Source organism: Paenibacillus sp. FSL F4-0125 (assembly GCF_038008565.1).
Lineage (GTDB): Bacteria > Bacillota > Bacilli > Paenibacillales > Paenibacillaceae > Paenibacillus_AQ.
On sequence record NZ_JBBOZJ010000001.1, the window covers coordinates 6341252 to 6571937 of the forward strand.

Genomic DNA, 230686 nt, shown 5'->3' on the forward strand with positions numbered 1-230686 from the left:
GATATTTCTTCGCATATTCCAATCCGTAAATACCTCCAATGGAGTGACCCATTAGAATATATTGGTCAATGTTTAGATTCTGTACGGCTTCATGAACTTCACTTACGATATTCTCTGTGGTTCGTTCTTTTTTAGTTTCATCGCTGAGTCCATACCCAAACGGTTCAACCGCCACTACTTTGTAAAATGGTGATAACTCATCAATCAACGGCTTAAAATCAAGTGCTGGCGCTCCAGTCCCAAAGCCCGGGATAAGCACAATAGTCTGCTCCCCTTGTCCTTGGATCAAAACATTCATACTTTTTCCGTCAACAGGAACTAATTGACCATATTGATGTATTTTTTTCTGATCTGTTTTGTTGCTAATCACATTAACTGTATAAACAACGGCTAGAAAAAGCACGATCAAAATCACTATTGCTCCTAATATTTTTAGCAACAAGTTACGTACTTTATGTTTCTTCTTTCCGTTCCCCGTTTTTATTACCTCTGTTTGTGTCACCCTCATCTTCTCCTGTTCTAATCTGTTTCTAAAGTCGCCCTAACGTTTGCGCTAATGAGAGCTTAACCAAAGAAGATGTACTCCTAATGACGACAACATGAACGGAATATGAACAGGTCAAAAAAACTCCGGCATCACATGCAAGGAGGTTTACATGTAACGCCGGAGCATGAAGAATAGCGATTGCAATCAAATTTAAGCTGTCGGTGTTGTGATAGGTAAAGTCACGATGAAAGTCGTTCCGTTTCCAGGTTCACTTTCCACTCGAATGTCACCTTGATGAAGCGAGACGATCTGTTTGACAATCGCCAGTCCCATACCGCTACCGCCATACTTGCGACTATGGGAACGATCTGCCTTGAAGAATCGTTCAAATATGCGCTCTTGGTCCTCAGGAGAAATGCCAATACCAGTGTCGGATATTCGGACGGTCACGTTGTTTAACTCTTGGGTGATACTGACGGTTATCACACTGTCATCTTTGGAGAATTTGATGCTATTGCCAAGGAGATTCGTCCACACCTGACTTAACAGGTCATGGTCAGCCCATACAATTACCGGTTTCAAATCAAGTTCAAAGCTAATGTTGCGTGCCGACCATTGAGGCTGTATCGCCACAATTACCCGTCTGATCTGTTCATCAAGACTGAACGTGATAAGCCGCAGTTGTTGCGATTGCGATTCAAGCAGACTCAGCTTTAACAGACTATCGCTCATCTTGGACATCCGCTCCGCTTCGGCAATTATAATGTCGAGATAACGATTTCGTTCATCCTCTGTGAGGGCTACTTTCTTGAGCGCAATAGCATAACCAGATATCGAGGTAAGCGGAGACTGAACCTCATGCGACACATTCGTTACGAACTCCCTGCGCATTTGCTCAAGGTGCTGCAGATCGTGCATCATTTCCTCGAAGCTATTAGCCAAGGTACCTAGCTCACCCATCTGCTTAATATTTAATTCGACATTGAAATCCCCAGTTGCTATACGCCTAGTTGCCTTTGTAAGCCTTTTGATCGGTCTCACTAAGAACATAGAAGCGACCAATATCAATACGCTTCCCGTTATTAATGAATACGCCAAAAAATTAAATAGCAGATTCCTCGTAGAAGACAAAGTAGGAGGCACAAGCGGCTCCACAAACATCGCCTTCGTTCCCATTTCAGTTTTCAAAGGTAGTCCTAAGAGGTTGGAAGAACCTATACTCGGTTTAACTTGAACAGCTTCACCACCCAATACTTTCTTTAGTTGCTCACTAGTCACGGTAACAGGGCTCTCTCCATTAAGCACTCCGTAAGACTGGAACTGGCCGTTCTCATCGTAAATTCGAATATGGTAGGAATCAAGCTGCTTCATTCCACTTATAAGAGCATCCGCTTCACGTGATGGTAAGGTTTCGTATATCCGGGCGATGTCCTGACCAAAGCGAAGTAAGGGAATTCGCAGGTTTTCGTTTAATTTATCTTGAAATACCCAGGTTGTCACAAATAGAGAAATCAATGTGCCTCCGATCACGGAGACCAGAAAGGTCAGAACAACACGTGTATATAATGATTTGATCATTCGTAAACCTCAAGCCGATACCCAAGTCCCCGCACGGTCTCGATTCGAAAATCAGGTGTAGTCGCAAACCGTTCGCGCAGCCGTTTAATATGTACGTCTATCGTTCGATCATCCCCAGCGTAATCAATCCCCCAAATCTGATCAATTAACTGCTCGCGCGTATAGACTTGCCCGGGCGTTCCAGCGAGCTTATACAGCAATTCGAACTCCTTGAGTGGCAACGTCAGTGACTCAGTTCCTCTCATCACCTTATAGGTCTGCCGATCAAGGATGACATCGCCGAACTGGATCGTCTGTGTGGAACCAATCTTGTATCGCTTCAGTAAGGATCTAACACGAACCGTCAACTCCAGTGGATCGAATGGCTTCGTCAAATAATCGTCTGTCCCCAGTTCGAAGCCCTTCACCTTTTCCCAGGTCTCCCCCCTCGCAGTGAGCATAAGTAAGGGAAGATCAGGATCGGCTCTTCGGAGCTCCTTGCAGAGCGTCCAACCATCCATAATCGGCATCATAATATCGAGTACAACAAGATCAATATGCTTAGAGCCATAAACGGCTAGCGCTTCCTTGCCGTCTGCAGCTTCAGCTGTATCGAATCCGTCGTTACGTAGAAATAAACAGACAAGTTCGCGAATGTTCGCATCGTCGTCAGCAACTAGTATAGTAGGCATTCGTACCCTCTTTTCCTGTTATCCATCCTAGCCATTATACTACAATATTCTTCCGGCCAAGAAGGAGCGCCTTGCCCTCGGCATTCTTTCAGGACGTTGATTGTTTCTGCGAAAAATATAAGGATAATATATAGCGTGAAACTTATCCTTCTTAAGCTTCAAAAAAAGAGCGTCTAACACGGGAATCCGCATGTAGACGCTCTTGGAGTCGTTTGACTTTACCTCCAAACGACTTACTTCTTATTCATCTTAAACTTCAGGAAGAGCTCATTATAATGAGCAAGCATCCGTTTCCCAAGGTTATCATACACCTCAAGCCGATCCGTAATCTCGGCAGGCGGGTAGAACCGGGTATCCTCGGAGGTTTCCTTCGGCAGTAGCTCCAGCGCAGGAATGTTAGGTGTGGAATAACCTACGTATTCTGCATTCTTAGCCGCAACATCTGGGCGAAGCATGAAGTTAATGAACTTATGCGCACCATCCACATTATCCGCAGTTCGTGGAATGACCATGTTATCAAACCACTTGTTTGAGCCTTCCTCAGGCACTACATAATCCAGCTTATCATTCTCATCCATGATCTCAGAAGCATCACCGGACCACACAATCCCGACCGCTGCTTCTTCATTTGCAAGCAGCATTTTGATTTCATCTCCGACAATTGCTTTTACGTTAGGGGACAGTTTATTCAGCTTGGTCAGCGCCTCTTGCAGGTGAGCCTCATCCCGGTCATTTACCGAATAGTGCAAGCTGTTCAAAGCCATACCCATCACTTCACGCGCTCCATCGACCAAGAAAATATTGTTCTTCAGTCTGCTGTCCCAGAGAGAATCCCAGCTGGTGAAGTCCATCCCTTGGGTCATGTCCGGGTTGAAGATAATCCCGACCGTTCCCCAGAAATAAGGTACGGAATACTTGTTGCCAGGATCGAAAGAAAGGTCCATAAAACGTGAATCAATATTCTTTAGATTCGGAATCTTGTTGTGATCTAGCGGTATGAGCAGATTTTCTTCTTTCATCTTAGCAATGGCGTAATCAGAAGGAATTACGACATCAAAAGTAGTTCCACCCTGCTCCACTTTCGTTAGCATGGCCTCATTAGAGTCAAAGGTTTGGTAAATGACCGTTAATCCGGTCTCTTTTTCAAATTCCTTCAACAGATCAGGATCGACATAGTCGCCCCAGTTATAGATAGTCAGCGTATTTCCTCCGGAATAGCCCTCTCTCGAGTTCATCCAGGAGCCCAAGTACATTAGCGCAAATGCCGTGATCACGATCGCCAGAAAAGCATTTACCAGCTGTTTCATCTAGGCACCCCCGCTTCCGCTACCGGCTCCGCCACAGCTTCCGAGGTATTCTGACGGTTCTTCTTAAGAGTCAAGAAGTAATAACCGACAACAAGTAGTATCGTGAACAGGAAGATCAGCGTCGACAAAGCATTAATGGATAACGATACCCCTTGCCGAGCTCTGGAATAAATCTCAACAGATAGCGTCGAATAACCGTTACCCGTTACGAAGAACGTAACTGCAAAGTCATCTAGTGAATACGTAAGCGCCATGAAGAATCCACTAAAGATCCCCGGTTTGATAATCGGCAGAATCACCTTAGTCAGAACATCCTTGCGGCTTGCCCCAAGGTCACGCGCTGCATCCGTCAATGAAGGACTCATATCCTGTAAATGCGGCAGAATCATCAACACGGCAATCGGCACACTGAACGCGACATGCGAGAGCAGGACGGACACGAAGCCAAGCTTGATGCCAGCAATGGTGAACAGGATCAGGAACGATGCACCGATAATGACATCCGGACTAACGATCAGTACGTTGTTCAGAGATAACAAGGTGTTTTTAGCACGGCGGTTCTGTACACTCTTAATGGCCAGTGCACCAATAATAGCGATAAGCGTGGCGATAGCCGAGGACAGAAGCGCGATTACAAGCGTGTTGATCATGATAATAATCAAACGTGTATCCTGAAGAACCTCACGATAATAATCCAGCGTAAAGCCCTCGAATTTATGCATCGTTCCCCCGCTGTTGAACGAATAGTACATCAAATAAAAGATTGGCGCATACAGAACAGCGAACACTAGCACTAGGTACAGATTGGAGAACCCGTTTTTATTTCTCATTCCGCACCCCTCTCCGCGATCCGCCTGTAATAATCATGAACAGCGCCATAATAGCAATCAGAAATACTGCAACCGTGGAGCCCATGCCCCAGTCCTGTGTGACCAGAAAATGCTGCTCAATCGCAGTACCGAGTGTAATGACCCTGTTGCCTGCAATCAGACGAGTAATCATAAACAGGGACAGCGCTGGTATGAATACCGCCATACATCCGGAACGTACACCCGAAATGGTCAATGGAAAAATAACGCGCCGGAACGTTGTCCAGCCCGAAGCACCCAAATCACGTGCCGCATCCAGCAAGGATAAATTGAGATCCTCCAAAGCACTGTAGATCGGCAGGATCATGAATGGGATAAAGATATACACGGATACAAATACAAAGCTAAAGCCCGTAAACAAAATTTGCTGTTCTCCGATTCCCAGCAGATCAAAGAAATTGTTAATCGGCCCGAACGTACCGAATATGCCGATAAAAGCGTAAGTTTTCAGCAGCAAATTAATCCATGTCGGTAAAATAATCAGCAGTAACCATAGCTGCTTATGCTTCGTTCTCGTCAACAGATAAGCCGCCGGATAGGCGACCAGCAAAGAGAATGCTGTAATTAGAAACGCGTACCAGAATGAGGTCAGCGTCATTTTTAAATACACAGGTGTAAAAAAGTTCACGTAGTTATCTAGCGTAAGATGCCCGTCCAGATCAAATAGAGAATAATAGATGACAAGTAGCACCGGTGCGATTACAAACAAGGCGATCCACAGGTAATAAGGGATGAGATAATACGATCTGCCCTTATTCTTCATGACTCTCCACCTCGGCGTAAGCTTCCAGACGTTTGTCGAATTCTTCCTCCGTTTCACCGAAACGCATAACATGAATCGCTTCAGGGTCAAAATAAAGGCCAATTTCACTGCCTACAGTCGCCTTACGTGTAGAATGCACAAGCCATTCATGTCCGGATTCATCATAACAGCTGATTTCATAGTGCACGCCCCGGAACAACTGGGAATCCACTCGCACACGTAGTTTACCCTGCTCCAGTGTTGAAATCTCCAAATCTTCGGGACGAATAACTATTTCCACAGCTTCGTTTGGTTTAAGCCCGGCATCGAAACATTCAAAGCGCCGACCGTTAAACTCCACCAGATAGTCTTCAATCATAACCCCCGGCACAATGTTGGACTCGCCAATAAAATCAGCCACAAAACGGTTGATCGGCTCATCATAGATATCGTTAGGCGTACCGCTTTGCTCGATTTTCCCTTTGTTCATGACAAAAATCCAGTCGGACATCGCAAGTGCCTCTTCCTGGTCATGGGTAACGAAAATAAAGGTAATGCCTAGCCGTTGCTGCATTTCACGCAGTATGTACTGCATCTCTGTACGCAGCTTCAGATCGAGCGCAGATAGAGGCTCGTCCAGTAATAGAACCTGCGGCTCATTCACAATCGCGCGGGCAATGGCCACGCGCTGCCGTTGACCACCAGACATTTCGTTAATGGCACGTTGCTCGTAGCCCACAAGGTTAACGAAACTTAGTGCTTCCTGCACCTTCTTCGCGATGACGTCTTTCTTAAGCTTCTTAATGCGCAGTCCGAAAGCCACATTCTCGAATACGTTCAGGTGTGGAAATAATGCGTAATCCTGAAAGACCGTATTGACCTGCCGTTCATTGGCTGGAATGTGGTTAATCACTTTACCGTTTAAAAAGATTGAACCGCTTGTTGGCTCTGCGAACCCAGCAATCAATCGTAGAATAGTCGTTTTACCACAGCCTGATGGACCAAGTAGTGTATAGAATTTGCCGCGCTCTATCTCAAAGCTGACTCCTTTCAACACCGGATCTTCGTCGTCATATTGCTTGGTAACCTCTTCAAATGAAATAATGGTGCCTTCCTGAATAGCTATAGCTAACAACCTCCCTTACCTTAAGTATTACAATACTATTTTACCCGCATCTCGCGGAGAACAATCGAATGGGCATGCTCAGCGCTAATAAGCGACAATTCCTCCTTTCATTTGACACTCCAATAGATATAGCATATTAGATTGTACCATTATATACGATAGCGTACATATTAAAGGAATGCGTAAACTTAACAACTTTGTAAAATATCCAGTCTTCCAAGGCTTTTTTTGGATGCTATAATGAAAACGTACTGAAAGACCAGACAGTTTTTTCATTTTTTTCCGAAAGAAGATGAATGATAATGAACGAGGGGTTACAAGACCGCCTTGAAAAATATGGTTTCTCACTTTACATGATACGAATTACGCTGGCTGCTTCACTTTCATGGGTCGCCGTACACAGCATATATGGTAGCCAATATTTATATTTTGCACCCCTTGCGGCTATCCTCATCACTCAAGCCAGCGTTAAAGCATCGCTTGAAAAAGGAATCTACCGCCTGCTCGGCATTATTCTTGGCGGGATCGTTAGCCTAGTTGTTGGCCAGTTTTTTGATGTAGGTGGACTTTCTATCCTGCTCATTCTACTCATCGGGATTGGTATCGCTACTGCTTGTAAGATGAACATTCAAGCTGTCTCACAGGTAGGTGTTACTTCCGTTCTAGCTCTTACTTTTTACCAGAATGACTACGTGCTTTGGAGAATAGGGGAAACATTTATTGGTGTGCTGATCGCCCTGGCCATCAATATGATTATCGTGCCGCCGAACAGGTTCGTCAAGGTAAAAGCATTGGCATTCGAAGGAAGTCTTCTGCTTGCGGATGCATTAAAAGATCTCGTAGGCGTAAGACGTGATTCTCCGAAAGACAATTTACTGGAAGAATCAGGTAAACTCCTGTCAAATAGCAGCCGGGAACAGAAAGAAATGTTCTATACCCTCACACATTATCAGTGCCGTGGTAAACTGAAGGGGCTCATACAGGCTACCTCACATTTAAGAAGCATTCATTCCTATGTTAAAGAGATTGCAGACGATATTCGTCTTCTGCCCGCGCATCATGCCTCTTCGGACTGGATGAAGGATGTGCTGGAGGCAACCGCAGATTGTATTGCTCTTTATGGAACCAAAACTTTATCGGATGCCGAGTGCCAACGTTCACTTGCGGATTGTATCCAACACGCTCGTGATCTGCAATTGGCTAGTTTCTCTGAACTGCAAGGGAATTGTTCGCTATCAAGTATTCGGGATCTCGGCGCAGTCTTCAGTCACCTAAACCGGGTGCTGGAAGAAGTAGAACTTGCTAAATCTGCTACTTATGTCGTAGCCACTCGACCCTCAACGGTTGAAGTCACACGCGCTTTACGCTTTATTAAAAAGGGACTCTCCCAGAAGCTATAAGCTTCGGGGGTGTCCCTTTTGTTCAAATATAAGAAAGTATAAGTTACACACTATACTTTATCCTTATATTTCTCGCTTAAATGCTTACCGTCCTTATAAGGATGCCGAAGCCGTTTATGCTTCCCTATTCATCAATATGCCCTCTTAGAACCCTGATTACTACTTATACTTTATATTTGAACTAAACCGACTGCTTCGCGGCACGCCCGATCCTCACATTCACCAGAACGATGCTGCTAACAATAAGCAACAGGCCAATCACAAGATTCAAGGTAATCTGCTCATTTAAAAAGACTACGCTTGTCCCTATTGAGATCAGTGGGATTAAAAAGGTGAATGATCCAACCTTCCCTGCCTCTCCCTCGTTAATCAGCTTGAAGTAAATCAGCCATCCTAGCGCGATCACAAAAATTGCGATAAACAATGTATCCATGATAAACGTTCCGCTCCAAGTGATATCCGACCACTTCTCTGTAGTAGATCCCGAAAGCAGCAAAATGATACCGCCGATCGAAATTTGCATAGCGGTCATCCATAGCATATCCACGCGCACAGCATTTCGTTTCATATATACTGTTCCTAACGCCCAGCTCAATGCACTGGCTAAAGCAAGTATAATTCCCCAGATAGAGATGCTTCCATTAAGTCCTCCAATACTGAGGGAGGCTACGCCGAGGAACCCTAGCAATAGACCCGCCATTTTAAGCCCATACATGTTCTCTCCTAACCACAGCCAAGAAAAAATGCCGAGCAATACCGGCTGCAGAAACACAATAGATGAGAACAATCCTGCGGGTACATACTGCAAGCCAATCGTCTGAAAGCCATAATAGAACACAATACTTAATATAGCCGAGGTCAGATAGATCGGCCAGAGCTGCTTGAAGCGGAGCTCCTTCATCTTAGGAAGTGCAATTAGAATCAGAATAAATCCGCCGATGACGGTTCGGATACCTGCAAATAATAAGGGCGGAGCGTAGTCTAAGGCGATTTTAGATATAGGCCAATTAATGCCCCATACAATCACCAAAAATATAAGAAGGATGATGCTTTTCTTCTGCTGATTCATGTATTCACTCCTTGGTGTAGATTCATCACAAATGATACAATAATTAAGAATATAAATGAAATGAATAATACTCATAAGGGGCATATCATATTTGTTATGAACAATACTCAAATTCGCTTGTTCGTCAAAATCGCCGAGAGCGGTAGTTTTACCAAAGCTGGTGTAGAACTGAATATGACCCAGCCTGCTGTCAGTCGAGCGATCTCGTCTCTAGAAGCCGAACTGGATGTTAAGCTATTACTTCGGGATCGGCGTAACGGTCTTATGCTTACTGACATCGGCAAGCGTATCCTTGTTATTTTTCGTGAAATTCTAATGGGCTTTGATAAGGTCAATCAGGAGATTTACGCGGAGCGGGGACTTGAGAAAGGAAGCATTCGGATTGGCGCTTTTCCCGTGGCTTCTGCCTATTTTTTACCGAAGATTATTAGCTCTATCACTGCCCGATATCCGAATATCACGATCAGCCTGCAAGAAGGCTCTATCGCCGAAGTCAGAGAATGGCTGGAATCCAAAGAAATTGATGTTGGCTTGTTGCTTGCTCCCTGCGAAGCGTTCGAAACTATCCCATTATATAGAGAAAAGTTGTACGCCGTAATCAGAGATGACCATCCTTTGCACGAGCGTTCTGTCATAGGTGTGAGAGAATTAGCGGATGAGCCTATGCTGATCTGCAAAGCAGGCTATGAACCACCGGTGGTAGATTTATTCCGCAGAAGCAGCAGCTATCTGAATGTAAAATACGTGGTGAATAACTACGCAACAGCTCTTAATATGGTTCAAGAGGGGCTGGCTGTTGGTGTCATGTCTGAGTTGTCCTTGTTATCTTTACCTCCAAATGTAGTTACCCGCGAACTGCAGCCCGATGCCTTCAGAGATATACATATTGCGGTTAGTTCGCTTACCGATACTTCCATTGCTGTGAAGATGTTCATGGAGACGGCTCTGGATCTTTTTGCTCAAGAGTAGATCATTTTATTATGAGGAGTGCTGAGTATGAACTTTAAAAGACTTGGAAATAGCGGCTTACAAGTATCCACATTGGGACTGGGGACGAACGCTTTTGGCAAAAGGGCAGATCAAGAGACCTCCATTCAGATTGTACATGCTGCGCTGGATCACGGAATTAACTTTATTGATACCGCTAATATTTACGCTGGAACAGAATCCGAGCGAATCATCGGCCTGGCCTTGGAGGGTAGAAGACATGAGGCTGTTCTCGCCACTAAAGCAGGTTTAGTTAAGCATGACGGACCTAACGGAAGCGGCTCCTCAAGGCGCCATTTGATGCAGGAATTAGAAGATAGTCTTCGCCGTCTACAAACGGACTATGTCGATCTATACCAGATTCACACCTTTGATCCCTATACGCCACTTGAAGAGACGTTACGGACCTTGGACGATATGGTATCTTCGGGAAAAGTGCGCTATATCGGGGCTTCCAACTATACAGCATGGCAATTGATGAAGGCGATTGGAATCAGTGAGGCTCGGAGCTTCGCCAAGTATATTTCGATTCAGTGCAGCTATTCCTTAGCGGATCGGACGCCGGAGAATGAGCTTCTCTCCCTTTGTCTTGATCAAGGTGTAGGAATCATTCCTTATTTTCCACTGGCGGGTGGAATTCTCACAGGCAAATATAATTCAAGCGGTTCCGCACCTTCAGGGTCCAGAGCAGATACCGATCCTAATTTCAAAAGATTCCTTGATCATGACCGAATCGAACTGGGGCAGAAAGTAGGGCAAATTGCTGAAGAACTGGGAACCTCTTCTACTGCGCTTTCCATAGCTTGGCTCATGAATCGTCCTGCCGTCTCGACAGTTATTGTTGGGGCTACACGCGTGGAGCAGCTGGAACAGAATTTGCAAAGCACGTCCATTCCGCTTAATGAAGAAACGGTTTGCAAGCTAGATGAGGCAAGTGCTTCCTTTCGCTTTGGCGAGCCCTTTGCCTTTTACCGGCTCCCATAAATCGGGCCCATCACAATGAAGGAGGGGAGTATTATGACTCCACAGACAACGGCTAGCATCCAAGTGATGCTTGAAGAGCATAAGGACTTTTTTAATCGTGGGGTAACGAAAGAGGTTGCTTTTCGACTGAGTCAGCTGCAGAAACTTAAAGACAGTATTAAACGATACGAGAGTCGGATTATGGCTGCCTTACATCAAGATTTAGGAAAAAGTGAGTTCGAGGCTTATGCTACAGAAATCGGCTTCACCTTGGACAGCCTCGGTTACATGATGAAGCATCTCAAACGTTGGTCGAAACCCGTAAAGGTTAGATCACCACTCCATTTATTTCCTGCAAAGAGTTATATCTTAAGTGAACCTTACGGTACTGCACTCATTATTGGCCCATTTAATTATCCGTTTCAGTTGCTGATTGAGCCGCTGATCGGTGCCATTGCCGCCGGTAACTGCGCTGTCCTCAAGCCATCGGAGAGCACACCTGCTATCACGGCTGTGATAGAGCAGCTTATTCAGGAAACCTTCGAACCGCAGTATATCCGCGTAGTTCAGGGGGAGAAAGAGATAACGAATTTACTGATCCATGCCAGGTTTGATTATATTTTCTTTACGGGTAGTGTTCCGGTCGGAAAGATCGTTATGGAAGCCGCTGCGAAGAATCTAGTACCTGTAACTTTGGAGCTCGGCGGGAAAAGTCCGGTCATTGTCGACAAATCAGCCAATCTGGATATTGCAGCGAAGCGAATCGTATGGGGCAAATTATTAAATGCTGGTCAAACCTGTATTGCGCCCGATTATTTGCTTGTACAAAAGGACATTGCTAATGAGTTGATCACCAAAATCAAACATCAAATCACTGAATTCTACGGTCAAAATGCACAGCCGAATACTGATTATGGCCGGATCGTGAATGAGCGCCAGTTGCAAAGACTTTCCGACCTCATTGAGCGGGATCGGGAAAAGGTGGTAATGGGCGGAACCGTCATTTCAGAAGAACGTTATATTGAACCTACACTAATCTATCCTGCGGCTTGGACTGATGCTTCTATGGAGGATGAGATCTTCGGTCCGATCCTGCCCATATTGGAATACCATCAATTGGATGATGCGATCCGGAGTATTAACGAGCACCCAAAACCGCTTGCGCTTTATCTGTTCACAGAGGATAAACATGTTGAACAAGAGGTACTTTCCCGAGTCTCATTTGGTGGCGGCTGCATCAATGATACGATCTCTCATGTGGCGAACACTAACCTGCCATTTGGTGGAGTCGGCAATTCTGGAATTGGCAGTTATCACGGTAAACACAGCTTTGAAGTCTTTTCCCATCGCAAAAGCATCGTCAAGAGAGGTACACGAATCGACCTCGGGATTGTATACCCACCCTATGGGAATAAGGTCAAGCTGGTGCGGAAAGTATTGAAATAGACAAAACAGCAAGCCTCCCATGATCGGGAGGCTTGCTGTTTATCAGACTTTTCAGGAGCAAGACTTTTCACTACTGAAACAACTGTACCAAATTCTCTACCTGTAACTCCGAGGTAGAAGGAACCCATAGTTCAGCACTATCTCTCATGGATATATCTCCAACTCCAACAGACTTCAGACCAGCGGCTTTAACGGCAGCTATCCCCTCCTCTGTATCCTCGACACCTACGCAGCAGTCAGGTGAGATGCCCAGCATCTCAGTAACCTGCAAATAAATTTCCGGATCTGGTTTGCCCTTACGAATGTTCTTGGGGTCAGCAATAGCCTGAAACAAACGCCCAATCTTCAAGCGTTCAAGAATCAACATCGCATTCTCATTGGTTGAAGCCAGCCCAACGGGGATTCGCTTTTCTTTCAAACTGGTCAGCAGACTATGGATACCCGGGAGCAAATCATCCGGTGTCATTTGTTGAATTAGCTGTTTATACTTTTCGTTCTTTTTGTTGCAGAGCATTCCCTTTACCGGTTGGGGTAAATTCAGGCCGCTTCCCTCCAGTAGGATTTCTAAACATTCCATTCGGCTATGGCCCTTCAGACGTACATGCTTCTCTCTATCAAAAGAAATCGCAAGCTCATCCGCTAAGGCTTTCCAGGCTAAATAATGATGCTCTCCAGAATCGGTAATAACCCCGTCCAGTTCAAAAATAACAGCCTCAAGCTGCTTTGTAATTGAAAGGGACAACGGCTTCTTTGCAGTCAGCTGCACCAGATTTCCCTTATGCAGAATCTCAATCACATCACCTACTAATAGGGTATAGACGACTACCTTATCATCCACATAAATATCCAATAGCTGTCCACCGCTTGTTACTTTAAACCGATAGCTGTCCCATTGTGCCGGCAAGACAGGATTAAAGGATAGCATACCGCCACATAAGCGCATCCCACCAAACCCATTTACAATCGACAGCCAAGAACCCGCCATAGCAGCAGTGTGTAGCCCGTCCTTCACATTGCGGTTAATATCATCCAAGTCCATCCGTACCGTACGATCAAAATAGGAATAAGCCCCCGCTAAATCACCAATCTCAGCAGAAATAATACTGTGAATGCACGGAGACAAAGAAGAATCATGTGTCGTCAGCGGCTCATAGTAATTGTAATTGCGGATCTTGTCCGCCAAGCTAAACTGATCACCCAGCAGGAACATGGCCATTACCAAATCTGCCTGCTTGAGCACCTGATGACGGTAAATCACCAGCGGATGGTAATGGAGCAGTAGCGGATATTTATCCTCTGGCGTATGTTCAAAATCCCACTTCTTCTTAGTCAGAAAAGTATCATCCTGAGCATAGATGCCCAGCCCCTCATCAAAAGGGATATACATCTTCTCCGCTGCAAGTAGCCAATCACCTGGCTCTTTCTCAGTCAGACCAATCTTTCGCTTCAGACGTTCAAAATGCTCCGGATACTGCTTGCCTAGCAGTTTGGCTGTCTCATATGCATAATAGAGTTGATCTCGTACCATTAGATTAGTGTACGCATTATTGTTAACGATAGCTGTATACTCATCGGGACCCGTTACCGCATCAATACAGAACGCACCCTCCCTGGCCGGATTAAAATGACCCAGATCTACCCAAAAACGGGAGGTCTCGAATATCATCTCTGCTCCCTTCAGAACTAAAAACTCATCATCTCCAGTAGCCCGCACATACTGTTTAATGGCATAGGCAATATCCGCGTTAATATGCATTTGTGCTGTTCCTGCCGGAAAATAAGAGGAGTTCTCAGCGCCATCTATGGTACGCCAAGGATATAGTGCTCCCTTCTGAGACATCACCGCTGCTCGCTCCCGCGCCTTACCTAACGTGGCATAACGAAATTCGAGTAGCTTCCGGCTAATCTCCGGCTGTGTGAATGTAAAGAAGGGGATCATGTACATCTCGGTATCCCAGAAATAGTGACCTTCGTATCCTTCTCCCGTCAGGCCCTTGGCCCCGATGTTCGTAACCCCGTCACGTCCTACGGATTGCAGCAATTGAAACGCATTAAAGCGGATACCCTGTTGAAGCGCAAGATCCCCCTGAATCTCCACATCAGTATGTGCCCAGAAATGATCCAAAAAATCCCGTTGTTCTTGACCCAGAGCTTTAAACCCACTATTCTCCGCCAAGCTCAGCACTCCCAAGCACTTGCTTAACAGCTCATCTTCTATGTAATCCTTAGAGGTATGATATGAAATGTACTTGGTCAAGGAGATCCTTTCCCCCATCACCACCGGAACAACCCATTGCATGGATAAGCGCTGACCTTCTAGCTGCACGGCCCTTTCATATCCAGAGCTACAATTCAGACTATGGCTCACCCCTGTTAGTAGCGCAAACCGGGTATGCCGCGTCCTATGCTTCATCCACAAAAAGTTCTGTTCGAGCTCATGACCGGTATCCACCAGCAGCAAACTAGGTTCTTTACTCCCCGAGCCCAGCCGGGGGTCATCCGTAACCCCCGGCCTTTGAATCTCACCATCGATCGATGAAGTGAGCGTTAGGGTCCCTTCAAAATTCAAGGCCGTGACCTCGTAATCGATGGCGGCTAAATGTTTATGCTGCAAAGCCACCATCCGCCGAATGTTCAGCTCTACCCTGTGTCCGGCAGGAGATTCCCATTCTAACTGTCGATGCAGGATTCCATTTCGCATATCCAGCTGCCGTTCATACCGATGCACTTTTCCACTGTTTAACTGAAAGGCATGCCCCTCAATGCTCAGCTCAATAATCTTGGCGTCCGGCACGTTAAGCATAGCTTGATTGCGGGAAGGATAACCATAAGCTCCCTCTGGGTATACAATAGGCTCGGAATCAAAAAATCCATTCAAATAGTTCCCTGTTACAGATGAGCCCGAGTGGCTATGGTAGCCTTCCTCGAAATTACCGCGCATGCCAATATATCCATTACCAAGAGCAAATACACTTTCGCTTCTTTGATTGTTCTCTTCATTACAATTTTCTTCATCTAGACTCCACTCCCGGTAAGGATATACTGCAGCCGGATGTACGTATGGTTTCATCTTCATCTCTCTAAGTCCCCCCCTGACACAGTTTTGTTCAGTTATAAGAAAGTATAAATTTGATGCTATACTTTATCCTTGTAATTCCCGCATAAACATTACCAACCTTATATGGACGCCGAAGGTGTTTTAGCTTACGTTCCCACAATGTTCAAATCAGCCTTTTATCGATCCACCCATAAGTCCTCTGACGAAATACTTTTGCAGCAGGAAAAAAATAGCGAGCGGCATCAGCATGGAGATAAATGCAGCCGAGGTGAGTAAATGCCAGTCGTTGCCCCGTGAGCCTACTAAGTCGGCAATTTTCATCGACATGACCTGAACAGAAGGTTGATTGCCGATAAAAATCAGCGAGACTAAATAATCATTCCACACCCACAGGAATTGAAAGATTCCGATAGAAGCCAGTGCAGGCACAGATAACGGTAGTATCAATCTACTGAAAATAGTGAAATGGCTCGCCCCATCCATAAAAGCCGACTCAAACAAATCCTTAGGTAGCTGACTGATAAAGTTATACATAAAGTACGTAACTAGCGGTAACCCAAAAGCTGTATGCGCCAGCCAAATGCCCAAATAGCTTCCGTTCAGTCCAAGCGCGGTATAATCTTTAAGCACTGGAATAAGTGCCACTTGGATTGGAATAACGAGCATAGCGATAATGATGACAAAAAGTGTTCGCCGTCCAGGAAAACGCAGCCAAGCAAATGCATAAGCGGCAAAGGAAGCAATCAACACCGGAATAACCGTCGCCGGAACAGCAATCGTCAGTGTATTCCAGAAGGCTTGCGACAATCCGGTACCTTTTTGCACCGTTTCACTGCCATCAGCTTGCTTGAGCTTATATTCCTTACCGGAGAGCACGTTATTATAGTTATCCAATGTGAGATCGGGTGTCATTTTCCAGCCTTGTTCCTGTTGATTTATGGTACGTGCTCTACGGTTCTCCCACATCAAACGACTGCCATCGGCCTTCACGCCTGCCTTCAGTTGATCATCGGTATAGGTTTTGCCGTTTACCTCAATCGGCTCCCGCAGATCCACATCCTTCGATAGCTGAAGGGTCTCTCCAGCCTTCCACTCCTGATGGGGAAAAGCTTTCCACCATCCAGTCTGCAAAATATCGGCAGCCGGACGAAAGGAGGAAATAAACAGCCCCAGCGTCGGAAGCAGCCAAATGAAGCAAATCACACCCAGCACGATATTTACAATCGTCTTGCTGCCTTTTCTCTTCTTTTTCCCGGCCATTAGAATCCCCCTTGCTTACGGAACTGACGTAGATTGATTATGATCACTGGCAACACCGCGATCAGCAGAACAATAGCCAGCGTGGAGCCGTAACCGAAGTTTCGGTACATAAAGAATTGCCGGTAAAACTGCGTAGCCACTACCTCTGTATCGTATTGACCTCCTGTCATCACCATGACGACGTCAAATATTTTCAACGTAAAGACGATAATTGTCGTTGTCACAGTCAGAATGGTTGCTGAAATATAAGGGATCATGATTCCAAAGAAGATCTTCACCTCATTAGCACCATCCACCCGTGCAGCTTCCAAAATGTCGTCAGGAACTCCCTTGATAGCTGCAGAGAATATTACCATCGCAAACCCAGTCTGCATCCAGATCAGAATAATAATGAGGAAAAAGTTATTCCACGGCTGAAGCATACTCGTCCATGCCTGTGGTTCTCCCCCAAAATAAGTAACGATGGCGTTCAATAGTCCAATTTGTTCATCGCCGGGTTGATAGTAATATACAAACTTCCAGATGACCCCTGCTGCGACAAAAGAAATAGCCATCGGCATAAAAATGATCGATTTGGCGATTTTCTCGTAGCTGCTTCGATCTGCAAGAATTGCAATTAGGAGTCCGAAAGCTACACATGCCAGTGTGCCTATGAACACCCAAAGTAAATTGTTACGCAGTGCCGTCGCCATCAGATGGTCGCTAAAGATCGCAGCATAGTTGCTCAGACCTACAAATTTCTCTGAAGAAGCATTAAAAAAGCTCAAATAGAGTGTTCGCAGTGCAGGCAGCACCAATAGCCACCCCAATAAAATCACTGCCGGACCTATAAAAATATAGGGCAACACCTTTCGGCGTATATGATCAGGATATTGTTCAACTGCCCAGGTAAGTGTGTAGTAGATCAGATAGACGCCCAGTACTCCCCAAAGAACGGCTAGAACTGCTGTTAGTAGTGGATTTAACGTCGAATCCCGAAAGAATAAAAAGATCAAGCCATTCACAACAACGTTAGCAATCAATACTAGAAGAGACAGTAATACCGCCCTAAGCCTGACAGCTTGCTTAGCTTGTGATTGCGGCTCCCTCTGTGGCTGTGGTTGTGGTTGTGTTTGTGTTTGTGCACCCATATTAGCTCCAGCTCCTCCTATACTCGCGCTTTGGATAACAAAAAGAGGGGCAGAGTACTCTCAATTCCCGCTGCCCCTCTTTTAACTGTGTGCTTTCAATATTAGGTTAGTTGTTCCAGCCAGACTGGATTTGTTCCAACGCTTGATCCAGCGTCGCTGTACCACTTACATAGTCGGTCATTCCCTTCCAGAAGGTACCTGCACCCACTTTGCCCGGCATCAGGTCAGAGCCATCAAAGCGCAGTGTGGAAGCATCCTGAACCAGCTTCGCCATCCGGCGGTCAGATTCTGAGGTATACCAATCTAGGGAAGCATCGTTCATTGGCGCAATTACGCCGCCAGACTGTACCCAGCTCTTAATGGACTCACCTGTAGTGAAGAATTCCATAACCGCACGTACTTCAGGACGATCGTTGAACATAGCGTAAATATCGCCAGCAACTAGCACCGGTTTGCCATATTGAGGATCAATAGGCGGCAAGTAGAACCAATCGTAATCTACATCAACCTTTGCCGTTTCAGGGAAAAAGCTTGTAATAAAGTTGCCGAGCATATTAAACCAAGCTTTAGGAGGATTATTGAACATTGGTGCCGGAGCATCTCCGAACGATGTCGTCACAATGGATTTAGCACCACCATAGACATAGTCCTTGTTGAGCCAGATTTTAGACATAACTTCTACTGCATTCTTCACTTCTGGAGAAGTAAATGGCAGTTCACCTTTTACCCATTTATCGTAATTCTCAGGTGTAGTTGTGCGCAGCATTATATTTTCTACCCAGTCTGTTGCTGGCCAGCCTGTTGCAGCACCACTCTCGATTCCAATTGCCCAAGCTGGATCGCCGTCTTTAGCAATTTGTTCCGTCAGAGCCATCATCTCATCCCAAGTCTCAGGAACCTTGTAGCCCGCTTCATCAAATTGTTTCTTCGGATACCAGACCAAGCTTTTTACGTTACTGCGGTTCCAAATCCCCGCCATGATCTTGCCGTCTTTCCCATCCATGTTAGACATATCGAGCCAGCTCTTGTTGTAATTAGCCGTCAATTTAGCTTGATCCAGCACGTTGGTCAAATCGATAACCTTACCAGTCTTAGCAATCGAGGCTAGCAGACCCGGCTGCGGAAAGTCTGCGATATCCGGCGCATTTCCACCGTCTACTCGAATGTTTATCGTAGCTTCGAACTCTTTGGAGCCCTCGTATTGAATATCAATTCCGGTCTTCTCTTCAAACTCTTTGATACTATTCTCAAATTTCACTTGGTCAGCATCCACGAAGGGGCCGAACATCGTTACTTTAGTTCCTTTATAGTCGCCTTTCATGGCTAGCTCTAGTGGAGACCCCGTAGGCTCGGTGCTTGGAGCAGCCGTTGCTTTCTCGGTGTTATCTGCTGTTGGGCTGGTAGTCGCCGCAGGCGGATCTGTAGGCGCTGCATTGTTGTTATTGCCTCCTCCGCATGCGCTCAGCATCATAGTGAAGGATAAACACAGTACTAAAGCCAATGACTTCTTACGTCCTGAGGTCTTCTTCATCTTTGTACATCCCCTTTAATGGATTTAGAGATTGCTTCTGACTCAATCATCCGGTACCCTGGCATGTAAAAGCAGCTTGTAGCAGATCACCTCCTTGCAAAGCTTTTCAGAATCTAAGGATCTATACTGAATAAGAATTGAATCACAAGTTCCAATTAATTGTAGCGCTTACATTTGTTATAGTATCATATAAAGTAAGCGTTTCCAATCCATATCTGAAATATTTTGGTCAAAATTATTTTTATTGTCCAAGCAGATATTCAATTATTAGTTAAAATTAGTCCGAAATTCTGAAAAGCTTTTCAGAGGGTGGTACAAAAGTGAACTACCCTTATTTCTCCCGTGTAGATTCTCGCACAATCAGCTTATGCTCCATCTTCTCATTCAATACCTGGACTTCTCCTGTTGTAAGTAATTCATGCAGCTTTTCGGCAGCACGATACCCTAACTCGTAAATCGGTTGGGCAATTGTAGTTAATTTCGGAATGAACATCCCTGACATTCTTAAATTATCAAACCCAATCACAGATACCTGACCTGGCACAAGAATGTTACGATCCTTCAGATAAGAAATCGTCCCCATCGCGAATTCATCAGCAACACAGAAAACAGCAGTTATCTCGGGGTAATCCGTAAATAATTCATGCGCAGCTTGGTAAGCATGTTCAAACCGGTGGCTGGCATATTTGCTCTTCACGATATTTTGCTGTAGCCCTGACTCTGTTAGCGCCCTTACAAACCCTTCATAGCGTGGTGGGCCTGATACAGAATTATCATGGTTAAAGCCAATCATACCAATATCTTTATGACCTAAATCAATCAGGAACTTCACCGCATCATAAGCAGCTGCTTCATCATCCACCTCTACATTTGGAATGTCGAACTCATCAGAATGCGAGGACACTAGCACAAACGGAATTCTACAACCGACCAATTTGTCATGATATTCAGGATAAAGGACATCACTGGCAAATACGATTCCATCTACCTGTTTCTCATGGAAGTTATCAATATAGGACAGTAGCCGTTCTTTATCGCGGTCTGTATTGCAGATCATTAGACTGTACCCAAGCTTGATGCATGCATCCTGCATTCCCCGAATCACCCCAGCGAAATATAGGTTCTCAATATCGGGAATAAGCAGCCCCAGTGTAAAAGACTTCTTGTAAATCAGACCACGTGCAAATGAATTAGGTTGATACCGTAATCGTTCTACAGCCTCCATCACTCGATTCCGTTTGCTCTCCACTACCGAATTCGGTGCATTCATAACACGTGATACCGTGCTAATTGACACCTCGGCCATTCTGGCAACATCTCTTATGGTTGGCTTCATTATGATAACTTCCTTTTTTAGGGGACTTTTCGAAGTGATTATAGCAAGCCTGTTTGGAAATAACAACAGAATTTTTGAAGCGCTTACATTATTTTTATAAATTAACTTCGTCCTTCTCTTTCCTCATTCTGAGAACATACAACTTACTTAAAGTGTGTATATATTTTTATTTCATGATATACTAGCCGAGTAGCGATATTCATAGCTGCAAATACTGCTCTAAGAGCTTAGAGCATTTATTATAGGAGGGATAACATTGAAACAACCTCGGGACATTCGATTCTCCGTGCTGGACTTAGCTTCTATTGTGGAAGGAGGGACAGCAGCAGACTCTTTTCATAACTCTCTAGATTTAGCCCGACATGCTGAGAAGTGGGGCTATCATCGGTATTGGTTTGCTGAGCATCATAATATGATCGGAGTGGCCAGCTCTGCTACCTCACTCTTGATCGGACATATCGCGGGTGGCACTCAAAGCATACGTGTTGGCTCTGGTGGTATTATGTTATCCAACCATGCGCCACTAGTCATTGCCGAACAATTCGGCACACTCGAATCTCTATATCCGGGACGGATCGATCTTGGACTGGGCAGAGCACCCGGATCTGATCAACCAGCTTCCCGTGCGCTGCGTCGTGGCCTCGGAAGCGATGGCAGTGAATTCCCTGAGCAGCTAAGTGAGTTAAGAGCTTACTTCGACCCTGCAGGCGCAGGATCCCGTCCAGCTGGCGTGCGCGCGGTTCCTGGAGAAGGCCTAAATGTTCCCATCTGGCTCTTAGGCTCCAGTGGCTTTAGTGCTGAGCTAGCAGCCAAGCTAGGTTTGCCTTTTGCCTTTGCCAGCCATTTTGCACCTGAGTATTTACTTCAGGCCCTGCACATATACCACAGTAATTTCCGTCCATCAGAAGCACTAGATAAGCCTTATGTTATGATCGGACTAGGGGTTACAGCCGCCAACACCGTAGATGAGGCAAGAAAGCTGGCTACCTCGCAGCAGCAGCAGTTCCTCAATATCATCCGTGGGCGTACCGGAAAGCTACAACCTCCCGTTGAAAGTATGGATGGGTTATGGTCGATACAAGAAAAGGCAATCATGCTCGATAAGCAGCGTTATTCTTTCTCTGGCGATAAAGCGGCGATTAAAGAACGACTTCAAGCCATTCTGAAAGAGACCCAAGCAGATGAACTGATTATCTCTGCAGGAATTTATGATCATGAGGCTCGTCTTCGTTCTTATGAAATTGTAGCTGAGGCTATGAAAGAACTGTAAGATTGCAAACTTAACAAGGCAGGACATTTTATCTGACTATCGGGAATTCTTCCGTTTCAGATTAACGTCCTGCCTTTTTTTGTTTTATTTCCAAATCCGTTCTTAATAAAACACTATTAAGATATGAACAAACATAAAAATAAAGAGATATAGAGAGAAATCAACAGATAAATAGATCATATACTTATTATTTAACCAAATATGACCTAATTAGTTGTAATACATCGTTTTTCTTTAGATATCATTTTGATTATACTTTATGTATTCGCTATAACGAACGAATTATGTTTTAGCTATCCCCCTCTTCCTTCGTTCTTTCGGAAAGATTCCGTATGCAATTGCAAGAGTGGTACCTTTCGAAACTACTTATTTCGACATTGTAGGATGGAATAATCGTTTAAAACGAAGGATTTTGCCGGAAGCCCGCAGATTTTGTTTTTCAACAGCTACAGTGGGCTCAGGAGAAAGGAGCAACGAAAATGAAGAAAAAATACCACTCGGTCTTCATAGCTGCTTACGTTCTGATTATTCTGGTAGGAGTAATATGGCAGGCTGGAGGGGTAAGCGCTCAGGATACCATTAAACTTACTGTGAATTCTCACACTACGAGCACAGCTACCATGAACAATATGAAGCCCGGTGACGAAATGAGCTCAGAGTACACGATTATTAACGACGGCACAGAAGGCTTTGATTATTTTGTGGACTTTAAATTCATCTCTGGGGACGTAGAGTTGTACAATATTCTCCAAATGACTCTCGAAAAAGAGGGAGTAATCATCTATTCGGGGGTGATGAGTGAAGCTGCCGGCAGAGTGACCATCGGTTCACTTGCTGGAGGGGAAAAGAGTGTAATTCAAATGGCTGTAACTTTCCCTTGGGAAGCCGGCAACGAATATCAAGGGAAGGCCACGACCGTAGCTTTTGAATTCTCCGCTTCCGGAGAACCAGGTCCATCTGCGGAGCCTACTTCAACACCAACGCCTACAGCTACAACTGAACCAACTACAACACCTACTGAAACACCAACAGCAACCACAACACCTACAGATTCACCAACAACTACAGCTTCACCAACTACGACACCTACAGATTCACCAACGACTACAGCTTCACCTACAGCTGTCGTAACACCAGGTCAATCAGTAACACCAACACCATCGCCTACACCTATACCGCCTGCAGATGAAATTAGCGTTACTGAAGAACCGATCCCAATGGGCGGAATCAGTAATAATCCAACATCGTCACCAGGTGCTGGTAATCAAACTACCAATGTAACGCCTCAGCCAAGTGATGAAATAGCCTTACCTGACGGCGACATTCCTTTGGGCGCACCAGAGGCAGGTGACAAGCTCCCAAATACCGCGGAGCCTTGGTATAACTTAATTCTTGCCAGCTTAGCTATCGCAGTGCTCAGTGTGATTGTTATGCGCAGATTGAAATCGAAGAAATAATAACATTTAGTAACATAAGTCTGGAGGAGAGAGTATGAAGAAGCGTAATGGTGTCTTACTAGCCGTGAAGCTAATCTTCATGCTCTCTTTAGTTGTGCTGATTTATTCGATCGTTCAAGTCGTCAAAGCACCGATTGAGGCCAAACAGGCTCTAAATGATTGGGCAAAAAAGAGGGAGGAAGCTATCGCCCGCCCCCTTCCAAACGAAGAGAACCCTCTTCCCAAAGGAATGGTCAGTTCTCCAAAAGAACAACCCATTTCTCCTCCGTCCTATACAGAGGGAGAGGTGATTGGGGAGATCCGCTTCCCTACCTTAAATAAGAAGGTGGCTGTTCTGGAGGGTACGGAAAGCCCTGAGTTAAAAAAAGGGGCCGGACACTATATAGGTAGCGCAGCTATCGGTGCCGCCGGCAATAGTGTGCTTGCTGGACACCGTGATACCGTATTCCGCAATCTAGGAGAACTCGTCGCAGGGGATCTGATCGAACTGGAAAGCACGGACGGTACGTTCATCTATGAGGTCACAGGCAGTAAGATTGTAGACGGGAATGAACGCGGAGCTATAAAATCAAGCGATAAGGCCATTCTTACTTTGATCACCTGTTATCCTTTTTCATACGTTGGATCAGCACCCGACCGGTATTTACTTTCAGCGAAGCTAGTGAAGCAAGAGACATTGCCTCAATAATGCTAATCTCAACTCTTAATCTTCTTTCTCAGGGATGAGACCGGATATGGAAAGTGATACTATATAGATACAACAGTAATGAGGAGATGACCCATAGTGAAAAAAGAGGTTATAGAACGGTTTATTTCGTATGCTCAAATGGATACCCAATCAAACGAGGATAATGAGACTTGTCCATCCACTCCGGGGCAGATGGTGCTGGCTCACAAGCTGGTTGAAGAGCTCGAGGAAATCGGCATGGAGGACGTCCAGGTGGACGAGCATGGCTATGTTATGGCGACACTCCCTGCGAATACGGACAAGAATGTTCCGACCATTGGTTTTTTAGCCCATTTGGATACGGCGACTGATTTTACCGGAACGAATGTGAAGCCACAGATTATCGAGAACTACGATGGCCAAGATATTCTTTTGAACAAAGAGTTGAATGTTGTATTGTCCACAGTGAGCTTCCCAGAGCTGGCAGAATATAAAGGCCACACATTAATAACAACCGATGGTACCACTCTGCTTGGCGCAGACAATAAGGCTGGTATTGCAGAGATTATGACAGCGATGAATTACCTCCTTCAGCACCCTGAAATCAAACATGGCAAGATTAGAGTCGCCTTCACACCGGACGAAGAAATCGGCCGCGGCCCTCATAAATTTGACGTTGCTGCTTTTAATGCTTCTTATGCTTACACTGTGGACGGAGGCCCTCTCGGTGAACTAGAGTATGAAAGCTTTAATGCCGCATCTGCGAAAATCTCTGTATACGGCGTCAACGTACATCCTGGTACCGCGAAGGGAAAAATGATTCATTCCGCAAAAATCGCCATGGCTCTACACCTCAGACTCCCTTCTGAGGAAGCTCCAGAATTCACGGACGGTTATGAAGGCTTTTACCATCTTAGCTCCATTGAAGGTACCCCGGAGTTCAGCAAGCTCCAATATATTATCCGTGACTTCGACCGCGAGAAATTCGAGGCACGTAAAGCCTATCTCTCGGCCATCGTAGATGAATTCAAGAGCATTCACGGTGAAGAGAACATCGTACTCGAAATGAAAGACCAATATTACAACATGCGTGAAAAAATCGAACCCGTGCGTCATATTGTCGATATTGCCCATGAGGCGATGGAGAATCTGAACATCACACCGGTCATCCGTCCGATTCGCGGGGGGACAGACGGCTCACAGCTTTCCTACATGGGCTTGCCTACACCTAATATTTTCACCGGGGGCGAGAATTTCCATGGTAAATTCGAATATGCCTCTGCTGACAACATGGTAAAAGCGGTAAACGTCATCGTAGAGATCACCAAACTATTCGAACAAAAAGCTTAATTGGTTATCCGAGTTACTCGATAATTCACACAATAAAATCCCTGTAGAAGGTCTATTCAGACCTCTCAGGGATTTTTAATGATCAGAGACTATTCGACTAGCATCTTTCGTCTGGCGGTGTGTCTTTCCAGATCACATTTTCTCCGTAATTTTTGCCCCAATCATACATCAGTCGAAGGACGGGAAGCAGACTCTGACCATATGAAGTCAGGGAATACTCTACTTTTGGCGGAACCTCGGCATACACTTTCCGAAGAACCAACTGATCTTCTTCAAGCTCGCGAAGCTGATTGGTTAACATTTTTTGCGTGATATGAGGAATTAGCTTCTTCAGCTCACTGAACCGTTTGGTCCCTTCAAGCCCTAGATGCCACAGGATAATCAGCTTCCATTTGCCTCCAATTACCGCAAGCGTTAATTCCTTCTCGCAATTAATTTCCTTCAAGTTGATGCGATCCTTAATCTCGGTTGCCATACCTAAAGCGCCTCCTCTCTTCTGTTATCATACTAACACAAAAACGAATATCCTCCTTATAGGAAGGCATTCGTTTCTGTAAGCTCACTCTAAATTAGCATGCTTGCCAAACATCTGCTTAGTCGTCTGCCCCGTCTTCTCCATCATCCGCAGAATCACCGCATCGTAAAAGACTAACATCGTCTGTTCAAATAAAGAAGCCATTGGCTGAATTGTGCTGTAGCCTCCACTAGCCTGATCTTTTGGAGATCCTGGCAGCTTCACTACATAGCTCGCTAAACGTCCGACGGTTGAATCAGGCGCAATTGTAACAGCAATAACCTCTGCACCCACTCCTTTGGCCTTCTCAGCCATAGAGATCAGCCCCTTCGTCTCTCCTGAACCGGAACCGAGCACAAGCACATCACCAGGCTCAATACCCGGGGTTACCGTTTCTCCTACGACGTACGCTTCTTTACCGACATGCATGAGTCGCATTGCAAAAGCTCGTCCCATCAATCCTGATCTACCAGCCCCGGCCACAAATACCTTATTCGACTGAAGAAGAAGCTCAGCCATTCGTTCAGCCTCTTGATGATCAAGCTGAGAAATGGAGCGCTGAAGCTCCTCTATAATCCGCTGCGCATATTTCATTGTATCCATTGTAATCTTAAGCCTGGCTTACTAAACGCTTCATTTCTGCTGCAGCGGCCTTTTGATCAGCTTCACCTGTGATGCCTCCGCCAACGATAACAAGATCAGGATTCGCGGCGATGACCTCTGGAAGCGTGCTAAGTTTGATCCCTCCGGCGATAGCGGTTTTAGCCTGTTTAACCACACTCTTAATTGCATTCAAATCCGCAAAAGAATTTTTACCTTCCGCTTGATGGTCATACCCAGAGTGTACGCAGACATAGTCTACGCCAAGCGCGTCTACTTCAGCAGCTCTTGTCTTGATATCCTTCACATTGATCAGGTCAACCAGAATCTCTTTATTGGTTTTCTTAGCTTCCTCCACTGCACCTCTAATGGTAGCATCATCAGAAACACCAAGTACCGTAACAATATCCGCGCCTGCTTCCACGGCCTTCATGACTTCATATCCACCTGCATCCATGATTTTCAGATCAGCCAACACGGTCAAAGAAGGAAAAGCTTCCTTAATAGCTTTCACTGCGTGCAAGCCTTCATTTATAACGATAGGTGTTCCAATTTCAACAATATCTATATATTCGGCAACCTCTGATACAATCTCTTTCGCTCCCGTAATGTCCACTAGATCCAGCGCTAATTGTAATTTCATATTTATTTGCACTCCTTGTTAATATATTTTAGTAAGTCATGTACAAATTCTAGATCCTTACACCCCTTAAGGGAAGTAGGCACTTTATTGTGATGTAGTTACCTGGAGGATACTAATGTGCTGCTACAGGCTTTATCTTTACAGCAATTAAAAAACGCTTTGTCATATTTTTGTAAAAGTACTGCATTTTCATGAAAGCTATGCTAATATTACAGTTTGTTTATGGAATATCAGGACATTTATCATGATGTAAGAAGGTGTACAATGAAGCAAAATAACCACCAAGAATTTAACCTCATAAAACTGACTTGGCCGATATTCCTGGAACTGTTCCTTTTTATGCTCATGGGCAGTGTGGATACTTTTATGATTAGCTCTGTGTCGGACGATGCTGTATCGGGTGTCGGTGCAGCGAATCAGATCATTGCGATAGCCATTTTAGTTCTAAGTGTAATTGGCAACGGCGCGGCAATTGTGGTCTCCCAATACCTCGGTTCCAAAAAACCTCTGGAAGCGGCTCAAGTGACTGGAAATGCCATTACCCTCAACCTGTTAGTAGGAATTCTCTTAAGTACGTTTTTGCTGATATTCGGAGGGACGCTACTGACTGCCTTAAATGTTAAAGGGGATATTCTCGTTTATGCTAAATCGTATATACATATCGTCGGGGGCGGAATTTTTCTTCAAGCATTAATCAATGCTCTGGCGACCACAATCCGTACACACGGCTTCACTAAACAGACGATGGTCGTATCCTTGCTGATGAATATCATCCATGTGGTGGGTAACTACCTGCTCATCTATGGTCATTTCGGTCTTCCAGCGTTAGGTGTCGAAGGAGCGGCTATCTCAACGGTGGCCAGTCGTTTTATCTGTCTAATCGTCTTCTTCCTGCTACTCTACAGAGTGATGGAGATACGAGTGAAGTTCACCTACTACATTCATCTTTCCAAAAAATACGTGCTGCAAATTCTCAAAATCGGCATCCCGTCCGCTTTTGAATCGATTACCTATCAGTCCTGTCAGCTTGTATTCACACTGTACATTACCTATTTAGGTGCTGAAGCTATGGCTACTCGCCAATACGCGCTCAATATTTCCAACTATATTTATTTATTCAGCGTAGCTGTTTCTATGGGAACCTCCATTGTCGTAGGACATCTAGTGGGAGCTAGGCGTCCCGATGAGGCCTATAAGCGTGTGTTCTCCAGTGTGAAGTGGGCGTTGCTGGTTACAGTAATAATAGATGCTCTGGTGATTATTTTCCGAGTACCGCTATTTGGCCTCTTCACTGAAAATGAGAACATTATCACGATGGGGGCTCAGGTTATTCTGCTTAGCTTCTTCCTAGAAACTGGACGTACAACTAATTTGGTCATTATCAACTCACTACGGGCCTCTGGCGATGCGAAGTTCCCTGTATATATGGGACTGATCTCCATGGTCTGCATGAGCTTGCCCCTTGGCTATTTTCTGGTGTTCCAGCTTAATCTAGGGTTAGCCGGTGTGTGGATTGCCACTGCGGCCGATGAGTGGCTAAGAGCTGTCATTATGTATTTCCGTTGGAAGAGTCGGGCTTGGGAGAAACACGGACTTATTCAGCACGATGATGCGGAACACAGCACACCTTCCACTACCCCTGCAGCTGTAAATTAACGCATACCCTTAGCGGTTCTTTAAGGTCATACCAGACCTTAAGGGGCTGCTTTTTTATGGCATCATGATTACATAAAATTTTAGAATGAATGGAGTATTCTAAGTTACAATAGATAGAACCTTATCAGCATAAACACCTTCGGCGTCCTAATAAGGACGACAAGCGTTTAAACGAGAACTATAAGACATAAAGTATGGTGTGAATCTTATGATTTTTTATATTTTAATTAACCTAAAGGGGAGAACCTCATGCCGGAAGAAACCGGAATCCACGAGTTACTGACGCTCAAGACAATTGCGGAGACCTTAAATAGTTCCAATGAGCTCAAACCGATGCTCGATACAGTTATGGGCAAGCTGTTAGACCTAACGGGAAATACAGCAGGCTGGATCTTCCTGAGCGAAGAGAATATGGAATATGAATGCGCCGTAGATCGAGGTTTGCCGCCAGCGCTGCAACGGGATAATAAACAGCCGATGCAGTGTGGAACCTGCTGGTGCTTAGAGCGCCTATGGGACGGACGGTTAGAACAAGCGGTCAACATTCTAAACTGCAAGCGGCTGAGTAATGCCAGGCAGTATAACTGGGGGGATACTTTGGGGATCACACACCACGCCACCATCCCGCTCCATTCAGGCGATCGCTACTTAGGGCTTATGAATGTAGCAGCGCCGGGCAAAGCGCATTACGCCGACAGCGAGCTTGCTCTACTGCAATCCGTGGCCTTGCAAATTGGCAGTGCCATTGAACGCATGCAGTTATACAGCACCGAGCAGCGCCGTGCGAATCTGTACGCCAAATTAGGCGAATTCAGCGCAGCTTTAAATCTCACGGCCAGTGAATGCATCTCTCCAAGCATTCTGGTGGAGAAAACTACCGCCCTGATTGTCCAATATTTCGATTGGCCTTTTGCAGCGATTATCGGACAACGAGAGGAGAAATTCGAAGTACACGCAGCCGCTTATGCAGCTAATATAACACCTGAAATAGCCCCTTTTGAGCTCTCAGATTCCTTTAAGAATCGTCTAGTAGATATCTCGCAAGGACACCGCTTCGCAACATTAACCTCTGACGAGGAACAGGAAATTACGAAATCATGCTGTTCTGAACAGCCTGATAGAGAGCGAGTTGTAATGCTTGCCGTCCCTTTTCGGCAGATTTCCGTGCAAAGCTCAGCCATTCTACTCATCACCTCGCCTAAAGCACTCGCCTCGGCGACCGCAGATGGAGAAGTACTCGAAGCGATCGCTGAGCATATTTCAGCTACGCTGGAAAGCGTACAGCTCGGAGAGAAGCGCCGAGAAATCACTCGTCTAGACGAGCGGAATCGACTGGCCCGTGACCTGCATGACTCGGTGAATCAGATCCTGTTCTCCCTCTCAATGACAGCCAAAGGTGTGGAAAGTATGCTGAAGCAAGAGCACACCTCCCATCCGGCTGCTGAGGCTGTCCGTGATATACAAGAGCTCTCGCAATCTGCACTCAAAGAAATGCGCGCTTTAATTATGCAGCTTCGTCCTGCAGGGCTGGAAGCCGGGTTGTTGACCGCGCTTCAGGTCCATGGTCAGCAACTAGGGCTGCTGATACAGACTAGGCGAAGCGGCGTTCTCGAGCTCCCTCGCAATGTTGAAGAGGGTCTACTACGCATTGGTCAAGAAGCACTCAATAACGTGCGCAAGCACTCCGGAGCTTCTAAAGCCGAAGTATCTCTGCATTTGAACGCTACCGAGGTGATACTGAGTATCATCGATCAGGGTAAGGGCGGTGCCAAACGGCGCTGTAGCACAGACACCAATAAATCTCTCGGGCTGCATATTATGAAGGAAAGAGCCGAGGCGCTTAATGGCCATTTTTCTATTCACAGTGAGGAGCATCAAGGTACAACGGTTGAGGTAAACATCCCTCTACCCATCAAATTAAATGAAGTCGGGTGATCAATAAATGACGATAAACTTATTATTAGTAGACGACCATGCAATGGTACGCCGTGGGCTGCAGGTGTTTCTCTCCACACAACCTGATATCAAGGTTATAGGTGAAGCCTCCAACGGCCGTGAAGCGTTAGAAAGAACCGCCGAATTGAATCCGGATGTTATATTAATGGATTTGCATATGCCCATTATGGACGGCATTGAGACCGCTCAAGCACTGCGGATCTCCCATCCGCAGGTCAAGGTCATTGTGTTGACCTCATTTTCGGATCAGGATCATGTACTGCCAGCAGTCCGCGTAGGGATTAAAGGCTATTTACTTAAAGATATAGAACCAGAAGCGCTGGTAGTCGCTATCCGCAAAGTACATAACGGGCAAGTCGAGCTACATTCCGAGGCTGCCAGTCAGCTGATGAATCTAATGGCAACTTCTACACTAGAGCAATTGGAAGTCCGTACTTCAGATCCAAATGACCCAAATACAACACTAGCTGTTATCACCGGATTAGAGCTCCTTACTCCACGCGAGCAAGAAGTATTAGATCTAATTGCACTCGGCATGAGTAACAAAGAGATTGCCAGCAAGCTGGTCATCACCGAAAAGACCGTTAAAACACATGTCAGCCATGTACTCGGAAAGCTAAACTTATCAGATCGGACTCAGGCTGCTATTTTTGCATTAAAAAACGGCTACAGCTCATAGCGACTCAGCTCATCTACAACTTTAGTCTTAGACGTTCAGCACAATGGCTGAGCGTCTTTGCTATGCAGGTTCATTCCATGTGCTGATTTCAATAAATGCCGATTCAGCTATCATTGGTGTATAGCAATCACCTTATAGGAGTGGATACAGATGAAAGTGATGATCCTGACAGGCAGTAATCGAAAAGAGGCGACCAGCACAAAGCTGGCAGAGCATGCCGCACACTTTATTAATCAGCAAGGTGAAAAAGTCACCCTGTTCGATCTCCACAAACGCCCGCTCCCCTTTTATTCACCAGATGAGTCCCACCCAGAGCATGAGCATTTAAGCGCCCTCCATCAAGAGATGCTAAGCGCGAACGCAATCATCCTAATCACCCCGGAATACCACGGCTCCATGAGTGGTGTGATGAAAAATGCGCTGGACCATCTAGGCCAGACCCATTTCAACGGCAAAGTGGTACTGTCCGCCAGTTCTGCAGGCGGAGCTGTAGGTGTAAGCTCATTGCTTCAATTACAGGCGGTTGTACGCAACCTACATGGAATTAATACACCCGATTGGATTTCCATCGGCGGGATGCAGCGTAAGCGCTTCGAGCTTGGATACGATGGGTACGAGAGCGGCCAAGAGATTGAAGATCGCATTCGTCTAGTCTTAGAATCATTCCTAAATTTAGCTCGCAAAATCAATAGCCCGGCAGGTGCCGCCCTATGATCAAAGGACTGTTTGAAACCCATCTGAACGTGACTAACCTTGAACAATCTTCTCATTTCTATGAACATGTTCTGGGACTACCCTTAGCCCATTCGGAGAATACTGAAGGCCGCAAGCGGCGATTTTACTGGATTGGAGAAGATCGTAATCAGGCCATGCTCGGAATTTGGGAGAAGGCACCTTCCGAGGTCGTACGTCAGCACTTTGCTTTTCAAGTAACGCTTGAGGATTTGAAGCAGTCGGTATCCTATCTGAAGGCCAAGGGGATTGAAACCTCCAACTTCCTGGATGATGAGAAGGAGCAGTTATATGTATTCGGCTGGATGCCAGCCGTATCCGTGTATTTCAGAGATCCAGATGGTCATTCCTTAGAGTTTCTAGCCGTACTGCCTGATCTGCCCAGACCTGAGCTAGGAATCGTACCATGGAGTGAATGGGAAATCGCGCACGAAAGAACCTGGTAGTTATAAATAAGATACAGGCTAAGCCTGCAAAAGGAGACAAGAACATGATTAAAGGACTATATGAAGCACATTTACCAGTGAGTAATCTTGAGGTATCTATCGAATTTTATGAGAAATTGGGATTAAAAATGGCTTGTCGAGATGAAGAAACTGCATTTTTCTGGATTGAGGAAGGTCGGAGCTGGATTGGCATTTGGGAAGGAAAGGAAGTAGAAACGCCATACCATCCATCCTTACGGCATATAGCCTTTCGCGTAACTTATGAGGATTTGAAGCAATCCCTGCAATGGCTGGAATCCATTGGAGTAGATGCTGTTCCGTTCCGTAATCGAACTTCCGTTGAGCCATTTATCCGAGCTTATCAAGGAAATGCCTCTGTATACTTCAACGACCCGGACGGCAACAGCTTAGAATTCATGTGCCACGTAGAGGTCCCTGAACATTTGAAGCATATCTCAGAGAATATCACCTTAACAGAGTGGGAGAAATTGCTCGATCAGAAATAAAATACTCCAACAAAAAAACAGCTGCCCACCATCAAGGGTCCAGCTGTTTGAGTATGTTAGCTGCTTCTATTTAACCATCTCTAGCATGGTTTTAGTAAAGGCTGTTACTTAATCGTGATGCCTTTCTTCATAGCCTTCATATCTGAATTCGTGTTCACAAGCATTGGCAGTATCTTCATACTTCTAGTCATGGGAGAGTTACATTGCCAGCAGGTAGGTACATACTGAAATGCAAAATTATCGCGCATCCAACCGGTGCAACCTTCCTTGGTACAAGACCAAATGGCTGTGTCTTCCTGTGGAAGATCCTCCAGTGCTTTTTTACGAAAATACATAAATACCCCTCCTTGGATCGAATCGAGACGATTTCGCCACCCTATTAGGGGCAGATTCATATGTTAAAAAAATAAAAAAGCTGCCCTCAACTTGTGTTAAGGGCAGCCTAATTTTCGAATTACAGTTTTACAACGTTTTCGGCTTGTGGTCCACGAGCGCCTTGAGTTACGTTGAACTCAACGCGTTGGCCTTCGTCCAAAGATTTAAATCCGTCGCCTGTGATTGCGGAGAAGTGTACGAATACGTCGCTTCCACCTTCAACCTCGATAAAACCAAATCCTTTGTCTGCATTAAACCATTTAACTGTACCTGTTTGCATGATATTACCTCCAATATTTTATTTAACACATGTCCTTTTATTCCTACGTAGTGTACGAACAAATAAAAATTCACACATTGGAAAAGGACTCATACGCACAAATGATAACCTTTTACAATATGTGAATTAAGGGTTAAATTTATGATTAATTTCATTGTACCACACTAAATCACTAAACGCAATGCAAATGCCTATTTTTTTCATTCCGGCTCTATACCCTCTTGAACAAATGGCTTTAAAGCCGGACATATGCAAGGGTTAATCGATATATCCTGCCAAACCTTTATCCATTAAGTAATCCATCTCCGCATCAAGAATCGTCTCAACTGTGATTTCATCCAGCTTCACATCGCGCTGGGCAACAACATAGTCAACCAGATCATCATTATCGATGTCTACCTCACCTTTGGCATTGGCCTTGGCGTTATTGATAAAGGTCTGTTCATGCTTTAATACTAAACGTATTAATTTAGGATCTACTTTAGTTTTGGCAGATAATACGGTTACTAATTCCTGCTCGTTTAATTTGTCACTCATTTTTTATATTTCATCTCCCTACAATTATTACACATCATTTTAGCATATTTCGCGCTTTAACGCGTCATTACACGAAGTACAGCAAGCTTTTTTAACATATTTCATAACACCATAGTCTAAAAAACGTTCCACTTCAAGTAAGTTATTTAATAAAAACAGTTGTGAGGAACATTGACTTGTGCCAAAATATAAAAAAAGTGTTGGACCAAATTGAATACTAGAAAAGGCGGTTGAATTCATGAGCTCAGTATCTACCCAGCAATTAGACACAAACAGCAACAAGGCACATCGTTATATCGAAGACGTGTACGCACAGGTTGTTGCACGCAATCCTTTTGAGCCCGAATTCCATCAGGCTGTAAAGGAAATCCTCGAATCTTTGCTTCCGATCCTCGCTGCTGAACCTAAGTATCAGGAAAATGCCATTCTGGAAAGATTGGTCGAACCAGAACGTTTGATTATGTTCCGCGTACCTTGGACGGATGATCAAGGCAAAGTAAGAGTGAACCGTGGGTATCGTGTACAGTTCAGTAGTGCAATCGGACCTTACAAAGGCGGACTTCGTTTTCACCCATCCGTTAATGCTAGTATCATCAAATTCCTCGGGTTCGAGCAAATCTTCAAAAATGCTCTTACCGGCCAACACATCGGCGGAGGTAAAGGCGGATCAGACTTTGATCCTAAAGGGAAATCCGAAGGCGAAATCATGCGTTTTGCACAAAGCTTCATGACTGAATTGCAAAATTACATCGGTCCTGACCAAGATGTTCCTGCAGGAGATATCGGTGTAGGTGGTCGTGAGATTGGCTACATGTACGGACAATACAAGCGGATCCGCGGAGGATATCCGGCTGGCGTATTGACTGGTAAAGGTATTGGTTACGGCGGAAGTCAAGCTCGGACGGAGGCTACTGGTTACGGAACAGTTTATTTCGTAAACGAGATGCTAAAAGCAAAAGGCCTTTCCTTTGAAGGAAGCCGCGTTGTTGTTTCCGGTTCTGGTAACGTAGCGATCTATGCGATTGAAAAAGCAGTTCAGCTAGGTGCAACAGTCGTAGCTTGTAGTGACTCCGCTGGATATATCTATGACGAAAACGGCATAAACCTCGAAACTGTCCGCCGCCTGAAAGAAGTGGAAAGAAAACGGATTAGCGAGTATGTGAATGAACACCCTAACGCTGTGTACACCGAAGACTCCACGCAAATTTGGACTATTCCTTGTGATATCGCCCTTCCGAGTGCTACTCAGAATGAGATTGATGAAACCATGGCTTTGAAACTAATTGAGAACGGTGTTAAAGCAGTAGGCGAAGGTGCCAACATGCCATCCACCCTCGAAGCTATTCATCAGTTCCAACAAGCTGGTGTGCTATTCGCACCTGCCAAAGCTGCTAACGCTGGCGGCGTAGCTGTATCTGCGCTTGAAATGGCACAAAACAGCATGCGTATGTCTTGGAGCTTTGAAGAAGTTGATACGAAGCTGCATGAGATCATGGTTTCCATCTATCAACAATCTGTAGATGCATCCGAACAGTATGGACAGTCCGGCAACCTCGTTGCAGGAGCGAACATCGCTGGATTCAAAAAAGTAGCCGATGCTATGTTGGCTGAAGGCGTAATCTAATCAAGCATAAACAAACGGCGTTGCAATCCTAAACGTCCGATATACGAAGTCCCCGTAACCGGTGAATAAGCAGCCGGGTACGGGGACTTTTTTGTACAACTATGAATTCCAACCTGGGATTAGCCGCAAATCGCCATCCCATATAGAATACGTACTCTTCACAACCATATTAGAAGGCGAAGAAGCCGTGTGTGTATAGCAGGAATCTATGCCTACCTTCAGAGCACCCTCAATATCCGTACGAGGATCATTTCCAATCATAATAGTTGAGCTCAAATCCGCTTCATATTTGTCGACTAAGTAGCTGTAAAATAGCGGATCAGGCTTACTCACCCCTGCTTCCGAAGAGATCGCAATGCCATCGAATAGATGGATGATTCCGAGCATAGTTAATTCTGCTTCAATGAAAGTCTTCTGCCCGTTGGAGAGCAGGAATACTTTTTTGCCACGTTCTCTTAACGTGTGTAGAATTTCAGCCACACCGTCATATAGAGAGATATGGACCATCGATAATGTCCGCAGCCATCTAACGGTTTCATATAACCATGCTTGATCCGGTTCTCCGCCTAGTTGACGGGCCACAGACCGAAACACTTCCTCCATTACGAAATCCGGATACTCACAGCTCCGTGCGGCTTCACTTAGCTGAAGATCCCGCTCCTGTAGAAAGCGTTCTTGCAATTCTCCCCCTGATATAGAGAGTCCCTGGTATCCAAAATGGAGCGCCAGCCGTCCCCAGACCTCAGAATGTTCCTCATCTGTCTTAATATCAATTAGTGTACCGTACAGATCGAAAATATAAGTCTGATACATCCCCGTCTTCCTTCCTATGGTTCACTTGGTAGTCTACCCCTTAGTCACATTCTCCGTTGCTGCCTGCCCCTCCTCCATTTTGTTCGATACCTTTTGATAAAGATAGGAGATGCCAAGCAGGCAAATTCCAAAGCTGGCATAAGCGATGATTTTACTTCCGGTATTTAGTAGTCCCAGATCGTATAGCAGCAGCTTACCTGTTGCCATTAATGTTAATCCAAGACCGAAGCGTCGGATGTACACATATCTTTTGCGGAAGCCGTACATGATGAACAGAACTGCTATTAATAGATAAACGAGACTAAATATTAATCCCGCATCACTCAATTGCAGCTGTACCCCTAGAAAAGCGGTGATGATTCCGAGTAGATACACTCCCATGAAGACAGGATAAATCTCCATACTTTTATACTCACGTTTAAGCACGGCGATCAGCAGATCACGTCCGCTAAACCATACGAAGATATTAAAAATGATAAGTACACTCAGCGCGATATAATCAGCCCCAGTATTACGTGCAATATCATTCTGCAGACTTGGCAAGCCCACTGTAATCACCAAGCAAATAGCATAACCTATCCCAAAGAGAAGTCTCACAAAATATTTAACGATGGTGTCATACAGCACCTTCACCTTCGGCAATACATAGGCTAGAACAATAGTTAACAGAGCAGACAGCAGCAAATTATAGAAGGCTCTATGTGAGAAATCCTCCGGTACTGCCAGACGATACAGTCTTCTCGATTCATACAATCCATAGATCCAGAAATTCAATAACGCTGCGTATTTAAACCATAGGGCTAAGGTGATTTCGTAAGGCTCACTGCGCTGCAGAGCATCCTTGCGGTTATGTTGAACGGCATACCATACGGCGATAATCAGCATGCCTGCAGTAATGAAGAAATATTTTAGCGGAAAATAAGCGTCTGCAGAATTCATCCATTCATTGGCTATATCTAACTGCATCGGTACATTTAATCCGAAGAATACCACAAGGCACAGCGTCAAAATACCCCAGCCTGCCTTTTCCATCCCCTTAAACCGATTCAGATTACCAAACAAGGTAAGCACGACGCCTTCAATCAACCAGCCAATGGACCACCAAGCCGCTCCGAATTGGAAAGGAATCATTAGAATCCCGAAGGTCAACGAAGTAGCGTAGAACAGCAACATGCTTTCTTTTTCCTGTGGCATTAGCTTCTGGATTCCTCGTCCAAGCCCCAGATACAGCAGACAGAAGACCAGCGCCAGCGCACCGTTGTAATCCTTCAGCCCTGCATCCAGGAATAGAAGATACAAGGTGAGACAGCTAATAAACGTATTGCATCCTAATAGAGAGAAATCCCACCAAGACAGCTTGGAGCGATACTTGAACGGGTACCATAACGTAATGCCCAAATACATGGCAAAAGTCAGCACCGCATAAATCATATTCACTCCGTTGCTATCCGATAACGCTATTAATATCAGCATGGAAGGTGTATTAAATAAGTAACTGATATAATTGACAACGTTCCAACGTTTGCGGAAGGAGATCAATAGAATGAACAAGTTTAATAGAAACAAGTAACCCATCGCCACGTAAACCGCATTGCCCGAAAGACCGAATGCCCCCAAATAAGAGTATAGTGGCAAATACCCTCCGATTAAGCCCAAAGCACAAATACTTCGTGATTCATACCTTAGAGACAGAAGTACAGCAGTTAAAGTGATGAGTACGGATAAGGATAGCCCTACATAAATACTGATAATATCCAGTAAAAAATAGCTATAGAACACAGAGCCGTACAGCACTGAAATTCCGCCGCCAAGCAGCCCTAAAGCGAACGTCCCTTTTCCTTTGCGATACAGCCACTCCCCGCCCCCTAACATCAGTAATCCTAATAGAAAAAAGGCGCTCCCCTTCATATAACCTGTGAACCAGTTGGAATAGGAATATCTGAATGCCGCTCCCACAGCCAAAATCAGCAGCAGGATCCCAAGTTTGTTAATCCAGCCAAGTCCAATCTTCATTTCGATCTGATTTTGTTTTCTTCGACGCTCCAATACTTCTTCACTGATCTCTTCTGAGGCAAAATCATGTAATCCGTTATCCATGCTAGCGTTCTGATGAATTTCGGATTCCCTCAGCTTTTGTCGCTGCGCTAGTACACGCTCATTCAACTCCGCCGACAACGCTCCAATCCGGCTGGATAACTCTACTTTATTCTCCCCGAGTTGCCTCGCAGCTGTTTGGTACAGCTGCTGAATGCGACGCTTCGTCTCCATTTCAAAAGCCGTCAGCCGGTCTGTATGGGCAAGGCTTTTAGAGGCAAAATAAGTCTGCAGCTTCTGTCTCGACAAGCTAAGAATGCCAAGCTTCTCATTTAAGATTTGTTCCGTTAGTGTAATTTTTAGCTCGGTATTCTCTTCTTGAAGCTTCCCTACCTGAGTCTTTAACTCAACTAAAGCAAGCTTATGTTTCTCATGTTGCTTCTTCAAGTGTTCATTCTCATTGACCAGATCGTGACTTTCATATTCTGCAATCAGAGCTTCATATTCTTTAATAAGCCCGTCCTGCTGGACCTTCATAAATCTAAGTCGATCTTTGAATGACTCCATAGCGCCTCCTAATGTGAGCGATTGTTAATATTTCCATTTTACTACAAACGGAAAGGTCTCTTGCTCTTTTTATACAAAAAAGCTGCAACATATTGGAGAGATGCCCCGTCTAGATAATAACAACACTAACAAATCAACTTAAAAAGGAGCTCACAACTATGAACAACACCTTAAAAACAAGTATGGTTCTCTTAACTTTGTCCCTAGCACTTTCAACAGGAGCAGCTTATGCCGCACCAACCACAACTTCTGCAAAAAATGATGCTACTCAAACCTCTGTTAACGCTAATCAAAAGACGTTTGCAATTGAAATCAACGGTTCCACTCTGAAGGAAACTGGCTTTCAGACTACAAATGGAAAAGAGCCTATGGTGCCACTTCGTTCGGTTAGTGAAGCACTCGGCTTCGAATTAACTTGGAATGGACAAACTAAATCCGTTGATCTTATCAATGGTGCTGTATTCACTACAGTAAAAGCCGGAGAAGATCGCTATAGCATCAATAAAATGAACACTACGCTTGGAACTGCACCACAATTGGTTAACTCCATTTTGTATGTTCCAGCTTCCTTTGTAAGTGAAATTATCCACCACAACATGACAGTGAAGGGAGATTCCATCGTGATCACTGATGCTAATCAGCAAGAGCACATGACCAAGACTGGCGTGATTACAGCTGTCAATAATGAGGGTAAATTCCAATCCGTTCAGATTCAAGGTGTTGGCACAGATGGCATCGTACTGAATGTAGGTGAAGATACGACTATCGAAATGGCAGACGGTACTAAGCTTGCACTGAAAGATCTTCAGATCGGTATGACCGTAAAAGCTGAGCATTCCATGATCATGACCATGAGCTTGCCGCCGCAAACTCCAACTTACAAAATCACTGTTCTAGATGAACAGAAACAAAATGATCTTCTGGGCACTGCTGGTGCCATTGAAGAAGTTCAAAAAGACGATGAAGGAAACATCAGCATCACCGTTAAAGGCAATGGTCTTAGCGAACAGTCACAAAAAGAAGTAGTCCTTCGCATTAGTAAAGATACTGTGCTAATGAACCCTGATGGCAAAGCTGTAAACAGCAGTGAGCTTGTAAAAGGTGCAAAAGTTATAGGATTCTACAGCCCTATGCTGACTAAGAGCCTGCCACCCATTGGCACTGCTGTTAAAGTCGTAGTAGATTCCGCTCAACAATAAGACTATATAAAAAGGGCCAGTTCTCAGATTAAGTGAACTGGCCTTTTTGACGATTCGATTGTATCTTGCTTTCTTATATTTTAACAAATACAAGTCTTCTTCTTCACACCAAGCTTTCCAGCCTGTTCAACCTTAGCAATATAGTCTACAGCGAGTGGTACTTTACATGCGGTTGGTCCCATATGTACTTGGACCTTTCCAATGCTTGCAGCAATCTGCGTGGCCTCATCATACAGTTGTGTTACGCTGCTGCCGGCAATAATTACAAACATATTCATCGTGTAACGAACTCGATTCCGTTCCTGATGAATGGTTGTTTGTATTTGTTGTAGTAGCTCTCTGATCTCAGCGATGTCCAGCAGATCATCCGGCGTAACTGAAATGTAATTTCCATAAGTACTCCAGCCGCAAGTAGCCACCATTTCATCCGAGGAACGAATCCACTCTCTGGCGAGCTCCAATGCGAATGGACTCTCTGCGGCGACAGAGGCTACCGTATATTCCGCTAAAGCAGAGCAGTAAGCTGCCTCTACCCAGCTTTGAAGCTCTTCCTTCGTAAGCGTCTTGGGGTCAATTGTAAGTCCTGCTAAATACATCGCATCATAATTACCCGTCTGATACAATGCGCGAGCCAGACTTTGGTCTTTCTTGATATCCTTCACCAGCTTCTTCATGTCCCCAATTCTTACTCCGAATAAAGGCTCCTTAGCACCATGTCGTATAAAGGTACGCTTTGTCTGCTCTGTACCCATTTCCTCAAGCTTACTCATCACTTCATTAATTGTCAGATTCATTAGGACACCCTTTCTTCTTCGTTGCTCAGCACGCAGATCTGGCTTCTCGATGTTCCCTAGCCCTTCACCGCTTCTCTTAAGACAGGTTCACGACCCAGCGTCACTCTATTCTTGCCCGTATTCTTAGAACGATATAACGCTTCATCGGCTTCTCGATATAAATCTTCAAAGGTCACTTCTCTACGCTCTGTAAAAGAAATGCCAATACTTGCGGTAAGGTGAACACTATCATATTCGTTCAAAATTATGGTGTAACCACTCATCGTCGTACGAAAATCTTCGGCTTCCTTCAGTGCTGCGCGTTTATCCTCAGCAAAAAAACATACGGCAAATTCCTCGCCGCCGACCCTTCCGGCAATGCCTTTATCTTGGTATACCTGAAGTATTTTATTCGAAAAATCAACTAAAGCTTGATCTCCCGCCAGATGACCATAAGTATCATTAATTAATTTAAAATCATCGATGTCGAATAATAACAGTGCCAGTCCTAATCCGTCCGGAATCGTTTGATTTTGCACCATTTTCATAAAATGCCTGCGATTATAAAGTCCAGTCAAATCATCTACTGTAGCTTGAAAGAGCAGTTCACGTTCATACCGCTTCTTTTCACTATGGTCACTAAAAACGATCAGCATCCCCTTGTTCTCTGTTGCCCGATGCTCCGTCGCAATTAAAGAAACGCCATAACAAATCTCTCTCATTCCAGTACATTCAATCTCAAACTGCCCTTCGGTTCTTTGGCTATAATGAGCGCTGATATCCTCGTGATCCCTCATAAAAAGATCAATATCCTTCCCCAGCCAGGTCTCATTCAATATCCCGGTAATCTCCAATAATATGGAGGTCGCAGCCTCATTTATACCAATGATTCTATCCTTCTGATCTGTTAGAACTACGCCGTCTTTCATATGCTCTAAGATTTTAATTTTAGTTAAAGGGTAGACCGTAGATTTGGGGTCAATGAACAGACACAAATAAGCCGCTATAATTGCGGGTAAATAAGTGAAGGCTGTAAAGCCTGTAAGCGTGATCTTCAAGAGAGGAAGTAAAAAAACGGAAACAACCGGAACAAGCAGCCCAGCCAGCAGCAGGAAAGAACGCCGCAAAAAGGCTCTCGGTCTATTGATCAAGGAAAGAGCCAGCAAGCAGACCGCATACAGACCAAAAAGCTGATCATAAGCAATAAAAGCCATGCTAAGGAGCGTAGGCTTTACAGTAATTCCACTAACACCCGCAACAGTGGCGATGCCCACTTCACTACGCATTAGATGATGATAGGTATCCGTAAAAATAAGCAGTATATCCAAAGCAATAGGAATCGAGAAAATAGCAAGCTTAATAGGTAGGCGTTCCGTGGATGGGGACAAATATTCTTTGACTACAGCATAAGTAAATAGCGCACTTAAAAAAAGCGGAGCCTGCTGCATATTCTTCCACCACAGCTTAGCCTGAAAAGAGGATGACATAATCTCCCCCGCCGTCGCAATAAACATGAGGCTAACCAGCAGCATTAAGATCCACAGATAGCGTCTTCCTGCCGACTTCCGATGTCGATAGGAGCTTATAGCCATGTAAAAGCTTAGAACACTGCCCATTAATAAGTAATACGGATATCCTTGAATCCACGGCATGCCATATTTCTCCTATTTTTCAAGTCGCTTCTATCATTATATCCTAATCGTACCTACAAATGAATCGACAAAAAACAGTAATTCTACGATTTGAACTTCACTCGATGAGAGAACATATACTTTCTGGCCAAATCCTTAAATGTTGTTTTATCTTGTTCTGACTGAAAATATCGCTTAGGGATAATCAGCGCTCTATTGGAAGACACAAAAAACACGAACAAGCTCATCGTTTCGCCTATTTTATGTATCTCCTCCCATTTCACTTGCCCGGAGCCCGCCTCGGATACATACTTTATACCTTCGTCTGATATGGAATAGCTCTGAGGCTGTTGGGCCAAGCTGTCTGTCGCGAAAGCTTTTTTAGATTTTTTGACTAAACTTGATTTGGTCATATACCATAAAACAGCAGCAAGAATCACCGCAGTCCCAGCAAGGACTGAAATATTCGTAGTACTGTAATTCTTAGTAATTAACAGTAAAATCACAAAATAAGCAACCACACTGAAAGAGTTAAGTATAATTCGACTATTCAAGCTAAACCATAGGTTAAACTCCTGAACGTCCTCACTCTTAAGAACTGTATCTACTTTTATTTCATTTTCCATTACCGATCGCTCCCCTGCCACTATCGAAATTTATCAATTCCATTTCATTCTAACATGCCTGAACACAAAAAAGGGACATCCCTGAAGCGATCGCTTCTAAATGGGTTGTCCCTTTTTAATCCGTAAGGATTCTTATTTCTTTTGTGCAAGACGTTGTTTGAACTTGTCAACACGGCCGCCTTGTTCTGTATCTCTTTGTTTACCAGTGTAAAACGGGTGGGATGCGGAACTTGCGTCCACGCGGATAACAGGATAAGTGTTACCATCTTCCCATTCCATTGTTTCATTGGATGATTTTGTAGATGCACTCAGGAATTTGAAGCCTACGCTTGCATCCATGAAAATAACCTTGTTGTACTTAGGATGTATGCCTTCTCTCATTCTGATCGTCCTCCTTCTGAACAAATTAGTGGAGCCTTTATGGTAAATTAACCAAATGATCTGTAGGTTTATATATAAGTATAACCTAATAAACGTAGGAAAATTCGTAAATCTTACGATTTAGACCACCGCTCCATCATACGTGAAATCGACATATAAAGTCAACTAATATCCGATATTCCTTATATTTCCTCGAAGTCAAGCAGCTTATACATCATACTCCAGCTGTTTTTTAGCCTGAACAATGAAATCCAGCGGATTCTCAATAGTACCCGATTGATACTCTACGGCACCGATTTTAAGACCGAGGCTGACTTTATACTTTTTGACAAATTCAGTGTCATTAAGCTCTTGAAGCTTCAATTTAATCCGATCAATCACAATCTTTGCTCCATCGCTATCGGTGAACAGCAGCAGGCCCCATGTTGCGTCATCTTTGTCTAGCAAATACAGTGCATCATTGGTACGAATGCTCGCCTGACTGAGCTGAGACACGTCGTGAATAGCCTCAGCCAGCTTATCTTCGGGAATGATACGTCTAATCTCATTCCAGTATTTCACTTTCACTACAAGCAGTGTGAGTGGAATCTGATAACGAGTCGAAATGCCTGTAAATAAGGTGGCATCCTTCTGAAAAGAAATGCTGTTTCGCAGATCTGTGTTCTCGTCGATGATGGCCATATTGGCAGTCTTTTTCTCCAAACGTTGATTCTCAGCCTGTAGCTCTCGGTTGCTTAATGTAAATATCCATAGCACCACCGTTAACAATGGGGTCATAATTAGCCAGAAGTACGTGTTCATTCCAATGGTTTCTCCCAGAGATATCGTCTGATACATGGTGTAGAATCCGTAAGCAAATATAAACACGAGATTCAAGACTAACCCTGCGGTCACCGTAGTAAAGTACGTAACGATCGCCAGAATAAAAGCTACATTTAAAATGATAATATTCTGGATATAATCATCGGGTGCCCCTGAAATAAAGACAATACAAATATATAGAAGCACCAGGAACGATAAGAGCGCAATATCTGAAATTAAACCGCTGCGATTACGTCTCACGCTTATCACCACGTTTCTTCATATGTTTACGAAGCAGCAGGATCAGCGATAGAATCACCAGTGTCAGCACTAGTACAATTACGATAATAAAGCTCAGTACGTCTGTCCGTTCTGCTATTTTCTTAACCACGGAATCCTCTACTGCTCCAGTAATGATCTTGAAACGGTGCGCGTTGACATTACCGTCTTTATCCACGATAACCCCATCGCCAAACACCTTCCATTTGTCCCGCTCTGTTGCGATCAGCTTCGACGCCAAGTAGTACTCTTCAGAGTCAACTGCCGTAACAGCAAGCAACCCTCGTCCCGCCTCAAATGGTGATTCAATCAACTGCAATGTTCCGATTTGCGCTCCATATTGCTCTTCAATACTCATCTTCTCGTTGGAGCGGATCGCTGATCCGCTCCCGTTATATTGAAAATAGAGCTTATCATTATGATCACGGATAATCTTATTATTCTTGTACGCGCCTATCGCGATGATATTATTATTCTTCAAATGATCTGCGCTGACGCTATCCGTGTAGAACTGAATGTTCCCTGTATTACCGCTTGCGTATTTTCCAAGCAGATTAAACACATTAGATAAACTCAAATATGCATAATCATCCATTTCTTGTGGCAGAACAACTGCCACTTGATTGTAAATGCCGTCACGTATGAACGGATACGGATAGTTATTAAACAAGAGCTCCGTCCGATCCTTAGTATTAAGACGCATTACAGAATCCTTACTGATATAAGCCCACGGCGTTTGATCCTTATCCAGGGTACATCCGGCACCCTTCAGCTCCAAATCAAAAGCTACTGTCACCGTAAAATTACCGGAAATATTCAAGTTTTGAGGAACTGGAAGCTCCAGCTTATCGCCATTCGCCAGCTCTTTGGTCAGCTTCTTGCTGCCAATGGGTGTGTTGTTGATGCTGACCGTCACTAATGAACGGTCGAAATCTACATTCTGCGCATAACGGAAATCAAATCTGATTCTGCCTGAATCTGCAATCGAGCGGTTAGAGGGCAGTGAAACAAAGTAGGTCTGCTCCTGATGACGTGCCCCAGTGAGTTTATCACCCGTTTCTGTAAACGTAATATTGGAGCTAATCGAAAGGGGTGGTGCAGATACTTCTGTAGCATCATCGACCACCTTTAAATCACTGCTGATTTGACCCAATAACTCTTGATTCGCAACAAAACGGCCTGCTTTAATCAGTAAGTTCTCATCCTTCGAGGTTACGACTAGTGTGGGCTGAGTATCCTTATTCACTAACTGCAGTAATGCATGTGTACTTAAATCTTCAGAGGTGCTTAGCTGAGCCTTTAGCGCACTTGGTACCCGGTCATACATAGCTACCAGTACAACCGCAGCTTTATTCTTCACCGCATCTGACCGGTAGGGAAGCATTGGAATCGTTCTATTGTCCAATGTATTCCCCTTCACAAGCCCGGAGAGCGCATAAGTAGCCGACTCCAATTCTGCCCCAGTGCTTTTATCCGGTACGGTCAGAATACTCTGATTCTTCGTTAAGGTATCTATTCCAGAGAAACGATCACTAAAGTCACTGATCCCACCAGTCAAAGGCTTTGGTGTATACAATACGTTAATGCTGGATGTATTAAACAGACGAAGCCAATTATCATAATCATAATCGACAGTACAAGATAGCTCATCTGTATTGCTCGACTGCAAATAGCCCTGAATGCCAAGCGTATTGGTCCCCTTTTTCAGCAGCTCTTTGGGGGCTTGAAGGACCAGCTGTTGTTCACCGTTGTTCTTTAGAGAGGGTCTAAATGTATAGAATGGGCTGCCATTTAGCGTTAAGGTAACGCTAGAAATCTGCTCCTTGGTAATTTGCGAAATTTGAAAGTGCAGGTTAATTCTGATCTCATCCACATTCCAATAATCCATAACCTCAAAATATTGCTGCTTAGTACTCGAACCCTTTAGCGCAGTATCCGTCCCCGTGAAAGAGGTTGTGTATGTTAATCTTGTATCCTTAGGTGGGGTCTCAGCGGCTGCAATATTCATTTGAATTAGAAAAAGAGAGAGGCAGGTCAACAGTATAACCATTTGTTTTTTCATCATCATGTTCTGTTTCTCCTGTGATCACATATTTCTCATATTACTTCTTTGTTCGTTATTAATAGCGCTCAGTCTTATACCACTTTGCTTCTCTTTTGAAGATGAGGTCTTTGGCATAAAGATATAATCCGTAAGCAGCGACAACCATCCACAGCTGACAATAGGAGATGTACATCAACATTACGATCCATAAATTGGACAAGCTCATCTCGCCCTTCTCTGTCGTCAACGTTATAAAAGTACCTACAACGAACAGAATAATGGCGAGCAACCATAGAAAGTTACTAAGCCCAGCAATAGTAGTATGTACATAGCCCAAAGCATGCAGGATGAGCAGCACATCGGAGGTGATTAACGACAGCAGCAATAAGAAGTAAATGGCTAGAAAGTAAAGAATATCGAATCGGACTTTAGCAGCGGATTTATCGAAAAGCAGGGGGATATTTTTGACAATGACATAGATATTGCCCTTGGCCCAGCGCGTTCGCTGCTTGAACCAGACTTTTAAGGTCTGAGGCTCCTGCTCCCAGGTGACGGATTTCGGCTGGAACTTGATCCGATAACCCATCATATAAATTCTGAAGCTGATTTCTGTATCCTCGGCTATTGCTTTAACATCCCAGCCGCCGATACTTTCTACAATAGACCTGCGCATAATAAAATTAGTGCCGGGGATGGTGCATAGCTTGAACAACTTCCAGCGTCCTGCTTGCGCCATCCATTGAAAAGATAACGTCTCAATATTAATAAACCGGGTAAGTAGGCTTGCATTACGGTTACGGGTTCTAAATTTACCAATTACCGCTCCGAGGCTAGAATCATTCATGATCTCAGCAACCAGATAACGTAGAGCCGTTTTTTCCGGAGTGTTGTCTGCATCATAAATCGCAATTAACTGCCCTTTGCAATGAGTGAAGCCTATATTCAGCGCATTCGATTTGCCTTTGCCACCCGTAATCGAATCTGTATTAATAACGATCAGTTGGCGACCCGGATTTCGATTTTGAATACCCGCCAGTAGTTCAGCACTGTTATCAGAAGAATTATCATTAATCACAATAATCTCATATCGATCTTCCGGATAATCAAGCGCTAGCAGAGACTCCACTGTCTTACAGATTACTACCCCCTCATTGTGAGCAGGAACCATAATTGAAACCAAAGGATATTCGCCCGCTATCTCTGGTATTTCCTCATTTTCAGATTTAATGTAATATAAATAGCCTGCGATAATGAGGGTCACATTTACCAGCAGCAGAGACCAGATACAGATCACTGCAATCACCATCAGTATGTCTGAAATCGTCATAGGATCCTCCAAATCACGATTAGTTGTCTCATTTCAAATACTTTTTCCTATACATTCGGTATCCGATGATCATTAATCCGCCAAATAGCAGCAGAGAGATCATTATGGCAACTATAAAGAATTGATTCTGTATATTAAAAAGCGTAGTAAAGCTCTTCTTCTGCTCTTCTGTATATCGATAATCGCTATCCACCGTTTCTGGCGTATAGTTTAGACTTAAGGGCTGTCCATTAATAGATATCGTCCCTTCTGATGAAGTGATCGTATTGACGTCAGTAACAACCTGATGCCTCTCTTGCTTATAATCTGCAAAAGAAACCCAGTATTGTTCCAACGTCTTCAGCAGTTCCTCAAGCTCTTCCTTATCCTTAGGCATATCTACAGTGATTACCGTATCCATCGGCAGTTCTGGCACAACATTATTGGATGTCTGCAGACCCTGCAAAAAATCAACCGGCACACTATACAAAGAGGATGGAAAGGACTTAGAGGTGTCGCTCTGCTCCATATAGTCAACATTTTCATCCGGATACAGTATCACGGAATCGAAAAACCCCATCCCCGCCTCCGAGTATTCCTTGTCATACGCCCAGTGCATCTGTGCTCCGATTCCAAGCGGCCCAATTTTGTTGTGCACCAGCAGATTAATGAACGCGTTCATCTTCGCTTGAAGTGAATGATCCATATTACTAGTACTCGTTGAATGCATCGCAACAGGGGCATTGACCAGAATGCTGCCATTATTCGATTGCACTCTTTTGATAGCTACCAAATAACGCTGCATGGCCGGATAATCGGTATTGCTGAACACGGGTCGTATACTTGCGAGAAAAGGAATCCCCCCTTGATACAGCCGCTCCGCAGTCTCTGTCAGCAGTTCCAGATCAGAGAAGGGATAGATTTCCTTGATCGCAAAATACACTTTAGGCGTTGACGTGATATGAAGCCAGTCTTTCAGAACATACGCCATTGCCAACGCACTGACATTCCCTTGTTCAAAATACGGAACATACGCGTCATCCCCTTTACTCACAGCATAGGGTGCTTGCAGGCCATCTTCCTGGAAGGATAGCTTTCCGAGTGACTCTGTCCCCTGACTCCCGGCAATATAGAGCATATCCTGTACCTGAATTGGAATTTCCGAAAACTGCCCGATCTGGAGATCCGCATCATTCCCGTCATATATCACATCAGTGGTTAACTGTAGCTTCTTTTTCAGCGAGGCTGGAGGGCTGTATCCGATATGCAAATACTGTCCCTGATAATGCCCCCAATCCTCTACATAAAATTTATTAGTAATCAAAATATCCGCTGCATTACGGACCATGATCACTTTAGAGTAATGATCCAGCATCCCTTGTTCATATTGATCCAGACCCTTAAGTGTTACCTTGATAGAATAGGACGCCAGCAGTCGCTGAAGTTCAGTCACGTTACCTTCCTTCGTTGTACCCTTAGCGAGACTGTCATAGAGCAGTAGAACCTGCTGTGGCGTAGCTGCAGATTGAACAGGTGTAACGGGAACCAGCAGGGCTGTCAGGGTCAACGTCAGTAGCAATATACCGTTTAAGACTCCTCTGATGCTCACACACTCACATCCTTTTGAGGCTTTGTATACGGGCTAGAAGGGGTGTTCTTGCTAACCTGCTTAACCTGATTGCTGTTTTTAGAAACTCTGCGCCCAATCACACTGGATAGGGTCAGAAAAGTGACTAAATCAAAGGATAATGTAAATAAGAACTCATGCTTGGAAATATCAGCATCGCCTGCCCCGATAATCGACACAAAAATACCTGAAAGCCCAATGCCAATCGAAGCGACAATCAATACCAATCGCTGCATACCTCTGAAATCACGGGACTTGATCGCTTTTACAAAGGAAGGCATATAGAGACCGATAACAAGCACCATCCACAGGAAAATAAATCCAAAGGTTCGCGGGGCCAGCGTTAATTTCAGTTGACTATATCCGGTGAAAAAGTGGCTCTGTGCTCGAAATTCCTTTCCAACGGATTGCTCGTAGTTCCCCATGGCTGCTGGTTTGATTGAGAATGCACTTTGAGCAGCTACATTAAGAATCGAGTTAAGCTGGTCCGGATTCGTTAAATAATATTTAAGAATGGATACAAATCCATACCGACTGTAGAAATTCTCTTCGAGAAGTGGTGAATTTACGTCTATGGTCACGTACTTCTCATAATGAATGCTGTTCTTCAGAATGGCGTATTGCTCATCCATCCCTAACGCTTTTAAAGCAGCCTCTGGATCTGGTGATTCCTTCAGCACCCCTCGGGTCATAGCATGGAACTGGTTAATGTTTACGAACTCGTTTGAAATATTCAAATACGTGAACACACCTGCGGACAGCATCAGAGCAAGAGACGCCATCGTAAGGATGCGGAAGATCTTATCTCTGCGAATCCAGAAAAGTGAACAGCCCAGTAGAGCAATGATCATACCCACTGGCGCATTCTGCTGCTTAGAAGTAGTCAGGATCAACGTACTAATTACGAATAAGGCCAGCATCGCGTAGTCATTGAATCTTTTTTGATATAACATCAGCCATGAAGCGAACATGAAGATCATCGTGATCATCACAACGCTTTCGCCGTAAAAGGAGTTAAAATAAGCCGTATAACCGGTATCTCCGAATATAAAAATAGCAATACCTGCAATGATGAATCCCTGTTTTCTGGACATCTTCCATGTAATAGCCTCTATTAATAAGTAAATTGCGATTACATATAGAATCGTATAAATCGCGGCTTGAAAGCGGATGTCGAATACCTCACTACTGAAGAACAACTTGTTAAGTCCTATAGCCAGCTTGATAAATAAGGACTGAGAGGAAAATAACATTGCACCATTCTCATTAAAATATTGAAAGATCCCGTATTGCTTCACAAAATAACCAAAGTACTGACTATCATAATCCGGCAGATTGAAATAGAGTCCATTACTATAAATGCTACGGAAAAAGTCACCGTTATCCGCCATTCCGACATACGGAGCTGTGAACAACGCGATGACGGTAATAAGCAGCACTCCAAATGCAGCAAGAAATGCAGGAGAAACCGAAAAATTAGCAAGTGTTATGCTTTGCCTTAGAGGTGTTTTCACCGTGTTGTCCATCATGCAGGTTCACCTTCAATACATTAGGTTTAAGTTAATAGACATAGGCCAATAGTGCCATCAAGTTGTCAAAAGAGTAGGCTTGGCCGCTAGCCACATCGCCGAATCCTCCGTACAGTGGGCTACCCACATCTGTTACTCTGAACTCGTTCATTCTTTTGATACTTTTATGGTAGAGCGATTCATCGCCGATTTCTGCGCCAATCATAGCTGTTATGGCATAAATGGCTGTAGAACGGATATCATTCAGCGGCTTACCTTCTCTCGAATATTGCCCATACAACGTTCCGGCTTCGACCTGTTGCTTGATAAAATCAATGCTGGTGGATTTCTCCTGATCAACCTCTGCTAGGGCTAGAATGGATAAAAGCGACTCTACTGTATTGATGTTTTCTGAGCTATATTTTCCGGTCTCATAATTAAACCGTGTCTCATAAAAGGGGAATTCATCCGATAAATATCCGTTTTCCAATATTACGTTCATATCATTCGTCAGCTTCTTGCTAAATTGGCTAGGAATCGACAATTTTCGCAAAGTGCCCAAATTAATATAACACAAAGTGACGAATGTGTTTGTTGAAGAATATTCCATATCGTAGAAATCATAAAGCTTCTCATTTTTTACATTATAATCGTAAAATCTTTCGCCATATTTATCCGCTTCAGCTGTATATTGTGTATCACTAAACTTTTCGCCCGCCTCATAAAGAGCTCGAATCATGCGCAAATCATCAACGGCAGCATTCAAGGGGTATAGCTTCTGCTGTTTGGGACTGTAACGGTAGCTGAAACCGCTGTTCATATCAAAGGTTTGCTTAGCTAGTTGCCATTGTTCCACAAATCGCTCTTGTTGGCCGCTGCGCACAGCTGCCAGCATCTGGAGAGATGCCGATTCACTTAGAACCTCGTGTCCACTCGCCGCTTCCGCCGACTGATCTGTTTCAATAAAATTAGTATATACACCGTACTCGCCTGTGAGCTTCGAGGTAATGAACTGCTCTAGGTTAGCTACTTCCTGGGTCTGGTTTACCGTAGTATCATTGTCTGAATCTGCTGGAGCTGGAGAATTGTTATGAACACTATTAGTCGGATTTGGTGCTGCCGTTTTTTCGCATGCCGTTAACCCGATAACGCCTGCAAATATCGCTAGTGCAGCAATGATTACTTTCCTCAAGTGATCACCTCCTCTTAATATTCACCTATACTGCTTACTGTCTAGTATTATCTATAACGGTAATATACAACAAAATGTTAAATCAAACTGTGAGCGTTATGTATCTATCCTTGAACAAAGAAGAAGATATCCTTACGCCTTCTGGCGAGCGGGATATCCCCTCTGTATCAGTTATTTATCCATTTCATTCCATACATTCCCAAAAACGATGGGCAGTAATTGCCGCGACAAGGCTGGCAGCGAACACCTCTCCGCCATCTCCAATGATTACACCCGGACTGCTTCTATGCTCGGCCGTTTCAAGTAGTTTAGCATTTTCAGTAGTCACCGCTATGGGCTTAAAGTGAGAATAGGCTTGGTTCAGGAATTGCGCTGTATCTTTATGGAATTTCTTATGTTCCGAATTTCCACCAGCTGCATAAATTGCATCAAAGAGCACCGAATCTGTCGTGGATAAGGTATGAATGACTTCAAGCTCTGTCCCCTTCGAGCCTTTAATAAATCCAAGCTTATCACTGATTATTTCCGGCTGGATCCCGGCTCTCATAAGCGTATCCAGAACAGGCATCACCAAGTCTTCATCAAATCTGCCGCCTATAATCACACCTATTTTACGTGTGTTTGGGTGCTTCTTCGTATTTGCCTGACTTAGTGCCGGGGAGATTTGAGCTACCTCGGAACCGCCTGTTTTTGGTGGCGTCGCCCCAATAGCTTCTGCTACAGGCACAGCAAGCTCTAACGTAACGTTGGCGAGCATATCTACAACCTGCTGCCGGACAGACTTACTCTTTACTTTCCCGAGCTCGAATGAATAGGCTTCAATAATATGCGTTTTTTCTGGAGCACTCATGCTGTTCCAGAACAGCTTGGCTTGTGAAAAATGGTCTTCAAAGCTTTTGCTCCGGCTACGTACCTTACGGCCCTCAACCTTTTCCTGATAATGCACATAACCTCCCTTGGCCTCTGTAGCAGGCGCAGGGGTATTCTTAGCCAGGGAATTGTTGTGATAGCTCACTGAACCCTGATTAATCGTCTGCCGTCCATACCCGTCACGCTGATTGTTGTGGAAAGGACACACCGGTCTATTGATCGGCAGCTCATGGAAGTTCGGACCGCCAAGTCGAATCAGCTGAGTGTCCGTATAGGAGAACAATCTGCCTTGAAGCAGTGGGTCGTTGGTGAAATCAATACCTGGCACCACATGTCCAGGGTGGAAAGCTACCTGCTCCGTTTCGGCGAAGACATTATCCACGTTGCGGTTCAAGGTCATTTTCCCAACAATCTGTACAGGTACATCTTCCTCTGGCCATAGCTTTGTAGGATCCAGCACGTCAAAATCAAACTTAAATTCATCTTCTTCACTTAGAAGCTGAATGCCCAACTCGTATTCCGGAAAGTTGCCGGCTTCAATCGATTCCCATAAATCACGGCGATGAAAGTCAGGGTCCGCACCTGATATTTTCTGAGCTTCGTCCCACACCAAAGAGTGTACACCGAGCACCGGTTTCCAGTGGAATTTAACAAAATGGGCTTTTCCTTGCTCATTAATCAACCTGAAAGTATGCACCCCAAACCCTTCCATCATTCTGAAGCTACGTGGAATAGCACGGTCCGACATCAGCCACATTGCCATATGGGCCGATTCTTGGTTATTGGCTATGAAATCCCAAAAGGTATCGTGAGCCGATGCGGCCTGAGGCATTTCATTGTGCGGCTCAGGCTTAAGCGCATGTACTAAATCTGGGAACTTGATCGCATCCTGGATAAAAAAGACGGGCATATTATTTCCTACTAAATCGTAATTCCCTTCCTCAGTATAGAATTTGGTAGAGAATCCGCGGGCATCCCGCACTGTCTCAGCTGATCCCCGTGATCCGGCTACCGTCGAGAATCGGACAAACACCGGTGTCTTCACGGAAGGATCTTGAAGGAATTTCGCCTTCGTATATTCTTTCAGTGATTTATATACTTCAAACTCACCATGAGCAGCAAATCCACGTGCATGCACGATTCGCTCAGGGATTCGCTCATGATCGAAATGCGTCATTTTTTCCCTGAAATGAAAGTCTTCCAGTAACGTTGGGCCTCGATCACCCGCCTTTAAGGAGAACTCGTCCTCTGATACTTTTAAACCCTGGTTCGTTGTTAAGGTGTGACCTTCATCCTTACTGCGAAACTGTTCCAGTTGCTCATTCTTGCTGTTTCCGTTCACTTTTTGATGTTCACTCATTAACAATGGCTCCTTCCGAAGGTAAAGTAAATATTATCATGTATCTCTTACCCTTTAGGAAAGTTTGGCAAACAAAAAAAGGTCGTATCTAGCACCCACTTGGCACTAAACACGACCTTGTCTCAGTGAATGAGCTTTTTTCCTATTTTTGTACTTCTTATTTCACATCGTCGCTAAGAGATCTAAGCCATTTCTCGCTTCCATCTCCATTACGAACCGCTTCATGAGAGAACGTAGCTTCCTGTACATCACCGAAGCCCCAATGGTCTTCTGCAACATCCGGGAATAGCGGTGCTAAACCTTTCAGCGGTCCGCGATACAGCATACGATTAATCAGGGTTACCGCTTCGACACGAGTGATTGCATTCTTCGGCTTGAAGGTTCCATCCGGATAACCCGTTAGAAACTTTCCGTTATACAATGCTTCAATCGCATTGCCTGACCAATGACCAGAAGTATCCGTGAAATGTGTCACCGCCGGTGTGCCTGTCTCAAGTTTCAGGAAACGAGCCATAACCGAAGCTAACTCTCCTCTGGTTACAGGTGCGTCCGGAAGGAACAACCCATTGGGATCTCCTGTGAAATACCCGTTCTTCACAGCAATGCGGATATAATTGGTTGCCCAATGCCCCGCACGGATATCGCTGTAAGGAAGAGCATAAATAATAGTCTCATTCTCCGTTAGTCTAGCTACAATTGCAGCCAGTTCTGCCCGTGTTAGAGCGCCATTTAGCTTAAACTCCTTATCCGGGTATCCTAAAATATAACGGTAATGCTTCAGTTCTCCAAAACGATCGGAGTAGATATTTACCTTCACCAATGCCTTAGCAGAGGATTGCCCGGAGGTAAACTCTCCCGGTACCGTTAAGGCGACCTCTGCAGCATCGATCAATGGCCACTTTACAACAGGAGTAAAGCTACCGCCCTTGCCCACACCTACGTTCGTTACTTTCCATACGATTACGTTACCCGTAACCGTTCCTCCAGCAGCATCTACAACAACTACCCCATCAGGAAGAGTAATCTTTACCTCACCTGTTGCCGATACAGCGGACGAATCGTTCTTGTAAACTACTGTAATCGGTGACTGCTCATTTTCCTTCACTGTGTTCTTCTCTACAGAGAGAGTAAGTGCTACTTTTACTGCCAGATCAGTCGAAGTCGACGGAGTAGCACCAGAAGTGTTAGGCACTGGCTGAAGCTGTACATCATGCCGCACAATATCTGTACCCACAGAAAGAACAGGACTCTTATAATTAATATATCCCTCATTCGTCACCGTTAAGTAATAATCGGTATCTGGATAGACCATGTAAGCATAGAAACCATTACTATCGCTCAACTGCTTCGGACTCGCATTATCATTCGGTGCAAATCCTGCAATCACAGGCAATGTAACCTCCCCATTCGGAGTCAAACCTTTACTAGCATTCCGTGGAGTATCCGCGTAATGCAGCATCACTTTTGCACCCTCAATGACATGACCTGTTACAGCGTCAGTGATCGTACCATACGGATCAACCAGAGACTGTGAAATATTCAATTCACCAGCGGCAGTTACAGCTACTGTATTACGGCTGACTACAATGGATTTTCCAGATTGTAGTTCGTAGCGCACTTCAAGCTCATACTGACCTACAGCAAGGCCCTCTGCATTAAATACACCCTGCGCCTGTAGTGGGAAAGCTTTAGGTTTACCATTCTCCGATACATAGCTGCCATCTTGCTGTTTCAAAAATACACTAGCATGTCCAAGCCATTCGGAGTTCAGCAAGGAAGATTGACCGTTCGTCTGTTTAAAGAGCACCAGACCTGTCAGCGTCTTCTCCGATTCGAAGTTCTCGTCTCCTGAACCCGTTACTTGTCCCACTTTTGCATACTGTTTATACGTAACTGCCGTAGGTACACCGCCCACGTCAACTGTTTGTGTAATCTCCAGCTCATATTTGGCATCGCCTTTAGGCACGACTAGATAATACGCACCCTTCTCATCGGTCACGATATTCTCAATGAAGTCCACACCAGGCTCAATTTTGCCATCACCGTTCAAATCAAGGGCAGCTCGTACTTGAGCACTTGCTACAGGAGTGTTAGATCCCCCCGTTGTAATAAAGCCCTGAATCGAAGCTGGCAAGAATGTAATAGTAATTTCACTCTTAGCTAATAGACCATGCTCGGCATTGTTCACATTAGCTTTAACAGGTATATTCTGCTCGCTAACCCCTGTGATTTGTGCAGAATGATAAGTTACCTTCGCAATACCGTTGTCATCGGTTACTGCGCGATCATTACCTACAAATCCGCCAACAGCTGCAGTAAAGACCACTTCAATGCCCTTGATTGGGTTTCCATTACTGTCTTTGAGGACGGCAGTCAACTCTGTTGTAGCCTTACCGTCACCCAAAATGCGTTCTGGATTTGCACTCAGTATCAACTCCGTTTGAACCACCTGATAGTTGTTGTCTATCAGCTTATCCGCCGCTTCACCAGCTAACGGAGCATCACCTGCACCCCAAGCGCTAAATGAAACTGCATAGCTATTCGCTGTGGTATTCAAAGGCAATACAAACGTGGTGTATTCCCATTGCTTAAATCCGTCAGTCTCGTAAGTAAGCGGATTAGCTAAAGTCAAAGTCACGGAAGTATCAGCAACATTCGCCGTTACCTTCTCAGCCGCAAGCGAGCTCACTGCCGATAGTTTAAGCGGTTGACCCGGTATCGCTTTTACGATAGTTGGATCTCCTTGTTTCTTATTACCAACCCATCCATTCAGTGCTTTATGAAGTTCAATCTTCACGGTTGCTTCAACAGGACTTGTTTGTCCGTCAGCATCGGTCACAACATAAGTGAAGCTGTCTTTACCCGAAATGAAATCAGAGTTTGGCGTGTAAATCCATGTATCCCCTGCCGGATTGCCTGGATCAGCAGGTGTTAATATTCCCTTCAGTGGAGGTGTAGCAATGCCGTACGTAAGACCTGTAACCGTTTCGCGGTCAGTCCCCTTCAGTACAACAGTAAGGGAAGGCACACCCTCGTTTCCTTCTACGCTCAGTGCATTAGCCACCGGCAGTCCATTATAAGTAATGATGACCTCGGCAAGATTCTCAGAGTATACCTGACCATCATACCCTTCCCACTTGAATTTCACTTCTGTACCTTCAGCCAGTTTAGTATCTGGAACAAAGGTAAGACTGCCAAGATCAGCTTTACTCAGAACCGCTGGAATACCTGGCTCAAGATAGACTGCTTCTGTCACCGTATTGTTATAATACAACTGCCCATTAGCAGCAAAGTCTGCTGGAAGAGTGATCCTTACCGTGCTCAGATTACTATTATCATCCTTATAGACATTTGCGAAATCATCTGTTGTAAAAGGAATAGCAGCTCCATGAGCACCTGTCTTATGAATATCTGCAACTACTGGTGGCGCATTGATGGTAATTGTAACATTCTTACTTTCCTTCGCGTATTGCTTGCCATCTGTGCCATTCCATTGGAAAGCCACTGTACCCGTGGTCTCCGCTGTCGGAATAAAGGACAGACTGGCCAGATCTGCCGCGCTGATCTCAACTCCCGGAGTCACCGTCTGTTCAGATCCATTACCTACACGGTAAACAAGCTTACCTTGACCTTCCACTGGAACAGTAATGATCTTGACCTTAGTAAGCGGATCGTTCTTGCTGTTTACGAATTTATCCGTGAAGTCTTTAGCAATAAAAGGAACTTTATTTCCTTTCTGACTCGACTTCTCAATATGACCCACTGTTGGTGCTGCCGTTGCTGTAATCGTAACTACAGCATCCACCGCCCCGTATTTGGATCCATCATACCCATTCCATTTAAAATCAATATTCCCAGTAAAACCGGTAGTCACTGGAACAAAGGTTAATTGCCCAAGATCATTCACCGAAATTTCATCACCGGCTTTTACTGCCGTTTCATTTAATACTAATTGGCCTTTTTCAGCATCCGGCAGTGTAACAATCTTTACCTTCTGCAGCTTAGAACCATAGGTATTACCATTAATTTGATAGTATTTGCCGGAAAATTCATTGGCATTAAAGGCTGTTGGCTCATATTGCAACCCTGCCTTGGTAATATCCTTCGCCACCGGATCAAAGGTTGAAAAAGTATAAATATGCTGAGCTTCGCCCGGATTTGTATATTTTTCTCCGCTAGTTCCGCCTCCACGATCATCAAAGAGAATCACATTTACCGTGTATTCTTTAGACGGACTAAACGTACTGTCCGTAAATTCAGTTTTCCAAGTCTGCTCTTGCCCAGCAGTTGGCTCTTCAAACAGCTTTTTATCGAGCCCAACGTTCTTATCGATTAACTCGCCGTCAAACTCTCTCTTCTCAACAACGCTTACTTCCATGGAATAATCTTTACCCGGTAGCTTAGGAATAAAGCCGGTATCCAGAGTGATCTTTCCATTCTCCACCTTAATCCCTACATTTCCGATCTCTCCGGTCTGCCGTTCACCACCATCAATAACAAGCTGAGCCCAATCCACCTTCATGGTCCAGTTGGTATTAGGGACCACTGAATCCCGGCTCTCTTTATCATTAAAATAATGATGAATCGACAAGCCCACATAATTATCGCCTAGGCCAATTTTGCCAAGATCCTCATTTTTGAAAGGCAACACCGTTGTATTCCATTTCGAATCTTGCCCCGAAAGCGTTCCTAAATAAGCGCTTTGCGTTATCTCTTTCAGATAACCCTGTCCACCAGTACCTACACCGGAAGCGGCGACGGATGTTTTCCATTTACCAGAAGTTTGCCATGCTGTATAAGGGTTTACAAGTGCAATATCAGCAGGATTTTTGGAGAAATATACTCTATCCCATTCACCATTTGAACCCGTTTTTGTTAGTGATGCGATCTCATCCACATCGTAAGCCCGAATCAGCATATAAGCGCTCTGCGTCGGAAGCTTAGCAACATCCTTGATCTTAAACTCAATCGGATACTTACTATAGTTATCCGCGGTTGTTTTGTTCTGATTCTTAATATCCACGTCCATGTCACCATCGGCTGCTTCCGTACCTAACGGACCCCCACCCCAATTATCGGTGTCCGTAAAATAAGTTTTACCAGATGATGCATCGGCAGCTTGTACTATGCCGAAAGTCTGTAGCATTGGGCCTACCAACAGCACTACAGACAACAAAACACCAACTATTTTCTTAAATATTTTTCCATCCATTCTTCATTTATCCTCCCCAGTATAGTTCTTAGGACATAATAAACCATAATAAGGAGGGGATCTGAACAAAATCTGAACAGAAAACAATTTTAACAGTGAAATAAGTCACATTTTATCAAAAAAAGGCAGAATCCCGCGAAGCCTCAGCTTCCGAAAATCCGCCTAATCCGTTTATTTCTTGATCTAACCCTTAATTCTACGATACGTCTCTTCATCGGAAACAACATACAATCTAGCATCCTTGGGAATAGCCTGATCCAGCTTTCGATTGATACTTAGATCGCTACGATCCGCTAATAAGGTTGCACCTTGCAAGAGCAGGTTCTGAAACGCGTCCCCATAAGTCTTCCACGAAGTATTCACTGGAATCTCATAAATATCATCACCATATTTACGGCTCAGCAGCTGCGTTATCACCTCAGAGTTGCCCTCTTGGAGCGCAGAACGAACAGCCAGTCTAGAGATGGCATCATGTGAAAGCACGAACTCGTTTACCTTGACATGCCTGAAATTCTGTATATTCTTCTCTTGCATTATTTCTACAGTCGTATGTACTTGTGACGCAATTCGCTCAATACTAGAGGCAATTAACAAAGATTTGCCATCGATCAGCGATGCTTCATCAATCCTTGTGTCCCCGAACACAATGGCTGCTCTTGCTTCATGGATGTTAGCCTTAAGAAGAATCTCATCACTGGAGGCATCGCCGCTTATAAAGTGAACTTGATCCATATGCTCCAGAGGATGACTTCCTGTCTCATCAATGATGACAATATGGCATTTTGGCGAATAGCATAGAATCTCCTCTACGGCAGCTTGTGCTTTCTTACTCCAATTAATTAGAATCACATGATCCTTTCCACGAAAGCTCAACGTTCCCGCTCCTCTCCTTCTCTGCACCTCCGCAATGGAGTCAATGACCTTACCAATAACCAAGCTGAGGAGGCCGATACCAAAGATATATAGAAACATGGTAAATAGCTTTCCAACTACGGTCTCTGCAAAATAATCCCCATACCCTACGGTCGCCATCGTTGTCATGACCCAATAAAATGCATTAAACCAACTGTGAAACGTACCCGGCTCGATCAGGTAAGCAATCGACGCACTAAGAATTATAAAGATCAGAATGATTAACCCTATCGTCCGTTTACGTAACCGCATCATCTTGGTGGAAATTCTCAGAAACAAATGCATCTGCCCACCCCTTCTTCACATCAAGCTAACACGCCTTCGGTGTCCTTTAAGAACAGTAAGCGTTTATGAGAGAAATATAGGCTGCCACTCGACGGATGGATCGGGGCAGCCTTTGTCCTTAGCCTATTTCAAGTTCGAACTAAACAATTAAACTGCTGATCGCAAATGCAGTCCCAATAAACACCAAGCAAAGCATAGTGCCTACAGCCACATTCCCTTTCTCCAGATGCTCTGAAATCTTAAAGGTTGGGGTTGCCAATTCAAAGATCCAATAAGCCGCTATCAAGCACACATAACCTACCGCAAACCAAATGATCATGTGCAGAATGGAGGTATTCGTATACGCCGCTACGCCAATAATTATTGCCGTTGCCAGAAACTTGCCGCCCAATGCCAAAGCTACAGCCACATTGCCCTTTTTTAGCTCCTCCATATCTTTGAACGGAGTCATCAAACCAAAAATCACCATGCCTAACACTTGCAAAAGAATAATTACAAACACACTCACAACCAAATTAACCACCATCGTCACTTTGCCCACCCCCGAAATTTCGCATACGCCGAATCATAATCGGCAAAATCATGTACTTCCTCAAGGACTACGGAAGCGGTTTTCTGTTTCTCTAATGCTGTATAACGTTCATCATCAATCGGCTGCTTAATCCGATTACCTGAAGGGAGTTCAAGCACGGCAAAGTTTCTTGTCTTATCGTTATATTTAGTCTTGTATACCCCTACAAGATCAACATCAGTCGTTACCGATACTTTTAGATTGGTAAGATCCTCTGCCGCTGTTTTTTCATCTGCATAAGACTTAATCGTGCTCCATGAAGACAGGCGAACTTCGTTCTTCTGGTCAGCGTCCGTAATTAGCTCGGCGTCCATGAACTGAAGCGTCCAAATTTTATCGCCAGTTGCATAATTCCCATCATTCGGGAGCAGTTCATTATCAGGCAAAACCGTCATGTCACTCCCAATCAAATCCCCTACGGTACTCTCTACCACCCGGTAGTCCCACGGTACCCGTGCTACACTATCTGAAGTTGTAGCTGTTCCTGAATCAAATACACTGCCCTGATTACTGGAACATGCGCTAAGCAGCAGTACCGTCAAAAGCATCATACATAAGACTCCGATTCGGGCTTTCTTACTCTTATCCAATTATCTCACTCCCAACGCAATAAAATGACTGGCATTGCCTGTAATCAATCCACCCGCTCGGCCGAGCATACCACAAGGCTTCCCGTTAATCACGAACATGCCTGTCAACAGATGAAATTCACCCTCTGAAGTCGTTATCTGTGCTAAATCGGCTCTTTTTTGATACACAGTGGGGAAGAGCTGACTACTGTCATAACCGTCTTCATCTTCAAGCTCTAGCGCACCACTATCATCAAACATGCGCACCGAACCCCCTTCACGACCAAAAACAGATTTGGACACAAAGTTCCCAGAGAATACAGGCTTATTATAAGTAGGCAAAATATAGCGCGAGATCGTCTCTCGCTCCTCCTTATCGAATAACAGACCCAGCTCATACATTCCCCACACCGCTGCAACCAGCCCCTTGGACTGGAGCAATATACTGTGAGGGCCGTTAAAGAGTTGAAGATTCCCTTGCTCTACCGCATAAGCGAGGGCATCCCCGCCTTCATCAACAGCCATCCACTCTTTAGGATATAGGGCGAACATACGCTCAATCACACGGTCCTCCCCATCCTTGAGAATTCCGTTGTCGACCCACAGATCAAGGCAATCCACACACCGAATATCGAGACCACTGTGCTTTACTAATGCTTCAATCGTACCTGAATCTTCGAGATGAGATCCATAAGCGACACATGCTGCGGTATCCGGACGTTCTACTTGCCAAGCTGCCGCGACTTGTTCCTTCATCCCTTGATTGGGACTCTGCACACCAGCTTGCTCACAAATCCATGGTGTAGCTATCGAGGCTTCCACATAACCTGTCGGGGTATCCGCATTTAATTCAAGTAGCTTAATCGTCCCATCATGGGCTATGGCAAAGTCGAATCTGGCATACCGACTAATAAAGCCTTCTTCTGGCATAGGACATCCATCAAGCATCTCCCAAAGTACAGGGGGAATCCCAAGCAGTTCATATAAATCGGGCTTTAGATGTACATAGCGAACGGCCTTATCGAGGATGATCCAGAGTTTTGATGAGGCTTCTTCAAGCTCCTTATAAGTGTCCCTGCGCATTACAGCAATTGCATCTAACCAATACTCTTCATCCTCAAGATCCGCCCAAGTGAACCCAAGCTCATACAACGCTTTGACCCGCGGACCTCTTTCAAGCTCAGACTGATCTAGAATTTCAAATACACTCTGCTGCTCACTCATCCGCCAAAACCACTCTTGCTTGAGCCTGATCTCGAAGAGGACTTCGAGCCTGAGCTAGATTTAGAGTTCTTCGAAGAATTTAATCCGCTGGAAGTGCCACCGATTCCATTCTTTGAAGAAGAACCTCTTCTCGTAATGGAGCCTGTAGAGGAAGTCGATGTTTTGGGCTTCACAACAGATCCGGGAACCTTCTTATTCTGGAACTTCTCACTGCTATAGGTAGGCGGCTTATAAGTTGTTCTCGTTCCACCATAATAGGTTGGACGGTCCTTAGACCACCCTCTGGAAGAGTAGTTGCCACCACTATTAAACAACATGTGATACAACAGTAAATCATCCCAACCAAAACCTGAATGATAACCGCCATAGTTATTCACTACCGTCGTTCCATTATTGGTTACAACACCTTGGCCTTCCTGTTCTACCTCTTGTTCACCTTCCGGATATGGAATATTCCAATCCACATTTTTGTCAAAATAGGCTTTAACCTCTTCGGTAGACCAGGACACTAGCTGCGGTTCATCTCCAGAAGTATTTGCGCTAGCCCCTGCGCCGCCAGGAATAAACATAGCATTCGCTAACAACGCTATGCCTAGCGAAGTAGATAATACTCGAATGGGCTTACCATCAGAGGTGAATAGTTTGGGTACAGCAAGTTCCTTATCCTTTTCATCTTTAGACATCGCAAGGTTCTCCTTCCTTTATCTCAATCATTCAGTGTGCATCGGAACAAGCAGAAGCTCCAGCTTGCCTTCATCGACATTCAGCCGTCCTTCAACCGTTTCATATTCAACACTGCCCACCACAATATAATTGACATGCTCTAGCGCTGCGATCATGTTCATGCTCCACGTGCGTTCCTCAATGACTCGTAGCCCGCCTTCCGGCATTTTTTCAAATAAGATAACATTCATCCCATTGTCCATTATTACCATTCCTTCCTAAGTTCTGCTATAGCATCTGATACGTCTTTATTACCTTTTCGTTTCAGTTCTAAGCGTGTGTAGACTGCCCAGCTTTGTTCTTGGCATTAGAACGTCTATATAAAAGAAGAATTCCTAACGAGCACAAGCTAACAAGGAGCAACACGCCGTATACATGCTGATATGCTTTTGCTGGGGAGATATCGCGCTGAGCATGCAGCAAAATCCCGCAGACTGCAACAGATACAGAGCCTCCGAAGAATTGAACCAGTTGTAAAAGCCCCATTCCCGAACCGATCCAAGTCCTCGGAAGAACGATAGAAGCTTCATTGTTTAAGGATGCCATCGTAGCGGAGAAAGCGGGAGAGAAGCATAGATAACCTAGCAGTAGTACTACAGGTGATACAGAAAGATTCAGAGCAAACACAGCCATAACGGCTGCAAGTATACAATGTCCGATCACTAGGAAGCGTATATTACCGTATCGATCAATAAACCGTCCCACATAACGGGTCAGAAATGCAGATACTAACGCGCCCGGTGCGATAAACAAACCAATCATCAACGCTGACTTATCGAACAGATTAGCGAGCGCAAGCGGCATCAGAAACAGGTTTCCTAAGTTCAATACCAGAATACAAAAGCCTACGGCAACCAGTTTCAAGTAACCTGGCATGGTAAGCAGCTGCGGATTAATGAACGATTCCTTGGCTTTCTTCAGATGTAAGGCATGCACGGTAATAGACACTATCCCCACCGCTAGCCATACAAGCGACTGGGTAGTTACGGCCACCAGCAAACTTGCCGCATTTACAACAGTCAGCGCCGCCCCCAGGATGTCAAAGCTTACAGGCTGTGGTTGTTCCTTAGGCAATAACCGCAACAATACCGGCAACACAATAAGCACCAGGCAAGTAATGCCGAACAATCCGTTCCAGCCAAAGTACTGGCTGATGACCCCTCCGACTATAGGACCCAAACCAAAGGCCATAGCACTACCTGCCGAGATCATCGCAATTGCAGCGCCCCGTCTTTCAATCGGAACGTAGCGGCTAGCGAGTACAAGACCCAATCCAGCCATGGATCCGGCACCCGCAGATTGCACGATTCTCGTGATTAATAGTAACTTAAAGTCATGTGCGAACAATCCAAACACGGATGCCAGTCCAAGCGTAATTAAACCAATGGTCAAGAGCTTACGAATCGGCACCAAGTCGGATAACCGGCTATAAATAACTGTCGATAATGCATATCCAATCGAGTAGCTGGAAATGACCCATGAGCCTAGGTCAGCAGAGATTTGGAGATCCTTAATAATGGTTGGAAGCGATACATTAAACATCGTTGTATTCATCACTACAATAAAGAGGCACATCGTCCATAATGGCATGACAATTTTATCATTCATTACAACTTTCTCATTCATTCTTATTCCATCCCTGTCCTAATTTATCTATACGTTCCAAACTAATTTTATGCCTATAAAAAGAGGTTGGCAATTAGAATAGGGATTACTTACGCCACATCAATCCACACACTAGTTCGAACAGATCTATATAGTTGCGCGGATTTTTACCCGTCAATGTATGAATGCGGTTAAGTCGGTAATTCAGTGTATTTCGGTGAATATTCAACTTTTGTACTGTTCGATTATGATCTCCATTCTCCGCAATAAATACTTGCAGTGTTTCAATCAGACCCGTCTTGTCTCCCGACTGATCTAGAGGAGCATAAATCGTCCCGGTCCGCTCATCCCCATCATAAGATAAGTGTATTAGAAACTTGAGTTCCGCATAGTTGAAGAGCTTCTTGAATGGATCGACTTTACTGCCAATATTAATGGCCGCCTGTGCTTGTTCAAGGGAATAAGCAGCTAGCTCTTCCGCCTCACCAGAGCCAATGCGTCTTACATCACCGCACACACTAAGTTTTCCTATCAGCTCTTTGTAGAGGAACCCATCCGTGATAAAAAACACAGCCTTATCATTCTCCAAATTCCAGTAATGCGGATAGGATCTAGAAACACTTCTGAACTCTTTCCCGTTTACGTCTCCATCCACTAGGATTGCCCAGCATTTCTTCTTGAGATCGAGTCCATAGCTACTTGCCCGCTCTAGAAACTCAAGATCATATGCCTCTTTACGATAAGATAATTCATGATAAAATTTCACACGCCTTACTCTGTCATCCTGCTCCTGCTTATTCCTGGCTTCCTGTTCTATAAGTAATATAGTAGTAACTCTGACCAGCTTGCTAAACGGTCGAACCTCATCCGGATGTCCCGTAATGCCCACCACACCCAAAACTTTATGATCTATAATAATGGGTTCATTCACCCCCGGCTTCATGCCACTGCCATCTTCGTATACTTCAAAGACATGCCCACTTTGAATGGCTATTCTCGCTCCCTCATGTAAGGTCCCGACCCGTTTTAGATCTCCACTCCCTACAATAAAGCCGTTCTCATCCATAACATTAATGTTATAAGGAACTACACTCATCATTTCCTGTGCGATTTGTCCTGCGAGTGATTTCGATATCTTCATGTCTGCCCCTCCTGTTCCTGTATATTCTACTCAGAAAACCTCTACTTTAAAAAGAAACAAGAAGAAACGGTTGTCGTCCTCAAAAGACGATAACCGTTTCTCGTAGTAATATAAGGTTGTGAAATCTCTCCGCAGCTTTTTATAATGATTTACCTTGTTTCAGCATGATTAACCGTGCCACGTTCTCAGCGGTTCTTTCCAGATTCTCTTGCCCTTGCTTCAGGGCATCCTCCAATAAAGCTGCACCGGGCATGATGCCAAAAATAGCATCGATTCCTTTATCGTACAGCACTTCCGTCTGATCACCGATCCTTCCAGCGAAGGCCAATACAGGTTTATTATATTTCTTAGCGACCTGTGCAACGCCTAGCGGCGTCTTGCCATATTGGGTCTGGAAATCGATGCTTCCTTCCCCGGTCCACACCATATCGGCCTGCTGTACCTTTTCTTCAAGTCCGGTGTAGTCAATAACAAGCTCAATGCCCTTTTTTAACACTCCGTTTAAGAACACCACCAGTCCTGCGCCAAGTCCGCCCGCTGCACCAGCTCCAGACATTTCCTTAATATCGATTCCTAGCTGTTCCTTGATAACACTCGCATAATGATGAAGATTGCTGTCGAGCTGTTTGATCATCTCTGAAGTTGCACCCTTTTGCGGACCAAACACGCTCGAAGCACCCGTCGGACCACATAAGGGATTCGTAACATCACAAGCTACTTCAACCTGTACATCCTTCAGACGAGGGTCAAACCCAGTCAGATCAATATTGGCTAATCTGCCGAGCTCACCACCGCCGAATAACAGCTCATTCCCCTCTTCATCCAGTAGTCTGCCGCCCAATGCTTGAACCATACCGGCGCCTCCATCATTAGTGGCACTGCCACCGATACCAATCAGCAGCTTACGGACCCCACGGTCGAGACAAGCTTTAATTAATTGTCCTGTGCCGTAGGTTGTTGTAATCAGAGGGTTTCGTGTCTCAGGAGACACCAACTGAATGCCGCTCGCACTGGCCATTTCCAGAACCCCCGTCAATCCATCACCTGTAATTCCGTAGGATGCGCTAACTTCATTGCCGAGCGGGCCTTTAACTTTAGTAATATACACGGTACCTTCGGTTGCATCGACCAAGGACTGCATCGTTCCTTCGCCGCCGTCAGCCATGGGTACATGAATACAATTTATATTAGAATTCACTTTATGAATGCCTCTTTCCATGGCTTCACAAGCTTCTTTAGCTGTCATGCTTTCTTTGAAAGAATCGGGTGCCAGAACGATAACCAAATCTTTTTTCATAGAATATCCATCCCTTCTAGTTCGAAATAATCGTTATAGGATAAAGCCATATAGAATAGTAGCGACGATAGCCATCGTCAGACCCACGAGACTTTCATAAGGAATCAGTGACATCCGGTCCTTGATGTTCATCTTAACGGAATCAGCAGTGACGTGGAAGAAGTTACCGTGCGGCAGATGGTCAATTACTGTAGCACCGGTGTGCACCATAATCGCCGCATTAAGCGGTGCTGTGCCCATAGATAGAATAGCGGGACCGAACGATCCGGCAGCCACAATCGAAGCCGTTGATGTGGACGCTGTAGCGGCCGCCATCAAGATACCTGCAATCGGAGCCAGGAAGGTTCCGGAGATGCCCATAGCTGTAATTGCATCAACAACCGTAGCGCTCAAGTCAGACTTTGAGATAATACCAGCAATGGCACCGGCACCAATCAGGATAATAGCTGTACCAGTCATTTTATTCAAACCGGATGTTGTAAAGGAAATGATGTTCTTCGTCTGTTTCATAGCAATCAGTCCAATGATACCGGCAAGAGGCAAGATGATCATAGAGTCAACTTTAAAGGATTTCAGCAATTCAATATTCAGAATGTTTCCGACCGGATTAATGGCCAGAAGCAAAATAGCGACAACTGGAGCGACGATAGCACGGCCGAAGCTTGGTTTAACCTTAGTGGTATCTTCCTCTTTCGTTACAACATCGCCGTCTGCAATTTTCACACCTTTATTGACCAAGAGATTAGCAATAATAACAGTAACAATCAGACCGGCAACGGCTGGGATAAATCCATGGATCATAACCTGAGCTAAATCCACATCAAAGCCCTTCGCTACAGCAATGGTGTTTGGGTTTGGAGAAATAATATTACCTGCTTTACCGCCACCGACCAGTGCGAGCAGCAAAGCTGTTTTGGAAATGCCGATTTTCTTGCCTACGGACAAAGCAATTGGAGCGACGATAATGATCGCTACCGTGATGAATACACCGACTGCTGTAATAATCATTGTAGCCAGTGCTATAGACAGTAAGGCTTTCTTTTCGCCAAGCTTGTCTACGATGGTCTCGGCCATTCGTTCGGCTGCACCTGATTCAATCAGTACCCCCGCCAGCACACCTGCTGCGAGTACACGCACAACTGCACCCATTACACTATTCGTTCCATCGATAATATACTGTACCGTTTCCGCAATAGAAGCGCCGCCCAATATCCCTCCGGCAATCGCGCCTAAAAAGAGTGCGTAAACCGGATTAACCTTTTTGAAAATCAATACGACGGCTAATATCAATCCTGCAACAGCGCCCATCCAGTTAATTACTGTGCCTTCCATCTCTAGTTGCCCCCTTAATATAAAAGTATGACACTGTAAAGTGTGTGTTTTGATAACGCTTTCTAAACTGAGTATACTGCGCTTACAAACCCAATTATATTGACGGGACAACCTATTTTTTTGTGCAAATGCACAAGCCCCGAACACAAAAAAAGACCAAGCTTAGGTTTCAGTACACCAGAGCTTGGTCTTTTATCATGAATTAAATAAGTTTAGGACACTTGAGATTCCTTAGCAAGAACAGGTACGGTGTTATCCTCTACCTGCACATCATCCTTTGTCTTGGAGAGGACAATGTTCAGCACAATTGCTGTAAGCGAACCGGATACGATACCGTTTTGCAGCAGCATCCGAGCAAATTCAGGCAGCTCTGCGAACATTGCAGGAAGTGTCGCTGAACCTAAGCCAACAGCAATACTGCAAGCAGCAATCAGTAGATTACCATCCTTACGGAGATCCACATCGGATAGAATGGATATCCCGGAAACGGCAACCGATCCGAACATGACAATCATGGCTCCACCAAGTACGGCATTCGGTACAATCGTCGTCAAGGCAGCCAGCTTAGGCAGGAGTCCTAGTACAATCATGATCCCGCCAGCGGCAAAAATAACATTACGGGTCTTAATGCGAGACAGCGAAATCAAGCCCACATTTTGAGAAAAAGCGGTGTATGGGAAAGCATTAAAGATTCCGCCCAGCATAATAGCTACACCCTCGGAACGCAGTCCGTTTACGATCTGCTTCTGTTCAACTTTCTGATCAATTACTTTACCAACTGCAAAATAAACCCCAGTAGACTCCACCATACTAACAATATTAACGATGATCATAGTGAAGATTGCAGTAACACTGAACTCAGGCCATCCGAAGTAGAACGGTTGTGCGATGCTTACCCAAGAAGCGTCACCTACCGTAGAAAAGTTAACGATACCCATTCCATAAGCAATCGCTGTACCCACCACAAGACCTACCAGAACTGAGATCGAGCGCAGGAATCCAGTGGCGAAACGGTTAACTGCTAAAATGACAAGTAGTGTAATCAGTGCAAGCAGCAAATTGCGGGGTTGTCCAAAATCAGCGCTGCCTTCTCCGCCAGCAACGTTATTCATGGCTACTGGAATAAGAGATAACCCGATAATGGTCACGACAGAACCCGTTACAATGGTCGGGAAGAACTTCAGCAGCTTCCCATAAAGCGGGGCCGCAAGAACAACGAACAAACCGGAAATAATGATCGCACCGTACGCAGTCGCCAGATTATGTGTCGAGGCAATCGCAATAATCGGGCCAACGGCTGTAAAGGTACATCCAAGAATAACTGGGAGCCTGCTACCAAAATACTTGGTGCCCATTATTTGCAGCAGTGTAGCCAATCCGCAAGTGAACAAATCGGCTGCGATGAGGTAAGCCATTTGAGTCCCATTTAGCTTCAAGGCACCCCCAACAATCAGCGGTACAATTACTGCTCCTGCATACATGGCTAGGACATGCTGAAGACCTAACGTAAATACCTTTTGCTTGCTTAACATCCCGCACTCTCCTTGATTTTCTCTAATGAGCTTTCATTATCAATGAAGTGAATTTCACCTGGTGACATAGATGCAATACGGGCCAGGGCATGGACTTCTATGCCTCTGTTCTCCAGAAGGCTCCGACCTTCTTGGAAGCTCTTTTCAATGACACATCCGACGCCAAGGAGCGCTGCTCCAGCCTCTTTCACGATATCAACCAGTCCTACAAGTGCAGCACCAGTAGCGAGGAAATCATCCACAATAAGCACTTTGTCATCGGGTCCAAGATATTTCTGGGAGACGCTAACCAGATAATCCTCTTGGCGAGTAAAGGAATGTACAGGCGCTGAGTAGACCGCCTCTGAGAGCGTTACTGCTTTCTTTTTCTTCGCGTAAATAAACGGTACACCTAATGCAATCGCAGTAGCCATAGCGAACTGAATTCCACTAGCTTCAATGGTAATCACTTTGGTAATCGGTTGATGACCGAACAACTTTTTGAACTCCTGACCGATTTGCAGCGCTAGCTCCGTATCGACCTGATGATTCAGAAATGAATCTACCTTCAGTACCGTATCTGATAAAATGAGACCCTCTTGTCTAATGCGCTCTTGAAGTACTTTCATCGTGAACTAATCTCTCCTCTTCATTAAAAAAACAAAAAAAGGACAAATCCCTTGAGTCGTTTCTCTCAAGTGAATCTGTCCTTCTGGGCTTTTGTCCCTTAGTGGTGTAACACTGCATAGTGTCCGCATCGCTCGGTCCAGACCTTTCCTCCAAAGAAGAAAGCGGAACCCTAGATGCGCTATTTCACTCATAGTCGGATAATTGCGATGGTTATCCGGTAGAAACTTATGGGCCATATCCCCAAGATTATATGAGTTTTATTAATGTTCGATATGAATACCTTGTATATCTTACACGCTCTGTCTGGTGCTTACAAGCAAAATTTTTAGTATTTTGCATACCATTTTCAGGTTATTTTCACCAAATTCAATTGTTTACATTTAGTAATGGTTACTCCAAGATCTTCTGCGCCGTTTCTTCAGTTGTTACGAGGACATTCATGTACCCGCCGTTTAGCGCTCCTAAGATCCCCGAAACCTTCTCCAGCGATTCCGCTACACCAATCGAGTACCTCGCTCGCTTGATCTGCTCCAGCTCAATGGTCAGCGTTCGGTCCGATATTGCTGTGCGTACAGGCATTCCATTGCCATCATAAAAACGTGAGCAAATATCGCCAGCTACTTTCCCGTCCTCCAGCTCATCAATCACAGCATCGCCATAAAACCCACGCCATGCCTCTTCGCCTTTAATTTCCGGTGATCCAATGCCGAATATAGCGATATCCAGCCGGTCCCATGCCTTGGCAATGGTCTGATAATACTGCGAACGCATTAGCTGATCTCTGGTTTCCTTTTGCTCCGTGATCGCTGGCACGTCAATCATTAATGAGCGCGCCCCCCACTTCAAGGCAGCTTGGTAGCAAATATTATTGACATGGTACCCACTCTCCATCTTACCGGATGGACCACCCACCGTAGGAACACAGGTTACAAAAGGCCTCTGTGCGAGGGTCAGATTGTCTACAACAGCAGCTAAGCTGCTTCCCCAAGAGAACCCTATCGTATCTTTTGGCTGAACCACTTGCTCCAGCCATTTCGCGCAAGCCTGTCCAATAGCTTTACGTTTGACCACTCCGGACTGAGCCGGATCTACCTCTACAACAATAGCTTCCTTCAGCCCGAACCGTTCTTTCAGCTCCTGCTCCAGTGTACAAAGATCTCCAATATCGTAATTGATGGTGATCGTAACGATGCCTTCTTCACGGACTCTCTTCAGCATCCTGCTAATGGTTGTGCGATATATACCAAGTTCATTCGAAATTTCATTTTGCGTTAAATTCTGCTCATAATACATTTGTGCAATCTTAATGAGCAGCTTCTTGTCTTCTTTTCGATCCATGATGAACTCCTCGCTTTTTCAAGGATTTGACGGATTCAGAACCCCTCGTTATACTGTAGACGATTATTTTGCACATTTTTTATTATATTGCACAAATGTGCTTAATATCAATTTTTTAATGGAGATGATCGGCTTTGAATATGGACTTTAGGAAGAAAAGTTGCGCCGCAGAAGCTCTGAAGTATATTAAGAACGGCACAACCATTGGTCTTGGCGGGGGTAGTACGATTTCCTATTTAATCGGGAATATTAAAGAAGCAGATCTTCGGGTAAAGGTAGTTACCCCCTCCTTCACTACAGCTTCACTCTGTGTCCAGAATGGATTGCAGGTCATCCCAACTTGGTCTGTTGAGCAAATAGCTGTTGCTTTTGACGGCTGTGATGAGGTGGATGAGCAACTGCATGCGCTCAAGAGCGGCGGCGGCATTCATACGAAAGAAAAACTGATTGCCAGTATGGCCGATCAATATATATTGCTGGTAGATGAAACAAAGCTTGTGAATAAGCTAACCTTCAAGCATCCCGTAGTCTTGGAAGTTCTTAAGGATGCTCTTAGTTATGTTCAACATTCTGTGAAATCGCTGGGCGGCAAGCCTGAGATCCGAACAAGCACAAGTAAAGATGGGTATACGGTCAGTGATCACGGCAATGTGCTGCTGGATGTCTTTTTTGACAAGGTAGAGGATAGCACTGCCCTTCAAACTAAACTCAAAGCCATTAACGGGGTCATTGAGACCTCCCTATTCACAAAAGAAGTTACCGCAGCACTTGTAGCTGGTTCGGATGGAATCAAAGTTATCTCTAAGTAGACTCAAACAATCTAAACAGGCGAGGTGCTAACAATGAGCATTCTAAAGTGGGCAATCATCGGCCCGGGAAGTATCGCTACTGAATTTGCGGCTGCCCTTAATGACATCGGCGGGACTTTATATGCAGTAGGATCACGGACCTTAGCGAAAGCCCAGGCGTTCGCGAGTCAATATGGAGCGGAAAAGGCCTATGGGAATTACAGCGAAATGCTGCAAGACCCGGAAATCGATGTCGTCTATATCTCTACACCACATAGCAATCATTACGAATACATCATGGAGAGCTTGCAGAATAACAAACATGTCCTCTGTGAAAAAGCAATCACCGTAAATAGCAGACAGCTACAGGAAATCGCCGAGCTTGCTAAGCAAAAAAGCTTAGTCGTCGCAGAAGCTATGACCATCTACCATATGCCACTGTACAAAAAGCTACGGCAAATCGTGGAGAAAGGACAGATCGGGCGCCTAAAAATGGTGCAGGTCTCCTTCGGTAGCCATAAGGAATATGATGTGAACAACCGCTTCTTCAACAAAGATCTGGCGGGTGGAGCACTGCTGGATATCGGAACGTATGCCTTATCCTTCACAAGATTTTTCCTGTCCAAACAACCACATGAAATTCTAACGACGGTGAAACGTTTTGAGACAGGCGTTGATGAACAATCCGGAATCATTCTGAACAACGATGCGGATGAAATGGCGGTCATCTCCCTTACCATGCGCTCCAAAATGCCTAAACGCGGCGTCGTTGCTGGAGAACTTGGCTTTATTACCGTTGATAATTTTCCGCGGGCCTCTAAAGCTACAATTCAATATTTAGATGGCACCTTAGAAACGATTGAAATCGGCGATTCTTCTAAAGCGCTGCAATACGAAATAGAGGATATGCAGCGCTATATCGCGGAAAAAGGCAACCAGGAAACCCTTAATCTTTCCTTAGATGTTATGGACATTATGAGTAATGTTAGGGAACAATGGGGAATCAAATACAGCTTCGAATAACATCCTGAACACAATAGATCAATCATCAAAGCGTTGGCATTTCCATGAGTTCATGGGGTCCAACGTTTTTTTGGGCGGATAATATTCTAGAAATGGCTGACAATATCCTTAGGCGATAACTAATAGGTACTTTTTAGTACCTATAGCACTTTAAAGTACGTACTATACTTAATGGATACATGGCTTCATAATTGCACTTACCGGCCGGTGAATTAACAGAGTGTAGGAGTGAAAGACATGTTGCTAGACCAAAAAAGAAGTACCCTGGCCCTCTTGGCTTTAGCCATTAGTGCCTTTGCGATCGGAACCACCGAGTTTATCAGCGTGGGGCTACTGCCACTTATCGCCGATGACCTGCATATACCGCTAACCACAGCTGGATTAACTGTTACTTTGTACGCCTTAGGGGTAACTTTTGGCGCCCCTATCTTAACATCCCTGACTACGGCAATATCGCGCAAAGCATTATTGCTGATCATCATGATTGTTTTTATCATTGGCAATAGCCTTGCCGCGGCTGCGGACGGTATTACTATTCTGCTAATAGCAAGAATAATATCCGCCCTTTCACACGGTCTGTTCATGTCGATTGCTTCGACCATTGCCGCCGACCTCGTGCCTGAGAATCGTAAAGCCAGTGCTATTGCGATTATGTTCACAGGACTAACCGTAGCTACTGTAACCGGTGTTCCACTGGGTACCTTTCTAGGGCAACAGTTAGGCTGGCGAGCGGCATTCATCGCCATTATTGTTATCGGGCTTATAGCGCTCATCAGTAATCTCATCTTGGTCCCTGCCACAGGGCTGCGCAAAGGTACCCGAACACCGCTTCGTGAACAAGTCAAGCTCGTGACGAACGGACGGCTACTGCTGGCGTTTGCAATCACCGCTTTAGGGTATGGAGGTACCTTTGTAGTCTTTACTTATTTATCTCCACTTCTTCATGAAATCAGCGGCTTCAAAGAGAGCACCGTTGCCATTATCCTTCTTGTATATGGCATAGCTATTGCCATTGGCAATGTCATTGGAGGCAAAGTAGCTAACCGTAAACCTATGAATGCCCTGTTCTACATGTTTGCTGTACAAGCTGTTGTACTGTTCGTCTTAACCTTTACTGCACCCTATAAAGTGGCTGCATTACTCACGATCTTCTTTATGGGATTGTTAGCCTTCATGAACGTACCCGGTCTACAGGTACATGTAGTTACACTTGCAGATCGATATGCTCCGAGTGCGAGAGACGTCGCTTCTGCGCTAAATATTGCTGCTTTTAACGCTGGTATCGCCATTGGCGCCTATCTTGGCGGTATTGTGACGGATCATATGGGACTGATTCATACCACTTGGGTGGGTGCTATAATGGTTCTCTCCGCAGTATTCTTAACCGCCTGGAGTCGTGCGCTGGAGAAGAAAGACGAGACTCTTCTCCAGTCCGAAGCTGCTTAATCAGCTGTGCATTAACAAACCAATCAAAATTTTAAATATCTTAGGAGGTAATTTTATTATGGCTCAACATTTACAAGATACAACTGCATTACACAACGGGGTAAACATGCCTTGGCTTGGGCTCGGTGTATTTCAAGTCGAAGAAGGCTCGGAGCTGATACAAGCGATCAAATCTGCTATTGCACACGGCTACCGCAGCATCGACACAGCAGCCATTTATCAGAATGAGACGGGTGTAGGTCAAGCAATCAAAGAAGCTTTGCAGGACAACAACCTGTCCAGAGAAGAACTCTTCGTAACTTCAAAGGTCTGGACTGCAGATATGGGCTACGAAGAAACCATTGCCGCCTACGAGACTAGCTTGGCTAAGCTTGGACTTGAATACCTTGATCTATATCTCATCCACTGGCCTGTAAAAGGAAAATATAAAGAGACTTGGAGAGCACTTGAAACCTTATATAAAGAGGGACGCGTAAAAGCGATTGGGGTCAGCAATTTCCAGATCCATCATCTTGAAGATGTGATGAAGGATGCGGAAATTAAGCCGATGGTAAACCAAGTTGAGCTTCATCCTTATTTAAGCCAGCAAGCACTGCTTAGTTTCTGCAAGGAACAAGGAATCCAATTGGAGGCTTGGTCACCATTAATGCAAGGGCAATTGTTGGATCAGCCAGTACTGAAACAAATTGCAGCTAAATACGGCAAATCCGTAGCTCAAGTGATTATCCGTTGGGACCTGCAGCGTGGAATTATTACCATTCCGAAATCTACTAAAGAGCACCGGATCATCGAAAACGTAGATGTTTTTGATTTTCAGTTAACAGAAGAGGATATGACTCTAATTAACGACCTGAATCAAGATCAACGGGTTGGCCCTGACCCTGATAATTTCGACTTTTAAGAAATTAACTGCTAGGTTAAGTAACAGTAAAAAAAGGACCCTATCTTTCAGAAATGAAAGAGGGTCCTTTTTGTCTTTACGCACCTTGCACTAGCACAATAAGGATCGGCAACACAAGAAAGGAAGCAAGCGTCGTCCATAAAATACATTTGGATACCAGCTCTGGAGAGGCGTCAAATCGCTCCGCTAATACCACCGTGTTGACGGCAACTGGCATGGAGGCCAGAATCAGCAGCACAGAGAATAAAATACCATCAATATGCAGAATAGATAATCCGAGGTATGCCACTAGTGGAGCTAAGATTAATCGAATGATCATCCCTGTCCAAAAAGTAGACTGGCCCTTACGTTCAGATGACATGGTTCGTACTTTGACCATCTGTGCACCCAGAATCGCCAGTACGACTGGTGAATAACCTCCGGCAACCATGGAGACCCCTGTAGCAAGCTCAGAAGGTAAATGCAGGTCAAACATTCTAAGAAAAAGTGCTAGCATAGCTGCATAGATGGCAGGAAGAGAGAACACGGACTTTACTGCATTTTTCACCGAGAACTGCGATCTAGCCGCAAAATAAACGCCCACAGTATTCACGATAATCATCTGCCCAATCACATACACAGAGGCCTTATCGAGCCCAAGCTGTCCGAAAGCCAGCAACACCAAGGGAAGTCCATAATTCACACTATTCGTAAATGTCGAGACCAGAGTCAATCCCGATATTTCAGAGGGGCCGAGCTTCAATAACTTCCCGATGATATTTGCAATCGCCCATAAAAAGCACAGATTTAGCAGCGAAAAAGTGAGCGTTTTGTAAATATCATCCATAGAAATCTCGGCCGTAGCCAGTGTATTAAGAATAATAGCCGGCGTTAAAAAGTATAAATAGAGCGTCAATAACGGCTTGGTATCCAAATTCTTAAACCGTCCAAGCAGTGCACCGACGATCACCGGAATGGATAATGGCACGATGACTTGATACAACGTTAATAACACGCTCTGGATCATGAACAGTACCCCTCTGCTCTAAGTTACTCTAAACTATAAGCGCAACAGAGCAAGACGTCTAAGATATGAAATCAATATACACAATAGCCATTACCTATAATTAAAAAAGGTTTCAACCCCTATAACGGGGTTGAAACCTTTTTATCATGTGTTACATCATTTTGATTTCAAGCAATTCATATTTGATGATACCCATTGGTGCATTTACACTAACGATATCCCCGACTTTTTTACCCAACAATTCCTTGCCCAGCGGGCTTTCATAGGAAATCTTGTTGTTTAGGACATCTGCTTCAGCAGCCCCTACAATTCTATATTCAATCTTCTCGGAGTATTCGATATCATTCAAGGTAACGATACAACCCATACTTACCTTCGAAAGATCCATCTGGCTCTCATCTACGATCTTCGCTTTGGTCAGCATTTTCTCCAAAATCATAATACGAGTCTCCATGAACGATTGATCGTCCTTGGCCGAATGGTACTCACTATTTTCCTTCAAATCTCCATAGCTAATCGCCAATTTAAGCCGAGCTGCCAACTCCTTGCGCCCTGGACCCTTCAATTCCTTCAGTTCTTCCTCTAATTGAGCTAATCCTTCTTTGGTCAAGAACACTTCTTCATTAGACATGTATACAACTCCTATTTTGGATGCTTTATAATATTTTAACCTATATTTCACATTCATGCGACAAGCATAAACGCCTTCGGCGTCCTTGTAAGGACGACAAGCGTTTAAAAGAGAAATATAAAAATTAAAGTATAGGTGTAAAACCTATACTTTCTTATATTTAAAGAAAAATCCCTGCCACAATTGAACCTTGGGCAAGGATATCAATGCTGCATCATTATTCTGGCAAATGCTCTTTACAGAAAAGGAGCAATGCTGCTTCCTCGTCCTCTTCCATATCGAAATCAAGCAATTGGCCTGTTGTTGTTTCTTGTAGGTCATAACTTACGATGCTAACCTGATCTTCATCCACTTTAATAATCGCTCTAGCGGAAACTCCATTTTCTACATAGAGCTCATCATCTTCTGGAACATCCAGTTGAACCACGAATTCATACCGTTTACCGGTTAGTATACCAAAAGGATCTTTAACATTCTCCACGTTGTAGCTTGTAAATGTCAACATTGCTCAATCAACCTCTTTTCCTAATACCTGCCACGTCATTGTATCACAAAAAGCTGCATGAAGGGGTCAGCCCGTCCTCAAGCCATAGCTTTAGATTTCTTGATCTGTTTGCTTCGCAATTGTCCGCATGCAGCATCAATATCTACACCATGCTCCAGCCGAGTGCTTACACTCACGCCCTGCTTCTTCAAAGTATCAAAAAAGGCCCGCACGGTCTCCCGCTCGCTTCTTTGATATTGGCTGTGCTCATCGACCGGATTATAAGGAATCAAGTTCACATTGACGAGCTGACGCCGATCGCCGATTAGTTCAGTCAGCTCAAGCGCATGCTCCTTGCCGTCATTTACATCCTTCATCAGAATGTACTCCAGCGTAATTCTGCGATTTGTTTTTTCCAAATAATAATCTATGGACTCCATTAGCTTCTCTATTGGAATCGCCTTATTAATCTTCATAATCTTCGTCCGCAGCTCATTATTAGGCGCGTGAAGTGACACTGCCAAGTTTACTTGTGTATTCGCATCGGCAAATTCAACGATCTTGTTAGCAAGCCCACTCGTCGATACAGTAATCCCTCTTCCTGCGATGGCTAGTCCCTTGTGATCCTTGATAATCGATAAGAAATCGAGCAAGTTCTTAAAGTTGTCGAACGGTTCGCCAATCCCCATGACTACAACGTGACTAACCTTTTGTTCGAGATTTGCTGCATCTAAATGCTGTTGAACCTTCATAATCTGCTCTACAATCTCACCGCTGGAAAGATCGCGACTCTTCGCTAACAATCCGCTGGCGCAAAAGCTGCAGCCGATATTACATCCAACCTGCGTAGTGACACATACGGACAAGCCGTATTTCTGTCTCATGAGCACCGTCTCGATCAGGTTGCCATCCTTCAAACGGAACAGGAACTTAATCGTCCCATCCGCAGACTCCTGCTTCACATGTTCCTCCAACGTATGGATCACATAGTGCTGCTCCAATAATTCTACACAATCTTTATTTACATCGAGCATTTCTGAGAATTCTGTAATCCGCTTCCGATAAAGCCAATCCCAGACCTGCGTAGCTCGAAATTTTTTATGTCCTCGTTCTAACAGCCATGCCGCCAGTTGATCAAAAGTTAATCCATAAATGGATTCCATATTCATTCGTTATCCTCTTTTCAAAACATTAAAGTTCAGTCCATCACTACTCATTGTCTCAAATTTTTTTTATTTAAACAAGGGGAGTTATAGCGTAGCGTCGAAGTTTACACCATTAGAAGTCCGTTCTATGAAATTACATCTGAGGAGAGATCGAATCAAATGAGCTCAACCACAATAAAAATCATCGGTTTTACCCTTCTAGCTGCCGTTCTAATCTTTGGCGGTTTTTTACTGTATATTACCATTACCGATTATAAGCCAAAGGAGACTACTCCGCTAACGGTAAACCATAATCAGGAACAATTGATGAAGCAGGGAGAACCTTTTGCGATAACCACCTTTAATATTGGCTATGCTGGACTGGATAAGGATCAGGACTTCTTTATGGATGGCGGCACCAAATCACGTTCAAGCAGCGAGGAACAAACGAAGACAAATTTGGAGGCAATAGCTTCTGTAATGACCACTTCAGGCTCGGATCTATTCATGTTGCAGGAGGTAGACATCGATTCTTCTCGTAGCAACCATATCGATGAGGTCTCCTTGTTATCGAATATTTTCTCTGATTACAGCAACGTATTCGCAACCAACTACAAGGTACCTTGGGTACCGATTCCTGTTCTTGATCCGATGGGCTCAGTGAATAGCGGTTTATTAACCTTATCTAAATTCGGCAGCACAAGTAACGTTAGATATGACCTTCCGGGAAAAGAAAGCTGGCCTCGTCAATTGTTTGAACTTGACCGCGCCTTTATGGAGAGCAGATTCCCCGTCGATAACGGGAAAGAACTGATCCTGATCAATCTTCATTTATCAGCCTTTGACCAAGGCGGAACGATTCGTAAGCAGCAGTTAGAATATCTTTCTACTTATATTCAGAGAGAGAATGATAAAGGCAATTACCTCATCTTAGGCGGGGACTGGAATCATTCTTTACCGGGCACAACCCCTGAGGCCTTTGAGACTACACAAGCTTGGCCAGAATGGCTGCAGCAGTTCCCTGAAGATTTCAAACCGGAGGGCTTTCAGTGGGCTGTCGATGCTAAAATCCCGTCCGTCCGGACACTGGATGTAGCTTATTCAGAAGGTGTGAATTTCCGTGCTGTCATTGATGGCTTTCTAGTCTCTCCGAATATCACAATAAGTGGCGTACAGGGTCATGATCTATCCTTTGAACACAGCGATCATAATCCTGTAACAGCCACTCTTATTCTTCAGTAAGATTACAGCAATGATGTTATTTAAAAATGACGAACTTCATGTTCTTCCCTTTTAGATATTCTATGATAGCGGGCAACGCTTCTACGGTAATCTTCTTTTCGTGAAAAAGATATACGCCACCGGACGGATCAGTATGATGAACAAATTGAAGGACGTCTTCTGGAGTTTTGCGTCTCCAATCCTCAGAATCACGATTCCATAACAATACCTTCATCTGCTGTTCTGTTACTTTGGCTGCTAGCTTATCATTAATCGCACCATATGGCGGCCGAAAAACAGTAATCGACATTTGAGTGATTTGCTCCAATGCCTTATTAGTATTCGCCAAATTATTCTGATTCTGCTTATCTCCATTGTCAGTCATCTTGCTATGATCCCACGAATGACTTCCAATCGACATCTGATGCTCACTCGCATACTTAACCGCTTCCACATTATGAGCGACCTTATTCCCTATAAAAAAAAAGGTGGCTGCCACCTCATGCTCCACTAAGATATCTACGATTTCTTTCGTATACTTTGACGGGCCGTCATCAAATGACAAAGCCACGTAACCCTTTGGCAAACTATATGCATATTTATTCCCGGTTATTTCAATCTCCTCATATTGCTTTATTTGTTCTTGAGGAGGCTCCAAAGGTTCTGGCGTAGTCTCGGAAGGTTCAGAGGTAGGCTTATCTTGCTGACTGGGGGTCGCTTCTGTCTTACCAACACCAACAGGAGGGGTGAACGGTAGAGAGACAATTTGCTCGATCTTCTCAGCCCCGGCACCTAAAGCAGGTCCTTCCAATCCTTCTGCACGGTCCATATCTTGACCACCCATTCGAAGAGACAACAATACAAATACTAAACAAGCGAACAGGATACTCTGCAGTACCAGTCTTCCAATCCGTTTTTTGCTCTTCCTTCTTCTTGGCCTACGGGCTGGAGGTATAGAGGGTTGCGTCGTTTCAACAGCAATCTCTTCATGTACATGGGGATCGTCTACTTCCTTTAATTGAAGAAGCTGTGACACATAATATTCAGAACAAGCAAAATACAGGGTTTCGCTGAAGGTCTGGTTTATAATGACCAGTGTGCTGTAATAACTATTACGAAAGGGATCCCATTTCGGATACAATGACAATCTCATTCTTTCCCCGAAATAGGGAGCCAGCGCGTTTAATTGTTCATATGTAAATTCATCTATGGTTAGCCTGCGTCTGGCATACCCGATATCACGGGTTAAACCTATTTCAATCTGATAACCGGTCTGTTCATGCTCAAGCGACAGCAACTCAATCATTAGAACAGCGCTCGGTTCATTCATTGCCATGAATCTTATGTATCTCCGTTGTCATCATTTCTTCCCGCCAGCGTGCTTCCATTCCCAAAAGGGACGGTCATACGATTAGTAAAATCGCTGATCATACCGGAGAGATAGGCTTTTTCTTGGCGGATCGTATCGTATTTCTGTCTTAAATGCGCGTTCTCAGTTTCAATCCGTCCGAGTTTCTCTTCCAGATCATTCATCTTTTTAAGCTTCTCCGCATGAGCTTCATTATGTTTTTGGATCAGATTTACATACTTCTGATGCTCCAGGTCGATCGTACTCTTTAATTCTTCAATCTCTGCAGTGAGGGTAGTCTGAAGCTCCCGATAATCCTCCAGTACTTGATCGACCTTCAAATTCTTCTCAATCAATTTATGCTCAAGCTCTCGTACGTTCTTCTCTCTTTCCTCAATCACTTTATTGAGGTTCTTCATGTCCCGGTTCAAACGTTCAACATGGCTGCTGGAATGCGTTAACCGATCCTGAAGTTCATTAATATTCGTCTCGGCATGCTGTCTGGCCTGAATAATCTGCTCCACGGAGAAGATCAAATCAAGTGATTTTTTATCAAGCGGAGCTTTTCCCGTAGTAACCACTCCTGCTAAAGTCTCGCCAGCGATCTGGTCCTCTACTTCCTCACCCTGCTCTTCTGATAATTGCACCTTTTGAACCATACCCGGTTTGGACTGCTTATCCACTGAGTCTTTCTTTTTAAAAAAGGGAGAAATCATTGATCTTATCACCTCAATTATAAAAAAATGTCAAAAAATGTCGAGTGCCCACGAGTCTATTATAGTTTACTTGTCTTGTCTGTAAGTGAGCCTTTATATCTAACTTTTTGAATTAGATCAAAAGACCTAAATTTTTGCCAATAACAAGAAAAAAGCACCCTTGCGGGTGCTCTGGTTCAATTAAATTTATCAGGGAATTGTTTAACAATCCCTTCGGTTAGTATATCTCCAAACATAATCATATGCTCCAGCCCTTTATCGAAAGCAACGATTTCGGCATCCCAATCCTTTTTAACCCTAGCTGTCACATCATCTGTAATTAGCTCCAGATGCTCATGAAGCATCTCTTTCAATTGTTCATACGAATATTTGGGATTCTGTGCGCTAAGAAACTTAGCAATATCGTCAGCGTTGTTATACCATTCTTTGTTGTATTTTTCCAAATCTGCCTGATTACCTGCCAGTACAGCGGCAACCACCTTTCCGGCAATCAGGATATGCTCCCGCAATAATTGAGCTAGCTTATCTCCTACCGCCTCGCCGTAATACGGCTTGTACACATTCCCTATCTCCTGCTGATTCTGCAGCAGCCTTGCCAGTACCTTCTCTTTGTCCTCGGAATTTGCAAAGGCGCTAACTATGTAATTTTTCGTCCAAATCACATGGTCACTCCATAATTTCCTAAGGTTATCTTTAAGCTCTATTACGGAGGGTGTAAAGCATTGCTTATGTGAGCTCTTTTTTTCTTTGGCTGCAGCATCGGCAGTTACGGGCATTACACTCACAACAAGAAACATACACAACAAAGCTAGCTTCGCAATCAAAAACTTAGACTTCAATATGACCTATCTCCTTTAAATATCTATTAACTATCTTGTATAGTGTGTACCGATGTTCTTATTTCATTCCTATCTTCTTTTACATAAAAAAAGCACCGTCATTGGACGGCGCCTCTTCTTTATGTTTATCTAAACATCACTTTATCCACATTGTATTTAGACTTCAATTCATTAATGATATACGTTTCATAAATTTCTCTATGAACAGGGCTTTCGATCAAACATACATCAATTCTGGTGACCTCGTCCCGGTGCAGCTTGATATCAGATACGGTATCTTCGAAATGTTTTTTGATTCTTGGTCTTAGCTTTCTCGCTTTACCTACAAACAACAACTCATCTTGGTCATTGTAGAACATAAAGATACCGCCGTAGTCTCTTGGAATCAGGTGAAAATCAGTGAATCCGTAGATGTTGCTTAACTGCGGGTTAATTTGTTTAGTAATACTAACATCCACATTGGGCATAGTTATGTTGATCATTTTAGCTCACGTCCTCTTTCTATATAGGAGTAAATAGTATCATAAGTTAGCCTTTTATTCTATCTTTCACAATGAACCTTGCTCTTTATTCCGCCTTGGCCTGACTACTCATAAGAGCTTGAACTGTCTCTGTTATCCCTTGCTCAAAAGGGGTAGTAGGAATCTGACCCACATAACGCTCGTATTTACTACCACTTAGAACTACAGGTTCTTTAGTTAAGTACAGCATCTCAACGATCTCTTTCATGACTGGAACGAATACACCGAGCAGCGATAATCCAACCTTTCCTAAAGAGATAACGGGTTTCTTCGAGCCGCTTGCTGCTTGCGCTATTCTAACGATATCTCGCCCTGAGATTGTACCTGCCCCTGGAATATTCCAATTCTGACCATAAGCTTCGTCTTTGCTAGCAAGTTCAACAATCATGACAGCGGCATCCGGCAAATACACATATTCACGGGGAACAGTCATATTTCCGATGAACATTGCAGGTTTATCCGCAGCGATGGTCTTCAGGGTTGATCCTAAATAGGAAGCTTCATTAGCTGTAGGTCCATAATAATCCGGTAATCGAACAATAAGCCCCTGTGCTTTACTCCAACGCTGGCTAAAGAACATTCGTTCAAACTCAAGCTTTACTTTACCTTTTTTCGTATGCGGATTCTTCGGATACTCCTCGTCGATTGGCTTGTCATTCTGTCTTCTGCCATAAAGATAAATGCCATCCACCGCAACAACCTTTATCCCTAGCGTATTAGCCGCCCCCATAACCGCTTCTCCCATGGGTAACAATCGCGTGCTCATCTCATGATACGGAACAGATGCACTATGAAAAATAACATCCACATCCTGCGCAGCTGATAATATATCCTTCGCATTAAACACGTCTCCCGCCATTAGCTTAAGACCAGCAGGATTACCCAGCTTTGTCGCAAGCTTCTCCAGTTTTGGAATCGATCGTCCAAAGGCCACCGTTTCTATCCCTCTCTTTAACAACTCAGCTATAATTACCGATCCTGTTCCCCCAGTTGCACCAAGTACAAGCGCTTTTGTTAACATAAATTATTCCTCCCAATATTGTTATTGATTAATCACTAACTAATGATTATAAATGTAAGAGCCGAAGCTCTTATAGGTTACAACGTATCTCATCTCTACTACTCTGTCCGGTGTTTTGGCTTCAACTCCGGCATTCCAAGGGCCATAGAAATATTACATAGCATACCGTTAGCCATAAAGGTACTTACCTCTACTTCAGGCTGCTCGATTCCAGCGGCAACAAACTTCTCGTGTACAAGGTTGGTGATCTCAAGCATTCCCTTTTGCATCGCTTCACGGATAACTTCATCGCGGATTCCTAACCCTTGAACTTGCAAAATAATCTCATTCGGATGCGTCTCCATTAACAACTCGTATACTTTAATGCACTCCTTTAACACTTGATCTGCCGAGACTTCTAATCCTTTAAACGAACGAATAATCCGTTCAAAAGCCCGTTCCAAGGAAGCTACAAACAATTCTTCTTTGTTCTTGAACACTTTGAACACATAGGGTTGAGAAATGCCTACCTTTTCCGCAACCTGCGCAGTTGTAGCTCGGTAGTAGCCATTCTCGGCGAATACAACAACCGCTGCCTCCAAGATTTGTTCTCGGCGGTTTATGGAGGCTGATTCATCTGATTTCTTGCGACCGGAACTAGATTCTGTTGTCATGATAATCTCCTTACGTAACCCAATTCATCAGGTTATTGATCAATCACTCTCTTAATAAGAGTATATGCATATCTCCTACGTAATGCAACCTAGAAAATATATTATTTCGTACCCCAATCATTCTGGATGAAAAATACAATATAAGTTAGTTATAAAATTCTACTGGAAATATTACTAAAAAATATGGCATTATTCAGAACCTTCTCATCAAAGGGTTGTGATTTTCCTCATGAGGGTATTATAAATATTAAGGTAGTGTAGTGTGTTATTAGCATCATGAAAAGAGCAATTAGCATCTAGGAGGATTTGATTCATGTCAGCAACAGACAGGCAAAAAATTGTAGATAGTGTCCCGCAAACCGGTTTTTTTGGACATCCAAAGGGACTGTTCACGCTTTTCTTCACTGAATTTTGGGAACGTTTTTCCTATTATGGCATGAGAGCAATCCTTGTTTACTACATGTATTATGAAGTAAGCAAAGGCGGACTCGGATTTCCAGAGGATATGGCCCTTTCGATTATGTCTATCTACGGATCACTCGTATATATGTCCGGAATTATAGGCGGATGGCTTGCCGATCGGATTTTCGGTACTTCGAAGGCTGTCTTTTACGGTGGCGTTCTAATAATGTTCGGGCATATTTTACTGGCGATACCGGGAAATGCCACGTTATTCTTTGCTTCGATGATTATGATCGTGCTTGGAACCGGACTTCTTAAGCCCAATGTATCAAGTATTGTAGGGGAGATCTATAGCGAACAAGATAACCGCCGCGACGCTGCTTTCAGCATTTTTTATATGGGTATTAACCTTGGCGGATTCCTCTCTCCACTGATTGTAGGCGCTGTGGGTATGAATAATTTCCATCTAGGCTTCTCGATTGCCGCAGTCGGGATGTTTATCGGGTTAGTTGTTTACGTATTGACTCGCACTAAAAACCTAGGTCTGGCGGGTACGATTGTACAAAACCCGATTCCAGCCGAACAAAAGAAAAAATTATTTACTTGGATCGGTATTGGATTAGTTGTACTTGCTGTATTAGTTACGGCCGGCATACTTACTGGAATACTCACCTTTGAGACATTTATTAAGATCGTAGGGGTGTTAGGGCTTCTTATTCCTACAATGTACTTTATTGTGATGTACCGCAGTCCCAAGACAACCGCTGTAGAGCGATCACGGATTCTCGCGTACATCCCTTTGTTTATCGCCTCAATTATGTTCTGGGCCATTCAGGAACAAACTTCAACAGTTCTAGCAAGCTTTGCGGACAAGCGCACCCAATTGGACTTTGCGGGTATACACATTTCTCCGGCTTGGTTCCAGTCGCTTAACCCGCTGTTTATTATCGCCCTTGCACCTGTATTTGCATGGATTTGGTTAAAGCTCGGTAACCGTCAACCAACGATTCCTCAAAAGTTCTCGCTTGGTTTATTGTTTGCCGGTCTGTCTTTCCTGGTCATTCTGGTACCTGCATATTTCGGTGGAACTAATTCACTTGTAAATCCATTATGGCTAGTGCTAAGCTATTTCATCGTCGTCATTGGGGAGCTATGCTTGTCACCCGTTGGCCTCTCGGCAACGACCAAACTGGCACCCGCTGCTTTTACTGCTCAGATGATGAGCATGTGGTTCTTGTCCAATGCTGCTGCGCAAGCTATTAATGCTCAGATTGTGAAGTTCTATACTCCGGATACCGAAATGCTGTACTTTGGAGTTATTGGTGGAGTTGCCATTGTGCTCGCGGTAATTCTCTTCCTGTTCTCTTCTAAGATTCAGAATTTCATGAAGGGGATAAGATAAACATATAAGGCTGCCGAGATACTCTCGGCAGCCTTTTTTTGAATCAATAGTCAGGTCTACACCAGAAATATAGCAACAATCGTTGTAACTATCAGCCCAATCAGTACTGGTTTAACGTTACGTCTGGCAAGCTCAAATGGACTTACGCCACAGATGGCGGCGGCTGGAATCAATGCCCATGGGATTAACGTCCCTCCACCAACCCAAATGGCAGATACTTGACCGAGGGCAGTTAAAGTAGCTGCGTCGGAGTGTGTAGCAACAGCGAATAATTTTCCGATGGACCCCGCCAGTGAAATTCCCGAGAACCCTGAACCATCAAGACCCGTAATGGCTCCTGTTATGGTGGCGGTCACAGCACCTACAGCACCATTTAGAGGAACATTATGCGCCAGAGCAACTCCTAGATCATTTACAATCCCCTGTGATGCAGCAGGTAAAACTTTGCCGAACAATTCAGCAAAGGCCGAATCCCCCAGATAGAAGAATGCAGCAATCGGAATCACCGGACCGAATACTTTGAAACCGAACGTAAGCCCATCGATCAAATATGAGGTGACTTGCTCCAGTCCTTTATTACGATGTGCAAGCAATGTTACTACGACCAAGATGAACACAGCAGTCCCACCCACTAAGGCAGTTGCGTCTCCACCCTGTAAATCCAGCAGAAACATACCTGCTACATCAGCTAAAAATAGAAGAGGAATAACGATAGCCAGCCATTTCTTCAGTGTGGGAGAAATCACCGTTTGACCTTCTACCTTATCATTCTCAGCAGCTAGCGCACTCGCGGCATTTTTCCCGGATATCAGTCCGTCTCGCCAAGTACCATTCTTCTGATCTCTTCGCATCATCCAATAAGCTGTTACCGTAGTGACTACACCCATCACTATGACAAGTGGGATACTTGCTTCCATGACACTGCTTACCGGAAGTCCTGCCGCATCTGCCGTTAATTTGGGTGCACCTTGAATGATATAGTCTCCCGATAGCGCAATCCCGTGACCGAATAAGTTCATCGCCATCGCTGCTCCGAGTGCAGGCAGTCCTACACGAATCGCTACGGGCAGCAGCACAACCCCAATCAAAGCCACAGCTGGCGAAGGCCAGAAGAACCAAGATGTCACCATCATAATGAGGCCAATTCCCCAAAAGGCTATAAACGGTGTACGTAAAAACCGGGTAAGCGGCGCTACCATCGTCTCGTTAATTCCGGTTTGGGTTAATACTCGGCTCATGGCTACAATGATGGAAATAATCATAATCGTACCCATGAGCTCCTTGGTTGCATATACAAAAGAATTGAATACGCCTGTGACCGAACCACTAATCGTTTCTGTTGCGAGCCAGCCAAGTACAAAGATGCCTGCAATACAGATCATCGTTGTATCCCGCCGCCTAATCAGAAGTGCCATAATGAACACGATGAATGCCAGATATACATAATGTAGCGCTGTTAATTGGATGCCCATCTCTGAACCACACCCTTCTCCTGCTTACAAGTGCTATATGTTATGCAGGGAAGTAGGCTAATGTTCGGTAGAGATGGACGCTTAAAAAAGCCGCCCCACGTGTAGAGAGAATCTACGCATGAGACGGCTTTCTTAGTATTGCTTATTTAGAAATTTATTATTTAGCCACGACTCCGCCATCAACTGGCAGCTCAACGCCTGTAATGTATGAAGCTTCATCAGAAGCCAAGAACAATACAGCTTCAGCTACTTCAGAAGCACGTCCAACGCGTGGCAATGCAGTCTGGGACATAAAGAAGCTATGCATTTTTTCGTTATTTACAAATTCAGCACTCATTGGGGTTTCGATAAATCCAGGGTGAACAGAGTTCACGCGAATGTTGTCTTTACCAAAATCTACAGCCGCTGCTTTACTCAGCATACGAACGGCACCTTTTGAAGCTGTATAAGCGCCGGCACCGCTGCTGCCAGTCAAACCTGCGATGGAGGAGATATTGACGATCGAACCACCTTTATTGTTCTTCATTTGAGGAACAACATGTTTCAAGCCAAGAAATACACTGCTCACGTTAATGTTCATTACTTTGTTCCATTGATCAACAGTGGATTCAAGCAATTGAACTGGGAACGAGATCCCTGCGTTATTTACTAGGATATCGATTTTCCCAAATTTGCTAATCACATCTTCTACAACTTTGATCCAGTCTTCTTCAGAAGCTACATTATGTGCATAAGCTGCTGCTTGTCCACCATCGGCTTCGATTTCTTTTACAACTGCTTGTACAGCAGCTTCGTTAATATCAGTTGCTACAACTGTAGCACCTTCTTTGGACAATAAAAGGGCTTCTTCACGACCCATGCCACTGCCTGCACCTGTAATAATTGCTACTTTATTAATTAGACGATTCATAATTAAGTCTCCTCTATAATCGTATTGTGATATAATAATTCGAGTGATGATAGTCACACTATCACTGTGATATTTATCATATCATTTTTACGAAATAACTACAACCTCTCCTTGCTTAATCCAATAAACGGTGGATATAATACTAATAATTAAAAAACCTAATCAAAAATGGAAGGGTCTATCCCTCATGAATCCTAAAGCACGCTATGAAAAAGAACGATCCGACGGTAAACAGCAGCGATTATGTACAATTCTTGAATCCGCAGAACGAATATTTTCGCAAAAAGGAATCGAAAAGTCGACGATGCAAGATGTCGCAACTGAAGCGAATATCGGTATTGCGACTCTCTTTCGATATTTTCCTAGAAAAGAAAAACTCATCGTGGCTGTGGCCACCCGAATGCTCGAGCCGATGCTCGATTATTTTAAGTACGTAGCTGACTTGCCACTTAACTGTCTTGAAAAGATCGAGATGTTGTTTGATTTCTTTATTCAGGATCAAAATCATTTAAGCATTATCTTTATGGTCAATTTTGAAAGCTACGCCTCTCACTTAAATGAGCCTGTTGAGGATGTTCTTGATTTCAATGCATTGAACCGCAAGATTTGGCATGAGTACTCCAGAATCATTCAAAACGGGGTAGAAGACGGTTCTATTCGAGCTGATCTCCCCGTGAAAGAGACCTTAATCACGCTGATGAACAGCTTTGCTCTCTTTTCCAGAAAGCTGACGATGAAGAAGAACATCCTCCTGTTGGAATCGGATTTAGACTCCGACAAGCAGCTTGAGCTTCTTAAACAAATCTTTCTGGATCATTTAAAAGCCTAAAAAGCGCCAGTTTCCTTATGAGGGAAACTTGGCGCTTTTTAAGTTGAATCGTTCGCAATACCTCACCAGTTCTTCGAAAGGAAGCGTATATAAAACGAGATGATTCACGATGGACTTCGATGCACCCGGCAAAGAAGCGAATTTAGAGAATAAGCGATCCAGATCCGCTTGATCCGAAGGTGCCCAGAACTGAATCTGCAGCACATCAGGATTATTTTCTTTGATCAGGTGGTTGAGCGCCCTTAACCCCTTGATAAACAAGGTGGTTGCTCTATATTCTTGCTGGATAAAGGCCACTTCAATCTGACAAATATGCTTATCTTCATAATCAGCAGCCCCTGTTCCATAAACAAAACCAACAGCGGCAGCGATTTCATAAGAATCTTCATCAATAATGACCATAGCCTTACCCAATACAAGCGGACTACTTATAAAACTAAGCTTCATAGCAAATGAATAAGGCAGGTTTAGTTCATCATGGTGCCTAATCAGAAACGTAATATACGTTTCATAATCCATTTCAAGATTACAGGTACGAAATAGAAAGGGCATAATTACGCTCCAGCTCTTACTACATCATTAACTGCGACGATTTTGACAATTTTACCGCCACTTTTTTCAATTCCAGTTTTTGGAGGGATCATTGTATAAACCTCCTTTCTTACAAATAATGTGATTATTTTCCTAGTATACCCTTCCGAATTGTGCTAGTAAAGCTCTAATTGATGAGATTTCGGTGCTGTAAATATTCTCTTTGCCGAGTTCTCCTTCACGCGTGTAGCTTAGCTTTGCGAATTTAGAATACAACTTTTGCAAGTAGGCATTATCGTTGAGAGCCGCGAAGCGAAACTCCTCAGTTTCTGGATGATCCTGAATAATTTGCTCAATCAAACCGTTAAAGCCTCGAATAAAGACTCGAGTGTTGCGATGAGCTCTATCGAGAATAACATTATCCACATAGGCCACATGCTTATCCTCGAAATGAAGATCAGGTGTACCCTGATAATAGGCAGCAATAGCAATAACTTGTCCGTTTATATCCATTATATTAAGAATTTGTCCCTCAGATAGGTAAGAATAGATCAATGCAATCATATCAACTGTCGTAAATCCGGGATGCAAATCACGCCTGTTGTTCAGAATAAAAAGACTTGCCTTGGCGTAATCCGCATCATTCTCACAGCGTTTAGTAACTATAGACACTTGCATCCCTCATCCCCTCATATTCGATTTACTAGCGTCTGTTCAACCGTTTCTAGAATATGCGGGTACCTCGTGGTCAATTCCAAGAAGGCCTCTCTGCGTAAGGATAGTAAAAGCGAGGGCTCTAAGGCCTGTACACTCGCTGTTCGCAGAACGTCTGCTAATAAAGCAATTTCGCCAAAATGATCTCCATCCTCCAAAACGGCTACTCGATGATTCTCTGCACCCGAGATTTGCTTCAAGATCTCAAATCTACCACGAATGATAATATAGAACTTATCTCCATGATCTCCTTCTTGTACGATGGTATCCCCTTCTTTGCAGGTCTCACTGGAGAAAAGCTTCGCGATACTTTCCAGTTCAGAAAACTCAACTCCCGCAAAGAATGGAAACTTAGCCAAACGATTGACATCAATCGTTGCATGAAGCCCATCTGGTGATAGCCTAAACCCATGCTGCTTCTCCCACATTTCAAGATAAAGGCCCTCTCGTTGCATAAGCTCTTGGTGTGTACCTGTATCTAGGATCTTACCGTCCTTAAAGACGAAAATAACATCTGCATCAACAATCGACGATAATCTGTGGGTCACAGATATAATAGTTTTCTGCTTTCTGAGCTGCTCAATGGACTGATTGATATCCGCTTCAGTCGAAGGATCTAAGGCTGAGGTGATCTCATCGAGCAGCAGAATCTTTGGATTTCTTAATAAAGCTCGTGTTATCGAGATGCGCTGACGTTGACCTCCCGATAAGGAGGAGCCTTCGCTATGTATGAGCGTATCGTAGCCTTCCGGCCAGCTAACAATGGTCTCGTGAATTCTTGCCAACTGAGCGGCTTCAAACAACTCTTCTTCTGTAGCCTCACGATTATCCAGTAAAAGATTATCTCGTACGCTTGCCTCAAATAAATATGTATTCTGTGAAACAATACCCACTTGTTCTCTTAGAGAGGCTTCGCTTACCAGACGCAAATCGGTGTGATCAATCGTCACATAGCCACTCTTCGGATCATAAAAACGAGATAACAGCTGTAAGGCCGTACTCTTACCCGATCCACTTGGTCCTACGAAGGCGGCAAAGCTCCCAGCTGTAATACTCAAGGTTATCTCTGTTAACTGATTTGTCTCTTCGGTATACCCGAAGGTCACCTTGTTCATCTGGATCTCTTGTTCAAAGGGGCCGAGGGCTATCGGTGAAGCGGCCTCCGGAACATCCGGCTGATAATCAAACAATTCGCTAATCCGTTTGATGCTTATACTGGATTCTATAATATCCGGAATGATAAATGATAGATTCGCACCTGACTGCCCGACACTCATAAACAGAGTAAAGAAAGCAATGAAACCACCCACGCTCATCTCACCTTGAAAGATCAGATAGCCTCCAAAGCCAATCATAGTCCCGTTTAAGATCAACAAAGCTGTCAAAGGCAGTCTTTCCATTAAAGAACCCGTAACATCCACTTTTAATCCAAACGTAAATAATTGACTGATCTGCTTCTCGGCACGTTGACGAAACCGATTCTGTTGATGAAGCGCTCTTATCGTCTGATGCCCTTTCACGGCTTCATCCATTGTGTTCGCAAATTGCTCCTGTGCTTCTTTATAACGAGTATTTGCCGCTTCCGCACGCCCTTGCAAAAGTTTGGGGCCGACAAACATTAAGACTGAGCCGAGCAGCATTGCAAAAGCAAGCTTCCATTGGATGGAGAATAGTACGATTAGACCGAGCAGTGTGCTGAGACCTTCTTTGAGGCTATAGGGGACAGAGCTGTAAATGATTTTTTCAATAGAGGACATATCGGATGAGAATCGAGTGACTAGATCGCCTACCCGATAACGTTGAAAGAAAGGAAAGGTTTGTTTCTGAATATGGTTGAATAGTTGACTACGAAGTCTCTGCACCACTCGCCCACTTAGCTTGGAAAGCGCATAATCGCCTCCCAATCCTGCAGCAATACTAAGCGAGCCCCCCATCACCAAAATACCTAATATGATAAAAAAAACTTGAACATCTCTAGGTGTGAAAGCTAAGTCGACCAAATATTGTAGACTAAGCGGTGCAGCTACTGCATAGGCAACTTCAATGAATAAGCCGAGTAAAAAAACTGTAGATAAAGTCTTGTATGAGCTGAAATACCGCCAAATTGTACGCACAAACTGCAATCCTACCCCCGCCTTTCAGTAGGTCTAGATTACAATAGATGGTACATACTGTAAACGAATTTCGACTTAAAATTCAAATTATGCTAGTGAAAAGGACAGATAGCCGCAGGTGATCGTTGATAAAGGAAACGCGGGCTGTAATCATATTCTTTTAACGTACGATCATGCCAAATGGGTGTAGACGACGGAGACATAGGGGGAATCAGCCATGACCAGCGGCCAGAAACCTGACGCCCCTGTCCCTGTTCTTGCTCCTGAAATCGCACAAATTGATCAGCCGCTGTATGGTGATCCACGATGCTGACCCCCGCCTGCTTAAAGGAATGGAGCACTGCACGGTTCAGTTCAAGAAGCGCCCGATCCTTCCAAAGCGTAGTGTTACTGGAGCGGTCAAGTCCCATCAGATCAGCTACAGCCGGCAAAGTGTTATATCTTCCAGTATCCCCCAAGTTACGTGAGCCAATTTCGGTCTCCATGTACCAGCCGTTAAAAGGAGCCGCGGGGTATAGAATTCCGCCAATCTCCAACTGCATGTCTGAAATGATCGGCACCGAATACCAGCGAAGCTGAAGCTCTGCAAAACGTTCAATTTCGGGATGAGTTAACGGCACCTCCTGAATGAGGTGTTGAGGAATAGGAAATACATGGGGATGCCCATTGCCTATGCTGATCACTAGCGGCAATACATCATAATTGCCCCTTGTTCCCTGCCAGCCTAGTTGTTGGCATACTTTCGTAAATTCATCCGATGCCGGATCACCAGCGCGTTCATGTTCAGCATCACCAGGATATCCCGCGTAACGAATCAATTGATGGTTCCAAATCCGGATTCTCTGATCAGGAGCTTCCTCGCTGCGGAAGACCGTGATAAGTGGACGAATACGTCCTCCATTATTAGCCTTTTCAAGATGTCGCAGCAAAGCTTCAGCAACATCCTCCTCGGTCTCTGCCAGACGTTCATCCATCAGCTCAATGGATTGCCAAAAGAGGCGGCCAATGCAGCGGCTATTATTTCGCCAAGCCATTCTTGCCCCATGAGCCAGCTCTTCCGTTGTATGTGTGTAACTCCCGGATTGATTAATTTCTTCTCGTACGGCTTGGATGCGTTGATCCATCTCAGCTTCAGTCTTATCAAGTTCAGCGTAACATTGTCGAATGAAAGCCTCCGCCTGCCGGGTTAACTCTTCAATGTCCTTACCATTCATATCGTTTGTCTCCCATCCAAGCTCTTGCTAGAACCTTCAATCCAGTATACCATCCTCAATCCTAAGCTACATCCTTAAGGAAACAGTACACGAGCGTGCATGAGAACAACCCGTGAAGCTTAGTCGCTTCACGGGTTGCAGCAGGAACATCTAGCGTTCTGAACGTTTCCCTTGCGTCTTCAATGCAGCAAGTCTGCTCTTATCCTCGGCCAGCAGTTCTTCAGCCAACTCCACACCTTGTGGGCCTAACGCGGCCTGGGCTTGCTCTACCGCCTGTTCGGTATGCGCCAAACGGTTCTCAGCCTGTGCCAAAGTCTGTTCTGTTGGATGACTAAGCGCCTGAGAGACAGAGAAATGAAGCTTGCCTAAAGCATTTTTGGCTTGAGTTACATTGTCGTTCGCTTGCAGACTGGAATCGGGTTGTTTCATAAATGAAATTCGCTCCCTTCTGAAATGCGCCTGTTCCCTTCTAGCATGGTTTAGGATAAGTAACTTTATGCATTACACCTTATTGGATGATGGATTGCATGAAAGTAGTCATTTCTTTGCTGGCCTTATTTAAGCGTTCAATCACCCCGCTGAATTCAGTGACCAGTTCTGCTTGTGCGTGTGAAGAGGCGGAGATCGATTCAATTTCCAGCTCCATCTGTTTAATGGACTTTTGAACATCACTGAGTGATTTTTCAATATTATGGGTTGCTTCTTTGGTATTTACGGATAGTTTTCGTACTTCCTTAGCCACAACGCCAAAGCCCGCCCCCTGCTCTCCTACACGCGCAGCTTCAATGGCAGCATTTAGTCCTAGCAGGTTCGTCTGCTCAGAAATCTCACGAATGAAGCTGGTAACCTTATTCACTTCTTGAGACTCTGTTACCGCTCTACGTGTATTATCTAATATTTGCTGCGAGGTGGCCGATAATTCTTGAGATTGTGCGGCTACGCTCTGAACCATATCCATTAGGTGATTGCTTATCCCATTAATCTCATCTGTAAATACCTCAAGCTTATTCTCGTTCTCCAGCGTGTAGGCAATTGCGAACACGCCGACTACCTCGTTGTCTGTTCCATATATAGGCACACATGTTGAAATCACAGGAGATCCATAAATTTCAGCTGGAATCCGGTTAAAGCTAACCTCACCTTTTAACCCATTTGAAAGCGTTAGATCTTCAGGTGGAATAGGACTTCCTTTGACCAGTCCAAAATCAATGGCATTGCTCGGAGAATAATACTGGAAGATTTCCCTGTCCGTTATACCGATCATAATATCTTGCGAGTGAATCTTTTTGAAATAAGGTGCTGCGAGGACTAAGGCATCGATAATACTCATCTGTTCATCTCCCATTAAGTAAATGTATATGTAAGTTTATCGACACAATGAGTGACATAATGAATATTGTCATATTAAAGTAACAATCCTATCGTAGGATGGATTCATGAACACTAAACCTATTAGCAGACGTCAATTTTTAAAGAAAAGTGCTCAAATCTCGCTGGGGTTACTTGGAACAGCCAGTGTATCCGGCATTTATTCACACTGGGTTGAGCCGTACTGGCTTGAAGTAAAATCTATAGATATAACACTTCCTTTACTCCCTCCTACATTCGAAAGATTTCGTATCGTTCATTTCAGTGATTTACACTTAGGCGTATACTCGAGGCCAGAAGCTTTAACAGAGTTAGTACAGCAAATTCAACAGGTAAGTCCAGATCTGATCTGCTTCACAGGGGATCTGCTAGATCATTCTGTCGATTATATTTCTGAGGCTGTAGACATATGTTCACAGTTGCGGGCACCCTTTGGGCAATATGCAGTGTTAGGTAACCACGATGCTTTTGGCACTCGGAGAGCTGTAACGAAAGGATTAGCGCAAGCTGGCTTTCATGTACTTCATAATGAACATGCTGTCTTAAAAAAAGATGAAAAAGAGCTCTATCTTGCTGGGGTGGATGATCCGTGGGTTGGCAAAGCAGATATCCATCAGGCGCTGCTCCATATCCCCGACAAGACATGTACCCTGCTCCTTGCCCACGAGCCTGATTTTGCCGATGAATATAGTGATCTTCCCATAGACCTGCAATTATCCGGCCATAGTCACGGAGGGCAAGTACGCCTCCCACTCGTTGGCGCTTTGTATACCCCGCCTCACGGCAGTAAATATTCAAGTGGATTATACCAGCTTCCGAACAGCCGACTTCAGGTCTACACGACACGTGGGATTGGAGTAACTCGTATGCCCATACGTTTTAATTGTCGTCCCGAGCTTACCGTAATTACTTTGAGATCACCTATTGATTCATAAATTCAATAATGGTTAAAGAAAATAGACCTGGAAGTTAAAAAATCGTTAGAATCTCTGTGATTTTTCGTATTCAATGCAACAACACTGTAACCCCAGATGTAACCAAATCTATTAGAGGCTTAAGTATAATCGTAAGAGTGATAGCGGAAAACAACACCTATCGAACTACATAAGCCCATTAATGGGAAGGAGAAATATAACCATGAATAAAACAATGAAATGGACGACTGCTGTATTAGCTGCTGGAGTATTACTTGGAGGATCGGGACTAGTAGGAGGAACTTTTGTTAATGCCGCAGCTACCGGAGGAAATACCGTAAAACAAGCCACTCAACAGCCTTCTGTAGTGCTTAAATATAAAGGCCAAGTCTTAACACAGCAAGGGAAAATCGTAGACGGAAATACCATGATTCCTTTAACTGTATTGCGTGATGCCTTTGGTCTTGCCATTGATTATAATTCAACCACTAGAACTTACAGTGTGGGCAGCGACTCGATGAAGCTTAACCTAGAGGTTTCTGACTATGGCGTCAGCACAGATTTGAATGGATACTATATTTATAGTATGACCGGAAATCATGAAGCGAAGATGATCAATGACCGCCTATATGTCCCATTCAAGCTGTTAAATGATTATTTAGGGATTCAAGGCGTATATAATCCAGTCCAGAAATCACTAGAACTTAGTAAGCTGGTGATGAATGATATCAAGATTACCTCTGTTACCTTGGATAAGAGCAATAAAAATGCTACTATTCAGATTCAGTATCCAAAAATCAGTGGTCTAACAGATGAAGTGCAAAACACGATTAATACAGCCTTCAAAAAAGAAGCTGAACGATTCGCTTCAGAGGCTGAGAAAGAAGCCAGCCGTAGAGATGGCACGATAGAGCATAAATATGACTACTCTCAAACTTATGTTGTCACCTTTAACCGTGAAGGCGTACTTAGTATTGTAGTCGATCAATATGGATATAGCGGTGGAGCACACGGCGGTACCATTCGCGAGGGACATACCTTCTCACTGAAGGATGGTAAGAAAATAGAACTTAAAGACCTGTTAAAAGCAGAACCGAACTACAAACAAAAACTAGATAAAATGTTGAAGCAAAGCACTAAGGATGTAGCTTTTCCGGAGTCAACTGGCGGTCTAACAGAGAAGCCTGCCTTCTTCGTCAGTGAAAGTGGCTTAGTTATCTTCTATCAACAATATGAAATCGCACCTTATGCAGCTGGAATCCCTACCTATACCTTTAATTTTAGTTCAATACTGCCTAAAGGCACTAATCCATTTGCTTCTTTCAAATAAATCACCACTAACGCAATGCAAAAAGCGCCTCAGCCAATCGGCTGAGGTGCTTTTTGTTATCTTTATTATTCTTCTAAACTGCCGGCTGGTCCAAAGAATTCAAAATGAATTCTCTCCTCCGGTACCTGCCATTCCTTGAGAGCCTTATAAATGGCCTTCATAAAAGGAGTCGGCCCACAGAAATAGAATTCAGCGTTCACGTCTGCTATTTCTTGAAGCCAAGAAAGATCAATATAACCAGATCTATTGCACTTATCTCCTTCTCCTGGAGATTCATAACATACATAGGAACTTAGAGCAGGATGAGATTGCGCTAAATCAGCCACCCTATCCTTCATAGCATGCAAGCTTCCATTGATGGCTGCATGAATATAGGTTACCTCGCGTTCTGGCTGTGCAGCAATGATTGTCTCCAGCATACTTACCATTGGAGTCAGCCCTACACCACCGCTGATTAGAACCACCGGAGTGTCACTAGTCTGATCCAGTATGAAATCGCCCGCTGGAGAGCCCACTTCTAATATCGATCCTACTTGGACGACATCATGGAGATAAGTAGATACGACGCCAGCAGGTTTATCTAGCCCTTCGCTCTCCCGTTTAACAGTGATACGGTAATACGCCTGATCTGGAGCACTGGACAAACTATAGTGGCGAACATGGGTATATTCCTCACCCTCTGGCTGAACACGAACCGTGATGTACTGACCCGGGGAATAAGAGGCGATCGCCCCTCCGTCCTCAGGAGACAGGTAAAAGGAAGTAATAAGCTCACTTTCTCTAACCTTCCGAGTGACGATAAAGTTTCTGAATCCACTCCAGCCTCCCAGCACTTCGGCAGCTTCACGATATTTTTCTGCTTCCACTCCTATGAAAGCATCTGCGATTACCCCATAAGCCTTAGCCCATGCATCTATAATTTCCGGTGTTGCCGCATCACCAAGCACTTTCCCAATCGCAGCTAACAAAGTCTCACCCACGATCGGATAATGCTCAGGCAATACACCCAGTGCTCGATGCTTCTCTGCAATCTGTTTTACCACCGGTAAGATATTTTCTAGCTGATCAATATTCATGGCCGCTGCAAGAACTGCATTAGCAAGCGCTGTCTGCTGTCTGCCTTGCCGCTGATTGGCATGATTAAATATATTCAATAGCTCTGGATGGTTTTCAAATAACATGCCATAAAAGGTCGTAGTAATGGTTGTTCCATGAACCTGCAATACAGGAACTGTTGATTTTATAATAGCAATCGTTTGTTGATCTAACATATGAATACCCCTCTCTCCTGCAATACAATAAGATAATTCCTCTATAAAAAGCATATAGAAGCTGCAAATAAGCGAGTGTGCGTTGAATCACTTTAGAATTTAATAAAATGTGAACAAGCAGAAAATGCAATGATATCCATCACAACCGAATGCCCAATCCAAAAAAAAAAAAAAGCCGCCCAAGCAGCTCACGTAGCTACCGGACAGCACTTTAGCTCTTATTTTGCCAGCTCCACAAAGCCTTCTCCGAACACATCTCTTACATCGTGAATGGCGATAAAAGCCTCTTTATCAATCGATCTTACGATCTTCTTAAGCATGGTCACTTCCTGCTTGCTAATGACAATATAGAGCAGCTCTTTGGGTTCTTTAGTATAATACCCTCGGCCATAAATAACTGTGACCCCTCTATCCATAATTCGATTAACTTGTTCAGCAATTTTATCCTGCTCTTTGGATACAATCGTAACGGCCTTCTTAGGATTCACTCCCTCAATAATGAAGTCCATCACCTTAGTCGCTATATAGAGCATCACGATCGTAAACATCAGACTTTGCACACCAATGATGAAATACGAAGCAAATACCACAACTAAATCGACCAAGAGAAGAGCGTAGCTAACGTTCCAATCCAAAAATTTATGCAGAATTCTGGCGATAATGGTTGACCCTGCGGTCGTCCCACCCACGCGTATGATCATTCCGATACCCACACCAGACAAGATGCCTCCAAATATTGCATTGATGATCAACTCATCGCTGGCGATATGCCAATTCTTTGTAAGAATCAAGAATAACGAATTAAAAAACACCGCAATAATTGTATATACCGTCGTCGTTTTGTCTAAAAATTTATAACCCACAATCAATAATAAAGCATTAAGAATCAAGCTAACAATACCTGGTGACCACTGATACAAATAGTATGTAATCATAGTCAATCCCGTTACCCCGCCTTCACCGAACTCGTTCGGAATCACAAACAAGTTAACGGCCAAAGAGAACAACAATGCTCCTACAATGATGGAAACAATATCCGAAATACGCTTTTTCATACCATGCCCCTTCTACCCTCTGTCTATATCTACCATCCACAAATACTAACACCGCTTCGATATAGTTGTAAACAATCCAGAAGAAACCAGCATTCTATATATGGCGTAACCGACTACCCCACCGCAAGTGTTTAAGATCAGATCATCCACATCAAAGGTGCCGATATACAATACCAATTGTGTTACTTCAAAGCTCAGACTCAGCGCAAAAGAGAGCATGAAGACTTTTCGGAATAACCTTTCTTTTTGTGAAAATAGCATAGGGACCATGATCCCAAACGGAATAAATGCCAGAAGATTGCCCACCAAATTAAGCGATGAAAACGGATCTGAAAATGACAGTTGCTCTATCCCTCGCGAGATCTCTTTAAAGGGTATATAGTTGCCCTGTCGATGAAAAATTCTGTCAGGATGCTCAAGCATACGCCCCGCCTGTTCCCAAAGTGATTGCAAGCTAAAAGGTGCCCCTTTAAATAAAATGATTCGGATCAAGAAATACATATAAATGATAAATATGGCTGCCAGCAATAATTTCATAGTAGACATGCTTTTAGGCTCTGTACTCATTGAACTGTAGTCACAATTACGCCATCCATATTGTCACCCGACGTTTTATATTGCCCTTTCTTTGGAATCTTAATACTTGTATATCCCGATATTGGATAATAGCTTACTGTATATGTTTTACCATCTACAACCGTTGAAATTTCACTATTCTCCTTCAAAAGATCTAAATATTGTTCCAGCACAATCCCCTTCTCATGAATGATTGCACTGTGCGGCAACCCGACATAACGGAAATGCCAAGGTTCATATTTAATCCCCGTAATCTCCGTTTTGTCTTTAGGATAGCGTAGAATAAAGCCATATTTCCAAGCATTGTTTTGCAGCCATTTGCCCTCAGGCGCTTTGCTCATTTCTGCTTGAGACGATCCGATGTCCAGTGATAAGCCTAAATTATGTTCACTATATTGTGCCGGTAAAGCATAGTCTGAACCTTTTTCCTCATACAATTTCTCTTGCTCATCAAAGTCCCTGTACCCACTGCTAATCAAAAAATGATTCACGCCGTCTTTCTCCGCAGCCTTGATCATCTTATTGAATTTAAGTGCTACACTTTCAGACAAACGAATAGAGGTATCTAGTAAACCATACCCTTGAACCAGATCCTTCTGATCATATAAGGTCACAATATCAGACTTCACGCTGTCCTCATGTACCGGATATTGTTTGTTCACCAGCAATAAATCTCCTTGATATACCTGATCTTGCGTAACCACCTTTATACTATCGCTATCTCTAATCGATCCTTTCCCGATCTTATCATTCTTATCAGCCAGATTACCCGTATCCGGTAAATAACGAGCGGCCGCATAACCAAGCAACAACACAATGATCATCAAAAAGCCCCACTTTTTCATCCGTAATGTCCTCCCATTTCCTCGATAGGAATAGAATAACGAAGACACTTTAAAGAAAAAGCAGGGCAATTATAAAGTTTTTCTTAAAATATACAAATCTCACTGCCTATCCAGTAAAGGTATATCCTACGCCCCAGATTGTCTTAATAAATTTATTCTTATTCATGTCTTCTCCAAGTTTTTTGCGCAAAGTACGGATATGCACCATGACCGTGTTGCCACTCTCATAATAAGCTTCTCCCCACACCTGTTGAAAAATGCTCTCTGCGCTAAACACCTGCTTGGGATGACTGGCTAATAAATGCAGAATATCAAACTCTTTCGGAGTTAAATCTATCACCTCGCCGTAAAGGGTGACGGTATGCTCCTCCGGTGAGATCATCAAGCCACCTACTTCAAGCACCGATTTTGGAATGGCTGCGGGCTGACTAAATTGTATAGAGCGGCGAAGTTGAGAATTAACGCGGGCTACTAATTCCATTGGATTGAACGGTTTGGTCATATAATCATCTGCGCCCATAACAAGTCCCGTGATCTTATCCAGATCAGAAGTCTTCGCACTTAAAAAGATAATCGGCAGATGATGCTGCTCCCGAATATGACGGGTTACCTCGTAGCCATCCAGCCCTGGCATCATAATATCCAGAATCGCCAGATCTACCGTTTGGGACTCAATAGCTTGTACCGCTGCCCGTCCATCCGATACTTTAATGATATGATACCCCTCTTTTTGCAAATGTAAGGCCACCAAATCGGCAATCTCCGCCTCATCATCCGCGATTAAAATCGTGATGCGCTTCATCTATATTTCACCCCTGTAGGTTTATGCTATATGATCTACATCCATTATACCCCAAACTTAAAAACCACTCCTAGGATGAAGTGGTTTCGATGAAATTAATAAAGAAAGGTCGATTTAAGATTCTGTACTACTGGCTTGTCGATACAGCTCACGGCTCTTATAACCCGCCCGTAGAATCATCTTCATTTCCTCTTTACGCTTAGCTCTTGTTGCCTCTTGTTTGGCACTATATACATATCGAGCCCAATCTTTACGATAGCCCGGGGTAAGCGATTGATAGATGGTAAGAAGATCCAGTGTATCTTTCAGATCTTCTTCCACATTTGGAATAAAAGAAATATAGTCTTCCACAGATTGACTTGGGGCATTGGAAAGCTGACCTTTACCCTTAGCGTCTTCTTTTAACCCCACAACGGTAAAGACATCGTCCAATCCAACCATGCGTGCAAATTTAATATGGCTTTCCCCGATGTAGCCATTCTCATCACTGCCCAGACCCTCTAGTAAGTCGTCACGATGAATAAAGGTTGGATACACTTTGTTTCCCTTTTTAGGATACGCCACAAAGAGATAGCCATTCTTACGAAGATGCTGATGTTCTATCACACGGTTCACTAGTTCTTGTAATGACGACATATCTAGTACAAAAGCAAATATAAGATCATATGCTCCATTTAGCGAAGTATCATAATCGGACAATTCAGCTAAATAATCAGAGCCCTCCGGTTTATCTAGAACAGCGACCTGGTCGTATTTCTGTAAATTCAAATTTTCTACTATGGTCTTAGCCAATCTGCTTCATCCCCCAAATATATTCGGACGCTTCTTCATCGTGATCATTATAGCCTAATCGCTACCTAATCTAAAACATTCTACGCGCCGTCACAAACCGCTTCTTCCACTTCTCGCTTAGAGCTTCATAATGAACGCCTTTCTCCTTGGAATACGTATGCAATATCTGATTATTTCCCGCATACATGGCAACATGACCAATGTCGAGACCACGTGCACTAAAGAACAATAAATCTCCTTTACGCAGCTCGTTGATCCCAACTTCCTTCCCTTCTTTGGCTTGATTATAGGAGGTGCGCGGCAGATCCACCGACAATACATCCTCAAATAAATGCCCTACGAAAGAAGAGCAGTCGAATGTAGACGTCTGGTTCGTTGCTGCACCAAATTCATAAGGGGTTCCCAGATACTTCTCGCCGTAAGCAAGCAGTGCGCTTCCCTGTTTCTCAGCGAGCGACTCACTAGTATAATTGCTATATTTGGGTTTAGCGGATATGTATCCCGTCTTGTTGTCTTGCGTTCGCACTTCTAACCAGAAAGCATCCACTTCCCTAATCACATGTACCTTCTCACCTGCAGACAACATTTGCTGAACACCTGATTGGTCCGATGAATTTGGCGAACTGCGCAGATTAACCCCATAAAGAATCGTTGTATCGTAATTCATCGCTGAGTAGATGCGGACTATCCGAGTACTAGCCTCCCATTTCACGGTACTACCTAGAGCCTCACTGACAAAACGCAGCGGCATCATCGTGTTACCACCGACAACCTGGCCCGGGATGGTTAAGCTTAAGGCTTGTCCATTTTTGTTCGCGGTTAAATTTCCTATTTGATAGGTCAGCACCAGATTTCCCTTAGTGACCTTAACTGTTTTGGTATCATTGTTCCATGAAATCTTTGCTCCCTGTTCTTCAAACAGCTTACGCATGGGAACAAGCGTTGTACCGTTTATGAGCAAGGGCTGAGTCTCTAATTCAAGCTGCCGATCATCCAGAAAAACACCTGTAACCTGATTCAAAGGCGTTACCTCCGCATGGGCTGGAGCTGCATAGAGTATAGATGTAAGTAGTGCAAATAGAGTGGCTTTCTTATGAATCCTCATGATGTCATCACCTCGTTGATTGATATGTTCAATTGTTATTACTAAAAAAAGGGTAATTAGTTTTGTTACAATTATTGGGGTTGCCGTCTAGCTACAGCTCAAACCATATAAAAAAAAGGACTGCGGTCACCTTTCGGTACCACAGCCCTCTTGTTAATCCACTTCAAAAATAGAATCGATAATGATCGGAAGATTATCCCTTACAGAAACAGCGCCCAATACCGAACGTGCATGACTGCCTTTGTCTCCGAATACCTCCAGCATTAAATCAGAACAACCATTGAGTACTTTATGATGTTCTTCGAATAAGGGATCGGCATTCACAAATCCTTGAATTTTGATCACTCGCTTCACTTTATCCAAGGAGCCTAAAGCTGACTCAAGGACGGCAAGAATCTCAACCCCTGTCTGACGTGCATAATGATAGCCTTCTTCGGTAGTGAAATCTTGGCCCAGCTTCCCTTTGGGATGTCCGGCTGGTCCTTTGCCCGATACAAAGCATAATCCATTAACAATGACGTAGTTAGCATACTTTGCCGCCGGTTCACTAGCACTTGGCAGGACAATACCTAATTCTTCAAGTCTGTCCGCTATGATTCGATCCGTCACTTCAGTATCCCCCTCCAATTCACAACAGCTTCAATAAATTGGTAAGATCATACTAGTTAATCTGAATGGGGTCAATCCTATTTTGCTTCAACCTCTGCTTCCCATCTCGATATCTCAGCTCGAACAATGGGTGCTACTTCAGTACCCAATAGCTCAATAGCTTTCATTACATCCTTATGAGGCATCGTACCTAGCGGTACATGCAGCATAAATCGTGTAATCCCTACGTGTTTGCGTAGGTGAATGATTTTTTCAGCAACAGTATCTGGATCTCCTACATATAAAGCGCCTTCGAATCTACGAGCCGCATCATAGCTCGCCCGACTGTAATGACCCCATCCGCGCTCCCGGCCAATCACGTTCATGCTGGCCTGTGTAGAAGGAAAGAACATATCGGCAGCAAGCTGATTATCTTCTGCAATAAAGCCGTGTGAGTGTGAGGCAACCGGGAGCTTCGATACATCATGTCCTGCTTGGGCTGCCGCTTTCTTATAGAGCTTCACCAGTGGAGCAAACTGCAGCGGACTGCCTCCGATTATCGCGAGCACAAGAGGTAGCCCGAGCAGGCCTGCACGAATCACAGATTCTGTATTGCCGCCACTGCCAATCCATACAGGCAAAGGATTCTGAACAGGGCGTGGATAAATGCCCAGATTATTAATGGCAGGACGGTGATTTCCACTCCAGGTTACTTTTTCGGATGCCGTTAACTTTAATAACAGGTCCAGCTTCTCATCGAATAACTCATCGTAGTCATTTAAATCGTATCCAAAGAGCGGGAAAGATTCGATAAAGGAACCCCGGCCTGCCATGATTTCCGCTCGTCCATTTGAGATTCCATCGAGTGTTGCGAAATCCTGAAATACACGTACTGGATCAGCAGAGGAAAGCACGGTTACCGCACTGGTCAACCGAATTCGTGTCGTCTGTGAGGCAGCCGCAGCCAGCAAAACTGCTGGAGAAGATACGGCATAATCTTTTCGATGATGCTCACCCACACCAAATATATCTAAGCCCACCTTATCCGCAAGAACAATCTCCTCTACTACCTCGCGCAATCGCTCCGCATGACTTATTAATTCACCCGTTTGAACATCCGGTGTTGTTTCTACGAACGTACTGATTCCTATTTCCACTTACAAATCCCCCTTAACTATAATTTTCTCTTCGAGTTGTTTGTTTGATTATAACACAAGTTACGGTCAAGTATAGCTAGGCATTAATGCCTAGCTCCAGCTTGTCCAAAAGCCTATTCTTAAAATTTGCAGAACATCACTGACAAATAGAGGATTTTGATGAAATATGTTGAAATGATCTAAAACAAGTAGCTTTCATGCTTGATATAGGAGGGACATATGCTTCAAAGAAACAAACACAAAAATTCCATAACGAAACAAACCTTCAACCCTGTTCGGGGCTCCTTAAAAATCGCCGTAATATATTTTATTGTAGGGTGCTTATGGATCCCCATAACAGATAAGGCCGTTTCCGCTTTTACGCGAGATCCGGAGTGGATAAGACTTATTAATATAATTAAAGGCTGGTTCTTTGTCCTCATAACAGCTTTGCTTATCTTTGCATTAATTCTAGGTACTCTGAAACGGATTAAAAGGATCGAGAAGAAACTGGATCTTGCCTATAGGGATAGGGTGTGCGCCCACGAAAATTTAGAAGCCGCCTATGAGGAAATCACAGCTACGGAAGAAGAACTCAGACAGCAATATGATCAGCTTATTGAGAATCAAGAGAAGCTAACCCTGAATGAAGAAAGAATGCATTACCTGGCGTATCATGATCTATTAACCGGCCTGCCTAATAAATTAGCTTTTTATGAGAATGGGCCTCGCATTTTGAAACTGAACAACATTGCAGCCTTAATGTTCATCGACATTGATTACTTCAAATATGTTAATGATACGATGGGCCATGAATTTGGCGATAGGCTAATTGTTAAGGTTAGTGAGAGGTTGGTGTCCCTGGTTGGGAGCAGTGGTGAAGTGTATCGTTTCGCCGGGGATGAATTTATCGTTCTTTTATATTCTATTGAGAACAGTCAGTGCATAACTAGCGTAGCCTCCCACATTATTGCCGGTTTTAAAGATGCGATTGAGATGGACGACAGTCTGTTGCATGTTAGCCTAAGCATCGGAATCAGTACTCACCCTGATCATGGCAGTAATATTATGGAGCTCCTTAAATCCGCAGACATTGCTATGTATAAAGCTAAAGACGCCGGCAAGGGCCAAATTATTGTGTTCGATCAACCGTTGAATGATACCTTCACTGAGCGAATGAACATTGAGAAGCAGTTATACAGTGCTTTAGAGAACAATGAGCTGGAAGTTTTCTATCAACCCCAGATTGATCTGACTCAGAATAGGGTGACCGGACTAGAGGCTCTTATGCGCTGGAACAATCCTATACTAGGCATGGTACCTCCAGACAAGTTTATCAAAATAGCAGAGGATTCCCATCTCATCATTCCTCTTGGAGCGTGGGTGCTCAGAACAGCCTGTACCTTTTTGAAAAACCTTCATGAACAAGGATTATCACATCTAACGATGTCTGTTAACATTTCAATGCTGCAGCTACTGCAAAGCGACTTCAATGAGCTAGTTCTTGACACCTTGCAAGCTTCCGGGCTAGAGCCTGAATACTTAGAGCTAGAGATTACAGAGAGTGTTCTGGTTGAATCCTACGAATATGTGAGCAGTAAGCTGACTGAACTCAGAGCCCACAATATCAAAATTGCATTGGACGACTTTGGTACCGGGTATTCCTCCTTAAGTTATCTTACACACATGCCGATCTCTACTTTGAAAATAGACAAGTCCTTTATTGATTCCATTCGAACAGGGACACATCAAGCCGTTCTCGTTGAACAAATTATTATGATTGGTAAACGCATGAATATGTGTGTGATTGCAGAAGGTGTGGAGCAAACCGTACAACTCGATTATCTACAAGAGCAAGGCTGCGATAAAATTCAAGGTTACTTGTTCAGTAAGCCACAGTCCGCACAGAGTGTAAAAGAGCTGCTAACCGAGTGGGAGAAGGTTTCGAGCTTAAATGAATAAAGATGAACCTATTTTTTTATATAAGAAGGTGTTACCTAATTGAATGTCATGACATGGATTGACCTATCATTATTCTTCGTTCTGTTCGCTCTATTCATCTACATATTTATTTCCGTAACAATCACTAACTTACATAAGGTGTACTTGATTTTTCATTTTACTATGATGCTATGGCCTTTCTGTCAATTTGCTCTCAAAACTACAGCGGATCCCGATGTTCAATTATTTTATGTGAAGCTCGCTTTTATTGACTCGATCCTGTTAACGATTGGATGGCTTCTTTTTACGATATTCCTCACTGGTAAATCATACCTCCTTCGAAAAAAGAAAACTCTGATCCTATACATTGTGGCAGCATTCATCTTAATAGGCGTGATCGTCAATCCGAAGCAAAGCTTTGTACTGCCTATGCATGGTGGATATGTTGAAAGATCCTATGGACCGCTTTTTTGGCTGTTTATTCTCTTTTTAATCACCACCATTATTTTTTCTCTGTATATCATCTATTCAGCGCTTATATCAAACGCCACCCAGCGGATCAAAAAACAGGTTACTCATGTACTCAAGGGTGTACTAGTGTTGACTGTATTTGTATTACTGGATGTCTTTCTTAATGTGGTGCTGTTTAAATCTCAGCCGGTGATTCCCGGGATGACCTCTCTGGGGATACTAATCTCTGCTATCTTTTTCGTCATCGCCATTCATCGCGATAAAATATTTGATCTCGTAACCATCGCCCATCAGGATATCATTGACACACTCACACTAGGTATTCTTGTACTGGATGATAACGAGACTGTGGTAGAGATCAATCGATCGCTTTTGCCAAAAATCAACCTACAGATCGGTGATCGCTTCGACTTATCGGCGCTAACACCTATGGAGCAGACTGCCAGCGCTTTCCGATTGTTTCAACATACATATCTTAAACAGCCCATGGAGAGAACCGAAGTTGAAGTATTCTACACCTCGCTCCAAGCATACATCAATATTACAGCGGCACCCATTGTCGTAGGCGAGATCATGGTTGGACGGATTCTCACTTTTCAGGATAGAAGCGAGCTGCATCGCCTCATTGCTGAGACTAATCATCAGAACGAGATACTGCAAGAGCGTAATCTGGCATTAATTCAAATCCAAAATAAGCTTTCTCAGACCAACCAAAAACTTAAGCTGATGGCCATAACCGACAGCTTAACAGGTTGTTATAACCGTCATTACTTAACGCAGCACTTAGAGCATGAGATCATAGAAAACATGATATTGAAGCAGCCCTTTGCCATCATTCTACTGGATATCGACTTTTTCAAAACGGTGAATGACAATTACGGCCATTTAGTCGGCGATGTTGTAATTTGCAGTACGGTAGAGGTCATTAAGCAATCGCTGAGGGAGACGGATATCCTGGCACGGTATGGCGGTGAAGAGTTTATCGTCTATTTACCAAATACGAACCATACACAAGCAAACCGCTGGGCAGAGCATATTAAGTTCATGATAGAGGCCAATAAAGTACATGTGGATGAGGTAGCTCATTCTGTATCCATTACTGTAAGCATGGGGCTATTGTCTATTAATAATTTTGCGGAGCAGTATACAGAAAGCCCGACCAATCAACTAAATGATTTATTCGAATCTGTGGACAAAGCCTTATATCAAGCCAAAAATGCAGGACGAAACCAAATTGTTGAGATCATAAGATGACGCGTGTTCAAATACTGTCACAAAAAAAGAATCAGCCTACTTCTATCGAAGGTAAGCTGATTCTTTCTTTTTATATCTTTTTAACAAATTCAGATTTTAATTTCATAGCTCCAAATCCGTCAATTTTGCAATCAATATCATGATCTCCGTCCACTAAACGGATGTTTTTAACTTTGGTACCAATCTTCAGAACGGATGAGCTTCCTTTTACCTTAAGGTCTTTGATTACAGTTACTGAGTCACCGTCGTTTAATACATTGCCGTTGGCATCTTTGATAACCTTTTGATCTTCACTATTCTCAGACTCTGATTCTAATGTCCACTCATGTGCACATTCCGGGCAAACTAGTAGACTTCCATCTTCATAAGTGTACTCAGAATTACATTTCGGGCAGTTTGGTAAATTAGACATCGTTTCATTTTCTCCAATCGTAGTTCAAATTCTAGCTCTCTTACGGCTAACCTATAAAAGTATATTTCATATCCAGTAAGGATTCCACTATTTCGAAACAGTAATTTTGCTCTACACTTCCTAATTCCCGCATACAATAGACTACTAAATATTATCTTGTATATACTTTCACAATTGACTATGATAATAATGTCAAATTTTCATGTAAATACATAGGAGAGTGAACAATGATTAGTCAAAGAAGTGTCGCATTTTCCATTATATTGTCATTAATTACATGTGGAATATACGGAATATTTTGGTTTATTGTTCTAACCAATGACGTAGGGAAGCTAAGCGGAGACTACACATTTACAGGAGGAAAGCATTTCCTTCTGACATTGATTACTTGCGGGATATGGAGCCTTGTTTGGGCCTATCAGATCGGTAAACATGTTGCAGAAGCTCAAAGACAACGCGGCCAACTCGTATCCGATAATTCAGCTCTTTATGTGATCCTTACAATCTTTAGTTTTGGTATTGTCACATACGCTTTGGTGCAATCAGATGTTAATAAATTGGTCTAATTTAACCAATTATAAGAGGACACACCCTAAACTATTTTGGAGTGTGTCCCTAAGTCTCCTAGGCTTACTCTATTTCACCGTATGGATGCCCTTAACCAATATGGGTATACCTTGTTTATTTCATGAGTGGACTGGATTTTATTGTCCTGGATGTGGAATCACAAGAGTTATTCTATCCTTGTTGAGATTCGACTTCGTTCAAGCGTTCAGATTTAACCCGTTGCTATTTGTTCTAGCACCTCTGTATATGCTGTACTTGTTCACTGAGAAAAAGCGTATCCAGCCTCTTAGCCATGTAATTATGGCTGCGATGTTGATCCTGACTGTTACATTTGGAGTACTGAGAAATTTCCCGCTATTTGATTATTTGGCCCCTACAGTAATTCGTTAGCATCTACAACGGATACATCATAGCTTGAAGCCGCACAATCGCCTGGGCCCGGTCAACCACCTCTAATTTGCTATAAAGATTGCTAATATAATTACGCGCTGTTCCCTCCGCGATATGCAGTGTATCGGCAATTTCGCGGTTATTGAGTCCCCGGATAATGAGCTGCGCCAGCTCCTCTTCTCGTTCTGTCAGACTCATACCACCCCTATTGGAGCTTTGCCGGTGTTCATACTCTTCCGTCAATCTATTCATCCTCGTCGCCAATTTGGCTGCTACCGGGGCTGGCAGAATAAATTGCCCTGATATCGTATCACGAATCGAGGCAATCATTTTGTCTGCATCCATATCCTTCAGCATATAGCCGCTTGCTCCGAATGCCATGCCCTCAACAATATAATCGGTCTCTATAAAAGTGGTCAAAATCAGAATGAATATATCCGGACGAATCTGCTTGATTCGTTTTAATGCACTGATCCCGTTCATAATCGGCATTTGAACATCAAGCAGTACCAGGTCGGGCTGGAATGCTTCCACCATCTCGCAGGCCTCTTCCCCGTTCTTGGCAGCACCTACTACCTCCATATCATCCTCCAGATCCAGAATGGTGCGGAGTCCTTCACGCGTCAACAATTGATCATCGGCAATTACAATCTTTATCTTATTCATTTTCTATTCCCAACCCTTCGCATGGGCAGATCAATCTCCAGTAGACAGCCCTCATTCATTTCTGAATCGATGGATAAGCTGCCTCCCAGTTGCTCCACCCGTTCTTTCATCGTCCTAAGTCCAAAACCCATCACTATTTGACTATCTCCTGACCCACGATCTTTGAGCCTAAACTGTAAATTCGCTCCGACAGATTCCAGACTAAAATGGAACTCCATACTCTTACCGTGTCTGATTCCATTTGTTAGGCCCTCCTGCAAAGCATGATAAATGGCCTTTTTATAGGCTGTTGACATGGCGTCCGGCAGATCATAAATAATGGCATGAATGACAACGCCTGCATTACGCTCTGTATCACGGATCAGTTGCTTCAACATGACCGTGAGATCGGAATACTTGTCCTCCTTCAGCATATGAACTGAGCCACGGATTTCATTTAAGCTATGACGGACAAGATCCTGTGCCTCAACCAGTCGCTGAACGCCGCTATCTATATCTTTCTTCTGGAGCAGACGCTTTCCGGCCTCAATTTGAAGAATCGTTGATGTGAGTGTATGCCCAACAATGTCATGAATCTCCTGAGCGATACGATTTCGTTCCTCATAGACTGTGGCTTCAGCCAATGCTGCGGACGTCTCACGCATCGAACGCTCCAGGTCACGGGTTCTTTCTGTCACTTGATCCTCTAAATTTTTCTTAAGATATTGAATCCCCGAATATAGCTTGGCATTGGCAATAGAGATGGCACATTGAGAGCCTAGCAACTTGAGCACGTCAAGCCTACTCGGTGTAAATACACCTGGTGATAGGTTATTCTCCAAATAGAGCAAGCACACTAATTTATTCTGATTCATGATAGGAAGACAAAGAACCGATTTCAGTCTATTCTCCCTAACGTAAGCGTTACGTGCAAATATTCCCTCACTGAGCGCATCATGTAAGACTACCTGCTCCTGTGTTCTTGCCGCGTAGGCTATAATCGCTGCCGGAACAAGATCTGACTCTTCCCCGAGAGGAACGGATTCGATATGCAGGGCTTCCGATGTCCCGTGGGCCTCAACCATCCATCTTCCTTCATGATCAAAAATAACCGCCCCATATTCGGCTCCAGCATTGTGGAGCATAATCCGCATCAGCGTGCCCAATAATCGGCTCATTTCCATCTCACCCGACAAAGCTTGTGCAGACATCACCACAGAAAGGGAATCGACCCGATCGAGTCCGGGCTCACGTTTAATATGCAGCAGATTACTGTGCTGCTGCTCAAGGTCAGCCGCTTTAGCCTTTGCGCCCCATTGCAGATAAGCCTCGTAGGCTTCAGTCATATAGATTCTTGCTAGATGCAATTTGCCATGACGAAGTCCATACTTGCCGTAGCACTCCGCTGCCATCGCTAAATCGTGAATATGGCCGTTGATACGAGCAACCTCAATAGATTGCTCATACAAGGCTTCAGCTTGTCGTGGATCTCGCGATAGGCGAATCAGCTCAGCCTTCATCAACAGATATTTATGCTCATAATTTACCGGGCAACGCTTAGCAAGCTTTTTCATTTTCTTCAGGCAACTGCGCATTTTTGCCCGATATATACGTTGCTCTTCAGCGTTATATTCCTCATACAACTGAGCCCAGACTAAACATTCATACATGATCTGCATGGGACTGTCTAAACTATCTTCACGTGATTTTATAATGGCAGCTGATTTCGCTAATGCCTCACTAGCTTCGCGGTAATCCCCAAATATATAACCTGTTAAATATTGATATATCCAGACCATTTCTTGTATAAAATTAAAGGTATCTCCATGAACCGACTGTGCAAAATCAGGTTCGCTAATCTCTGCAATGTTAAATGGATCATCTACAGAGCGATAACCTGTCAATCGAACTAGAGTAGCTACAGCTATGATAGCCTGCTTACAATGAAGACTGTTGTTATGGCGCAGCAAATCTCCGGAATGCGCAATTAATCGATCATAGATATCGTCTAACGGATGTCCAAATTGTAAGAGCGAGGCACAGTTGATTAACACACTTTGGTTACCCTTCCATAAGTCACCTGATTCCAGTCCCACTTTTCCTGCTTTCTCGGTAAACGTACGGAGCATAGCTGGATCATAATGCCGCCAGCTATCGTAGCACATGGCGAACGCAGCTAAGGTTGTCATATGCACTTTCGGATAGGGTTCTGATAAGCTGCATGCCAGCATGGCCCATTTAAATGTTTCTTCATCATTCCGGAAGTAATAGTATTGAAACATTGCATAGCCTATGAATCCAATGGAAGCCTGCGGAGTCATCCCATAATCGAGTGTCAATTCAATCATGGTGAAGGAAGAAGCGAGCCACCCATCCCGGTTGACATAGAAACAGGCATTGCTCGTATGTTCTAAAGTGGACATTGCGACTCTACGAGCCTCGTCCGTCATCGGCGGTAAGAGGTTAAGCGATTCGAGTGAGACCTTCTGTAGTCTGCGCCGCAATCTTAACCATTGAAGCGTCAATTGAACATAGCTAGGATCAAATTGATGGCTCACTTTCAATAACGATAATGTATGTCGACCTAAGGAGATAACTTCTTCATGGTTATCATTACTTGCTTCCAATTGAACCTTCATCGCGTAGATGTAAGCCTTATCTGTATTTGTCGCAGCTTTATGGATTAACAGATGAAATAATTCATTCGCCTTATCAAAATGTGAACATAAGTATTCGAGCTCGGCCCTCTCCCGAAATACCCGGAAGGTTAGTCCATAATGCTCCTCCCAGCTCTGCTCCTCTAGCATCGCTGTCGCCTGAAGCATATATTGTAAGGCTGTCTCATGTGCGGTGGTTTGCTTTGCGCTTATCCCTGCCCTTAAGTTCAGTTCTACCAGTTGAAGCCTCTGCTCCGGGCGATCTATCCACACAATCGCCTGATTCAAATGATGGACAGCTTCAAATAGGACTGTTCCTTCATTAAGAGAGCTGCGGTCTAGCAATAGCATACCAATCTTCCAATGCAGCTCTGGGCGCTCCTCTTCGGGAACAAGCGCATAAGCCGCCCGATGAATACGGTTGTGTTGGAATTTAAAATGCGTATGTTCCTCTCCGTTAACAGGTTGTAGCAAGCGTCCATTTACCGCAACTGCCAATGCTTCAGTCAATATCTCTATCGGAATCTCCATAATTCCGGCAAGCATTCCCACATCAAACAGGCTGCCCAGTAAAGCGGCTCTACTAAGCGCATGTACCGTCTGATCGGGAAATTGCTGTAATTTACTTGAAAGATAGGCTGCTGCATTATCGGGAACATTCAATTCAGTAATACGCTGGAGGTCCCATTTCCAGCTTCGAATATCCTCGTCAAATACCACTCGCTGATCATCAATCAAATCCTGAAGGAATTGCTTAATAAATAATGGATTCCCATCTGTCTTATGCAGAAGTACCCGCGCTAGCTCCTCCAAGTCAGCAGCCTCGTAACGCATAACATCCAATAGCAGTTGTTTTATATCGGTTAGTTCAAGCGCCTGTAGAGAAATTTTACTCATCACTACGTTGCGGTCTATCAAATGTTTTTCCAGACTACTGAGTGGGTGCAGCCTCGTAATTTCCCGATCACGATAAGAAAGAACGATTAGCAGATGACTCGTGGCCGTGTCCTCTATAAGTGAAGTGAGATATTGCAGCGATGTTTCATCGGCCCATTGCATATTGTCCAATATCAAGATCAAAGGATGATCCTCATGAGGAAAGAGTTGAATAAATCGGCTCATGATCAATTGAAATCGATGCTGAGCTTCCAGCGGCGGCAACGGAGGCACGGAAGGTTGCGGACCAATCAAAAGCTCAAGCTTAGGGACAAGTTCGATCAGCAGTTGCCCGTAACCGTCTACAGCTTGTAAAATACGCAGCTTCCAAACCTCCACCTGCAGCTTCGTTTCCATCAGCAGTTGACTGACCAATTCTTCTATCACTTGATGCCAGATGCCATAAGGGAGTGAGGTATGTAGTGATTCGAATTTGCCTCTGGCGAAAAAACCATCCGAAGAAATCGAATTTCTAAGCGTTTCTTTTAGAAAGGTTGTCTTGCCGATACCACTCTCACCACTAAGCCAGACCGTCTTTACAGCACCTTGTGATGCTCGTTTCAGTTCTTCTCGTAAGCTTAGTTTCTCAAAATGTCTCCCGTAGAATCGTTCTGGTACCATCCAGCGTTCCGGAATATCCCAACTTCCTAACAGGAAGGGCTCGAGGTACCCGAATTGTTGTAGGTGGGATAGACATTCCTCAAGATCTGACTTGATTCCAAAAGCGCTGGCATATCTCGCATCAGGCATTTTCTCCATGCATTTACCAACAATGTCAGAGACAGTTAGAGGGATAGTGGAAACCCTTCGATGTAAAGGCTCAGGTGTATCTGCAAGATGACGATATACAATATCAACAACATCATGAAGCTCAAAAGGGCGGCTGCCTGAGAGACACTCATACATAAGGACTCCAAGCGAATAAAAGTCAGATCGATAGTCTGGGTTCAACCCAGTTCGACCCGTTTGTTCTGGCGATATATAAGGAAGCAAGGCATCCGGTCGCCCGCTTAAGGGTGACAATGGACTGGTGTCACTTTCCGTGGAGCACATTCGTATATCGATAAATTTCACTTCAAAAGTAATAGGATTGACGATTAGATGAGCGGGGGTTAGTTCATTTAGTGTTATTTTCTCACGATGAATTTGCATAAGGCAATCAGCAACACCGATAGCGATCCGAAGCAGCGCTGGAAGCTCCAGTGAATCAGGTGTACGTAGTATCTGATCCAGCATACGCCCCTCTATATCCTTTAAGAGAAGGACTGGCCGATCCGGCGTGATCTCCAGACTATACGCCTCGATTGCTCCACGACCGCTAAGCCGCTTAAGCATGTCATACTCATATCGAAAAGCATCGACCATGGCAGATCCCGGGTACTCACCTGTAGTTGTCTTGGCGATAACCCTAAGGCCATCTTCTTGACGTAGGAGTCTGTACAGCCTGATATCTGAGATAGTCTCTATCAGATCTAACGTTTGGTATCCGGGAAACTCAAACATGAACAGCACTCCCTAGTTACAATTAGGTAGACAGAATACGCAATATCGCAAAATATTTATACTCATTATATCATCTGATCTCGCCGTACTACTCTATGTTATATTTAGTTCTACCATTAGTTGTTTGATATAACCTCCTAAAACTTTAGGAGGTGTCCCAAGAGCTATGATCTGGCTGCTGGGACACCTCCTCGTATTTAAAACTATGGTTATATTTCTACTCATAAGACATTTCGTATTTGGTCAGTCCTATCGCGTTTGCGTACAGTGCTGCCTGTGTCCGGTCATTAACCTGTAGCTTCGCTAAAATCTGGCTGACATGCTTCTTCACTGTAAATTCACTGATAAAGAGATGTGTAGCAATCGTTCTGTTGCAAGCACCTTGTCCAAGTTCAATCAGTACTTCCTTCTCTTTCGGTGTCAATTCATCCGTCGGACTGCCGCCGCTAATACGCATCTTTTCTTCCATTAAGCCAGGATCGTAATACTTTCGCCCTTTGTGCACCAACTGGATAGCAAAGAGTAATTCCTCCGGCAATGCCTCTTTTAGGACATATCCATCAACCGGTACTTCTTCAGCCCTCAAAAAATCCTCTCTGCTCGCAGAGGAAGTCAACAGAATGAACTTACTGACAATGCCGCGGGCACGTGCTGTCTTGATGACATCCAATCCCGATTCATCAACAAGCTTAAGATCAATGAGAACAATATCTGGCTTTGTCGCTTCAATCACATCAAATGCTTCTTGACCATTTGTAGCTTCACCAGCAAATTGCACATCTGGCTGCATTGAAATGACAGATGCCAGCCCTCTTCTAACTAAAGAATGATCATCTACAATAACAATTTTCATAGATACGCCTCCCTCTAAACCTCATGACATTCTTAATTCTCCGTATCAAATCTACTTAGGATACCGTCCAATTAACGTCTGCTCGTTTGGCCCCTTCCATCTTGAGCAAGATTTCCGGCTTAAATCCAATAGCCCCTGCAAGTAAAAGCGTAGGAAGGGTACTTATCATCGTGTTATAGCTTGTCACATTTTCGTTATAGATACGTCTGCTGGCAGATAGGTTTTCCTCTAAGATATAGATCCTTTGTTGCAATTTGATAAACGGATCGCTAGCCTTAAGCTCTGGATAATAGTCTGCCTGAACATTGATCGAGTGAATATACTTTTCCATTTCCACATATCTAATCAGCTTCTCAACCGGAAGATGATCAGCACTTAAACCAGCACGCATTCTATGTACAAGCGCCAATGTTTCGTGTTCATGTTTAGCATAAGAAATAACCATCTTCGCAACTTCTGTTAATGCTTCAACCCGATTTTGTAAATAACCTTCTATGGTAGCAAAAGATTCTCTCACACGATTACGCCTGCTTAACAATCGAGTGTACGCAGCCATTAAATAAGCCCCGATTATAACAACGATGGTCAATCCGATTCCTAACATCTGCATCACCTCTAATATATTTGATTGAATGGGCTGGAAGAGTTGGACCATCGGATTCATTATAATTAAAAGACATGTTCGGTTATAGTGAGTGTTGTCATCACTTCTGTCATATTACAAAATGGATAAATTTATGATATAAGGATTTAAAAGGGGTTTCCAAACCTTGCCCACACCACTTTTGCCACAAAGCAGAGCAGAAGCACTCAGCAATAGATGAAACATCTGTCCAGGCATCTACCAAATAAAAGCGGCGTACAATTAGATAACCACAAGAAGAAACGGTTATTGTAGAAATATAAGGATACTAAATAGCGTGAAACCTATACATTTTTATATTTCAAAAAAAAGGCGAATCATGGTTGAACACACCACAATTCGCCTGTTTTCTTTTGCCTATGGGATTTATTTGTTATCAATAAAAGAAATCAATTGCACAAGATTACCTGCAACTTGGTAAGTTAACCCCAACATGTAAGTTCCCTTCTCCTCGTTCGATAGGTCTATAGTGAACTCATCCGGATTAGCTGCCCATTCATTCACATCTAACATGATTTCTTTAAATGTTCCAGTGTTTCTGACACCAGCCGAACTAGGGATCACTTTGCTGCCATCAATCCCTTTCACCGGATTGATAAATTGAACTACAGGTCCCTTTAATTGTCCTACCTCTACCATTTGAGGATCGGCCAATAAGCTCGTAAGTTTAGTTAGTCCTTGTAGCGGGGAGAAATCCGTGATTTCATTTCCAGTGATATCTAGCGTCTCAAGATTCTTAGCATACTGTAGACCTTCCAAAGATCTGGCTCTTCTGGTTTCACTGGTTAACGTCGTAAGGTTATACATGTCACCTAGCGTTAGTTCTCCAGATACGCCTAATGTGGTCTTGATCGAAGTACTTAGATAAGGATCTGCAATAGTAATGACTTGCGTGAGGTCTATTTCGGTCAGACCTTCTATTGCTAGTTGTAACGCCGCTACTGCTGCATCTACTTCACTTTGTGTGACAGCAGGATTAGCCAAAGCCGCTTCTGCACCCGTGAGGCTGGCCGTAAATACCGCTAAACTCTCAGCCGTGAAGCCTTCTAGAGAGATTGCTTCAGCCGCTGCAATCGCTTGTTCCAGATCTCCAGTGAACAGGTGATCTCCATTCGCGAAATGTAGTTTGGTTTCCCCCCATGTGGCATGGTCAGATCCGTTTCCATTTCCGCCGTCCGTAACGACTAATTTCAGCTCCTTGGCTCCGTTAATATCCAACTCGATGAATTTCTGCGGATCTCTGGAGCTCATGACACCACTATCGAATTTCTTCTCTCCATCCACAAATACTTCAAAGCCCACCGAACCGACAGAACCGTACATTTGTCGATCCACACCCACATAGGAAGTGAAGTAGTCCGCGTTCTTATCGCTTAGATCGTATACAATCGTCGAGTTAGAGTGCGCTCCAATCCCTCTTTCGTAGGACACGATTTGATTGCCCTCGCCTGTTAATCTCAGTGCATTGGCACTAATTGATTTATCCTTCAAAGGTGCAGTATAGCTGTTCTGAGTAGAATTCCAATCATAATCCGTCAGATACGTAAAGTCCGTCATGTCTACTACGGCTATTGTTCTAGTCTTGGTAGTCGTATTTCCATCACTATCGGTTACTGTGTAAATGATCGGATACTTTCCAGCTCTATTGAATTTAACTTGATCTTCACCCGTAACCTTTACTTGAGCCGTCAAGTCACCATCTTCTGAATCCGTTGCCGAATAATCTGCACTTACTGCTATTTCCTGCCCTACTTTAGTGGATACAGATTTAGCTATGGTAAGCTCAGGCGTACTATTCAGAATCATAAACTTCGCATCCGCGAAATCGCCGTGATCTGAAGCATTCCCGTTACCTGCATTATCTAACACCAATTTCAATTCACTTACACCCTTTACAGGGATTCGAGCTAATTTAGCTTCCGAGCCAAATTTCATCAGTCCGCTATTATACACTTCTACCCCATCAGCGAAGATTTTGAAGATCACACTAGAGTTGCTTTGCTCTGGGATATTTCGATCAACCCCTACATACGTTTCAAAATATTCGAAATTAGCACCCGCCAGATTATACACGATTTCAGAGTTAGCATGCGTTCCTAAGCCCTTCGCAAACTCTTTGGTTACGCCATTTACAAGTAGCTTAATCGGATTGTTAGTACTTGCCTTATCCTTACGAACTACATTATAATCCGTTCTTGCCGACTGCCAAGCTGTATCACTCAGGTATTTACTAGCGCTGTACACAACAATTGTTCTAGTCTTTACAGCTGTATTCCCATCCCGATCTGTAACTGACAGTTCGACGTTGTAGGTGCCTGTTTTGCTTGAAGTAAACCCGTTCGGTTTTACTTCAACCGCTCCAATCAAGTTACCATCTTCCGTATCAAAGGCAGTCACATCGGTCAAAACATTAAATTCACTGTTCAACTTCACGAAAGTTGTCTCTTCCGGCACTGTGATAATCGGTTTGCTTGAAGTATTCGTAAACTTTGCATCCGCCCATACCGTATGATCTGAAGCATTACCGTCTGTAGCATCTGTGGTAACCAGCTTCACTTCGCGCGCGTCTGTCACTGGTATTTTCACGAATCCATGCTCCGTTCCTGCCCGGAAAACATCGCTCGCGAATTTCTTCTCACCATCTACATACACTTCAAAGGTTGCAGAAGATGGCTTTCCTTTCATCGCTTGATCGATTCCGATATAGCTTTCAAAGAAGTCATATCCTTTGCCCTCAATATCATAAACAACTTCAGAGTTGGCATGAACACCAATTCCTTTGGCATAAGTCGCAGCTAGCCCTTGTCGAACAAGGGCGATGATTCCACCAGAAACGGCTTTATCTTTCTTTAATTCACCCCAACCAACAACGACTGATTTGGCATTAAGATCTGAGATATAAGCATAGTCACTCGTTACCGTAACCTGTGTAGTTTTAGTTTCTGTAACCCCTTCGTTCTTCACTTCATATACAACTTCGTAGTCACCTTTTTGTGTTACATCAACGGTATTTGATTTCAAGGTGACATCAGCAGTAATATCATTCCCTTGATAGTTAGCCGCTTTTACATAGTTCATCGGGTCAAAGGCTTGATTAAGCTTTAATGTAAGTTGATCTTCAACAGACAGGGCTGGCTTGAAGGCTTTAACCTGCACTGGTTTCAATGCGTTCAGCTTCTTATCATAACCAACAATCTTGTACGTATAATTGACGCTGCTATCTACGTTCGTGTCCACGAACTGGTCAGTCCCGGTAAAACCAACCAACACATCATTTCGATACACCTCATAACCTAAGAAATCTTTCTTCAGATCCTTATTCATACTAAAGCTTAATGTGTTCGATTTAGCTGTAGCGTTAGGTGTGATATTAACCTTTATGGCAACATTCTTATCTGCTATTCCTGTGCCCTCATAATGAACCACCGAGTTATTTAAATACCATAGCTTTTTCGGTGCTGGATATTTAGCCAGCTTCTCTTTCGTTTCTGGATTCACAGTGAAGCCATGTCTGGCAAAATAGCTGCTTAAATCCATTCCCAGCACTTCGGAGGAGAACTCTACTAAATACTGTTGCTTGGAATTGTCACCGTTAGGAAGGGATACCTTTCGCTCGCGGTACAGCTTGGTCAGTTCGGTCCAGTAACCCGGGTGCGCCAATTCCAACTGCCAGTAGGCACCGAGCTGTGCAAATAAGCCCTGCTGATTCATAACCACTTTATTTTCTTCGAGGACATATTTATAAATATCACTCTCAAAAGGAATACGAGTATCCATCGAATCCGCATAGACTGACATCAACATAGACACCATATTATTAGTTACTTCACCATATTCCCGTTCACCCATAGCCAAGCGATGCCCAATTTCATGATTCAATCCCCAACCAGGATAGACTTTGTTAAAATCACCTAACATCGTCGCTACGGTCCCAATTTGTATCCCAGTATGATCTCCCGCGGCATACATTGCACCATAAGGCTGCATCAATCGAATATTTTCACGAATTAGCTTGGCATCATGAATCTCGCTGCTGCCATCCAAGCCATAGAAGTCAAAGATCGTCTTCATCCAAGTATCATAGCCGGTTACGGTATTCAGTGGATTGTTTTCTTGTGTAATAAACTTGTTATACGCTTCTGTAGCCGTTCCTGTAAAAATAACATGATCGCTGACCATTTCTACTACATCAATAAGTTTGCGATCTTGGACATTCGGATGTGCTGCCTTATCTTCATCTAATTTTTGTTTGTAGGTGGTTAGGAAGGCTTTGAATTGTTCTGGATCTGTGGTCTTTGTCATCATAGGGATCTTCGTAAGCCCCTCGAACCGGATCAAAGGTGCTTTTCCTTGTTCCTCAGCTGTATATGGATTGACGATATACACTGTACCGCCCTTAGTCACATCATGTGCATAATAACTATTCGTCGCGAACTCAGGAACGGTTATAGTGTTTTTACCAGGACGTAATTGCACGCTTCTAGCCCAAACATTCCAAGCCGCCTCTTGTTGCGAAAATACTATTGCAGGCAATTTATCAGTAGAAGCTACATCTACATAAACATTGATCGTATCTCCAGGCATTGCAACGAGTCCCGTAGGTTGGTTGTTCGTACCGAAACCAATTCTCAGGTTTTGCTGTGCATGCTTTTTCATATCTCCACGCTGTTCAGCCTCAATAATGGTGCCTTCGGTTTGAACTTCACCATTTACTAGCTTCTTAGCCAAATCCAATGAGTCTTTAAGGATTGGATAGAGCGGATGTACTTTTGCCGCTTCTTCTAATTCATTGATTGCATTGGCGCTATTATAAGCAGGAATAACCGCACTCATCGTTCCATCTGTGAAAATACCATTCACAGCTTCGCTTATTTTATCCTCTGTATAAAATCTAAATTCAGCCGCAAAAGGTCTGTTAATATTGGCTTTTGTGAACTTGAATTTCAATCTTTTAAACTTCGCAGGCTCGAATTTAAACTCCAGAAAGTCGTTCGTACTAGTCGCGGTTCCGCTAGATACGAGCTGAAAGGTCTCTCCCTTACTCGTCTCTGATGCATAGATTTCAAAAGCTTCTGGGAACCCTTTGCGATTATCTCTAGCCAGGAAAGCCACTCTGTCTAATACTTTGGCCTGTGCTAATTCAAACACGACTTCATTCGTGAAGCTGTCGTCATTATTTTTGTTCGTTTCCCAATGTGTATTCGGCAGATCATCGAGCATGTATTCCGGTTTCGTACCTGGGTAGCTTCCACCATTCACCGTTACTTTTGATACGTTTGAGTTTGGCATTCTGTAAGCTTCGCTATAGGCATTTTCATATGCTGTGCCATACCCCTTTAACTTCGAAACCTTAGCTGCCGTTGCCTCTACTTGATGGTTCTCCAGAAGCACCTTTGCATTCTCTATATCTGCTTGAAACTGCGTGTACAGTGGATGTAACTGCACTTCTTGTTCTAAAGCTGTTAACTTCTCTACCGTATTAAATGCTGCACTAATTTGACTCAAGGTATCATCTGTAAATAAATTTTTCATCTTTGCCGATACGACATCTTCTTTGTAAAAAGAAAACTCAGCCGCACTCGCCCAATCCTGGTTAGCTTTTTTGTAGACAAATTTAAGTCTCTTGAAAGCTGTAGGTGCAAACTCAATCTCCACAACATCTCCTGCTCCGCCTTTATATTCTCCAGAGGATATTAGTGTAAAATCGCCTGCATCCGTAGTTGAGCCATAAATATCAAATTCCTGAGCAAACCCCTTACCCTTTGCACCGGATTGTCTTGCAGCGTATACAATTCTATTTAATTCCGTGGACTCATTAAAAACAAAGACAACCTCATTCGTAAACGTTGAGCTATTCGGTTTGCCCGTTTCCCAATGCGTACTCATATCGCCATCAATAGCCTTAGCTATTGGTGAACCTGAGTAGTTGCCACCGTTATTCGTGATGGATTTAATATTTGCAGGATTCATTTTAAAAACATCGTTATAAGCGCTAAGGATAGCCTTTCCATACAGATCAAACGGAATAACTGACGCACTGCTTAATAGCTCAGCTTTGCTTTGTACTACGCTGTTCACTACACTTACCTTGCTTACATCACTTGCTAAAGCATAACCTGCCTCGCTCGAAAAACTGGCTATCATGGCTGCCGATGTAGCGATTGCAATCATTTTTTTCATCTTTTCTACCCCCAGATGTAATATGAATCTCTTCTGTACCCAAAAATGGGCACAAAAAAAACTACCCCAAAAGAGTAGCTTGATTGCGTATAAAGTCCATAAAAATTAAGACTTAATTTTTATTAAACTTTAACAAGCATAAACGCCTCGACGCCCTTCTAAGGACGATACGCGTTTAAGCGAGAAATATAAGACATTAAGTATAGGTGTATAACTTATACTCACTTATATTTTAACAAAAAGCGTAATACACTCTTTGGCAGCTGGCTGACAATAGTTATTATAATAACCTTAGTCCCTATAGCTTTGCGTCCCTACATTTCCATAGGTTTGCCTATGAAGTTTCGAATACATTACAAAGAGTAACATAACGCTACATCTGATCGCATGATTAATTGGTATGAAATCCGAATAGGTAATTGCAATTAGTTTTTCTGTTCTGATAGATATTTTTTATTAACTATCCCAGACTATGAATGATACTTTAGAACTGCTTAGCCGCTTAATCTCCTAGCCCAAACAAACGCCGGAACCAATTCCACACATCACCCGTGATCGGAATTAACCCGAAGCCATGCTCTCCAACAGCGATTACACCATATGCCCATTGTCCAATAGCTATCACACCTCCAGCGATTCGCCCTATGGCTATCGCCCCAAACGCTGTATCGCCTATGGCTATCGCTCCCAATGCTTTTTCGGCTATCGCGATCGCTCCCACAGCCACTCCTGCAATCGCAATTGCTCCCGCAGCGAAGCCAAGCCAACTAAGTGCTATCGCTCCGAGCGCTAACCACATCCCCAGTGATATAGCACCTACGGATAGTACACCGACGCTTATTGCACCTATGGATATCAAGCCTATAGCTACATCTCCAATAGCAATTAAACCAACAGCCGTCTTCACTTGTGGCTTGCTTCCGTAACCATACCCCTGACCTGAGTATCGACCCAAATTGCTGCGGATACTTACCACCGGAAATGATGGAGACGGCCATTGATAATCAATTTCCCGTCCACCTAACCCTCTAGAATCCGCCCAGCGCGTGATGTACTTATGCCATTTCATATCCATCCCGTCCCCCTTCTCAATTACCTTAATTATACAACCCCGGGGTTTGCCTGTACTCAGACTCTGACCTGAAATCCATCTCATCCTCTAGACGGAGATATGCTCCTTAGGATCACTGTTTGGGAATAGGATCAGGCTTTCCAAATAAATAGCCCTGAAACAACTGATAACCACTCTGCTTGAGCCATTCAAAGTCCTCTCTAAACTCCACACCTTCTGCTAAAGGAACGGATTGGATTTCTAAAGCTTTTTCTAAAAATTGTTTAGCTATTTTCTGTTTGTTCAGATCGCTGGACACACCCTGAACATATTTCATATCCAGCTTCATGTAATGGGGTTTAAGCTCCCATAACATCTCGATCGTGCTGAAGCCCTCGCCAACATCATCTAGAGCGTATTCAAATCCCCGATCCTTGTAATATGTCAAAATAGCTTTCAAGTGAGCGAGATCATCCACTTTCTCCGTCTCAACAACTTCAAAGACAAAAAGAGAGGGATCGACGCCTAATTGATTGGCCAGTTCAACGGTTGATCTTAAGCAGAACTCTGGCGCGTAGATCGACGTTGGGATAAAATTAATAAATGTTTTTTTATTTAAGGGTGCAGCATATTTTACAGCAGTCATTCTACATAACCGGTCTAAAGCATATAAACGCCCACGATTCCGTGCCGCCGCAAAAATCTCATTAGGATAGATAAGGGACCCATCTTCTTTTTTTAAATCTGGATAGGAGCTCGTATGCAAAAATCTCTTCCCGTACGTTCACAATCGGTTGGAAGTGACAAGTAACTAAGCCCTTAGTTATAACCTCATCAATCCACTCCATATTAAGTACAGTGGGTAATTCGGATAGAGGTCTCCATGTTTGGTCATCTATACGGAATTCAAACTGCTCCGACTCCATATGGTCATTACAGAAATCTAGAAAATCCCGCACCCCAGCCTCCTTAATCGTAATCACATTTTCTTCTACCTTATGTATCGTATTACTTCTACTCAAGTGATGAATAACCTCAGGTAAAATCCTTAGATTATGCTCACCATGAGCCTTGATTTCAAAATTCAGCTCTCTTACTACACAATGATTACATGCCACATTCATAACCCCTTTAATAATCAATTCTCTGAAAAAGATCCCGGAAGTGCTCTTCTCAATCGAAATCCGTATACTCTAGTAAATACTTCGGGTCTAACACGGTGATCTGCTGATGTTGAATATCAATAATCTTTTGCTCCTGCAGATCTTAAGCACAAGGGTAGCCGTCTCCCTTAACGTTCCGATCATATCCGCGAACTGCTGATGGGTCAATCGAAGATCAATCCTCTGCTTGCCTTGCTCCTCTATTCCGAATCTTTGGTATAGTCTTCTTAGTGTAAAGACCGCACGCGCTCTCGCATCATGAAATTTCATTTCATGTAATAGCCGATTCGATAAAAATATTCGGTCCATTTGCAGCAGCATCAATTGCTCCTAAATCAACGGGTAGCTGGTAAGCATCTGCTCAAATGGCTCACGTTTAATCTCAAATAATACTGTATCATTCATATCCACCGCAGACAGCACTCTTATATTGGAGGGATGGATCACTTCCAGATCACCAAAGAAATCGCCTTTTCCAAAAAGATCTACGGTATGCTCTTTCCCCTTCGTAGTGGCGTACACCCTAATAATTCCCGAGTAGATAATGTAGGCATGATCCCCTGGATCTGATTCTGCAAACACCGGGGTACCTTTGGAATAGGCCTTATATGTGAACAGTCTTGAGACCGCCTCAATCTCCTTCGAGGTTAACCCCTGAAAGAAGCGAGTCCCCGTCCAAAAAGAAGCTTCCATTTCATTATTCCTTTCTAAAACATTCCATAGTTTTGTATCCCAACATACGGTCGTGTTTGAGAGCAATCCTCTACTAGAACTGAGCATGTACAACAACCACATTAAAGAGATTCCCGATCAGCCCTTCCTTCATGATGAATTAGAAGTACTAAATTATGCGGGTAATGAAATCGAACGGTTATCCGACAACATCAGTCGTTTAGTTCACTTGCGAATGCTGGATTTAGGCCATAATCGACTAAAAGTACTGCCGGAGAGCATTGGCGGACTGCAGGGGTTGGATTCTTTTCTATATCTAAGCAATAATCAGTTCCAACAGCTGCCGGAGCAGCTTTGTAATCTCCAGAAGCTCAAGTATCTGAACGTAACAGATAATCACCTCAAGCAATTGCCTGTCCGTAAGGCGAAATGAGCAGTTTAATTGAATTGCGGCTATATTACAATCAGCTAGAAGGTCTACCTGATTCGATCACACAAATAAAAAGGTTAAGAGAGCTCCATCTGTATGGCAATCAACTGACCGTTTTACCCGAGCATTTGGGTGCTATAGAAGAGCTTCGGATTCTTGATTTAAGTGATAATCGAATCACTGTGCTGCCTTTATCCATTGGTAAACTAAGCAAGCTAAGAAGACTGAACCTTAGAAAAAATAAACTGAATCAGCTGCCTGAGGAAATAGGTCAACTAAGCAGCCTCATTGAGCTTGACCTAAGAGATAATCATCTGCAGGAAATTCCAGATTCCCTGCTACAGCTGGATCGATTAGAGAAGCTGGATCTCAGATGGAATCACAGCTTGAGGAGAACAGATATTGTAGAGCAATTAGAGCAAAGAGGATGTATCATTTATAAATAACAAAAAAAAGCCTCCTGTTAAAGAAGCTTTTCATTCAAATCTATGCTATGCGTGACGCGGTTCCTCCCCTGCTCTTTAGAGGCGTAGAGCGCTTGATCAGCTTTTTGCAGTAGGGTGGTTTCTGAATCGGTTGGAATAAACGTAGCTATACCCATGCTCACCGTAATCTGGCCCATTTCCCAAGTTGAATATGCGATAGATTGCCGTAAATTCTCGGCTATGATCTTTGATTGCGAGATATCTGTATTTGGTAAAAGAAGTACAAATTCCTCACCGCCATATCTAGCCGCAATATCCTCTTCACGAGATTGCAATTTCAAGATACTCGCCAATTTCTCCAGTACATAGTCACCTGTCTGATGCCCATAGGTATCGTTCACTTTTTTAAAATGATCAATATCTATAATACACAGCGAAAATACCGCTTGATCCTGTCCATACCCTACGATCTGCTCGTCCAGCTTCTCTTGAAGAAACCTTCTATTCTTCAGTCCAGTCAGCTTATCTGTATTAGATAATTCTACTAAAACGGCATTCATTTCCATCAGCTCAGCTTGCTTCTGTTCAATTTCCAAATGAATTCGCTTGAGCTCCGCAAGTGCTTGATCCTTTTCCCAATAAGCTACTTCTATCTGCTTCTTGGCAGACCGAAGCTCCAGCTCGTAATCAATGCGTTTGCCCATCTGTACCAGAATACAATCAATGATCTCTACACCTTCAGACTCGAACCGTCTGCCATTTAATAAATATGGAATCGCTTTCCCTTCACTGTCTTTCAAATTTATAAATAACTCTTCCACCTGTCCATTTAGATTAATAAAAGGATAGAAGTATGAATGAAAAATAAGCTTGTTTGCCGTAGACATGATAGATTCAAAATGCTTATGCACCAAATCAACCTGCTTATACCCCATACGGTCCAAGAACGTCTGATTGACATCCTTGATTATTCCTTCATGGGTAATAGAAACATAGCCACAAGGCGCATATCTTAATCGGTCATCCATGATCTAAATATCCTTTCAACACAGCATAATCTCATCTAGCTTACGTAAGATATTCATTAATTAAAGTGATGGTCTCCTCAGGATGGCTTATATGTGGGTAATGCCCTTTAGCCTCCATCAACCGGAAGGTACTATTATTCAGATGCTTATGTAGATATTCTCCGGCCGCTATAGGTACGATACTGTCATCCGAGCATTGCAGAATAAGTGTAGGGACTGTAGCCTTAGGTAGATCTTCCCTATGATCTGAAAAGAACGTAACTTCTGCAAATTCCCTCGCAATAACAGGATCTGCCGAGATAAAGCTGCGCTCCAGCTCTTTCGTTAACATCGGGTCAGGGTTGTTCATAGCAAGAGGTGCCATAAAGCTAGCCCAGCCAGCAAAATTCATCTCCATCATCTCCAGAAGCTCAGTAATATCGCTCTTCTCGAAGCCTCCGAAATAAGTATCCCCCTCATTTAAATAACATGAAGAAGGACCAATCATAATCATTTTATCAAAATAATCCGGCTGCTCAATCGAAGCAAGCATCCCGATCATAGAGCTAATCGAATGACCTATAAAAATAATATCTTTGAGTTCCAACGTTTCGATGACATCCAATACATCCTGTACATAGCCGTGGAGCGTATGATATTTATCTGTTGTATATGCACTTAAATCTGAGTTACCTGAACCTACATAATCAAATAGAACGATTCGATATTTCTTCTCATAAGAAGGCGTGATAAACTGCCACATGCTTTGGTCGCACCCAAATCCATGTGCAAAAAGGATGGTTTTTTCTCCTTCTCCAATCACTTTCACATGATTCCGCGCCTTAACATCGTTCATTTCATATAACTCCCTCTATAGTTAGCATTCTCTTTATTTTGAGGGGTCACCCAGGAAATATCAAGAGCATAAAAAGCTGTTAAAGCAGAAGCAGACAACCACCGACCCAAAACAAAGAGCAGCGATTCTCTAATGCCAAGAGATTCGCTGCTCTGTTTCTAACGATTTTAAAATGACTCGGACTGACAGGTATGATAACCAATGTTTAGAATGCTGAAGTCCAACCCGCATCGGCAGCGAGGACTGCTCCGTTTACAAAACTGGAGTCATCTGAAGCCAGGAATAACGCAACTTGTGCGATTTCTTCAGGTGAGCCTACACGAGGAATTACAGCCTGTGTTAATTGAGTACGGCTCATGCCGAATTCATTAATATTTTTCATTGAGGCACTGATGTTAGTGGCAGTAGCTCCCGGTGCGATGGCATTACAACGAATGCCTTTATTGGCATACATAAAAGCTGTGTTTTTCGTCAAGCCTACTACTGCATGTTTGGAGGCAGTATAAGTTGCTCCAGCATGAGCACCACTTACGCCACCTGTAGAAGCGGTATTCACAATAACGCCCTTTCCTTTTCCGAGGAAAATAGGTAGCGCTTTACGTGTGGACCGCATTACACTTTTGGTATTGATGTCAAAGATAAGATCCCATCTCTCATCATTAATATCACCAACTGGCTCAAAGCCGTCCATAATACCCGCATTATTCACTAGTATATCTAGCGTTCCATATTCATTTACTGCAGTATCAATCATGTTATTGATATCTTCGACTAGAGCAACATTTACTTTCAACGCCTTAGCTACTCCACCATTACTAACGATTCCTGCTGCGACTTGTTCTGCACCTTCGAGGTTAAGATCGGCTACAATCACTTTTGCACCTTCTTTAGCGTACAACTCTGCGATAGATTTCCCCATACCCGAGGCTGCTCCGGTAACAACTGCAACTCTGTCTTGAAGTTTCATGTTGGAAGTCTCCTTTACGTTTATCTATAATGTAAGTATTAATATATAAAATCTCTAAATCACTTAAAATTTATTCTACTCAAGTTTAATCTTCTGCAATTTAACTATTACGATAACCGATATTGTTACCCTAGCCGATTTAAACCGTGGAACCTTCTATAAGCATTATCAAACCAAAGAAGAGCTTCTGAATGAGCTGATTGATGATGTGCTGGAGGATTTAATTAAGGCTTATAAAGATCCCTATCTCCATACCGATAAATTCATGTTGAGTGAGCTTACTACCTCTAGCATCAAAATTTTTGAGCATGTCGTTTGCTACTCTAATTTTTATATCATCATTGTAAATTCCAATGTTCTGCCTGGGTTTCAAAATAAGATTTGTGACATCTTAAAGGAGCTAACCAAGCAGGACTTAGTCGCGGTTAATAATACTAATAACAATATAAATATCGAATTATTTTCTAGCTATACGGCCTATGCTCTATTTGGATTAATCATGGAATGGGTAAAGGGAGGGTTCAAATATACTTCGAACCATATGGCCGAGCAGCTGATTCAAATTCTGTCTTTTAATTCACACAATGTAGTTATCAACACTTCTAATAAACCGATTGAGTTGGGTTCCACCCAGTGATTGTAATTTACGTTCATCTTTCATAGCTAAAAGTAAAAAAAGACTCGATCCCTGTTATCACTAGGATTTGAGTCTTTTTACTATACTGATCATTTACTAAACTTCGCCCCAATAGATCTCGGTCTCATATTCAAAAAACACTTTATCATCCTGTTTATTTCGTTCAAATAGGCTCCGCAGCTCCGTCATCATGTTCTCGTAACGTGGATCTCCAGGGGCCGGAATGTAGGAAGACGATCTTGCCCGCCCGCTTAATCCCTCGAAATCAAACACCTGCTGATTGCTAAAGTGTGCAACTTGCATCTGCCCTGTCTTAAAAAAGGAGCTAAGGATTTCAGGGGTAATGTTCTTATGATTCACTTGAGTGTAGTCCGTGCCGAAAGCTTGCACCAGCTGCTCATATTGCTCTAGGAATGGGGTACCGTAAGTACGCCGTGAATTCCATATCAGAACTGCCTTCCCACCCGGTTTAAGGATCCGCTTAAATTCCAATTGCGCTGCATCCCTATCAAACCAGTGAAACGCCTGGGCACACACGATAAAATCTACAGACTGGTCTGGCAATTCTGTCTTCTCGGCAGACCCAGGCAATGCGTGGAAATGGTTATCCTTTGCGAACTTCTCCTCCGCAGCTGTACGCATTTCCGGATTTGGTTCAACGGCTGTCACACGACTCCCGCGCTCCAGAAGCAATGCTGAGAATATTCCCGTTCCCGCACCGATATCTGCAATATCGCAATTCGGTTTTAGCCCAATCGTATTGTATAAATAATCAATAGTTTCCCTAGGATAGCTCGGGCGATATTTCACATACGAATCTACCCGATTTGAGAACCGTTCTTTGTTATTCATCCAAATACTCTCCCTTAGCTTTTAGGTTCGTACTCACTTAATTTGCCTTGATAAATCAGCTTCAGTCGATCGCTTTGCCGAAAATCATCAGGCGTTACGAGCGCTGGCAGCTTATTCCATAGCTTAATGCCGGACCTCTCCAGAATTTCCGCAACAAATTGTGAGCAGAAGTAGGAGTTGCTGAATTCGACAGGTTCCTTCAGTGCAATACCAATTACACCGAGAATGTTATAGAGATACTTTTGCCGACTGCGGATAAAAACTTTGAGCACCCGCTCCATCTTCTCCACTTCGCGGGCTGTAACTTGAAGTTCATATAGAACACACGTCGTATTTGGATATTTGCTGAACGTGCCTGTCTTAATATCCTCCTTCACGAATCCTCCATTTAGAGGGTTGCTCGGGTGCTTTCTGCCAAAGCTATATAACTCGGAAAGCTCCCGGTTAAAGGAGATTGAGGCATGATTATAAGGAGCTCTCGTGTAGCCTTGAATAAGCTTCGTAAAGAGCGTTCCGGTATTCGTAAGTAAGATAAAGACCGATGGAGCATCTGCCATTTACAATTTTCCCCTTATCAAGATTGGACGTTTCCTTCATAATAACATATGAACCCATTAATGGAATCTACTCTACGACAAGTTGGTGATTAGCTATCGACCGCTCTCTATTAACGATAATCCTGATTTTTGCGGCCTTATCGGCCATTCACTTGATGTATGTAGTTATAGGCAGATTACAACCAAGTAAAGACTATACAGGTATCGGCTTTCGCATCAAAACCTGGTGGGGAATGCTCTTCATCTTTTGTTTAGCTACTCTTTTTAATCCAGTCGTCTCACTACTGTCACTTATGGTGCTAACCTTCTTTGCGCTCAAAGAATATTTTTCCATGATAAAATCACGAAAATCCGACCGCAGACTATTTCTGTGGGCGTACTTATCCATTCCTCTTCAGTTCTACTGGATTTATATCGAGTGGTACGGGATGTTTATTGTGTTTATCCCGGTCTATGTATTCTTACTCCTACCGCTACCTAGGCTTATTAATAAAGGGACTGTTGGCTTCCTGCGTAGTGTTAGTTCAACCCAGTGGGGACTAATGCTGATGGTATTTGGGCTTAGTCACTTAGCCTATTTTCAATTTGCTACACCGGAGTATGGAGCGGGGCTTGTATTATTCCTAGTAGTGCTGACGCAACTGAATGATGTGGTCCACTATCTGGCATCCCTCTATCTGGGTAAGCGCAAAGTGGTCCCAACCGCCAATCCTTATTTGACCTGGGAAGGCTTTGCTTGTGCGTTTGTCGTAACAACCGGAGTCTCCTATCTGATCTATCCCTACCTGACGCCGCTCAACCCGATCTTCGGTTTCCTGTCAGGCATGCTGATCAGTTTGAGCGGCTTCTTAGGTAGCTTAACGGTTTCCGTGCTGAAGCGAGATTTGCTCATCGGTGATGGCGATAAATTCGTTGCTTTAAAAGAAAGCTATTTAAGCCGTGTCGATAGCTTGACCTACACCTCACCGGTCTTTTTCCATGTGATCCGTTATTTCTTCGATTTCATGTAGATTAGTTTTCTACGACGATTTTAGTCGCTTGACCGATAGGCGGCATACTCTTGGTTAACATCGGACCGTAGAACGCATACACTTTGTCGCCTTTTTTCAGCTCACTTACGGCAATCTTCTGATTGTCTTTCGTACCGAGAATAGTCGTAGTGTCTGTAGTATTCAGAACAATTGCCTCGAACGAAGTATCACTGAGCTTATCGCCTTTGATTACAATGCGAGTCGAACCATTATCTGAAGGAGTAATCTCTTCGATCACGCCAGCCGTTCCCAACGTCTGCTGATCGGGAGCTTGTTCTTTCACAACAATCTTGATCGCGCTTGTCAATGGCGGCATACTCATAGCCATCACCATGCTATGCTCGACCTCGATGGACATGCCCAGCTGCAGGTCAGCGAAGGTTAGCTTCTTATTATCAGCAGATACGATTTCTGTTTCATCAGAAATACCTAGGCGCACGCCATGACCATACCCGTTGAGGCCGATCTCAGCATTTTTTTCGCCCTTATAGATACTAGTGATTGATCCTTGCTTGATCGTGTCTGAAGAGGTCTCTCCACTGCCTTGCTCCTTGGAATTAATCGAAATCGTTCCGGTTGGGCCGGCGATAACTTCAAGCTTCATCACTTTTTCGAAGAAAGAGAGTGGAACGTAGGTTTTACCGTTCTTTAGCTCTGGAACAGCACCCAACGTAAGAAGTGTTGTGCCATTACGATAAGCATCTTTTCCAATTTGAAAGGACATCGACTGGCTATCTTTCTCAAGACCTAGCGATTGAAGGCTCTGCGTCCATGTTAGCTTGTATCCAAGCGCTTCAGCTGCTGTACGGATTGGGATCATAACTTCCTTGCTTGAACCTACGTATAGCGGAACATCGACTGGGGAGTAGCCGTTACCATCAATGACTAGCACATATTTTAGACCACCATAAGAATCCTGCGGTACAGAGGAATTAGTCGCTGGTTTGACTGGAGCTGGCTGGATTGGGGCAGCAGAAATGACATTCGATGCTATGAGCGTGCCAGCGAGGACCGCTCCGATTACTTTGAATGTTTTCATAGTAAAAATTATACCTCCTGAGATGAATGAAGTTGTTCTACTCTATCATTCTTAACGTGAGGTTCAGGAAAAATGTTGCAACTGGAAGCCGTTCAGGCGTTCCATAAATGATCTCGTAGAGTCTTTGTCATTTCCTCTTGATGGCTGGCAAACTGCTTAAATCTATGTCCGTTCGCTCCCGAAGGATGCGGAAATCCCCATAAACAGCGCTGATCTTCAAGCTTACCCTCAGATACCATAAGCCGAAGCATACCCTCCACAGTTTTTCCTAGAGGAATAATTAAAGCTTGGCTCAGGATGCCCAGCTCCTGCTCTAGTGACAATAGCGCACATTCTCTAAGGAACGGATCAGAAAGTAGCTTGGGATGTGCTCCGCTATAATTTTTCTTCTCTATGAACACGGGAAAACGCAATAAAGAGGTGGTATGCAGGCTCGTTTGCTGCTTCTGAAACAATTCGTCACAGGAGGCAAGGCCCAAATACTGTTGAATCCCAAGTGCATCTAGCATATGAATTAACGTATTCCTCATAGTCCCAGCGAATCTCGCCGCTTCCTTCGCCCCTTTACAGACCTCTTCATCTGATAGCCCGGCTTCCAATCCTCTGATCGCTTCTTGTATGGCTGCGCTCATCTGTGTAAAACCGGGTGTTAGCCCAATAATGATCACCTTTGCAGCAGGATTCAGGTACTCATTGTGCGGTGCATAGTACATTTCAAGCTTGCCGCTACGCTTCATAAGAAGCTTATCTACTTGCAGATCCGCTTTCGTTAGCCCGGTCTCCTTCGGAAGTGAGAGCAGCGCGGCTTTATACTGTTGTAAATGGTTAGAGATGAGCATGTCATCCACCTCTCATGACTCTATAATGACCCACTCACGAGACGACCCTCGTACCATACCGCTTGACGCTCCGATCTTCGCGCTACAGCTTCAGCTGAACAGCTGGCATGGAGCAGCACAAAGCTTGCAGTGTCTCCTACCTTAGGCCACACCTGTTCCCCTTTTTGACTAAGAGGTGTTATTCCTCCTGTTATAAATCCAAGGGATTGTGACAATGACCGTTCATCACTACACCCATATAACTCTGCGTATCGTCCCACCTTCTCCAATTGATCGCCATTACCAAAAGGAGACCAGTGATCTGTAAGGCTGTCTGTTGCCAGTTTCACTTTTACACCTTGGCTGTGCAGCATAGGTAGTGGCATCATCATTCTTCCAATAGGCACTGTGGAGGCAACCGTCATGCCGAGAGACGCCATCCGTTTAGCCATTTCTTCTGCCTCCTGCTGCGGAGCACCCGCGAACCAGAATGCGTGGCTAACGGTCACTTTGCCCTGCAATCCAGCTTCTTCTGTCAGATCAGCCAAACGCGACAACGTCTGCTTTCCTGCTTCTTTTCCATCATGTAAGTGAATATCAATGCCTGCAGTATTCATTACCGCTAACTCGACCATGGTCTGAAGTGACTTTTCGATATCTCCATCTACAGAGGATGGGTCGACGCCTCCTACACAGTTTGCCCCCTCTGATAAAGATTGCTTTACCAGCTCAACAGAGTTAGAACGAAGCAGACCATGCTGCGGAAACGCTACAATTTCTGATGAAATTTTGCCGGAAAAGGTCTCTAAGGCTTGCATGGTTGCCTCTAAACGCTTTAGAGCGCTGACAGGCTCAATATTACAATGACTACGCACATGTGTGGCACCGAAACCCTGTATAAGCGTCAAGATGCTCTCCGCTTGTTGTCTCGCCATCGGCAGCAGCTTAGGCAATAATACCTTCTCTTCCTCAATCCGTTCGAAGACACCGGCAGCAGACTTTACCGCCTTCCATGGTCCAGCAAAATATGTTTTATCTAAATGGATATGCGCCTCCTCAAAAGAAGGCAGCATCAATAACCCTTTTCCGTCATATTTAGGGAGATGACTCTGAATCTCGATGTCTGCTCCAATAACTTCTGAAATCTTATCCCCATCAATCCGGATATGACAAACCTTCGTATTCGTGCCAACCACTTGTTCATCTTCTATAACATAACCTTGTTCCAGTCTTATATTGGTTAACCAGTAAGAAGTATTTAACATGCTACCCATCCTTTGCTCGACAATTTAATATAGGCTCGTAAGAACTACCGGCTTTAACCTAAATGGTACCATAGCTCTTCCTATATAAAAAATCGTCAATAGCTACGTGTCGACCTGATCGCGACATTTGCTCGGGATTGGGCTTTTCCAATACTCCCGGCCTCTTTATCGAGTAGTTCATCCACACGCAGACAGTTCAAACCCTGTAGCTGAACATCACTTAAGACCTGTTCCAGCCCTGTGATCATGTTCAGCGGCGCTTCTCTATCTGCCCCTAGCGTATCCCCACTATCGTGAAGAGTGATGATGGAGCCTGGTTTAATCTTTTTCAATAAATCATGCTTTAATTGCTTCGCGCTAACGGATGCTTTCCAGTCCCCCACCATAACAGACCACAACACAATCTGATAAGAACGTCTAAGGAAAGCAAGATCACCTAAATTAAGGAGCCCCCAGGGTGGGCGATACAAGATAGGACGCTCTCCTGTAATCCGCTCGACAATGTCAGCTGTTCGATCCACTTGCTTCCGTCTATTCGTCCATGGGGAGTAAATCCAGTTGGGCACGTGCGAATAATTATGAATGCCGATCTGGTGTCCTTCCCGGTGCATTCGCTTGATTAAATCCGGGTATTGCTCAGCCTTTTTGCCTAATACGAAGAAGGTCGCTTTAACGTCATGCTCATGTAATAAGTCCAATAATTCAGGGGTATAGCATGGATCTGGTCCGTCATCAAAAGTAAAAGCAATTCCCTTCGCAGCATCCCCTTTAGATGCAACACCCCAGCCTAATATTCGAGTAATCAAAAAAGGAACCATCATATAAAGAATAATGACATCTATAGCTAAAATAATGAGTGTCCACATCAGGAAACCGCCTCTTTCCTTCGAGGAGCAAACCTCGCTTTCAAAGACTGTTTACTAAGCACAAGCATCATGGGAGACAACTTCTCCGTACTGTCCTCTACGCGTTGCTTCCCTTCTGGATGCAGCATGCGAAGCAAGAACCTAAGATAAATTCCATACCATCGCCGCTGCCATTTGGACTTGATGGGATGCTGATCGAATCCTATTCCATGGATGATCCCTCGGTGAAGTAGCGTAATCCCCGTTAGCGCCTGTACTTTGCTTAGCTCTGGATTACTATCCAGTTCACGACTAATCTCCTTCATGGCCTCGCGAAGCATGCGTGCAATACGGATTCCAGCCCGATCAGCGCCGAGTGTACGCGTTAGCTGCACAACCTGACGATTATCCAGATGAAGCTCACCCACCCAATCGCCCGGAAGTATCCGATGCCCATCTTGGCAGACCACACTTTCTCCGTGATACTTCAACACGACCAATTTACATATCCCGTATCTCCATACGGATTGACTGCGGAACTTAGTGATAACGGCAAATAGATTCTCCCACATCATCCAAAGGGATTGCGAGAATAATTTTACTAATGAAACTGAAGCTGCCATCATTCTTCCTTCTCTCTTGTTTAAGTTTATCTTCTAGCAAAATCCTTCACTAAACGCCGCGTATACCTGCCGATCATCTTTACCAGACTGTTCCCGAGATAAGCACCTATCCATAGAAATAATGCACCTAACAGCAAGAAAAAAAATGAGCTCCTCAGCGTACTATTTGTTACACCGAAAAACGATATAGAAGAGACGCCGAATGAATACAAGATAGGTGATAACAAGAGAATAATAGGAGTCAAGTAAAAAAGAGCTGCACATATTAGACTCAGCATTCCGATAATACCCTGCAGCATCAGTCCTATAATCGCTCTCCAGTTATGTTCATCCAGCAACTCCCCTTTAACCCGCTCCCACATGCTGCCTTCTTCTTGAGATCGGGCCGGAATCGTCCGTACGGAAATATCCGTATAGACTTTGGTTCGAATTCGCTCATGCTGTAAAAAAGTCTCCGTAGAACGTAAAACATAATAAAGGATTGGAATACCTACTATGGTGAAGGACATCGCGACCCCAAAAGCAATGCCCACCATATAAAAACAAAGGTAAAACAGCCCGGTGGCAAAAGTAATTAATAAGTAACAGAAATTCCTTACATGTTTGCGGATCATTTGATTCATGGTCTTCTCTCCCTCTCTGCATTAAAAATTGGTTCCTCTACACAGTTCCTACACTAATGCTATTAATGTAAAATCGACCAGTGCCATAATGTCATATGACAGTCATTTCATACAAACATAACGCCTTCGGCGTGCTTATAAGGACAGTAAGCGTTTAAGCGAGAAATATAAGACATAAAGTATGGTGTAAAACTTATACGTTCTTATATATAAAAAAAACACCCTATCGCCTACTCCCGAAAGGAAAATAGACAACAAGGTGCTCACTCGTTAATTTCAGATGATTCAGTTATGGTTATTCCGTAGTGCCAAAGGCTTTCTCTACAGCTTCTTCGCGGTTCCGTACACCCAGCTTAGCATAGATAGTAGAAGCGTAATTTCTCACCGTCCCATCAGACAAATACAATTTGGCCGCAATCGATTTATAACGCATCCCTTTCGAGAGGCATTCTAGAATCTCAAGCTCACGTGGGGTCAGCCCATATTCATTACTCTGTTCAGTCTGCACTTCAGAAGCAGGATGCATCTCATAATGATCAATTAATACATTCGTAATAGCAGGAGTTATCATCTTCACACCCCGATGTACGAGACGTATACCTTCAAATAGCTCCTGCGGCTCGGTAGACTTTAATAAGTAGCCATCTGCCCCGTTTTGCAAGGCTTCGACTGCCATATCTGTTTCTTGAAAAGTAGTGAGGATCAGCACTCGTACCCCTGGCCATTTTTGCTTAATGCGCTTAGTTGCTTCCGCACCGTCCATACTTGGCATATTTAGGTCCATCAACACCACATGAGGTTGATCCTGCTCGCAGAAGCTTACTGCCTGCTCACCATTCTCTGCTAGCCCTATGATCTCAAAATCCGGCTCCTGCTCTAGAATAATTCGCAGACTATCCCGGATATAAGGCTGATCATCTACCAGCAATAAACGAACCATTTCCTCCCGGATCTCTTCCAGTCTCGGCAAACTACAGGTCACTAAGGTTCCTTCCCCTGGCTTAGAGTAAAAATACACTTGCCCTTGCAAGTTAGAAACTCGTTCCTTCATCGCGTTCAGACCGAATCCTGCTGTTAAATCCGCTGCGCCTAATCCATTATCCTGCACATCCAGCCGAATCAATTTCTCTTCGTAATGTAGACTAATGACAATTTCACTGGCTCGACCATGACGTACAGCATTGGTTATCGACTCTTGCAGACATCTGTATAAAGTCATCTGGGCTTGCTTGGATACTGCATATGCCTCTCCAAACGTTCTTAGGCGAATCTGAACCTTCGAGAGAGTCTGGAAATCATCCACTAATTTCTGCAGGGACTGCATAAGCGTCAACGAATCCTGTGAGGAGCCCACATGGTGCAAATATCGCCGAACATCATCCAAGCCATTGCGAGTTAGCTTTAATAAGGAATCTATCTTATGCTCTCCTTCAGAGGTATTCACCTCCGTACGTAAAGTCTCTAGCCCCATAAGAATGGAAGTATAAGAATGCCCCACAGTGTCATGCAAATCTTTGGATAATCGATCTCTTTCCTCCAGAAGGGTCATACGCTCGACTTGTGAGATATACTGCTCCAGGACAGCATTCTGGTTCTTAATAATCCCGTTCTGCTTATGATTCACCACCAGCAAGTGAAAAGCGAAGCCAATCGTATACACCAAGCCAAAGTTCACAATCATCGATATAGCATCCATTTGTTGTGACAATCTAGATAACATTATTGGAATCAAGATCACCGTGATCGGAGCTGACCAACGATAGGACTTCTGTGCACTATTGCTGGCAATCATAAAAGCAATTGGCAGAAAAGTTACATACGAATCAGGAAACAGAGCAGCCAAATATAAGCATAGACCACCTGAAAGGAGGATCTCCGCCATCAGATAATACTTATAATGCAGCTGCAAACAAAACCAAGGCACTGAAAAAGAGATCACACCCCAAACAAACACGATCCAGAAAGGAATCGTAAAATCCTCTGAGAGATAACACATCGTAACTATAAAAGAAGTAGAAAAACAAATCCGAAACAGGAGGACGAGCCAATCGTACCAGAACCACTGTTTGACCAGATTAAACAAGACATAGCCCCCTATATACTGTGCTGACTAGACCTTTATTATAGTGTAACCCCTTGGGACCTTACTAGTTACAAAAGGTCATGAGTTGAGATGACACTTCCTCTAATTCTACAAATCCCATAGAGGTCACTATCGACGTCTCTGAGATTCTAAACAAAACAATGTCACAAATCAACGACTTGAAATTGTTATATAAATGAAAAGCAAAGGAGGTGATCGCTTGGAAGAAGCTAGACCTAGCGGCGCTGCTACAGAGCAAATAGAGGCCGCTGTTTCACTGGTTAAGTCGGGAAATCATGAGGCTTATACATCTATCATCCACAGATTTGAAAAACCCATGTACATCTATTGCTATCATCTGCTCAAAAACCGGGAAGAAGCTCAAGATGCCGTTCAAGAAATATTCATCAAAGCTTATCAAGATATTCACCGTTATGAGCCTACTGTCTCCTTCTCTGCATGGTTGTACAAGCTTGCCTATCATCACAGCCTGAACCTGCTAAAGAAACAGCATCGAAGGTTAAAGATTGTATCGTACTTCAAACAACAGGAGGAAGCCACGGAGCCCATTCCAGAGCCGGAATCGCCTTTAACTGAGTTACTGACCTATCTCACTTCAGAGGAAAGGCACATTCTATTGCTGAAAGCAGTGGAGGAATACAATTTTGAAGAGATTGGTCAAATCATGGACTGTAAAGCAGCAACCGTACGAAAAAAATATCAACGCTTGCGCCAGAAACTCATGGAACAAGCCAATAAACAACGAAAGGCAGGCGGATTATTTGCGCAATCCAACGAATGACAGGCAAATGGAACAAATTGAAAGCATGATCCGGGAAACCGGGACGCCACAGTACAGCCTTAGTACACAAATTATGAATCGGATAGGAGACAATCCCATGAATAAGACTACTAAACGAGGAAATATGCTTAAGAAAACATTGCTCGCCACCACTACAGCAGCAGCACTTGGACTTGGAATCATCGGTACTGGATTTATCTCACCGGTAATGGCAGATACGCTAGGCCAACTCCCTGTCATAGGCAGTCTGTTCCAGAATAACGTGGATAACGGACTAAAGTCCGCTGCTGAGAATGATCTTATTAGCAAGATTGGTATAAGCGACTCCCATGAAGGCGTAACGCTGACAGCCTCAGAGGCTTACCACGATGGAAAACGCCTATCGATTGCTCTTGAACGCGAGGGAGTAATCACAACTGAAGATCAGTTAGTTGGCCCCATGGAAAATCGGGAAAAAGGCCTACTCTTAACAGATGAGCTTATCGTTCTAGTTAACGGCGAACAAGTCAAGCGAATGAGCGCAATGCCCATCATCAACTCCGATCATACTGTAGAAAAAAATGCAGCTTTGCTGGAAATCATAACCGAGGACGGTCAGCAACTGCCGGATCACTCCGAATTAACCCTTCAAATTAAACTTGCAGGAATTAACGGTACTTATGAAATGCAAGTGCCGGTGAGCAAGACAGCAACTCAATAACTTCTAGTAAAGGATAGCCCCTTTCGATTGCAAACAGCGAAGGGGGTTTCTCTTTGTCTACATCCTTAAATCGTTCGATGGCCTCATAACAAATATCTTTTTAAATAAAAGCCGTCATTGTATGATAGTACATATTATTTAGCCAGAAAATATAGATGAAGGGGTCGATAACCAATGGGCGGGAATATCCAGATACAAAATGTAATGGACCAATTAAACAAATGGCTCATTAAATTACCTCAAGACATCAGACTTATGTCAGAAACAGAAGTGACAGAGCGCCCCCAGCCTCATAAATGGTCACGAAAAGAAATATTAGGACATCTATGTGACTCCGCGATCAATAATCTTGAACGATTCATCAAAATTCAATATGAGGATCAGCCATACGTCCTGCAGAAATATAATCAAGAGAAGTGGGTTGATCTACAGGATTATCAGAATACCTCTATCGAAGAAATCGTGCTTTTATGGAGCAGCTTAAATAAACGAATCGTAAACGTGATTTCCAAAATTCCCAGTGACAAACTGGCCTATCTTTGCAATATAGGAAATAATCAACTGGTGACTCTAGAATGGCTGATTCAAGACTATCTAGAACATATGGAGCACCATATTCAAAAGCAAATTTTATAACGCATTACTCATCATCGGAGGAATCATCTATGTTAGCCGCACTACTTCACGGAATCGCCTTAGCCTTTGGATTAATTCTTCCGCTTGGCGCACAAAATGTTTTTGTATTTAACCAAGGCGCCTCACAGCCAAAATTTAAGAAGGCGATTCCAGTTATTCTTACAGCCGCTTTATGTGACACCCTTCTTATTTTATTAGCCGTACTAGGCGTTTCTGTTCTTGTGTTTGCCATCCCTGTTCTGCAGACCGCTTTATTTGCTGCGGGACTTGTATTCCTTTTGTATATGGGATGGTCCATCTGGAGAAGCACACCTACCTCTTCATCCACAGACACAGCACCACTATCTTCAAAAAAACAGATCTTGTTTGCGATGTCCGTCTCTTTATTAAATCCACACGCGATCCTGGACACCATTGGGGTTATCGGCACCAGCTCTCTGAATTACACGGGCATAGATAAAGTTATGTTTGCTGCTGCGACCATTCTGGTTTCTTGGGTTTGGTTCTTTGGGCTTGCTGTAGCAGGGAAGATTGTAGGACAAATAGACTCGAGTGGAAAAATCATGCGGATCATTAATAAGATTTCTGCGATTATCATTTGGGCCGTTGCAGCATATATTGCTTACAAGCTTTTTCAGATGTAAGCAAGAAAGGTCATCCCTTATAGGGATGACCTTTTGTTAATATCTATACATATCCTTGTCCATACATTCAGTTCACTTTCGATAGAAATGCCGTAAGCTTCTCCATAGTACAGCTTAATTCGTTCATGAACATTCTTCAGGCCGTAGCCTGTTCCGTTAGAGTATAACAACTGCTGGATTTGCTCCTGATCCATCCCTTTCCCATTGTCACTTACCACAAACCGGATATTGTCATTATACGTATACGCTTCAATGGTAAGCATGCCTTTCCCATCTTCTTTTTCATCGATACCATGTTTAATCGCATTCTCAACAATCGGCTGCAATATAAAGTTAATCGTCTGATAGGAATACAACTCTTCCTCAATATGATAAGTGACATCGAAGAGCTGATCATCATGCATGGCCAACTGAATGTCGATATAGGCTTGAATATTAAGAATTTCATCCCGGATACTCGTCAATTGCTTTCCATTGTTCAGACTGGTTCTATAAAATTTCGAAAGCGCATTGACCACCACGCTGATGTCCTCGGCCTCCACTTGGACCGCCCTCCAATTAATAATCGAAAGCGTATTGTATAGAAAATGAGGACTAATCTGTGCCTGGAGTGCCTTCAATTCGGCTTCTTTTTCCATAATACCGGATTGATAGACCTGCCCGATCAATTCCTTTATCCTCCGAACCATGCTGGCAAAGCTGTTGGTAAGCTCACCAATCTCATCTTTAGAATTAGAATGGATCAGGATATCGAAGTCGCCTTCTTCCACGACTCTTATTTTCTTTTTCAGCTTATAGATGGGTTGCACTAGCGTTTTTGTAAAAATCCATATAATCAGCAATAAGATTAAAATACATACCACTATAATGGACACCATTGCGGTTAGGATACTGCTGGTATCCACAATCATGCTTTTTACAGGTGTATAATAATAAAGCGTCCATCCGGGGCGTTCAATATCACTTTTGACCAAGGAATATTCCTTATGTCCGATATTGAATTGTCCTGAATCGGCACCTACAATATGATCTGCGACATTCTCTTCTTCAACCCCGCTACTTGCACTCGAATAGACGACTTGTTGATTGCGATCTGTAATAATGATGCCATAATCACTCTTCGTATTCAGCTCATCCAATTTTTCGAATATTCGATCCTTATCGAGCCTCACGTACAGCACACCAGCAAAGGTTGTATTATTACTTTTCATAATATTATGAGTTACAAATAAAACGTCATCATCATAGTTCCACTCCGTCTGATTGCTCATCTTCGCGGATTGATACCAATCTAAATTTCGAACCTGATCACTGGAGTAGATAAAGTTTCCGATCTGCTTGCCCGTATATTCTGAATAGAAGTTAACTTCCTTTAACTCCATATTAATATTCGTATAGTACCAAAGTGTCGGCTCAATATTTTCATTGAGTTCCTTCGTATAACTTATAATATCGCCTAATTCATAGCCCATAATTTTCTTAATAATCGGATTGAATACCATGAAATCAATAAAATTGTTCTGTTTCTCAAAGGTCTGTTCCAAGTTAAGCGAAATTTGTTCTACCGTATTCTTCATACCTAACATCAACTGCTGCTTCAAATAAGATTCAGCCATCCGGTAAGAATAGACTCCTAATACTAAGATGGGGATAATGATCACGACAAGATAGGAGGCCAGCAGCTTATGTTTGAGCTTTCTGTCTCGAAAAAACGTCAGTATCGTTCTCACAACGAACGGACCTTTTCCCGATATTGCGTCGGCGTAAGTCCGAAATGCTGTTTAAAGGAAACACCGAAATATGAAAAGTCGGAATAACCCACCATTTTATATACATCGTTAATTTTATAGTTACTTTGGTCTAGAAATTCTTTCGCTTTTTCCATGCGGTACTGATTGATATATTTCACTACACTTGTGCCCGTTCTTTTCTTAAAAATATGACTAAGATAGCTGCCCGACAGATGGACACTCGCCGCTAAATATTCCAAGCTTAGATCCTGGTTATATTTGCTCTCGATGATACGGATCAATTCATCCACAGCCCGCTTACCATATTCGCTGTCTGCTGAACGGCTTCCATCCGCCTCTGACTTAGACGGTGCACCCGCCCCTGTATACGGTTTCAAATTAACGTTACGTTTCTGGGATTCCTCTAGCTCACATTGTTCTACGACCTCAGACAGAACGCTGCGTAATGCTTCTGCTTCAACGGGCTTTAACAAATAATGCAGCACTTTCAAGGGAATAGCCGCTCTAGCATATTCGAACTCGCTATGACCGCTGAGAAGGATGATTTTCAGATTTGGATAGATTTCCCGAGCTGCCTTCACTAACTGCAGCCCATCCATAAAGGGCATTTTAATATCTGTTAGTAAAAGATCGAATTCTTGTTGTTCAATAATCTGCAGCGCTTCCTTGCCATTTCTGGCCTCGCTGATTTCTAAAGGAAGTTTATATTTAGAGATCAAGTATTTCATGCCATCTCTCTCGTACTTATTGTCATCTGCTATTAGCATTCTGTACATGATAGGACTCCCTCCATGGCTTAATTTTATCAACTTCATTCTTGAATTCAATGGTTTTCTGAAGCCAAATCTCTACAGCCTTAAGGAATGCGGGAAAAACAGTCCCCTTCGCCACTTTCTGGCTAGAAAACTGTTTTCCTTGAAGCTCATTCATTGTAATCTGCTATACCAAACTCAGAAATCGTATTTATGATGCTGCTCACCACTTCATACAGCGATCCTTGTGGCTCTGTCGCAAATAGCTCATGACCCTGCGTCCATTTATACTCCCAAGCATACCAATCAATAGGATCTGGCGGTGTCTGACCAGACATCGCCTTACTAAGCGAAGAGATAAACATTTCCCAACGAGGTAAGTAGAAGCTCTCGATTAAACCAGACCATTCTCTATGAGAGTATTCGTGCAGTAGTTGTGATGATTCCTCAGGGCCCCACAATGTGACTAGTGTTCTCGCATTAAATTCGAACAGCGCTTTCTCTTCTTCCGTTCTTCCCATACGTTTAGCATCTTCAAGCCACGGTCCAAGCAAAAATTGTTTATAGGTACGCAGCAAACGTTCCTGCATACGAATCAGCTGTAGAAATTGCTCTGATTCTTTTTCGAATGTGACCTGATCCCCTGTCTGATAAGCATCTGTGAAGCGTTTATAATAGACTCGGGACAAATCGGCCAAGGCTTGCCGAGTCACATCCGTAAGGTCATATCGATAGGTCTCAGCATCGCTGTATTCCTCATAACATTCAAACAGAGATTTGCAGGCTTGACGCACATCTTCAAGCTCATAATATACATTTGTCGGACCCCAGTTAGATACTTTGGTAAGGTCCAAGGACGGACGTGCACATATGAAGGACTCCATCCCACCCTGCTGCACTGTGTTACAGTTGTATACACTCTTTCGTAGGAGGTTCCAAGCCTCTTGTGCTGCTGGAACAACTTTACCGTACCGACGTTCGATATAACCTTCTAGCCATTGCCCAACATCATTCGCTTCTGAGCGCCAAACGGTGTCCACCAATAGATCGTACATTACAGGATTGGTCTCAATCCCCTCCATAGCCATTCCGATCCCACACATACGACCCGCTTGTGGATTGTGCAAAGTGGTGATAGGGTCATGTGCAATTCTATTTAAGTTGCCGAACATCCCGTTTTTACCACCATAATTCTGAATCATACACCACACCCATGGGATCCCTTGAAAGGCTTCACTCGTCTCCCAAGTCGGATGGGACTCACACCACAAATCAAGCACCAGTGCTTGCTCCGGGATCACGTTCTGTAAAATTTCTTTTTTCGGATTACCTTCCCAAGCTTGAAACACCCATACAGCCTGTGGATCATGACGCAGCATCTCAGTCTGAACACCAACTGCATAAGCTACTAAATCAATTCCCTCCGTATTTCCGCCTTCATGGAAGGGATCTACACTATAGAAATGAATATCTGTTCCGAATAGCTTTTGCTGTTCCTCATAGAAAACAGTAGCTACTGTAGCATACATCGGATCATCTGCCAGTAAGAGTGAAGGTCTATCAAAATTACACCATTTGCCTTGATTGACCGGTCTTGAACTAGGGAATTTATCACCGAAATCCCGGGGAACCATACCACTATAACCTGGCAGCACAGGCGAAATGCCTAAGCTTAACATCCTCTGATGAATGGCATTCGCTAATTTAGCTCGATCTTCAAACCACCATTCGGGTAGCGGACCTCCCCAAGACGTCATATTCTGCATCCATTGCCACGCAAAGAAAGCCGGTCCACATACAAATTCAGAAACCTCTTGTTCCTCATAGCCTATCCGAAGCAGCGTTCTTCTCCACACTTCTTCTTGCCCAATAATGCTAAGTGCCAAGTTGATACCGTTCATCGCCATCTGATCAATTTCTTGTTGCCAACGTTCCCAATCCCAGAAAGGCATGGAGTAGGAGAAGGTACAATAGTTCAAATAATACCGATATTTATAAGGCGTCGCGAGACGAACAGGTTCGAATAGTCCAGGTAATTGTTCAGGCAACTCAAGTTGATTTCCGCACCACGATAAATGTGCCTTACAAGTATGTTTTAAATACCAGTGGAAGCCCGATGCCAAAGCTGTTCCGGAGGAGCCCTTGATCACAACCATACCACTGTCGCTTGCTAACTCAAATACATCCTGATCATTCTCTGGCGCTATAGATTCCAGGCGGATTTGGGAGGACTTTTCTGGTCCAATAACTCTTTCAATCATAGCTAATACATTCATTACATCTACACTTTGAAGCATCATAGAACGAATCCTCCTATTATCCTTTTAGCGCTCCAGCCGCAACGCCCTTAATAATATATTTTTGCATCACGAGATAGAAAATCATTAGAGGCGCAACACCCATCAATAACATTGGAAACAGGCTGGTCCAGTCCACGGAGAATTGTCCGACATTACGGAAGACTTCCAACAGGATGACGTTATTCTCCCTTGATTGTAGGAATAGGAGTGGGTTCATAAAGTCGTTCCATACATTCAACGTACTTAAGATCACCACAGTTGCTATAACCGGCTTCAATAATGGAAATGCGATAAGCCAAAAGGTTTTAAAAACCGAACAACCGTCTATAAAAGCTGCCTCTTCCAGTTCAATCGGAACCGAGCTAAGGAAGAAACTATGAAACAAGAATATGGCAATGATGCTGCCCGTGCCGATATTTACAACCGTTACGGCAGCTAGATGATCCATTAAACCAAGCGCATTGATCAATTTATACAGATTCACAAGCCCCATTTGGAAAGGAACCATCATTCCCGCCAAGAAAAAATAGAACAAAAAGCGATTAAAAGCATGATTTCTTCTCGCCAGAGCATACGCCGCCATGGATGAGAACAAGACAATGCCTAACACAGATAGCACCGTAACAATCAACGTATTCATAAATACACGCGGATATTGCATCGTGTTCCATGCCTCTGCATAATTGCCGAAGTTAAAAGTAGTGGGTAATGACAAAGGAAACAGCGTTGCCTGATCTGGTGTTTTAAATGTAGTCACAATCAAATAGTAAATCGGTATAAAAGTAATTAAGGCAGCAATAATCATACAAACTTCAAATAAGGGATTCCCCCATTTTCGCAGCCATTTCGTATTCATCGTGTTTGTTCACCCCATTTTTTCAAGAAGCTCATCATCACCATGGTAATGATCATCACGGCAATGAAGAATACAACCCCAAAGGCTGCACCTTTCGCATAAAATCCTTCTGTAAATACCGTCTTGATATAAGCTGTCATAATTGTTTGTGTCGAATTTCCCGGTCCACCTTCGGTTAGAGCAAAGATAATATCGAATACTTTTAACCCACCGATCATGGCAGTGACCGACACAACGTTAACGGAAGGCTGCATAAGCGGCAAAGTCACTCTCCAGAACTTACCCCAGCTATTGGCTCCGTCGATTTCCGCCGCCTCATATAAATCCTTAGGAATGGATTGCAGATTGGCAAGGAAGATAACCATCGCCCACCCGGTCCACTGCCACAATTGCGTTCCGACCACCGAATACAAGGCCAAGTCAGGATTGCCTAAGAAATTGATTTTCGCAAATCCCAGCGCAGTAACCGCCCGGTTGATCAGACCAAAATCTGAAGTAGACATAATATAGCTCCATAAATAACCAATAATTAACGGGCTAAATACCGCAGGCAAGAAGAACATCGAACGCAAAATATTTTTGGTCTTTAGTTTGCGATCTAGAAATACAGCCAGAATTAAGCCGAGACTAGTCTGGAATACGGTCATTAGAATGGCGTAGATAATGGAGTTCTTGATCGATATCGTTAACAGATCACTATCAAAAATGCCCTTAAAATTATCGAATCCTACAAATTTCAAATTATCTAATTTCATATTGGAATAGTCGGTAAAACTATAGTAAAATGTCGAGAAAAAGGGATATACACAAAATAGTAAGTAAAAGATCAGCACCGGCAGGATCAATATTTGATAATCAAGTTCCCTCTTTAGCAACCTCATTTTCGTATTCATACTATTCAACCTCTCTTGTAAAACACTTGCGGGCAGCGATCAGGCTGCCGCAAGTATCATAGCTCATTATTGTGCTTTACCTTGAATGAGTTCATTGGTCTTCTTATCAATGGCTTGCAGTGCTTCCGCAATTGTCATTTTTCCACTCAATACATATTGAAAATTCTTACCGTAATCTTCAATTACATTAGATGCATCGCCCCAGTTGTTCCACGGTGCATATACATTTCCTGCTTTCAACGTTTCGCTTACACTTGCGAATTGTTCAGGCATTTCGAATTCAACATCTTTCAAATAACTGCTGCCACCTTTGTTGTCACTCCAGAAAGCTTGTTGTCCTTCAGGCGTTGAAATTAAATCTAATACCTGCATGATTTCTTCTTGGTGCTCTGACTTACTATTTGCAGCAAATCCTACACCCGGTCCACCAATCAACCAGCCCGCACCTGGCTCAGACCCATAGAAAGGAAACATATCAAATTTCAAATTCGGATTTTTCGTTTGAATGGCTTCTACAGCCCACGGCCCAGACTGCCACATAGCAGCTTTTCCAGTTGCGAATTCATCCAAGGCTTGGTCATAATCCACGCCGAGCATATCCTCCGTTAAATAGCCCCGTTTGATTAATTCCGTCCATTGCTCAAGGGCTGTATTCCAGTTCCCATCAAGCTTTTTCTTACCTTCACCGTACTGTACATCGAAGTCTTTATTCTCAGCCTTAGACAAGAAGTTGTTCATTACTAGGCCCATAGAAGATTTCATCATAGGCTCCCAAGATTTAGCACCCATCGCCTGAGGTTTGATTCCATTCTGTTTCAATGTCTCATGGAGCGCTAGTTCTTCTTCAAAGGTTGTAGGAACCTTCAGATTCAGCTTTTCAAAAATCTCTTTATTATAGAACATGCCTTCGAACCAACTGATTCCCGGAAGCGCATATAATTTACCGTCTACAGAGTAGACATTCTTGCCACCGTCATTATAACGATCAGCTAGTTCAGAGATATCCTTAATGTAGCCTAGCTTTGCATATCTTGATGCCGTATAAGGATTAGTAGAAATAATGTCTGGGCCTGCTCCAGCCGTTAGCTGTGTTTCAATAATATTTTGATACTGCTTGTTATCAATAAATTGATATTCAAGCTCAATATTCGGTAGCTTTTCTTTTACCAGATCCAGAAGGGTCTTAACACTATCCTCTTTGTTCCAGTACGCAATTCTGATTTTCACCTTATCTTTCTTTTCCCCTTGATTGGCTGCTGGAGCGTTATTCTCACTACCACAACCTGCAAGTGTCATTGAGAGTAAAGTGACGGCGGTGAGAAGTAAGATATTAAACTTTTTCACGGTGAGACCTCCCTTTTCTTTTCTATAATGTAAGAGCTTCCATGACTAAATTTTAGAGCAGTTCATAAATTTACGTTATCTAAATTTCTTTGGTTCGTTATGAATAATCTGCTTTTTTATATGAATCATTAGTTGTACACCAAATCGTCGTATAATTAAGTCCAATTTACACCATAATGTACTAGAATTTTGACTTCTTGTTCGGAATGCTGTACATTACAAAGTGGACGAACAATCAACAAACCAAAATACTATAATGTTCGCATTTAGAGGTGTATATAATGAAAAAAGTATTCGATTATGAAGATATTCAGTTAATTCCTGCAAAATGTATCGTAAATAGCCGTTCGGAGTGTGATACATCAGTAACCTTGGGCGGTCATACTTTTAAATTACCTGTGGTACCCGCAAATATGCAAACCATCATAGATGAGAAGATCGCCAGCTTCTTAGCGGAAAATGGCTACTTTTACATTATGCATCGTTTTGAACCGGAGAAGCGTACATCTTTCATCAAAGACATGCACGCCCGCGGATTAATCGCATCCATAAGTGTCGGAGTTAAAGAGGAAGAGTATGATTTCGTGGAACAATTATCTAACGAACAGTTGGTTCCGGAATTCATTACAATAGATATTGCTCATGGTCATTCCGAGGCAGTCATTCGTATGATCAAGCACATTAAACAGTACCTGCCTACTAGTTTCGTTATTGCTGGAAACGTGGGAACACCAGAAGGCGTTAGAGAATTAGAGAACGCTGGGGCAGACGCTACTAAAGTAGGAATTGGACCAGGTAAAGTATGTATCACGAAGATTAAGACTGGATTTGGAACAGGCGGCTGGCAATTGGCTGCACTGCGCTTGTGTGCGAAGGCTGCAAGTAAGCCTATTATCGCTGACGGAGGCATTCGGACACACGGTGATATCGCCAAATCCATTAGATTTGGGGCTTCCATGGTCATGATCGGTTCCCTATTTGCAGGGCATGAAGAATCTCCTGGGGATACTATCGAAATCGATGGAAAGCTGTATAAAGAGTACTTTGGCTCCGCTTCTGAATACCAAAAAGGTGAAAAGAAGAATGTTGAGGGCAAAAAAATAGTTGTCGAACACAAAGGCGCTTTAGCAGAAACGTTGAGAGAGATGGAGCAAGATCTTCAGTCCTCGATTTCTTATGCTGGAGGCAATAAATTGGAAGCCATTCGTAAAGTCGATTATGTTATCGTTAAGAATTCCATTTTTAATGGTGACAAGGTCTATTAATAAGCATAAATGCCTTCGCCGTCCTTATAGGGACGGCAAGCGTTTAAAAAAGAGGTGAGCAAGACGACTTAGGTCGTTCTTGCTCACCTCTTTTTAGGTTGTTATGATTTCCGCTATACCACTTTGGGGTAATCATCTAATAGGCTATTAGATTGAACAAGAGAGGATAATCCCTATGCGGCAAGCTATGATTATTATTAACCCCTCATCTGGTAAAGAAGAAGCTGGCGAATATGTCAGATATGCAGAAAGAGTTCTAGCTGATCAAGGCTACTTGGTTACGATCAAGGAAACGGCAAAGGAACTAGATGCAACTCGTTATTGTATCACTGCCTGCGAGGAGTGTTACGATCTAGTCGTCTCCATTGGCGGGGATGGCACGCTTCACGAGACCATTAATGGTCTTATGAATCAGAAACAACACCCAAAGTTAGGTGTAGTCCCTTTAGGAACGGTTAATGATTTTGCCCGCGCGTTACAGATTCCATTGAATCCCGAAATAGCCATTCAAACCCTTGCTTCCTCTAACGTAAAGACAGTTGATATTGGTTGCTTGAATGACCGCTTATTCGGAAATGTTGTTGCTGTAGGTTCAATCGCCGGATCATTATCCTCCGTATCAATCGAAGAGAAAACCAAACTCGGCTCATTGGCATATTTGAAAGAAGGCCTAAAACAACTTACAAGCACTTCCCCCCACCCTCTTGTCATTCATTATGACGAGAAGACATGGCAAGGCGATTCCCCGCTTTTTCTCGCCGTGTTAACCAACTCCGTTGGCGGATTCGAGAATCTGATACCTGATGCTGCGGTTGACGATGGTCTGCTTCACTGTTTTATTATTCAAGACCTCAGTATACTTAATACCATTACAGCCAGTATTTCTTTACTACTTGGCAGCCTTAAGGATCATAAAGATGTTGTCTATTTCACGGCCCAAAATGTGACAGTGAGCTCTCCAGAAGCCGTAAGAACCAATGTGGATGGTGAAGAAGGTCCCATTTTACCAATTACGCTAAGTGTTCTCCCTCGTCATATCCAAGTCATTGTGCCGGAAGTGGACTAACAAATAAAAAGCAGTCCGGAACTCAAATAGTTCCAGACTGCCATTATTTTATGGATACCCCGTTCCATATCTTCTTTTTTTTGCAAATCACTTATAAAAATTCTATTCCGCTACAATAAACTTTTTACTTAATAACCACATTCCGCCGCTAATCCCTAAGAAATAAATAGGCATCGTCAGTAATGAACCATTATGCAGGGTGCTCATTCCCCACGTCGCTAAACTTACTAGCAGATAATATCCCAAGCTGAAGATCGCGCCTGCCGTTCCTACAACGTCCTGAAATTGAACAAGAGCAAGACTTAGACAATTAGGCAAAGCGATACCGGCCCCCATTAACATAACAAAAAGAGTGATTAAGATACATACGATCAGTATTATATCCGGCAACGCTCCAAGACTACTCACAAGTGTTAATAGCAAGGAACCAGCAGCCATCACTAGACAGCCGATGTGAATTATTTTTTCTGCGGCATAGAGACTCAATAATCTCTTGGACATCATTGCTCCCACTATCGATGCCAAGGCCACAACAATACCTAAAAAACCATATACTCCCGGTGAAATATTAAAATGTTCAATAAATATAAAGGGTGCTTCCGCATAGTAGCTAAATAAAATTCCATTGATGCCCCCGATCAGTAACCCAAACACTAGTACACGTGGCAATGAGAGCATTCTTTTAACGATAGGTAGAATGGCCACCTTTTTTCTCGCGGAAACATCTGTGGTTTCTGGCAGCTTCCAAAAGGCATACATAAACAACAACACACTCATCATCACTAATGTAAAGAAAACCGCTCGAAAACCAAAAGCTTGATCCACAAAGCCGCCAATAAGCGGCCCTACTGCTGGAGTAAAAGCAATCACAGCCGAAATCTGGGCAAACATGGCATGCCGCTTATTTCCGGATACACTCTCACGAAGAATTGTTTGTGTAATGATCGAGCCTGTCGCTGCTCCGAACGCTTGTATAAACCGACTGATTAACAGCAGATTAATGGATTCCGAGTAAAAACACATCAAGCTTCCAATACCATATACAATGAGGCCACCCAGCATGGCAGGTCTCCGTCCGATGAAATCAGAGAGCCAACCCCAACACAAAACACCTAAAGCAAATCCGATAAAATATATACTTAATGTTAATTGTACAGAACTATTAGCGACGCCAAGTGCAACCGCAATATCCGGCAAAGATGGAGTATAAATCGTCTCACTAATTTGCGGAAAAGCCACAAGAACAATCATTAGCAGTAAAGATGGTGCTGCATATTTTTTCATATTAATTCGCCCTCCTACAAGCTTATATCCTCGAACAACTACAAGAATATGAGCCTAGCTAGGGAAATGGGGGCATCATTATGGCAAGACGACTATAAATCATCATATTCAAAATTACCTCTCATTGTTATGCTTTCATTGTTATATAGGAGGGTTTCAATGATTCAACTAAAATATCATTATATACGGTAATAGATAAGCTCTCAAACGAATCGCTTCGCCTGAGAGCTTATTTGAATTTAGCTGTCAGCTTTTCTACGATACACCCAATAATAACAAGCTCTATAATCATAACAGTGACCCAAATGATCGGAAACACCTTAAGGATCGATAAAGCAACTTCCCCATTGAATTCTCCAACCGCTAAAATGATATTTAATGAAGACATAAACAGAACGGTAGTGTACAAATATTGCACCGTATAATACGCCCTCTTTACCGTTTCTCGGTAATAGTTTCGCAATAGTCTTTGAAGGTGCAGCAGATCGCTGCGTTTGACACAGCATGATTGCACCCTCAATCGAGGTTGTCATCTATAAAGCAATATCCGTTTATGTAAGTGTTTTTGTGCCGGAGGAGGCAAGGTTGCCGTCTCCCATGGATTAATGATATCATTCGAATGAAGTTATCTTACTTTAAATAAGAAGGAGGAATACCCGATGAAAAAGAGATCGCTAAAATATTTGTCCTTTGGTATTGGGTATTCTACGGCTGTTTTTTTCTAGAATTAATGATTGATAGGATAAGTCTGTCAAAAATTAAAACTAAAAAACAGTGGAGATATATAACCTAGATATCGTTATGTATCTTCTATTAAAGGAGAATTCATAAAAATGAACTTAAATAATCATGTGATCACAAGATATAATCCAGAAAATATTGCGAAACCCGTTGGTAACTACAGTCATGTAACAAAAATAAGCAGAAACGCTGAAATGTATGTATTTTCTGGTCAAATTGGAATCGATCAAAACAGTTATATCCCTACAGATTTTAATCAACAAGTAACAAATACGATGAGTAATATTGTGGAAGTCCTCTCTTCACAAAAGTTAACTCCCGATAACGTAATCAAAATCAACATTTGGGCCACAGAAGAAATCGATTGGGATCATTTCTATGAAATTTGGAATAAAGTATTCGGGATAACGCCTCCTTCAATGACCATTGCTTATGTTAAAGGGTTAGGTTTACCTGAATTAAAAATCGAATTAGATGTTTGGGCTGCAGGATAAACCCTAAATTAAGAAAGACTAATTTTATATCCTCAACGCAAAACGAAAAACGAGCCTTAGAAGCGATTCTAATGGCTCGTTTTTCTAATTCTATCTCTTTATATCTGAAGAATTGTCCCAACCATCAACGTTCTCGAGTCCCGGAATGCTGTCTTTATAGAAAACAGGATCCTTCCCTTCACGTTTCTGCTTTTTATAATCCTTCAAGGCGGCAAAGGCCACTTTAGATAATAGCAGGATGGCAATCAAATTCACGATAACCATGAAGCCCATAAATAAGTCGGCCAAATCCCATACCAATTCAACCTTTGCTACGGAACCAAAAATAATCATCGCCAAAACACTGTATCTATAGAATAGTAATACTTTCTTATTGGAATTCAAAAATTCTATATTAGTCTCACCGTAATAATAATTTCCAATTAACGTGCTGAAAGCAAACAAAAAAATCATAATCGCTAGTGATCCGGATGCCCACGAACCAATATGCTCGCTTAATGCGGCTTGTGTCAGCTTGATTCCATCCAGCCCTGGCTGCTTATAGGCATCAGACAACAAGATAATGAACGCCGTACTCGAACAAATAAGTAACGTATCTGTGAGTACACCTAGCGCTTGCATTAGCCCTTGCTTTACCGGATGACTCGTGGTTGCCGTTGCCGCAGCATTAGGCGCACTACCCATACCCGCTTCGTTAGAGAACAAGCCACGCTTCACACCCTGTAGAATTACTGCACCAAGAGAGCCACCAGCCACTTGTTCAAATCCGAAGGCACTTTTCACAATGAGTGCGATAACTCCCGGGAGCTCCGTAATATTAATCAACATTATAATAAGAGCAGCCCCAATGTAGAGCCCTGCCATTACCACTACAATGTATTCAGACATTCTTGCGATACGCTTAACACCGCCGAAGATAACCACCGCAAAGGCAGCAGCCATTACAAGCCCAAGAATGGCCCGGTTGGTGCCAAACGAATTTTCAAAGGCCACTGTGACCGTATTCGATTGGACCGCGTTAAATACAAGCCCGAAGGATAATGTAATCAGAACCGCGAATATCACTCCCATCCAGCGCTTGTTCAGGCCTTTCTCCATATAATAGGCAGGGCCACCGCGAAATCCGGTCTTATCCTTCACTTTATATACCTGTGCCAAGGTGCTTTCTATAAAGCCGGACGCTGATCCAATAATGGCAATCACCCACATCCAGAAAATAGCCCCTGGACCACCTATGGCAATAGCAATTGCGATCCCCGTTATATTACCTGTCCCTACCCTCGCCGCCATACTAATGCAGAAGGCCTGGAAGGATGAAATACTATCTTTTGACCTTTCATTGGATCCTTTAAGAACCCGAAACATTTCTTTGAACATACCAAACTGTACAAATTTCGATCTTACGGTGAAATAAAGTCCACAAACAATAAGAAGGATCACCAATATTTTGGACCACAAAAAATCATTTGTTACGCTAATCATACTATCTAAAAATTGTTGCATGTAATTCCGCCTCTCCATTCTGTCGATACCAAGTTGCTAAGCTTATAACGCATAGTATTTTCAAATATAACAGTCATTATTTCAAATGCCAATAAAAATTGAAACTTTAATAACATCTCTTGTCAGTGGGTTTCGCATACTTTTCAGAATTATGGTAGAAAATACTAACTTTCTTTGATTTTAAGAGCTTTCGCTTTGCCATATTCACGTAACATATGAAGACTATGATTATTGTGTAGCTAAGATCATAGGAGGAACAAACCGTGCAAAATACAACCATATTAATTACCGGTGGAACCGGATCTTGGGGACGACAACTCGTGAAACGGTTATTGGAAAGAGACCCTAAAGAAATCAGAATATTTTCCCGCAATGAGTCACTTCAAGTAGAACTACAACAGGAATATAATCATCATCCCAAACTAACGTTCATCATTGGTGATGTACGTGATAAGCAAGAACTGATGCAAGCTTGCCATCAGGTAGATTATATCTATCATTTAGCGGCCTTGAAGCATGTCCCGATCTGCGAACAACAGCCGGACAGTGCGATGAAGACTAACGTTCTCGGAACTCAGCATGTGATTCAAGCCGCTATTAAACATGGCGTGAAAAAAGTAGTCTATGTCTCAACCGATAAAGCAGCGCAACCATCGAGCACCTACGGAATGACAAAATCACTCGGTGAAAAGCTAATGGTCCATGCCAATCTCAGACAAACCAAAACTCAGTTTGTATGTGTGAGAAGTGGCAATGTACTTGGCTCAACCGGTAGCGTGGTGCCTATTTTCAAACAAAGTATTGTGGATGGAGTAGACATTTCCCTTACAGATGCTAGAATGACTCGTTTTTTCTTAACCATAGATGATGCAATTACCCTACTCCTTAAAGCAACAGAAGAAAGCAGAGGCGGAGAAGTCTTTGTGACCAAAATGCCTGCTTGCAGCATTAAGGATCTTGCCGAGGTCTTAATTGACGACTTATCAACTAGCACGATCCAAATCAAGGAAACGGGGATGCGTCCCGGTGAAAGCTTAAGTGAGGTCCTGATATCGGAATTTGAGAGTGCTTCTTCTATTCATCTGGATGATCACTATTATGTAATTCTCCCTCCTTTTCCTATAGAAGGGTTACAAAAAGTTTATGCCTCTTGCCCGCCTGTGGACTTCCAAAGCTATGATTCCGGTCATGTGTTGATGAGCAAACCTGCGATAAAAGAAATGTTACAACAAGGTGGGTTTCTAGTATGAGTACCTCGATCGTATTTACAGGAGGAGGCTCCGCTGGCCATGTATCCGGCAACCTCGTGTTGATCCCTAAGTGTTTAGCAGAGGATTGGGACGTTCATTATATAGGCTCCGAACAAGGGATTGAGCGTAAGCTTTTGTCTGATTACAAGGAGGGTGTGACCTATCACCCTATTTCCACAGGAAAATTGAGACGATACTTCGATTGGAAGAATGTAACTGATGTATTCAAAATCATGAAGGGCATCTTTCAATCCTACCGGCTCCTACGAACCATCAAACCAGGTGTGATTTTTTCTAAAGGTGGATTTGTTTCTGTACCGGTCGTGATTGGGGCTAAACTTAACAAAGTGCCTATCATTATTTATGAACCAGACCTGAATCTTGGACTAGCTAATAAAATATCACTTCCGTTTGCCACTCATCTGTGTACAAATTTTCTGGATACTGTAACCCAGTCCGCTTCCCTCAAAGCCGTTCATGCGGGACCGCTCTTGAAGGAGCAATTCAAATTAGCTGATAAACAACGCGGTTTAGCCTTTTGCGGATTCACCTCTGATAAGCCTGTTCTTCTTATTATGGGAGGAAGCCAAGGGGCACACAGCATTAACCAAATGGTGAACAATGTACTCGCTGAGTTGATAAATAAATTTCAAGTGGTTCATATTTGCGGGGAGGGAAAGGTTGATTCTCACCTCTCGATGTCAGGCTACAAATCGTATGAATTCATTACAAGCTGTGAGTTGCCGCATTTATTAGCTATGGCGGATGTTGTTGTATCCCGTGCAGGCTCAAATTCTATGATGGAGCTTCTTTCTATGCAAAAGCCCATGTTATTAATTCCGCACACGAATGGTGGCAGCCGCTCTGGTCAACTTGCCCAAGCTCAGTATTTTCAACAAACGGGACTTGCTGAAATGTTACTTGAAGAAGAGATGACTAATCAAACCTTTGTTCATTCGATTATGACGCTATACGAGAACCGCTCTACTTACAAAGATAAGATGAAGCCTTATGAGAACGGCAGAGCAGCCTTTAAGGTAATGAATTTAATCAAACAAGTAAGCGGCGAGGATTTAACAATGATCAAGGCAGGTACGGTTTAGATGGGAATGAAGCTAGCGAATTGGTTACTCCTCTGCTTTATCGCTGTCGTATGTATTTTGGTTTATTTTGGACAAAGGATCCTATAATAAACATCTCTAAATTGTACCGAACATTTTTGGAATGGGTATAATTAAAGGATCTATAATCTTAGGGGGAGAAACTCATGGAGAAACATCCGACGTTAGAAATGTATGACTACAATGTATGGGCTAATCAAACGATCATCCATCGCTTAAAGGAGTTGCCTAAAGACATTTATCATAAGGATATCCAGAGTGGTTTTTCTTCGGTAGCAAAGGTTGTGACGCATATTTATGTCGTGGAGAATATTTGGTTTGACTTGATTTCAGGGCGAACTAGGAATGAAGCTAAAGCATCAGCTGCCCAATTAGAGCCCTTGTTAGCAATAAAAAATATTGAAGAAATGGATGTCCTCTATCGTGAGCTAACCAGCAAAAATAAAATGGTGTTGGCTAGTCAAATAGATAAGGATCCCACCGTTGTGTTAGATCATCCAACGATGGGATCGCTTGTGACATCCATTTCCGGGGCTATCTTTCACGTCGCCAACCATGGCAGCTATCACCGTGGGAATATCGGGATAATGCTGCGACAAATGGACCATACCTCAGTGCTGCAGGATTATGTTGCCTATCTTTATAACGAGTCCAAATGATCATCGAGCTATTATTTTTGAGGTATCAATTAGCTACAGATCTAAAATATTGGTAGACCTGATTTAGCTTTTTGTCATGTTTACCTTTTGGACTCTCCATATTCCCAAACTCGAAAAACTTCACTTTTTTCATACCGCAATATTGAAATAATGCTTTTCTCATCAGCACCTTATGGGAATTGTTTAACCAATATAAAGGATACAGGGTTGGCCCCTTCATGCTGGAAATACAAACCACGGACTTCCCTTTCAGCAGCCCTTCGGGGATTAGGCCGCCCTTTTCTCTATAAGCAAAATTAGAGGCAAACATTTGATCAATATACCCGAGCAGCATGGCTGGAGGCCGCCCCCACCAGATTGGATACACAAACACAATTTTATCGGCCTGACGAATCTGCTCACGATACTTCTCAAACTTGGGATCGATATGCATGTCTCTTCTACGTTTATTTTCATTAAAAACCAGCACCGGATCAAATTGCTCCTCATATAGATCAAGCACCTCGATGTTCGTGATCTTTCGATTTTCATTACTTCCTTGAATGACCTTATTGAGAAAAGCATAACTTAAACTTTTATGATTCGGATGAGTATAGATGACTAAAACGTTCATTGCTCCACCTCTTTAATTATCATTTGATAACAAAATCGTATCATAACCTTGATTTAGTTGTCAAATGATAATTGTATTATGATAATTATTTTGTTAAAGTTTACACTAAGAGGTGATCGTTATGGACAAAGAAGCGTTCTTTCATAAATTAGTGACCTTTACGACGGCAGTCCATGAAGTAACATTCGACTTAACCAAAGATGTTAGACCGGAAGGTATTACGCCCGTTCAATATAGTATTCTGGAGTATATAGCGGTCAGTCAGCCTGTGACTCTCAGTCAAATCAGTGATTGTAAGAATATTTCTATGCCGAACACGAGCCGTGAGCTCAAGAAATTAACAGAAAAGAATCTCTGCGAAAAGCTGGATGTCGCAGAAGATCGGCGTAAGCAAATGATTCGGTTGTCTGACGCTGGACAAGCGATGATGAACAAAGCTTTTGGGCAGATCGGCGAACGTTTCCTGGACCGGATCAAGGATTCTTCTACTGAAGAACTGGAAGAAATCAACCGAGCACTCGATGTGCTTCAGTCCAAGGTGTTTAATAGCGATCAATGAGTGGGTTAAAAAGAAAACAGAGCAGCGATTCTCCGATATTGGAGAACCGTTGCTCTGTTTTTTTCAGTCGTTTATTTGGCTGATTTAAAACCGATTATCGGCTAGCTAAAGCCTAACTACCTGGAACCAGCCCCACATTCAGCTAAATCGCCGAATCCACTATTTCACCAGTCCGCCGATAAAGGTCTCATAATTGTCAGCCAAGCGTGTGATCTTGTATTTGTTATCTCGATCTACATGAATAACCTCGGGTTCCCCGTCATTTCCAAACTCGCGGTAATCCAGCATGATTACTTCATTCTCAGAAGGACAATCACAAATCACCACGCCAACCTCAGGATAACGCCCATTCTCAATCACAGTCCGGCTGCCTGAAGCTCCACACAGTGACTTATTCTTATCTCGTCCAATCCCGAGGATCCCTGAGATCGTAATAAACTCTCCTGTGCCCGGAATCGGGTAGCGATTATTATGAGGAATCCCCCCATTATGTAACTTCATCATCTCAACGTAATATTTTGGCAGCTTAAATACCAGCTCTTCTTCCACTGAAGCAATCAATGCATCTGTAGGCGGTTCAGAGATATATTCTGAGAACGCATACTCGCTGTCATCCCAAAAATTGGTGGTGTCGATCGCTACTACAGGCTTCTTTGCAGGTTTGCTCACAGGCTTCTTCGCAGCTTTCTTAGCCAATTTGCGTTTGATCCAACCCAAAAACTCCAAGGTGTCCTCATCATCAGGCTCTAGCTCATCTGCAATTGTAAATGCTTTTAATGCTTCATCATACCGCTTAAGATAATAATAGGAAACTCCGATACGGTAATGCCAGAGTGGGTCTCCTTCGCCCTCTTCTTCAATGCTCAAATACTGCTCTAAGGCCTCTTCATATTGCCCGAGATTATTAAGCGCTCTTCCCAAATGACTAGTTAGAACATAATCTCTTTCCTCTTCAGCAATTTCTGTTATTGCATCCACGATTTCCTGAAATTCATCTTCCTCATGCCACTCATCCAGTTTTGCCAATAGTTCATCACTCATCATTAATACCTCCTATTAACGATCACTCAAAATACCTATTAGAAATTATACCATTTATAGCCTATGACCTTCCAATCATGCATGCCCTCCTGCATATCCATACCCTTGAGGCGGTTATACCTAGGAATAGTATGTCGTAATAGGAATACAATCATCAAAAAAAGCGCCGTGTCAGCCACAGTCGCTCTTTGATTACTATTCTTTTCACTATGAGAGCAGCCTTTAACAAAAGATTCAAACGCAGCAACTGACTCGAACTGGTTGAGTACACCCTCTGATCTTAAATGATCCTCTAATTTCTCCATTAGATCTAGAACGGCTAATCTTAGCGGCTCTAAATCCGCCTAGGTTAATAGTACAAAGGCATTATTTATTTATAAACATCTTTTAGAGGGAACAAAGATAACTTACCATCCTCCATCCGGTATACTTTATCACAATATTCAAGCATACGCTCATCATGAGTAACCATAATCGCTGCTTTCTGGCGTGACTTCACCTCTTGCGCAATTAGACTAACTACTTCATGGGCCCGTTTAGTATCCAAACTTGCTGTAGGCTCGTCCGCCAAGATGACATTAGGATTATTTATTAAAGCCCGAGCGATGGCTGTCCGTTGCTTCTCCCCACCTGATAACTCTTCTGGAAGACTTGTTAGCTTTGCGCCAAGACCCAGCTCTTCGAGCAGCTTAGCGGCCAATTGCTTATCCTCTCTAGTTACTTTACTCGACATCCTTTTTACTATTAGCAATTGATCCAAAACATTTAAATAAGGAACCAAATTTGAAGATTGCATAATAAATCCGATTTCTTGTAGTCTTATATTCGACAGTTCTTTGGCAGAAAGCGTAGAAATAGTATGCCCATTCAGCTTAACTTCCCCTTCTGAAGCTTCAAGCATCGCTCCAGCAATAGACAAGAACGTACTTTTACCTGAACCCGACGGTCCAACTACAGCCACGAACTCACCCGGCTCGACCGACAGGGTTACATGATCAAGTGCGGCGATACGATTACTTCCTTCAACATAGTATTTTGTAACATCATTCATTTGCAATCCCTTAGTCATTATTCAACCCTCCCCAATGCCTGTAGCGGATCAATCTTTGTAATCTTTCGAACGGATACCATCGAACTTAACACAGCGATGATTAGTAAGATTACAGAATAAGTTACGACAAGATTCGTTTCCAGCTTGAAAGGCATACCCTTCGGCATAATGGCGGCTGTCCCATAAGTCAGTAAGATTCCAATTACAATACTAGTCAAAGAAATTATAAATACTTGCGATACAATGGCTTTTCCAAGGAATTTGTTACTAGCACCTATAGCCTTCATAATGCCAAACTGGTTGGTCTTCTGCATTGTAATTACGTAGAAGAACACTCCAAGCACGAATGCTGAGATCGCCAGCAAAAATGCTAGCATCATTAATATCGTACCATTCTCTTCCTTGTAGCCTGGCATCCCTTGAACAGCTCCCGCCCGGGTAACCGTATCCGTACCTGATAATTTGCTATTTATTACTTCTGGATCGATATCCTTGCCTTGCAGCATAATTGCATTAACCGGACCTGGAACTCCTTTATCTGAACCTGGAGCAGCAAAACTAATCTTCCGCCACTCCTCCATCGGAGTAAATACGGAAGCAACGTGGTTATAGGTCTGATCCTTCACAAACCCGATAATCGTCAATGATTCCGTTGTACCGTCTAACTGAAAAGTATCACCGAGGCTATAGCCCTCATCCTTCATGGTCGAGTTCACCAGTACACCTGTAGAATTCTCAGAAGTTAAGCTCTCCCCTTCCACGATAGCCGGCTCCAAGAAACTTCCTGGATTAATTCCTATAATTGCGATGTCTACCTTGTCCTCGTTCTTAACACCTTGCCCTTTCAGCGCTGTTGCCATTGTACTTCCCATCGGTGCTGCAGCACTAACATTTGGCAATAGCTCCACTTCGGCCAATAACTGCTCAGACAGAAGGGACTTGCTCATCGAAGACTGCGACCCTTCTTCAAAAACTACATAATCAGCCTTCATAGTCTTGAATGTGGATGCAGCTAGTGTAGATAATCCAGTACCTAAACCTGATAAAATGAATACCAACCAAGCAATTAATACAAAAATAACGGTAATCATTGAAAACTTCATTTTACTATGCATCAATTCCTTCATAGCTAAGAACATTATCTTTTTCAGCTCCCTTTACATTTAATTTGACACATGTGTCAAATTAAATGTCGCTGACACACGTCTAATTTATTAAACAACATAAATGACACATGTGTCAAATTTTATCCAAAATTAGATCAGCTCTTTGCGCCCCCAATCCACATTTCAAATAACACCTTACCCCAATCAGGCGTTGGGATATTTAACATATTAGGTGTATTAATTAGGTTAAAAAAAACGCCAATAAGTACAGGAAGTGGGATATCCTTCCGAAGGCTATTTTCCTGCTGTGCGCGTGCGAACAAACCAGATAACTGAATCTTAAGAGTCTTATGTGCTTCCTCAATAAATTCAAGGTCTCTCGCCGCTGCAGCAGAATTCGCTGTGTTTATTTTACTGGCATCTCCCAGGAGCTGATGGAGCGAAGATTCTTCTACGTAAATAAGAAGTAACTGCTCAAGAGCGTCCATGGGATTTGCCTCATTAATTGTTAATGCCTTATCTAATACCGCTGCGATAACGCGCTTCATACAAGCGGCAACGATCTCTTCTTTATTAGAATAATATTGATAAATGGTACTTCGGGCGCCGGACAGATGCTGCGAGAGCAACTTGAGATGAAAGCCATCATAGCCATGATCCAATACTAATTTTTTTGTCATATCAAGCAGCTCGGCTTCAGTAAAAGATTGTTTTCTACCCATGATTCATCCCCTTTTCATTATTATCAGTTTAGCACACACAAAAAGTAATGCGTAGGTCATAATAAATAGACAGACTGTCCATAAGCAGTACTCTCACCTGCGGACAGTCCTTTCAAAAATACTAGGATATTCTATATATTGATATGTTTTACCTTCACGACTACATCCCGTTTTCAATCCTCTGCATAAACTCTTCGACGGCGCTATAGCCAAGCTGCTTCAGATACCAGTTGTTAGCGGCAGCTTCGATTAGACCAGCTACGTCACGGCCTGGCTGAAGCTGGATTTCAATATGCGGAATTTGGACCCCGAGATAGTCTGTGAACTTCGGCTCCAGTTCGAGCTCATTATTCAAGGAATTCTCTCGCCAAGGAGACAACTCGATATCGAGTACAATTCGCGTCTCATCCTGAAAAGCTCTACGCCCGTACTGGCGTACAACGTTGATCAGACCAATACTGCGCAGCGCTAGGAATTCGCGGGTCGTCTCGTTATGTGTGCCGAGAAGCGTCGCCGGTCCCAGCTTCTTCAGCACCACGATATCATCCGCCACAAACCGATGGCCTCTTCTAATAAGCGTATGCGCGGTTTCGCTTTTTCCAATTCCTGACTTACCTCTGAGTAGGACACCTATACCAGACACGTTTACACATACCCCATGAATTGAAAGCTCTGGCGCCAGCGCCTTTACTAGATAGGTGTCAATCTTTGCGATGATCTCTGTCGTCGTCTCCTGCGTCCGTAGCAGCGGGATGCCCTCTTCTTCGCAGAATAGAGTTAAATAAGGAATCTCCTGCTGACCTGTCGTCACAATAAAGCAGGGTGGATGATACTTGACGATATTACCAATATGTAACTTGCGCTCTTCAACGCTTAGGGTTAACAGATAATTGATTTCCTTGCAGCCCAATACTTGTACCCGCTTCGTTGGAAAGAAATCAAAGTAACCCACGAACTCCAGACCAGGTCTATGCGCCTTTGAACGAGTGATTTCACGATCCATACAGCTAGCACCTGCAAGCACTTCCAGCTTAAACGTCTCCGTAAGGCTTTGAACGGTAGTCGATTTCAATGTTGTTCCCTCCTGTGGCTGCGTATCTTGAATACGCAATACGGTTAACGGGATATATTCAACGATAAATGGGATGATTCCTGCAACAACGCTACTATAGGCTTGTGATGTCATCGAATCGGATACGATTGTTTCTATGGTACACCACACAACTCCATACTTTGTATGACTTTTTTAGCAAAAAGCCATACTAACTCTCACAGACTATGACTATCCCGAAGGAGAATACTCATGAGCGAACAACAATGGCTAATTCCAGCAACCAAGGGATTGGGCTTCAAGTTGGACAAAGGGCAGATCGTTCGGGTAACCGATGTAGAAGGAGAGCAGGTAGCAGATTTCGCTGCTTATAACGCCGTTCACCCTAATGAACGGATTGACCCCGGTGTAACGATCGATGCTCTAGGCAAGATGAATGTGCTCCCGGGGGACATCCTCTATTCTAATCAATACAGACCACTGCTTACGATTATTAAGGATACTGTGGGCCGTCATGATTTCATTAACTCTGCCTGCCGTCCCGAGATGTATGAGGTGCTGTATAACAAAAAGAATCACGCCAGCTGCTACAATAACCTGAATGAGGCGCTGGAGGAGTTTGGCCTGCCCGCTCCCGATCAGCATTATCCGTTTAATCTTTTTATGAATACTGTCATTGATCCTTCTGGAAAAGTCAGCGTGGAGCGACCGCTTTCTAAAGCTGGGGATTATATTGAGCTGCGGGCTGAGATGGATCTGATCATTGCCATATCGGCTTGTCCCTGCTCCGAAAGTGTCTGCAACGGGTATAAATGTACACCGATTGCCGTAGAGATCCTTTAGAGTATGTCGCAAAGAGGCTAGTGCCAGAAGGCTTGTCTTCTAACTTACCTACTTCTTGAATAGAATGACTTGTACAAGTTAACATCTCATTCAAGGAGCGATGACCATGAATAGCTTTTTCACCTATATAGTACTCGGCATTTCATTATCTGCACCTATTGGTCCCATCAATGCAGCCCAGCTCGACCGGGGAGCACGGATGGGATTTTTCCAATCCTGGATGATTGGACTGGGAGCCATGTGTGCGGATTTAGTGTATATGCTACTCATTTACTTTGGACTAGCCCACTTTCTGAATACCCCGTTTATGAAAACCTTCCTGTGGACATTCGGCAGCTTTGTTCTCCTTTATACCGGAATTGACACTTTGAAAAATATCAATGCCGTGCCTGGATCCGCCTCGCGTGGTGCACAGACCGGTACTAGCGCCTTCCGTACTGGCTTTTTGATGGCACTGATGAACCCACTCAGCATTCTCTTCTGGTTAGGCATCTACGGCTCCATTCTGGCCAAAAGCATAGAAAATCAACATTTGGATCAGGTGCTGTGGAATAGCATGGGTATTTTTGTTGGTATTCTACTCTGGGATGTGGTGATGGCGATGCTGTCTAGCTTCCTTCATCGGTTCACCGGCCCTTCTATGCTCCGGTTCATTTCCCTTGCAGCGGGGATTTGCCTTCTTGGTTTTGGCATCTACTTCGGTTTTCAGGCTTTTACACAGTTGTTTGGCTAATATGTATAACAAGCAGGAGCTTTTCTAGGCCTTCACCCATCTCTCTTCCTTCGCATAGGATGTTTTGAACTTAACGAGGAGGGTGTTTTTGGATGGCCCATTTGAACACAAAGGTCTGGCTCGATGAACATCTAGCTGAGCTGACGTACTGGCAGCAGGATGCTTTTCGTCAATTTACATCTATGATTGCAGATCCCGAAGGCAAATACCCCTGTATTCCGGGACGTCAGGGGTTTCTGTCCAATCATTTGCGATTTGGCTTCGTAGCTGATCCACGAAGTGAAGAATCTACAATAGAGGTCGCTCAATTACTTCGTCAATATGGGGAATGCTCACGGGATACCGGCAAATATGCGTCCCTTGTTCTATTTTTTGAAACACCGGAAGATTTGGCCAAAGGTTTCACCATTGAGGAATATGAGGATTTGTTCTGGTCGGTTCTGGACCGCGTCAGCACGGTGGACACGGTGCCCTGGCCGGATGAAATTTCTACAGATCCCTCCCATCCTTCGTGGGAGTTCTGCTTTGATGGGCACCCGTATTTCGCGTTCTGCGCAACCCCGGCACATGAGCTGCGGAGAAGCCGCCATACCCCTTATTTTGTCATTGCCTTTCAGCCGCGTTGGGTATTTGAGAATATTAACGATTCTACCGCATTTGGGCGCAATATGAAGAAGCAGATCCGCAAGAAGCTCGCTGACTACGATAGTGTTCCCGCACATCCTTCCCTTCAATGGTATGGGCAGGAGGACAGTCTGGAATGGAAGCAATATTTTCTGCGGGATGACGAAAGTGCCCCGTCTAAATGTCCATATACTTATATGAAGAACAAGTTCAAAGCTATAGGAATTAAATTTCACTCTTAAACACTTATGAGGTTTGTCCGTGTTTTTTCAAGAGGTGCTCCCTAAACCAGGTAATCAAAGCAATGACACAAATGATCAGAAGGCTGGACCAGAAGCCGGGACGGCCCCCTTTTTCAAAAAGTGTACCTGCCACGGCAGTATTGATCAGCGCCATAGCGACCATGGATCTAATCCAACCGCCCATCTTTGGTCTCAATAACTTAAGGAAAGAGGCAAGGATAAATAGCCATGTGTACAAAATAACTAGACCGGCCGCCGTGGTGATATGCTCAAAAATTTGCTTTGGCAGAAACAAGCTCAGTACAATTGTCACGCACAGGCCCAGCATATTGATACCAAGCGCGTAGAGCGGCATCTCCCTTTTTCCTTTAGTCACCGCCAGCCAAGAAGGAGCATCTTTATCCTCAGCCAAGGTCACAAGCATAGTCGAGACCGCATACAAAGAAGCCACTAGAATGGAGAATCCGGCCACGATCATTACCCCATTCAGCACATATACAAGAATAGGTAGTTCCATCGCTTCAAGTGCAGCAATAATTGAGCTTTGATCAGGTCTCACTTTCTCAGGCCTCACGAATAATAGGGCGAGTCCTATCGACAGTACATACAGCAAGGTCACGCCCAGCAGCATAAACCTGCCTGCTTTCGGAGCTTCTTTGGAGTCCCGGAGGTCCGACGCCATAAAGCCCATGACCTCAATGCCGCCAAAAGCATAGAACGCATAAAGTAATCCTTTCCAGGCACCCATCCAACCTTTATTCAGCCATGCTGCCGAACTGTGAAGCGTATTCCAGTTTCCCCGGCCTCTCAAAAGGGCAACCGCAGCGACCACGATGAACATCAGTACCGCGGCGATTTTAATCATGGCGAATAGATTTTCCGCTTTGTTAATCCCCTGGCTGCCTAGAATAATGACCAGCAGACCCATCACAGCATAAATTGCGGTAAAAATCCAAAGCGGCCAGCTCGGAAACCAGACCCGCGAGAACAGGCCCAAGGCAGTTAAGGTGCTGCCAAGTATTAGAATTTCTGAACACCAATAGATCCAACCCATGCCAAAGCCTGCCCAGCGGCCAAAAGCCTCCTTGGCATAACTACGAAAAGAACCTTTTTGAGGATCCTGCATAGTCATTTGGGCCAGCGCCTCATAGACGAACAAAGTTGCCACAGCCGCCAACACAAAAATAACCAACACCAATAATCCGCTTTCACGGATAGCGATGCTGGAACCAAGAAAGAATCCCGTGCCAATCGTGCAGCCTACACCAAATAGAGTAAGCTGCCACCAAGGAAGCTTGCCAGTTGGAGTACTCATATGTATATCCCCTCCGTCTGGTGTTACTATGCGTTATCGGGTGCTATTTTATTCTGGTACAAGCTTAGACAGGCACAAGAAAACCCGGCCTCTGTTCAACAACGAACGAAGCCGGGTAACTTACAATTTAGAGATCGGTAGTCCTCTAGTTGCTTGTCGGCATCTGAGGAGATCCGGCAGCAGGAACATAGGCATCCAGCATCTGCTGTATTACTGAAACCTGAAGCTGCGGAACCTGGTAATAGGCATGTTTGTTCTGATAAAGAAACAACTCATAACCCATTTCAATAAATTGCTGCACCTGTGAAGCCAATACCCGGCGTAGTGCTGGGTTCGTCACTTCAGGTGATGACATGGCCAGCAAAGAGGCATGCGATTTGATTAGACCAAGCATATACCCGCTGACCCCTGCATCTTTTACACCTGTCAGTGACGTGTTAGGCTTCTTCGGCTGGGCAGGTTGGAGGCCGTAAACTGGCTGTGTCATATTCGGGATGAGATAGGTAGCCGTTTCCTGGCTCGGCTTTTGCCCTGTCTTAAAGCATTGGCAGGTCAAGTTGTACTGATCCAGCATGAAATTGTACTGCCGATCCAAGATGGACAGAAGCTCCTGATCCTGAACAAAAGTTCTGAATATCATGAACTGGTCCAGTACATTAATCTGGCAGGACAATACCTCGTGCACATCGAACATTTCGTGGGCGCCGTGACCTAGCTGCTGTCCACCCATCGTCATGCTTCCTAATTGTGGTTGCTGCTGCAAATTATATTCTCCTTTGTTCTTAGATGAGTACCCTCTATAATATGAAGGACAAGATAGCCAATTATGCATGCAGTTATATTTACATCCCTCCATATCTAAGTCACAGTGCCTCACTTACTGCAACCTTCTTATTTTGAATCCGAAGATTCCTTCTATGTGTCGTGAATAATCCGAAGTACCCTAGCGTTACGAGGATACAGATTATAACATCAACTACAATTAAGTTCTGATAATTCCCAAAATAATCGAAGGATAGACCTCCGATTAATACACCTACTATACCGCCGCCCTGGTGCATGAGAAGTAAAATACCTGTATGTTTTCCTTTACCGTTTGCAAACTCATTAATGACAAGCATTCCACCTGGTAATGCACTTAAGTAGGTAATTCCGAACGCTATAGCAAAAAGAATAGGTGAACTTCCCAAGTGCATAAAGAGGAAAGCAAAACCTATAATACGTATGCCATACAATAGAGACATCATCATTAATTTATTGTACCGGTCCAGAAAATAGCCGCAAATGAGTGCTCCCGTGATTTCCATAATACCAAGGATGCTCATAGATAAGGCGATCATGCTTGGTGATACATCTGCCAACTGATGTATGGCTACCAAATTCATCTCGACGGATCCCATATTGATACCGCAGGTGAACAGCGCAATCGCGACTACGACAAAGATAGGAAGAGAAATAAATTTCTTGGACGGTGGAGTTACTCTAGGTGATGTATCTTGACCTTTGACTTCTATTGAACGATCCGAAGGAGCTCTCTCCGTATTTTTCTGTTGTGAACTATTAATTCCTAACCAAATTACGGGAAGTGTTACACAAACACCTAGGATAAAAGAAGCCATAAAGGCGTTTTTCCAAGTCAGCCAGTCCATGGATACGAAAATGGGTGTAATAATCGCTAATCCTACAGAAGAGGCACTCGCCAGCAAGGCCATTGCTTTAGCCCGATGATGCCGAAACCATTCAAACATCAATATATAATTTGTCGTCGCCCCAATACCTGCCAAACCAGAAATAACACCGTATCCAATAAAAAAGACAATAGGATGGTGGCCTAACACGACAATACCAGTACCCAAAGTACTCATGATTGCACTTAACATTAGTATCTTCTTTGTGCCATAACGATCCACGAGCCAGCCCCCCAAAGGTGCGCATACGGCTGCGATGAATAAATTGGTGGACCATGCCATTGAGATGAATCCCCTGCTAATCTGTAAATCCGTCGATATTTGTACCTGAAAAAAAGACAAGCTGAAGCGGGTTAATGCACCAATAAATCCAATAACCCAGAGAGATCCTAATCCAATCCATGCATACCTGGATTCCTTAAACCATGTCGTTTCCATTATGGTTTCCACCCCTGTCTATTATAAAAGATACCGATTGGTATCTTTTATAATAGCATAGATGCTTTTTTTGCAACAGAATAATTTCATTTGATATACTACGTGTACATATACAATTAAGGACGGAGGATGACAATGGAAAAGGGTGAGAAGACTCGCAATTACATCATATCTAAAGCCGCTGAACTGTTTAACCAGAAAGGATATTCGGGCTCATCCTTATCTGATATAACTGAATTGACAGGCATTAAGAAAGGTGGCATTTATCGTCATTTTTCCAGTAAGGATGAGATTGCATATGAAGCCTTTAGCTATGCGGGTAGTATTGTGGGGGCCCAACTAGCTCATGCCATTAGTCAGCAAGAAACAGCCTCTGGCAAGCTATTAGCTTATTTACATGTATACGAGAAAGTAGTTGAAGCGCCACCCTTTATTGGGGGGTGCCCGCTCCTCAACACAGCTATTGAAAGCGACGACAGTCATCCAGGCTTACGTGAAAAAGCCCAGCAAGCCCTAATAGGCACACTGGAATTCAAAAAGAAAATCATTTCTGAAGGTGTACAAAGTGGTGAATTCAAAGCAGATCTCGACATTGAGGCACTAGCTACCTTCTCCCTTTCCATCATGGAGGGCGGCATCATGATGAGTAAGCTCGAGGGCAATAATCGGCATATACGGATGAATATCAAGAGCTTTGCTGCTTATTTAAAAAAAGAGTGCCTACGCGAACCTAGTTAGTTCACTCAAAACTTTTTAACATACAAATATTTTAAAATAAAAAGGAGCTTCGTCACTACTCACGAGGCTCCTTTAGCTTATTCTTTGTTCCTTAACTTTATTTATGTTCCAACCACTGACATTCTGTGATTTCTATTTCTGTAAATGTTGCTTTAAATGACGAATCCTCTGGGCTACAAGCATATAAACCAAAGTTGATATGCTCACTCCCTTCAAACAAATGAAAAATACGCATCTGCTTAAATGTAATCCCATCAAGAGAATTTTCAACACAGAAATCACTCTCACGCCGACTTAATCTGTAATACATTGTTTTTATTGTTGCATCGATATCTGTTGTTGCCCAATCCGAATATCCGTGATTCGTAACTACACTGCCCAATCTTTGATATTCTTCATTCTCATATTCAATCGATGCCTTGAACCAATTGTCACTGTCCTGATAAATAATGACTCCACACTGGTCAAATCTATGAGCGCTTTCAAAATCAGTTTTCACTATTAAAGAAAAGTATTTCTCGTCCGTCCTCATTAGCAGCGCAGGTGCATTATCATTTCTGAATCCATAATAGGTACGTTGCCAAAAATCAGTATTAGGCTCAGTTACAATTTCAATCTTCTCATCTGTAATAGAAAAAGTGCTTACTGGATACTGCCAAAAAAGATTTTCTTTTAAAAAGTTCATCTCACTGCTCCTTATCTAGGTCCCTCTTTACCCTTGAATGTCCCTCCTGGCATCTTGCTCGGCGAGAATCTCTTTGTCCTCGGCGTTATCTCTCGTCACTTTCTGAACGCCAACGGCGCTATAAGAAATCAACAGAATAACAGCTATATAATACCCCTTTACATTCAATTGAAATGGAGCATTGTACAGACCAATAAAGAACATTACATACCCAATAACCAAGCCTGCAAAAGCCATAATTGTGAAAGCCCCTGTATTTCTCATCCTGTGTTTCGGATTTTCCAGCTTAATTTCTTTATCCTCTGAATTGTCTCTAACGACCTTTTGCACAACGATACAGCTAATCGTAATTAACACCATGCAAAGCAAATAATACCCTTTCACGTTCAATTCCCAATCGTCGTTGTACACCCCCAAACAGAATAGAAAAAGACCTGCAGCTAATGCAAAATACGATACCCCTGTGAAAGCAGCTGTGTTCCGTTTACGATACCTCTGATTCATCCGACGATTCCTCTCCCAATACAGAATTGAATGGCGTTATATCCTTCTTCACTATACCGTGGAACATCGGTAAAATTCTACCATTAATTAGGTTGTTTTAGGAAAACGCAAAGAAGACGGACTCCGTCCCAGGCAATTTAGGACTAAAGCCGCCTCCCATGATTACTGCAACATTATGATTAGAAAAATGCTATTCCCTCTCCTGGTCCACCAATTGCTGCTGTGCGAGACGAATCATCTCGCGGACCATCGATCCACCAATTTTCCCGCCAATCTGACCCACTGATTCTGTACTCAAATGTCCATTTTCACCGTGCTCCAATGGGACACCAAGTTCTTTTGCCACTTCGTATTTCACATCATCAGGCCGCTCCGGATCTACATTATAACCCTCGCGCCGCATCACCTCGGCTTTAAACGTTTGCATTCCGCGGCTGACTCCCGGCACGGCATATTTCCTGTTTCTTCTGGACATCCCTTATCCCCTCCTAACATGTTTTAAGTAACATGCCCGGAAAACGAAACCACCACCCCTGTTGAATAGCTCCGATTATTTCCAAGCAGGGATAAGGGTCCAACTGCTGTCAGGGTGCTTCTCCTCTTGTTTCAACAAAAAGCGGAAGACCAACAGCCATCCCATGACTGTTGGGTCTTCCTTATCCTGTATCTTACTTATTCGCCAAGAAAGCATCGATTTGAGCTTGCAGTTCAGCTTGAATTTTATCAACACCAGCTGATTTTAGTTGTTTGTTCAGATCTGCAAGTCCTTTGTCGATATCTTTAATTACACCGTACTCAAGCGGAATGGCATAGCGGAGCATTACATTGCCCACATTGGCAATTTCAGTCTTCACTTTGCTATTGTCGAATACAAAGGTTTCAAGAGCATAGTGGTAGACGTTAGCTTCCCATCCCTTAGCCAGATCGTTAGCTTCTTGAGGGAATGCTTCATTGTCCAGGTTGAGTGGTGAGTTGAAGTTCCAATTAGAGAAGCCGGTAAAGTTCGGATTTTTGTCGAGTGCTTTATATTTGGTGTCGCCAACCGGTTCATAGTGTACGCCACTAATTCCGTACATCATCAGGTCGTGCAGTTCTTTATCATTCTGCATCAGATCGATCAGCATCAAGGAACGTTCCACATTTTTGGAAGTCGCATGAATCGACGTACCATTTTGTGTAGAAATCGCTACTGATTTTTTCTTACCTTGGTTGATATCGGCTAGTGCCACTTCATAAGGTGAATTTTCTTGACGCATCAAAGCCATGAGTGCTCCAAGTGTTCCGTTATTGTGCGTAATCGAAGCGGTTTTTCCTGCTTTAAAATCCGCCTGATGATCATTTTTGCTGTTTAGTACGTTTTTTGACCAGGCATTGTTATCAGCTAGATCTTTGTAATACACGAGCAAATCTTTGAACTCTTGTGTTTCATAGACGTTAAAGACTTTGCCTGTTTCATCCGTCAATTTGAAGGCAAACGGAAGGTCGAGATCAAACATATTCCATTCGCTTTGCTGCTTCAGTAATACACGGTCTAAGTTATGATACTTCCAGTCTCCCGTTTCCGGAGTGAAAGGTGTAATTCCTTTTTCTTTTTCAGCTATCGTCTTCAAATACGTAGCATACGTTTCCGGGCTGTTGATTTCAGGAAGATTATATTTCTTACGCAAATCTTCACGATACAGAATCAGCTTTTCAACAGACTCTCCTCTGTTTTGTGGAACCATGTACAGTTTGCCGTTTACTTTTGCCTGATCCCAGCTCACATCTGACATCACTGCCTTAGTTTGCGGCATGTATTTCGTAATCAGCTCATCGGTTAATTCTAGAAACCCGCCTTTCAGCGCCTGATCATTATAGCCAGCCCAGTTTGCTGAATAGATGAGATCGAAATCTTCATTCGCCGCCAGCTTCAATGGATATTTTTGTGCCCAGTCAGACCAATCCAAGAACTCGCCCTCAAGGGTCGCATTAATTTTTTCTTTCAGCTTTTTGTTAATCTCAGCAAAAACACTATCATAGTCTACCGGTTTAGGACCAACGAAGATCATTTTCAGCTTAACTTCTTTTGAGGTATCAATGGTGTTTGGGTCAGCTGCAGGCTCTGAGGTGTTGGTGGCGTCTGGTGTGTTCGTAGCATCACCTGCAACCTCTGTATTACTTGTAGCCTTTGCAGGCGTATTAGCGTTGTTATTGCCACCGCCGCATGCACTTAGAATCATTACGAAGGTTAAAACGAGCGCCAGCATGATCAATCTATTTTTCTTCAGCATCTCAAGCCTTCCCCCTTGTGTTTAATTATATTGATAAACCGGATATTCCCGGGTTCATCCTTTCACAGCGCCAATCGTTAAACCTTGAACAAAATATCTCTGAACGAATGGATAAGCGAGCAGGATCGGACCTGTGGCCACAACCGTCATTGCCATCTTCAAGCTCTCGCTCGGGATCGATGTGGTTACGACTGCTCCTGCACCCATCATGGCTTTTCGCATGCCGTCCATATTGCCTAGCATTTTGTACAAATAATATTGAAGCGGCATCAGTTTCTCATCAGAAATAAATAGAAGGGCATTGTACCAGTCGTTCCAATAAGCAAGGGCCAGGAACAAACCAATAGTAGCTAGCGCCGGCTTGGAAAGAGGCAGGATTAGACGGGCATAAATTTTAAAATCGCCTGCGCCGTCAATTTTGGCCGATTCCACAATCGCTTCCGGAATACTGCCCATAAAAGACTTCATAACAATGATGTAAAAGACATTGAGCATCATCGGAATCACTAAAGCCATGAGTGTATCCTTTATATGGAGATAGTTAACCATAAGCAGATACCACGGAACGAGACCACCGTTAAATAAAGTTGTAAAGAAGAAGAAGAACGAGAACTTATTACGCCATTTAAAATCTTTTCTGGAAAGCGCATAAGCCGTCATCGAAGTCAGAAACAAGCCAAACAGTGTGCCTATTATAGTAACGCCGATTGTCACCGTGTAAGCTTGAATCATCTGGTCGGGATATTTAAATAAAATCCTGTAGGCTTCCGTTGAGAAGGCAGTCGGTATAAATTGATAGCCATCCGTTAGAATTTTAGTTTCTTCCGTCAGCGATGAAGATACGACAAGTATAAACGGGAATATACATAAAATTGCGAGAAAGATTAGGGATACATAACCAATACCCGAGAATATTTTACGATCGAGCTGCTTCATATCGTTACCTCCATTATGAAAACTGTACCTCTGATGCGGTTAGAATAAGGCGCGGTCTTTATCGTATTTACGAACAGCATAGTTCACAGTCATGATCGTTGCGAAGCCAAGAACGGACTGGAAAACACCTGCCGCAGCCGACATGCCGATATCATTCGAAGTAATCAGCGATCTGAACACGAAAGTATCAATAACGTCTGTCGAAGAGAACAACAAACCGTTGTTGCCGATCATGTTATAGAACATTCCGAAATCACCGCGGAAAATATTCCCGACCGCCAGCAGCACCAAGATAATAATCGTCGGGTAAAGATTTGGAATCGTCACTTTCCGGATCCGCTGAAAAATGTTGGCACCATCGATTTCAGCCGCTTCGTACATTTCAGTATCTATGCCTGTAATCGCTGCCAAGTACATCACCGTTCCGTATCCAAGACCCTTCCAGGCGGAGACGATAACCAGGATATATGGCCAGTAGGCAGGCGTATTGTAAATATCAATAGGATCCAGCCCAAGTCCTCTAAGGAGAGCATTCACAGTACCGATATCATAATTGAGCAGGTTATAGGCGATTGCGCCGACAACAACCCATGAAATAAAGTAAGGAAGGAACAGCGCCGATTGCGTAATTTTGCGGAACCATTTGCCACCGACTTCAAACAACATAATCGCTGCAAAAATTTGCAAAGCGTTATTCACCACGATAAAGGCAATATTGTACAATGCAGTATTTCGTGTAACCCGCCAGGCATCCCCTGATTCAAAGAAAAAGCGGAAGTTGTCGAACCCGTTCCAGGCACTCCCAAAAATACCGCCCGCGTAATCATAATGCTTAAAGGCAATAATAATGCCTGCCATTGGGACATAGGCAAACAAAAGAAAAAAAGCAACCGCCGGAGCCAGCATCAGCAACAAAACCCTATAGTTTTTCAAATCGCTCCAAAATGTATGCCCTTTCATCTTTGCACCCCTTTCTTCTCTATAGCTCTCATTATAAAAGGATGGCGGCAGTAAGATAATTCAGCCAAACAACTAAACATAATACTAATTCAACGATTTGATAAGAAAAAAAGCCCCTGTCCATTTAGAACATGAGCCTCCTCAATAAGAAATCGATTCAGATTTTATTTTTCTTCCGGTACTCGCCGGGCGACATGCCCATGTATTGCTTGAACTGCCTGTTAAAATAAATAATGTTCTTATATCCGGCTTGTTCCGCAATCTCATATACTTTCTTCGTTGGATCTTCGAGCAGCTCGCATACCCGCTTCATACGTAATTCACTTAGAAAATCGCTAAATAAACTATTAGTTTCTACCTTGAACAAATGACCCAGATAGTTAGGCGTAAAATCAAAGTGAGCGGCGACTTCGTTTAACGTTATTTTTTGATCTAACCTTTCCTTCACATATTCCGTAATTTCATCGATTAACTTCCGCTTTTGTCTTTGGCGCTTCAAATAAAGCCGCTCCGACAATTCAAAGAACCTTCTTCTTAGCCACGAAAGGATATCATGCACTGTTTCGAACTGAAACAGCACAAAAGGATGATGAGAATCCCAGTTTAAAATCTCGTACAAATGCTCATTCATTTGCTGCAAATCGGCATGAAGCTTGGAGGTAATCCGGATTATGATATCGTAAATGTCGTTTTTCTGGGAGAGCGGGCTGTCTCCGGCAAATAACTGCAGCAAGCAATCGTCTATAGTGGTAAGGTCATATTCGAGCATAGCTTTAAGCATCCGATCAACAATTACCTCTAAATCCGAAGCGATTTTTTCCTTCGGGTGCCATTCCGAGGCATCTTGGATGAGCCTATTCTTACCTACGATCCACTTAATGCTTAAAGCGGCCTGAGCCTGTCTGTAGGAGTCATGAAGCTTGACCGGGTCGGTTGTGTACATTCCTCTTCCGATGGTAATCGAACAGGAAAACTCCTGATAGAATGCCCGAAGCAGCTCTTCCAGCAAAGCAATGAAATATTGCTCCTGAACCGCAGCGAGGATTACAAAGCGATAGTCATAGGCCGTAATCACCATGCCCAAATTTTGATCCTGGGCAAACTTACGAATGAACTGATTAGCGCTGCTGCTCCACGAGCTCCGCTCTTCTTCTGTCCAGGTTTGGATTCTCCGCGCCATGTCGTCGATCTCGATGATGGCAACTGCCGATGCACCTTGTAAGTATGGTGTGAGAACGTTATGAATGTGCATCTCCACCTGTCCCGGAGCAGCCTCGTTAAACCAACGCAGCAGCAGCTCCTGATTAACAAGCGTCAGCGTTTCCGACAAGGAAATATGCTGTTTACGCTCTTTCTCTATCTTGGTGCAGAGTTCGGTCAACGTCTCGTTCAGCTCGTCATCATCAACAGGCTTAAGCAAATAACTGTAGGCGTTCAATTGAATCGCTTCTTTGGCATAATTAAAATCCTGATGTCCACTAATAAAAAGAATATGAACTTCAGGGTTGATCTCCTTCGCTTTACGCACGAATTCCACGCCCGACATAATCGGCATACCGATATCAGAGAGAATGATATCAATAGGGTGCTGCTCCATTATTTTCAGAGCGGCAAACCCGCTCGTTGCCGTTCTCACGTTATGCAAAGGCAAACGATCACTGCCGGCCACACGCCGTCTGAGCCATTCCAAATCAATTACTTCATCATCCACCAGCAGAACATTGATCTCCATCGCCATACTTCTCATTCCCCCATAACTTCCCTAATTTCCGCATTATCCACCGGTAAGATGATTTGGACTGTCGTTCCCGCTCCAAAATAGCTGCCGATTTGAATGCCGAAATCGCTGCCGTATCTCAGTTTAATTCGTTCTTCCACATTTCTCAGACCGTAGCTGCCAGGTTGGTATGCGCTTGACCGCATATTTCGAAGTGTATCCGGTCGCATGCCGATCCCGTTATCAATGACCTTGAGTTCGATGCGGTCACCAAGCCGCTTTCCAGTAATACGAATCGCGATGGTCTCCCCGAACCAGGCGTGCTTGAATATATTCTCCACAAACGGCTGCAAAATCAGCTTGATAATAGGAATCTGTAAAATTTCCGGATCGACATCATAATAAACCTCAAAGGCATCCGCATATTTTACTCTCTGGATCTCCAGATACATCCTCACCTGCTCCAGCTCATTTTCAAGTGAAATATATACATGCCCATCATTCAACGTGAGTCGATAAAACTTAGACAGGCCATGTACCATCTGTGTAACCTTCTCTGTTTCCCCCAAATTGGCCAGACTGCCAATCGTGGACAATGTGTTGTACAGGAAATGGGGGCTGATCTGGGCTTGGAGCACATCCAGCTCTGCTTGCTTTTTCTGAATGCCCTGCACATAGACGTTCCGGATTAGCTCCTGAATGCTAGTCGCCATTTGATTAAAGCTATTCGCAATATAGACAAATTCATCGTTTCCCGGAAATCCGATTCTTTTATAGAAATTCCCCTCCTGAAACGACCGAACCAAATACACAATCCGCTTAATTTTTTTGCCAGATATACGTGCAACTAGAAAACCGATAATAGCCATCACCAAAAAACTAATGGAACAAACGGTACTAATCACCTTCCGCATTCTACTGGCGTCTTTGTTCAAATAAGAGTGGGGCACGCGTGCCTCAATGACATAGCTGGATACCGGAATATCTTCACTTATTATTAAGTAAGAGTCTTGCTTCGCAGCTTCATCGACAATACCTTGTTCATACATCGTCAACCCTGTCGCCCTATCCATCAGACGAAGATTAAGCCCCTGTTCAATTGGAAAAGTATCGAAACTGCCAAAAAGCTCGTCGATTCTCGCCGTAACACGAATGTACCCAATGATAGCCGGAGCTGCCTTGGAAGAAACGAGCTTGCGGAAATACGAAATATTGCCTAGTTCACGGTCGTTGTCCGCTTGAAGCCACAAGCTGTCCTCGTTATTTGCCATGATCGACTTAAACCAATCCGTATTCTCGATCACCTGATCAGAAAGGACATAATAATCACTTCTACCAATGGGCGTCAACATATCATCACCGGTAATTTCAAGCATCGTCTCATTAACGGTAAAAAGCGCAAGCCTCAGCTTGTTTCCATACAGTTGCAGAGGAGCCTTCATATAAGGAACAATATCGTCTCTCATTTTGAGCATGTTTTCCAAAGGATCTCCCCTGAACTGAAGGGCATTCTGAAAATTCGTATTTAGAAACAGCGAGTTGGTCATACGTTTAATTTCATCTGTCTGGTATTCGATGTTGCTTCTCGTCTGCTTCAAAGCCGTACGGACATTCGTTTCCGCCATTTCGGTCCTGGACTCGACGAGCATTGTATAGGCTATATAGCCAACCAGCATGTCTGTCAGCAATACTAGAATCAGATACGGAATCATCATCTTGTATGTGAACGGAATATATTTTTTACTAGGCAGTTTCCTCTCCATGCGCATGCTCCCTTATCTCCGTATCCATCATAACTACTATTTCCACCCATTCTACAACGAAAAGAAAGCGGTTACTATATCTTGTATTTGGAAGCTTATCTTTAGAGCAGCACTCTGTTCTCCAAAATGTTTTTCAAACTGATATGCGATTTGGAAGGTCCAAACTTTATAAGTTGATCTTGAAATTCAGCAAGCGCCTCAATCGATGAGGTCTGCACCTTAATAAGATAGTTATATTCTCCACTAATGCGGAACAAATCAGTAACCTCCATAGCATTGTTGCAAAAATCAGTGAGCTCTTGGCAATGTTCTGTTTTAATTAGAATAAAGGTAGTCGTACCCCGGTTCAGATCCCGTAAATTAAAAGCTGTGTGATACCCCGAAATGATGTTCCTTTCTTCTAGCTTAATAATTCTTTCTTTAACGGAAGGCTGTGACATCGAAACCTCTTTGCTGATTTGTGAAATGGGCATTCGGGCATTGTACTGCAGTAATTGCATAATTTTTTTATCAATCTCATCCATAAGATATTCCATAGTAAGCGCCTCCTCACCCAATTCTATATAATAAACCCATTCAACTAAAATACCTTATATTCATTAACCATGTCACTATAAAACACTTATCTTATATATGTATCTCCTATTTTAATCCAACTATAATAAATAGTACATTAGCGATAGGAGCGATTAAAGATGAGCGTAAAAGGTATTGCACATATAGCGATCCAAGCCAAGGATTATAGAGCAACCATTTCTTTTTATATTGACGTCTTAGGATTCAAGTTAGGTCATCACTGGAGCCTGCCAGCCTTTCAAATTAAAGAAGCATCGATGCTGATTTCGCCTGACCAAAAGACCTGCATTGAGATTTTTGATAATGATGCAGTGATCGCCGCTCAAGGGAAAAAAGCCTTATCTGAAGAAGAAGTAGCTCACGGAGCGTTATTACATTTCGCCTTCTATGTGGATAATGTGGATGAAATATATCAAAAAGCCCTTGCTCATGGAGCAAAGGCTTTTATAGCACCAGATTCTATTTCTCTTGGTGAACCGCCTCTTCTGATCAAGAACGCGATCGTTCACAGCCCCAATGGGGAAGTTATCGAATTTCTTGAAGAAGTGGATTTTGATATGTCTACTTACACTACCTCATACAAAGAGGTATCCAAGGCTTGAATAAAGTGTGACCAATCGCTTGTCGTGTACAGCAGAAGGCGATGCATCGCGCGAGTACAAGCCGTATAAAAGAGTTTACGTTCGCTCTCCCGATAATAAGTCTGCGTGGAAGCATCGTAGATTAGCACAGCGTCGAATTCTACCCCCTTAGCAAGATACGCAGGAATAACCAACGTTCCCTTCTCAAAGGTGAGCGTTTCCTTCGTAATAAGCCGCAGATTGTCGCAGCCCTGTGCAGCCAATGCTTCATAAGCCTCGCGACTTTCCGCAGCAGTCTTTGTAATAACGGCAATGGAATCGAGCCCTTCAGCCATAAGCGCCCCAAGATCCTCTTTTATTCGCGCCGCCCGCTGCACATCGTTGCCAACCTTCATTAGGCCCGGCTTCTCGCCACCTCTCTCAAAAGGTACGATCTCTTCATTGGGTAGAAGTTCCTTCGTAAACTCCACAATCTCGCGAGTGGAACGATAGCTTCGGATTAGACGAAACAGGTTCGTTTCTTCCTCACCATAAAGCCGAATCAAAGGAGAATTCACCTCCTGCAGATTGGTAGCTTGCGGGAATATCGCTTGGCCGAAATCGCCGAGCACCGTCATGCTGGCTCGAGGAAATAATTGTTTGAGGAATGCGTATTGGAACGGCGAATAGTCCTGTCCTTCATCAATAAATAAATGCCGTACCATTGTATTCGTGCGAGAACCCTCGATAAGCTCTTTTAAATACAGAAACGGAGTCTCATCTTCATAAAACAGTTCGGTATGGCTCAACTTTTCCTTCGTTCGCACACAGATTTCAGACCATTGATCAGGCACTTCGGTCTCACCCGTCATTTCCTGATAGATAGCAGCATCACTAAACAACTGATCGTATAATCCAATCGTATTTATGAACTTCAACCGTTTGGCATCCCGTCTTAGCGGTTTGAAGTGCTCCTTCACGATCATTCGACGCAGCAGTTCTTCTTCCTGCGAACTAAAGTCAAAGACATTCTCTTCCCCGTCCTTCTGAATACGAAAATCGCCATAGATTTCAAGATACTGCTCCGTAAAATCGAAGACAGCCTCTTCTCGCCGGTACTTCTTAAGCACCTCACTGTACGCTTCGGCATATTGATCGTTGTCGAGGTAATCGACCTCATCTTGAACCCAGGGTGCCTCCATTTCCTGACGTTCTAGCTTAGTCAACTCGCGCAGCAGCCATTCACGTAGTAAAGCGACGCGATTCGCCAATCGGATAGAGCTGTCGTAGCTGTAAAATTGCGATTTCATTTGCTCCGCAGTAATCAAATCGCGGTCCCGGAAACGGATACTGTGGAACAGCATTCCCTCTTTCCCTAGCCATTGTGCGTAGCTTTGGAGAGCATGCAGAAAGGCTTCAGAAGCCTTATATTGCATTCCTGTTAGCCGTGCTTCATATCCCTGCGAGGATTGTGATGATGTCAGTACATATTCAATCTGCTCGAAAGGGTCCTCTAGATGAACCGTGGATCCAAGCCAATAAGCAAGGTATTCCTGAAAGGTCGTTTGCTGCATATTCTCCTCGCCAAGCTCGGGGAGCACCGTCGATACATAACTATTAAACATCGGATTTGGCGAAAAAAGAACGATCTGATCCGCCTTGAGCCTATCGCGGTGTTTGTATAATAAATAGGCTACCCGTTGCAGCGCTGCGGACGTCTTTCCGCTGCCAGCCGCCCCCTGTACAATGAGCATACGGCTTTTATCATTGCGGATGATGGCGTTCTGTTCCTTCTGAATGGTCGCCACAATGCTCTTCATTTGTGAATCCGCGCCCTTGCCAAGCACCTGCTGAAGCAATTCGTCCCCGATCGTTAAGCTCGTATCGAACACGTTCTGGAGCTGGCCGTAACGGATCTGATATTGCCGCTTCAGCATCATCTCACCTGTAATCTGCCCACCCGGCGTTTCATAAGTGGATCTCCCCGGAGAATGGTCATAGTACATGCTTGCAATAGGCGTTCGCCAGTCATACACCAGAAAGTCCACTCCGTCTGCATCGACGAAAGAAGCCACTCCGATATAAATTTTCTCACTGGAGCTCAGGCCGTCTTCATGAAAATCCATTCGTCCAAAATAGGGAGAGGGCAAAAGCCGTTTCATATTATTAAAACGCTGGACCCGTTGCCGGTGACTGCGTTCTCGCTCGGACAACAACGCTTCTTGCTGCTTTATACTGTAGAAGGTCTCTTCGAAATCTTCATCTGTGCTGGTATTGACCGTGACTTCTTCCCAAAACCGCTTGCGAATGTCCACCACCTGATCACGTAACCCAGTTACTTCGGGTTCTAGTTCTGCGATTCTTAATCGCAGCTTTTCCGTAACCAAATCAAGCCGTTCTTGTTCTTGCTGCCAATCGTTTACGTCTACCATCTTCACGAACACGCTCCTTTTCATTCTTGTTATAAAGAAGCAAAAATTAAATTTGACAAACTGCTAATTCACATGGTATTATAATAGTGTAGATAAGATGTTATATTTATGTGTAAATAAGTGAAATTAACAGCAGTTCTATAATATTATCACGAACTTTCTTTGCATGCAAATTAATTATATGTAGAAGAACCGGCATAGTCTGTCGGTTCTTCTTTTTTTGTACCCTCAGCATGGCTGTACATAGCAAATAGACCGTCCTTCGGACGGTCTATTTGCTTACTCAAGTAAGCTTACTATTTAGTTTGTAGGAGATTCATAATGATGGTTACTGCCTCTGCTCTTGTTGCGGTCTCATTTGGTGCAAATACATTGCCATTACGTCCGCTCACAATGCCTGATTTCTTCACGGCTGCAACTGCATCCTTTGCCCATGCAGGAATTTGGCTGTCATCAGCAAAGCCTGTTGATGCCGCCGATGTTAAATCTCCCCCTGCTGCTCTAGCGATCATAACTGCCAGCTCCGAACGTGTTATGCTCGCTGCCGGACGGAAGGTAACATTCTCATAGCCGCGTATAATCTTCGCCTCTAAGGCTTGTGCAATGGACTTCTCGGCCCAAGCAGGGATTGTATCTGTGAAGCCCAGTTCCACACCGTTTCCAGTAGGCTTCAGCGCATTCATCAGCATCACCGCAAATTCAGCGCGTGTCACCGTAGCATTCGGCTTGAACGTTCCATCCGTATAACCCTTGATGATCCCTTCGCTCACCGCTTTCTTAATATTGGCCTCCGCCCAATGTCCGGAGATATCACTGAACCCAGCTTCTGTTGTCGGTTCAGTAGATGCATTTGTTACCGGCAATCCGGTCGCTTGATCCACTACGAGTACAGCAAACTTCGTAAAGTGATCCACATCTGCAGCAATGCGATTTCCATCTATTTTGCCGCCGTTAACTTTCACCCAGCTCTTCTTCACTTCATCATAATAAAAGATCGCTACAGTCTGGCCGCTCTTCACTTGTCCTGAATCGAACACAAAGGTTAGCGTGGCCGGTTTACTAAAGTTCTCCGCGAAGCTTTTTAGAATCTCATAGATTGGGCTTACGAGAATCTCTTGATTACTAAGAAGACTTTGTGTCTGGAGTACTTTCTCAATTGTTAATGTCAGTTGCTTGCCTGAAGCATTAGCCGGAATAGAAATCACAAGCCCATTATCCAGTCTGACTTCACCGGATTGACCTGCGGGAAGCGTCAATTTCCCGTTGGTGGAGATAACCGGAAGTACGATGTTGGAGCTACTACCGCCATCATTACCACCGTTGCCATTATCATCAGAACCGTTATCTTGTGCAGCTCTCGTTATCGTTGCAGTATACTTCGTACCTGTGCCATCCTGGGCAATTACGAATAACTCCAAACGATTACTACCTACTTCAAGAGGAAGCTCTACGCTTGTTTCACCGCTTGTCAAACTTATCGGACCAGCCACAAGCGTATTGGCACTATTGTACACACTCGCTGTTAAGGTACTGTAAACAGCATCGCTGGCCGTTGCCGTCACCGTGAAGTTAGATAAGGAATACGGTACGCTCGCTGTATAATCGTATACACTTCCGCTCACTGTTTGATCCAATGTTATGCCGCTCAAATTCATGCTATTCAAGCTTGCACTAGAACTTAATGTCGTAAACGTAATCTCTTGCCCATAGCTAACTCCGACTCCATTCACGGCATAGGCACGTACATAATAGGTAGATCCCGATTGAAGTCCCGTAAGTTTCACTGAAAAGGCTCCTGTTCCACCTGATTCAGCTATGGCCTTACCGTCAGCAATTGTAGGAGTGGCGGTAGTGGAATATACAACTCCCCGCTCTGTAACCTCAGCACCACCGTCCGAAGTGATGTTTCCTCCAACCTTAGCAGTCATAGAAGTGATTTGTTGTACTTCTGCATTTGTATCAACAATAGCAGACTCTTCAATACCTCTTACATAGCTTAAATAGAAATCATCAATCGTTCCCCATGCGCCGCCATCGGCTTTGACATTTGCTCCGATCGTTAGCGTTCCATCGGTAACGAGAATATCCCGAATCTCAGGATTATTCCACTGTGTCCATCCCTTCACGCCAGTGTCAAATTTTACTTCTTTACCATCCGTTACAGCAAATAGATTCATATTGGGGTTTACAGCATCTCCCCCTTGAATAAACATTGAAAGATTATAATATCCCGGCTTCAGCCCAGAAATGGTCTGCTCCACTCTAAAGTCCACTGCTTTCGCAGAGTAGAAATGTAGAGAGTAGTTGCCCGTCTTGGCATCTGAGACTTTGTTTTGGAAGTCTGTGTGTGGTTCTTTAGCGTTAGCATAGGTGATTTTCCACATGCTTCTATCGCTATTTTCAAAGCCAGCATTGACGATAAAGTTCTCTTTTTTAATGACTAGAAAAGCCTTAACCGTTTGACCGCCTTCTACCGTTCCACCGATCACATAGCTGCCCGCTCCCTGGCTAATGGCTTGCTCAAGCGCAACCTGATCCCACGTTACTGGAATCATTGCCGAACTTCCATCATTGTAAATAACACTTACGTCTTTCGGCAGATGGATTGGCTCTCCAGCAATCGCTGTGACGGTTACATCTTTTACTTCATCTACAGCAATCGGGGCAACAGCACCTGTATTAACGTATTTAAATACATTCAGTGAAGCAAGCGGATGTCCGTTAAAATCAAACAAAGCCTGATTGTCAACAGCACTTCCTCCGTACCATTCCCCTGCATCTTTTGGATCATACTCCTTGGCGTAGCTAGATGCCCAGCCTGAACCGTGTTTTTCCCAAATCGACTTATTCTGCTCCAGATTATCTTTCGGACCTACCGGAAGCCATGCAGGTTCCCAATAAAACACACCTATTCCCGCTTCACCCACATTCGCAACAGCTTCGATCACGTCTCTAACCGAGTTGGCCTGACCTTGAACGCTGATAGGATAGTTTAGAGTTTGACCCGAGCTTTGAGGCGCTGTATTTCCGTGTCCATCTCCATCCTCAGCGGTATACGCGTACGAGGTTTCGGCTACCATTACTTTTTTTCCATAAGTATCAGCCACTTGCGTCAACACGGATGTCAAATTGCTTAAAGTGCCGTGCCAGAACGGATAATAAGAACTTGCAAATACATCATAGTCTACATTATTATTCTGCAAGGTTTTCGCATAGGAAGCATATCTGCCTGCCCCCTCAGGATTTGTAAAATGCAGAGCGATCAGAATATTAGAATCGATCTCTCGAATCGCTTTACTTCCCGCACTAAACAATTGGCTAATCTTCGTCCAATCAGATTCACCGACGAATTGTCCATTCGTTTCATTACCAACCTGAACCATGCCAACATCAATATCTGCATCAAGCAGGGCTTCCAGACTTACTTTGGTATATTCGTAAAGTGCGGTCTTCTTATCTTCAAAACTCAAGTTTGCCCACGCCTTAGGTGTATGCTGCTTGGCGGGATCGGCCCAAAAGTCTGAATAATGGAAGTCGACCAGTAGCTTCATACCGTTTGCAGTCGCTCTTTTCCCGATTTCGATAGCGGTTGCCAGGTCATTATTACCACCGCCATAACCATTACCAGTTGTATCAAAAGGATCATTCCATATCCGTACCCGAACGTAGTTAACCCCGGCTTCATGTACGGTTGTAAATATATCCTGCACTTCTCCGTTTTCATTGTAAAACTCGACTCCGCTATTCTCTAAAGAAATAATACTGGAGATGTCCACGCCCTTAATAAAATCAGGCTGAAGTCCTTCTACCTTCTTCACAAAAATATCCGCCGGCACCGGCAGGGTCGTATCCTTACTCAACTGTTTCAACTCAAAGCTGTCCAAAAAACCATATGCGCTTGGAGCGCCGCTTATGTTCGCACCAACCTCAAAACTCGGGGTATCCTGCTTCAAGATAAATTTCAGGCTGAGCGTTCCCCAAGCATTATAGCCAGTGGTAGCAACAGCGGATGCCTTCTCGTCACCCGCAAACAATTCAACATTCCCTGTTTCCTTGTCAGTACCGCCCATCGACTTGACTGAGAGCTCATAGCTTCCCGCAGGGAGATTCGTTATGGTCTGCTTAAGCGCGATCGTCTGGTTTCCAGTAGCGGCTTTGTTAATCCAATATTTGAAAGCATGAGCTCCTTCATCAGGGCTTAGCCAAGTATCATCGGCATATGAAAAATGCTTGATTTCTACTTGATCCCAATTTGCCGTATCGACACTCCATGATCCATCTTCCCAGAAATCGTCCTCGAAACCGCCATTTACTATTAACGAACTATTCGAATCTGCAGCCAAAGCACTCCTCATGTTGAATGAGAATGAACTTAACATCAACAACACTGCTAAAAAGACAGAAATACCCTTTTGATTAACTCGCATGTTCTGATCACCTTCCATTCTAAATTTACAGATGCATATGTGCGTCCTAAGTTATGTAAGCACTTACAATTCAATATACCAATAGTTAAAATATTTAGTAACGGATGAAAAGAAAACATTTTGTATGCTTAAGCAAGCTTTATAGGCTTTAATCTTCATTTTCCACTATTCTGAAATAGATGATATTAAATAGATTTTAGATTTTTTCATCCAAATATAACTTTTTGTATGCCTTCTCCATCTAATCATACAGAGGGCCCTCAAGGAGGAAAAATCATTTGCTGGAAAACGAACTGGATATCAAAAAAGCGCAGAAAGGCGACCACGAGGCGTTTACCCGTCTTTTCAGGCAACTGGAACCCCAGTTGTACAGATTAGCCAAAACCATTCTGCTAAAAGATGAAGATTGCGCGGATGCTCTTCAGGAAACAACACTGAAGGTGTATAAAGGGTTGGCCAACCTTAAACAGCCTAAGTTTCTTAAAACCTGGGTTATACGCATCCTAATTAATGAATGCAATCAGTTACTTCGTATGCGAGAGCGAACTATAGCTGTGGCGGAAATTCCCGAAGAACCGGTCGATTCCTATGTGCATTTTGAAGATTCAGGCAACGTAGACCTGCATAGCTTCATTAATCAGTTGGACGAATCCCTGCGGCTTGCTATCGTGCTTTTTTATTATGACGATTTATCCATTAAGCAGATTGCAGATGTGCTCGACATCTCCGAGGGAGCGGTCAGGGCACGACTTCATCGCGCACGGAGATTGTTGTCCAAACAGATACATCCTGTGCGGGAGGAGGGTCTTGCTAATGAATAATAACCATTTAGAAAAGCAGATCAGGGAGCTAGGCAAGGCTAATATACAGGAGCTTCCTCCTTTACTGCGGTCGCGGCAGGATTCGATTTATGCATCGCTCGCCATAATTGTCCAGGATCCTGTGGAAAAGGAAAAGAAAAAACGGATATATCCAAAAATCGCAGCTGCTGTATCTGTAGCGATAGTGCTAAGTGTTATGCTAACAGCCGTCTATCCGCCAGCGTTGGCCAATGCACTCAAACAGCTTCCATGGATAGGCGGAATTTTTGAACGGGCAGATGATATAGGATTGCAAGCCGCTCAGCGTCTGGGTCTGATCACCCGGCCGAACAGCAGTGATACGCATGAAGGAATCACCTTATCTGCCGAAGAGGCTGTATTTGATGGCAACCGATTGGCATTCTCTGTGAAACGTGAGGGAGATGAACTGGAAGGTAAGCTAGCTGGAGTAACGATTGGAGAGGATGGGAAGCCTTTTCTAGCGAAAGGTGCCATAACTTCTGTAGAAGTACTGATCGACGGGTCTTCCCTGGAGGAATTCTCAGATGGTCATTGGGAAGCTGTTCCTTTTCTAACTTGGATGGAAGGCAAGGAGCAGAGTACAGCTATTTTTGAACTGGTGGATTCTTCGAATTTGGGGATCACCAAGCCTTTTCCTGATCAATTTGTACTGACTGTAACCCTTCACTTGAACGGTATAGATACACCATATGTTCTGGAGATTCCTGCACGAAAGGTAACAGAAAATAGTATTGCCGTACCTGATATACGTGCACAAGCACAGGGATGGAGTCTGACGCTGCAAAAGCTGGAATATAGCCCATTAACCACGCATCTGTTACTCAACATTAAACAGGAGACTGACGGGGATCACACAGATTTTAATACATTGGGCTTTGAAGTGAAGGATGAACAAGGACTGGTTCTGAAAAATATATCGCAAAAAGCGCTCCTTTCTTCCAATAGATCACAGGATGTGAATCTGCTTGTTGAGCCGTTCGAGAAATATCCTAATATGCTCACAATCCGTGGCTATCTTTATGAGTTCGAGGACTCAAAAAGTAAGAGTGGCGCATTCAAAGCAGACAGTGCCGGAAATCCTGTGAAGCATTATATCGATGGTCTGGAAATAAACGTGTTAGTTAAATAAAAACTAAGGAGAATGATATCATGAAGAAAATGACCACGAAATGGTCTGTAATTTTAAGTGCTGCTGTATGCCTTGGAGCGTTGGGAATGCCGGCTTTAACCCAAGCAGCCAGTGTTCAACCTGCCGCTGAAGCTTCCCTGAATACAACAAAAGTCTCCGATTCACACGATCAGCTTACTTTAAAGGGCAGTGCACAGTTTGACGGTAACTATATTAAGATCGATCTGAGCCGTGAGGGATCCCTGTTCTCAGGAATGCTCGCAGGCGTAACCTTGAATGATAAAGGTGAACCTTATCTTGCAGAAGGAACGATTATGGGAGTAGACGCCAAGCTCACTCAACCAGGAGACATTGATTTAAAAACACCACGCTGGCTCAGTGACGGTAATGCCAACAAGGCGGTTGTTGTATTGCAGACCGGATGGCTTACTGAGCAACAAAAGGCAAGCCTGGCTTCCTCTGAATTGAGCATCCATGTGAAGCTTAACGGAATCGAAGCTCCGTATGTACTAAAGTTTTCTCTCAAGCAAGCAGGAGTAGCGCGTAGCATTCAGCTGCCAGCTTTAAAGAAAGACAACCAATTTGAGATCAAAACCACTCGCGTTGCTGTGGGAGAGACTTCTGTGCGTATTGCTTTAGCAGTTAAAGGGACTGCTAACCAAGCACAGGCTTTAGGATATGACATTTATGATAATCTGGGAAATGAATTAGAGTATATTGCACGGGAATCTGTTGCAACAACTCAGAATTTTGTTTCTGAAGATTTATTGTTCGAGGCACTTCGCCCAGCCGCAGAATATCTGATTATCAGACCTTATCAAGCCGTATTTGAAAAAGGCACTACCGGGGCTTACAAAGTAGATGCCAAAGGTAAAGTAGTTAAAAATTACAACAAACAACTGGAGATCAAAATTCCTCTGAAAAAATAATTGTTATCGCTGCAACAGAAGGGGATTACCTGTTGGCCGTAAGGCCTGAAGTAACCCCCTTTTACATGGACGAAGTGTAATTGTACTACTAATCATGCATAGACAAATCCAGTGTATTCCCTTTACTAATGAAGGATTTATAATTGGCAATTTTGTCGTTCAGCATCTTCTCTGTCTCTGTTAAATGTCTGATTTGATCCTGAACTGAGCTTCTATGATCTTCGAGAAGATCCAAACGGGCTTGGCTTGTATGCTCGCCCTCTAAGTATAACTGGGCATATTGCCTGATCTGTGCGATAGGCATTTGGGTTTGTTTCAACCTCAGTACAAATCGCAGCCAAGCAAGATGAGTATCCTCATATACCCTTTCTCCATTGGCATTGCGTATTGGAGCAACGATCCCTTCTTTTTCATAATATCTCAGTGTATATGTAGTTATCGCCAATAACTTGGATACCTCGCTAATCGTGTACATACGAGTCCTCGAATCTAATATGTTTTGAAAGTCACCCTGATTATAAAAAACATTTGCCTTAGAGTAAACTCTAACCTATATAATCAAATCGCTGTAGGATAAAATTACATGCTCGTTTAAAAATAGGAGGAAATCACATGAAGTACACTGTAATTACCGGCGCTAGTTCAGGGATAGGTTATGAAACTGCTCTAGCTTTTGCAGCGCGTGGAAAAAACTTAATTCTTGTTGCCCGCAGAAAGGAACAGCTGGAGGAGTTACAGTCTGAAATTACCCGTATTCAGCCTGATGTAGAGGTTATCATTCGAACGACTGACTTATCCGTTATTGAGAATGCTTATTCACTTTACGAAAGCTTGCAAGAGTATCCCCTTGAAACTTGGATCAACAATGCCGGATTTGGGAACTTTGCTTCAGTGGCCGAGCAAGATTTAAATAAAATAACTACAATGCTACATCTGAACATAGAAGCGTTAACTATACTCTCCTCTCTATTCGTTCGAGACTACTCCACTATTGAAGGCACTCAATTAATTAACGTTTCATCTGGTGGCGGTTATACGATTGTGGGCAATGCTATAACTTACTGTGCGAGCAAGTTTTATGTAAGTGCATTTACTGAAGGACTATCTCATGAGTTGAAGAGTCAAGGTGCACCGATGCAGGCTAAAGTGTTGGCACCTGCCGCAACAGAAACAGAATTCGCGAAGCATGCTTTTGATATCACGGATTTCGAATATCACGGTGCTGTACCTAAATTCCATACCGCAAAGGAGATGGCTGGATTCATGCTTGATCTGTATGACAGCAATCATGTGGTTGGATTAGTGGATGGTTTGACGTACGAATTTGAGTTGAAAGATGCTATTTTAAATTATGTGGAGCGTACGCGATAGACTTGTCTTGTAAGTTAAGGCATGAAGAGGGCCATCCTTCAATGGATGACCCTGCAAACTAACCAAGATATTGAAGCCTCCATTCGAGAATCTCATCCACAGCTTGATGTGACCCACCGGATATCCGAAAAGAATCTTTAATTGTTGCAACAGCTTTTTGGAATGATGGAAGAGTCAGCACACGTTCTACAGCTTCACGTAGTTCAGTTGCAGTTAATCCTTGCATTTGTAATTTAATACCCGCTCCTGCATTGGCGACTTGCTCAGCAATGATCGGTTGATCTGCGCTTTGTGGGATTACAATTAGCGGAACCCCGTAATAGAGACCCTCATGCACACTGTTCATTCCACCATGAGTAATGAATACTCTCGAGTTTTGCAATACATTTATTTGTGGAACATAATTTTTCACAATGAAGTTTTGCGGAATTTCTCCCAAATCATAGATTTGAACTTTATTCCCAATGGACATCACAATCGTATGATCCATATTCCCGAATGCCTTAAAACAAAGCTTATAGAAATCTATGGCTTGGTTGAAAACTGTGCCCATTGAAATGTAAATTAATTCTTTTCCCTTAATTACAGAAAGGTCAAAATCATCTGGAGTTGATCGTGAGGAGATAGATGGACCCACGAACATATACGATTGATCCAGGGCTTCACCATAAGGTTGAAACTCCCTTGTCGTATAAACGATTGTAAGTGGTGCAGGATTACAGAACACTTCATAAGGAGAATGGATTTCCACGCCGTATTCTTGTTTTATTTTTGCCGTCAGGCTTTGAAATCTATCGTCCACAGCTTTTACTATTTCTGCAGGAGCTTCCATGTAAAACTGCTCCATAAGTTGATCAAATGATGCCTTTGTCTGTACAAAAGAAGTACAAGAGTTGATTGCAGGAAGCTTGAGGATTTGAGCAATTAAACGTCCGCAACCAAACATGGAATCATGAATGATATAATCGAAATGCTCCCCTTTGATCTGCTCAAGAACGCCCGGAATAACTATATTCGCTGTAAGTAAAAGCCCATTCACTCTTTCAAGTAAATAATCTCTTCCACCTGAAATAAAAGCCTTTATATATTGTTGATCGTCCAATGTCCGAACTATAGCGCCCGTCTCCTCAATACGTTCCCGAAAAGCTTCTATAGAGAAGTACACTACCTCTTCTCCACGAGAAATAAGCTCCTGTACAATACCAATCGTTGGATTGATATGTCCCTCTGATCCTGCATTAATAAATAAGACACGCGCCATCCCTTCCACTCCTCAGTTATGACCTAAATTATGATGTATGTAGCTCCCAATTCTGTCCTTTTCAATGTACCCATTATACGTTCATCAACGGCTGACTTCTACTTCTCAAATGGATGGTCGCAAAAACCATTCTGCCCGCGCTAATCGACGCGCCGCTGTCGAATACGATTTCCGCAACTTGCTGGATAATGTCGTTAGGTACGGTGAAGAGGGCTATTATCTGGGTTTGGACTAACGGAGGATACAGAGGAAGTGAATCTCACGGTCAAAATCGGGGCAAAGGCATCGCCCTCTCAATCGTCAAAGAAATTGCGCAATTATAACATAGCAGCGTGCGATTACTCGAGGGAACAATGACAGAAACTATTTTTGAGATTACAATTCTTAAAAATTCTCCTAGTGATCTTTTGAATCAACGTTAGTCATATTTACTTGTTCTGCGCCCTTTATTGTACAAATAAACGGCTGTGACGGCTGCGCTCAATGTTCCGCAGATCATATCCATCATCGTGTCGCTCAAACTACCGTTTTGTGAATGTAATCCGAATAGATGATCTACCGTAAACTCATAAATCTCCCACATCCCAGCCATGGCAACAGCAAACAGGAAAGCGAACCAGATGATGATGTTGGAAGGTAAACCGCCCAGCTCTTTACGCATAGCCATCTTGATCAAAATGAATTGTCCTACGAAGAATAGAATAACTCCGGACAGCAGATGTTCAATCTTGTCTAGATAAGGGATGAACGCATACATATTGAATAAATTGGCGAGCATCATCGTAATCGTGATAAAGATAAGCACCGAGAACCGCAGTGCAGGAGGCAATTCGCTTCTAGTCCATGTGATTAAGCCCCTAAAGAGTAATAGGACGACAATGATAAGACCCGCTTGAAAGGTTTTACCATAGTTCCCAATCACGCTAAAATAAACAAATGATACACCGCATATGATCTACAAAATCATTTCAATAACATCATTGAACCTATACCTTCTAGAGGTTTCTCGCACAGCAGTTCCTTTCTGACTAGATCCGTTTAACTAATTATCACCCATTCAAAGCCACCCCATACGACAATCAAATCGGTAGCAACAAAAAGACCCCTGAGATATTCCCATAAGCGGGAATACACGGGGTCTTAAGCCAACCAATCATCCCGGATAGTTGCAGAGTTTTATGTAACCTTAACCTCTACATCGCTTTTTCAGACAAATCGCTAACTAAATTTCTCATCCACTTGCGGGAGTAAATCCGGGCATAGCCAAAACCAAAGCGGACAAGCTCCTCCAGTGAGATGACAAGGTACACGAGGTAGACCGGCTGCTTCCAGACGTATGACAGCAGCAGCCCGGATGGGACCCCAATCAGCCACGTTGCTGTCGATTCCATGCTGAATACGAACTTACTATCTCCCCCGCTGTTTAGAATACCACCCGCGATAATCATATTAGATACTTTGACCCAAAGAAATCCAGCGAATACGATAACAATATACACACCCATTTGTTTGGCATCCTCGGAGATATTAAATGCGGATACATACAGCTTCGAACCTGCCGCAATGATAGCCCCTACAATTAGAGAGATAATAATACCAAGCCGAATGAATTTTTTCGCGTGATCGAGTGCGATATCTGTTTCGTTTGCACCCAAACGGTTGCCAACGAGCACCCCGGCTGCACTAGCCAGACCGGATAATAAGCCGATACAAAGCCCTTGCAACGGGAAAGTAATGGTCATTGCTGTCATTTCCGTCGTTCCCATGCGGCTGTAAATGATTGCATATGCCGTTTCACCCAACACCCAGATCAATTCCGTTAGCAACAGCGGATAAGTCGTTCCAAAAAACTTGCGGACGAGCGGTTTAGGAATGATGAACAAGTTCTTTAACCCGACAGCTCCCGGTAACCGATACCGGTACACGGCGCCAATGATCAATAAACATTCGATCACTCTGGAAACAAGTGTAGCGATAGCCGAACCCTTCAAGCCAAGTGCAGGAGCGCCGAAGTGGCCGAAGATAAGCACGTAGTTCAGTATAAGATTCAATCCAACTGCAATTAAGCTAACATACATCGGCCATTTGGCATGCCCGGTACTGCGCAAAATCGCAGAATACATCATCGTGAGCATGACAGGCACAAAGCCGATCGACATAATCTGTAGAAAAATGTACCCGTCATTTATTACATTCGCATCTGTAGTGAACATACTCAGAAAGAACGGCGAATCGATGAATACAGCCGCAGAGAACAGGAACGAGAACGCGAAGCCGACGATCAGACCGAGACCCAGCACCTGGGAGACACTTTTGGAATCTTTATTCCCCCAAAATTGGGCAGCAAAAATAGATACACCTGTCGATAAACCGGCTAAGACAACCGCGATAATTCCGTATATTTTGGTGGACATCCCCACCGAGGCAATCGCCACATCTCCAAGCTGACCGACCATCAATTGATCCGTCAAATTGAGCAATGCCATCAGTAAGCTCTGAAGTGTGACGGGCACAGCTATTTTATACACACTTTTGTAGAAATTCTCTTTGTCTGACATGTATTGTTTACAACCCCCATATTCTTAATTTTTCCAGAATCCATAGCCTTTTGCAGTCTATGACCTTGTGAGAGGTCATACTACTTTTTTGTAGCGCATGAGCGTGTAATTATCTTTTGGCTGAATTTCTACAACTTTGAACTTTTTCGCAAAGCTCAATTGCTGGTACCCGTCTCCATCCACTAATGTAATGTTCGTGGAGCCGCCTATAATGATCGGTAGCTGCATCAGAATAATTTCATCAACGATATCCTGATTGAAAATATGCCAATTCAAAAATCCGCCGCCCTCGACCATCAGGCTAGTAATCCCATAATTTTTCTCAAGCTGACGTTCAAGCTCAACGAAATCGACTTTATCCTCGCCGCAAATGAGGCACTCCTTGCCTCTTTCCCGAATCTGCTTGATTTTTTCTTCATCCCGTCCTTTCTCGGTTGTGACAATAATCGTCTTCCCCTGATCCGAGAGAACATTGCAGTCTAGCGGAATATCCAAGGTAGTTGTCGGAATGATACGAATTGGATTTTTGTTCTCCTCATATCGATTAGTAAGAAACGGATTGTCCGTCAGGATCGTATTTTTTCCAACCATAATGCCCTGCACGTTCCCCCGAAATAGATGGATGAATTCCATATCCTCATTGGAAAACAAAGAAAAAAGCTCTTTACTCGAATTACCGGCTCCCATCGTGAGCTTTCCGTCAATCGAAATTTGGCTGAATATCGTTGTTTTCATTTGTCTTCTCCCCGTCTCTTATTAGCTTTTAAATGCGCCCCAAGATGCTTGCAGGCTCTGTTCTATTTTTTTAAGCGCTTGTTCAGGATTACTCAAGGGCAACTCGATAAGACCTGCATTCATAGCCTCCCATACGTGGATCATGAAGGGGAAAGTCGGCATCGGCCGTGCTTGATCCAATAATGATAAGATCATTTTTTTGTTAGGCGCCGCAATATCAGTTAAGCGTTTAAGTGTTTCTTCCTGTGCCGGAATCCGCTGCACATCCAGCGTCCACATAGTTTGGCATTCATCACTCAGCATAAAACGCGTGAATGATACAATATCTTCCCGTTCCTCTGATGTTAACGAATGATTGGGATAGATCAGGCCGATGGAAGAAGACATGGATAGCGATTGCCTCCCCTCGATGACCGGAAGCTGGCAAACCGCAAGTCTATGATTCATATGCTTATCCAGATGATTATAAATCCACTCGCCACAAATAATGGCGCCGATCTTACCATCAATGAACTGCTCTAGCAGTCCTGTAGAACCATCAAGACTAACAAGTACACCTTGATCCATTTTGTCGCGGATAAATTGTAGTGCCTGCTTCATTTCGGCGGTGATGATATTCGGCTTTCCATTCTGTACAGGCCAACCACCAAAAGCCGTAAGGAACGGAATAAACCAATAGCCCTGTTGTAAATCTGCGCCAATCGGCACGATACCTTGTGCGGATAACCTCTCAGCTTCCTCTTCGAACACATCCCATGTCGTCGGCGCATTAGTGAAAATTTCCGGGTTGTAGTATAGGACCAGATGATTGCCCCGCAATACCGGAATACCATACTGAACGCCATCCATTTGCATCGTTGAAAGGGTCCCTTCAGTCAACACATCATCGAGCAGCCCGCCAGGCACCTCGGAGTAGAGGCCATTCTCGACATAAGAGGACATGTCGGCGGGAACCATCGCCAGGTGCGGACCTTGGTGGGTATCCTTAATTCGGTTCAGGCGCGCAGTTAGCTCTGTAATATTCATCACTTGGGGTGTAACTTGTACGCCAAAGCGCTCCGTATACAGCTTGCAAATTCCCTCTAACACCTCAATCGAGGTATCTCCCGGACCATCAAACTCATGCCATAACACGATTTCCTTGTTTTTCTTTTCCATTGCAACCTCTCTCCCTTAACTAACTTGTCTATGATTGTTTACTAGCACTAGTGCCTGATTAGGCGCAAGCAGTAAGCTTTCGAACACCTGACCTACGCTGCTGTCCGTTAAGGAACTATCCAGTGTCACGGACATTGGGTATCGACCAGGTACGGCAGCCTTTAAATCGACTTGGCAGGAAGTATCAGCACTCAAGTTAAAGCAGCATAGCAGCGTCCGATCCCCGTGCATATATCCATACAGAACAGTACCCTCCGGGGACTGAGCCACGAAAAAATTCTCTGGTTGAACTAGCTGACGCCAATCTTTCTTGAATTCACTTAGCTCCGTCAGCAGCGGCAGCATCGGTGAAGGATTGGTCCAATTAATCTGCATGACGTTAAAAAAAGCACGAGAAATCTCTTCTCCGTTCGTGTTGTCTCCAAGACCGCAGTTGAGGGGTTGCTCTTCATTCATTTCATAGCCCGTCGTCACATACGGAATGGCGTTCGGAAGAAATTGATTAAACACCGCGATCATTCGAGCAACGTCTATACCACCACGGCTTGTGATTCGGGGAGTATCCGCCGTCTCTGCACAGGCAAACACATGAATGTTCAACTCCGGCAGCTCCTCTAAGAATGAAACGAGATTCTCCTTAGTAATCTGCGTCATAACGTTCCATCCGCTGCCTAACATAATGTTGTAACCGGTGCTCGCTGCCTTCTTGTGGTTACGATTGAACAAATCTTCGCTGATCAAGATTGCATTCGGATTCAGCTGTTTAATCGTATTAAAAATTCGAGTCAGCAACGGTGTTGGAAGCACATGTCCGATGTCGATGCGAAAGCCGTCAATTCCATATTTTTCGAGATTAAACCGTACGGCCTCCTCCAGAACATCCCAGAGCTCCAAATTCGGCTCCTCTCCAGGATAGTCATTGCATTTAATCGTATCAAAAAGGACATATGGCGCCTGATCCGGACTTATAAGATGTCTCACTTGTGGAGAAAAGTCCTTGTATAGGCGTAAAAACGTAATGTCTGTCCAAATCGGCTGCACATCATTTATCCAATCCGAATGCGCTGGAGCAGTCGTTATTCCCATCTCTCGCTCCACCAAAGTTAATATCTCCTCCCCAGTTCTATCAGCTCTCTCTTTTAATTGCTGCCAAAGGATTGGATGAAGTTCATTGGGTGGCAGTGAGAACTTCCGCAGAAATGCTGCGGTCTCCTGGCTTTGATAGACCGTCTCCAATTTGTCAGGCGTACACTCCTCAAAAAAACCAAGCTCAGGAATCGGTGGCGGCGCAAAGCCTTCTAATTCATCCATCTTGATCCAATACACCCATTCAGGATGTTCGTTAATGAACGCGCTGTTTTTCGCCGTTACACGGGGAATGAAATCAACAACGGTCTTAATATCAAGTAAATGACAAGCTTCTACCAAAGCGCTAAGCTCATCGTGGATCGTGAGCTCTTCCATACCATCCAACAAACTATCATGCAGGTTCTGGTCCAAGTGAAATAACGACTGCACCGCGTAAGGTGATCCGATATCCCCCTTCAGATTTAACTTGCTGTACTGGTTCACAGGAAGCATGTATAGAATATTGATGCCCATTTTTTTTAGCAGCGGCAGAAGAATAAGGAATCTTAAAAAAGTACCCGATTCGATTGTTCCATCATGGTTGTAATCCCAAGCCGTCGAATACCGAATAAGTGAGGAGTAGATCGCACTGTCGTCCAGATTCGTGCGTTCCTTGAGCAAATACCTCCACGAAAGCTTGTCCACATACTTCAAATGCTCCGTCATAAAATCATACGGATGTACACAGATTTCACCGTCTTTTTCAAAAAGAACACGCTCATACTGGCACTCATTCCACACTGCAGGTATCCAAATAGGCTCCACGTCTTTATCCCTGTGTGTAGACAAGTAGTCCTGAACTAGCCTAAATTTGCTGTCGTTGCTCATTATCAGTGCCACCTCTCATTGATTGTAGGATTTCGTTTAGGGAACAAAAACCGTCTTTACGGTTTCACTCCTAACCACCTTCAAAGAGTTCAACTCATAGCCGATCAACTCGTCTATCGCTGCTTCATGCTGACTGAGCCTAACTTTTCTAGTTACCAGCTTCTCCAGTTCAGGTGTTTCAGCGGCAAACCGCAAAGCCTCCTCGAACATGTAGCGGTATTCGCCTGCCGCAATAATTTTGATTGCAAGCTGTACGAATTTGGTAGGAGAAAAGGTATACCGGTACTTTGCATTAATACCAAAAGGAACGATACGCCCCCCACGCTCAATCCACTTCTCTGCCATTTCGAGCTGTGTCCCCACTGTGTCGATAATCAGATCAAACTTATGTCCCTCGCAGATTTCATCCACAGTAGCTTGATTTAATTGGGAAGGTGTCAGAGCGAAATCTGAAATCTCTCTGGCAAAAGCCAACCGATAGGGATTAATTTCTGTCGCTACCGTGAGCGCGGATTTGGATTTACTCACAATTTGACTTAACAGTCCCATCGGACCCGATCCAAGAATGAGCACCTTATCCTCTGCTGAGACGTTAGCCTCTTTGAAATTGTGCAACACACAGGCAAGTGGCTCGATCAAGACTGCCGTCTCCCAGCTCATATGATCAGGAAGGAGGTGTGCAAACGTTTGTGCAGTAGCATAAAAAAAAGTGAATGTCCCGTCTCGATTCAATCCAGCAATAGGCATTCCATTTCCATCCTGACCTGTACATAGGTGCGGCTGTTCCTTCAAACAAAAATAACATTCATTGCAGCTTTGATTCGGATCGATAACTACACGGTCCCCCACCTTAACACGGTCAACGTTACTGCCGATTTCGACTACAGTCCCTACAGCCTCATGACCGCGAATGACCCCTGATACTCCTTCCTCTTTACCGGTTACGACTGCTAGATCTGTTCCACAAATACCTGTCATCTCAATCCGGATCTTAACTTCATCCGGGGCTGTGATCTGTGGCTCTTCCCATTCGCATAGCTCCAGCTTATGATTGGATGTCCACACCAGCGCTTCCATACGCATACTTCCTTTCTGTTTGTGTTATCCATATTCGCCCAGAATATATCATACCCCCCATGTAAAAGTAAGGTGAATATTGTCGTAAAATGCTATAGCTTACATTTTTATATAAATTTCATATAAGTAAGCGCTTTAAAATATATTCAAACCGTTTCGATCCTTCTTATTCAAAATCAACTATCTCCTCTTCCAACATGAAAAAATATGTTACTCTTACTGAGTACATGACTATTTATTCATTCTTATTGATAATAATTGTTTACTCTCAGAAATCTAAAGAAAAAGGGTGATACATCATATGGTATTTGCATTTCTGTGTATATTCGCACTGTACGCGGCAACTAACTATTATATCGCGAGAAAGATTTTTAAATGGCTGCAACATATATTTCCAAATGTAAACGGAATTATATATGGAGTCATCTACAGCTTATGTGCGTTAACAATCATAATTAATTTACTATTGTCCTCTTCAGCTATGACGACCGATTCAAGCATCGTTAACTTTTTGGGTCAATTCGGGGACTATTGGATGGGGATCTATTTCTATTTGCTCTTGCTATTGATCCTTTCAGATATAATCTTACTGGTTAGTAAGTGGGTTAAAATTATCCCCTCTCCTACACCAGCGCGTGTTATTTTTCATACAAGATCAGTAGTGTTAGTTCTAGTCATAGGGTTGGTGTCTTATGGGATTTATAATGCGAATCAGTTAAAAGAAGTCACTTATCCGATCCAAATTCATAAAAACACCTCATTAGATCATTTAAATATTGTTCTGATCAGCGACTTACATTTGGGCTACATAAATGATGTGAAATTTATTGAAGACGTTGTTGATCGTATTAATGGATTACAGCCGGATATTGTGTTAATGACAGGGGATATCTTTAATGGTAACTACTACGCGCTCTCTAATCCTTCCAAAGGAATGGAGTTATTAAGTACCCTTCAGTCCACCTATGGAGTTTATGCTTGCTTAGGCAACCATGATGCAGGACGATCATACGATGAGATTGTGAACTTTATAGATAAGAGTAATATTAAACTTCTAAATGATGAGCATGTTGTTATAGATAATCAATTCGTTGTTATTGGTAGGAGGGATTCATCACCGATTGGCAATCAAGGAACCCCTAGAGCAATTACTTCCGAAGTGATGAGTAAGATTGATACAAATATGCCCGTTATCGTAATGGACCATCAACCAACGAATATGATTCAATACGGAGATGACGTCGATCTAATCATTAGCGGACATACGCATCAAGGACAAGTATTCCCTGGAAACCTAATCACCAACGCTATGTTTACAGTAGATTATGGCTACTATCAGAAGAATTCGAACAGTCCTCATGTCATCGTTACATCTGGTGCAGGGACTTGGGGACCGCCATTACGCATTGGCACGAATAGTGAGATAGCACTGATTAAGGCTGAGTTTAAATAATATGATTTCTTGAAAAAAGCGGATAGTCTTAGGACAAGAATTAACGTCCTAGACTGCCGCTTTTTATTGTTTCACTCACTTCATTCTGACTTAGAATAGCTATCGGTTCCCCATATCCTCCTGCAGCGTAGTCTAGCGCTTATAAATACCTTCTTTTATACATCAAGGTAATCTGCCCCGCTATGTATTCCGCACTATATTGGCTGCCATCCTTAATCCACCACAAAATAATCCCAAGTAGTGATGCTGCAATTATATCAACAGAGACTACTTCTTTATTGGGGTCTATGTTTCTGGCGTTTCTTCGTTTTTCGACAGTATTCTTTAACAGGTTGGTCAAGTGGTTTTTGAAGCCTTTGTGCTCCATCAATACAGCAAAAACTTTCCGGTATTCATAAAAATAATTTAAAAATGTGACCAACTGCTCCTGTTCATTGCTGCTCTTCATTTGTAATAGCGGTTCAACCTTCATGGACAGGTCATCAAAGATTTCATGTACAATCTGGCGCAATAAATCGTTAATATCCTCATAATGCAAATAAAACGTAGCACGATTCAGTTCAGCACGGTTGGCGATTTTTTGGACGGTTAATTGAGAAATCTCCACATTGTCGGCTAACAATGAAAAAACAGCGTTCTTCAGCATCTTTTTTGAGCGAATGGCTCGTGGGTCAATTCTTTTATGTTCAGACATTTCATCCCTCTATTATCGTTTATATAGTATTTCATCAACTAATTTACCCATTCTGTCGATTAGTCGACATTTTCAATAAAATTGCAAATAGGAATACCGTTTAAATGCTGATATGATTTATTTTATCGACACTATGTCGAAAAAGCAATGAAGAGAGGCCTGCACCATGCAAGAAGACATTAAGAAAATAAATAAAGGAATCCTACTAACCATCCTAATTTTTGGTTGTTTCTTATCCACACTCAATCAGACACTTTTAAATGTCGCCTTAAGTAGGCTGATGGATGTCTTTGATGTTACGGCAACAACCGTACAATGGATTTCAACCGGATTTATGCTGATCAACGGGATTTTGATTCCAATTACGGCCTACTTAATGAAACGTTTTACAACACGTCAATTATTTATAAGTGCCATGTCATTTTTATTAATCGGTTCGATTATTTGTGCAGCGGCGCCGAGTTTAGTCTACTCTTAATCGGACGAATGATCCAAGCTGCGGGTGCTGGCATAATAATGCCGCTCATGATGAGTGTTGTGCTCGCCATCTTCCCCGTTGAGAAACGTGGCAGTGCTATGGGACTGCTCGGACTGGCGATGATATTTGCTCCTGCTATAGGGCCGACTCTTGCGGGATTTGTTGTCGAATACCATTCTTGGCGCTGGTTATTTATCGGCCTCATCCCACTTGTCATCCTTGTTATAGCGTTGGCATTCAAGTATTTAGTGAATGTATCTGAGACCTCTAAGTCGAAGCTTGATGTAGTAAGTGTTCTTTTATCAACCGTCGGATTCGGCCTGATCTTATACGGCTTCAGTAGTGCAGGCAGTAAAGGCTGGGACGATGCAATAGTGATTCTGACCTTAGGGATTGGGATTGCTGTAACGGCTGTATTCTGTATAAGACAAATCAAGTCTGATGATCCACTGCTAAACTTGTCTGTCTTCAAAAATAAAGTCTTTACGATGACGTCTCTTATTAACGTATTGATCACGATGATGATGTACGCAGATATGATTTTATTGCCTATTTATCTGCAAAATGGCCGTGGTTTCACAGCGTTTGATGCAGGATTGCTCTTGCTGCCGGGGGCACTTGTAAATGCGTTCATGTCGCCCGTCACCGGAAAATTATACGACCGTTTTGGTGCCAAGCCGCTATTCATTATTGGTTTACTCTTTATTATTCCATCTATGTGGGCGGTAACCGATTTGTCTCAATCGACAACCTATATGTATCTAATGATTCGTACCATTGGTCTCCGAATTGGATTAAGCTTCATCACTATGCCACTCAATACAGCCGGACTAAATGCGTTGCCCAAACAACTAGGTACGCATGGTACAGCAGTGAACAATACCGTTCGTCAAATTGCCGGAGCTATTGGTACTGCTGTCGTAATTACAATTTATACAGTGCAGGCAACAAGTCATGCGGCCACAGTGATGCAGAGCAATCCCTCTACTACTCCTGAAACCCTTAAATCCCTAGCATCCATTCTAGGGGCGAGTGACTCCTATTACTTCATGATGATTTTATCCGTTGCCGCTTTTGTTATAACATTATTTATGCCTATGAAGAGCAAGATCACGATTGAAAAGAAAGCAAACCTAGCTAGCGAAGAATAGACTCATAAAGTGGAACGTCAAAAGGACAGCTGCTCGCTGTCCTTTTGCATTATTCTCATAGCTATTTTCAGCTCACTAGCTTTAGTTTCAGCCCCGCATCCCCTAGTAGCCGCTACTTAATGTCTGCCTCACACTAGCTTAATTACTTTTCCCCTTCTTACCTCTAATCGAATACAGGATGAATAATAAAATAAACCAGATCGGAGTACACAATAAAGCCGGGCGTGTCTCTCCAGCGAACAGCATAATGATCAGTATTCCAGCGAACAAGGTTAAGACAATATAATTAATAGCCGGTGTGAACGGTGCTTTGAATTTGGAATTCATCTGTAAATCTGGCCGGGTTTTCTTGTACTTAATATGGCAGATGAGCACAATGCCCCACACCCATATAAAACAAATGGCGCTAATCGTTGTCACGATTCCAAAAGCCTGCTCCGGAATAAGTTTACTCAACAGAGCTCCTACAGATATGACAATTGTAGAAATGAATAACGAGTTACCTGGTACATGGTTTTTATTCAGTTTGCCCAAATGAGGAGACGCCTGGTTATTTCTACTCAAATTATAGAGAATTCGGCTTGTTGAGAACATCCCACTATTACAAGCGGAAGCCGCTGAGGTTAGTACAACAAAATTAATAATCCCTGCGGCAATTGGAATCCCTACTAAAGTAAAGGTTTTTACAAAAGGACTTTCTGCCGGACTAAGCTCCGTCCAAGGGTTAATGCATAGCAGGACGAAAAGCGCGCCGACATAGAAAAATAGAATCCGTAAAGGAATTTTATTAATTGCAGACGGGATATTTTTCTCCGGATCCGCTGTTTCCGCTGCTGATACACCCACCAACTCCACACCGACATAAGCAAATACAACCATTTGAAAAGAGAATAAGAAGCCTGATATGCCGTTCGGAAAAAAGCCCCCATGCTCCCATAGATTCCGTATCGTCACCGATCCTGCATCCGTCTTAAACCCTATGATCAGTAAAATGACCCCAAGACCAATCAAGGCGAGAATCGTAATTACCTTAATTAAAGCAAACCAAAATTCGAGTTCCCCAAAACTTTTTACAGTTAATAGATTAAGTCCTAATAACACGACTAGACAGGCTATGGCAGGAACCCATTGCGGGATATCAAACCAATATTGTACATATACGCCAACAGCGATGACATCAGCCATAGCCGTCATGATCCAGCAAAACCAATAGGTCCAACCGGTAATGAATGCGACCCGTGATCCAAGGTAGTCTTCAGCAATATCCGTAAACGATTGATAGCCCGCTTTAGATAATAGGAGCTCTCCCAGTGCTCTCATCACAAAAAACACAGCAATACCCACGATTAAATACGTGATCATAATAGATGGGCCTGCCTTCTCTATCGCCTTGCCTGATCCCAAGAATAATCCTGTACCGATGGTGCCGCCAATAGCAATAAGTTGAACATGCCGATTGGCCAGCTCTCTCTTTAATTCTGGTTGTACCATACCTAGTTCCCCCTTGTGAGTACAATAAATTGGAATAAAAAAGAGAGATTGGATGTCATCCAATCTCCCAGATCGTAAGAATATCAAATAATATTTGCCTACTGATGTCGATCAGCATGACAAATATATATTCAGTACTCTTCTGTCCTTTTGCCTGAGATTGTGAACCCTTCGGCGCCGCGGAATTTCCGCGGTCTCTCCAGAAGCTGCTCCAGCTAAAGTGTAATCCTTAGCCATCATAGCTCGTGAATTATGAAGTTGATAAAGCGGTAACGCAGTAAAGCTGTTCTGATATTCTAACATATTACTTCTGATGTGAGTGTTAATCTGTGATAAAAGTCTCAAGAATTTAAAGTAAGCCTCATGAACATACTACTTTTTGAAAAACAAAAAGCTAAAGGAGTATGCTAATGAAAGCCGCTGTAGTAAAACAATTTAAAGAAAAGTTAGAACTACAAGACGTACCTAAACCAAAACCCGGACACAAAGAAATCCTTGTCCATATTCAGGCATGCGGAGTGTGTCATACTGATTTGCATGCTGCTCATGGCGATTGGCCTGTTAAACCGAAACTGCCTCTTATTCCCGGACATGAAGGCGTTGGCATTATTGAAGAAATAGGTGAAGGAGTTACACACTTAAAGGTAGGGGACCGAGTAGGAATTCCGTGGCTGTATTCTGCTTGCGGTCATTGCGAATATTGTCTCACAGGAAGAGAGACCCTTTGTCTGGATCAGCAAAATTCCGGATATTCCGTAGATGGCGGATATGCAGAATATTGTGTGGCAGCTGCCGATTATGTAGTGAAGGTTCCTGATAATCTAAGCTTCATTGAAGCGGCACCTTTATTTTGCGCTGGCGTTACGACCTATAAAGCTTTGAAAGTATCAGGTGTAAAGCCAGGTGAATGGGTAGCTATTTTCGGTATCGGAGGATTGGGTCATCTAGGTGTACAATATGCAAAGGTGATGGGAATGAACGTAGTGGCCATCGACACTTCAGATGAAAAGATGGAGCTTGCGAAACAGCTTGGTGCAGACAAAACCGTAAACGCATTAAAAGAGGATGCGGCCGACTGGATTCAGAAAGAAATCGGTGGTGTTCATGGAGTCGTTTGTACAGCAGTGGCGAAAAAAGCATTCGACCAAGCCTACCGGGCCATTCGCCGCGGCGGTACCTGCGTCATGGTTGGGCTGCCTCCTGAATCCATGGATGTTCCGATCTTTGATACGGTTTTAAACGGTACAAAGGTAGTCGGTTCGATAGTCGGCACTCGCAAAGATTTACAAGAAACATTACAATTCGCTGCAGAAGGAAAAATCAAAACCATTATTGAGACACGTAAGTTAGAAGAGATTAATGAGATCTACGATCTTATGTTAGAAGGCAAAATCAATGGTCGAATCGTCCTTGATATGACGAAATGATCAAGAATCTAATTAGAAATTGTAACAATAAACCCGATAGAGAACACATTGATAAGTGTTCTTTATCGGGTTTAACCATACATTTCATAGAGATGATGTGTAAATTTATGCCTAATTATTAGTGTACTATTTTATAACTCTACCAGCTGAACCTTACCTAAGTTGAGCAGAGGATTATGATAGCAAATTAATTTTTTTGTATTATACTTCACATGCACCAATATTTTACAGTGATAAGCTTACTAGTATATGCCTTATACCACTTTAGGAGGTAATATAATGAGCAAATACGACGAAGCTATGATGCTGCTGGAAAAACAAGTCGGTAACAAGGACGGTCTGATCACTCTGTCCACCATCGCGCTGGAACCGGGGGCTAACGGCAAAAGCCGTCCTGCCGCCCGCATTGTGGACGCCTATTATGAGGACGGCGCGTTCTACACTGTCACTTACGCGACCTCAGGTAAGATGCAGCAGATCGCCCAAAACCCCGAAGTCGCTGTTTGTATCATCGTCGAAAACTTTACGGCCGATGGTATCGGTGAAAACCTGGGCTGGGTATGTGACGAAAAAAACGCCGAAATGATGACAAAGCTGCGTACAATATTCGCCGAGTGGTATAACGAGGCCAATAACGACGAAGACCCTAACACCTGCCTGCTGCGCATTCGCCTGACAAAGGGCCTGTGGAATGACGCCCATAAAGGGATCAGAAATGAGATTGATTTTATCAATAAGACGGCAATTTAATGAATGAAAATAGACATTTGATAGCAGATAATTTTGCTCAAAGGGAGTGTCCGCACACTTCCTTTTTTCGTGTTACGCATTAAACGTCTAAGAAGACGCCTTCCCAGTTTGCAGTTCATCACGTAGACGCCTAATGTCCTTGACCGGGGGATGGCCATACATACGCGCGTATTCGCGACTAAAGTGCGAGGGGCTTTCATAGCCGACTTGAAAAGCGGCGTCAGCCGCTTCTATTGCTGTTGAATAGAGCAAACGGCGCGCCTCCTGGAGCCTTAGCTGCTTCTGATACTGGATCGGGCTCATTGCGGTTACTTCCTTGAAGTAATAATACAAAGACGAGGCGCTCATACCGGCCTCAGCAGTTAATTCGTCAATGTGCAGGGGCATCGCGAAATCGCGGTTTATCCGCTTGATCACCATTGTGATTCGCTGCGCATGGCTACCTAGCAAGGCAAACTGCTTGAGGACGGTGCCCTGCTCGTCCTGAAGAACCCGGTAAACAATCTCCCGTATCGCGTACGGTGCAAGTACCGGAATATCGTCCGGTGTATCTAACAGCTGGACAAGCCGCAGTAAGGCGTCATGAAGCGTATCGCTCATCCGGTTTATGTACAGCCCGCGCCCAGATTGAGGCTTAGCTCTCTCGACTGTAACGGAGGCTTGGATAACTTCAAGAATTTGGTCCATGTCAAATTGCAGCTGAAGGCTTAAATACGGCGTTTCCGGTGCAGCCTCCATAACCTGTCCGGTAATCGGCAAATGGACGGAAGCCACCAAATAGCTGTTTGGGTCATATCGGTAACTCTCCTGACCCAGCATAACGAGCTTCGAGCCCTGGGCCACAACGCACAGCGAGGGTTCATAGACTGAATAGACCGGCTCGGATGCCCGGGAAGAGCGAGTGAAACGCAAGGCAGGAATCAACGTCTCATGGGTGCCGTCTTGTTTCGCGAACCGCTCGATCATTTGTACTAATTGTTCCTTCCGCTTCACGGATCTTTCACCCATTCGATCTTCCCCTTATTTGTTGAATTTAACAACTTAACTTTATATTATTTTGGAGGATTAGGCAATAAAAGCGGACCATTTGTCTACCGCCTTTTTTAGAATCCGTTCATAATGAAATTGTGGATAAGTGATCCACTTGGAGGTTATGACAATGATTAAGGTCCTAGAAGGAGTGAGTGAAATGAATAATACCGAACATGAAAATCGGCAACCCTATGTTGGCATGTGGGTGACCGCGGACGGCTATATCCGGCACGAGCTGCTGCCAAGCAGAAGGTACGACGAAGCCCGCGGCGACCGCAAGAGCGCTTATCAAGGAAAATATACCATCGAAGGCAATCATATCGAATATGTAGATGATACAGGCTTTACAGCAGATGGGGATTTTGTCGACGGGGTGCTGTACCATGGAGGTATGGTCCTGTATCGGGAAGAACACAAAGAGGGGGGCAAGAAATAATGTCTGCACTTAATGAAAAAGTTATTGTTATTACTGGGGCAAGCAGCGGGATCGGAGAGCAAACAGCCCGTCTACTCGCAAGTAAGGGCGCTCATATTGTCATCGGGGCCCGTCGTTTGGAAAGACTGAAGACCTTGGTATCTGACATTCGGGCGGAAGGAGGTTCAGTCGAGTATCAACAGCTCGACGTGACGGATCTTGATCAGATGAAAGCGATCGTCCTCATGGCGCAGAGTCGGTTCGGACGGCTTGATGTTATCGTAAACAATGCTGGGGTGATGCCGCTCTCACCAATCGAGGCTTTAAAAATCGATGAGTGGAACCGCATGATCGATGTTAATATACGTGGCGTTCTTCATGGCATTGCTGCCGGACTACCGATCATGAAGGCGCAAGGTTTCGGCCAATTCGTAAATGTGGCTTCCATCGGTGCCTATGAGGTGTCCCCGACCGCGGCGGTCTATTGCGCTACCAAATATGCCGTTCGGGCTATCACCGAAGGATTACGGCAAGAGGTAGGGAGTACTATCCGTGCAACCCTCGTGTCACCGGGCGTGACGGAGTCTGAGCTTGCCGACAGCATCACAGACGAAGGGGCAAAGCAACTAATGAAGGAGTATCGCCGTATTGCTCTTCCAGCCTCCGCCATCGCCCGCTCCATAGCATATGCAATCGAGCAGCCAGAGGGCGTCGATGTGAATGAGCTCGTTATCAGACCGGCTTCGCAGCTTGTTTAAACAGCAATAAACAATTATCTATTTGTAATATGTGTATCTTGGATAATAGTAGGTAAAAAACATAAATTGCATAACAAAGAGAACAACCCATGGGCTGTTCTCTTTGTTATGCCTCAGAAGCAGGTGAACGAGCGGATTTGATTCAAATCAATACCGAAGTACCCCCAGAATAAACCGAACCATCTGAACCCTGCTATTGAATTACGCCCGACGAATACTGGGAAAAACCAGAATTGCTCGCCGTTATTCAACCAAACGTATGTGTTGCGGAACATGCAGCGTCTGATCGAACCGGGGTCAATGGCAAATGTAGTAGCCGACATTTGCGGTACGAATTGTGTAGGAGGAGCCGTCGGCGCTTGAACACCTCCCGGCGTTGGAAAAAATCCCATATGTGATCGCTCCTTTCAATGATTAGGCATAATCATATGCATTCGCGGAAAGGTCGCTTGGGCTAACACATAGGAAAAACAACAATAAGTTCTACTATAGCCATTATCAGAAAACCAATATAGACGATGATCCACTTCTGATTATCATTAATTGGACTTCTCTTAGGCCTGGCTCCTGTTCATTTTTTAAGAGTACAGAAAAGCTGTCCTGCATACGCAGAACAGCCTTCTCTTAACAGAATGTTTGAATAACTTAGAATTACAGAAAGCCTAATCAGCTACCACTCGTTCTGGCCACTCTGTCGGCGATGGCCAGTCTGTCGGCGATGGCCACTCTGTCGGTTCTGGCCACTGCGTCGGTTCTGGCGACGGTGTCGGTTCTGGTGACGGTGTCGGTTCTGGTGACGGTGTCGGTTCTGGCGACGGCGTCGGTTCTGGCGACGGTGTCGGTTTCGGCGACGGTGTCGGTTTCGGCGACGGTGTCGGTTCTGGCGACGGTGTCGGTTTCGGCGACGGTGTCGGTTCTGGCGACGGTGTCGGTTTCGGCGACGGTGTCGGTTCTGGCGACGGTGTCGGTTCCGGCGTCGCTGTCGGTTCCGGCGTCGCTGTCGGTTCCGGCGTCGCTGTCGGTTCCGGCGTCGCAGTCGCTTCCGGCAACGGTGCTGGTTCCGGCGTCGCTGTCGGTTTTGGACTGACAACTGGTACTGGCGTCGCTGTCGGCGACGGCGATGGTAAAGACGGCAGAACGATTTTAGCTGCTTGCTTGGCCGCTTCATAAGAAGAAAGCACTAACAAATCACGTGTCGCATTTCCTTTGCCGCCGAACAAACCACTCGCATCATTGCTCAGAAGCTTAAGCTGTAATGCAACAGCAACATATCCTTGCGCCCAGTCCGAGATGCTCGTGTCATCTCCCTTTATCTGGTCGTCAACAGGCTTCCCGAGACCTTTCACAAGGAAAGCAGCGAGCTGCTCCTTCGTAACTTTCCCTGCAGGATCAAAATTACCAGCTCCTACACCGTCCGTGATTCCCGCAGCCTTAATCGCTTCAATATAAGGAAGTGCGTAATGGTTAGTAGGTACGTCATTAAATGATGGTATACTCGGCGCCTTCGTCGTGTCCAGTCCGTAGATCAACGCGGCTACCTTGGCAAACTGCGCCCGGTTCATTTCTTCCTTTAACCCGAATTGCGAGGCTCCTACACCCTCGAATACGCCCGCTGCAATCATCGCATCAAATTTCGCTTTTGTTATAGCATCCAAATCTTTTAAATCGGTGAAATCGGCCGAAGATCTCACCGCCCCTACATTCAACCCACCGGTCAAGCTAATGACCGTACAAAGCGCCAAAGCTGTAATCCAACCCTTCATTTTCATTCTCTTATCTCCCCATCGCCAAAATAAAATTCCCTATTTTGTCATTATATGATAAATGTTATCGCGTTAATAGTGTTATTTTTCATAGATTTCCCCCAGCTTGCGCAGATTTTGCATCTTGGTTCTCAGCTTCTTCCACGCTTTCCGGATATATATCGACAAAACTCAATTCAATGTCGAGGAAATAAAAAAAAGGACCAATATAGATCTGGCCCCTATCCATCTGACGTATGTGCTTAACTAATAATTAATGATTTAGATAAATGACAGAATCCTACTTAACTCCCTTACGGCGATTAGAAATATCAAGCCAAACGGCGACAACAAGAATGGAGCCTTTAACTACGTACTGCCAGAAGGATTCTAATCCCATGAGTGACATCCCGTTATCGAGGGTAGTCATCACCAATGCGCCTATGATGGCACCTATTACTGTGCCAGCACCGCCCATTAATGAGGTTCCGCCGATGACACATGCGGCAATTGCATCCATTTCCGCCATATTACCGGCAGTGATGGTCGCAGAGGCTAGGCGGGATGTCAGGACAATAGCTGCAATCGAAGCCAGCAGTCCATTGAGTACAAAGATCAGCATCGTCTTCCGCTTAATAGGAATACCCGACAGACGGGCAGCCTCCATATTCCCTCCAATGGCATAAATATGACGTCCAAACGTAGTCTTGGTCGAGATAAAATAGAAAATGATCGCCAATACAATAACGAGAATAATAGGAAAAGGAATCCCTTTGTAATTGTTCATAACGAATACGAATGATACTACCAGTAAGGAGAGGAAAGAAACCTTTATGATATCTACTCCGAGCGGTGCAACCTCAAAGCCGTATTTTTGCCGTGAACTGCGTTTCTTGAATGCGCTCCAGAGTAGAAATCCCACGGCCAGCAAACCGATTACGATACCGAACCCTTTAGCAAAATAGGCATTTCCCAGCAATCCAAGCACCGGATCGGATATAGGAATCGTCTTGGATTCGGTGACACCCATTAACACGCCGCGGAACACCATCATGCCGCCTAAAGTAACGATGAAGGCAGGAATCATTTTGTAAGCTACAAGCCAGCCTTGAAGCAGACCCAGTACCGCTCCGGCAACCATGGTCGCCAGAATGACGATAATCGCCGGCATTTCCAGCCAATTACTCAATATAGCGGCGATTCCTCCGGTTAAGCCTACAATCGAACCTACCGAGAGATCAATATGAGCCGCTACAATGACAAGTACCATTCCGATAGCCAATATGGAAGTAACGGACATCTGGGTAAATAAATTAGATAAATTTCGCGAGGTCAAAAAGGTAGGATTCAGAATGCCAAACAATACCCATAGCAATACCAGAGCTCCAACCATGGTATAGGCGCGTACGTCCATTTCACCAAACAAGCTGCTCCAGAGTGACTTTCGGGTCGCAGGGACATCTGTTCTATCTTGGAGTTCCTTTTGAAGCTGCATCATTATTTACCTCCCGCAGCGGCGATCATGATGTTCTCTTGGGTAGCCTCACGCCAATGAAATTCCTTAACGAATTCCCCTTCGCACATCACCATAATCCTGTCACTCATACCCAGCACCTCCGGCAGCTCTGAAGAAATCATAATAATGGCTACACCTTGATCTACCAACCGATTCATAAAATTATATATTTCGTATTTCGCTCCAACATCGATTCCCCGGGTAGGTTCGTCCATAATCAGGATTTTCGGGTCAGACATCAGCCATTTTCCAAGGACAACCTTCTGCTGATTCCCCCCCGAAAGTGTAGCTACCAACGTTTCCAACGAAGCGGTTTTCGTCTTCAGGTCCTGCACATACTGGCGTCCCCATTTGATTTCTTCATTCTCGTTAATGAAACCAAGCTTCGATATCTTGCCCAATGTAGCCATCGTAGTATTTTGTTTCACATCCATGCCCATCACCAGTCCTTGACGTTTGCGGTCTTCGGTCACTAGAGCAATTCCTGCTTTAATAGCTTCAGCAACGGATTTAATCTTCACTGTTTTCCCTTCGATTTGTACTTCTCCCTCAGCCCTGCCTTCATAAGCCCCGAAGAGGCTACTGACCAGCTCTGTTCGTCCTGCGCCCATAAGTCCGGCGATTCCAAGAATCTCACCTTTTCGCAATGTAAAGTGAATATCCCTGAGCACTCTCTGATTACGCTTCTCAGGATGCCACACGTTATAATGACTAACCTGAAGCATAATGTCCCCTGGTGTATGGTTTACTCGGGGATATCTCTCCGTCAGTTCCCGGCCAACCATGAGGGATACAACCTGGTCATCATCCGTCTCTTTACGATCCAGAGTCGCTATGGTACGCCCATCGCGAAGTACCGTGATGGAATCTGCAAGAGCAAAAACCTCCGGCATTTTGTGCGAGATATATATACAGGAGACACCCTCACTGCGCAGCTGATTCAATATCCCCATTAGGATTGAAACTTCACTTTCAGTTAAAGCGGCGGTTGGCTCATCGAGAATCAGAATTTTTGTATGCTTGGAAAGTGCTTTTGCGATTTCAACCAGTTGTTGCTGACCAATTCCAAGATGACCAATTTTGACGTTTGGAGAAATATTCAGCCCTACCCTTTTCAACCACACAGAGGCATTATGGTATAGTTCATCCCACTGAATAACTCCGCGCCTGCACGGCTCAGCCCCCAGAAATATATTCTCGCCTACAGTCATCTCCTTCACTAGGGCAAGTTCCTGATGAATGATGGCGATCCCGGCTTGCTCAGCATCCGTTATCTGGTGGAACTGCCTGCTTTGACCCTCAATAATAATTTCACCGCTATAGGTTCCAGCCGGATAGAGACCACTTAGCACCTTCATCAGGGTTGACTTTCCGGCACCATTCTCCCCGCAAAGGGCATGGATTTCTCCCTTCCTAACCTTAAAATTTACATGGTCCAGCGCCTTAACCCCGGGAAAATCTTTACTGATGTCTGCCATTTCTAATACATGCATCATGTCCGCACCCTTTCTGACCAGAAATCAGAAGAGAGCGGAACCCTAGAGTTCCGCACTCCCTTCTGACTAGTTATTGTTTGGGCCATTGGTCCTTAGGAACGTTCTTGTATACATCCTCCAGCTTGTGGAAGCCGTCTTTGATAAGGACGTCTAAATTATCCTTATTAACCGCGATGGGATCGAGCAGTACGGAAGGAACATCAATCTTCCCGTTATTAACCGTCTTTTCCGTGGTGATCTTTTCACCTTTGGCAGCAGCCATGGCCATCTCTGCAGCTTCTGTGGCAATCGCATTAATCGGCTTATACACGGTCATCAGCTGTGTACCTTCCGCAATCCGCTGTACGGCGGCCAAATCCGCATCCTGTCCGGATACCGGAATTTTCCCAGCCATTCCCTGGGCGGTTAAGGCTTGAATCGAACCCCCGGCAGTGCCGTCGTTAGCTGCTACCACGCCCTGCACATCATTGTTGTTCGCAGTCAGAGCATTCTCCATATTCTTAAGAGCCTCTTCCGGCTTCCAATCCTTAGAGAACTGGTCATACACAATCTTGATATCCCCTTTCTCTTCAAGAGGCTTCAGGATATTCATGGCACCTTCCTTGAACATATGGGCATTGTTGTCCGTGTCCGCTCCGCCGATATAGACGATGTTACCTTTCGGTGCCTTTTCGATCACCGCTTTGGCCTGAAATTCTCCTACCCGTACATTATCAAAAGATATATAGTAGTCCACATCTGCATTATTGATCAGACGGTCGTAAGCAATCACCTTGATGCCTTCTTTATGCGCCTTTTCTACAATCGGTGCTGTCGCTTCAGCATTGTGGGCAATAACGACAAGCACGTTTACTCCCTGAGAAATTAATTGCTCGGCTTGACTCATCTGTGTAGCATCATCTCCGTTGGCCGCAAGTACCTTCACTTCCCCTCCAAGCTCTTCTACTTTAGCCGTGAAAATATCGCGGTCCTTTTGCCAACGTTCCTCTTTCAAAGTGTCCATCGACATCCCGATAACAATTTTATCTCCGTCTTTTGCGACCGTCTTCCCCTTATTTCCGTTATCCCCATTGGAGACCAATCCACAGCCTGCAAGTGATGATGCCAATAACAGAGCTACCCCTAAACGAACTACTTTACCGTATTTTCTCACTCTTTCATCTCCTCTTTTCCCCAGCCAGAATAATTGGTATCGCTTACAAAAAAGCTTAGCACGGGAGTGAATCCAGCGGTGTATTCAATACCAGCACTTCTTTACTCTCCATCTTCACTTCATTGTTGCCTCCTGGAATGAAAGCCAATTGCGATTCTTTCACAGGACAATTTGGGTATAAAACACAAAAAAGTCCTTGTCGATTAACAAGGACTTTTCTTCTCGATTTGCTGCCGGTATTCGCTTGGCGTAATTCCTGTCGCTTTCTTGAAGACCCTGCTAAAATAATTAGGGTCCTTATAACCGACCTCGTAGCATATTTCTTTTAGACTGAGACCTTGCTCCACAATCAATTGCTTAGCCTCCTTAATACGAAGTCCGGTAACATGATCGATAAAGGTCTCTCCTGCATGCTGCTTGAATAACTTACTGAAATAATGCGGGCTAAGATTTACATATTCCGCAATTTGCTCCATTGAGATGTCATCCTTATACTTTTGCTCAATATAGAGAAGCGCCCTCCGGAACACATGTGAGCGACTCTGCTCCCGTTCTTCTCTCAAGCCATCGATGAAGGAATCGAGCCAATATAATGCACTTTTACGAAGAGCATCGCTATCTTCCGTTGCACTCAGACACGCCATCAGATTGGCGCCTTCACCTGATTGAACCGCGCGGCATAGAAACATCAGAAGCCCTATGACCTCTACGCGCAAGGTCGTAAATGAACCCAGGCTCTTGCCTTCCAAAATGGAATATAAAGATCCGAATTTCTCCGCACTCTCCTGTTTATTATGCCGCAGCAAAGCATCTAACAGCTTCTTTTCATCATCCAGCGAGATCATTGTCTGCCCTGAGCTCAGGAGCATATCATCGTAATGCCTTACGTTCAGGAGTAAGTTATCCTCCGCACACACCCGAACGGCTTCACGGTAAGATCGGCTGATTCCATCCCAAACCTCCCGGACCGGTCCAATTCCTACCGAAAGGGATAAGTGGAACCGCTCCTCAATCCCCCTCCTAATACGCTCTCCCCATTCCAAAGAATGAATACGCTGGGAATAACCGTGACTGCCGGGTGGAAGAGGTATGAATAAGGCCATCTGATGCCCAACGATAGGCCCGACGATCGGGGACAGATTGGGCTTCGTAAAATGCTTAACCGCTTCATAAACTTCCCGTTTAAGCACTTGAAATTCGTCCCACTCCTTTTTGGATTTCCTGGAAAAAGATAATACCATTGCGTAACCCTTATGCCACTGTAGGTTTAATAGAGCGGCCAACTGTTCGAGCTCCACTTCCTGCACCGACTCCAGCATAAGCATAAGGGAGAGCTCGTTCTCGGCTAGCGGAATCAACTGTGACAGTTTCTCCTGAAGCTCCAATTGCTGATTTCGCAGATATTTCTCTTCTTCTTTTTCTGTAATCAACAGCTGTAATACATGAAGTATCTCCTCAGGTCTTGCCGGCTTAAGCAGATAATCCCTGACACCCAGAGCCAGCCCCTCCTTCGCATAGGAGAAGTAGTCATGAGCCGTGATTATCACAATTTTCGTTGAGGGAACGATGGAAGAAATATGACGTACAGCCTCAAGCCCTTGAATTCCAGGCATCTTAATATCCATAAAGATAAAATCAGGACGTTCCTCTTCCGCAATCTGTATGGCCTTCCTTCCATTATCCGCATGAAGGAAATGAAAGGTGTCCGGCAGAATGTGCCTAATCATTAGCTCCAGACCCTCTCGTTCCAGCGCTTCGTCATCCGCAATAAGTAAGCTGAACATGAGTCACCATCCTTTCTCGTCTTGTCATGTAGTTGCCGTGCGATAGGGAATTCTGAACAAGACGGCGGTCCCTTTTCCCTGGGCGCTATCGATTTCGATTCTCTGCTCTCCGTTGAAGAATAAATGTAATCTTTTGAATACATTATGTGTCCCCAGCCCACTTGATTGGCCCCTCCTGTCAAAGCCAGGAGCCTCCTCTACGAAGGATTTGAGAAGTAACTCAACAGTCTCCCTGCTCATACCTGCACCGTTATCTCGAATCTCAATGCCTATACCTTCATCCATATATTCAATGGTAAGCCTTAACTCGCCGCCCTCTTCCATCTGCTCTACCCCGTGTATGAATGCATTCTCCAGAATAGGCTGCAATGTCAGACATGGAACCATTCCATCCAGTACTCTCTCATCAATTTCCATTACAAAAGAAATCCGGTCACGAAACCGTGCCCTCTGAATGTTGATATATTCGGTCACATTTTCGACCTCCTCACGTAGCGGCACCGCTTGATCCAGCTTTTGCAGGTTATATCTCAATAGGCGGGATACCGATACCGTAAGATGGCTTGTCTTTACGGCTCCTTCGATATAAGCCAGCTTGGTTATAGAATTAAGGGTATTGAACAGAAAGTGCGGATTAATTTGACTCTGAAGCATTTTGAGCTCCAGTTCCTTAACCAGGCGATCCTTCTCTAAGCTCTTGATATTATCCGCCATCAAACTCTGAATATTATCGATCATGCCATTAAAGGTTCGACACAAGATGCTAATCTCATCATTGTTAATGCTCTCTGGTGCCTTGGTGTCCATTCTCCCTTTCGCTATTAACTTGGCCGTTGCTACCAGGCGCCGGATCGGCCCCGTTATACTATTCGACAGCCATATGGCCAAAATGATGCTAAGCGCTGCGACAGTAATGACCAGTTGTGTTCCTAGCGCATTCAATTTATCCGTGGTGACCATAATTTCCTGATATATTGGCTTATACTGGTCCAGCTCAATATCGACTAATCCCTGAGCCTCCTCACGTATAAAGCGCTCGGTATTCTCCGCTTCGATGTAAGCTCCCGCCATAGTATTAGAATCTTGATCGTCGATCTTGCCAATCATAGTTTCTACTTGCGCTAAAAACGTATCAATAATATTTCGATAATTGACAAGCGGCAGTTCGCTACCTCCGATCGTCTCCAATCCATCGAGTTCTTGTCTCAGTCCCTGAACTCCACTCAGGTGTTGTTCCACTTCAGGAAAGCTATCCGCATCAACTTGCATGATAAACCGGTTCATTGATCGCATAATCTCCCCGACCTCATAGGACACTTCCTTATATAATAAGATACGATTCATCATTAAATGATAGCTTTGCTGCACATTCTTACCGCTTTGAAACAAAAAAAAGGAAACCGTGCTCATCAAAACCACAAGTAGCGGTATACAAACCAACAGCTTTTGGCGGATACTCACAGGCCTTCTCCCTTCTGGGCATTATTCTTGTCTAATACCATTACCTCTGTATAATATTCAGAACGTAAGGCTTTTCCCTGAAAATGCTCATAAAGCAGCTTAACTGCTGTATCCCCCATTAAAAAGGGCTGCTGTGCTATAGTCGCCTTGATCTCCCCCCTGAGAATACCGTCAAGCGTCTCTTCTTGATTATCGAAACCAATAATCGTAAGATCATCCCGTTTCAAGCTCTTCGCCGCCTGAAGAACACCAAGGGCATCTGTTGCACTGGTACCCACCATGATCGTAATATCCGGGTAGGCCTTCAGCATACCCGCTGCTTGTTGAATGGCTTCCATATGTGAAATGTTGGAGCTGCGAACATCCACAATCTTCAGACCTTCGTATTGCTTCACTATATTGTTTAGTCCTTGCAGCCGTTGCAGCTGATTCTCGGCAAGCTCACTCCCGATAATGACGCCTATAGTTCCGGAGCCGCCTGTAGTCTCTACAACAAGACGCCCCATACTCTCACCTGCCGCCTCATTATCCGTGCCGACATAAGCTAGTCTATGGCTAGCCGGAGCATCGGTATCGATGGTTACAACAGGAATTCCACGCTGTACAGCCTTATCAATGACTGGAGTAAACCTCTCCTCATTCAGCCCCTGGACAATAATTGCATCCACATGGGCAGCAATCGCTTTTTCCAGCAAGTGAATCTGCTCATCCATGTTGTTGCGAACCGGACCGGTAAATTCAATATCTATTCCGTACCTTTCCGCGGCCTCCTCTGCACCCTTCTCAACCATTTCCCAATAAGGATGATAACGTTCCTGCTCAATCAGTACGATGTGATAACGGTGTCCTGAATTTCCGGGATGGCCATGTAATTCCTGAACGATCGTACCCATCTTACCGGATTGACGAGCAAATCCAAAAAATTCATACGCCAGTAATACTATTAGTAATACAGCCACACAAGACAGTCCTTTTTTATTCATACTGATTCACCTCATCCATATCCTATCCAATGCTGGAAGCGTTTTCAATCCAAAAAGGTAACCACTTGATTTAGTTTCTCTAGCTCGCTTGGGGCAATCTTCAATGTCGATCCTGGTTCTCCCGTACCTCCGTAAACAAATGGATATTGTAGAAGCCCTCTATCAATGATACAAGGCAAAGAAAGCACTAAGGAGACGTTGCCAACGGTGTATCCCGTAATTTGCTGGACTTCTTTTGGGGTTGCCAATTTCAATTGGTCGCATCCTAAAAGGGCTGACATTTCCTCTAAATTTACATGCCCACGATTTCCAGAAACAATCATTGCAAAGTATCCTTTTTCTGACTTGAGAACTAATGTAGGAGCTGTTTGGCCTATTTCAATTCCAAAATATTCTGCACCTTCCTGTGCTGTACGAATCTGTTTTTCATGATGAATAATTTCATACTGGACTCTTTTTTCTTGCAAAATCGCTGTTAATTTATCCATAAACAGGATTACCCCCCATCATTATATCGTTCACATCTTTACATATCCCTCTATCACGGTTCACCGCTAGCCAGTAACGGCGAGTTTTATTATAACCGTTTTGTGCATTGATCCGGTTATGAACGACTGTGTATGTTTAAAGCGACATAGAAACTCTATGCTCGATGACATGAGGCTAGGTTTTGGAAAATCCGTTATTTATTTTATTGAGGAGGATAATTAATGCGCGAAATCAAACTGAGAAGATATAAGCTGCTTGCCGACTTTGAGAAAGTCCGTAAGTTCCTTGAGGATGTGTATGATATCGAGACATTAAACAGTTACCTGCTGCCGCAATTTTTCGAGTATGCACATACCCATCCGGCTTTTAACCATAAGTTGACGCACCGTTTTGGTCTTTGGGAAGAAGCCGGAGAGCTCGTGGGAGTGGCTTGCTATGAAATGAATATCGGAGAAGCCTTTCTAAGCGTTAGAAACAAATGTAGCTTTTTACTTCCGGAAATGCTTCGGTATGCTGAAAATGAGCTTTCAAACTTTAAGGACGGCAAGCGGAGCCTCAGCGTTTGGATCACCGACAAGGAGCCTGAAAAACAAGCCTTATTACATCAAAATGGCTATCAGAAGTCACACACGGAGCCGGTCACGATTTTTACTTATGACAAACCGTTTTTGGATACCGTGCTGCCAGACAGGTTTTCCGTTATGTCCCTTGAAGATGAAAATGACTACGGGAGAATAAATGCTTGCCTGTGGAAGGGCTTTGATCATGGCAACACGCCAGATGACAACCCCGATGATCAAATGCTTATGCAAAGCGGACCCAATTTCCAGCGTGATTTGAGTACAATCATTAAAGCTCCAAATGGAGATTACGCCTGCTTTGCCGGTATGCGGTTTGACGCCAAGAATAAATATGCCTACCTTGAGCCATTGGCTACCGTCCCTGAATACCGGCGTATGGGGCTTGCCACCACTGCACTGACCGAGGGAATGAGAAAAACTAAAAAGCTGGGCGCAAAGTATTGTTTTGGAGGTGTAGTGGAGTTCTACACCGCCGTTGGCTTTGAAACCATCTGTAACAGAGAATTATGGAAAAAAGCATGGTGATAAATATGTCCGAAAAAAATACTCATGCCCAGTCGAATTTATCAATTATTAACTATAGTGTTATTATTAGTTAATTGCAACTGCTAGAGTTAGTGGGCAAAGAACTAATACATGAATGGGAGATGGAATAAAATGAGACAACTCTCTTTAGGAAAATCAGGACCACAGGTAAGCGCTCTATGTCTTGGATGTCTTAACTTCGGTACAAATACCGACAAGAGCCTATCGTATCGGCTACTGGATCAATATATGGATGCGGGAGGCAACTTTTTGGATACCTCCAATAACTATGCCTTTTGGAATGGAAGTGGATTAGGAGGGCAAAGCGAAACCTTACTGGGAGAATGGATGAAGGAACAAGGAAACCGAAATCGCATCTTTCTGGCAACTAAAGTTGGAGCGAATCCCACCATACCCGGTGCTGGTTTCTCTTCTAAAGAAGGGTTATCGAAAATGGCCATTCATAAAGCGGTCGATGATAGCCTGAAAAGGCTACAAACCGATTATATAGATTTGTATTACGCCCATATCGACGATACGGATGTCCCACTGGAGGAAACGCTCGAAGCTTTTAATCAATTAGTAGAATCCGGCAAGGTAGGCGCCATCGGATGTAGCAACTATTACACCTGGCGGCTTGAAGAAGCAAGAAGTATTAGTCAATCTCGCGGTTTTGCTCACTATCAATGTATTCAGCAGAGATATACTTATTTGCGCCCTAGACTAGGCGCTGATTTCGATGTACAGCTTAGCGTTTCAGAGGAGATGCTCAAATATATAAACACCCATGAAGAAATTGCTTTACTTGCCTATTCGCCTCTGTTGAACGGTGCATATAGCCGACAGGATCGTCCAATTCCAGTACAATATGCTGGTCTGGATGCCGAAGCAAGGATTGCCGTATTGCAACAGATAGCCGAAGAAACAAGTGCAACATGTAATCAGGTAGTACTAGCCTGGATGCTGAGCAATTCTCCAGTTACCCTTCCATTAATTGCAGCAAGCACTCCAGAACAGCTTCAAGAGAACCTGTTAGCACTTGATGTGGCACTTACTCCGGAACAGATTCAAAGGTTGAATGAAGCCACTTATTAAGACAGCTCAGAGGGTTCAGCCAGCACATCGATGATCGGTATGATTCTCTGTGTTATTGTGAATATCATTTTCGATGCGCTGGTTATCTTCGTCTTCCATATTGGGAATAATACGAAAATGCTTAAAGCTAGTGTCCGCAGGCCAATAGCCTAGCTGTTCCGACATCTGCAATAGGGATGTACTCTCCTTAATATTTCTCCCCACACAGTCTACCATTAGCTGGACCATTTCATCTCATTCCATTCGTGCATGGAATTCCTCAATCCCTTCCATATTAATTATATCACCGGTGATTTTTGCATACTTGATTCGAGATGCACAATATAAAAACTTGCCTTTATTTGTGATACGGTTCAGCTTAACCGGCACGTTATCATACTCCCCTAATCGCATCTCGTCAAGAAATAATGTGCGAATGAGCGACATAGCGAGGGATCCCCCTTATGTTTTCTAAATAGGAATTAATTACCGTGGATGCAAGGCGATATCGCTTTTTCCAATTGATCCAGTTTGACGTAAAATATGCTTCAGATCAATGAAGAATAAGGAAAGGGGCTATGTATGAACAGCTTGGACAAAATAAGATTTTTACTCTTTTATGGTGAAGCACCCGAGGGATCTTGTTACGGGTATATAGAGCGAAATCGGGAGGGTCATATGATCGCACTCTACAATAGTTGCGGCGAGGAAATCGACATATTTGGCGGACATAAATTTGTCAGGGTACGGGCGCTTGGCAAATTTGATGATGAAGACCGCGATAATTTTTACTCCTTATTAGAAAGTGATGGTGTAGGATAACCTGCATTTCCTGGATTAATGCCTGAGTTTAACGTTGCTGCTTCGACTATATAATGGTTATCGACTGGTTATATGCTGATGATTGGCATACTGGTGCCGGTGACTCCATTGCTACAGCAATGGTTCACGACTCGCCGGATGTTTATGTCTGCGATGGCGTTATTTTTAGCAGGTACCTGCTTGTGTACTGTATCTCCTGGATTCGAAATCTTGCTGATAGGCAGAGTTGTTCAGGCTTGCGGGACAGGATTATTGATTCCGTTGATGATGAATACGATTCTTGCCCTCTATCCTCCGGAACGCAGGGGGGCTGCCATGGGTCTCATGGGGCTTGTCATCATGGTCGCCCCTGTCATCGGGCAGCTTTGTCGGGGTTGGTTATCGATACCTTAAACTGGCGATGGTTGTTCTACATGGTGATTCCTGTCGTGTTGTTTTCGATTATTTATGCATTCATATATTTAAAGAATGTTACAGAAATAACCAAGCCAAGGGTCGATGTTTTACCATTATTATGTCAACCATTGGGTTCTTCCTATTGACTCCTCAGCTTTCCTCTTGAAAGATTGTAGCAGAAGCAACCAACGGTGAAGAAGCCGTACACCTAATTAAGTAGGT

Annotated in this window: 210 protein-coding genes, 4 pseudogenes and 3 riboswitches (1 of these 217 only partly in view); of the genes and pseudogenes, 65 read left to right on the forward strand and 149 right to left on the reverse strand. The window is 43.8% G+C overall.

The annotated features are described in order from the left end of the window. The 7 genes from NST74_RS28260 to NST74_RS28290 form a co-directional block, all read right to left on the reverse strand. Positions 1 to 502, reverse strand: the 5' portion of a protein-coding gene (locus NST74_RS28260; RefSeq protein WP_341115582.1) for an alpha/beta hydrolase. 479 nt of this gene lie to the left of the window's left edge; only the first 502 of its 981 coding nucleotides appear in the window; the start codon lies at positions 500 to 502; its stop codon lies beyond the left edge, outside the window. Positions 503 to 697: 195 nt separating this feature from the next. Then, positions 698 to 2065: a sensor histidine kinase gene (locus NST74_RS28265; RefSeq protein WP_341115584.1), complete on the reverse strand. Its 1368-nt coding sequence runs from the start codon at positions 2063 to 2065 to the stop codon at positions 698 to 700. Next, on the reverse strand, positions 2062 to 2736 hold the full coding sequence (locus tag NST74_RS28270) for a response regulator transcription factor (RefSeq protein ID WP_076120199.1): 675 nt from the start codon (positions 2734 to 2736) through the stop codon (positions 2062 to 2064). Before NST74_RS28270 ends, NST74_RS28265 begins: the two co-directional genes overlap by 4 nt. Before the next feature lie 233 nt (positions 2737 to 2969). Continuing rightward, the gene (locus NST74_RS28275; protein ID WP_341115586.1) at positions 2970 to 4043 is read right to left on the reverse strand and encodes an ABC transporter substrate-binding protein; all 1074 of its coding nucleotides are present in this window, start codon (positions 4041 to 4043) and stop codon (positions 2970 to 2972) included. Next, a complete protein-coding gene (locus NST74_RS28280; protein WP_042131492.1) occupies positions 4040 to 4873 on the reverse strand; it encodes an ABC transporter permease in 834 nt (277 codons plus the stop codon). The genes NST74_RS28275 and NST74_RS28280 overlap by 4 nt, the downstream gene beginning before the upstream one ends. Further along, positions 4863 to 5675 carry an ABC transporter permease gene (locus tag NST74_RS28285; RefSeq protein ID WP_076120198.1) on the reverse strand — a complete coding sequence of 271 codons (813 nt, stop codon included), beginning with the start codon at positions 5673 to 5675 and terminating at the stop codon, positions 4863 to 4865. The genes NST74_RS28280 and NST74_RS28285 overlap by 11 nt, the downstream gene beginning before the upstream one ends. Further along, positions 5665 to 6774, reverse strand: a complete 1110-nt coding sequence (locus tag NST74_RS28290; RefSeq protein ID WP_341116009.1) for an ABC transporter ATP-binding protein — start codon at positions 6772 to 6774, stop codon at positions 5665 to 5667. The genes NST74_RS28285 and NST74_RS28290 overlap by 11 nt, the downstream gene beginning before the upstream one ends. A 308-nt stretch (positions 6775 to 7082) precedes the next feature. Between NST74_RS28290 and NST74_RS28295 the strand changes: the two genes are divergently transcribed. Next, on the forward strand, positions 7083 to 8180 hold the full coding sequence (locus NST74_RS28295) for an FUSC family protein (RefSeq protein ID WP_341115587.1): 1098 nt from the start codon (positions 7083 to 7085) through the stop codon (positions 8178 to 8180). Between the two features lie 181 nt (positions 8181 to 8361). Here NST74_RS28295 and NST74_RS28300 read toward each other — a convergent pair whose 3' ends face one another. Next, positions 8362 to 9249, reverse strand: a complete 888-nt coding sequence (locus NST74_RS28300) for a DMT family transporter (RefSeq protein ID WP_341115588.1) — start codon at positions 9247 to 9249, stop codon at positions 8362 to 8364. A 96-nt stretch (positions 9250 to 9345) separates the two neighbouring features. Here NST74_RS28300 and NST74_RS28305 point away from each other — a divergent pair, with 96 nt between their 5' ends. Genes NST74_RS28305 through NST74_RS28315 form a run of 3 tightly spaced genes read left to right on the forward strand, consistent with a single transcriptional unit; the run spans position 9346 to position 12645 of the window. Next, positions 9346 to 10218: a LysR family transcriptional regulator gene (locus NST74_RS28305; RefSeq protein WP_341115589.1), complete on the forward strand. Its 873-nt coding sequence runs from the start codon at positions 9346 to 9348 to the stop codon at positions 10216 to 10218. A 27-nt stretch (positions 10219 to 10245) separates the two neighbouring features. Next, entirely contained in the window at positions 10246 to 11220 is a 975-nt protein-coding gene (locus NST74_RS28310) for an aldo/keto reductase (RefSeq protein ID WP_341115590.1), read from the forward strand. 33 nt (positions 11221 to 11253) lie between these two features. Further along, positions 11254 to 12645, forward strand: a complete 1392-nt coding sequence (locus tag NST74_RS28315; protein WP_341115591.1) for an aldehyde dehydrogenase — start codon at positions 11254 to 11256, stop codon at positions 12643 to 12645. Between the two features lie 70 nt (positions 12646 to 12715). Here the strand turns inward: NST74_RS28315 and pgmB are convergent, their stop codons facing one another. From pgmB to NST74_RS28340, 5 genes are all read right to left on the reverse strand, one after another. Next, positions 12716 to 15721: a beta-phosphoglucomutase gene (pgmB, locus tag NST74_RS28320; RefSeq protein ID WP_341115592.1), complete on the reverse strand. Its 3006-nt coding sequence runs from the start codon at positions 15719 to 15721 to the stop codon at positions 12716 to 12718. Positions 15722 to 15871: 150 nt separating this feature from the next. After that, entirely contained in the window at positions 15872 to 16963 is a 1092-nt protein-coding gene (locus NST74_RS28325) for a carbohydrate ABC transporter permease (RefSeq protein WP_042131499.1), read from the reverse strand. After that, positions 16963 to 18093, reverse strand: coding sequence for a carbohydrate ABC transporter permease (locus NST74_RS28330; RefSeq protein WP_341115593.1), 1131 nt, complete (start codon positions 18091 to 18093; stop codon positions 16963 to 16965). The genes NST74_RS28325 and NST74_RS28330 overlap by 1 nt, the downstream gene beginning before the upstream one ends. Before the next feature lie 106 nt (positions 18094 to 18199). Beyond that, the gene (locus NST74_RS28335) at positions 18200 to 19624 is read right to left on the reverse strand and encodes an ABC transporter substrate-binding protein (RefSeq protein ID WP_042131501.1); all 1425 of its coding nucleotides are present in this window, start codon (positions 19622 to 19624) and stop codon (positions 18200 to 18202) included. A 331-nt stretch (positions 19625 to 19955) separates the two neighbouring features. Further along, positions 19956 to 20960, reverse strand: coding sequence for a LacI family DNA-binding transcriptional regulator (locus tag NST74_RS28340; RefSeq protein ID WP_076120193.1), 1005 nt, complete (start codon positions 20958 to 20960; stop codon positions 19956 to 19958). Between the two features lie 256 nt (positions 20961 to 21216). Between NST74_RS28340 and NST74_RS28345 the strand changes: the two genes are divergently transcribed. From NST74_RS28345 to pepT, 4 genes are all read left to right on the forward strand, one after another. Continuing rightward, entirely contained in the window at positions 21217 to 22230 is a 1014-nt protein-coding gene (locus tag NST74_RS28345; protein ID WP_341115594.1) for an LLM class flavin-dependent oxidoreductase, read from the forward strand. Positions 22231 to 22709: 479 nt separating this feature from the next. Further along, on the forward strand, positions 22710 to 23687 hold the full coding sequence (locus tag NST74_RS28350; RefSeq protein ID WP_341115595.1) for a hypothetical protein: 978 nt from the start codon (positions 22710 to 22712) through the stop codon (positions 23685 to 23687). Positions 23688 to 23721: 34 nt separating this feature from the next. After that, entirely contained in the window at positions 23722 to 24375 is a 654-nt protein-coding gene (locus NST74_RS28355; RefSeq protein ID WP_341115596.1) for a sortase, read from the forward strand. Between the two features lie 96 nt (positions 24376 to 24471). Continuing rightward, positions 24472 to 25704, forward strand: a complete 1233-nt coding sequence (gene pepT, locus NST74_RS28360; RefSeq protein ID WP_341115597.1) for a peptidase T — start codon at positions 24472 to 24474, stop codon at positions 25702 to 25704. A 97-nt stretch (positions 25705 to 25801) separates the two neighbouring features. Here the strand turns inward: pepT and NST74_RS28365 are convergent, their stop codons facing one another. The 3 genes from NST74_RS28365 to hxlA all read right to left on the reverse strand — a co-directional run bounded on the left by NST74_RS28365 (position 25802) and on the right by hxlA (position 27461). Continuing rightward, positions 25802 to 26179, reverse strand: coding sequence for a winged helix-turn-helix transcriptional regulator (locus tag NST74_RS28365; RefSeq protein WP_042131506.1), 378 nt, complete (start codon positions 26177 to 26179; stop codon positions 25802 to 25804). 84 nt (positions 26180 to 26263) lie between these two features. Next, a complete protein-coding gene (gene hxlB / locus NST74_RS28370) occupies positions 26264 to 26821 on the reverse strand; it encodes a 6-phospho-3-hexuloisomerase (RefSeq protein ID WP_341115598.1) in 558 nt (185 codons plus the stop codon). 7 nt (positions 26822 to 26828) lie between these two features. Then, a complete protein-coding gene (hxlA, locus tag NST74_RS28375; RefSeq protein ID WP_042131508.1) occupies positions 26829 to 27461 on the reverse strand; it encodes a 3-hexulose-6-phosphate synthase in 633 nt (210 codons plus the stop codon). 264 nt (positions 27462 to 27725) lie between these two features. Between hxlA and NST74_RS28380 the strand changes: the two genes are divergently transcribed. The 6 genes from NST74_RS28380 (at position 27726) to NST74_RS28405 (ending at position 33436) form a co-directional block, all read left to right on the forward strand. Beyond that, positions 27726 to 29117: an MATE family efflux transporter gene (locus tag NST74_RS28380; protein WP_341115599.1), complete on the forward strand. Its 1392-nt coding sequence runs from the start codon at positions 27726 to 27728 to the stop codon at positions 29115 to 29117. 249 nt (positions 29118 to 29366) lie between these two features. Continuing rightward, entirely contained in the window at positions 29367 to 31052 is a 1686-nt protein-coding gene (locus tag NST74_RS28385) for a GAF domain-containing sensor histidine kinase (RefSeq protein WP_341115600.1), read from the forward strand. A gap of 7 nt (positions 31053 to 31059) precedes the next feature. Continuing rightward, positions 31060 to 31752, forward strand: a complete 693-nt coding sequence (locus NST74_RS28390) for a response regulator transcription factor (protein WP_341115601.1) — start codon at positions 31060 to 31062, stop codon at positions 31750 to 31752. A 150-nt stretch (positions 31753 to 31902) separates the two neighbouring features. Further along, a complete protein-coding gene (locus tag NST74_RS28395) occupies positions 31903 to 32466 on the forward strand; it encodes an NADPH-dependent FMN reductase (RefSeq protein WP_341115602.1) in 564 nt (187 codons plus the stop codon). Then, positions 32463 to 32930, forward strand: a complete 468-nt coding sequence (locus NST74_RS28400) for a VOC family protein (protein WP_341115603.1) — start codon at positions 32463 to 32465, stop codon at positions 32928 to 32930. Before NST74_RS28395 ends, NST74_RS28400 begins: the two co-directional genes overlap by 4 nt. Positions 32931 to 32974: 44 nt before the next feature. Then, positions 32975 to 33436, forward strand: coding sequence for a VOC family protein (locus tag NST74_RS28405; protein ID WP_341115604.1), 462 nt, complete (start codon positions 32975 to 32977; stop codon positions 33434 to 33436). 104 nt (positions 33437 to 33540) lie between these two features. Here the strand turns inward: NST74_RS28405 and NST74_RS28410 are convergent, their stop codons facing one another. The 3 genes from NST74_RS28410 to NST74_RS28420 all read right to left on the reverse strand — a co-directional run bounded on the left by NST74_RS28410 (position 33541) and on the right by NST74_RS28420 (position 34628). Beyond that, entirely contained in the window at positions 33541 to 33771 is a 231-nt protein-coding gene (locus tag NST74_RS28410; RefSeq protein ID WP_042131520.1) for a cold-shock protein, read from the reverse strand. A gap of 119 nt (positions 33772 to 33890) precedes the next feature. Then, positions 33891 to 34091, reverse strand: a complete 201-nt coding sequence (locus NST74_RS28415; RefSeq protein WP_019914790.1) for a cold-shock protein — start codon at positions 34089 to 34091, stop codon at positions 33891 to 33893. Positions 34092 to 34349: 258 nt separating this feature from the next. After that, on the reverse strand, positions 34350 to 34628 hold the full coding sequence (locus NST74_RS28420; RefSeq protein ID WP_060626091.1) for a hypothetical protein: 279 nt from the start codon (positions 34626 to 34628) through the stop codon (positions 34350 to 34352). A 238-nt stretch (positions 34629 to 34866) separates the two neighbouring features. Here NST74_RS28420 and gdhA point away from each other — a divergent pair, with 238 nt between their 5' ends. Further along, complete coding sequence (gene gdhA, locus NST74_RS28425; protein WP_042131522.1) at positions 34867 to 36252, forward strand: NADP-specific glutamate dehydrogenase; 1386 nt, start codon at positions 34867 to 34869, stop codon at positions 36250 to 36252. A gap of 99 nt (positions 36253 to 36351) precedes the next feature. On the opposite strand, the gene NST74_RS28430 is transcribed toward gdhA, so the two are convergent. Both NST74_RS28430 and NST74_RS28435 read right to left on the reverse strand, forming a co-directional pair. Then, entirely contained in the window at positions 36352 to 37065 is a 714-nt protein-coding gene (locus tag NST74_RS28430; RefSeq protein WP_341115605.1) for an HAD family hydrolase, read from the reverse strand. A 33-nt stretch (positions 37066 to 37098) separates the two neighbouring features. Then, positions 37099 to 39666 (reverse strand): DUF2339 domain-containing protein, encoded by a 2568-nt coding sequence (locus tag NST74_RS28435; protein WP_341115606.1) that lies wholly within the window; start codon positions 39664 to 39666, stop codon positions 37099 to 37101. 158 nt (positions 39667 to 39824) lie between these two features. Here NST74_RS28435 and NST74_RS28440 point away from each other — a divergent pair, with 158 nt between their 5' ends. After that, positions 39825 to 40865, forward strand: coding sequence for a stalk domain-containing protein (locus NST74_RS28440; protein ID WP_042131525.1), 1041 nt, complete (start codon positions 39825 to 39827; stop codon positions 40863 to 40865). Positions 40866 to 40945: 80 nt separating this feature from the next. On the opposite strand, the gene NST74_RS28445 is transcribed toward NST74_RS28440, so the two are convergent. The 25 genes from NST74_RS28445 to NST74_RS28565 form a co-directional block, all read right to left on the reverse strand. Then, positions 40946 to 41653 carry a DNA alkylation repair protein gene (locus NST74_RS28445; RefSeq protein WP_341116010.1) on the reverse strand — a complete coding sequence of 236 codons (708 nt, stop codon included), beginning with the start codon at positions 41651 to 41653 and terminating at the stop codon, positions 40946 to 40948. 62 nt (positions 41654 to 41715) lie between these two features. Further along, the gene (locus tag NST74_RS28450; RefSeq protein WP_341115607.1) at positions 41716 to 43290 is read right to left on the reverse strand and encodes a sensor domain-containing diguanylate cyclase; all 1575 of its coding nucleotides are present in this window, start codon (positions 43288 to 43290) and stop codon (positions 41716 to 41718) included. Between the two features lie 83 nt (positions 43291 to 43373). Next, positions 43374 to 43895, reverse strand: a complete 522-nt coding sequence (locus NST74_RS28455; RefSeq protein ID WP_042131529.1) for a YcxB family protein — start codon at positions 43893 to 43895, stop codon at positions 43374 to 43376. A gap of 132 nt (positions 43896 to 44027) precedes the next feature. After that, complete coding sequence (locus NST74_RS28460) at positions 44028 to 44276, reverse strand: type B 50S ribosomal protein L31 (protein WP_042131530.1); 249 nt, start codon at positions 44274 to 44276, stop codon at positions 44028 to 44030. A 207-nt stretch (positions 44277 to 44483) separates the two neighbouring features. After that, the gene (locus NST74_RS28465) at positions 44484 to 45338 is read right to left on the reverse strand and encodes a diguanylate cyclase domain-containing protein (RefSeq protein WP_042131531.1); all 855 of its coding nucleotides are present in this window, start codon (positions 45336 to 45338) and stop codon (positions 44484 to 44486) included. Next, the gene (locus tag NST74_RS28470; RefSeq protein ID WP_341115608.1) at positions 45328 to 47424 is read right to left on the reverse strand and encodes a cellulose biosynthesis cyclic di-GMP-binding regulatory protein BcsB; all 2097 of its coding nucleotides are present in this window, start codon (positions 47422 to 47424) and stop codon (positions 45328 to 45330) included. The genes NST74_RS28465 and NST74_RS28470 overlap by 11 nt, the downstream gene beginning before the upstream one ends. 52 nt (positions 47425 to 47476) lie before the next feature. Next, complete coding sequence (locus NST74_RS28475) at positions 47477 to 48727, reverse strand: glycosyltransferase family 2 protein (protein ID WP_042131533.1); 1251 nt, start codon at positions 48725 to 48727, stop codon at positions 47477 to 47479. Positions 48728 to 48755: 28 nt separating this feature from the next. Beyond that, a complete protein-coding gene (locus NST74_RS28480) occupies positions 48756 to 50315 on the reverse strand; it encodes a hypothetical protein (RefSeq protein WP_341115609.1) in 1560 nt (519 codons plus the stop codon). After that, positions 50312 to 51862 (reverse strand): glycan biosynthesis hexose transferase WsfD, encoded by a 1551-nt coding sequence (gene wsfD / locus NST74_RS28485; protein ID WP_341115610.1) that lies wholly within the window; start codon positions 51860 to 51862, stop codon positions 50312 to 50314. Before wsfD ends, NST74_RS28480 begins: the two co-directional genes overlap by 4 nt. Positions 51863 to 51893: 31 nt before the next feature. Further along, positions 51894 to 53033 carry a glycosyl hydrolase family 8 gene (locus NST74_RS28490; protein ID WP_341115611.1) on the reverse strand — a complete coding sequence of 380 codons (1140 nt, stop codon included), beginning with the start codon at positions 53031 to 53033 and terminating at the stop codon, positions 51894 to 51896. A 184-nt stretch (positions 53034 to 53217) separates the two neighbouring features. Next, positions 53218 to 55263, reverse strand: coding sequence for a catalase (locus tag NST74_RS28495; RefSeq protein ID WP_341115612.1), 2046 nt, complete (start codon positions 55261 to 55263; stop codon positions 53218 to 53220). A gap of 157 nt (positions 55264 to 55420) precedes the next feature. Beyond that, a complete protein-coding gene (locus tag NST74_RS28500; RefSeq protein WP_341115613.1) occupies positions 55421 to 60475 on the reverse strand; it encodes an S-layer homology domain-containing protein in 5055 nt (1684 codons plus the stop codon). 183 nt (positions 60476 to 60658) lie between these two features. Beyond that, positions 60659 to 61672: a potassium channel protein gene (locus tag NST74_RS28505; protein WP_341115614.1), complete on the reverse strand. Its 1014-nt coding sequence runs from the start codon at positions 61670 to 61672 to the stop codon at positions 60659 to 60661. A gap of 139 nt (positions 61673 to 61811) precedes the next feature. Further along, positions 61812 to 62204 carry a DUF350 domain-containing protein gene (locus NST74_RS28510; RefSeq protein ID WP_042192771.1) on the reverse strand — a complete coding sequence of 131 codons (393 nt, stop codon included), beginning with the start codon at positions 62202 to 62204 and terminating at the stop codon, positions 61812 to 61814. Then, entirely contained in the window at positions 62201 to 62794 is a 594-nt protein-coding gene (locus NST74_RS28515) for a signal peptide protein (protein WP_339291514.1), read from the reverse strand. The genes NST74_RS28510 and NST74_RS28515 overlap by 4 nt, the downstream gene beginning before the upstream one ends. A gap of 39 nt (positions 62795 to 62833) precedes the next feature. Next, positions 62834 to 64036, reverse strand: a complete 1203-nt coding sequence (locus tag NST74_RS28520) for a glutathionylspermidine synthase family protein (protein WP_341115615.1) — start codon at positions 64034 to 64036, stop codon at positions 62834 to 62836. After that, positions 64033 to 64719, reverse strand: a complete 687-nt coding sequence (locus NST74_RS28525; protein WP_341115616.1) for a hypothetical protein — start codon at positions 64717 to 64719, stop codon at positions 64033 to 64035. Before NST74_RS28525 ends, NST74_RS28520 begins: the two co-directional genes overlap by 4 nt. Before the next feature lie 27 nt (positions 64720 to 64746). Next, positions 64747 to 64962, reverse strand: coding sequence for a hypothetical protein (locus tag NST74_RS28530; protein WP_042131542.1), 216 nt, complete (start codon positions 64960 to 64962; stop codon positions 64747 to 64749). 67 nt (positions 64963 to 65029) lie between these two features. Beyond that, positions 65030 to 66385 (reverse strand): MFS transporter, encoded by a 1356-nt coding sequence (locus NST74_RS28535; protein WP_341115617.1) that lies wholly within the window; start codon positions 66383 to 66385, stop codon positions 65030 to 65032. 85 nt (positions 66386 to 66470) lie between these two features. After that, positions 66471 to 67505, reverse strand: coding sequence for a CdaR family transcriptional regulator (locus NST74_RS28540; protein ID WP_341115618.1), 1035 nt, complete (start codon positions 67503 to 67505; stop codon positions 66471 to 66473). A gap of 139 nt (positions 67506 to 67644) precedes the next feature. Next, entirely contained in the window at positions 67645 to 68802 is a 1158-nt protein-coding gene (locus tag NST74_RS28545) for a glycerate kinase family protein (protein ID WP_341115619.1), read from the reverse strand. Between the two features lie 33 nt (positions 68803 to 68835). Further along, complete coding sequence (locus NST74_RS28550) at positions 68836 to 70134, reverse strand: GntP family permease (protein WP_042131545.1); 1299 nt, start codon at positions 70132 to 70134, stop codon at positions 68836 to 68838. Positions 70135 to 70346: 212 nt separating this feature from the next. After that, positions 70347 to 71666 (reverse strand): nucleobase:cation symporter-2 family protein, encoded by a 1320-nt coding sequence (locus NST74_RS28555; RefSeq protein ID WP_341115620.1) that lies wholly within the window; start codon positions 71664 to 71666, stop codon positions 70347 to 70349. Beyond that, positions 71660 to 72274 carry a xanthine phosphoribosyltransferase gene (locus tag NST74_RS28560; protein WP_341115621.1) on the reverse strand — a complete coding sequence of 205 codons (615 nt, stop codon included), beginning with the start codon at positions 72272 to 72274 and terminating at the stop codon, positions 71660 to 71662. The genes NST74_RS28555 and NST74_RS28560 overlap by 7 nt, the downstream gene beginning before the upstream one ends. Before the next feature lie 171 nt (positions 72275 to 72445). Next, a riboswitch (purine riboswitch) is annotated at positions 72446 to 72549 on the reverse strand. A 116-nt stretch (positions 72550 to 72665) separates the two neighbouring features. After that, a complete protein-coding gene (locus tag NST74_RS28565) occupies positions 72666 to 73613 on the reverse strand; it encodes a sugar-binding transcriptional regulator (protein ID WP_341115622.1) in 948 nt (315 codons plus the stop codon). A gap of 140 nt (positions 73614 to 73753) precedes the next feature. Between NST74_RS28565 and rpiA the strand changes: the two genes are divergently transcribed. The 4 genes from rpiA to NST74_RS28585 all read left to right on the forward strand — a co-directional run bounded on the left by rpiA (position 73754) and on the right by NST74_RS28585 (position 77771). After that, on the forward strand, positions 73754 to 74422 hold the full coding sequence (gene rpiA / locus NST74_RS28570; RefSeq protein WP_341116012.1) for a ribose 5-phosphate isomerase A: 669 nt from the start codon (positions 73754 to 73756) through the stop codon (positions 74420 to 74422). Positions 74423 to 74455: 33 nt separating this feature from the next. Next, the gene (locus tag NST74_RS28575) at positions 74456 to 75424 is read left to right on the forward strand and encodes a Gfo/Idh/MocA family protein (protein WP_341115623.1); all 969 of its coding nucleotides are present in this window, start codon (positions 74456 to 74458) and stop codon (positions 75422 to 75424) included. Positions 75425 to 75661: 237 nt separating this feature from the next. Next, positions 75662 to 76870, forward strand: a complete 1209-nt coding sequence (locus NST74_RS28580; RefSeq protein ID WP_042131550.1) for an MFS transporter — start codon at positions 75662 to 75664, stop codon at positions 76868 to 76870. A gap of 58 nt (positions 76871 to 76928) precedes the next feature. Then, positions 76929 to 77771: an aldo/keto reductase gene (locus NST74_RS28585; RefSeq protein WP_341115624.1), complete on the forward strand. Its 843-nt coding sequence runs from the start codon at positions 76929 to 76931 to the stop codon at positions 77769 to 77771. A 76-nt stretch (positions 77772 to 77847) separates the two neighbouring features. On the opposite strand, the gene NST74_RS28590 is transcribed toward NST74_RS28585, so the two are convergent. The 4 genes from NST74_RS28590 to rlmN all read right to left on the reverse strand — a co-directional run bounded on the left by NST74_RS28590 (position 77848) and on the right by rlmN (position 81061). Next, complete coding sequence (locus tag NST74_RS28590) at positions 77848 to 78777, reverse strand: AEC family transporter (RefSeq protein ID WP_341115625.1); 930 nt, start codon at positions 78775 to 78777, stop codon at positions 77848 to 77850. A 151-nt stretch (positions 78778 to 78928) separates the two neighbouring features. After that, positions 78929 to 79408: a transcription elongation factor GreA gene (greA, locus tag NST74_RS28595; RefSeq protein ID WP_042131553.1), complete on the reverse strand. Its 480-nt coding sequence runs from the start codon at positions 79406 to 79408 to the stop codon at positions 78929 to 78931. 217 nt (positions 79409 to 79625) lie between these two features. Next, on the reverse strand, positions 79626 to 79913 hold the full coding sequence (locus tag NST74_RS28600; protein ID WP_042192802.1) for a DUF6509 family protein: 288 nt from the start codon (positions 79911 to 79913) through the stop codon (positions 79626 to 79628). Between the two features lie 77 nt (positions 79914 to 79990). After that, positions 79991 to 81061 (reverse strand): 23S rRNA (adenine(2503)-C(2))-methyltransferase RlmN, encoded by a 1071-nt coding sequence (gene rlmN, locus NST74_RS28605; RefSeq protein ID WP_042131555.1) that lies wholly within the window; start codon positions 81059 to 81061, stop codon positions 79991 to 79993. Positions 81062 to 81217: 156 nt separating this feature from the next. Here rlmN and NST74_RS28610 point away from each other — a divergent pair, with 156 nt between their 5' ends. After that, entirely contained in the window at positions 81218 to 82279 is a 1062-nt protein-coding gene (locus NST74_RS28610; protein WP_341115626.1) for an endonuclease/exonuclease/phosphatase family protein, read from the forward strand. 16 nt (positions 82280 to 82295) lie between these two features. On the opposite strand, the gene NST74_RS28615 is transcribed toward NST74_RS28610, so the two are convergent. The 6 genes from NST74_RS28615 to NST74_RS28640 form a co-directional block, all read right to left on the reverse strand. Then, positions 82296 to 83594, reverse strand: coding sequence for a polysaccharide deacetylase family protein (locus NST74_RS28615; protein ID WP_341115627.1), 1299 nt, complete (start codon positions 83592 to 83594; stop codon positions 82296 to 82298). A 5-nt stretch (positions 83595 to 83599) separates the two neighbouring features. Next, positions 83600 to 84322, reverse strand: a complete 723-nt coding sequence (locus NST74_RS28620) for a hypothetical protein (RefSeq protein ID WP_042131557.1) — start codon at positions 84320 to 84322, stop codon at positions 83600 to 83602. Positions 84323 to 84498: 176 nt separating this feature from the next. Further along, positions 84499 to 85161, reverse strand: a complete 663-nt coding sequence (locus NST74_RS28625; RefSeq protein ID WP_341115628.1) for a glycosyltransferase — start codon at positions 85159 to 85161, stop codon at positions 84499 to 84501. Positions 85162 to 85286: 125 nt separating this feature from the next. Continuing rightward, positions 85287 to 85643, reverse strand: coding sequence for a nucleotide excision repair endonuclease (locus tag NST74_RS28630; RefSeq protein ID WP_341115629.1), 357 nt, complete (start codon positions 85641 to 85643; stop codon positions 85287 to 85289). Positions 85644 to 85728: 85 nt separating this feature from the next. Next, a complete protein-coding gene (locus NST74_RS28635; protein WP_341115630.1) occupies positions 85729 to 86703 on the reverse strand; it encodes an NAD-dependent epimerase/dehydratase family protein in 975 nt (324 codons plus the stop codon). A 98-nt stretch (positions 86704 to 86801) separates the two neighbouring features. Beyond that, positions 86802 to 87356 carry a TetR/AcrR family transcriptional regulator gene (locus NST74_RS28640; protein ID WP_341115631.1) on the reverse strand — a complete coding sequence of 185 codons (555 nt, stop codon included), beginning with the start codon at positions 87354 to 87356 and terminating at the stop codon, positions 86802 to 86804. A 313-nt stretch (positions 87357 to 87669) separates the two neighbouring features. Between NST74_RS28640 and NST74_RS28645 the strand changes: the two genes are divergently transcribed. Next, positions 87670 to 89160, forward strand: coding sequence for a peptide MFS transporter (locus tag NST74_RS28645; RefSeq protein WP_341115632.1), 1491 nt, complete (start codon positions 87670 to 87672; stop codon positions 89158 to 89160). Positions 89161 to 89216: 56 nt separating this feature from the next. Here NST74_RS28645 and NST74_RS28650 read toward each other — a convergent pair whose 3' ends face one another. Both NST74_RS28650 and NST74_RS28655 read right to left on the reverse strand, forming a co-directional pair. Beyond that, the gene (locus NST74_RS28650) at positions 89217 to 90632 is read right to left on the reverse strand and encodes a hypothetical protein (protein WP_341115633.1); all 1416 of its coding nucleotides are present in this window, start codon (positions 90630 to 90632) and stop codon (positions 89217 to 89219) included. A gap of 157 nt (positions 90633 to 90789) precedes the next feature. After that, a complete protein-coding gene (locus NST74_RS28655; protein ID WP_341115634.1) occupies positions 90790 to 91542 on the reverse strand; it encodes an SDR family NAD(P)-dependent oxidoreductase in 753 nt (250 codons plus the stop codon). 187 nt (positions 91543 to 91729) lie between these two features. Here NST74_RS28655 and NST74_RS28660 point away from each other — a divergent pair, with 187 nt between their 5' ends. After that, the gene (locus NST74_RS28660) at positions 91730 to 92371 is read left to right on the forward strand and encodes a TetR/AcrR family transcriptional regulator (RefSeq protein WP_339288550.1); all 642 of its coding nucleotides are present in this window, start codon (positions 91730 to 91732) and stop codon (positions 92369 to 92371) included. 15 nt (positions 92372 to 92386) lie between these two features. Here NST74_RS28660 and NST74_RS28665 read toward each other — a convergent pair whose 3' ends face one another. From NST74_RS28665 to NST74_RS28690, 6 genes are all read right to left on the reverse strand, one after another. Beyond that, positions 92387 to 92923 carry a hypothetical protein gene (locus NST74_RS28665; protein WP_341115635.1) on the reverse strand — a complete coding sequence of 179 codons (537 nt, stop codon included), beginning with the start codon at positions 92921 to 92923 and terminating at the stop codon, positions 92387 to 92389. 132 nt (positions 92924 to 93055) lie between these two features. Beyond that, a complete protein-coding gene (locus NST74_RS28670) occupies positions 93056 to 93580 on the reverse strand; it encodes a hypothetical protein (RefSeq protein WP_339288553.1) in 525 nt (174 codons plus the stop codon). 11 nt (positions 93581 to 93591) lie between these two features. Further along, a complete protein-coding gene (locus NST74_RS28675; RefSeq protein ID WP_341115636.1) occupies positions 93592 to 95730 on the reverse strand; it encodes an ABC transporter transmembrane domain-containing protein in 2139 nt (712 codons plus the stop codon). Between the two features lie 92 nt (positions 95731 to 95822). Further along, positions 95823 to 96944 carry a nitric oxide synthase oxygenase gene (locus tag NST74_RS28680; protein ID WP_341115637.1) on the reverse strand — a complete coding sequence of 374 codons (1122 nt, stop codon included), beginning with the start codon at positions 96942 to 96944 and terminating at the stop codon, positions 95823 to 95825. 150 nt (positions 96945 to 97094) lie between these two features. After that, positions 97095 to 97373, reverse strand: coding sequence for a hypothetical protein (locus tag NST74_RS28685; RefSeq protein ID WP_341115638.1), 279 nt, complete (start codon positions 97371 to 97373; stop codon positions 97095 to 97097). Between the two features lie 79 nt (positions 97374 to 97452). Then, positions 97453 to 98274: a methyl-accepting chemotaxis protein gene (locus NST74_RS28690; protein WP_341115639.1), complete on the reverse strand. Its 822-nt coding sequence runs from the start codon at positions 98272 to 98274 to the stop codon at positions 97453 to 97455. A gap of 106 nt (positions 98275 to 98380) precedes the next feature. Between NST74_RS28690 and NST74_RS28695 the strand changes: the two genes are divergently transcribed. Together NST74_RS28695 and NST74_RS28700 are read left to right on the forward strand one after the other, a co-directional pair. Then, positions 98381 to 99247 carry a metallophosphoesterase gene (locus NST74_RS28695; RefSeq protein ID WP_341115640.1) on the forward strand — a complete coding sequence of 289 codons (867 nt, stop codon included), beginning with the start codon at positions 98381 to 98383 and terminating at the stop codon, positions 99245 to 99247. Between the two features lie 202 nt (positions 99248 to 99449). Further along, a complete protein-coding gene (locus NST74_RS28700) occupies positions 99450 to 100556 on the forward strand; it encodes a PdaC/SigV domain-containing protein (protein ID WP_341115641.1) in 1107 nt (368 codons plus the stop codon). A 65-nt stretch (positions 100557 to 100621) separates the two neighbouring features. Here the strand turns inward: NST74_RS28700 and hmpA are convergent, their stop codons facing one another. From hmpA to NST74_RS28745, 9 genes are all read right to left on the reverse strand, one after another. Next, positions 100622 to 101827 (reverse strand): NO-inducible flavohemoprotein, encoded by a 1206-nt coding sequence (hmpA, locus tag NST74_RS28705; protein ID WP_341115642.1) that lies wholly within the window; start codon positions 101825 to 101827, stop codon positions 100622 to 100624. A 218-nt stretch (positions 101828 to 102045) separates the two neighbouring features. Next, entirely contained in the window at positions 102046 to 102882 is an 837-nt protein-coding gene (locus tag NST74_RS28710) for a YitT family protein (protein WP_076120334.1), read from the reverse strand. 45 nt (positions 102883 to 102927) lie between these two features. Continuing rightward, positions 102928 to 103449, reverse strand: a complete 522-nt coding sequence (locus NST74_RS28715; RefSeq protein ID WP_341115643.1) for a VanZ family protein — start codon at positions 103447 to 103449, stop codon at positions 102928 to 102930. Then, on the reverse strand, positions 103446 to 104303 hold the full coding sequence (locus NST74_RS28720) for a M15 family metallopeptidase (RefSeq protein WP_341115644.1): 858 nt from the start codon (positions 104301 to 104303) through the stop codon (positions 103446 to 103448). The genes NST74_RS28715 and NST74_RS28720 overlap by 4 nt, the downstream gene beginning before the upstream one ends. Before the next feature lie 106 nt (positions 104304 to 104409). Then, complete coding sequence (locus NST74_RS28725; RefSeq protein ID WP_042131576.1) at positions 104410 to 105105, reverse strand: response regulator transcription factor; 696 nt, start codon at positions 105103 to 105105, stop codon at positions 104410 to 104412. A gap of 114 nt (positions 105106 to 105219) precedes the next feature. Then, positions 105220 to 105897 (reverse strand): YdeI/OmpD-associated family protein, encoded by a 678-nt coding sequence (locus NST74_RS28730; protein WP_341115645.1) that lies wholly within the window; start codon positions 105895 to 105897, stop codon positions 105220 to 105222. 70 nt (positions 105898 to 105967) lie between these two features. Beyond that, complete coding sequence (locus NST74_RS28735) at positions 105968 to 107002, reverse strand: C40 family peptidase (protein WP_341115646.1); 1035 nt, start codon at positions 107000 to 107002, stop codon at positions 105968 to 105970. A gap of 153 nt (positions 107003 to 107155) precedes the next feature. Beyond that, a complete protein-coding gene (locus tag NST74_RS28740) occupies positions 107156 to 107611 on the reverse strand; it encodes a RidA family protein (RefSeq protein ID WP_341115647.1) in 456 nt (151 codons plus the stop codon). Between the two features lie 77 nt (positions 107612 to 107688). Further along, on the reverse strand, positions 107689 to 108747 hold the full coding sequence (locus NST74_RS28745; protein WP_341115648.1) for an LLM class flavin-dependent oxidoreductase: 1059 nt from the start codon (positions 108745 to 108747) through the stop codon (positions 107689 to 107691). 219 nt (positions 108748 to 108966) lie between these two features. On the opposite strand from NST74_RS28745, the gene NST74_RS28750 reads away from it, so the two are divergent. Both NST74_RS28750 and NST74_RS28755 read left to right on the forward strand, forming a co-directional pair. Beyond that, positions 108967 to 110688 carry a putative bifunctional diguanylate cyclase/phosphodiesterase gene (locus NST74_RS28750; protein ID WP_341115649.1) on the forward strand — a complete coding sequence of 574 codons (1722 nt, stop codon included), beginning with the start codon at positions 108967 to 108969 and terminating at the stop codon, positions 110686 to 110688. A 48-nt stretch (positions 110689 to 110736) separates the two neighbouring features. After that, positions 110737 to 112392, forward strand: a complete 1656-nt coding sequence (locus NST74_RS28755; RefSeq protein WP_341115650.1) for a histidine kinase N-terminal 7TM domain-containing diguanylate cyclase — start codon at positions 110737 to 110739, stop codon at positions 112390 to 112392. 70 nt (positions 112393 to 112462) lie between these two features. Here NST74_RS28755 and NST74_RS28760 read toward each other — a convergent pair whose 3' ends face one another. Next, a complete protein-coding gene (locus tag NST74_RS28760; RefSeq protein WP_042131582.1) occupies positions 112463 to 112804 on the reverse strand; it encodes a zinc ribbon domain-containing protein YjdM in 342 nt (113 codons plus the stop codon). Positions 112805 to 113031: 227 nt separating this feature from the next. On the opposite strand from NST74_RS28760, the gene NST74_RS28765 reads away from it, so the two are divergent. Together NST74_RS28765 and NST74_RS28770 are read left to right on the forward strand one after the other, a co-directional pair. Beyond that, on the forward strand, positions 113032 to 113370 hold the full coding sequence (locus NST74_RS28765) for a DUF4234 domain-containing protein (protein WP_094875359.1): 339 nt from the start codon (positions 113032 to 113034) through the stop codon (positions 113368 to 113370). Between the two features lie 100 nt (positions 113371 to 113470). Further along, positions 113471 to 113761 carry a DUF2752 domain-containing protein gene (locus tag NST74_RS28770; RefSeq protein WP_231574313.1) on the forward strand — a complete coding sequence of 97 codons (291 nt, stop codon included), beginning with the start codon at positions 113471 to 113473 and terminating at the stop codon, positions 113759 to 113761. 3 nt (positions 113762 to 113764) lie between these two features. Here NST74_RS28770 and NST74_RS28775 read toward each other — a convergent pair whose 3' ends face one another. The 10 genes from NST74_RS28775 to NST74_RS28820 all read right to left on the reverse strand — a co-directional run bounded on the left by NST74_RS28775 (position 113765) and on the right by NST74_RS28820 (position 130085). Next, complete coding sequence (locus NST74_RS28775) at positions 113765 to 114427, reverse strand: response regulator transcription factor (protein WP_341115651.1); 663 nt, start codon at positions 114425 to 114427, stop codon at positions 113765 to 113767. Continuing rightward, entirely contained in the window at positions 114424 to 119502 is a 5079-nt protein-coding gene (locus tag NST74_RS28780) for an AAA family ATPase (protein WP_341115652.1), read from the reverse strand. The genes NST74_RS28775 and NST74_RS28780 overlap by 4 nt, the downstream gene beginning before the upstream one ends. 217 nt (positions 119503 to 119719) lie before the next feature. Then, positions 119720 to 120355, reverse strand: coding sequence for a response regulator transcription factor (locus tag NST74_RS28785; RefSeq protein WP_341115653.1), 636 nt, complete (start codon positions 120353 to 120355; stop codon positions 119720 to 119722). Between the two features lie 55 nt (positions 120356 to 120410). Then, a complete protein-coding gene (locus NST74_RS28790) occupies positions 120411 to 120965 on the reverse strand; it encodes a LemA family protein (RefSeq protein ID WP_341115654.1) in 555 nt (184 codons plus the stop codon). Between the two features lie 399 nt (positions 120966 to 121364). Then, a complete protein-coding gene (locus NST74_RS28795; RefSeq protein ID WP_341115655.1) occupies positions 121365 to 127178 on the reverse strand; it encodes an NPCBM/NEW2 domain-containing protein in 5814 nt (1937 codons plus the stop codon). Positions 127179 to 127433: 255 nt separating this feature from the next. Further along, a riboswitch (cyclic di-GMP riboswitch) is annotated at positions 127434 to 127523 on the reverse strand. A gap of 157 nt (positions 127524 to 127680) precedes the next feature. Further along, positions 127681 to 128334, reverse strand: coding sequence for a hypothetical protein (locus NST74_RS28800; protein ID WP_341115656.1), 654 nt, complete (start codon positions 128332 to 128334; stop codon positions 127681 to 127683). A 28-nt stretch (positions 128335 to 128362) separates the two neighbouring features. Further along, positions 128363 to 128995: an EAL domain-containing protein gene (locus tag NST74_RS28805; protein ID WP_341115657.1), complete on the reverse strand. Its 633-nt coding sequence runs from the start codon at positions 128993 to 128995 to the stop codon at positions 128363 to 128365. Beyond that, positions 128937 to 129347, reverse strand: coding sequence for a hypothetical protein (locus tag NST74_RS28810; RefSeq protein ID WP_341115658.1), 411 nt, complete (start codon positions 129345 to 129347; stop codon positions 128937 to 128939). The genes NST74_RS28805 and NST74_RS28810 overlap by 59 nt, the downstream gene beginning before the upstream one ends. Positions 129348 to 129440: 93 nt before the next feature. Continuing rightward, entirely contained in the window at positions 129441 to 129713 is a 273-nt protein-coding gene (locus NST74_RS28815) for a helix-turn-helix domain-containing protein (RefSeq protein ID WP_341115659.1), read from the reverse strand. 9 nt (positions 129714 to 129722) lie between these two features. After that, positions 129723 to 130085, reverse strand: a complete 363-nt coding sequence (locus NST74_RS28820; protein WP_341115660.1) for a Crp/Fnr family transcriptional regulator — start codon at positions 130083 to 130085, stop codon at positions 129723 to 129725. Between the two features lie 85 nt (positions 130086 to 130170). Here NST74_RS28820 and NST74_RS28825 point away from each other — a divergent pair, with 85 nt between their 5' ends. Both NST74_RS28825 and NST74_RS28830 read left to right on the forward strand, forming a co-directional pair. Continuing rightward, positions 130171 to 130497, forward strand: coding sequence for a leucine-rich repeat domain-containing protein (locus tag NST74_RS28825; RefSeq protein ID WP_341115661.1), 327 nt, complete (start codon positions 130171 to 130173; stop codon positions 130495 to 130497). Continuing rightward, positions 130494 to 130940, forward strand: a complete 447-nt coding sequence (locus NST74_RS28830) for a leucine-rich repeat domain-containing protein (RefSeq protein WP_341115662.1) — start codon at positions 130494 to 130496, stop codon at positions 130938 to 130940. The genes NST74_RS28825 and NST74_RS28830 overlap by 4 nt, the downstream gene beginning before the upstream one ends. Positions 130941 to 130957: 17 nt before the next feature. Here NST74_RS28830 and NST74_RS28835 read toward each other — a convergent pair whose 3' ends face one another. From NST74_RS28835 to NST74_RS28845, 3 genes are all read right to left on the reverse strand, one after another. Beyond that, positions 130958 to 131947, reverse strand: a complete 990-nt coding sequence (locus NST74_RS28835) for a sensor domain-containing diguanylate cyclase (RefSeq protein WP_341115663.1) — start codon at positions 131945 to 131947, stop codon at positions 130958 to 130960. A 40-nt stretch (positions 131948 to 131987) separates the two neighbouring features. Then, positions 131988 to 132782: an alpha/beta fold hydrolase gene (locus NST74_RS28840; RefSeq protein ID WP_341115664.1), complete on the reverse strand. Its 795-nt coding sequence runs from the start codon at positions 132780 to 132782 to the stop codon at positions 131988 to 131990. A 205-nt stretch (positions 132783 to 132987) separates the two neighbouring features. Then, a complete protein-coding gene (locus tag NST74_RS28845) occupies positions 132988 to 133749 on the reverse strand; it encodes an SDR family oxidoreductase (protein ID WP_341115665.1) in 762 nt (253 codons plus the stop codon). A 121-nt stretch (positions 133750 to 133870) separates the two neighbouring features. Here NST74_RS28845 and NST74_RS30065 point away from each other — a divergent pair. Together NST74_RS30065 and NST74_RS28850 are read left to right on the forward strand one after the other, a co-directional pair. Beyond that, a pseudogene (locus tag NST74_RS30065) lies at positions 133871 to 133936 on the forward strand (TetR/AcrR family transcriptional regulator); the annotation flags it as partial. Positions 133937 to 133957: 21 nt separating this feature from the next. Further along, on the forward strand, positions 133958 to 134386 hold the full coding sequence (locus tag NST74_RS28850) for a TetR-like C-terminal domain-containing protein (RefSeq protein ID WP_341115666.1): 429 nt from the start codon (positions 133958 to 133960) through the stop codon (positions 134384 to 134386). A gap of 96 nt (positions 134387 to 134482) precedes the next feature. On the opposite strand, the gene NST74_RS28855 is transcribed toward NST74_RS28850, so the two are convergent. Together NST74_RS28855 and NST74_RS28860 are read right to left on the reverse strand one after the other, a co-directional pair. Beyond that, positions 134483 to 135238 (reverse strand): class I SAM-dependent methyltransferase, encoded by a 756-nt coding sequence (locus tag NST74_RS28855; protein WP_341115667.1) that lies wholly within the window; start codon positions 135236 to 135238, stop codon positions 134483 to 134485. A 14-nt stretch (positions 135239 to 135252) separates the two neighbouring features. Next, the gene (locus tag NST74_RS28860; protein WP_341115668.1) at positions 135253 to 135795 is read right to left on the reverse strand and encodes a hypothetical protein; all 543 of its coding nucleotides are present in this window, start codon (positions 135793 to 135795) and stop codon (positions 135253 to 135255) included. 95 nt (positions 135796 to 135890) lie between these two features. Between NST74_RS28860 and NST74_RS28865 the strand changes: the two genes are divergently transcribed. After that, positions 135891 to 136805 (forward strand): phosphatidate cytidylyltransferase, encoded by a 915-nt coding sequence (locus tag NST74_RS28865; protein WP_042131597.1) that lies wholly within the window; start codon positions 135891 to 135893, stop codon positions 136803 to 136805. A gap of 1 nt (position 136806) precedes the next feature. On the opposite strand, the gene NST74_RS28870 is transcribed toward NST74_RS28865, so the two are convergent. The 7 genes from NST74_RS28870 to NST74_RS28900 all read right to left on the reverse strand — a co-directional run bounded on the left by NST74_RS28870 (position 136807) and on the right by NST74_RS28900 (position 144122). Further along, entirely contained in the window at positions 136807 to 137865 is a 1059-nt protein-coding gene (locus NST74_RS28870; RefSeq protein WP_341115669.1) for a copper amine oxidase N-terminal domain-containing protein, read from the reverse strand. Between the two features lie 92 nt (positions 137866 to 137957). Further along, a complete protein-coding gene (locus NST74_RS28875) occupies positions 137958 to 138704 on the reverse strand; it encodes a uracil-DNA glycosylase family protein (protein WP_341115670.1) in 747 nt (248 codons plus the stop codon). A gap of 20 nt (positions 138705 to 138724) precedes the next feature. Further along, the gene (locus NST74_RS28880) at positions 138725 to 139948 is read right to left on the reverse strand and encodes an amidohydrolase (protein ID WP_341116014.1); all 1224 of its coding nucleotides are present in this window, start codon (positions 139946 to 139948) and stop codon (positions 138725 to 138727) included. Positions 139949 to 140043: 95 nt separating this feature from the next. Next, positions 140044 to 140814: a polysaccharide deacetylase family protein gene (locus NST74_RS28885; protein ID WP_341115671.1), complete on the reverse strand. Its 771-nt coding sequence runs from the start codon at positions 140812 to 140814 to the stop codon at positions 140044 to 140046. Further along, entirely contained in the window at positions 140814 to 141419 is a 606-nt protein-coding gene (locus NST74_RS28890; RefSeq protein ID WP_341115672.1) for a YkoP family protein, read from the reverse strand. The genes NST74_RS28885 and NST74_RS28890 overlap by 1 nt, the downstream gene beginning before the upstream one ends. A gap of 23 nt (positions 141420 to 141442) precedes the next feature. Next, the gene (locus NST74_RS28895) at positions 141443 to 142039 is read right to left on the reverse strand and encodes a sensor domain-containing protein (protein ID WP_341115673.1); all 597 of its coding nucleotides are present in this window, start codon (positions 142037 to 142039) and stop codon (positions 141443 to 141445) included. Positions 142040 to 142334: 295 nt separating this feature from the next. Beyond that, the gene (locus tag NST74_RS28900) at positions 142335 to 144122 is read right to left on the reverse strand and encodes a hybrid sensor histidine kinase/response regulator transcription factor (RefSeq protein ID WP_341115674.1); all 1788 of its coding nucleotides are present in this window, start codon (positions 144120 to 144122) and stop codon (positions 142335 to 142337) included. A gap of 220 nt (positions 144123 to 144342) precedes the next feature. Here NST74_RS28900 and NST74_RS28905 point away from each other — a divergent pair, with 220 nt between their 5' ends. The 4 genes from NST74_RS28905 to NST74_RS28920 all read left to right on the forward strand — a co-directional run bounded on the left by NST74_RS28905 (position 144343) and on the right by NST74_RS28920 (position 146904). Further along, positions 144343 to 144924, forward strand: a complete 582-nt coding sequence (locus NST74_RS28905) for an RNA polymerase sigma factor (RefSeq protein WP_341115675.1) — start codon at positions 144343 to 144345, stop codon at positions 144922 to 144924. A gap of 7 nt (positions 144925 to 144931) precedes the next feature. Continuing rightward, positions 144932 to 145624, forward strand: coding sequence for a DUF4179 domain-containing protein (locus tag NST74_RS28910; RefSeq protein ID WP_341115676.1), 693 nt, complete (start codon positions 144932 to 144934; stop codon positions 145622 to 145624). A gap of 174 nt (positions 145625 to 145798) precedes the next feature. Continuing rightward, positions 145799 to 146260, forward strand: coding sequence for a DinB family protein (locus NST74_RS28915; protein ID WP_341115677.1), 462 nt, complete (start codon positions 145799 to 145801; stop codon positions 146258 to 146260). A 29-nt stretch (positions 146261 to 146289) separates the two neighbouring features. Then, complete coding sequence (locus NST74_RS28920) at positions 146290 to 146904, forward strand: LysE/ArgO family amino acid transporter (RefSeq protein ID WP_341115678.1); 615 nt, start codon at positions 146290 to 146292, stop codon at positions 146902 to 146904. Positions 146905 to 146921: 17 nt separating this feature from the next. Here NST74_RS28920 and NST74_RS28925 read toward each other — a convergent pair whose 3' ends face one another. The 6 genes from NST74_RS28925 to NST74_RS28950 all read right to left on the reverse strand — a co-directional run bounded on the left by NST74_RS28925 (position 146922) and on the right by NST74_RS28950 (position 154800). Beyond that, the gene (locus NST74_RS28925) at positions 146922 to 148520 is read right to left on the reverse strand and encodes a sensor histidine kinase (protein ID WP_341115679.1); all 1599 of its coding nucleotides are present in this window, start codon (positions 148518 to 148520) and stop codon (positions 146922 to 146924) included. Positions 148521 to 148630: 110 nt separating this feature from the next. Then, positions 148631 to 149431 carry a response regulator transcription factor gene (locus tag NST74_RS28930; RefSeq protein WP_341115680.1) on the reverse strand — a complete coding sequence of 267 codons (801 nt, stop codon included), beginning with the start codon at positions 149429 to 149431 and terminating at the stop codon, positions 148631 to 148633. A gap of 146 nt (positions 149432 to 149577) precedes the next feature. Beyond that, positions 149578 to 151707, reverse strand: a complete 2130-nt coding sequence (locus tag NST74_RS28935; protein WP_341115681.1) for an alpha-N-acetylglucosaminidase — start codon at positions 151705 to 151707, stop codon at positions 149578 to 149580. A 16-nt stretch (positions 151708 to 151723) separates the two neighbouring features. Further along, positions 151724 to 152563 (reverse strand): carbohydrate ABC transporter permease, encoded by an 840-nt coding sequence (locus NST74_RS28940; RefSeq protein WP_341115682.1) that lies wholly within the window; start codon positions 152561 to 152563, stop codon positions 151724 to 151726. Then, positions 152560 to 153318: a carbohydrate ABC transporter permease gene (locus NST74_RS28945; protein ID WP_341115683.1), complete on the reverse strand. Its 759-nt coding sequence runs from the start codon at positions 153316 to 153318 to the stop codon at positions 152560 to 152562. Before NST74_RS28945 ends, NST74_RS28940 begins: the two co-directional genes overlap by 4 nt. A gap of 204 nt (positions 153319 to 153522) precedes the next feature. Continuing rightward, positions 153523 to 154800, reverse strand: a complete 1278-nt coding sequence (locus NST74_RS28950) for an ABC transporter substrate-binding protein (RefSeq protein WP_042131615.1) — start codon at positions 154798 to 154800, stop codon at positions 153523 to 153525. Positions 154801 to 155081: 281 nt separating this feature from the next. Between NST74_RS28950 and guaC the strand changes: the two genes are divergently transcribed. Then, positions 155082 to 156065, forward strand: coding sequence for a GMP reductase (gene guaC / locus NST74_RS28955; RefSeq protein WP_042131616.1), 984 nt, complete (start codon positions 155082 to 155084; stop codon positions 156063 to 156065). Between the two features lie 175 nt (positions 156066 to 156240). Then, positions 156241 to 157131: a diacylglycerol/lipid kinase family protein gene (locus NST74_RS28960; RefSeq protein ID WP_076120369.1), complete on the forward strand. Its 891-nt coding sequence runs from the start codon at positions 156241 to 156243 to the stop codon at positions 157129 to 157131. Between the two features lie 102 nt (positions 157132 to 157233). Here the strand turns inward: NST74_RS28960 and NST74_RS28965 are convergent, their stop codons facing one another. Beyond that, positions 157234 to 158415 (reverse strand): multidrug effflux MFS transporter, encoded by a 1182-nt coding sequence (locus NST74_RS28965; protein WP_341115684.1) that lies wholly within the window; start codon positions 158413 to 158415, stop codon positions 157234 to 157236. 229 nt (positions 158416 to 158644) lie between these two features. After that, on the reverse strand, positions 158645 to 158803 hold the full coding sequence (locus tag NST74_RS28970) for a hypothetical protein (protein WP_341115685.1): 159 nt from the start codon (positions 158801 to 158803) through the stop codon (positions 158645 to 158647). Positions 158804 to 159248: 445 nt separating this feature from the next. On the opposite strand from NST74_RS28970, the gene NST74_RS28975 reads away from it, so the two are divergent. Beyond that, complete coding sequence (locus tag NST74_RS28975; RefSeq protein WP_341115686.1) at positions 159249 to 159650, forward strand: RidA family protein; 402 nt, start codon at positions 159249 to 159251, stop codon at positions 159648 to 159650. A gap of 90 nt (positions 159651 to 159740) precedes the next feature. Here the strand turns inward: NST74_RS28975 and NST74_RS28980 are convergent, their stop codons facing one another. Next, positions 159741 to 161153, reverse strand: coding sequence for an alanine/glycine:cation symporter family protein (locus NST74_RS28980; protein WP_341115687.1), 1413 nt, complete (start codon positions 161151 to 161153; stop codon positions 159741 to 159743). 263 nt (positions 161154 to 161416) lie between these two features. Between NST74_RS28980 and NST74_RS28985 the strand changes: the two genes are divergently transcribed. The 3 genes from NST74_RS28985 (at position 161417) to NST74_RS28995 (ending at position 164183) form a co-directional block, all read left to right on the forward strand. After that, positions 161417 to 162403, forward strand: coding sequence for an SDR family NAD(P)-dependent oxidoreductase (locus NST74_RS28985; RefSeq protein ID WP_341115688.1), 987 nt, complete (start codon positions 161417 to 161419; stop codon positions 162401 to 162403). Beyond that, positions 162400 to 163506, forward strand: a complete 1107-nt coding sequence (locus tag NST74_RS28990; protein ID WP_341115689.1) for an undecaprenyldiphospho-muramoylpentapeptide beta-N-acetylglucosaminyltransferase — start codon at positions 162400 to 162402, stop codon at positions 163504 to 163506. Before NST74_RS28985 ends, NST74_RS28990 begins: the two co-directional genes overlap by 4 nt. A gap of 164 nt (positions 163507 to 163670) precedes the next feature. Then, positions 163671 to 164183: a DinB family protein gene (locus tag NST74_RS28995; protein WP_341115690.1), complete on the forward strand. Its 513-nt coding sequence runs from the start codon at positions 163671 to 163673 to the stop codon at positions 164181 to 164183. 25 nt (positions 164184 to 164208) lie between these two features. On the opposite strand, the gene NST74_RS29000 is transcribed toward NST74_RS28995, so the two are convergent. Continuing rightward, positions 164209 to 164796: an NAD(P)H-dependent oxidoreductase gene (locus NST74_RS29000; RefSeq protein ID WP_341115691.1), complete on the reverse strand. Its 588-nt coding sequence runs from the start codon at positions 164794 to 164796 to the stop codon at positions 164209 to 164211. A gap of 121 nt (positions 164797 to 164917) precedes the next feature. Between NST74_RS29000 and NST74_RS29005 the strand changes: the two genes are divergently transcribed. After that, the gene (locus NST74_RS29005; RefSeq protein ID WP_341115692.1) at positions 164918 to 165355 is read left to right on the forward strand and encodes a MarR family winged helix-turn-helix transcriptional regulator; all 438 of its coding nucleotides are present in this window, start codon (positions 164918 to 164920) and stop codon (positions 165353 to 165355) included. 159 nt (positions 165356 to 165514) lie between these two features. Here NST74_RS29005 and NST74_RS29010 read toward each other — a convergent pair whose 3' ends face one another. The 6 genes from NST74_RS29010 to hprK form a co-directional block, all read right to left on the reverse strand. Continuing rightward, positions 165515 to 166396 (reverse strand): SMI1/KNR4 family protein, encoded by an 882-nt coding sequence (locus tag NST74_RS29010; RefSeq protein WP_341116016.1) that lies wholly within the window; start codon positions 166394 to 166396, stop codon positions 165515 to 165517. A 38-nt stretch (positions 166397 to 166434) separates the two neighbouring features. Next, positions 166435 to 166701, reverse strand: coding sequence for a hypothetical protein (locus tag NST74_RS29015; protein WP_341115693.1), 267 nt, complete (start codon positions 166699 to 166701; stop codon positions 166435 to 166437). A 65-nt stretch (positions 166702 to 166766) separates the two neighbouring features. Further along, complete coding sequence (locus NST74_RS29020) at positions 166767 to 167465, reverse strand: ABC transporter ATP-binding protein (protein ID WP_341115694.1); 699 nt, start codon at positions 167463 to 167465, stop codon at positions 166767 to 166769. After that, entirely contained in the window at positions 167465 to 168586 is a 1122-nt protein-coding gene (locus NST74_RS29025) for an ABC transporter permease (RefSeq protein ID WP_341115695.1), read from the reverse strand. Before NST74_RS29025 ends, NST74_RS29020 begins: the two co-directional genes overlap by 1 nt. A gap of 122 nt (positions 168587 to 168708) precedes the next feature. After that, positions 168709 to 169275: a TetR/AcrR family transcriptional regulator gene (locus NST74_RS29030; protein WP_042131631.1), complete on the reverse strand. Its 567-nt coding sequence runs from the start codon at positions 169273 to 169275 to the stop codon at positions 168709 to 168711. Positions 169276 to 169435: 160 nt separating this feature from the next. After that, positions 169436 to 170347 (reverse strand): HPr(Ser) kinase/phosphatase, encoded by a 912-nt coding sequence (hprK, locus tag NST74_RS29035; RefSeq protein WP_042131632.1) that lies wholly within the window; start codon positions 170345 to 170347, stop codon positions 169436 to 169438. Between the two features lie 231 nt (positions 170348 to 170578). Here hprK and NST74_RS29040 point away from each other — a divergent pair, with 231 nt between their 5' ends. From NST74_RS29040 to NST74_RS29050, 3 genes are all read left to right on the forward strand, one after another. Further along, entirely contained in the window at positions 170579 to 171169 is a 591-nt protein-coding gene (locus tag NST74_RS29040; protein ID WP_341115696.1) for an urea carboxylase-associated family protein, read from the forward strand. 106 nt (positions 171170 to 171275) lie between these two features. Then, positions 171276 to 171902 (forward strand): LysE family transporter, encoded by a 627-nt coding sequence (locus NST74_RS29045; RefSeq protein ID WP_341115697.1) that lies wholly within the window; start codon positions 171276 to 171278, stop codon positions 171900 to 171902. A gap of 92 nt (positions 171903 to 171994) precedes the next feature. Continuing rightward, positions 171995 to 172768: a YqcI/YcgG family protein gene (locus NST74_RS29050; RefSeq protein WP_341115698.1), complete on the forward strand. Its 774-nt coding sequence runs from the start codon at positions 171995 to 171997 to the stop codon at positions 172766 to 172768. A gap of 4 nt (positions 172769 to 172772) precedes the next feature. Here NST74_RS29050 and NST74_RS29055 read toward each other — a convergent pair whose 3' ends face one another. The 3 genes from NST74_RS29055 to NST74_RS29065 form a co-directional block, all read right to left on the reverse strand. Further along, entirely contained in the window at positions 172773 to 174083 is a 1311-nt protein-coding gene (locus NST74_RS29055) for an amino acid permease (protein ID WP_341115699.1), read from the reverse strand. 145 nt (positions 174084 to 174228) lie between these two features. Further along, on the reverse strand, positions 174229 to 174819 hold the full coding sequence (locus NST74_RS29060; protein ID WP_341116018.1) for a spore coat protein: 591 nt from the start codon (positions 174817 to 174819) through the stop codon (positions 174229 to 174231). A gap of 127 nt (positions 174820 to 174946) precedes the next feature. Then, entirely contained in the window at positions 174947 to 176209 is a 1263-nt protein-coding gene (locus NST74_RS29065) for an MFS transporter (RefSeq protein WP_341115700.1), read from the reverse strand. Positions 176210 to 176338: 129 nt separating this feature from the next. On the opposite strand from NST74_RS29065, the gene NST74_RS29070 reads away from it, so the two are divergent. Beyond that, positions 176339 to 176947 carry a TetR/AcrR family transcriptional regulator gene (locus NST74_RS29070; RefSeq protein ID WP_341115701.1) on the forward strand — a complete coding sequence of 203 codons (609 nt, stop codon included), beginning with the start codon at positions 176339 to 176341 and terminating at the stop codon, positions 176945 to 176947. Positions 176948 to 177044: 97 nt separating this feature from the next. On the opposite strand, the gene NST74_RS29075 is transcribed toward NST74_RS29070, so the two are convergent. From NST74_RS29075 to NST74_RS29120, 10 genes and pseudogenes are all read right to left on the reverse strand, one after another. Beyond that, positions 177045 to 177632: a DUF1349 domain-containing protein gene (locus tag NST74_RS29075; protein ID WP_341115702.1), complete on the reverse strand. Its 588-nt coding sequence runs from the start codon at positions 177630 to 177632 to the stop codon at positions 177045 to 177047. Between the two features lie 27 nt (positions 177633 to 177659). Further along, on the reverse strand, positions 177660 to 177896 hold the full coding sequence (locus NST74_RS29080) for a YiaA/YiaB family inner membrane protein (RefSeq protein WP_306035596.1): 237 nt from the start codon (positions 177894 to 177896) through the stop codon (positions 177660 to 177662). 57 nt (positions 177897 to 177953) lie between these two features. Continuing rightward, positions 177954 to 178136 (reverse strand): annotated as a pseudogene (locus tag NST74_RS29085) (YiaA/YiaB family inner membrane protein); the annotation flags it as partial. 190 nt (positions 178137 to 178326) lie between these two features. Further along, positions 178327 to 178611, reverse strand: a complete 285-nt coding sequence (locus NST74_RS29090; protein ID WP_042131641.1) for an alpha/beta-type small acid-soluble spore protein — start codon at positions 178609 to 178611, stop codon at positions 178327 to 178329. A gap of 193 nt (positions 178612 to 178804) precedes the next feature. Then, positions 178805 to 180406 (reverse strand): ABC transporter substrate-binding protein, encoded by a 1602-nt coding sequence (locus tag NST74_RS29095; RefSeq protein WP_341115703.1) that lies wholly within the window; start codon positions 180404 to 180406, stop codon positions 178805 to 178807. 54 nt (positions 180407 to 180460) lie between these two features. Beyond that, on the reverse strand, positions 180461 to 181342 hold the full coding sequence (locus NST74_RS29100; protein WP_042131643.1) for a carbohydrate ABC transporter permease: 882 nt from the start codon (positions 181340 to 181342) through the stop codon (positions 180461 to 180463). Between the two features lie 39 nt (positions 181343 to 181381). Further along, complete coding sequence (locus NST74_RS29105; RefSeq protein ID WP_042131644.1) at positions 181382 to 182302, reverse strand: ABC transporter permease; 921 nt, start codon at positions 182300 to 182302, stop codon at positions 181382 to 181384. 157 nt (positions 182303 to 182459) lie between these two features. Beyond that, positions 182460 to 184040: a response regulator gene (locus tag NST74_RS29110; protein WP_341115704.1), complete on the reverse strand. Its 1581-nt coding sequence runs from the start codon at positions 184038 to 184040 to the stop codon at positions 182460 to 182462. A 5-nt stretch (positions 184041 to 184045) separates the two neighbouring features. After that, positions 184046 to 185782, reverse strand: coding sequence for a sensor histidine kinase (locus tag NST74_RS29115; protein WP_341115705.1), 1737 nt, complete (start codon positions 185780 to 185782; stop codon positions 184046 to 184048). A 101-nt stretch (positions 185783 to 185883) separates the two neighbouring features. Next, entirely contained in the window at positions 185884 to 186318 is a 435-nt protein-coding gene (locus NST74_RS29120; RefSeq protein ID WP_341115706.1) for an Lrp/AsnC family transcriptional regulator, read from the reverse strand. Between the two features lie 159 nt (positions 186319 to 186477). On the opposite strand from NST74_RS29120, the gene NST74_RS29125 reads away from it, so the two are divergent. Then, a complete protein-coding gene (locus NST74_RS29125) occupies positions 186478 to 186960 on the forward strand; it encodes a VOC family protein (protein WP_341115707.1) in 483 nt (160 codons plus the stop codon). Here the strand turns inward: NST74_RS29125 and helD are convergent. Together helD and NST74_RS29135 are read right to left on the reverse strand one after the other, a co-directional pair. Further along, positions 186924 to 189350, reverse strand: coding sequence for an RNA polymerase recycling motor HelD (helD, locus tag NST74_RS29130; RefSeq protein ID WP_341116019.1), 2427 nt, complete (start codon positions 189348 to 189350; stop codon positions 186924 to 186926). The two genes, NST74_RS29125 and helD, sit on opposite strands and share 37 nt — an antisense overlap. A 296-nt stretch (positions 189351 to 189646) precedes the next feature. Continuing rightward, positions 189647 to 193777, reverse strand: a complete 4131-nt coding sequence (locus tag NST74_RS29135; RefSeq protein ID WP_341115708.1) for a glycosyl hydrolase 53 family protein — start codon at positions 193775 to 193777, stop codon at positions 189647 to 189649. Positions 193778 to 194055: 278 nt separating this feature from the next. Here NST74_RS29135 and NST74_RS29140 point away from each other — a divergent pair, with 278 nt between their 5' ends. From NST74_RS29140 to NST74_RS29150, 3 genes are read left to right on the forward strand one after another with little or no spacing between them, the layout of a single operon-like run. Then, positions 194056 to 194598, forward strand: coding sequence for a sigma-70 family RNA polymerase sigma factor (locus tag NST74_RS29140; protein ID WP_341115709.1), 543 nt, complete (start codon positions 194056 to 194058; stop codon positions 194596 to 194598). Then, the gene (locus tag NST74_RS29145) at positions 194591 to 195748 is read left to right on the forward strand and encodes a DUF4179 domain-containing protein (protein WP_341115710.1); all 1158 of its coding nucleotides are present in this window, start codon (positions 194591 to 194593) and stop codon (positions 195746 to 195748) included. Before NST74_RS29140 ends, NST74_RS29145 begins: the two co-directional genes overlap by 8 nt. Before the next feature lie 20 nt (positions 195749 to 195768). After that, positions 195769 to 196677: a DUF5643 domain-containing protein gene (locus NST74_RS29150; protein ID WP_341115711.1), complete on the forward strand. Its 909-nt coding sequence runs from the start codon at positions 195769 to 195771 to the stop codon at positions 196675 to 196677. Between the two features lie 88 nt (positions 196678 to 196765). Here the strand turns inward: NST74_RS29150 and NST74_RS29155 are convergent, their stop codons facing one another. Continuing rightward, a complete protein-coding gene (locus tag NST74_RS29155) occupies positions 196766 to 197152 on the reverse strand; it encodes a MerR family transcriptional regulator (RefSeq protein WP_076120390.1) in 387 nt (128 codons plus the stop codon). Between the two features lie 137 nt (positions 197153 to 197289). Here NST74_RS29155 and NST74_RS29160 point away from each other — a divergent pair, with 137 nt between their 5' ends. After that, a complete protein-coding gene (locus tag NST74_RS29160) occupies positions 197290 to 198048 on the forward strand; it encodes an SDR family NAD(P)-dependent oxidoreductase (protein ID WP_341115712.1) in 759 nt (252 codons plus the stop codon). A 58-nt stretch (positions 198049 to 198106) separates the two neighbouring features. Here the strand turns inward: NST74_RS29160 and NST74_RS29165 are convergent, their stop codons facing one another. After that, positions 198107 to 199309, reverse strand: coding sequence for a macrolide family glycosyltransferase (locus NST74_RS29165; protein WP_341115713.1), 1203 nt, complete (start codon positions 199307 to 199309; stop codon positions 198107 to 198109). 64 nt (positions 199310 to 199373) lie between these two features. Between NST74_RS29165 and NST74_RS29170 the strand changes: the two genes are divergently transcribed. Next, entirely contained in the window at positions 199374 to 199544 is a 171-nt protein-coding gene (locus tag NST74_RS29170; protein WP_341115714.1) for a hypothetical protein, read from the forward strand. Positions 199545 to 199727: 183 nt separating this feature from the next. Here the strand turns inward: NST74_RS29170 and NST74_RS29175 are convergent, their stop codons facing one another. The 6 genes from NST74_RS29175 to NST74_RS29200 all read right to left on the reverse strand — a co-directional run bounded on the left by NST74_RS29175 (position 199728) and on the right by NST74_RS29200 (position 206793). Then, the gene (locus tag NST74_RS29175) at positions 199728 to 200231 is read right to left on the reverse strand and encodes a hypothetical protein (protein WP_341115715.1); all 504 of its coding nucleotides are present in this window, start codon (positions 200229 to 200231) and stop codon (positions 199728 to 199730) included. A 271-nt stretch (positions 200232 to 200502) separates the two neighbouring features. Further along, on the reverse strand, positions 200503 to 201867 hold the full coding sequence (locus tag NST74_RS29180; RefSeq protein ID WP_341115716.1) for an MATE family efflux transporter: 1365 nt from the start codon (positions 201865 to 201867) through the stop codon (positions 200503 to 200505). Positions 201868 to 201942: 75 nt separating this feature from the next. After that, the gene (locus NST74_RS29185; RefSeq protein WP_042131655.1) at positions 201943 to 202602 is read right to left on the reverse strand and encodes a dihydrofolate reductase family protein; all 660 of its coding nucleotides are present in this window, start codon (positions 202600 to 202602) and stop codon (positions 201943 to 201945) included. 21 nt (positions 202603 to 202623) lie between these two features. Further along, entirely contained in the window at positions 202624 to 203760 is a 1137-nt protein-coding gene (locus tag NST74_RS29190) for a sugar ABC transporter substrate-binding protein (protein WP_341115717.1), read from the reverse strand. A 15-nt stretch (positions 203761 to 203775) separates the two neighbouring features. Next, the gene (locus NST74_RS29195; RefSeq protein WP_341115718.1) at positions 203776 to 205716 is read right to left on the reverse strand and encodes an alpha-amylase; all 1941 of its coding nucleotides are present in this window, start codon (positions 205714 to 205716) and stop codon (positions 203776 to 203778) included. Between the two features lie 36 nt (positions 205717 to 205752). After that, positions 205753 to 206793, reverse strand: coding sequence for a zinc-dependent alcohol dehydrogenase (locus tag NST74_RS29200; protein WP_341115719.1), 1041 nt, complete (start codon positions 206791 to 206793; stop codon positions 205753 to 205755). 301 nt (positions 206794 to 207094) lie between these two features. Here NST74_RS29200 and NST74_RS29205 point away from each other — a divergent pair, with 301 nt between their 5' ends. Continuing rightward, entirely contained in the window at positions 207095 to 208246 is a 1152-nt protein-coding gene (locus NST74_RS29205; RefSeq protein WP_341115720.1) for a metallophosphoesterase, read from the forward strand. A 139-nt stretch (positions 208247 to 208385) separates the two neighbouring features. Here the strand turns inward: NST74_RS29205 and NST74_RS29210 are convergent, their stop codons facing one another. Then, complete coding sequence (locus NST74_RS29210) at positions 208386 to 208940, reverse strand: TetR/AcrR family transcriptional regulator (RefSeq protein ID WP_341115721.1); 555 nt, start codon at positions 208938 to 208940, stop codon at positions 208386 to 208388. Positions 208941 to 209106: 166 nt separating this feature from the next. Here NST74_RS29210 and NST74_RS29215 point away from each other — a divergent pair. Next, positions 209107 to 210569, forward strand: a pseudogene (locus tag NST74_RS29215) (DHA2 family efflux MFS transporter permease subunit). Between the two features lie 138 nt (positions 210570 to 210707). On the opposite strand, the gene NST74_RS29220 reads toward NST74_RS29215, so the two are convergent. Continuing rightward, the gene (locus NST74_RS29220) at positions 210708 to 212060 is read right to left on the reverse strand and encodes an amino acid permease (RefSeq protein ID WP_341115722.1); all 1353 of its coding nucleotides are present in this window, start codon (positions 212058 to 212060) and stop codon (positions 210708 to 210710) included. Positions 212061 to 212192: 132 nt separating this feature from the next. Then, positions 212193 to 212273, reverse strand: a riboswitch (glycine riboswitch). Between the two features lie 197 nt (positions 212274 to 212470). On the opposite strand from NST74_RS29220, the gene adhP reads away from it, so the two are divergent. Continuing rightward, entirely contained in the window at positions 212471 to 213487 is a 1017-nt protein-coding gene (adhP, locus tag NST74_RS29225; protein ID WP_341115723.1) for an alcohol dehydrogenase AdhP, read from the forward strand. Between the two features lie 279 nt (positions 213488 to 213766). Beyond that, positions 213767 to 214237 (forward strand): pyridoxamine 5'-phosphate oxidase family protein, encoded by a 471-nt coding sequence (locus NST74_RS29230; RefSeq protein ID WP_341115724.1) that lies wholly within the window; start codon positions 213767 to 213769, stop codon positions 214235 to 214237. An 87-nt stretch (positions 214238 to 214324) separates the two neighbouring features. Here NST74_RS29230 and NST74_RS29235 read toward each other — a convergent pair whose 3' ends face one another. After that, complete coding sequence (locus NST74_RS29235; RefSeq protein ID WP_341115725.1) at positions 214325 to 215245, reverse strand: AraC family transcriptional regulator; 921 nt, start codon at positions 215243 to 215245, stop codon at positions 214325 to 214327. Positions 215246 to 215426: 181 nt separating this feature from the next. Here NST74_RS29235 and NST74_RS29240 point away from each other — a divergent pair, with 181 nt between their 5' ends. Further along, positions 215427 to 215705 carry an Atu4866 domain-containing protein gene (locus NST74_RS29240; protein ID WP_341115726.1) on the forward strand — a complete coding sequence of 93 codons (279 nt, stop codon included), beginning with the start codon at positions 215427 to 215429 and terminating at the stop codon, positions 215703 to 215705. Then, complete coding sequence (locus NST74_RS29245; protein ID WP_341115727.1) at positions 215705 to 216442, forward strand: SDR family oxidoreductase; 738 nt, start codon at positions 215705 to 215707, stop codon at positions 216440 to 216442. Before NST74_RS29240 ends, NST74_RS29245 begins: the two co-directional genes overlap by 1 nt. A 113-nt stretch (positions 216443 to 216555) precedes the next feature. On the opposite strand, the gene NST74_RS29250 is transcribed toward NST74_RS29245, so the two are convergent. From NST74_RS29250 to NST74_RS29290, 9 genes are all read right to left on the reverse strand, one after another. Next, positions 216556 to 216834, reverse strand: a complete 279-nt coding sequence (locus tag NST74_RS29250) for a transporter (protein WP_341115728.1) — start codon at positions 216832 to 216834, stop codon at positions 216556 to 216558. 270 nt (positions 216835 to 217104) lie between these two features. Next, entirely contained in the window at positions 217105 to 218211 is a 1107-nt protein-coding gene (locus NST74_RS29255; RefSeq protein ID WP_341115729.1) for an S-layer homology domain-containing protein, read from the reverse strand. A gap of 274 nt (positions 218212 to 218485) precedes the next feature. Next, positions 218486 to 219679 carry a sugar ABC transporter permease gene (locus NST74_RS29260; protein ID WP_341116020.1) on the reverse strand — a complete coding sequence of 398 codons (1194 nt, stop codon included), beginning with the start codon at positions 219677 to 219679 and terminating at the stop codon, positions 218486 to 218488. A 2-nt stretch (positions 219680 to 219681) separates the two neighbouring features. After that, a complete protein-coding gene (locus tag NST74_RS29265; RefSeq protein ID WP_341116021.1) occupies positions 219682 to 221193 on the reverse strand; it encodes a xylose ABC transporter ATP-binding protein in 1512 nt (503 codons plus the stop codon). Positions 221194 to 221266: 73 nt separating this feature from the next. Then, positions 221267 to 222349: a D-xylose ABC transporter substrate-binding protein gene (xylF, locus tag NST74_RS29270; RefSeq protein ID WP_341115730.1), complete on the reverse strand. Its 1083-nt coding sequence runs from the start codon at positions 222347 to 222349 to the stop codon at positions 221267 to 221269. Between the two features lie 203 nt (positions 222350 to 222552). Beyond that, positions 222553 to 224133: a helix-turn-helix domain-containing protein gene (locus NST74_RS29275; protein WP_341115731.1), complete on the reverse strand. Its 1581-nt coding sequence runs from the start codon at positions 224131 to 224133 to the stop codon at positions 222553 to 222555. A 24-nt stretch (positions 224134 to 224157) separates the two neighbouring features. After that, complete coding sequence (locus NST74_RS29280) at positions 224158 to 225594, reverse strand: sensor histidine kinase (RefSeq protein ID WP_341115732.1); 1437 nt, start codon at positions 225592 to 225594, stop codon at positions 224158 to 224160. Further along, positions 225591 to 226577: a sugar-binding protein gene (locus NST74_RS29285; protein ID WP_341115733.1), complete on the reverse strand. Its 987-nt coding sequence runs from the start codon at positions 226575 to 226577 to the stop codon at positions 225591 to 225593. Before NST74_RS29285 ends, NST74_RS29280 begins: the two co-directional genes overlap by 4 nt. Before the next feature lie 44 nt (positions 226578 to 226621). Continuing rightward, positions 226622 to 227065: an aminoacyl-tRNA deacylase gene (locus NST74_RS29290; protein WP_341115734.1), complete on the reverse strand. Its 444-nt coding sequence runs from the start codon at positions 227063 to 227065 to the stop codon at positions 226622 to 226624. A 222-nt stretch (positions 227066 to 227287) separates the two neighbouring features. Between NST74_RS29290 and NST74_RS29295 the strand changes: the two genes are divergently transcribed. Both NST74_RS29295 and NST74_RS29300 read left to right on the forward strand, forming a co-directional pair. After that, complete coding sequence (locus tag NST74_RS29295; protein WP_341115735.1) at positions 227288 to 228172, forward strand: GNAT family N-acetyltransferase; 885 nt, start codon at positions 227288 to 227290, stop codon at positions 228170 to 228172. Between the two features lie 132 nt (positions 228173 to 228304). Beyond that, positions 228305 to 229267 carry an aldo/keto reductase gene (locus NST74_RS29300; protein ID WP_341115736.1) on the forward strand — a complete coding sequence of 321 codons (963 nt, stop codon included), beginning with the start codon at positions 228305 to 228307 and terminating at the stop codon, positions 229265 to 229267. 15 nt (positions 229268 to 229282) lie between these two features. Here NST74_RS29300 and NST74_RS29305 read toward each other — a convergent pair whose 3' ends face one another. Both NST74_RS29305 and NST74_RS29310 read right to left on the reverse strand, forming a co-directional pair. Then, on the reverse strand, positions 229283 to 229432 hold the full coding sequence (locus NST74_RS29305) for a hypothetical protein (RefSeq protein WP_341115737.1): 150 nt from the start codon (positions 229430 to 229432) through the stop codon (positions 229283 to 229285). Positions 229433 to 229501: 69 nt separating this feature from the next. Next, positions 229502 to 229693, reverse strand: a complete 192-nt coding sequence (locus NST74_RS29310) for a hypothetical protein (RefSeq protein WP_341115738.1) — start codon at positions 229691 to 229693, stop codon at positions 229502 to 229504. A gap of 135 nt (positions 229694 to 229828) precedes the next feature. Between NST74_RS29310 and NST74_RS29315 the strand changes: the two genes are divergently transcribed. Together NST74_RS29315 and NST74_RS29320 are read left to right on the forward strand one after the other, a co-directional pair. Then, positions 229829 to 230068, forward strand: a complete 240-nt coding sequence (locus NST74_RS29315; protein WP_341115739.1) for a hypothetical protein — start codon at positions 229829 to 229831, stop codon at positions 230066 to 230068. Positions 230069 to 230071: 3 nt separating this feature from the next. Next, a pseudogene (locus NST74_RS29320) lies at positions 230072 to 230598 on the forward strand (MFS transporter); the annotation flags it as partial. Positions 230599 to 230686: the final 88 nt, after the last annotated feature.

Coding starts and splice junctions, on each gene's coding strand:
- NST74_RS28265 (WP_341115584.1), bottom strand. CDS start 2,065: ATGATCAAATCATTATATACACGTGTTGTTCTGACCTTTCTGGTCTCC.
- NST74_RS28270 (WP_076120199.1), bottom strand. CDS start 2,736: ATGCCTACTATACTAGTTGCTGACGACGATGCGAACATTCGCGAACTT.
- NST74_RS28275 (WP_341115586.1), bottom strand. CDS start 4,043: ATGAAACAGCTGGTAAATGCTTTTCTGGCGATCGTGATCACGGCATTT.
- NST74_RS28280 (WP_042131492.1), bottom strand. CDS start 4,873: ATGAGAAATAAAAACGGGTTCTCCAATCTGTACCTAGTGCTAGTGTTC.
- NST74_RS28285 (WP_076120198.1), bottom strand. CDS start 5,675: ATGAAGAATAAGGGCAGATCGTATTATCTCATCCCTTATTACCTGTGG.
- NST74_RS28295 (WP_341115587.1), top strand. CDS start 7,083: ATGAACGAGGGGTTACAAGACCGCCTTGAAAAATATGGTTTCTCACTT.
- NST74_RS28300 (WP_341115588.1), bottom strand. CDS start 9,249: ATGAATCAGCAGAAGAAAAGCATCATCCTTCTTATATTTTTGGTGATT.
- NST74_RS28305 (WP_341115589.1), top strand. CDS start 9,346: ATGAACAATACTCAAATTCGCTTGTTCGTCAAAATCGCCGAGAGCGGT.
- NST74_RS28310 (WP_341115590.1), top strand. CDS start 10,246: ATGAACTTTAAAAGACTTGGAAATAGCGGCTTACAAGTATCCACATTG.
- NST74_RS28315 (WP_341115591.1), top strand. CDS start 11,254: ATGACTCCACAGACAACGGCTAGCATCCAAGTGATGCTTGAAGAGCAT.
- pgmB (WP_341115592.1), bottom strand. CDS start 15,721: ATGAAGATGAAACCATACGTACATCCGGCTGCAGTATATCCTTACCGG.
- NST74_RS28325 (WP_042131499.1), bottom strand. CDS start 16,963: ATGGCCGGGAAAAAGAAGAGAAAAGGCAGCAAGACGATTGTAAATATC.
- NST74_RS28330 (WP_341115593.1), bottom strand. CDS start 18,093: ATGGGTGCACAAACACAAACACAACCACAACCACAGCCACAGAGGGAG.
- NST74_RS28335 (WP_042131501.1), bottom strand. CDS start 19,624: ATGAAGAAGACCTCAGGACGTAAGAAGTCATTGGCTTTAGTACTGTGT.
- NST74_RS28340 (WP_076120193.1), bottom strand. CDS start 20,960: ATGAAGCCAACCATAAGAGATGTTGCCAGAATGGCCGAGGTGTCAATT.
- NST74_RS28350 (WP_341115595.1), top strand. CDS start 22,710: ATGAAGAAAAAATACCACTCGGTCTTCATAGCTGCTTACGTTCTGATT.
- NST74_RS28355 (WP_341115596.1), top strand. CDS start 23,722: ATGAAGAAGCGTAATGGTGTCTTACTAGCCGTGAAGCTAATCTTCATG.
- NST74_RS28365 (WP_042131506.1), bottom strand. CDS start 26,179: ATGGCAACCGAGATTAAGGATCGCATCAACTTGAAGGAAATTAATTGC.
- hxlB (WP_341115598.1), bottom strand. CDS start 26,821: ATGGATACAATGAAATATGCGCAGCGGATTATAGAGGAGCTTCAGCGC.
- hxlA (WP_042131508.1), bottom strand. CDS start 27,461: ATGAAATTACAATTAGCGCTGGATCTAGTGGACATTACGGGAGCGAAA.
- NST74_RS28380 (WP_341115599.1), top strand. CDS start 27,726: ATGAAGCAAAATAACCACCAAGAATTTAACCTCATAAAACTGACTTGG.
- NST74_RS28385 (WP_341115600.1), top strand. CDS start 29,367: ATGCCGGAAGAAACCGGAATCCACGAGTTACTGACGCTCAAGACAATT.
- NST74_RS28390 (WP_341115601.1), top strand. CDS start 31,060: ATGACGATAAACTTATTATTAGTAGACGACCATGCAATGGTACGCCGT.
- NST74_RS28395 (WP_341115602.1), top strand. CDS start 31,903: ATGAAAGTGATGATCCTGACAGGCAGTAATCGAAAAGAGGCGACCAGC.
- NST74_RS28400 (WP_341115603.1), top strand. CDS start 32,463: ATGATCAAAGGACTGTTTGAAACCCATCTGAACGTGACTAACCTTGAA.
- NST74_RS28405 (WP_341115604.1), top strand. CDS start 32,975: ATGATTAAAGGACTATATGAAGCACATTTACCAGTGAGTAATCTTGAG.
- NST74_RS28410 (WP_042131520.1), bottom strand. CDS start 33,771: ATGTATTTTCGTAAAAAAGCACTGGAGGATCTTCCACAGGAAGACACA.
- NST74_RS28415 (WP_019914790.1), bottom strand. CDS start 34,091: ATGCAAACAGGTACAGTTAAATGGTTTAATGCAGACAAAGGATTTGGT.
- NST74_RS28420 (WP_060626091.1), bottom strand. CDS start 34,628: ATGAGTGACAAATTAAACGAGCAGGAATTAGTAACCGTATTATCTGCC.
- gdhA (WP_042131522.1), top strand. CDS start 34,867: ATGAGCTCAGTATCTACCCAGCAATTAGACACAAACAGCAACAAGGCA.
- NST74_RS28430 (WP_341115605.1), bottom strand. CDS start 37,065: ATGTATCAGACTTATATTTTCGATCTGTACGGTACACTAATTGATATT.
- NST74_RS28435 (WP_341115606.1), bottom strand. CDS start 39,666: ATGGAGTCATTCAAAGATCGACTTAGATTTATGAAGGTCCAGCAGGAC.
- NST74_RS28440 (WP_042131525.1), top strand. CDS start 39,825: ATGAACAACACCTTAAAAACAAGTATGGTTCTCTTAACTTTGTCCCTA.
- NST74_RS28450 (WP_341115607.1), bottom strand. CDS start 43,290: ATGCCGTGGATTCAAGGATATCCGTATTACTTATTAATGGGCAGTGTT.
- NST74_RS28455 (WP_042131529.1), bottom strand. CDS start 43,895: ATGGAAAATGAAATAAAAGTAGATACAGTTCTTAAGAGTGAGGACGTT.
- NST74_RS28460 (WP_042131530.1), bottom strand. CDS start 44,276: ATGAGAGAAGGCATACATCCTAAGTACAACAAGGTTATTTTCATGGAT.
- NST74_RS28470 (WP_341115608.1), bottom strand. CDS start 47,424: ATGATGATGAAAAAACAAATGGTTATACTGTTGACCTGCCTCTCTCTT.
- NST74_RS28475 (WP_042131533.1), bottom strand. CDS start 48,727: ATGACGATTTCAGACATACTGATGGTGATTGCAGTGATCTGTATCTGG.
- wsfD (WP_341115610.1), bottom strand. CDS start 51,862: ATGATGGACAACACGGTGAAAACACCTCTAAGGCAAAGCATAACACTT.
- NST74_RS28495 (WP_341115612.1), bottom strand. CDS start 55,263: ATGAGTGAACATCAAAAAGTGAACGGAAACAGCAAGAATGAGCAACTG.
- NST74_RS28500 (WP_341115613.1), bottom strand. CDS start 60,475: ATGGATGGAAAAATATTTAAGAAAATAGTTGGTGTTTTGTTGTCTGTA.
- NST74_RS28505 (WP_341115614.1), bottom strand. CDS start 61,672: ATGCATTTGTTTCTGAGAATTTCCACCAAGATGATGCGGTTACGTAAA.
- NST74_RS28515 (WP_339291514.1), bottom strand. CDS start 62,794: ATGATGCTTTTGACGGTACTGCTGCTTAGCGCATGTTCCAGTAATCAG.
- NST74_RS28520 (WP_341115615.1), bottom strand. CDS start 64,036: ATGAGTGAGCAGCAGAGTGTATTTGAAATTCTAGATCAGTCTGAGCTT.
- NST74_RS28525 (WP_341115616.1), bottom strand. CDS start 64,719: ATGTCTAAAGATGAAAAGGATAAGGAACTTGCTGTACCCAAACTATTC.
- NST74_RS28530 (WP_042131542.1), bottom strand. CDS start 64,962: ATGGACAATGGGATGAATGTTATCTTATTTGAAAAAATGCCGGAAGGC.
- NST74_RS28535 (WP_341115617.1), bottom strand. CDS start 66,385: ATGAATGAGAAAGTTGTAATGAATGATAAAATTGTCATGCCATTATGG.
- NST74_RS28540 (WP_341115618.1), bottom strand. CDS start 67,505: ATGAAGATATCGAAATCACTCGCAGGACAAATCGCACAGGAAATGATG.
- NST74_RS28545 (WP_341115619.1), bottom strand. CDS start 68,802: ATGAAAAAAGATTTGGTTATCGTTCTGGCACCCGATTCTTTCAAAGAA.
- NST74_RS28550 (WP_042131545.1), bottom strand. CDS start 70,134: ATGGAAGGCACAGTAATTAACTGGATGGGCGCTGTTGCAGGATTGATA.
- NST74_RS28555 (WP_341115620.1), bottom strand. CDS start 71,666: ATGTTAAGCAAGCAAAAGGTATTTACGTTAGGTCTTCAGCATGTCCTA.
- NST74_RS28560 (WP_341115621.1), bottom strand. CDS start 72,274: ATGAAAGTACTTCAAGAGCGCATTAGACAAGAGGGTCTCATTTTATCA.
- NST74_RS28565 (WP_341115622.1), bottom strand. CDS start 73,613: ATGGATCGAAAAGAAGACAAGAAGCTGCTCATTAAGATTGCACAAATG.
- rpiA (WP_341116012.1), top strand. CDS start 73,754: ATGGACTTTAGGAAGAAAAGTTGCGCCGCAGAAGCTCTGAAGTATATT.
- NST74_RS28575 (WP_341115623.1), top strand. CDS start 74,456: ATGAGCATTCTAAAGTGGGCAATCATCGGCCCGGGAAGTATCGCTACT.
- NST74_RS28580 (WP_042131550.1), top strand. CDS start 75,662: ATGTTGCTAGACCAAAAAAGAAGTACCCTGGCCCTCTTGGCTTTAGCC.
- NST74_RS28585 (WP_341115624.1), top strand. CDS start 76,929: ATGGCTCAACATTTACAAGATACAACTGCATTACACAACGGGGTAAAC.
- NST74_RS28590 (WP_341115625.1), bottom strand. CDS start 78,777: ATGATCCAGAGCGTGTTATTAACGTTGTATCAAGTCATCGTGCCATTA.
- greA (WP_042131553.1), bottom strand. CDS start 79,408: ATGTCTAATGAAGAAGTGTTCTTGACCAAAGAAGGATTAGCTCAATTA.
- NST74_RS28600 (WP_042192802.1), bottom strand. CDS start 79,913: ATGTTGACATTTACAAGCTACAACGTGGAGAATGTTAAAGATCCTTTT.
- rlmN (WP_042131555.1), bottom strand. CDS start 81,061: ATGAATATGGAATCCATTTATGGATTAACTTTTGATCAACTGGCGGCA.
- NST74_RS28610 (WP_341115626.1), top strand. CDS start 81,218: ATGAGCTCAACCACAATAAAAATCATCGGTTTTACCCTTCTAGCTGCC.
- NST74_RS28615 (WP_341115627.1), bottom strand. CDS start 83,594: ATGGCAATGAATGAACCGAGCGCTGTTCTAATGATTGAGTTGCTGTCG.
- NST74_RS28620 (WP_042131557.1), bottom strand. CDS start 84,322: ATGATTTCTCCCTTTTTTAAAAAGAAAGACTCAGTGGATAAGCAGTCC.
- NST74_RS28630 (WP_341115629.1), bottom strand. CDS start 85,643: ATGATCAACATAACTATGCCCAATGTGGATGTTAGTATTACTAAACAA.
- NST74_RS28635 (WP_341115630.1), bottom strand. CDS start 86,703: ATGTTAACAAAAGCGCTTGTACTTGGTGCAACTGGGGGAACAGGATCG.
- NST74_RS28640 (WP_341115631.1), bottom strand. CDS start 87,356: ATGACAACAGAATCTAGTTCCGGTCGCAAGAAATCAGATGAATCAGCC.
- NST74_RS28645 (WP_341115632.1), top strand. CDS start 87,670: ATGTCAGCAACAGACAGGCAAAAAATTGTAGATAGTGTCCCGCAAACC.
- NST74_RS28650 (WP_341115633.1), bottom strand. CDS start 90,632: ATGGGCATCCAATTAACAGCGCTACATTATGTATATCTGGCATTCATC.
- NST74_RS28655 (WP_341115634.1), bottom strand. CDS start 91,542: ATGAATCGTCTAATTAATAAAGTAGCAATTATTACAGGTGCAGGCAGT.
- NST74_RS28660 (WP_339288550.1), top strand. CDS start 91,730: ATGAATCCTAAAGCACGCTATGAAAAAGAACGATCCGACGGTAAACAG.
- NST74_RS28665 (WP_341115635.1), bottom strand. CDS start 92,923: ATGCCCTTTCTATTTCGTACCTGTAATCTTGAAATGGATTATGAAACG.
- NST74_RS28670 (WP_339288553.1), bottom strand. CDS start 93,580: ATGCAAGTGTCTATAGTTACTAAACGCTGTGAGAATGATGCGGATTAC.
- NST74_RS28680 (WP_341115637.1), bottom strand. CDS start 96,944: ATGAATGGTAAGGACATTGAAGAGTTAACCCGGCAGGCGGAGGCTTTC.
- NST74_RS28685 (WP_341115638.1), bottom strand. CDS start 97,373: ATGAAACAACCCGATTCCAGTCTGCAAGCGAACGACAATGTAACTCAA.
- NST74_RS28690 (WP_341115639.1), bottom strand. CDS start 98,274: ATGAGTATTATCGATGCCTTAGTCCTCGCAGCACCTTATTTCAAAAAG.
- NST74_RS28695 (WP_341115640.1), top strand. CDS start 98,381: ATGAACACTAAACCTATTAGCAGACGTCAATTTTTAAAGAAAAGTGCT.
- NST74_RS28700 (WP_341115641.1), top strand. CDS start 99,450: ATGAATAAAACAATGAAATGGACGACTGCTGTATTAGCTGCTGGAGTA.
- hmpA (WP_341115642.1), bottom strand. CDS start 101,827: ATGTTAGATCAACAAACGATTGCTATTATAAAATCAACAGTTCCTGTA.
- NST74_RS28710 (WP_076120334.1), bottom strand. CDS start 102,882: ATGAAAAAGCGTATTTCGGATATTGTTTCCATCATTGTAGGAGCATTG.
- NST74_RS28715 (WP_341115643.1), bottom strand. CDS start 103,449: ATGAGTACAGAGCCTAAAAGCATGTCTACTATGAAATTATTGCTGGCA.
- NST74_RS28720 (WP_341115644.1), bottom strand. CDS start 104,303: ATGAAAAAGTGGGGCTTTTTGATGATCATTGTGTTGTTGCTTGGTTAT.
- NST74_RS28725 (WP_042131576.1), bottom strand. CDS start 105,105: ATGAAGCGCATCACGATTTTAATCGCGGATGATGAGGCGGAGATTGCC.
- NST74_RS28735 (WP_341115646.1), bottom strand. CDS start 107,002: ATGAGGATTCATAAGAAAGCCACTCTATTTGCACTACTTACATCTATA.
- NST74_RS28750 (WP_341115649.1), top strand. CDS start 108,967: ATGCTTCAAAGAAACAAACACAAAAATTCCATAACGAAACAAACCTTC.
- NST74_RS28755 (WP_341115650.1), top strand. CDS start 110,737: ATGACATGGATTGACCTATCATTATTCTTCGTTCTGTTCGCTCTATTC.
- NST74_RS28760 (WP_042131582.1), bottom strand. CDS start 112,804: ATGTCTAATTTACCAAACTGCCCGAAATGTAATTCTGAGTACACTTAT.
- NST74_RS28765 (WP_094875359.1), top strand. CDS start 113,032: ATGATTAGTCAAAGAAGTGTCGCATTTTCCATTATATTGTCATTAATT.
- NST74_RS28770 (WP_231574313.1), top strand. CDS start 113,471: ATGGGTATACCTTGTTTATTTCATGAGTGGACTGGATTTTATTGTCCT.
- NST74_RS28775 (WP_341115651.1), bottom strand. CDS start 114,427: ATGAATAAGATAAAGATTGTAATTGCCGATGATCAATTGTTGACGCGT.
- NST74_RS28780 (WP_341115652.1), bottom strand. CDS start 119,502: ATGTTTGAGTTTCCCGGATACCAAACGTTAGATCTGATAGAGACTATC.
- NST74_RS28785 (WP_341115653.1), bottom strand. CDS start 120,355: ATGAAAATTGTTATTGTAGATGATCATTCTTTAGTTAGAAGAGGGCTG.
- NST74_RS28790 (WP_341115654.1), bottom strand. CDS start 120,965: ATGCAGATGTTAGGAATCGGATTGACCATCGTTGTTATAATCGGGGCT.
- NST74_RS28795 (WP_341115655.1), bottom strand. CDS start 127,178: ATGAAAAAAATGATTGCAATCGCTACATCGGCAGCCATGATAGCCAGT.
- NST74_RS28800 (WP_341115656.1), bottom strand. CDS start 128,334: ATGAGATGGATTTCAGGTCAGAGTCTGAGTACAGGCAAACCCCGGGGT.
- NST74_RS28815 (WP_341115659.1), bottom strand. CDS start 129,713: ATGCTGCTGCAAATGGACCGAATATTTTTATCGAATCGGCTATTACAT.
- NST74_RS28820 (WP_341115660.1), bottom strand. CDS start 130,085: ATGGAAGCTTCTTTTTGGACGGGGACTCGCTTCTTTCAGGGGTTAACC.
- NST74_RS28825 (WP_341115661.1), top strand. CDS start 130,171: ATGTACAACAACCACATTAAAGAGATTCCCGATCAGCCCTTCCTTCAT.
- NST74_RS28830 (WP_341115662.1), top strand. CDS start 130,494: ATGAGCAGTTTAATTGAATTGCGGCTATATTACAATCAGCTAGAAGGT.
- NST74_RS28835 (WP_341115663.1), bottom strand. CDS start 131,947: ATGGATGACCGATTAAGATATGCGCCTTGTGGCTATGTTTCTATTACC.
- NST74_RS28840 (WP_341115664.1), bottom strand. CDS start 132,782: ATGAACGATGTTAAGGCGCGGAATCATGTGAAAGTGATTGGAGAAGGA.
- NST74_RS28845 (WP_341115665.1), bottom strand. CDS start 133,749: ATGAAACTTCAAGACAGAGTTGCAGTTGTTACCGGAGCAGCCTCGGGT.
- NST74_RS28855 (WP_341115667.1), bottom strand. CDS start 135,238: ATGAATAACAAAGAACGGTTCTCAAATCGGGTAGATTCGTATGTGAAA.
- NST74_RS28860 (WP_341115668.1), bottom strand. CDS start 135,795: ATGGCAGATGCTCCATCGGTCTTTATCTTACTTACGAATACCGGAACG.
- NST74_RS28870 (WP_341115669.1), bottom strand. CDS start 137,865: ATGAAAACATTCAAAGTAATCGGAGCGGTCCTCGCTGGCACGCTCATA.
- NST74_RS28875 (WP_341115670.1), bottom strand. CDS start 138,704: ATGCTCATCTCTAACCATTTACAACAGTATAAAGCCGCGCTGCTCTCA.
- NST74_RS28880 (WP_341116014.1), bottom strand. CDS start 139,948: ATGTTAAATACTTCTTACTGGTTAACCAATATAAGACTGGAACAAGGT.
- NST74_RS28885 (WP_341115671.1), bottom strand. CDS start 140,814: ATGTGGACACTCATTATTTTAGCTATAGATGTCATTATTCTTTATATG.
- NST74_RS28890 (WP_341115672.1), bottom strand. CDS start 141,419: ATGATGGCAGCTTCAGTTTCATTAGTAAAATTATTCTCGCAATCCCTT.
- NST74_RS28895 (WP_341115673.1), bottom strand. CDS start 142,039: ATGAATCAAATGATCCGCAAACATGTAAGGAATTTCTGTTACTTATTA.
- NST74_RS28910 (WP_341115676.1), top strand. CDS start 144,932: ATGGAACAAATTGAAAGCATGATCCGGGAAACCGGGACGCCACAGTAC.
- NST74_RS28915 (WP_341115677.1), top strand. CDS start 145,799: ATGGGCGGGAATATCCAGATACAAAATGTAATGGACCAATTAAACAAA.
- NST74_RS28920 (WP_341115678.1), top strand. CDS start 146,290: ATGTTAGCCGCACTACTTCACGGAATCGCCTTAGCCTTTGGATTAATT.
- NST74_RS28925 (WP_341115679.1), bottom strand. CDS start 148,520: ATGGCTGAATCTTATTTGAAGCAGCAGTTGATGTTAGGTATGAAGAAT.
- NST74_RS28930 (WP_341115680.1), bottom strand. CDS start 149,431: ATGTACAGAATGCTAATAGCAGATGACAATAAGTACGAGAGAGATGGC.
- NST74_RS28935 (WP_341115681.1), bottom strand. CDS start 151,707: ATGATGCTTCAAAGTGTAGATGTAATGAATGTATTAGCTATGATTGAA.
- NST74_RS28940 (WP_341115682.1), bottom strand. CDS start 152,563: ATGAATACGAAATGGCTGCGAAAATGGGGGAATCCCTTATTTGAAGTT.
- NST74_RS28945 (WP_341115683.1), bottom strand. CDS start 153,318: ATGAAATTAGATAATTTGAAATTTGTAGGATTCGATAATTTTAAGGGC.
- guaC (WP_042131616.1), top strand. CDS start 155,082: ATGAAAAAAGTATTCGATTATGAAGATATTCAGTTAATTCCTGCAAAA.
- NST74_RS28960 (WP_076120369.1), top strand. CDS start 156,241: ATGCGGCAAGCTATGATTATTATTAACCCCTCATCTGGTAAAGAAGAA.
- NST74_RS28965 (WP_341115684.1), bottom strand. CDS start 158,415: ATGAAAAAATATGCAGCACCATCTTTACTGCTAATGATTGTTCTTGTG.
- NST74_RS28970 (WP_341115685.1), bottom strand. CDS start 158,803: ATGTCTTCATTAAATATCATTTTAGCGGTTGGAGAATTCAATGGGGAA.
- NST74_RS28975 (WP_341115686.1), top strand. CDS start 159,249: ATGAACTTAAATAATCATGTGATCACAAGATATAATCCAGAAAATATT.
- NST74_RS28980 (WP_341115687.1), bottom strand. CDS start 161,153: ATGCAACAATTTTTAGATAGTATGATTAGCGTAACAAATGATTTTTTG.
- NST74_RS28990 (WP_341115689.1), top strand. CDS start 162,400: ATGAGTACCTCGATCGTATTTACAGGAGGAGGCTCCGCTGGCCATGTA.
- NST74_RS28995 (WP_341115690.1), top strand. CDS start 163,671: ATGGAGAAACATCCGACGTTAGAAATGTATGACTACAATGTATGGGCT.
- NST74_RS29000 (WP_341115691.1), bottom strand. CDS start 164,796: ATGAACGTTTTAGTCATCTATACTCATCCGAATCATAAAAGTTTAAGT.
- NST74_RS29005 (WP_341115692.1), top strand. CDS start 164,918: ATGGACAAAGAAGCGTTCTTTCATAAATTAGTGACCTTTACGACGGCA.
- NST74_RS29010 (WP_341116016.1), bottom strand. CDS start 166,396: ATGAGTGATGAACTATTGGCAAAACTGGATGAGTGGCATGAGGAAGAT.
- NST74_RS29015 (WP_341115693.1), bottom strand. CDS start 166,701: ATGGAGAAATTAGAGGATCATTTAAGATCAGAGGGTGTACTCAACCAG.
- NST74_RS29020 (WP_341115694.1), bottom strand. CDS start 167,465: ATGACTAAGGGATTGCAAATGAATGATGTTACAAAATACTATGTTGAA.
- NST74_RS29025 (WP_341115695.1), bottom strand. CDS start 168,586: ATGTTCTTAGCTATGAAGGAATTGATGCATAGTAAAATGAAGTTTTCA.
- NST74_RS29030 (WP_042131631.1), bottom strand. CDS start 169,275: ATGGGTAGAAAACAATCTTTTACTGAAGCCGAGCTGCTTGATATGACA.
- NST74_RS29040 (WP_341115696.1), top strand. CDS start 170,579: ATGAGCGAACAACAATGGCTAATTCCAGCAACCAAGGGATTGGGCTTC.
- NST74_RS29045 (WP_341115697.1), top strand. CDS start 171,276: ATGAATAGCTTTTTCACCTATATAGTACTCGGCATTTCATTATCTGCA.
- NST74_RS29050 (WP_341115698.1), top strand. CDS start 171,995: ATGGCCCATTTGAACACAAAGGTCTGGCTCGATGAACATCTAGCTGAG.
- NST74_RS29055 (WP_341115699.1), bottom strand. CDS start 174,083: ATGAGTACTCCAACTGGCAAGCTTCCTTGGTGGCAGCTTACTCTATTT.
- NST74_RS29060 (WP_341116018.1), bottom strand. CDS start 174,819: ATGACGATGGGTGGACAGCAGCTAGGTCACGGCGCCCACGAAATGTTC.
- NST74_RS29065 (WP_341115700.1), bottom strand. CDS start 176,209: ATGGAAACGACATGGTTTAAGGAATCCAGGTATGCATGGATTGGATTA.
- NST74_RS29070 (WP_341115701.1), top strand. CDS start 176,339: ATGACAATGGAAAAGGGTGAGAAGACTCGCAATTACATCATATCTAAA.
- NST74_RS29075 (WP_341115702.1), bottom strand. CDS start 177,632: ATGAACTTTTTAAAAGAAAATCTTTTTTGGCAGTATCCAGTAAGCACT.
- NST74_RS29080 (WP_306035596.1), bottom strand. CDS start 177,896: ATGAGAAATACAGGGGCTTTCACAATTATGGCTTTTGCAGGCTTGGTT.
- NST74_RS29090 (WP_042131641.1), bottom strand. CDS start 178,611: ATGTCCAGAAGAAACAGGAAATATGCCGTGCCGGGAGTCAGCCGCGGA.
- NST74_RS29095 (WP_341115703.1), bottom strand. CDS start 180,406: ATGCTGAAGAAAAATAGATTGATCATGCTGGCGCTCGTTTTAACCTTC.
- NST74_RS29100 (WP_042131643.1), bottom strand. CDS start 181,342: ATGAAGCAGCTCGATCGTAAAATATTCTCGGGTATTGGTTATGTATCC.
- NST74_RS29105 (WP_042131644.1), bottom strand. CDS start 182,302: ATGAAAGGGCATACATTTTGGAGCGATTTGAAAAACTATAGGGTTTTG.
- NST74_RS29110 (WP_341115704.1), bottom strand. CDS start 184,040: ATGGCGATGGAGATCAATGTTCTGCTGGTGGATGATGAAGTAATTGAT.
- NST74_RS29115 (WP_341115705.1), bottom strand. CDS start 185,782: ATGGAGAGGAAACTGCCTAGTAAAAAATATATTCCGTTCACATACAAG.
- NST74_RS29120 (WP_341115706.1), bottom strand. CDS start 186,318: ATGGAATATCTTATGGATGAGATTGATAAAAAAATTATGCAATTACTG.
- NST74_RS29125 (WP_341115707.1), top strand. CDS start 186,478: ATGAGCGTAAAAGGTATTGCACATATAGCGATCCAAGCCAAGGATTAT.
- helD (WP_341116019.1), bottom strand. CDS start 189,350: ATGGTAGACGTAAACGATTGGCAGCAAGAACAAGAACGGCTTGATTTG.
- NST74_RS29135 (WP_341115708.1), bottom strand. CDS start 193,777: ATGCGAGTTAATCAAAAGGGTATTTCTGTCTTTTTAGCAGTGTTGTTG.
- NST74_RS29145 (WP_341115710.1), top strand. CDS start 194,591: ATGAATAATAACCATTTAGAAAAGCAGATCAGGGAGCTAGGCAAGGCT.
- NST74_RS29150 (WP_341115711.1), top strand. CDS start 195,769: ATGAAGAAAATGACCACGAAATGGTCTGTAATTTTAAGTGCTGCTGTA.
- NST74_RS29155 (WP_076120390.1), bottom strand. CDS start 197,152: ATGTACACGATTAGCGAGGTATCCAAGTTATTGGCGATAACTACATAT.
- NST74_RS29160 (WP_341115712.1), top strand. CDS start 197,290: ATGAAGTACACTGTAATTACCGGCGCTAGTTCAGGGATAGGTTATGAA.
- NST74_RS29165 (WP_341115713.1), bottom strand. CDS start 199,309: ATGGCGCGTGTCTTATTTATTAATGCAGGATCAGAGGGACATATCAAT.
- NST74_RS29170 (WP_341115714.1), top strand. CDS start 199,374: ATGTACCCATTATACGTTCATCAACGGCTGACTTCTACTTCTCAAATG.
- NST74_RS29180 (WP_341115716.1), bottom strand. CDS start 201,867: ATGTCAGACAAAGAGAATTTCTACAAAAGTGTGTATAAAATAGCTGTG.
- NST74_RS29185 (WP_042131655.1), bottom strand. CDS start 202,602: ATGAAAACAACGATATTCAGCCAAATTTCGATTGACGGAAAGCTCACG.
- NST74_RS29190 (WP_341115717.1), bottom strand. CDS start 203,760: ATGGAAAAGAAAAACAAGGAAATCGTGTTATGGCATGAGTTTGATGGT.
- NST74_RS29195 (WP_341115718.1), bottom strand. CDS start 205,716: ATGAGCAACGACAGCAAATTTAGGCTAGTTCAGGACTACTTGTCTACA.
- NST74_RS29200 (WP_341115719.1), bottom strand. CDS start 206,793: ATGGAAGCGCTGGTGTGGACATCCAATCATAAGCTGGAGCTATGCGAA.
- NST74_RS29205 (WP_341115720.1), top strand. CDS start 207,095: ATGGTATTTGCATTTCTGTGTATATTCGCACTGTACGCGGCAACTAAC.
- NST74_RS29210 (WP_341115721.1), bottom strand. CDS start 208,940: ATGTCTGAACATAAAAGAATTGACCCACGAGCCATTCGCTCAAAAAAG.
- NST74_RS29220 (WP_341115722.1), bottom strand. CDS start 212,060: ATGGTACAACCAGAATTAAAGAGAGAGCTGGCCAATCGGCATGTTCAA.
- adhP (WP_341115723.1), top strand. CDS start 212,471: ATGAAAGCCGCTGTAGTAAAACAATTTAAAGAAAAGTTAGAACTACAA.
- NST74_RS29230 (WP_341115724.1), top strand. CDS start 213,767: ATGAGCAAATACGACGAAGCTATGATGCTGCTGGAAAAACAAGTCGGT.
- NST74_RS29235 (WP_341115725.1), bottom strand. CDS start 215,245: ATGGGTGAAAGATCCGTGAAGCGGAAGGAACAATTAGTACAAATGATC.
- NST74_RS29240 (WP_341115726.1), top strand. CDS start 215,427: ATGAATAATACCGAACATGAAAATCGGCAACCCTATGTTGGCATGTGG.
- NST74_RS29245 (WP_341115727.1), top strand. CDS start 215,705: ATGTCTGCACTTAATGAAAAAGTTATTGTTATTACTGGGGCAAGCAGC.
- NST74_RS29250 (WP_341115728.1), bottom strand. CDS start 216,834: ATGGGATTTTTTCCAACGCCGGGAGGTGTTCAAGCGCCGACGGCTCCT.
- NST74_RS29255 (WP_341115729.1), bottom strand. CDS start 218,211: ATGAAAATGAAGGGTTGGATTACAGCTTTGGCGCTTTGTACGGTCATT.
- NST74_RS29260 (WP_341116020.1), bottom strand. CDS start 219,679: ATGCAGCTTCAAAAGGAACTCCAAGATAGAACAGATGTCCCTGCGACC.
- NST74_RS29265 (WP_341116021.1), bottom strand. CDS start 221,193: ATGCATGTATTAGAAATGGCAGACATCAGTAAAGATTTTCCCGGGGTT.
- NST74_RS29275 (WP_341115731.1), bottom strand. CDS start 224,133: ATGTTCAGCTTACTTATTGCGGATGACGAAGCGCTGGAACGAGAGGGT.
- NST74_RS29285 (WP_341115733.1), bottom strand. CDS start 226,577: ATGAATAAAAAAGGACTGTCTTGTGTGGCTGTATTACTAATAGTATTA.
- NST74_RS29290 (WP_341115734.1), bottom strand. CDS start 227,065: ATGGATAAATTAACAGCGATTTTGCAAGAAAAAAGAGTCCAGTATGAA.
- NST74_RS29295 (WP_341115735.1), top strand. CDS start 227,288: ATGCGCGAAATCAAACTGAGAAGATATAAGCTGCTTGCCGACTTTGAG.
- NST74_RS29300 (WP_341115736.1), top strand. CDS start 228,305: ATGAGACAACTCTCTTTAGGAAAATCAGGACCACAGGTAAGCGCTCTA.
- NST74_RS29305 (WP_341115737.1), bottom strand. CDS start 229,432: ATGTCGGAACAGCTAGGCTATTGGCCTGCGGACACTAGCTTTAAGCAT.
- NST74_RS29310 (WP_341115738.1), bottom strand. CDS start 229,693: ATGTCGCTCATTCGCACATTATTTCTTGACGAGATGCGATTAGGGGAG.
- NST74_RS29315 (WP_341115739.1), top strand. CDS start 229,829: ATGAACAGCTTGGACAAAATAAGATTTTTACTCTTTTATGGTGAAGCA.